The organism is Paraburkholderia sp. BGA-UO-ETr-F12 (assembly GCF_059567945.1).
This window is the reverse complement of record NZ_JCAQOZ010000056.1, coordinates 1-230,686: the sequence shown is the minus strand read 5'-3', so window position 1 is coordinate 230,686 and position 230,686 is coordinate 1. Positions and strand designations below refer to the sequence as shown.

192 protein-coding genes and 3 pseudogenes (1 of these 195 cut by a window edge) are annotated in these 230,686 nt (G+C 61.7%); 92 read left to right on the top strand and 103 right to left on the bottom strand.

Annotation, left to right across the window (positions count from 1 at the left end):
* From AC57B6_RS24995 to AC57B6_RS24985, 3 genes and pseudogenes are all read right to left on the bottom strand, one after another.
* Positions 1 to 337, bottom strand: a pseudogene (locus AC57B6_RS24995) (acetamidase/formamidase family protein) (its annotated part extends 947 nt beyond the left edge of the window); the annotation flags it as partial.
* A gap of 67 nt (positions 338 to 404) precedes the next feature.
* Positions 405 to 2,054 (bottom strand): amino acid ABC transporter permease/ATP-binding protein, encoded by a 1,650-nt coding sequence (locus tag AC57B6_RS24990; protein ID WP_496422292.1) that lies wholly within the window; start codon positions 2,052 to 2,054, stop codon positions 405 to 407.
* A complete protein-coding gene (locus tag AC57B6_RS24985) occupies positions 2,054 to 2,980 on the bottom strand; it encodes an ABC transporter substrate-binding protein (RefSeq protein ID WP_496422291.1) in 927 nt (308 codons plus the stop codon). Before AC57B6_RS24985 ends, AC57B6_RS24990 begins: the two co-directional genes overlap by 1 nt.
* Before the next feature lie 735 nt (positions 2,981 to 3,715).
* Here AC57B6_RS24985 and AC57B6_RS24980 point away from each other — a divergent pair.
* Both AC57B6_RS24980 and AC57B6_RS24975 read left to right on the top strand, forming a co-directional pair.
* Positions 3,716 to 5,200, top strand: coding sequence for a catalase (locus tag AC57B6_RS24980; protein ID WP_096335824.1), 1,485 nt, complete (start codon positions 3,716 to 3,718; stop codon positions 5,198 to 5,200).
* A 66-nt stretch (positions 5,201 to 5,266) separates the two neighbouring features.
* Entirely contained in the window at positions 5,267 to 5,878 is a 612-nt protein-coding gene (locus AC57B6_RS24975) for an ankyrin repeat domain-containing protein (protein ID WP_178370439.1), read from the top strand.
* Between the two features lie 101 nt (positions 5,879 to 5,979).
* On the opposite strand, the gene AC57B6_RS24970 is transcribed toward AC57B6_RS24975, so the two are convergent.
* The 4 genes from AC57B6_RS24970 to AC57B6_RS24955 all read right to left on the bottom strand — a co-directional run bounded on the left by AC57B6_RS24970 (position 5,980) and on the right by AC57B6_RS24955 (position 10,096).
* On the bottom strand, positions 5,980 to 8,244 hold the full coding sequence (locus AC57B6_RS24970) for a xanthine dehydrogenase family protein molybdopterin-binding subunit (RefSeq protein ID WP_496422290.1): 2,265 nt from the start codon (positions 8,242 to 8,244) through the stop codon (positions 5,980 to 5,982).
* Positions 8,244 to 8,696: a (2Fe-2S)-binding protein gene (locus AC57B6_RS24965; protein WP_178371248.1), complete on the bottom strand. Its 453-nt coding sequence runs from the start codon at positions 8,694 to 8,696 to the stop codon at positions 8,244 to 8,246. Before AC57B6_RS24965 ends, AC57B6_RS24970 begins: the two co-directional genes overlap by 1 nt.
* Before the next feature lie 73 nt (positions 8,697 to 8,769).
* Entirely contained in the window at positions 8,770 to 9,081 is a 312-nt protein-coding gene (locus tag AC57B6_RS24960) for a high-potential iron-sulfur protein (protein ID WP_046571804.1), read from the bottom strand.
* Between the two features lie 16 nt (positions 9,082 to 9,097).
* Positions 9,098 to 10,096 carry an aldo/keto reductase gene (locus AC57B6_RS24955; protein WP_028194174.1) on the bottom strand — a complete coding sequence of 333 codons (999 nt, stop codon included), beginning with the start codon at positions 10,094 to 10,096 and terminating at the stop codon, positions 9,098 to 9,100.
* Between the two features lie 157 nt (positions 10,097 to 10,253).
* On the opposite strand from AC57B6_RS24955, the gene AC57B6_RS24950 reads away from it, so the two are divergent.
* Both AC57B6_RS24950 and AC57B6_RS24945 read left to right on the top strand, forming a co-directional pair.
* The gene (locus AC57B6_RS24950) at positions 10,254 to 10,688 is read left to right on the top strand and encodes a winged helix-turn-helix transcriptional regulator (protein WP_028194175.1); all 435 of its coding nucleotides are present in this window, start codon (positions 10,254 to 10,256) and stop codon (positions 10,686 to 10,688) included.
* Between the two features lie 113 nt (positions 10,689 to 10,801).
* On the top strand, positions 10,802 to 12,019 hold the full coding sequence (locus AC57B6_RS24945) for an MFS transporter (RefSeq protein WP_496422289.1): 1,218 nt from the start codon (positions 10,802 to 10,804) through the stop codon (positions 12,017 to 12,019).
* Positions 12,020 to 12,064: 45 nt separating this feature from the next.
* On the opposite strand, the gene AC57B6_RS24940 is transcribed toward AC57B6_RS24945, so the two are convergent.
* Positions 12,065 to 12,694, bottom strand: coding sequence for a TetR/AcrR family transcriptional regulator (locus AC57B6_RS24940; RefSeq protein WP_252889762.1), 630 nt, complete (start codon positions 12,692 to 12,694; stop codon positions 12,065 to 12,067).
* Positions 12,695 to 13,000: 306 nt separating this feature from the next.
* Between AC57B6_RS24940 and AC57B6_RS24935 the strand changes: the two genes are divergently transcribed.
* From AC57B6_RS24935 to AC57B6_RS24920, 4 genes are all read left to right on the top strand, one after another.
* Positions 13,001 to 14,413 carry a DHA2 family efflux MFS transporter permease subunit gene (locus AC57B6_RS24935; protein WP_028194178.1) on the top strand — a complete coding sequence of 471 codons (1,413 nt, stop codon included), beginning with the start codon at positions 13,001 to 13,003 and terminating at the stop codon, positions 14,411 to 14,413.
* A 174-nt stretch (positions 14,414 to 14,587) separates the two neighbouring features.
* Entirely contained in the window at positions 14,588 to 16,120 is a 1,533-nt protein-coding gene (locus AC57B6_RS24930) for an MFS transporter (protein WP_496422444.1), read from the top strand.
* A gap of 165 nt (positions 16,121 to 16,285) precedes the next feature.
* The gene (locus AC57B6_RS24925) at positions 16,286 to 17,620 is read left to right on the top strand and encodes an MFS transporter (protein WP_496422288.1); all 1,335 of its coding nucleotides are present in this window, start codon (positions 16,286 to 16,288) and stop codon (positions 17,618 to 17,620) included.
* A gap of 80 nt (positions 17,621 to 17,700) precedes the next feature.
* The gene (locus tag AC57B6_RS24920; RefSeq protein WP_046571816.1) at positions 17,701 to 18,651 is read left to right on the top strand and encodes a LysR substrate-binding domain-containing protein; all 951 of its coding nucleotides are present in this window, start codon (positions 17,701 to 17,703) and stop codon (positions 18,649 to 18,651) included.
* 26 nt (positions 18,652 to 18,677) lie between these two features.
* Here the strand turns inward: AC57B6_RS24920 and AC57B6_RS24915 are convergent, their stop codons facing one another.
* Entirely contained in the window at positions 18,678 to 19,481 is an 804-nt protein-coding gene (locus tag AC57B6_RS24915) for a class II aldolase/adducin family protein (protein WP_046571817.1), read from the bottom strand.
* Positions 19,482 to 19,830: 349 nt separating this feature from the next.
* Between AC57B6_RS24915 and AC57B6_RS24910 the strand changes: the two genes are divergently transcribed.
* Positions 19,831 to 20,265 (top strand): winged helix-turn-helix transcriptional regulator, encoded by a 435-nt coding sequence (locus AC57B6_RS24910; RefSeq protein WP_030099171.1) that lies wholly within the window; start codon positions 19,831 to 19,833, stop codon positions 20,263 to 20,265.
* A 63-nt stretch (positions 20,266 to 20,328) separates the two neighbouring features.
* Here the strand turns inward: AC57B6_RS24910 and AC57B6_RS24905 are convergent, their stop codons facing one another.
* A complete protein-coding gene (locus AC57B6_RS24905) occupies positions 20,329 to 20,457 on the bottom strand; it encodes a hypothetical protein (RefSeq protein WP_454808022.1) in 129 nt (42 codons plus the stop codon).
* The gene (locus AC57B6_RS24900) at positions 20,418 to 20,903 is read right to left on the bottom strand and encodes a MarR family winged helix-turn-helix transcriptional regulator (RefSeq protein ID WP_030099172.1); all 486 of its coding nucleotides are present in this window, start codon (positions 20,901 to 20,903) and stop codon (positions 20,418 to 20,420) included. Before AC57B6_RS24900 ends, AC57B6_RS24905 begins: the two co-directional genes overlap by 40 nt.
* A 577-nt stretch (positions 20,904 to 21,480) precedes the next feature.
* Here AC57B6_RS24900 and AC57B6_RS24895 point away from each other — a divergent pair.
* From AC57B6_RS24895 to AC57B6_RS24855, 9 genes are all read left to right on the top strand, one after another.
* The gene (locus AC57B6_RS24895; protein WP_030099173.1) at positions 21,481 to 22,257 is read left to right on the top strand and encodes an ABC transporter ATP-binding protein; all 777 of its coding nucleotides are present in this window, start codon (positions 21,481 to 21,483) and stop codon (positions 22,255 to 22,257) included.
* Entirely contained in the window at positions 22,254 to 23,108 is an 855-nt protein-coding gene (locus tag AC57B6_RS24890) for an ABC transporter permease (protein WP_454808024.1), read from the top strand. Before AC57B6_RS24895 ends, AC57B6_RS24890 begins: the two co-directional genes overlap by 4 nt.
* A gap of 70 nt (positions 23,109 to 23,178) precedes the next feature.
* Entirely contained in the window at positions 23,179 to 24,159 is a 981-nt protein-coding gene (locus AC57B6_RS24885) for an ABC transporter substrate-binding protein (protein ID WP_030099175.1), read from the top strand.
* Positions 24,156 to 25,490: an amidase gene (locus tag AC57B6_RS24880; protein WP_496422287.1), complete on the top strand. Its 1,335-nt coding sequence runs from the start codon at positions 24,156 to 24,158 to the stop codon at positions 25,488 to 25,490. The genes AC57B6_RS24885 and AC57B6_RS24880 overlap by 4 nt, the downstream gene beginning before the upstream one ends.
* Positions 25,491 to 25,584: 94 nt before the next feature.
* Complete coding sequence (locus tag AC57B6_RS24875) at positions 25,585 to 27,204, top strand: gamma-glutamyltransferase family protein (protein WP_030099177.1); 1,620 nt, start codon at positions 25,585 to 25,587, stop codon at positions 27,202 to 27,204.
* 137 nt (positions 27,205 to 27,341) lie between these two features.
* Positions 27,342 to 28,628 (top strand): oxalate/formate MFS antiporter, encoded by a 1,287-nt coding sequence (gene oxlT, locus AC57B6_RS24870; RefSeq protein WP_144192366.1) that lies wholly within the window; start codon positions 27,342 to 27,344, stop codon positions 28,626 to 28,628.
* A 186-nt stretch (positions 28,629 to 28,814) separates the two neighbouring features.
* Positions 28,815 to 30,116, top strand: a complete 1,302-nt coding sequence (locus AC57B6_RS24865) for an MFS transporter (RefSeq protein WP_035519172.1) — start codon at positions 28,815 to 28,817, stop codon at positions 30,114 to 30,116.
* Positions 30,117 to 30,164: 48 nt separating this feature from the next.
* Positions 30,165 to 31,106, top strand: coding sequence for a glutamate cyclase domain-containing protein (locus AC57B6_RS24860; protein ID WP_106352669.1), 942 nt, complete (start codon positions 30,165 to 30,167; stop codon positions 31,104 to 31,106).
* 7 nt (positions 31,107 to 31,113) lie between these two features.
* Positions 31,114 to 31,284: a hypothetical protein gene (locus AC57B6_RS24855; RefSeq protein WP_496422443.1), complete on the top strand. Its 171-nt coding sequence runs from the start codon at positions 31,114 to 31,116 to the stop codon at positions 31,282 to 31,284.
* Between the two features lie 17 nt (positions 31,285 to 31,301).
* Here AC57B6_RS24855 and AC57B6_RS24850 read toward each other — a convergent pair whose 3' ends face one another.
* Entirely contained in the window at positions 31,302 to 32,273 is a 972-nt protein-coding gene (locus AC57B6_RS24850) for an amidohydrolase family protein (protein WP_496422286.1), read from the bottom strand.
* A gap of 171 nt (positions 32,274 to 32,444) precedes the next feature.
* Between AC57B6_RS24850 and AC57B6_RS24845 the strand changes: the two genes are divergently transcribed.
* On the top strand, positions 32,445 to 33,344 hold the full coding sequence (locus AC57B6_RS24845) for a LysR family transcriptional regulator (protein ID WP_042273671.1): 900 nt from the start codon (positions 32,445 to 32,447) through the stop codon (positions 33,342 to 33,344).
* A 101-nt stretch (positions 33,345 to 33,445) separates the two neighbouring features.
* On the opposite strand, the gene AC57B6_RS24840 is transcribed toward AC57B6_RS24845, so the two are convergent.
* The 3 genes from AC57B6_RS24840 to AC57B6_RS24830 are packed head-to-tail and all read right to left on the bottom strand — an operon-like array spanning position 33,446 to position 36,821.
* Entirely contained in the window at positions 33,446 to 34,252 is an 807-nt protein-coding gene (locus AC57B6_RS24840; protein WP_252889754.1) for an NAD-dependent epimerase/dehydratase family protein, read from the bottom strand.
* 32 nt (positions 34,253 to 34,284) lie between these two features.
* A complete protein-coding gene (locus AC57B6_RS24835) occupies positions 34,285 to 35,028 on the bottom strand; it encodes a GntR family transcriptional regulator (RefSeq protein WP_028194192.1) in 744 nt (247 codons plus the stop codon).
* A 53-nt stretch (positions 35,029 to 35,081) separates the two neighbouring features.
* A complete protein-coding gene (locus AC57B6_RS24830; protein ID WP_028194193.1) occupies positions 35,082 to 36,821 on the bottom strand; it encodes an IlvD/Edd family dehydratase in 1,740 nt (579 codons plus the stop codon).
* A 144-nt stretch (positions 36,822 to 36,965) separates the two neighbouring features.
* Here AC57B6_RS24830 and AC57B6_RS24825 point away from each other — a divergent pair, with 144 nt between their 5' ends.
* Positions 36,966 to 37,964, top strand: coding sequence for a 2-hydroxyacid dehydrogenase (locus AC57B6_RS24825; protein WP_496422285.1), 999 nt, complete (start codon positions 36,966 to 36,968; stop codon positions 37,962 to 37,964).
* Between the two features lie 41 nt (positions 37,965 to 38,005).
* Positions 38,006 to 38,935 (top strand): dihydrodipicolinate synthase family protein, encoded by a 930-nt coding sequence (locus AC57B6_RS24820; RefSeq protein WP_030099183.1) that lies wholly within the window; start codon positions 38,006 to 38,008, stop codon positions 38,933 to 38,935.
* Positions 38,936 to 39,006: 71 nt separating this feature from the next.
* On the opposite strand, the gene AC57B6_RS24815 is transcribed toward AC57B6_RS24820, so the two are convergent.
* From AC57B6_RS24815 to AC57B6_RS24800, 4 genes are all read right to left on the bottom strand, one after another.
* Entirely contained in the window at positions 39,007 to 40,173 is a 1,167-nt protein-coding gene (locus tag AC57B6_RS24815) for a mandelate racemase/muconate lactonizing enzyme family protein (RefSeq protein WP_051743186.1), read from the bottom strand.
* Between the two features lie 123 nt (positions 40,174 to 40,296).
* Complete coding sequence (locus AC57B6_RS24810) at positions 40,297 to 41,589, bottom strand: MFS transporter (RefSeq protein ID WP_028194196.1); 1,293 nt, start codon at positions 41,587 to 41,589, stop codon at positions 40,297 to 40,299.
* Between the two features lie 73 nt (positions 41,590 to 41,662).
* Complete coding sequence (locus AC57B6_RS24805) at positions 41,663 to 42,970, bottom strand: MFS transporter (RefSeq protein WP_028194197.1); 1,308 nt, start codon at positions 42,968 to 42,970, stop codon at positions 41,663 to 41,665.
* Positions 42,971 to 43,072: 102 nt separating this feature from the next.
* The gene (locus AC57B6_RS24800) at positions 43,073 to 44,620 is read right to left on the bottom strand and encodes a UxaA family hydrolase (protein ID WP_496422284.1); all 1,548 of its coding nucleotides are present in this window, start codon (positions 44,618 to 44,620) and stop codon (positions 43,073 to 43,075) included.
* 236 nt (positions 44,621 to 44,856) lie between these two features.
* Between AC57B6_RS24800 and AC57B6_RS24795 the strand changes: the two genes are divergently transcribed.
* From AC57B6_RS24795 to AC57B6_RS24785, 3 genes are all read left to right on the top strand, one after another.
* Positions 44,857 to 45,795 carry an SMP-30/gluconolactonase/LRE family protein gene (locus tag AC57B6_RS24795; RefSeq protein WP_030099186.1) on the top strand — a complete coding sequence of 313 codons (939 nt, stop codon included), beginning with the start codon at positions 44,857 to 44,859 and terminating at the stop codon, positions 45,793 to 45,795.
* Between the two features lie 86 nt (positions 45,796 to 45,881).
* Positions 45,882 to 46,286, top strand: a complete 405-nt coding sequence (locus AC57B6_RS24790) for a heme-binding protein (RefSeq protein ID WP_444514432.1) — start codon at positions 45,882 to 45,884, stop codon at positions 46,284 to 46,286.
* Positions 46,287 to 46,324: 38 nt separating this feature from the next.
* Complete coding sequence (locus AC57B6_RS24785; protein ID WP_496422283.1) at positions 46,325 to 48,484, top strand: malate synthase G; 2,160 nt, start codon at positions 46,325 to 46,327, stop codon at positions 48,482 to 48,484.
* A gap of 138 nt (positions 48,485 to 48,622) precedes the next feature.
* Here AC57B6_RS24785 and AC57B6_RS24780 read toward each other — a convergent pair whose 3' ends face one another.
* The 3 genes from AC57B6_RS24780 to AC57B6_RS24770 form a co-directional block, all read right to left on the bottom strand.
* Complete coding sequence (locus tag AC57B6_RS24780) at positions 48,623 to 49,615, bottom strand: LacI family DNA-binding transcriptional regulator (RefSeq protein WP_178370452.1); 993 nt, start codon at positions 49,613 to 49,615, stop codon at positions 48,623 to 48,625.
* Between the two features lie 151 nt (positions 49,616 to 49,766).
* Complete coding sequence (locus tag AC57B6_RS24775) at positions 49,767 to 50,996, bottom strand: ATP-grasp domain-containing protein (RefSeq protein ID WP_496422282.1); 1,230 nt, start codon at positions 50,994 to 50,996, stop codon at positions 49,767 to 49,769.
* The gene (locus AC57B6_RS24770) at positions 50,989 to 51,204 is read right to left on the bottom strand and encodes a hypothetical protein (protein WP_028194204.1); all 216 of its coding nucleotides are present in this window, start codon (positions 51,202 to 51,204) and stop codon (positions 50,989 to 50,991) included. Before AC57B6_RS24770 ends, AC57B6_RS24775 begins: the two co-directional genes overlap by 8 nt.
* A 212-nt stretch (positions 51,205 to 51,416) precedes the next feature.
* On the opposite strand from AC57B6_RS24770, the gene AC57B6_RS24765 reads away from it, so the two are divergent.
* Positions 51,417 to 51,704 carry a DUF4148 domain-containing protein gene (locus tag AC57B6_RS24765; RefSeq protein ID WP_028194205.1) on the top strand — a complete coding sequence of 96 codons (288 nt, stop codon included), beginning with the start codon at positions 51,417 to 51,419 and terminating at the stop codon, positions 51,702 to 51,704.
* A 69-nt stretch (positions 51,705 to 51,773) separates the two neighbouring features.
* Here the strand turns inward: AC57B6_RS24765 and AC57B6_RS24760 are convergent, their stop codons facing one another.
* The 7 genes from AC57B6_RS24760 to AC57B6_RS24730 form a co-directional block, all read right to left on the bottom strand.
* Positions 51,774 to 52,928 carry a porin gene (locus AC57B6_RS24760; RefSeq protein WP_028194206.1) on the bottom strand — a complete coding sequence of 385 codons (1,155 nt, stop codon included), beginning with the start codon at positions 52,926 to 52,928 and terminating at the stop codon, positions 51,774 to 51,776.
* Between the two features lie 102 nt (positions 52,929 to 53,030).
* Positions 53,031 to 54,014, bottom strand: a complete 984-nt coding sequence (locus tag AC57B6_RS24755) for a LysR family transcriptional regulator (RefSeq protein ID WP_144192370.1) — start codon at positions 54,012 to 54,014, stop codon at positions 53,031 to 53,033.
* A gap of 412 nt (positions 54,015 to 54,426) precedes the next feature.
* On the bottom strand, positions 54,427 to 55,485 hold the full coding sequence (locus AC57B6_RS24750) for a YVTN family beta-propeller repeat protein (RefSeq protein ID WP_281664561.1): 1,059 nt from the start codon (positions 55,483 to 55,485) through the stop codon (positions 54,427 to 54,429).
* A gap of 57 nt (positions 55,486 to 55,542) precedes the next feature.
* On the bottom strand, positions 55,543 to 56,268 hold the full coding sequence (locus AC57B6_RS24745; protein WP_496422281.1) for a TonB family protein: 726 nt from the start codon (positions 56,266 to 56,268) through the stop codon (positions 55,543 to 55,545).
* A gap of 1 nt (position 56,269) precedes the next feature.
* Positions 56,270 to 56,668 (bottom strand): ExbD/TolR family protein, encoded by a 399-nt coding sequence (locus AC57B6_RS24740; protein ID WP_028194208.1) that lies wholly within the window; start codon positions 56,666 to 56,668, stop codon positions 56,270 to 56,272.
* Between the two features lie 2 nt (positions 56,669 to 56,670).
* The gene (locus AC57B6_RS24735) at positions 56,671 to 57,360 is read right to left on the bottom strand and encodes a MotA/TolQ/ExbB proton channel family protein (protein ID WP_030099195.1); all 690 of its coding nucleotides are present in this window, start codon (positions 57,358 to 57,360) and stop codon (positions 56,671 to 56,673) included.
* A 23-nt stretch (positions 57,361 to 57,383) separates the two neighbouring features.
* Entirely contained in the window at positions 57,384 to 59,570 is a 2,187-nt protein-coding gene (locus tag AC57B6_RS24730) for a TonB-dependent receptor (RefSeq protein WP_052719752.1), read from the bottom strand.
* A gap of 505 nt (positions 59,571 to 60,075) precedes the next feature.
* Here AC57B6_RS24730 and AC57B6_RS24725 point away from each other — a divergent pair.
* From AC57B6_RS24725 to AC57B6_RS24715, 3 genes are all read left to right on the top strand, one after another.
* The gene (locus AC57B6_RS24725) at positions 60,076 to 60,621 is read left to right on the top strand and encodes an acid phosphatase (RefSeq protein ID WP_496422280.1); all 546 of its coding nucleotides are present in this window, start codon (positions 60,076 to 60,078) and stop codon (positions 60,619 to 60,621) included.
* A gap of 168 nt (positions 60,622 to 60,789) precedes the next feature.
* Entirely contained in the window at positions 60,790 to 61,512 is a 723-nt protein-coding gene (locus AC57B6_RS24720; protein ID WP_046571859.1) for a response regulator transcription factor, read from the top strand.
* Between the two features lie 13 nt (positions 61,513 to 61,525).
* Entirely contained in the window at positions 61,526 to 62,872 is a 1,347-nt protein-coding gene (locus AC57B6_RS24715; RefSeq protein WP_474631359.1) for a sensor histidine kinase, read from the top strand.
* A 119-nt stretch (positions 62,873 to 62,991) separates the two neighbouring features.
* Here AC57B6_RS24715 and AC57B6_RS24710 read toward each other — a convergent pair whose 3' ends face one another.
* From AC57B6_RS24710 to AC57B6_RS24700, 3 genes are all read right to left on the bottom strand, one after another.
* Positions 62,992 to 63,366, bottom strand: a complete 375-nt coding sequence (locus AC57B6_RS24710; protein WP_028194213.1) for a response regulator transcription factor — start codon at positions 63,364 to 63,366, stop codon at positions 62,992 to 62,994.
* Positions 63,367 to 63,442: 76 nt separating this feature from the next.
* Entirely contained in the window at positions 63,443 to 64,069 is a 627-nt protein-coding gene (locus tag AC57B6_RS24705) for a response regulator transcription factor (protein WP_028194214.1), read from the bottom strand.
* 93 nt (positions 64,070 to 64,162) lie between these two features.
* The gene (locus AC57B6_RS24700) at positions 64,163 to 65,662 is read right to left on the bottom strand and encodes an ATP-binding protein (RefSeq protein ID WP_496422279.1); all 1,500 of its coding nucleotides are present in this window, start codon (positions 65,660 to 65,662) and stop codon (positions 64,163 to 64,165) included.
* A gap of 481 nt (positions 65,663 to 66,143) precedes the next feature.
* Between AC57B6_RS24700 and AC57B6_RS24695 the strand changes: the two genes are divergently transcribed.
* Positions 66,144 to 66,536, top strand: coding sequence for a hypothetical protein (locus tag AC57B6_RS24695; RefSeq protein WP_496422278.1), 393 nt, complete (start codon positions 66,144 to 66,146; stop codon positions 66,534 to 66,536).
* Positions 66,537 to 66,561: 25 nt separating this feature from the next.
* On the opposite strand, the gene AC57B6_RS24690 is transcribed toward AC57B6_RS24695, so the two are convergent.
* Positions 66,562 to 67,206: a hypothetical protein gene (locus tag AC57B6_RS24690; RefSeq protein ID WP_496422277.1), complete on the bottom strand. Its 645-nt coding sequence runs from the start codon at positions 67,204 to 67,206 to the stop codon at positions 66,562 to 66,564.
* A 156-nt stretch (positions 67,207 to 67,362) separates the two neighbouring features.
* Here AC57B6_RS24690 and AC57B6_RS24685 point away from each other — a divergent pair, with 156 nt between their 5' ends.
* From AC57B6_RS24685 to AC57B6_RS24675, 3 genes are read left to right on the top strand one after another with little or no spacing between them, the layout of a single operon-like run.
* Positions 67,363 to 69,714, top strand: a complete 2,352-nt coding sequence (locus AC57B6_RS24685) for an FdhF/YdeP family oxidoreductase (RefSeq protein ID WP_496422276.1) — start codon at positions 67,363 to 67,365, stop codon at positions 69,712 to 69,714.
* Positions 69,701 to 71,098: a cytochrome ubiquinol oxidase subunit I gene (locus AC57B6_RS24680; protein ID WP_030099349.1), complete on the top strand. Its 1,398-nt coding sequence runs from the start codon at positions 69,701 to 69,703 to the stop codon at positions 71,096 to 71,098. Before AC57B6_RS24685 ends, AC57B6_RS24680 begins: the two co-directional genes overlap by 14 nt.
* Before the next feature lie 25 nt (positions 71,099 to 71,123).
* Entirely contained in the window at positions 71,124 to 72,116 is a 993-nt protein-coding gene (locus AC57B6_RS24675) for a cytochrome d ubiquinol oxidase subunit II (protein ID WP_496422275.1), read from the top strand.
* A gap of 244 nt (positions 72,117 to 72,360) precedes the next feature.
* Here AC57B6_RS24675 and AC57B6_RS24670 read toward each other — a convergent pair whose 3' ends face one another.
* From AC57B6_RS24670 to poxB, 11 genes are all read right to left on the bottom strand, one after another.
* Complete coding sequence (locus tag AC57B6_RS24670; RefSeq protein ID WP_030099206.1) at positions 72,361 to 72,780, bottom strand: DUF3331 domain-containing protein; 420 nt, start codon at positions 72,778 to 72,780, stop codon at positions 72,361 to 72,363.
* Positions 72,781 to 72,795: 15 nt separating this feature from the next.
* The gene (locus tag AC57B6_RS24665) at positions 72,796 to 73,014 is read right to left on the bottom strand and encodes a hypothetical protein (protein WP_028194219.1); all 219 of its coding nucleotides are present in this window, start codon (positions 73,012 to 73,014) and stop codon (positions 72,796 to 72,798) included.
* Positions 73,001 to 73,957 carry a helix-turn-helix domain-containing protein gene (locus AC57B6_RS24660; protein WP_281664553.1) on the bottom strand — a complete coding sequence of 319 codons (957 nt, stop codon included), beginning with the start codon at positions 73,955 to 73,957 and terminating at the stop codon, positions 73,001 to 73,003. The genes AC57B6_RS24665 and AC57B6_RS24660 overlap by 14 nt, the downstream gene beginning before the upstream one ends.
* Before the next feature lie 342 nt (positions 73,958 to 74,299).
* Entirely contained in the window at positions 74,300 to 74,998 is a 699-nt protein-coding gene (locus tag AC57B6_RS24655) for a response regulator transcription factor (protein WP_102857526.1), read from the bottom strand.
* The gene (locus AC57B6_RS24650) at positions 74,988 to 76,811 is read right to left on the bottom strand and encodes a PAS domain-containing sensor histidine kinase (RefSeq protein WP_496422274.1); all 1,824 of its coding nucleotides are present in this window, start codon (positions 76,809 to 76,811) and stop codon (positions 74,988 to 74,990) included. The genes AC57B6_RS24655 and AC57B6_RS24650 overlap by 11 nt, the downstream gene beginning before the upstream one ends.
* A 408-nt stretch (positions 76,812 to 77,219) precedes the next feature.
* On the bottom strand, positions 77,220 to 77,657 hold the full coding sequence (locus AC57B6_RS24645) for a PRC-barrel domain-containing protein (RefSeq protein ID WP_028194223.1): 438 nt from the start codon (positions 77,655 to 77,657) through the stop codon (positions 77,220 to 77,222).
* Positions 77,658 to 77,844: 187 nt separating this feature from the next.
* Positions 77,845 to 78,804: an HlyD family secretion protein gene (locus tag AC57B6_RS24640; protein WP_028194224.1), complete on the bottom strand. Its 960-nt coding sequence runs from the start codon at positions 78,802 to 78,804 to the stop codon at positions 77,845 to 77,847.
* A 56-nt stretch (positions 78,805 to 78,860) separates the two neighbouring features.
* Positions 78,861 to 79,061 carry a DUF1656 domain-containing protein gene (locus AC57B6_RS24635; protein WP_028194225.1) on the bottom strand — a complete coding sequence of 67 codons (201 nt, stop codon included), beginning with the start codon at positions 79,059 to 79,061 and terminating at the stop codon, positions 78,861 to 78,863.
* Positions 79,045 to 80,544, bottom strand: a complete 1,500-nt coding sequence (locus AC57B6_RS24630) for an efflux transporter outer membrane subunit (protein ID WP_496422273.1) — start codon at positions 80,542 to 80,544, stop codon at positions 79,045 to 79,047. The genes AC57B6_RS24635 and AC57B6_RS24630 overlap by 17 nt, the downstream gene beginning before the upstream one ends.
* Entirely contained in the window at positions 80,541 to 82,718 is a 2,178-nt protein-coding gene (locus AC57B6_RS24625) for an FUSC family protein (RefSeq protein WP_444514421.1), read from the bottom strand. The genes AC57B6_RS24630 and AC57B6_RS24625 overlap by 4 nt, the downstream gene beginning before the upstream one ends.
* 243 nt (positions 82,719 to 82,961) lie before the next feature.
* Positions 82,962 to 84,683 carry a ubiquinone-dependent pyruvate dehydrogenase gene (gene poxB / locus AC57B6_RS24620; protein ID WP_496422272.1) on the bottom strand — a complete coding sequence of 574 codons (1,722 nt, stop codon included), beginning with the start codon at positions 84,681 to 84,683 and terminating at the stop codon, positions 82,962 to 82,964.
* A 274-nt stretch (positions 84,684 to 84,957) separates the two neighbouring features.
* On the opposite strand from poxB, the gene AC57B6_RS24615 reads away from it, so the two are divergent.
* Complete coding sequence (locus AC57B6_RS24615; RefSeq protein ID WP_028194229.1) at positions 84,958 to 85,878, top strand: LysR family transcriptional regulator; 921 nt, start codon at positions 84,958 to 84,960, stop codon at positions 85,876 to 85,878.
* A gap of 7 nt (positions 85,879 to 85,885) precedes the next feature.
* Here the strand turns inward: AC57B6_RS24615 and AC57B6_RS24610 are convergent, their stop codons facing one another.
* Entirely contained in the window at positions 85,886 to 88,876 is a 2,991-nt protein-coding gene (locus tag AC57B6_RS24610; RefSeq protein ID WP_496422271.1) for an ATP-binding protein, read from the bottom strand.
* A gap of 335 nt (positions 88,877 to 89,211) precedes the next feature.
* Here AC57B6_RS24610 and AC57B6_RS24605 point away from each other — a divergent pair, with 335 nt between their 5' ends.
* The 6 genes from AC57B6_RS24605 to AC57B6_RS24580 all read left to right on the top strand — a co-directional run bounded on the left by AC57B6_RS24605 (position 89,212) and on the right by AC57B6_RS24580 (position 95,106).
* A complete protein-coding gene (locus AC57B6_RS24605) occupies positions 89,212 to 89,931 on the top strand; it encodes a TetR/AcrR family transcriptional regulator (protein ID WP_028194231.1) in 720 nt (239 codons plus the stop codon).
* Between the two features lie 198 nt (positions 89,932 to 90,129).
* Positions 90,130 to 90,615, top strand: a complete 486-nt coding sequence (locus tag AC57B6_RS24600; protein ID WP_028194232.1) for a VOC family protein — start codon at positions 90,130 to 90,132, stop codon at positions 90,613 to 90,615.
* A 2-nt stretch (positions 90,616 to 90,617) separates the two neighbouring features.
* Complete coding sequence (locus AC57B6_RS24595) at positions 90,618 to 91,841, top strand: FAD binding domain-containing protein (protein WP_030099217.1); 1,224 nt, start codon at positions 90,618 to 90,620, stop codon at positions 91,839 to 91,841.
* A gap of 73 nt (positions 91,842 to 91,914) precedes the next feature.
* Positions 91,915 to 92,277, top strand: coding sequence for a DUF485 domain-containing protein (locus AC57B6_RS24590; protein WP_028194234.1), 363 nt, complete (start codon positions 91,915 to 91,917; stop codon positions 92,275 to 92,277).
* Complete coding sequence (gene actP, locus AC57B6_RS24585) at positions 92,274 to 93,929, top strand: cation/acetate symporter ActP (RefSeq protein WP_281664547.1); 1,656 nt, start codon at positions 92,274 to 92,276, stop codon at positions 93,927 to 93,929. The genes AC57B6_RS24590 and actP overlap by 4 nt, the downstream gene beginning before the upstream one ends.
* A gap of 37 nt (positions 93,930 to 93,966) precedes the next feature.
* A complete protein-coding gene (locus tag AC57B6_RS24580) occupies positions 93,967 to 95,106 on the top strand; it encodes an amidohydrolase family protein (protein WP_496422270.1) in 1,140 nt (379 codons plus the stop codon).
* Here AC57B6_RS24580 and AC57B6_RS24575 read toward each other — a convergent pair.
* On the bottom strand, positions 95,103 to 95,543 hold the full coding sequence (locus tag AC57B6_RS24575; protein WP_496422269.1) for a DUF3331 domain-containing protein: 441 nt from the start codon (positions 95,541 to 95,543) through the stop codon (positions 95,103 to 95,105). The two genes, AC57B6_RS24580 and AC57B6_RS24575, sit on opposite strands and share 4 nt — an antisense overlap.
* 167 nt (positions 95,544 to 95,710) lie before the next feature.
* On the opposite strand from AC57B6_RS24575, the gene AC57B6_RS24570 reads away from it, so the two are divergent.
* The 4 genes from AC57B6_RS24570 (at position 95,711) to AC57B6_RS24555 (ending at position 101,158) form a co-directional block, all read left to right on the top strand.
* Complete coding sequence (locus tag AC57B6_RS24570) at positions 95,711 to 96,838, top strand: FAD binding domain-containing protein (protein WP_496422268.1); 1,128 nt, start codon at positions 95,711 to 95,713, stop codon at positions 96,836 to 96,838.
* Positions 96,839 to 97,033: 195 nt separating this feature from the next.
* Complete coding sequence (locus tag AC57B6_RS24565; protein WP_028194238.1) at positions 97,034 to 97,993, top strand: LysR family transcriptional regulator; 960 nt, start codon at positions 97,034 to 97,036, stop codon at positions 97,991 to 97,993.
* Positions 97,994 to 98,181: 188 nt separating this feature from the next.
* A complete protein-coding gene (locus AC57B6_RS24560) occupies positions 98,182 to 99,096 on the top strand; it encodes a helix-turn-helix domain-containing protein (RefSeq protein ID WP_496422267.1) in 915 nt (304 codons plus the stop codon).
* A 271-nt stretch (positions 99,097 to 99,367) separates the two neighbouring features.
* Positions 99,368 to 101,158: an ATP-binding protein gene (locus AC57B6_RS24555; RefSeq protein WP_496422266.1), complete on the top strand. Its 1,791-nt coding sequence runs from the start codon at positions 99,368 to 99,370 to the stop codon at positions 101,156 to 101,158.
* Here the strand turns inward: AC57B6_RS24555 and AC57B6_RS24550 are convergent.
* Positions 101,077 to 101,898: an alpha/beta fold hydrolase gene (locus AC57B6_RS24550; RefSeq protein WP_030099224.1), complete on the bottom strand. Its 822-nt coding sequence runs from the start codon at positions 101,896 to 101,898 to the stop codon at positions 101,077 to 101,079. The two genes, AC57B6_RS24555 and AC57B6_RS24550, sit on opposite strands and share 82 nt — an antisense overlap.
* Positions 101,899 to 102,231: 333 nt before the next feature.
* On the opposite strand from AC57B6_RS24550, the gene AC57B6_RS24545 reads away from it, so the two are divergent.
* The 3 genes from AC57B6_RS24545 to AC57B6_RS24535 are packed head-to-tail and all read left to right on the top strand — an operon-like array spanning position 102,232 to position 108,222.
* The gene (locus AC57B6_RS24545) at positions 102,232 to 105,423 is read left to right on the top strand and encodes an efflux RND transporter permease subunit (RefSeq protein ID WP_496422265.1); all 3,192 of its coding nucleotides are present in this window, start codon (positions 102,232 to 102,234) and stop codon (positions 105,421 to 105,423) included.
* A gap of 25 nt (positions 105,424 to 105,448) precedes the next feature.
* Entirely contained in the window at positions 105,449 to 106,726 is a 1,278-nt protein-coding gene (locus AC57B6_RS24540; protein WP_281664542.1) for an efflux RND transporter periplasmic adaptor subunit, read from the top strand.
* 26 nt (positions 106,727 to 106,752) lie between these two features.
* Positions 106,753 to 108,222, top strand: a complete 1,470-nt coding sequence (locus tag AC57B6_RS24535) for an efflux transporter outer membrane subunit (RefSeq protein WP_444514409.1) — start codon at positions 106,753 to 106,755, stop codon at positions 108,220 to 108,222.
* 220 nt (positions 108,223 to 108,442) lie between these two features.
* On the opposite strand, the gene AC57B6_RS24530 is transcribed toward AC57B6_RS24535, so the two are convergent.
* The 11 genes from AC57B6_RS24530 to AC57B6_RS24480 form a co-directional block, all read right to left on the bottom strand.
* On the bottom strand, positions 108,443 to 109,483 hold the full coding sequence (locus tag AC57B6_RS24530) for an alpha/beta hydrolase (RefSeq protein ID WP_028194243.1): 1,041 nt from the start codon (positions 109,481 to 109,483) through the stop codon (positions 108,443 to 108,445).
* Positions 109,484 to 109,838: 355 nt separating this feature from the next.
* Positions 109,839 to 115,424 carry an AAA family ATPase gene (locus AC57B6_RS24525; protein ID WP_496422264.1) on the bottom strand — a complete coding sequence of 1,862 codons (5,586 nt, stop codon included), beginning with the start codon at positions 115,422 to 115,424 and terminating at the stop codon, positions 109,839 to 109,841.
* Positions 115,421 to 115,561, bottom strand: coding sequence for a response regulator (locus AC57B6_RS24520; protein ID WP_156034496.1), 141 nt, complete (start codon positions 115,559 to 115,561; stop codon positions 115,421 to 115,423). Before AC57B6_RS24520 ends, AC57B6_RS24525 begins: the two co-directional genes overlap by 4 nt.
* Positions 115,562 to 115,825: 264 nt before the next feature.
* The gene (locus tag AC57B6_RS24515) at positions 115,826 to 117,547 is read right to left on the bottom strand and encodes an FAD-dependent oxidoreductase (RefSeq protein ID WP_028194245.1); all 1,722 of its coding nucleotides are present in this window, start codon (positions 117,545 to 117,547) and stop codon (positions 115,826 to 115,828) included.
* 58 nt (positions 117,548 to 117,605) lie between these two features.
* Positions 117,606 to 119,135: an alginate export family protein gene (locus AC57B6_RS24510; RefSeq protein ID WP_496422263.1), complete on the bottom strand. Its 1,530-nt coding sequence runs from the start codon at positions 119,133 to 119,135 to the stop codon at positions 117,606 to 117,608.
* Positions 119,125 to 120,072, bottom strand: coding sequence for a VOC family protein (locus AC57B6_RS24505; protein ID WP_028194247.1), 948 nt, complete (start codon positions 120,070 to 120,072; stop codon positions 119,125 to 119,127). The genes AC57B6_RS24510 and AC57B6_RS24505 overlap by 11 nt, the downstream gene beginning before the upstream one ends.
* 107 nt (positions 120,073 to 120,179) lie before the next feature.
* Complete coding sequence (locus tag AC57B6_RS24500) at positions 120,180 to 120,446, bottom strand: DUF1427 family protein (protein WP_028194248.1); 267 nt, start codon at positions 120,444 to 120,446, stop codon at positions 120,180 to 120,182.
* A gap of 28 nt (positions 120,447 to 120,474) precedes the next feature.
* Positions 120,475 to 121,116, bottom strand: a complete 642-nt coding sequence (locus AC57B6_RS24495; RefSeq protein WP_028194249.1) for an HD domain-containing protein — start codon at positions 121,114 to 121,116, stop codon at positions 120,475 to 120,477.
* A gap of 188 nt (positions 121,117 to 121,304) precedes the next feature.
* Complete coding sequence (locus AC57B6_RS24490) at positions 121,305 to 122,774, bottom strand: mechanosensitive ion channel domain-containing protein (RefSeq protein ID WP_406868914.1); 1,470 nt, start codon at positions 122,772 to 122,774, stop codon at positions 121,305 to 121,307.
* 39 nt (positions 122,775 to 122,813) lie between these two features.
* Complete coding sequence (locus AC57B6_RS24485) at positions 122,814 to 124,682, bottom strand: amidohydrolase (RefSeq protein ID WP_028194251.1); 1,869 nt, start codon at positions 124,680 to 124,682, stop codon at positions 122,814 to 122,816.
* A gap of 75 nt (positions 124,683 to 124,757) precedes the next feature.
* Positions 124,758 to 125,447 (bottom strand): hydrolase, encoded by a 690-nt coding sequence (locus tag AC57B6_RS24480; protein ID WP_028194252.1) that lies wholly within the window; start codon positions 125,445 to 125,447, stop codon positions 124,758 to 124,760.
* A 308-nt stretch (positions 125,448 to 125,755) separates the two neighbouring features.
* Between AC57B6_RS24480 and AC57B6_RS24475 the strand changes: the two genes are divergently transcribed.
* Complete coding sequence (locus AC57B6_RS24475) at positions 125,756 to 126,274, top strand: Dps family protein (RefSeq protein WP_030099238.1); 519 nt, start codon at positions 125,756 to 125,758, stop codon at positions 126,272 to 126,274.
* A gap of 70 nt (positions 126,275 to 126,344) precedes the next feature.
* Here AC57B6_RS24475 and AC57B6_RS24470 read toward each other — a convergent pair whose 3' ends face one another.
* Positions 126,345 to 127,265, bottom strand: coding sequence for a LysR family transcriptional regulator (locus tag AC57B6_RS24470; RefSeq protein WP_028194254.1), 921 nt, complete (start codon positions 127,263 to 127,265; stop codon positions 126,345 to 126,347).
* 118 nt (positions 127,266 to 127,383) lie between these two features.
* Between AC57B6_RS24470 and AC57B6_RS24465 the strand changes: the two genes are divergently transcribed.
* The 8 genes from AC57B6_RS24465 to AC57B6_RS24430 all read left to right on the top strand — a co-directional run bounded on the left by AC57B6_RS24465 (position 127,384) and on the right by AC57B6_RS24430 (position 136,767).
* Positions 127,384 to 128,037, top strand: coding sequence for a DsbA family oxidoreductase (locus AC57B6_RS24465; RefSeq protein ID WP_028194255.1), 654 nt, complete (start codon positions 127,384 to 127,386; stop codon positions 128,035 to 128,037).
* Positions 128,034 to 129,182 (top strand): FAD binding domain-containing protein, encoded by a 1,149-nt coding sequence (locus AC57B6_RS24460; protein ID WP_106352705.1) that lies wholly within the window; start codon positions 128,034 to 128,036, stop codon positions 129,180 to 129,182. The genes AC57B6_RS24465 and AC57B6_RS24460 overlap by 4 nt, the downstream gene beginning before the upstream one ends.
* Positions 129,183 to 129,218: 36 nt before the next feature.
* The gene (locus AC57B6_RS24455) at positions 129,219 to 130,433 is read left to right on the top strand and encodes an MFS transporter (protein ID WP_028194257.1); all 1,215 of its coding nucleotides are present in this window, start codon (positions 129,219 to 129,221) and stop codon (positions 130,431 to 130,433) included.
* 147 nt (positions 130,434 to 130,580) lie between these two features.
* Positions 130,581 to 131,723, top strand: coding sequence for an alkene reductase (locus AC57B6_RS24450; RefSeq protein ID WP_028194258.1), 1,143 nt, complete (start codon positions 130,581 to 130,583; stop codon positions 131,721 to 131,723).
* 75 nt (positions 131,724 to 131,798) lie between these two features.
* On the top strand, positions 131,799 to 133,091 hold the full coding sequence (locus tag AC57B6_RS24445) for a c-type cytochrome (protein ID WP_496422262.1): 1,293 nt from the start codon (positions 131,799 to 131,801) through the stop codon (positions 133,089 to 133,091).
* On the top strand, positions 133,088 to 133,600 hold the full coding sequence (locus AC57B6_RS24440) for a (2Fe-2S)-binding protein (protein WP_252889728.1): 513 nt from the start codon (positions 133,088 to 133,090) through the stop codon (positions 133,598 to 133,600). Before AC57B6_RS24445 ends, AC57B6_RS24440 begins: the two co-directional genes overlap by 4 nt.
* Positions 133,597 to 135,861: a xanthine dehydrogenase family protein molybdopterin-binding subunit gene (locus tag AC57B6_RS24435; RefSeq protein ID WP_496422261.1), complete on the top strand. Its 2,265-nt coding sequence runs from the start codon at positions 133,597 to 133,599 to the stop codon at positions 135,859 to 135,861. Before AC57B6_RS24440 ends, AC57B6_RS24435 begins: the two co-directional genes overlap by 4 nt.
* A gap of 111 nt (positions 135,862 to 135,972) precedes the next feature.
* Positions 135,973 to 136,767 carry an SDR family NAD(P)-dependent oxidoreductase gene (locus AC57B6_RS24430; protein WP_028194262.1) on the top strand — a complete coding sequence of 265 codons (795 nt, stop codon included), beginning with the start codon at positions 135,973 to 135,975 and terminating at the stop codon, positions 136,765 to 136,767.
* 9 nt (positions 136,768 to 136,776) lie between these two features.
* Here the strand turns inward: AC57B6_RS24430 and AC57B6_RS24425 are convergent, their stop codons facing one another.
* The 4 genes from AC57B6_RS24425 to AC57B6_RS24410 all read right to left on the bottom strand — a co-directional run bounded on the left by AC57B6_RS24425 (position 136,777) and on the right by AC57B6_RS24410 (position 139,319).
* A complete protein-coding gene (locus tag AC57B6_RS24425) occupies positions 136,777 to 137,304 on the bottom strand; it encodes a DsbA family protein (RefSeq protein ID WP_216750365.1) in 528 nt (175 codons plus the stop codon).
* A complete protein-coding gene (locus tag AC57B6_RS24420; protein WP_216750364.1) occupies positions 137,301 to 137,813 on the bottom strand; it encodes a redoxin domain-containing protein in 513 nt (170 codons plus the stop codon). Before AC57B6_RS24420 ends, AC57B6_RS24425 begins: the two co-directional genes overlap by 4 nt.
* Before the next feature lie 272 nt (positions 137,814 to 138,085).
* Complete coding sequence (locus AC57B6_RS24415; protein WP_030099246.1) at positions 138,086 to 138,301, bottom strand: hypothetical protein; 216 nt, start codon at positions 138,299 to 138,301, stop codon at positions 138,086 to 138,088.
* Between the two features lie 28 nt (positions 138,302 to 138,329).
* Complete coding sequence (locus tag AC57B6_RS24410; RefSeq protein WP_051743194.1) at positions 138,330 to 139,319, bottom strand: LysR family transcriptional regulator; 990 nt, start codon at positions 139,317 to 139,319, stop codon at positions 138,330 to 138,332.
* Between the two features lie 278 nt (positions 139,320 to 139,597).
* Here AC57B6_RS24410 and AC57B6_RS24405 point away from each other — a divergent pair, with 278 nt between their 5' ends.
* From AC57B6_RS24405 to AC57B6_RS24395, 3 genes are all read left to right on the top strand, one after another.
* On the top strand, positions 139,598 to 142,141 hold the full coding sequence (locus AC57B6_RS24405) for an ATP-binding protein (RefSeq protein ID WP_496422260.1): 2,544 nt from the start codon (positions 139,598 to 139,600) through the stop codon (positions 142,139 to 142,141).
* 225 nt (positions 142,142 to 142,366) lie between these two features.
* The gene (locus AC57B6_RS24400) at positions 142,367 to 143,407 is read left to right on the top strand and encodes an alpha/beta hydrolase (RefSeq protein WP_496422259.1); all 1,041 of its coding nucleotides are present in this window, start codon (positions 142,367 to 142,369) and stop codon (positions 143,405 to 143,407) included.
* Between the two features lie 93 nt (positions 143,408 to 143,500).
* On the top strand, positions 143,501 to 144,970 hold the full coding sequence (locus tag AC57B6_RS24395) for an ATP-binding protein (protein WP_496422258.1): 1,470 nt from the start codon (positions 143,501 to 143,503) through the stop codon (positions 144,968 to 144,970).
* Positions 144,971 to 145,023: 53 nt separating this feature from the next.
* Here AC57B6_RS24395 and AC57B6_RS24390 read toward each other — a convergent pair whose 3' ends face one another.
* Positions 145,024 to 147,969 (bottom strand): ATP-binding protein, encoded by a 2,946-nt coding sequence (locus AC57B6_RS24390; RefSeq protein ID WP_496422257.1) that lies wholly within the window; start codon positions 147,967 to 147,969, stop codon positions 145,024 to 145,026.
* Positions 147,970 to 148,279: 310 nt separating this feature from the next.
* Here AC57B6_RS24390 and AC57B6_RS24385 point away from each other — a divergent pair, with 310 nt between their 5' ends.
* Positions 148,280 to 149,209, top strand: a complete 930-nt coding sequence (locus AC57B6_RS24385; RefSeq protein WP_496422256.1) for a LysR substrate-binding domain-containing protein — start codon at positions 148,280 to 148,282, stop codon at positions 149,207 to 149,209.
* Positions 149,210 to 149,701: 492 nt separating this feature from the next.
* On the opposite strand, the gene AC57B6_RS24380 is transcribed toward AC57B6_RS24385, so the two are convergent.
* The gene (locus tag AC57B6_RS24380; protein WP_183796884.1) at positions 149,702 to 150,013 is read right to left on the bottom strand and encodes a DUF4148 domain-containing protein; all 312 of its coding nucleotides are present in this window, start codon (positions 150,011 to 150,013) and stop codon (positions 149,702 to 149,704) included.
* 333 nt (positions 150,014 to 150,346) lie between these two features.
* Here AC57B6_RS24380 and AC57B6_RS24375 point away from each other — a divergent pair, with 333 nt between their 5' ends.
* Entirely contained in the window at positions 150,347 to 151,522 is a 1,176-nt protein-coding gene (locus AC57B6_RS24375) for a porin (protein ID WP_496422255.1), read from the top strand.
* A gap of 181 nt (positions 151,523 to 151,703) precedes the next feature.
* On the opposite strand, the gene AC57B6_RS24370 is transcribed toward AC57B6_RS24375, so the two are convergent.
* The 3 genes from AC57B6_RS24370 to AC57B6_RS24360 all read right to left on the bottom strand — a co-directional run bounded on the left by AC57B6_RS24370 (position 151,704) and on the right by AC57B6_RS24360 (position 153,112).
* The gene (locus AC57B6_RS24370) at positions 151,704 to 151,991 is read right to left on the bottom strand and encodes a DUF1330 domain-containing protein (protein ID WP_496422254.1); all 288 of its coding nucleotides are present in this window, start codon (positions 151,989 to 151,991) and stop codon (positions 151,704 to 151,706) included.
* 95 nt (positions 151,992 to 152,086) lie between these two features.
* Positions 152,087 to 152,596: a hypothetical protein gene (locus AC57B6_RS24365; RefSeq protein WP_496422253.1), complete on the bottom strand. Its 510-nt coding sequence runs from the start codon at positions 152,594 to 152,596 to the stop codon at positions 152,087 to 152,089.
* 51 nt (positions 152,597 to 152,647) lie between these two features.
* Entirely contained in the window at positions 152,648 to 153,112 is a 465-nt protein-coding gene (locus AC57B6_RS24360) for a DUF3331 domain-containing protein (RefSeq protein ID WP_496422442.1), read from the bottom strand.
* Between the two features lie 1,302 nt (positions 153,113 to 154,414).
* Between AC57B6_RS24360 and AC57B6_RS24355 the strand changes: the two genes are divergently transcribed.
* The 3 genes from AC57B6_RS24355 to AC57B6_RS24345 all read left to right on the top strand — a co-directional run bounded on the left by AC57B6_RS24355 (position 154,415) and on the right by AC57B6_RS24345 (position 156,802).
* Positions 154,415 to 154,642 (top strand): hypothetical protein, encoded by a 228-nt coding sequence (locus AC57B6_RS24355; RefSeq protein ID WP_496422252.1) that lies wholly within the window; start codon positions 154,415 to 154,417, stop codon positions 154,640 to 154,642.
* A gap of 17 nt (positions 154,643 to 154,659) precedes the next feature.
* Positions 154,660 to 155,628 carry an LLM class oxidoreductase gene (locus AC57B6_RS24350; RefSeq protein WP_028194272.1) on the top strand — a complete coding sequence of 323 codons (969 nt, stop codon included), beginning with the start codon at positions 154,660 to 154,662 and terminating at the stop codon, positions 155,626 to 155,628.
* A 130-nt stretch (positions 155,629 to 155,758) separates the two neighbouring features.
* Positions 155,759 to 156,802: an SDR family oxidoreductase gene (locus tag AC57B6_RS24345; RefSeq protein WP_406868924.1), complete on the top strand. Its 1,044-nt coding sequence runs from the start codon at positions 155,759 to 155,761 to the stop codon at positions 156,800 to 156,802.
* A 208-nt stretch (positions 156,803 to 157,010) separates the two neighbouring features.
* Here AC57B6_RS24345 and AC57B6_RS24340 read toward each other — a convergent pair whose 3' ends face one another.
* From AC57B6_RS24340 to AC57B6_RS24320, 5 genes are all read right to left on the bottom strand, one after another.
* The gene (locus AC57B6_RS24340; RefSeq protein ID WP_496422251.1) at positions 157,011 to 158,765 is read right to left on the bottom strand and encodes a GMC family oxidoreductase; all 1,755 of its coding nucleotides are present in this window, start codon (positions 158,763 to 158,765) and stop codon (positions 157,011 to 157,013) included.
* A gap of 107 nt (positions 158,766 to 158,872) precedes the next feature.
* Positions 158,873 to 160,363 (bottom strand): aldehyde dehydrogenase family protein, encoded by a 1,491-nt coding sequence (locus tag AC57B6_RS24335; RefSeq protein WP_178370465.1) that lies wholly within the window; start codon positions 160,361 to 160,363, stop codon positions 158,873 to 158,875.
* Positions 160,364 to 160,435: 72 nt separating this feature from the next.
* The gene (locus tag AC57B6_RS24330) at positions 160,436 to 162,109 is read right to left on the bottom strand and encodes an AMP-binding protein (protein WP_496422250.1); all 1,674 of its coding nucleotides are present in this window, start codon (positions 162,107 to 162,109) and stop codon (positions 160,436 to 160,438) included.
* Between the two features lie 87 nt (positions 162,110 to 162,196).
* The gene (locus AC57B6_RS24325) at positions 162,197 to 163,036 is read right to left on the bottom strand and encodes an enoyl-CoA hydratase-related protein (protein WP_028194277.1); all 840 of its coding nucleotides are present in this window, start codon (positions 163,034 to 163,036) and stop codon (positions 162,197 to 162,199) included.
* 73 nt (positions 163,037 to 163,109) lie between these two features.
* Positions 163,110 to 163,961 (bottom strand): enoyl-CoA hydratase/isomerase family protein, encoded by an 852-nt coding sequence (locus AC57B6_RS24320; RefSeq protein ID WP_496422249.1) that lies wholly within the window; start codon positions 163,959 to 163,961, stop codon positions 163,110 to 163,112.
* 219 nt (positions 163,962 to 164,180) lie between these two features.
* Between AC57B6_RS24320 and AC57B6_RS24315 the strand changes: the two genes are divergently transcribed.
* A complete protein-coding gene (locus AC57B6_RS24315) occupies positions 164,181 to 165,398 on the top strand; it encodes a CaiB/BaiF CoA transferase family protein (RefSeq protein WP_496422248.1) in 1,218 nt (405 codons plus the stop codon).
* 70 nt (positions 165,399 to 165,468) lie between these two features.
* Entirely contained in the window at positions 165,469 to 167,127 is a 1,659-nt protein-coding gene (locus tag AC57B6_RS24310) for a class I adenylate-forming enzyme family protein (RefSeq protein WP_496422247.1), read from the top strand.
* Positions 167,128 to 167,132: 5 nt separating this feature from the next.
* On the opposite strand, the gene AC57B6_RS24305 is transcribed toward AC57B6_RS24310, so the two are convergent.
* Positions 167,133 to 168,002 carry a PaaX family transcriptional regulator gene (locus tag AC57B6_RS24305; RefSeq protein WP_030099261.1) on the bottom strand — a complete coding sequence of 290 codons (870 nt, stop codon included), beginning with the start codon at positions 168,000 to 168,002 and terminating at the stop codon, positions 167,133 to 167,135.
* Positions 168,003 to 168,125: 123 nt separating this feature from the next.
* Complete coding sequence (locus AC57B6_RS24300) at positions 168,126 to 168,512, bottom strand: PaaI family thioesterase (RefSeq protein WP_028194281.1); 387 nt, start codon at positions 168,510 to 168,512, stop codon at positions 168,126 to 168,128.
* 252 nt (positions 168,513 to 168,764) lie between these two features.
* On the opposite strand from AC57B6_RS24300, the gene AC57B6_RS24295 reads away from it, so the two are divergent.
* Together AC57B6_RS24295 and AC57B6_RS24290 are read left to right on the top strand one after the other, a co-directional pair.
* On the top strand, positions 168,765 to 169,865 hold the full coding sequence (locus AC57B6_RS24295; RefSeq protein WP_046571874.1) for a porin: 1,101 nt from the start codon (positions 168,765 to 168,767) through the stop codon (positions 169,863 to 169,865).
* A gap of 63 nt (positions 169,866 to 169,928) precedes the next feature.
* Positions 169,929 to 171,236 carry an MFS transporter gene (locus tag AC57B6_RS24290; protein ID WP_042273712.1) on the top strand — a complete coding sequence of 436 codons (1,308 nt, stop codon included), beginning with the start codon at positions 169,929 to 169,931 and terminating at the stop codon, positions 171,234 to 171,236.
* Positions 171,237 to 171,260: 24 nt separating this feature from the next.
* Here AC57B6_RS24290 and AC57B6_RS24285 read toward each other — a convergent pair whose 3' ends face one another.
* Both AC57B6_RS24285 and AC57B6_RS24280 read right to left on the bottom strand, forming a co-directional pair.
* Positions 171,261 to 172,073 (bottom strand): PaaX family transcriptional regulator, encoded by an 813-nt coding sequence (locus AC57B6_RS24285; RefSeq protein ID WP_281664517.1) that lies wholly within the window; start codon positions 172,071 to 172,073, stop codon positions 171,261 to 171,263.
* 85 nt (positions 172,074 to 172,158) lie between these two features.
* Positions 172,159 to 173,838 carry an AMP-binding protein gene (locus tag AC57B6_RS24280; protein WP_406868928.1) on the bottom strand — a complete coding sequence of 560 codons (1,680 nt, stop codon included), beginning with the start codon at positions 173,836 to 173,838 and terminating at the stop codon, positions 172,159 to 172,161.
* A gap of 349 nt (positions 173,839 to 174,187) precedes the next feature.
* Here AC57B6_RS24280 and AC57B6_RS24275 point away from each other — a divergent pair, with 349 nt between their 5' ends.
* From AC57B6_RS24275 to AC57B6_RS24260, 4 genes are all read left to right on the top strand, one after another.
* The gene (locus tag AC57B6_RS24275; protein WP_216750355.1) at positions 174,188 to 175,390 is read left to right on the top strand and encodes a cytochrome P450; all 1,203 of its coding nucleotides are present in this window, start codon (positions 174,188 to 174,190) and stop codon (positions 175,388 to 175,390) included.
* Between the two features lie 55 nt (positions 175,391 to 175,445).
* Entirely contained in the window at positions 175,446 to 176,549 is a 1,104-nt protein-coding gene (locus AC57B6_RS24270; protein WP_496422246.1) for a Zn-dependent alcohol dehydrogenase, read from the top strand.
* Between the two features lie 38 nt (positions 176,550 to 176,587).
* Complete coding sequence (locus tag AC57B6_RS24265) at positions 176,588 to 178,003, top strand: aldehyde dehydrogenase family protein (RefSeq protein ID WP_028194287.1); 1,416 nt, start codon at positions 176,588 to 176,590, stop codon at positions 178,001 to 178,003.
* A gap of 81 nt (positions 178,004 to 178,084) precedes the next feature.
* Positions 178,085 to 178,321, top strand: coding sequence for a ferredoxin (locus tag AC57B6_RS24260; RefSeq protein WP_496422245.1), 237 nt, complete (start codon positions 178,085 to 178,087; stop codon positions 178,319 to 178,321).
* 204 nt (positions 178,322 to 178,525) lie between these two features.
* Here the strand turns inward: AC57B6_RS24260 and AC57B6_RS24255 are convergent, their stop codons facing one another.
* The 12 genes from AC57B6_RS24255 to AC57B6_RS24200 all read right to left on the bottom strand — a co-directional run bounded on the left by AC57B6_RS24255 (position 178,526) and on the right by AC57B6_RS24200 (position 189,170).
* Complete coding sequence (locus AC57B6_RS24255; protein ID WP_025496651.1) at positions 178,526 to 179,581, bottom strand: LacI family DNA-binding transcriptional regulator; 1,056 nt, start codon at positions 179,579 to 179,581, stop codon at positions 178,526 to 178,528.
* 155 nt (positions 179,582 to 179,736) lie between these two features.
* Complete coding sequence (locus tag AC57B6_RS24250; RefSeq protein WP_496422244.1) at positions 179,737 to 180,309, bottom strand: NIPSNAP family protein; 573 nt, start codon at positions 180,307 to 180,309, stop codon at positions 179,737 to 179,739.
* Positions 180,310 to 180,329: 20 nt separating this feature from the next.
* Positions 180,330 to 181,082 (bottom strand): SDR family oxidoreductase, encoded by a 753-nt coding sequence (locus AC57B6_RS24245; RefSeq protein ID WP_028194288.1) that lies wholly within the window; start codon positions 181,080 to 181,082, stop codon positions 180,330 to 180,332.
* An 8-nt stretch (positions 181,083 to 181,090) separates the two neighbouring features.
* Positions 181,091 to 181,945, bottom strand: coding sequence for an aspartate dehydrogenase (locus tag AC57B6_RS24240; protein WP_496422243.1), 855 nt, complete (start codon positions 181,943 to 181,945; stop codon positions 181,091 to 181,093).
* Positions 181,942 to 182,721 (bottom strand): alpha/beta fold hydrolase, encoded by a 780-nt coding sequence (locus tag AC57B6_RS24235; RefSeq protein ID WP_042273719.1) that lies wholly within the window; start codon positions 182,719 to 182,721, stop codon positions 181,942 to 181,944. The genes AC57B6_RS24240 and AC57B6_RS24235 overlap by 4 nt, the downstream gene beginning before the upstream one ends.
* Positions 182,722 to 182,724: 3 nt before the next feature.
* The gene (locus AC57B6_RS24230) at positions 182,725 to 183,273 is read right to left on the bottom strand and encodes a cupin domain-containing protein (RefSeq protein ID WP_106352728.1); all 549 of its coding nucleotides are present in this window, start codon (positions 183,271 to 183,273) and stop codon (positions 182,725 to 182,727) included.
* Between the two features lie 158 nt (positions 183,274 to 183,431).
* On the bottom strand, positions 183,432 to 184,460 hold the full coding sequence (locus tag AC57B6_RS24225) for a proline racemase family protein (RefSeq protein WP_046571885.1): 1,029 nt from the start codon (positions 184,458 to 184,460) through the stop codon (positions 183,432 to 183,434).
* 79 nt (positions 184,461 to 184,539) lie between these two features.
* Positions 184,540 to 185,199, bottom strand: coding sequence for an amino acid ABC transporter permease (locus AC57B6_RS24220; RefSeq protein WP_028194292.1), 660 nt, complete (start codon positions 185,197 to 185,199; stop codon positions 184,540 to 184,542).
* A gap of 4 nt (positions 185,200 to 185,203) precedes the next feature.
* The gene (locus tag AC57B6_RS24215; RefSeq protein WP_030099274.1) at positions 185,204 to 185,875 is read right to left on the bottom strand and encodes an amino acid ABC transporter permease; all 672 of its coding nucleotides are present in this window, start codon (positions 185,873 to 185,875) and stop codon (positions 185,204 to 185,206) included.
* A 10-nt stretch (positions 185,876 to 185,885) separates the two neighbouring features.
* Positions 185,886 to 186,749, bottom strand: a complete 864-nt coding sequence (locus tag AC57B6_RS24210; RefSeq protein WP_454808121.1) for an amino acid ABC transporter ATP-binding protein — start codon at positions 186,747 to 186,749, stop codon at positions 185,886 to 185,888.
* 33 nt (positions 186,750 to 186,782) lie between these two features.
* Positions 186,783 to 187,661 carry a substrate-binding periplasmic protein gene (locus AC57B6_RS24205; RefSeq protein ID WP_235430105.1) on the bottom strand — a complete coding sequence of 293 codons (879 nt, stop codon included), beginning with the start codon at positions 187,659 to 187,661 and terminating at the stop codon, positions 186,783 to 186,785.
* Between the two features lie 579 nt (positions 187,662 to 188,240).
* Complete coding sequence (locus AC57B6_RS24200; RefSeq protein ID WP_496422242.1) at positions 188,241 to 189,170, bottom strand: LysR family transcriptional regulator; 930 nt, start codon at positions 189,168 to 189,170, stop codon at positions 188,241 to 188,243.
* 143 nt (positions 189,171 to 189,313) lie between these two features.
* On the opposite strand from AC57B6_RS24200, the gene AC57B6_RS24195 reads away from it, so the two are divergent.
* Positions 189,314 to 190,069, top strand: a complete 756-nt coding sequence (locus AC57B6_RS24195; protein WP_028194296.1) for an SDR family NAD(P)-dependent oxidoreductase — start codon at positions 189,314 to 189,316, stop codon at positions 190,067 to 190,069.
* A gap of 385 nt (positions 190,070 to 190,454) precedes the next feature.
* Here AC57B6_RS24195 and AC57B6_RS24190 read toward each other — a convergent pair whose 3' ends face one another.
* From AC57B6_RS24190 to mdlC, 3 genes are all read right to left on the bottom strand, one after another.
* Positions 190,455 to 191,726, bottom strand: coding sequence for an MFS transporter (locus AC57B6_RS24190; RefSeq protein WP_496422441.1), 1,272 nt, complete (start codon positions 191,724 to 191,726; stop codon positions 190,455 to 190,457).
* Between the two features lie 364 nt (positions 191,727 to 192,090).
* Positions 192,091 to 193,542 (bottom strand): aldehyde dehydrogenase, encoded by a 1,452-nt coding sequence (locus tag AC57B6_RS24185; RefSeq protein ID WP_496422241.1) that lies wholly within the window; start codon positions 193,540 to 193,542, stop codon positions 192,091 to 192,093.
* A 54-nt stretch (positions 193,543 to 193,596) separates the two neighbouring features.
* A complete protein-coding gene (gene mdlC / locus AC57B6_RS24180) occupies positions 193,597 to 195,216 on the bottom strand; it encodes a benzoylformate decarboxylase (RefSeq protein ID WP_496422240.1) in 1,620 nt (539 codons plus the stop codon).
* A 102-nt stretch (positions 195,217 to 195,318) separates the two neighbouring features.
* On the opposite strand from mdlC, the gene AC57B6_RS24175 reads away from it, so the two are divergent.
* From AC57B6_RS24175 to AC57B6_RS24125, 11 genes are all read left to right on the top strand, one after another.
* Positions 195,319 to 196,227 carry a LysR family transcriptional regulator gene (locus AC57B6_RS24175; protein ID WP_496422239.1) on the top strand — a complete coding sequence of 303 codons (909 nt, stop codon included), beginning with the start codon at positions 195,319 to 195,321 and terminating at the stop codon, positions 196,225 to 196,227.
* Positions 196,228 to 197,045: 818 nt separating this feature from the next.
* Entirely contained in the window at positions 197,046 to 198,410 is a 1,365-nt protein-coding gene (locus tag AC57B6_RS24170; protein ID WP_052660611.1) for an MFS transporter, read from the top strand.
* 37 nt (positions 198,411 to 198,447) lie between these two features.
* Complete coding sequence (locus AC57B6_RS24165) at positions 198,448 to 199,353, top strand: hypothetical protein (protein ID WP_406868937.1); 906 nt, start codon at positions 198,448 to 198,450, stop codon at positions 199,351 to 199,353.
* Between the two features lie 58 nt (positions 199,354 to 199,411).
* Entirely contained in the window at positions 199,412 to 199,843 is a 432-nt protein-coding gene (locus AC57B6_RS24160) for a GlcG/HbpS family heme-binding protein (RefSeq protein ID WP_144192387.1), read from the top strand.
* Positions 199,844 to 199,956: 113 nt separating this feature from the next.
* Positions 199,957 to 201,033 (top strand): porin, encoded by a 1,077-nt coding sequence (locus AC57B6_RS24155; protein ID WP_028194302.1) that lies wholly within the window; start codon positions 199,957 to 199,959, stop codon positions 201,031 to 201,033.
* 70 nt (positions 201,034 to 201,103) lie between these two features.
* Positions 201,104 to 201,508 (top strand): nuclear transport factor 2 family protein, encoded by a 405-nt coding sequence (locus AC57B6_RS24150; protein ID WP_030099285.1) that lies wholly within the window; start codon positions 201,104 to 201,106, stop codon positions 201,506 to 201,508.
* Between the two features lie 11 nt (positions 201,509 to 201,519).
* Positions 201,520 to 202,818 carry an MFS transporter gene (locus AC57B6_RS24145; protein WP_496422238.1) on the top strand — a complete coding sequence of 433 codons (1,299 nt, stop codon included), beginning with the start codon at positions 201,520 to 201,522 and terminating at the stop codon, positions 202,816 to 202,818.
* A 281-nt stretch (positions 202,819 to 203,099) separates the two neighbouring features.
* Positions 203,100 to 203,471 (top strand): BON domain-containing protein, encoded by a 372-nt coding sequence (locus AC57B6_RS24140; protein WP_496422237.1) that lies wholly within the window; start codon positions 203,100 to 203,102, stop codon positions 203,469 to 203,471.
* Between the two features lie 691 nt (positions 203,472 to 204,162).
* The gene (locus tag AC57B6_RS24135; RefSeq protein ID WP_235430106.1) at positions 204,163 to 205,119 is read left to right on the top strand and encodes a glycosyltransferase family 9 protein; all 957 of its coding nucleotides are present in this window, start codon (positions 204,163 to 204,165) and stop codon (positions 205,117 to 205,119) included.
* 56 nt (positions 205,120 to 205,175) lie between these two features.
* Positions 205,176 to 206,066: a glycosyltransferase family 9 protein gene (locus AC57B6_RS24130; RefSeq protein ID WP_496422236.1), complete on the top strand. Its 891-nt coding sequence runs from the start codon at positions 205,176 to 205,178 to the stop codon at positions 206,064 to 206,066.
* A gap of 104 nt (positions 206,067 to 206,170) precedes the next feature.
* On the top strand, positions 206,171 to 207,529 hold the full coding sequence (locus tag AC57B6_RS24125; RefSeq protein ID WP_496422235.1) for a hypothetical protein: 1,359 nt from the start codon (positions 206,171 to 206,173) through the stop codon (positions 207,527 to 207,529).
* 638 nt (positions 207,530 to 208,167) lie between these two features.
* Here the strand turns inward: AC57B6_RS24125 and AC57B6_RS24120 are convergent.
* The 4 genes from AC57B6_RS24120 to AC57B6_RS24105 all read right to left on the bottom strand — a co-directional run bounded on the left by AC57B6_RS24120 (position 208,168) and on the right by AC57B6_RS24105 (position 212,748).
* Positions 208,168 to 209,310, bottom strand: a complete 1,143-nt coding sequence (locus tag AC57B6_RS24120; protein ID WP_496422234.1) for a porin — start codon at positions 209,308 to 209,310, stop codon at positions 208,168 to 208,170.
* Between the two features lie 422 nt (positions 209,311 to 209,732).
* On the bottom strand, positions 209,733 to 211,985 hold the full coding sequence (locus AC57B6_RS24115) for an LPS-assembly protein LptD (protein WP_454808132.1): 2,253 nt from the start codon (positions 211,983 to 211,985) through the stop codon (positions 209,733 to 209,735).
* Positions 211,986 to 212,146: 161 nt separating this feature from the next.
* Complete coding sequence (locus AC57B6_RS24110) at positions 212,147 to 212,398, bottom strand: hypothetical protein (protein ID WP_025647919.1); 252 nt, start codon at positions 212,396 to 212,398, stop codon at positions 212,147 to 212,149.
* The gene (locus AC57B6_RS24105; RefSeq protein WP_496422233.1) at positions 212,398 to 212,748 is read right to left on the bottom strand and encodes a hypothetical protein; all 351 of its coding nucleotides are present in this window, start codon (positions 212,746 to 212,748) and stop codon (positions 212,398 to 212,400) included. The genes AC57B6_RS24110 and AC57B6_RS24105 overlap by 1 nt, the downstream gene beginning before the upstream one ends.
* 47 nt (positions 212,749 to 212,795) lie before the next feature.
* Between AC57B6_RS24105 and AC57B6_RS24100 the strand changes: the two genes are divergently transcribed.
* Positions 212,796 to 212,960 (top strand): hypothetical protein, encoded by a 165-nt coding sequence (locus tag AC57B6_RS24100; protein ID WP_156034497.1) that lies wholly within the window; start codon positions 212,796 to 212,798, stop codon positions 212,958 to 212,960.
* 65 nt (positions 212,961 to 213,025) lie between these two features.
* Here AC57B6_RS24100 and AC57B6_RS24095 read toward each other — a convergent pair whose 3' ends face one another.
* Positions 213,026 to 213,394, bottom strand: a complete 369-nt coding sequence (locus tag AC57B6_RS24095; RefSeq protein WP_025647917.1) for a hypothetical protein — start codon at positions 213,392 to 213,394, stop codon at positions 213,026 to 213,028.
* Between the two features lie 918 nt (positions 213,395 to 214,312).
* Here AC57B6_RS24095 and AC57B6_RS24090 point away from each other — a divergent pair.
* Positions 214,313 to 215,644: an ATP-binding protein gene (locus tag AC57B6_RS24090; protein WP_106356922.1), complete on the top strand. Its 1,332-nt coding sequence runs from the start codon at positions 214,313 to 214,315 to the stop codon at positions 215,642 to 215,644.
* On the opposite strand, the gene AC57B6_RS24085 is transcribed toward AC57B6_RS24090, so the two are convergent.
* Both AC57B6_RS24085 and AC57B6_RS24080 read right to left on the bottom strand, forming a co-directional pair.
* Positions 215,645 to 216,031 (bottom strand): hypothetical protein, encoded by a 387-nt coding sequence (locus AC57B6_RS24085; RefSeq protein WP_146153379.1) that lies wholly within the window; start codon positions 216,029 to 216,031, stop codon positions 215,645 to 215,647.
* A gap of 243 nt (positions 216,032 to 216,274) precedes the next feature.
* Positions 216,275 to 217,429, bottom strand: coding sequence for a porin (locus tag AC57B6_RS24080; RefSeq protein ID WP_496422440.1), 1,155 nt, complete (start codon positions 217,427 to 217,429; stop codon positions 216,275 to 216,277).
* A gap of 671 nt (positions 217,430 to 218,100) precedes the next feature.
* On the opposite strand from AC57B6_RS24080, the gene AC57B6_RS24075 reads away from it, so the two are divergent.
* From AC57B6_RS24075 to bamA, 3 genes are all read left to right on the top strand, one after another.
* Positions 218,101 to 218,475, top strand: a complete 375-nt coding sequence (locus tag AC57B6_RS24075) for a hypothetical protein (protein ID WP_042273735.1) — start codon at positions 218,101 to 218,103, stop codon at positions 218,473 to 218,475.
* A 173-nt stretch (positions 218,476 to 218,648) separates the two neighbouring features.
* The gene (locus tag AC57B6_RS24070) at positions 218,649 to 219,047 is read left to right on the top strand and encodes a hypothetical protein (RefSeq protein WP_028194309.1); all 399 of its coding nucleotides are present in this window, start codon (positions 218,649 to 218,651) and stop codon (positions 219,045 to 219,047) included.
* 86 nt (positions 219,048 to 219,133) lie between these two features.
* Positions 219,134 to 221,443, top strand: coding sequence for an outer membrane protein assembly factor BamA (gene bamA, locus AC57B6_RS24065; protein WP_474631625.1), 2,310 nt, complete (start codon positions 219,134 to 219,136; stop codon positions 221,441 to 221,443).
* 17 nt (positions 221,444 to 221,460) lie between these two features.
* Here bamA and AC57B6_RS24060 read toward each other — a convergent pair whose 3' ends face one another.
* A complete protein-coding gene (locus tag AC57B6_RS24060; RefSeq protein ID WP_146153378.1) occupies positions 221,461 to 221,787 on the bottom strand; it encodes a hypothetical protein in 327 nt (108 codons plus the stop codon).
* A gap of 183 nt (positions 221,788 to 221,970) precedes the next feature.
* Positions 221,971 to 222,648, bottom strand: a pseudogene (locus AC57B6_RS24055) (porin); the annotation flags it as partial.
* 876 nt (positions 222,649 to 223,524) lie between these two features.
* On the opposite strand from AC57B6_RS24055, the gene AC57B6_RS24050 reads away from it, so the two are divergent.
* Both AC57B6_RS24050 and AC57B6_RS24045 read left to right on the top strand, forming a co-directional pair.
* On the top strand, positions 223,525 to 224,457 hold the full coding sequence (locus tag AC57B6_RS24050) for a LysR family transcriptional regulator (protein ID WP_025496333.1): 933 nt from the start codon (positions 223,525 to 223,527) through the stop codon (positions 224,455 to 224,457).
* Positions 224,458 to 224,490: 33 nt separating this feature from the next.
* Positions 224,491 to 225,291, top strand: a complete 801-nt coding sequence (locus AC57B6_RS24045; RefSeq protein ID WP_030099299.1) for a FadR/GntR family transcriptional regulator — start codon at positions 224,491 to 224,493, stop codon at positions 225,289 to 225,291.
* Between the two features lie 248 nt (positions 225,292 to 225,539).
* Here AC57B6_RS24045 and AC57B6_RS24040 read toward each other — a convergent pair.
* Positions 225,540 to 225,890 (bottom strand): annotated as a pseudogene (locus AC57B6_RS24040) (sensor histidine kinase); the annotation flags it as partial.
* A 992-nt stretch (positions 225,891 to 226,882) separates the two neighbouring features.
* Between AC57B6_RS24040 and AC57B6_RS24035 the strand changes: the two are divergent.
* Both AC57B6_RS24035 and AC57B6_RS24030 read left to right on the top strand, forming a co-directional pair.
* Entirely contained in the window at positions 226,883 to 227,164 is a 282-nt protein-coding gene (locus AC57B6_RS24035) for a type II toxin-antitoxin system CcdA family antitoxin (RefSeq protein ID WP_496422232.1), read from the top strand.
* 32 nt (positions 227,165 to 227,196) lie between these two features.
* Positions 227,197 to 227,487 carry a CcdB family protein gene (locus AC57B6_RS24030; protein ID WP_496422439.1) on the top strand — a complete coding sequence of 97 codons (291 nt, stop codon included), beginning with the start codon at positions 227,197 to 227,199 and terminating at the stop codon, positions 227,485 to 227,487.
* 444 nt (positions 227,488 to 227,931) lie between these two features.
* Here the strand turns inward: AC57B6_RS24030 and AC57B6_RS24025 are convergent, their stop codons facing one another.
* On the bottom strand, positions 227,932 to 230,376 hold the full coding sequence (locus tag AC57B6_RS24025; RefSeq protein ID WP_496422231.1) for a P-loop NTPase fold protein: 2,445 nt from the start codon (positions 230,374 to 230,376) through the stop codon (positions 227,932 to 227,934).
* Between the last annotated feature and the right edge of the window lie 310 nt (positions 230,377 to 230,686).

Here is a 230,686-nt window from a genome sequence, read left to right as displayed (position 1 = left end):
TCCGCACTTCGAGCACGTCGCCGGGCTCGGCCCCTTCGATTGCGACCGGCCCGGTCAGCAGATGCACGCCGACACCTTCGCCGGAACCGAACGTAAACGGTCCCTCGGTTGGCCCCGCGCCGCGGCGCGGCATGGCCTTGTGCTCGCGGGTCCAGTGAAAAATACTTTCGGCGCCGGGGTCGCCCGCGACCATCCGCTCGTGATCGTCGTTCGCATGGTGGGTCAGCGTCTCGATCGTGATCCGGTCGCCGGAGCGCACCGTCAGCGCGGGCGCGACTTTCTTGCTGAAGTATCCCCAATGAACCGTTTCCGGCGACACAGGCAAAGTATGGTGCTTCATGGTAGTTCGAACCTCGTAAGGCGCCCGGCACAAACGGCCGGGCAATGCTGAATGGCGCGCGCCGTCAGGACGCGACTTCGAGCCGGTCGTCGGCACCCATCACGCTCAGGAATCGCGCCGTCAATGGATGGCATGGGCGTGTGAGCACGTCGTGCGCAGGCCCCTGTTCGACCACCGCGCCGCCGCTCATGAACACGACGCGGTCGGCGACCTGATCGGCGAAGCGCAACTGGTGCGTCGAGATGATCATCGTCAGACCGCCTTCGTCCACGAGCCGCTGGATGACGTCGAGCACTTCGCCGACCAGCTCGGGGTCGAGCGCGGACGTCGGTTCGTCAAGCAGCAGCACGCGAGGATTGGGCGCAAGCGCGCGGGCAATCGCGACGCGCTGCTGCTGGCCGCCGGACAGATGGCGCGGCAACGCGTCGGCGCGATGACTGAGGCCGACGCGTTCGAGCAGCTCACGTGCTCTACGCTCGGCATCGGCAGGCGCCACGCCGTGCACCCAGCGCAGCGGCCCCGCGATGTTCTCGCATGCCGTCAGATGACTGAACAGGTTGAAATGCTGGAACACCATGCCGACGCCCGCACTCGCACGCTCGTTGGCGATATCGGCCTGGGTCATCGGCTGACCATCGACCCGAAAACCCAGGCGCTTGCCGCCGACGCGGATTTCCCCCGCATCCCACTGCTCCAGGTGATTGATACAGCGCAGCAGCGTGCTTTTTCCCGATCCGCTCGGCCCAAGCAGTGCGATAACTTCGCCGAAGCGGACGGTGAGGTCAAAGCCGTCGAGCACCGTCTGCTCGCCGTAACGCTTGCTCAGCCCCTTCACCTGCACGGTCGGACTCTGTTTCTGGAGCGCCGCGTAGCGCTGCGCGCGCTCTGCGTGAGCGTCACGTCCGTTGTGTCCGTTGCGCCCGTTACCCCCTTCTGGCAGGTGTCCGTGCGACGGCGTCGGCTCGGGCAACGCATCGGCGGGTACCGACACGCCCGCGCGGGGCGGGTTCGTCGTCATCCGGGCTCGGCGCCACGGCAGCAGCCGTGCAAAGCGTCCAGACGGGCTACGATCGAGATCGAGCGCGGTTTCTGCGAACAACTGGATCGCGGCGATCGCGCCGGTCAGCACGAGATACATCAGCCCGGACGCAAAGAAGATCGAAAAGAAATCGAACGTCGACGACGCGAGCTGGGTGCTGCGCAACGTCAGTTCGTCGACCGCGATCACGGAAGCCAGCGACGAGTTCTTCAGCGCGCTGACCGATTCGTTGCCGAGCGCCGGTATCATCGTGCGGATTGCCTGCGGCGCGATCACGCGGCGCAGCAGCACGGTCGGCGTCATGCCGAGCGCTTGCCCCGCGAGCAGTTGTCCACGGTCGACACCGAGCACACCCGCGCGCAGGATTTCCGCAATGAACGGCCCCTCGTTCGCCGCGAGCGCGAGACCCGCTGCACCGATCGCGCTCAACTTCAATCCGATGTGCGGCAACGCGTCGTACGCGAACACGAGTTGCAGAATCAGCGGCGTACCGCGAAAAATGACCGTGTAGCCACGCGCGATAGCGGCGAGCGGCCCCACCTTGCTCAGTTGCATGCTCGCGAGCACCAGCCCCACGATCAGACCGCCCGCCAGCCCGAGGACCGTGACCTCGATCGTAAAACCGATGCCGCTAAGCAGATACGGCAGGCCGAGATAGTGCAGAAACAGATTCATCAGTTCGAAGCCACCAGCTTGGGGGTTTCGAGGTTCTCGACGCCGAGCGACCACTTCTTCAGCAAGTCGGCCTGGATGCCGGCCTTCTGAATCGCGACGAGCGCTGCCATCACGGCTGTGCGCATGGCCTGATTGGTCTTCGGCACGGCGATACCAATCGAATACGGCAGCGTTACCGCACTGGCCTTTTCGAGTTGGTTCGGATACGCCTTGACCGCCTGGTCCACCGTGTTCACGTCATTGATATAGGTGTCGGCGCGGCCTGCGAGAATCGCCTGGATCGCGTTCGCGTTGTTGTCATACAGCTGCACGGACGCTTCCTGCCTGTGCGCCGCCTTGCAGGCCGGCGCAAGATTCTGGATCAGCGGCACTTCAACGTAGCCGGTGTTCTCGGCGGCAATCGTGCCGCACATCGTCGGGTTGATGCCGCTGATCTTCTTCGGATTGCCTTTCGCAACGAGCACGCCGTCGAACACCTTCGAATACGTGACGAAGTCCGCCGCCTTCGCGCGCTCTTCGGTCGCATACATGTCGGAGATCACGATGTCCGCCTGGCCGCTTTGCAGCGTCGGCAGCAGCGCTGCGAACGAGACCGGCTTGTACGCCATCTTGAAGCCGAGGCAGTTGCCAATTGCTTCGCCGAGGTCGATGTCGAAGCCGACATATTTACTCGGGTCATTCGGGTCCAGCGCTTCATAGCCCGGCGTGTGCGGGTTGATCGCGTTGATCAGCGTCTTGCCCTTGAATTGTGGGTATTTCGCCTGTAGCGCCGCGCATTCGGCAGGCGCCGGTGCGGCAGCCTTTGCCTGGCCCGACACCAGCAGCGTCAGCAAACAGACCGCACCAAGAACCAGCTCGCGCCAGTGCCGCGCAACACCGCCCGCGCGCCGGACTTGATGCCCATGATCGACAAGATTGGTATACATCACTGAACTCCCTAAGCGGCAGATGACAATGGCCCACACGATGTACGCCTTGTTGCATCGCACCAGCGCGAGAGTATGTGAACGAAATTCCAGGGACTTGTCCCAGCGCGCACAAATGCTTGTACGGGCGTGAAGTTCGATGGCAACGGCGTCGCGCTTCACGACCGCCGTACGTAAGGCACAAGGAAACGCCCGCTGCGAAACCATCCGCATGGCCCTGCTTCTCATCGCTGGAAAAGTCGACCTTCTTGCGCTTAAACCAACGTCGCCGCCCCCTTACCCGGTGCGTTAAAAGAATAGCCATTTCCCGCAATTACAAACCGCAATTAACTTCATTAATGGAACAATTGGCACTTTATGAAATCACAATGAAAATTACCAAATTACTCATAACCCCATGCATAAAAATACTCAATGGGGTTGTATTTTTTTGAACCGTACGAAACGTGCAGCACCGGGCCGTCCAACGATCAATTGCCCTACAGGGTAGCGAATTTCTGAATCACTCCCGTCGCGCCTCACAGAGCAATGAACCGGCGGCAGGCTTTCACTCTTTGTAATTTCGTCGATTTCCTAATTAAATTCTGCCGCTATCGAAATGATAGGAAAAAGAGATTGGATAATGAAATGACTGAGCAATAGGATCACTCCGGTTTCCCCCTGAAACAGGAACTTAAAGTGAAAGTATTGAAGACACAGATTGCTGCAAGCATTTTCTCGATCGTCTCAGCAACGATGCTGGCTCAACCCGCGTACGCTGTGGATATGACCCAGGATAGCGGGTCACCGGTCGGCGACAACCAGAACTCCCAGACTGCCGGCCCCGAAGGTCCGGTTCTTTTGCAGGACTCCCATCTTATTGAGAAGTTGCAACGCTTCGACCGCGAGCGCATACCCGAGCGCGTCGTGCATGCGCGGGGCACGGGCATCTTTGGCGAATTCGTGCCCACCACGGACATCAGCGCCCTGACCACTGCCCAGGTGTTCAAGCCTGGATCGAAGACCCCGGTGTTCGTTCGATTCTCGACAGTGATGGGCTATCGCGGCTCGCCCGAGCAGGCACGAGACCCGCGTGGTTTCGCTATCAAGTTCTACACGCAGCAAGGGAACTGGGACATGGTCGGCATCAACTGGCCGATCTTCTTCATTCGCGACGCCATCAAGTTTCCTGACTTTGTGCATGCGAACAAACCATCGGCAGTGACCGGCGTGCAGGATCCGAATCTGGCGTTCGACTTTTTCGCCCATACGCCCGAAGCAACCAACATGCTCACGCACCTCTACACAGACGAGGGCATGCCGGATTCGTATCGCCACATGGACGGCTACGGCGTGCACGCCTTCAAGTTCGTCAACGCGAAAGGTGAAGTTCACTACGTCAAGTTTCACTGGAAGAGCCGCCAGGGTATCCAGGGCATTCGCCCCCAGGATATCCCGCATTCGATCGGCGCGGACTGGAATCTGATGACCAATGACCTCTACAACTCGGTCAAGGCACATTCATACCCGCAGTGGGACCTTTACATCCAGGTCCTCTCGCCGAAGGATCTGGACAAGTTCGATTTCGATCCGCTGGATGACACGAAGGTATGGCCCACCTCCATCCCCGAACAGAAGGTGGGCACAATGACGCTCAACCGCGTTCCGGATAACTATTTCGAGTCCACGGAAGAATCGGCATTCGCGCCGTCGCGGCTCGTGCCCGGGATCGAGCCTTCAGAGGACCGAATGCTGCAGGGCCGCCTGTTCGCCTATGCCGACACGCAGATGTATCGCCTCGGCCCAAACTACAACCAGTTGCCGATCAACCGCCCCATCGTCCCGGTCTACAACAACAACCAGGACGGTCTCATGAACGAGGGAGATCGAAAAGGCGAGGTGAACTACGAGCCATCCGGAATCGCCGAAATCGCACAGCAGGATAAGTACAAGTCCGTGCAGACGCCGCTGCAGGGAACGACCCAGCAAAAAGCGATTCACAAAACGCTCGACTTCCGTCAGGCCGGCGAGTACTACCGCACGCTGTCCGAGGCTGACAAGGCGGACCTGATCACGTCGCTCTCGGGCGACCTTGGCCGCGTAACCAACGACGCGAACAAGTACACGATGCTCTCGTACTTCTATAAAGCCGACACCGACTATGGCACCCGCCTCGCGCGGGCGATACACGCGGATGTCGCGCGCGTGCAGGATGCGGCGGCACACCTCAGCGACAACTAACGCACGCGGGGGCCTGCCGAGACAAGCCCCCGTCCGATTGAATCAGATTCCTTGCGGAGAAATGCAATGCGATGTTCATCTGCTACCCGGCGCCTTGTTCGGACCGTGGCGGCAACCGCCCTCAGCGCACTGATCACGGCGAGTTGTGCGCATGTGTATCAGTCGGGCGCCTATTCAGCCGTGACGGCCACACCGAGTTACACCGAGGACTGGTTTGCCGCGGCGCGTGCGGGGCGCACGGATATTGTTCAGGCGTTAATCGATGCCCATTTCCCGCTCGAGACAACCACGCCCGAAGGTTATACCGCGCTGATCCTTAGCGCATACGACAATCACCCGGAGACCTTGAAGGCGCTCCTTTCTGCAGACGCCAACGCCTGTGCGGCCGACCGGCACGGCAATACGGCGCTGATGGGGGCGCTCTTCAAAGGCGAGACGAATATTGCAAAGATGTTGCTCGACACGCATTGCGACATCGATCAAACCAATAACGCGGGGGAAACGGCATTGTCGTTTGCCGCGCTATTCGGCCGACTCGATATGATTCCGGTACTCGTCGCACACGGCGCCAATGCGAATCATGTCGACGCGCGCGGCGGGACCGCGCTGCAAATGGCGATCGCACAACACAATCCGGCTGCTGAGCAAGCGCTACGCCGCGTCGGCGCGACACAATGAGACCTGGGCGATGCGCCGCATTTCACGGCGCATCGCCTATTAGCAGAACAGGTGATCGCGACACCCGCACAAGCTCGCCTCCCCATCCGGCCATTCGCCGATCACGCCCGCTTCAGGAGCGCGCTATCGACCGGCAACGCCCGAACCCGCGTGCCGACAGCATTGGAGATCGCGTTGCAGATCGCGGCCATGGTCGGCGGCACACCCGGTTCGCCGACACCGCCGGGCGGCGCAGCGCTCGGCACGATATACACGTGAGTTTCCGGCACGGAGTCGATCCGGGCGACACGATAGTCTGTGAAGTTCGACTGATCGGCTGCGCCGCTACTGAACGTCAGTTCGCTGTATAGCGTATTGCCGAGTGCCATGACCACCGCGCCCTCGAACTGCGCGATCACGCGATCGGGATTCACGATACGTCCGCAGTCGATTGCCAGATCGACACGCGTCACGCGCACCGAGCCATCGTCGGCCACCTGCACCTGCGCGACTGCGGCGACGTACGTCAGAAAGCTGCGGTGAACGGCGATACCCCGCCCATGACGAGCCGGCAACGCGGCGGACCAGTTCGACCGCACCGCCGCCGCGCGGACCACTGCGGCAAAGCGCGCGGTATCGATCGGATACTCGTCGATCGACGCGCCGTAGTTCGGATAGTCCACTCCCAGCGCATGCAGATCGACATGGCGCGGACTGCCCAGTAGCGCGAGCAAATGCTGCACCGGATCCTGGCCTGCAGCAGCGGCGAGTTCGTCGACGAACGAGCCTTGCGCGAAGCCGTGCGGAATGTTGTACACCGAGCGATACCAACCGATACGTGTATGCGCCTGCGCCGCCCCGTTTTCGCACTGCACGTTTGCGACCTCATAGGGCATGTCGGTCACACCCTGCCCCAGTTCGCCCGCCGAACCATAGACCACATCTGGTGTGAACGTCGAACCGATCGAGGGGAACACGCTCCGGTGCAACCACGCAATCGTCCTGCCCTGCGCGTCGAGTCCGCCTTCCATGTGCTGCGCGCACACCGCATGGAAGTAGTCATTACGTATGTCGTCCTCGCGCGTCCACGTCAGCTTGACGGGTACACCGACTTCGCGCGCCAGGAACGCGGCCTCGGCCACATAGTCCGGCTTCGACTTGCGGCCGAAGCCGCCGCCGAGCAACGTGACATTGATCGTCACAGCCTGCTCTTGCAGGCCGAGCACCTGTGCGACGGTCGTGCGCGCTTGCTGCGGATTTTGCGTCGCGGTCCAGACCTCGACTGCGCCGTTCGCAAACGATGCAGTCGCAGCGAGCGGCTCCATCGTCGCATGCGCCAGATGGGGCACATAATAGTCTGCCGATACGTGTTTTGCAGCGTTTTTCAACGCGCCTGCGGTATCTCCATTGTTGCGCACGACCTTCCCGGGCTGCCGCGCGGTGTCTTCAAGCGCCTTGCGATACGCCCCGCTATCGTACGTGCCGTTCGGCCCGAGGTTCCATTCGAGCTTCAGTTTCTGGCGCCCTTGCATGGCGGCCCACGTGTTGGTCGCGATCACCGCGACGCCGCCGAGCGGCTGGAAGCCTGCGGGTAGCGGCGCGGCAGGAATGCGCACCACGCGAAGCACGCCCGGCACCTTCGTCGCTTCAGTCGAGTCGACGCTTTTGAGTGTTGCACCATACACAGGCGACCGTTCGACCGACGCATACGTCATACCGGGCAACACGACATCGATGCCGTACGTCGCGCGGCCATGAACGATATCGTCGAGATCGACGATCGGCAGCGACTTGCCGATATAGCGCCACAGGTCCTCACTTTTCAACTGCAGCGTGTCGCGGCCGGGCACCGGCAGATGTGAGGCTGCCTGCGCGAGCGCGCCGTATGACAGGCGCCGCCCGCTCGCCGGATGCACCACGTGGCCGGGCTCGGTCCGGCAACTCGCCGGGCTGACGCGCCATTTCGAAGCGGCGGCGGCCACCAGCATCTGCCGCGCGGAACCGCCTGCCTCGCGCAGTGGCTGGAAGAACTGGCGGATACTGCGCGAGCCATCGGTATTCTGGTCGCCGTACTTCGCATCGCCTTGCGCCTGCACCACCTTGACGGTGTTCCAGTCGGCGTCGAGTTCGTCGGCGAGGATCATCGCGAGGCTGGTGCGGATGCCGGTGCCCATCTCGGAACGATGCACAACCAGCACGATCTCACCAGTCGGCGCGACCGACACATAGACGTTCGGCGCAAACACTGTTTTGACGCTGCTTGCCGAGGCGAGCGGGCTTGCCGCAAACGCCGTTGGCGTGCCGCCGACATACAGGCCGAGCACCACCCCGCCTGCCAGGGTGCCCTTCAGTACCCGGCGCCGGCTCAGATTGACGATCTCGCTCATTACGCCTGCTCCGCTGCGGCCTTGATGGCAACCTTGATGCGTTGATAGGTGCCGCAGCGGCAGACATTGCCGGACATCGCTTCGACGATCTGCTCGTCGCTCGGCTTCGGCGTCTGTTTGAGCAGCGACGCAGCCTGCATCATCTGGCCAGGTTGGCAGTAGCCGCACTGCGGAACATTCGCGGCTTTCCACGCTCGCTGCACGGGATGCTCGCCGCCGTTCCCCAAGCCTTCGATCGTCGTCACGGGCTTGCCTTGTGCGTCCGCCAGCGACGTAACACACGAGCGCACCGCCACGCCATCCAGATGTACGGTGCACGCGCCGCATGCACCTACGCCGCAGCCGAACTTGGTGCCATGCAGCCCCAACAGGTCACGTACCGCCCATAGCAAGGGCATGTTCGCGTCGGCGTCGACGTTGTGATGAACGCCATTCACAATCAGTTCCATCAGTTCACTCCTTGTTTGCCGACGCGCGTCACACTCGCGGGCGCTGCCTCGCGATCGCCTTACCTGCGCACGCCGTTCATGCTCTGGCCTGATAGGCCTTGCACCATCCGGCGCCGCTCACCTGCTTCGCGCCGAACAGCGCGCAGAGCGCGTTGGCGTCAGCTGGCTTGCCCTGGTAGAACTGGCAGTTCGCGCAGCGCTGGTTGTCGCTGAAATGCGGATATTTCGTGCGGTCGACCTGGTTTGCATTGGCCTTGTACCCGAGCGCCTGCGCAGCGGGATCGCTCTCCTGAAGTTGAGAAGGCGCCGCCCACGCGTAGCGACCGGTGATCGCGAGCGCTGTGGCGCCGATTGAATGGATCAGGAAGGTGCGTCGAGGGGTTCGCATGTTCGATGGCACCCCGTCAGGCTAACTGCACGCGGCGCGGCGGCGCCATAAACTCCGGCCCAATGGGGTCCTTGACGAACTGCGCGACAATCGCGTCGATCTGCTCGAAGGCCTTCTCGTCGAGGCGCCAGCCGAACACGTCTTCAATCCCGTCGAGTTGCGCCGGACGACGCGCACCCCACAGCGCGATCGTCGGGCCGCGATCGAGCACCCAGCGCACCGCCAGCGCGAGCACCGACTTGTCGAAGTTCTCGCGTGCGAACACGTCCAGTGCTTTCACCGCCGCGACGTACTGCTCGCGACGCGGCTCGCAAAACTTCGGGTCGCGCTGGCGCAGATCGTCGCCCTCGAAGCGCGTGTCGACGCCGATGCGCCCGGCCAGCAGCCCGCGACAGAGCGCCCCATAGGCAAGCGCGACAAGCCCATGCTGTTTTGCATACGGCAGCACGTCACGGTCGATATCGCGCTCGAACAGGTTGTACGGCGGTTGCGTGGCCGACAGCGGCGCCACACGCCGGAACGCGTCCATTTGCGCAGGCGAGAAGTTGCTGACGCCCAGCGCCAGCACCTTGCCCTCCTTGCGCAGATCGTCGAGCACCGCAGCGGTCTGTTCGATCGGCACCAACGGGTCGGGCCAATGAACTTGATACAGATCGATGTAATCTGTCCGCAAGCGCCGCAGCGTATCCTCTACTTCCTGACGAATGCGCACCGGTGACGAGTTGCGGAACACCGCGCCATCCTGCCATTCCAAAGCGACCTTGGTCGCGATGACCGCCTTGTGCCGATAACCATCGGCCAGCGCTTTGCCGACAATCTCCTCCGAAGCGCCGAAGCCATACACTGGCGCGGTGTCGATCAGATTGACACCGCTATCGAGCGCCCGGCGGATTACCGCGATCGAGTCTTTCTCATCGGTGCCGCCCCACATCCAGCCGCCGATCGCCCAGGTACCGAGGCCGATGCGTGAGACGGGGGTCGTTAAACCTTCAATTGCGATTGTTTCGATAGTCATGTGAAGCTCTCTAATCAATGCACTACGTAAGGCACCACATCCGGGTCGAGTGCGATCTGACAAATGGCGGCGCGCCCCGCGGACGGGCAAGCGAGCCGATTATTTCAGCGGCATCCGGCGATCACAAGAAGGCACCTGACGGTTTCATACTTTCCCCATGGAAACTAATTGCTACGACAGCGCTTACGCGCAAGACAACCCGCAGAAAAAAACCGACGACCTGGCGCGGAACATCATCGAGCAGATCGCGGACAAGTGGACCATCCTCGTCATCGATGCACTCGGCACGCATGGCGAGATGCGTTTTTCGCGTCTGCGCGAAGTGGTGGAGGGTGTGAGCCAGAAGATGCTCACCAAGACACTGCGGCAACTCGAGCGTGACGGCCTCGTTACACGCTACGTGCATCCGGTGATCCCGCCGCGGGTCGACTATCAGCTAACGCCACTGGGGCGCAGCCTGCTCGACAAGATCTGCGGAATCTGGGACTGGGTCGAAATCCATATGGGTGAAATGGAATCAGCGCGACGCGAGTTCGATCGAGGCGAAAAGCGGGTCGATTACCTGCGTCCGCGTGACGCACCCAGCGCCTAGCGTCGCCGCCTTCATGCGAAGCCGAAGCTGACCGCCGCTGTCGAGCCGCCAGCAAGACCGCGAGAAATTACCCATAATTGCGCGCAATCCTCGAGCAACCGTTGGGACGTTTCATGAAAGCAGCTTCTGGCGCACCGCAATCCCCGATCGCATTTCTGGCCGTCGCGCTGGCGTTCGCGATCAACATGATGGGTACAACGCTACCGACATCAATTTATCGGTACTACCAACTGCAGTTCGGTTTTTCGCCAACCGTCATCACCGTGATCTACGCCTCGTATGCAGCCGGGGTGCTGGGCGCACTACTGTTGATCGGCAACTGGTCCGATCAGCTGGGCCGTCGTCGCATGCTGCTGGCGGGTCTGTGTGCGTCGGCCGCCTCGGCGCTGACGTTCCTGCTCAGCGACGGACTAGCGCTTCTGATGCTGGGCCGCCTGCTGTCGGGAATCTCTGCCGGCATCTTCACAGGAACCGCCACCGTCGCCGTGATCGAGCTCGCGCCACCCGCGTGGCGCGGCAAAGCCATGCTCGCGGCCACGGCGTCCAATATGCTCGGGCTGGGTTGCGGTCCTTTGCTAAGCGGCATCCTCGTCGAACTATTTCGCAGGCCGATGCAGTTGCCCTATGTGGTGCATCTGGCGCTTGTCGGCGTCGCCGCACTCGCCGTTTTCAGCGTGCCGGAGACTGCCACGACTCCCCCGCGGGTAAAACTCGGCATCCAGAAAATTTCGCTTCCAGCCGAGGTACGCCGTGCGTTCATCCCCGCCGCGCTGGCCGGGTTTGCCGGTTTTGTCGTGGTGGGATTCTTTGCTGCGGTCGCCCCTCAACTGATTCGGGGCGTGCTCGGCTTTCACAGCGGCATCGTGACCGGATCCATTGTGTTCCTGCTGTTCGCGTGCTCCGCCCTCGGACAGATCGTGCAGACGATCATTGCTGCCCGGTGGCGGCAAGCGGCCGGCTGCATCGGACTCGTCGTGGGGCTGATATGTGTCGGTCTGTGCGTGCCGGAGCGCTCGCTCGGCGCGCTTTTGATCGGCACCGCTCTCGCGGGAATCGGGCAAGGCATCAGCTTCCGAGCGGGGTTAGGCGAGATCGCGTCCGCGGCGCCTGCGCACCGGCGAGCGGAAGTCACGTCCAGCTTTTTCGTGGTGCTCTATGTGGCGATTTCGCTCCCCGTGATCGGCCTTGGCATCGCCGTGCAACTCGCCGACATTCAACGCGCGACGCTGCTCTTTGTCGGCCTGACGATCGTCCTTGTTCTCATCGCGCTGCTCCTGCTGATGCGCGGACAGGTGAAGCGGGAGCGGGACGCCGCAGCAATCGGTGACTGAACACGAAGCTCCTCCGCGCGAGGCGAGGCCGCCGGCACATCACGCTCAGGCGCTTTCCAGGGCCGGCAGCAGCGCCGGCGCACTCGTGAGGAAGGCGCGCACGTGCATCGCAATCACCGCGTCGCTAGGCGTGGTGTTGTCGTTCGAATAGATACGGCGGCGAATTGCAAGGTGGGATACCGCGCCGTGCAGCAGCCAGCCGACCTCGGTCAGATGAGCCGGATCGGCCGGTACGCCGCGTCCCAATTCGTGCGCCGTCTCAGTGACGATGATCTCGAGCGCATGGGTCACAACGGCGTTCGTGTACGTCGGCGCCATTTGTAAGTCTTCAAGTGACGAGTAAAGGAACAGGCGAAGCCACTGCCGCGTCAGCAGCGTGTCGTAGTACTCGCGGTAAAAAGTATTCAGCCTGCTTTCAAGGGGCACACTGCGGTCTTTCAACTGAACAAACCACATCGCCTTGAAGGTTCCCACAATCTCGCGCTTGTAAACTTCGTCGATCAGCGCAGCCTTGCTAGGGAACAGGCTATACAGCAAACGTTGCGACACGCCGCAAGCCTCGGCAATCGCGCGCGTCTGCGCGTTCAGGCCGTGCTCGGCGAAATATTCGGCGGCCTTCTCCAGCACGCGCGCCTGACGCTCGGCACGCGGCAGACGCTGCGGTGCTTTCTTCATCGGCCGCCTGGTCGGCGCGCGACCCGCCGCGGTCTTGCTGCCCGGCTCTGCAACATCCCTGGATTTGGCCTTCATAACGCTCCCATGTCCATCGATTTCTAAAATAAGTCTTCACATGACGACTTATGGTTTGGTAGAGTATATCGTCCGGGTACGCGGAAGAGTCTCGCCAGGCACCCGGACGCAGCCATCCATTATCTCAGGCTGCCGCGAACCGAGCTCCATCTTTGATTGCCGACGACCGCAAACCGCTCAATCCGAAGCGTTTGAGCGCCTGTCGCACAAACCGGATTCCGTTTTCCGCCCATGTCTTTGTCAAGCCGCCAGCCAGTCATCATCGCGCTGATCGTCGCCAGTGCCTATTTCATGGAGAATCTGGATGCGACGGTGATCGCGACCGCCCTGCCCCACATGGCCGCCACATTCGGCGTCACGTCCGTGAGCCTGAGTATCGGCATGACGGCCTATCTGCTGGCGCTCGCGGTTTTCATTCCAATCAGTGGATGGGTGGCGGACCGCTTTGGGCAACGCTCGGTGTTCGGTGGCGCGATCATCGTGTTCACCGGCGCCTCCATACTTTGCGGGCTGAGCAACGGCCTCGTCGAATTCACCATTGCGCGAATCCTGCAGGGAATCGGCGGCGCGATGATGGTGCCGGTAGGCCGCCTCGCCGTGCTACGCAGCACCGAAAAGCGTCACCTGATGCGCTCGATAGCCTACATCACGTGGCCCGGCCTCGCCGCACCGGTGTTAGGTCCGGCGTTGGGCGGCTTTATCTCGACCTATTTCAACTGGCGCTGGATCTTCCTGCTAAACATACCGATCGGTTTGCTGGGTCTGGTGCTCACCGTCCTGTTCATTCCGAACTACCGCGAACCCACTCGCCGCCCCTTCGATGTGTCGGGGTTCGTGCTGAGCGGTATCGCGCTGACTTGCCTGATGTACGGCATGGTCCTGATCGGGCAACTGCATAGCGACTGGCGCATCACGACCGCCGCGCTGATCTGCGGCTTTGCCGCCGCAATCCTGGCGATACGGCATTTCGGCCGCGCCGACCATCCCCTGATCGATCTTTCGCCCTGGCGAATTCCGACGTTCCGCGTGACCCTCGACGGCGGCTCGTTATATGTCGTATCGGTTAGCGTCTCCCCCTTCCTGCTACCGCTGCTGTTCCAGCTCGGCTTCGGGATGAATGCGTTTGCTGCGGGTTTGCTCGTGCTCGCGTACGCGGCCGGCAATCTGGGCATGAAGACCGTCACCACGCCGATCCTCAAACGCTTTGGCTTTCGCAAGGTCATGATCGTCAACGGAATGCTTACCGCCGCGACCATTGCTTTGTGCAGCCTGCTTGCGCCGGACACGTCGCGCGCGCTGATCATGCTGGTGCTGCTGGTTGGCGGGCTGTGCCGGTCGATGCAATTCACGAGCATCAACACGCTCGCGTTCGCGGACGTCCCACCGGCGCGGATGAGTTCAGCGAGCACATTCTTCAGTATGGTCCAGCAGATGACCATCGGCCTCGGCATCGCATTTGGCGCGATCGCGCTACACGTTGCGGTCCTGGTTCATGGCAATCACGCACAGCTCTCGCTGGCCGATTTCCGCCTGGCCTTCCTGCTAGTGGCTGTGCTGGTGCTGTTCTCGGTCCTCTACTTTATCGGCATAGAACCGGATGCAGGCCGGGAGGTGAGTGGCCATAGGCGGGCCGCATCGCGATAGCGCCGAATTGAACCGTGTGATTCCGCATGCCGTGATGGGCATCACCGCCAAAGTTGAACAGAGAGATAGTCCGTGCAGGAAAAAAGCGTTACCCCGCGCCCAGGACGACCGGCCGCCTCGACTGGTGTCTTGCCAGTAGTAGACGCAGCGGTCGCCCGTAGCGCCTCGCAACAGATGTTGATTCTCGTCGGCATTTGCATCGCCGTGCTCGTGCTGCCGCTGAATTTCGGCGGTGCGGCCGTGTCCGCGCCGTCCATCGGCACCGCCCTGGGAGGCAGTCCGGTGGCGGTCAACTGGATTCTCAACGCCTTCATGCTGAGCTTCGGCAGCAGTCTGATGGCCTCGGGAGCGCTTGCCGACCTGTTCGGACGAAAGCGTGTATTCGCCATTGGCGTGGTGCTCTTCGCGTTGACGTCACTTGGGATCGCCGCGGCGCCGACCCTGTTGTGGGTCGATTTTCAGCGCGCGCTACAGGGCATTGCCGCCGCGTTTGTGCTGGCCGGTGCGTCGGCAGCACTCGCACAGGAGTTCGACGGACCTGGGCGCGCCCGCGCGTTCAGCATGCTCGGCACCACCTTCGGTATCGGCTTGGCGCTTGGCCCACTACTCGCCGGGTTTCTCACGGAGACGTTCGGTTGGCGTTCGTTCTTCCTGGTCGATGCCGCCATCGGCTTGGCCGGATTTGCACTCGGCGTTCCGAAGCTAAGAGAATCGTACGACCCGAGTGCCACGGGTCTCGATTGGCCTGGCGCCGCCAGCTTCACCGCCGCGCTGACACTCTTCACGTTCGGGCTGTTGCAAGGCCCGGAAAGCGGCTGGGAGAGTCCTCTCATTATTGGATTGTTCTCAGGCGCCGTGGCGATGTTCATCGCGTTCGTCCGCATCGAAAGGCGTGCTTCCCGGCCCATGCTCGACCTGTCGCTGTTTCGCTATCCGCGCTTCGTGGGTGTGCAGGCGCTCCCGCTGGCGACGGCATTTTGTTACGTTACGCTGCTTCTGGTCTTGCCTACGCGCTTTATCGGAATCGAAGGACATTCTGCGATCGACGCCGGCTTGATGATGCTCTCGCTATCGGCGCCGATGCTCTTTGTTCCTATCACGGCGGCACTGCTCACGCGATGGATGTCGGCCGGCGTCATTTCAGCGGCCGGCCTCATCATCGCGGCGCTCGGTATGCTTTGGTTCAGTGGCATCGCGCCTGACGCGCCATCCGGCAGCCTGACACTTCCGCTGTTCATCATCGGAGTCGGAGCCGGTCTGCCGTGGGGCCTGATGGATGGCTTGTCAGTCAGTGTCGTTCCAAAGGAACGCGCGGGCATGGCAACCGGCATCTTCAGCACGACGCGTGTAGCCGGAGAGGGCATGACGCTCGCAATTGCCGGCGCGGTGCTGGCGGTCCTCACGCGTCTACGGCTATCCGACGCACTCGCAGCGTTCCCGTCCGTTTCGCGCGAGGCCGCCGCGCAAGCCGCCCAGCGCGTGGCAACCGGCGATCTCCCACAGGCCATCGCTCTTCTGCCCGCGCTGGGGCAGCCCATTCTCGCGCAGGCATACGACAGCGCATTCCGTATCCTGCTTCACATTCTCGTGGCGATCACACTGGCCTCCGCGCTCGTCGTGCTTGGATTTCTCGGTCGCACGCCATCCGCCACGGGCCCGACCGACGCCGGTCCCGCGCTTCTGGGCGGCGAAGGGGCGGTTGATTGAGAACACGTGTGAGGTGAATTGGCGATGCGTCATGCGCCCGCCTCGCGCCCCCGGTCTGTGACGTTTCCTCACAAAGTCAATATTTTTCGTGCATTGTCGTACCCTTGGTCAGGGCGCTTAATCATCCTCTAGAGGATTCCGTAACGCGTAAATCTGGAGGAAGCCATGGATCTCGGGCCGCGCAAACCTGCGATTTCCGATCGGTTGATGAAGCGGATCGCCTGGCGGCTCGCGCCGCTGATGATCGTGATGTACATCGCGAACCAGCTTGACCGCGCGAACATCGGCTATGCGGCGCTGACCATGAACGCCGAACTCCACATGACGACGGCGCAATACGGCTTCGCGGCAAGCCTGTTTTTTCTCGGCTATATTCTGTTCGAAGTGCCGAGCAATCTGTGCATGCATCGGTTTGGCGCGCGGCTGTGGATGACGCGCATTCTGCTCAGTTGGGGTCTGCTCTCCTCGCTGACGAGCTTCGTCCCTGACTCCCGCTGGCTTTATATCGCCCGCTTCTTTCTCGGCGCGTTCGAAGCCGGCCTGTTTCCGGGCATGGTGTATTACCTGACGCTGTGGATGCCGGCGCGCAACCGCGTATGGATGATGTCTCTGTTCGTGACAGCAATCCCGCTAACCGGCGTGCTCGGGGCACCGGTGTCCACCTGGCTGATGGCACATGCGAATGTGTTCGGCATCACCGGCTGGCGCGCAATGATTCTGCTGGAGGGGGTCCCTGCAATCGTCCTGGCCGGGATCGTCTATTTCCGGCTGACGGACGACCCGTCCCGCACGCACTGGCTTTCCGCTGCGGAAAAGAGCGAAATCGCCGCGGCGCTGGCTGCCGAACGGGCCGAGGCGGCGGCCGCCACCTCGCCGTCGAGCGCCTGGAAAGCGCTCGGCAATCCGAAAGTCTGGGCGCTGGGTGTCGTCTACTTCGGCACCAACGCCGGCATCATCGGCCTGCTCTATTTCCTGCCGCAAGTCGTTAAAACGTTTGAAAGCATTTTCGGGGTGAAGTACAGCCTCGTGGATATCGGACTGATCACAGCGATTCCATTCGGCGTGGCCGTCGTCGCGACGCTCATCTGGGGCCGCGTCGTGAGTCGCCACCAGGTCGGCGCCTGGCACGTAGCCGGCCCGTTGCTGGTGTGCGCGGCCGCACTCTCGGTAGCCCTGCTGCTGAAATCTCCCTACCAATCGATCATTGCCCTTTCGATCGGCTCCGCGGCCTGCTTCTGCAGCATTACGACCTTCTGGCAATTGCCGAGTCGTATCCTCACCGATCGCGCCGCAGCGGCCGGCATCGCGCTAATCACAAGCATCGGGGTATCGTCAGGATTCTTGCTGCCCTATTTCATCGGATGGGTGAAGGATACGACCGGCACATTTATCCTCGCGTTTGTGGGCATCGCCATGACGATGGTGCTCGCCGCGATCACGGTCACGCTGCTCGAAACGCGTCGGCGAAAAATTAGCCAGCCGCAGCTTGCCAGTGAATAAGCGCGGCCGGCGCATCGCCGTCCTTAGGACTATCATCGAGGGACCCATTGCCCATTTCCTTTCGCCAGCAAGGATTCTCGATGCGCCGCGGTGTCCCCAGTCTCAGTGCGCTGCAAGCTTTTGAAGCCGCCGCGCGCCATGAAAGTTTTTCGAAAGCCGCGATCGAGCTGTCGCAAACGCATGGCGCAGTGTGCAAAAAGGTCAACGAGCTCGAAGCTCATCTGGGCATCGCCCTGTTCGAGCGGGTGCGTCAGCGCCTGGTATTGTCCGCGGCTGGCGCAGAGTACGCGCGGAGAATTCGGGTTCATCTCGACCAGATTCGCCGGGATACGCTCGAGCTGATGCGCCAGCAAAGCGAAGTGAAGATCCAGTTGGCCGTCGGCGTCACGTTCGCGTCTCAATGGCTGATTCCGCGCCTGCGTGACTTCTACGAGTCCAACCCGGACCTGCAACTTCATATCATGGGGCGCGACCAGCCGACGTTCTTCGACAATTCAAGCTTCGATGCCGCGATCTATTTCGGGCAGAGCTTATGGCCCGCTATGCCCGGACAACCGCTCGTGAGCGACGATGAGATTCTGGCTGTCTGTGCGCCCGAGTTAGTAGGCGGGCACGGTAGCCTGAGCAGTGAAAAGATCAGTGCGCTGCCGTGGATACACACCCGCGATCTTCCGCGCGCGTGGCTTGCATGGTCAGAAAGCGCGTCCACGCAGCTCACCGAACATCGTGCGGCGGACCAGCATTACGACATGTTCATCATGGCAATCAACGCCGCGATTTCAGGACTGGGCGTGGCCTTGCTTCCGCGCATCCTGATTGAACGGGAGCTGCGCAGCGGTGCACTCGTCCAGGTGCATCCTCATTCGATCCCGAATCCGGAGACTGTCTACTACTCATTTCCCGAACAGAAACGTGACTGGGAGCCGCTTAAACGCTTCGATCGATGGCTATGCGCCGCCGTGCGCGACTATCGCGAAGGCTGCCGGCTCGACCGCACGGCAGCCTTCGAAGCGACGCTTGCGCCAAACTGAGGCCGGCGGTATGAGCACGTCCGTGTTCAAGCGAGTTCGCGCAGATCAGGGCTGTCGCGCAGGAGTTGCTGGTAGAGCCCCTGGAAGCTGAGCCACGCGACGTAGTCGGACCCCAGTTGCGCGTGCGTGGTCCGCGCGTCCTCGTCCGATAGCGGCTCAATGGGACCCGCCGCCTCGGCCAGCAACTGCACCTGGCAGCAACGCTCCATTGCAATGAAACGGTACGCCGCGGCGTCGACCGATGAACCGACAGTCAGCAAGCCATGATTGAGCAGAACGGCGGCGCGCCTGGTGCCCATTGTCTGCGCGATTCGGCGACCCTCGTCCGTCGCGAGCACGACCACGTCGCCTCGAAACAGGACGTGATCGTCGTAGAAGAGACAGGCTTCCTGATTGAGCGGAGCAAGAAGCCGTGCGCGCGCTGAAAACGCGCGGCCGGAAGGCGTGTGTGTATGGGCTGCGGCAACGACGTTCGGATTCGCGCCGTGAATACCGCAGTGAATCGCCGCGGCAGCGGCGTTGACGGGTCCGGTCCCATGGTAAACGTTGGCCTCCTCGTCGATACACACGAGATCGTCGGGATGGATGGACGAAAAATGCTGTGCGTACGGATTGACCCAGAACCGGTCGTGAAACTCCGGGTCGCGCACCGTGATATGCCCGGCTATGCCTTCGGCCAGTCCGAATCGCGCAAAGATGCGAAATGCCGCAGCCAGTTTGAGCTTGCGATGTTGCCGTTCATCGTCGAGGCTGGCGAATACCGGCGGCTCCGGCAAGCGGCCGCCGATTGGTTTCGGAATGTGCAACTCGCGGACTTCCGCATGGCCCATGACTTACTCCTTCGTGCTGGTCTGAGCCTTGATTTTCGTGTGCACAGACGACACCGTCCATCGACGATTTGTCACAAGGTCGCTTCTTGCGCTCACACGCGCCGCCTCGTGATTCGACCGTGGTGTCCAGATACGCAAGGAAGCGTCCGGCGCCGGGTCATGAAACGTGGTGTAAATGAAAATTCAATCGCAAGTGTTTCGGTAGTCATGCGATACTCGTTTTTTGACAAACCGAACCCAGGTCGGATGCTGTCCGATTAACTGAGGCCTGCTGATTACCCACCAGGTCGACATACACGTCAGCCACATCAGGCAACCACCAAACACCTCGCGGCCCCATACTTTCCCCATGGAAACACATTGCGACGATGCGCTTTGCGCCGACGAAAACGCGCAAAAGAAAACCGATGATCTTGCGCGCGACATCATCGAGCAGATCGCCGATAAGTGGACCATTCTGGTGATCGATGCACTTGGGACTGACGGCGAGATGCGTTTTTCACGCCTGCGCGAACACATCGGTGGCGTCAGTCAGAAGATGCTCACGAAGACGTTGCGCCAACTCGAGCGCGACGGCCTGGTTTCGCGCCACGTGCATCCGGTGATACCGCCGCGTGTCGACTATCGGCTGACACCGCTGGGAGGCAGCCTTCTGGACAAAATCTGCGGAATCTGGGATTGGGCGGAAAGTCACATGAGCGAAATGGAAGCGGCGCGGCTGCAGTTCGATCGCGGAGAAAAGCGGGTAAACACCTCGCGCTCACCCAACGGAGCGACTCTTTAGACCGCGAGGTTGAAACTTGTGAGTTGTGAAGGCGCGCGGCGCTTTGATGCCGACGCTTTGCTCTTACGGCGCCGCGGCGATCTCGGCCATGATCTCGTTGAACCGCCCTGCCGAATGCAAAATCTCGGCCATCGTCGCCCCGGTGTCGCGATTCAGGCTGTGCGCTTGCGCCGTGCCGGCGGGACTGTCCACTCCCCGCCCTCCTCAACGTGTTCCGTCAGCTTGTCGATGCAGTGAAACAGCACTCGCTTTTCCTCCGTTGACAGAACGGACATGAGTTGCTCGTCGAACATTTTGCCGATCCGATCGCACTTGCTGACGATCGTCTTGCCCTTCCTGGTCAAGTTCAGGTTGATGACGCGTGCATCCGTCGTGCCGGTAGAACGCGTCAGTAAGCCACGGTTGGCTAGCGTGGTCACCAGCTTTGAAACCAGCGTCTTCTCAAGATATGTCAGCTCGATGAGCGGACCGAGAGAGATACCCGGCTGCATACCGACGAAGCGCAGCACGCGCAAATCGCGCAGGGTGACATCGCATTCGGCTTCGTAAAGGCCAGACGCCACGCCCTTGGCCAACTCACTGAGTACGTCGAGGCGAAAATTCAGATGCTCCAGTCTTGGATACGGCGCCTTCGACATGCTGTTCTCCTATTCCCATACTCTGATTTAGTTGCACACCACAACTTTTGAATTTTACGCGTTTCCCGCACGGAACTTATCACCGTATGGCAACTCGCCAGATGTCCTCTGCCCGCGGCATGAATCTTCTGATGTAGCCACGTTGGTACGACACATCAACTTTTAGCCGATTCTCGCACCGACTCAAAATCCCACGTTCCTTTCAACAGCCCTTCGCCGACGACCATGGCGTTTAGCCCTCATGTAGTGCGTGGCCGATTTCGTTGTGCCCGCTGCACCTTCCTTGCGCGCATCCGCACTCTTTCCGACCATGGTAGTGGGTTCACGTCGGCTTGAAAATACCCGATTCGCGCTTGCATACAGGGTTTTCGATCGATGGCATGCTTTATGCGATTCCAATCAATGTGAATATTTCAATTGTTGCAATTTGCATCTATATGTCGTCGGCGACCGACGAATCCAGCAACAAAGCTCCCCGGTCGAGTCCTTCCAGATCGTCGACAAACCGTGTGCCCACTCTGCCCTGAGCGGTCACGCAAACCAAGAGAAGTGATTCAGGTTCAGCACGAGGATCAGCATGTCAGTTCAATTAGCGTTGCGAAACATTCGAAAATCCTTCTCCGGCAAACAGGGATCGGTCGATGTGCTGGGTGGCCTGTCGTTCGACATCAACGAACGGGATTTCGTCAGCATCATCGGCCCGTCGGGCTGTGGCAAGACGACAGTGTTCAACGTGATCGCCGGCCTCCTGGAACCCGACAGCGGCGAGATCGTCTATCGAGGGCAAGCGGTGACCGGCTTGCGCGGCAAAGTCGGCTACATGATGCAGCGTGACCTGCTGTTGCCGTGGCGCACCGTATTGCAGAACGTCCTGATCGGTCCCGAGTTGTCCCGCATGCCGGCTGCGCAAGCGCGCGAAACGGCAATGGAATACCTGAACACCTACGGCCTCGCGGGTTTCGAAAATGCCTATCCGCGCATGCTGTCCGGTGGCATGCGCCAGCGCGTCGCGCTGATCCGCACCTTGATCAATGATCCCGACATCATCCTGCTCGATGAGCCGTTTTCGGCGCTCGACTATCAGACCCGGCTGTATCTGGAAGGCGTGCTGATGGAAGCGGTCGAGACGTTCCACAAGACGGTCGTACTGGTCACGCACGACATCGACGAAGCAGTCGCGCTATCGAAGCGTGTGGTGGTACTGGGCGGACGGCCTTCGCAAGTCAAGAAGGTCTATGACATCGAGATCGGCGCGCGCACGCCGATCGGTGCGCGCAGCGATCCGAACTTTTCTGGTTACTTTCACGCGCTGTGCGCGGAACTCGATATCCAGACCGAGGTGAAGGCAGCATGAACCATTCCGCATCCATCAATAGCACGAAAGTGTCGGCGCCACGCAGCCAGACGCATTCGCGCCCCATTCTGAATACCGGATGGGGACGCACAGTCCTGCAGCTCGTCGCCGTGATTGCATTCTTTGCGATATGGGAAGGCGCCGCGCGGCTTGGCTGGGTATCCAACTTCCTGGTCGGCTCGCCGACGAAAATCTACGACGCTCTCGCTCGCTCCGCTGAATCAGGCGACCTCTTCGTCGATATCGGCTACACCATGTTCGAAGCGATGCTCGGCTTTCTGTTCGGCACGGCGGTCGGCTCGGTCTGCGGCCTCGCGCTATGGTATTCGCCATTCGTCGCACGACTGATCGAGCCGTTTATCGTCGCGATCAACAGCGTGCCGAAGATCGCCTTCGCCCCGATTGTGATTCTCTGGTTCGGCACCGGACTCGTTTCGAAAGTTGCGCTGGCAATTTCGCTGACAGCGATCGTCGCGCTGATCGCCGCTTACGAGGCGGCGAAAGAGGCAGATCCTGATCTTCAGGCGCTGCTCGTCACGCTCGGTGCGAACAAAAACGATGTGTTCCTGAAGGTCGTTATCCCGTTCACGCTGCCTTACGTGATCTCGACGTTCCGCATCAACATCGGCTTTGGTCTGGTGGGCGCAGTGGTGGGGGAATTCATTTCGTCAGAGAAAGGGCTCGGCCACATGATCTTTACCGCCTCGAGTCTTTACGACCTGAACACCGTGTGGGCCGGCCTCTTCGTGCTGATGGCGATCGGCTTCGTGTTGTATTTCCTGATTGACCTGGTCGAACGCAAGCTGCTGCCGTGGCGACAGATATCGAATGCACCGACGCTACGGGTTTGACGCCATCGCCACTCAAGCTCGAATTGTTTGCTTTTTGCCCGTCAATCTAACCTTTCTCTGGACCTGAAAAATGGCAATCCTTGCAAGAAAAATGCTGGTTGCTTTGACAACAGCAGTCGCAGTTTCGGCCGCCACCATCGCAACGCCCGTCCTCGCCGCCAACAAAAAAGCCGTTATTTCGCAGGCTTTCCAGTCGATGCTGTATCTGCCCCTTTACGTCGCCATCGACGGCGGTTTCTTCACCAGGGAGGGGCTGGACGTGACAAAGCAGACTGCGGGCAGTCCGAGCGCGGCGTTGTCGGCAGTATTGTCGGGAAGTGCGGACTTCTCGCTGCATGGTCCCGAATGGACCGCGGTCGCCGCCGAAAAAGGCGCGGATGTCGATGTGATCGCCAACGTTGTGAACGGCGCGGCGGTGTGGATCGTCACTTCGCCGGATAGCAAATTCACCGGCATCAAGGACGTGAAGGGCCAGACAGTCGTGTCGGGACAAATGCCGACGACCAGCACGTCGCTGTTCTTCAAGTTGCTGAAAGAGAACGGCATGTCGCCCGCTGACGTAAAACTATCCCAGGTACCGCTCGGCTCCGAGATCGGTCCGCTGGTTGCCGGCCAGTCCAAGGTTGCGGTGATGTATGAACCCGGCCTTGATCAGGCCGTTGCCAGAGGCATGAAGGTGGTGCTCGGCTTTCCGAAGTTGTACGGCGAATACGCATTCTCGTCCATCTCGGCGAAGAGGAGCGTGGACCCCGATGTGGCGGCGCGGTTCGTGAAAGGTATGGAACAGGCACTCGTCTTCATGCAGAACAATCCCACGGAAACCCTGGCGATCGCCCGCCGTGAGTTTCCAGGCCTCGATCCGGAGATCGTCAACGCTGCGGTGAAGCGCATGTTGAACGAAGGCGTGTATCCGAGGAACGTCGACATCACACCGAAAGCGCTGACGGTGGCAATGGATACGCAGATCTCGCTCGGCAACTTGAAGCAGCAGCCGAATTACAGCACGTTCGTCGTGCAGAACTACATTCATCAAGCACTAGCCGCAAAATGAACCATTCTTCCCCCTCCCCCACCATCCGCGAAATCCGCGACGCGATCCGCGCGGGAACCCGCACCATCGATCAGACTGTCCAGCAGGCATTTGATGCGGCACAACGGCTGCAACCCGAGTTGCAAGCGTTCATCCATCTGCCGGCGGCGCCGGTAATCAATCGCGCCGCTCCCCACGCACCGCTCGCGGGCGTCCCTGTCGGCGTGAAGGATCTGATCGATACGGCCGACATGCCCACTGCCTACGGGTCGCCGGCCTACGAAGGCCGCAGGCCCGACAAGGACGCATGGGTGGTCGCCCGTTTGCGCGAAGCCGGTGCTACGGTGCTCGGCAAAACGGTCACCACCGAGTTCGCCTGGCGTCAGCCAGGCGCCACGACCAACCCGTGGAACAGCAATCACACGCCTGGCGGTTCATCGAGCGGCTCGGCCGCGGCCGTTGCGGCCGGCATCGTACCGCTCGCGCTCGGCACGCAGACGTTCGGATCGGTCATCCGCCCCGCCGCGTATTGCGGTGTGGTTGGGGTAAAGCCGAGCTACGGCACGATTGCGCGGACCGGCGTGTTGCCGTTGTCAGGGTCGCTCGATCATCTTGGCGTTTTCACCACCAATGTCGCCGATGCAGTTCATGTGCTGTCGATTCTGGCGGGGAGCGATGCGGACGATCCCCACCCGTCGCATACCGGTCGCCAGAGAAAAGACCCGGGCGACGCGGCGAAGCGGCCGCCACGTATCGGCGTGTTGCGCGAGCAGATCGGCGGGGCGATCGATAAAGCGCAGCAACACGTGCTGAATCAGCTCGCCTTACGTTTGCGAGCTGACGGCGCAGAAATCGTCGGTGCGGACGTGCCGGCCGAACTGTTCGACGCTGCCCGGCATGCTTCGATCCTCGTCGCAGTTGAAGCAGCGCTGGTACACGGCGAACTGGTAGATCGTTCACCTGATCTTGTCAGCGCGCCGATCAAGGCTCTGGTCGCGGAAGGCCGAGCATTGCCCGCCACCGGGTATGCGAAAGCGAAGGCATTGCAGGTACAGATGGCGCTTCGCTTCGACCGGTGGCTCACCGAAGAAGCCGGACTGGATGCGCTGCTGGTAGCGCCGGCATCGGGCGAGGCGCCCCGCGGGCTCGACTATACGGGCGACGCGGCGTTCTGCGCACCCTGGACCTTCCTCGGCGTGCCGGCGGTGACGTTACCGGTGAACTTCGGTCCGGCGGGGCTGCCGCTTGGCGTGCAACTGGTCGGGGCGGGTCAGCACGACGCCGCGTTGCTGTCGCTTGCCGAGTGGGTGGAAGGCAGAACCGGCTGGAACATCGCGGTTGCGTCTCGCTGAGGCCGGCTTCGTTGTGCACAACAGTATCAAGTGATCATGCGAAAGCCGTAGCGGCTGAGCGGGTAGTGAAGTTCGATTGAGGGTTTGAGGAAATATGTCTGCAGAATTTTTAAATCCGGTGCGGGGCATCCGCGGGATGGCGGTGACACCCCATGCGCTGGCGTCGCAAAGCGCGCTCGCGATCCTGCGCGACGGCGGCAATGCCGTCGAGGCGATGATTGCCGCCGCGGCGACCATCGCAGCGGTGTATCCGCATATGAACAGCATCGGCGGCGACGGCTTCTGGTTGATTTCGCGGCCGGGCGAAGAGCCGGTCGGCATCGAGGCATGTGGAGCGGCGGCATCAGCGGCGACGATCGACGCCTATCGCGCACGCGGCCTGCAATCGATTCCGTTTCGCGGACCGCTGGCGGCGAATACGGTGGCCGGCACAGTGTCGGGTTGGGCGTTGGCGCATCAGTGGTCCACTGACACGCTCGGCGGCAAGCTGCCGGTCGCACGGCTGCTGGAAGACGCGATCGCCTACGCAGGCGGCGGTATTCCAGTCACGCGCAGTCAGTCCGAATGCGTCGCGCTCAAACGGCAGGAACTCGAATCGGTCGCGGGGTTCGCACAGACGTTTCTGACGGGTGACGACCCGTCCGGCGTGCCGGCTGTCGGCGACCGCTTTGTCCAGCCGCGCCTCGCCGCGACACTCGAGCGCCTCGCCCACGCGGGTCTCGACGACTTCTACCGGGGCGACCTCGCCCGCAGCATCGCGGCCGACCTGCGCGCCCTCGAAAGTCCGCTGTCGCTAGCCGACCTCGAACGGCATCGCGCAAGGCTGCGCACGCCGCTGGCACTCACGCATTCGCTCGGCACGATCTACAACATGCCGCCGCCCACACAAGGGCTTGTCTCGCTGCAGATTCTCGGTGTGCTTGACCGTGTCTTGCGCGACGATATGGATCCGCTCGGCCCGGAGTACGTCCACGCGTGCGTGGAGGCAACCAAGCTCGCGTTCGCCATCCGCGACAAGCACATCACCGACCCGGATTACATGGACATCGATCCGCAGGCGTTGCTTGCGCCGCCTGTGCTCGACGCCATGGCCGAGCGGATTTCGATGTCCGCGGCGGCCCCGTGGGGTCGCGGTCTCGGACCGGCCGACACAGTATGGCTCGGCGTGATCGACGCCGACGGCGTAGCCGTCAGCTTCATCCAGAGCATCTATCACGAGTTCGGCAGCGGCCTCGTGCTTGCGGATTCGGGCATCAACTGGCAAAACCGCGGCTGTAGCTTCTCGCTCGATCCGTCTGCGCGCAATCCGCTAACGCCGGGACGACGGCCGTTTCACACGCTAAACCCGGCACTCGCGCGCTTCAATGACGGACGCACGATGGTGTACGGAAACATGGGCGGCGACGGCCAGCCCCAATCGCAAAGCGCCGTGTTTTCGCGCATCGCGCATTTCGGCTGGAATCCGCAAGCCGCAATCGATGCGCCTCGCTGGCTGCTGGGCCGGACCTGGGGGCGAAGCAATGAATCACTCAAGCTCGAGGCGCGGTTTCCCGCCAATACGTTCAACGTGCTGCGCCGTCTCGGCCATGAAGTCGAACAGATGCGGCCATACGACGAAGCAATGGGCCACGCCGGCGCGATTGTCCGGCACGGCAACGGATGTCTGGAGGCAGGCTTCGACCCGCGCAGCGACGGAGCCGCGGCTGGCTGGTAGGCGCATCCGCTAGACAGCGGGCGGCCGCGCCGCCCGCACCTTTTCTGAACCAATAACCCGCGAGCGTTCGCGCCCGCGGTAAGGACGGCGCACGTCCGTCCATCTGTCGATCTTTCAATCCAGAGCGGAGAAGCACCTTGAACACCCCCACGCAATCACTGAAAGGCGCCGCCTCACCCGCCGCGCAAACAGCCGGGTATACCCGCTGGATCCAGCTCGGACTCGGCCTTGTCTGCATGATGACGATTTCGAGTCCGCAATATGTATGGACGCTGATGACGAAGCCTCTCATGGCCAAACTCGGCATCGCGCTGCCGGAACTGCAGGTGACATTCTCACTGCTCGTGCTGCTGCAAGCATTTTTCTCACCATTCCAGGGCGCTCTGATCGATCGTTTCGGGCCGCGCCGGCTGATCTCGATCGGTACGTTGCTGGCAGGCCTCAGCTGGGTGCTCGCTTCGTACGCGCACAGTACGTCGATGCTGTACCTCACGTATGGCTGCGTCGGCGGTCTCGGCACCGGCATCGTCTACGTCGGCGTGGTGGGATTCGTGGTTCGCTGGTTTCCCGATCGACGCGGTTTCGCCGCCGGCGTAGCGGCCGCAGGCTACGGCATGGGCGCCATTGTCACCACCTTTCCAATCTCAGCCTCGCTGGCAACGCACGGTGTCGAATCCACGCTGTGGCTGTACGGCATCATCTTCGCAGCGGTCGGTCTCCTCGCCTCGCAGGGTCTGCGGGTACCGCCTGCGGCGGACAGTATCGGCTCGGCAGTATCCCGGGCAGCGGTCGCGACGCGCGACTACCGCCCATCCGAAATGCTCAGGACGCCGCTCTTCTGGCTGATGTTCCTGATGATGACGATGATGTCTACCTCGGGCCTCATGGTCACGTCGCAGATGGCAAGCTTCGCCGCCGACTTCGGGGTCAGCAAGGTGCTGGTCTTCGGGCTCGCCGCACTGCCGCTGGCACTGACGATCGACCGCTTCACGAACGGCCTGACGCGTCCGCTGTTCGGCTGGATCTCGGATCGGCTGGGGCGCGAAAACACGATGTGCTTCGCGTTCGCGCTGGAAGGTGTGGCGATGGCGCTCTGGTTGCTGACGCGCGACAACGCGGTTCTGTTCGTCTTGCTGTCCGGCGTGGTGTTCTTCGGTTGGGGCGAAATTTTTTCGCTGTTCCCTTCGACCCTGACCGATACGTTCGGTACCCGCTATGCCACCGCTAACTATGGATGGCTTTACATCTCGTTCGGCATCGGCTCGATCTTCGGCGGGCCGCTGGCCGCACTGCTGCATCAGCATACCGGCAGCTGGGTGCCGGTGTTCGGCTGTGCGATTGTGCTCGACCTGAGCACTGCCGCGCTTGCGATGTTCATGCTGAAGCCGAAGCGCGCGCGCTTTGCTGCAAACGTGCACCGATGATCGGCGATTTCTATCGGTTGCGCGGGTCATTTTCGATTATCTCCACTCAGATCCGCGCACCTATACTCATTTTTAACCAGCACGAAACGGCTGCCCGCGGCGTGGCAGATGACCGTTCATCCATCGCCGATGCGCAATGCGCCGAGCGTGTGTCTGACATTCAAACGGCGAATCAGGAGAACAGGCATGAGCAGAGCACCCGCAGCGGTCATGGCGTACGCCCAACCGAAAACATCGGTTCGCTGGAAGATATTCCTCATCATGTTGCTGCTGGTTACGGTCAACTACATCGACCGTGCCTCCCTGTCCGTCGCGATGCCGATGATCGCAAGCGAGTTCACGCTTACACCAGTCATGCAAGGCCTCATTATGAGTTCCTTCTTCTGGTCGTACACGCTGATGCAGATTCCTGGCGGCATGGCCGTCGACCGCTTCAAGCCGCGGCTCGTCCTCGCGTTGTGCACTTTGCTCTGGGGTGCCTTCCAGGGTCTTGGCGCATTGACGACCAATGCAGTGTCCCTGCTCGCCACGAGGCTCGGACTCGGTGTGGCGGAAGCACCCGTAGCCTCGGCGGGAGGTGCGCTCAATGCGATGTGGCTCACGCAGCATGAGCGGGTGCGCGGCGCATCGCTGATGGATGGCGGCTCGCCGCTCGGCGCGGCGCTCGGATCGGTGCTGATCACCTGGCTGATCGTAGTCGCGCACTCATGGCGCGCAGCGTTCGCGATTGCCGGCGTAGGCACGGTCCTGTGCGGCATCGGCGCCTGGTATTACATCAAGAATCAACCGCGCGAACACGCCGGCGTCAATGAAGCCGAAGCGGAACACATCGAGCAGGCCCGGCGGAAGGAAGATGAAAAAGAAGCGAAGAACCTGTCGGGCAATTCGCTCGATTTCTTCAGGTATCGCTCAGTGCTGCTGATGTTCGTCGGCTTCATGTGTTGCACGACGCTTTACTACGGCCTGTTGACCTGGATGCCCACCTATCTTCAGAAAGTGCAAGGCTTCAACATTCAGCAAATGGGCGGTGCCAGCTTCGTGATCTTCTTCTGCGGTTTCATTGGCGAACTCTTCGGCGCCTACGTCGCCGACAAGTGGCTCGCCAGCGGCGCCGCGCCGAACCGCGTCATGCGCACGATTTTCGGTATCGCTGGGGTAGTTGCCACGATTGCGGTGTTTTCGGTGGCACACGCGACGAGCCCCACGATGGTCGTGATCCTGCTGTCCATCACGCTCTTCTTTCTACGGTGGGGCGGACTGTACTGGTCGATCCCCGCAATGCTCGCCTCGCGCAACAAGGTGGGCACGCTCGGTGGGCTGCTCAACTTCGGCGGAAATATCGGCGGCATGGTGATCCCGATTGCGATTGGCGCGATCGTTCAGTTCACGGGCTCCTATTTCCTTGCGCTGATGTGCTTCGCCGCAATGGGCGTCGGCCTGCTGGTCTGTTCGGTCGGAATCGATTATGAAACGAAGATTCCGGTCTGAGCGAAACGTCACGCCTATCATGAACAACGTTGCAACTGAGATCGGAAAATGGGAATAGCAAAAGTCGAGGACATCATTGGCCAAACCGTCCGCCGCGACATTGGCCGCATGAAGCGGTTCGTTGAAGGTCAGCTGGAAGCGGCCGCGCGTTCGATCATCGGCACACCGAACGCCCACGTCGGTATCGTGACGGGTTTCTTCATACGCAATGCCGTGCCGCCCTCGCCGGAGACGGACGGGCTCGGCGGCATGGCCCATCTGGCCGCCGCACTTTCTAACCTCGGCATACCGGTCACAGTGATCTCGGATGCGCCATGCTGCAAGGCCGTCTGGGCCGTCACCACGGAATTGCCGAAAGACGTGGCGTTCGAGATCACCTCGGTGAGCGCGGCATCGGTCAGGTCATTGAGAGCCCGGTTAAGCGAGGCTGAACGTCCGATCACGCATATGATCGCAATCGAGCGGGTGTCCCCCGCGAGCGACGGCAAACCGCACCGCGAGTACGGCGCGGATATGTCAGACGATACCGCTCCGCTGCACCTTCTGTTCGAGGATCCCGAGTGGTCGCGTCCGTGGGTCACGATCGGCATCGGCGATGGTGGCAATGAAATCGGCATGGGCGTGCTGCCCGAGGAAATCGTCCACGACGACATTCCCAACGGCCCCTTGATCAGCGCAGCCATTCCCGCGGACTACCTGATCGTTTCCAGTGTTTCGAACTGGGGCGGTTGGGGTCTGGTATCCGCGATGGCAATGGTCGCGCCGCGAGACGCAGCCGCGCGGTTGCTCACCGACTTCACGCCGGAGCGCGACCGGGCGTATCTGGCAGCGGCGGTCGACGTCGGACAGGCGGTTGACGATAGCCGCATCGACCGCCCCGCGACGCCGAAGATGAGCGTCGACCGGTTGTCGTGGGAACAGCATGCACAGGTACTGACTCAGCTCAGAGCGCACGTCGACGGATACCTCGCAGCGCCGTTGCACGCGTGAGCGCCGCATTGTCGATGGCCTGCATGCGACTGCCCGCGCGCGTGATCGGGCTGTCGGCGACCGGGTGATGCTATTGCCGCGCCATGCTTGCACGACTGCTTATCTCTGCCCCAGCGCGATGGTGCTTAACACCGAAGGGTCGTGGCAAGTGCTTGAGCGACTCGCGAGCCGCCTGTAGGCAACGAGGTCCGCAAGCTAGAAGCCGTAGAGCCTCGCAGGATTTTCGACGAGGATTCGATGCCGCGTCGATTCATCAGGTATCCACAGCGTCAGATCATCCAGCAAGCGAGCGGCGTCCGGCTTGTTGTCTGCCGCTTGCGTCGGATGCGGCCAGTCCGATCCCCACAGCACCCTGTCCGCGGCAAGCTCGGCAAACCTGAGCGCGACCAGGCCGGCGTCGGCGTAGACCGGCGCTCCGCTTTGCGACACGAGATACGGTCCGCTCAATTTGACCCAGGTACGGCCGTTGGCCACCAGCGCCTCGACCATCCGGAACGCGGCATGCTCCGCGCCGCCCGGTTGCGGGATCTGCCCCATATGATCGATCACGAGGGGCGAAGACAGATTCGCCAGCAACTGCCGATGCGCGAGTAGCTGCCGGGCGGTGGCGTTGACCTGAATGTGCCAGCCGAGCGGTTCGATCCGCTTCGAGAGCGGCTCCATCATCGATACCGTGACGCCGACCAGGTATTCGAGGTTAAAGCGCAGCCCGCGCACGCCCCTATCGTGAAGGCCGGCCAGCTCACCATCCGTAACGGTAACGGGCACGGTCGCGATGCCGCGCGCGGTCTTTCCGAATTGCGCCAAAGCATCGAGCAGGCAACGGTTGTCGGTCCCATACGTAGACGGTTGAACGACGACATGTCGCTCGACGCCGAGCATTTGCTGCAGCGCGCGATAGTCGCCGACCGTCGCGTCCGGCGGCTGCAATCGCGCCGACGGATCAACCGGATACCGCGCGTCGTAGATGTGGTGATGACTATCGGTCGCGTTCGGTGGAACCGGAAAGCGCGGCCGGCCAAGGCCGCCGACGCGTGCGCGCTCGTCAGGGAAAGCAGATTCGCCGGGTGAGGCTGGCATGGTCGCGCGGCCGATCGCCGGGTTGCTACGCTCAGGGTCTTTGCCACCGTGGGAGATATCGCGGCGGTTTTGCTTCTGTTGCTTCAAGCGGCAACTCCTTTAGCCGGCGGGTCAATCGGTGCTACGAACTGTCCTGCTGCAAATGGTCAACGATCGCGGCGCGTTATGGTGCAACGAAAAGAGTGGACTACTATACGCATGCATTTTTTCCGGGAGATAATCAAAGTTAGCCACGTCATCTGATAGAAACCTTCGATCATGCGCATTTCTCTTCAGCAAATTGAAACCTTTTATTGGGTGGCGCGGTTAGGCGGATTTCATGCGGCAGCGCGTCATCAGCATCTCACGCAGCCGACCATTTCGGCACGCATCCAGGAGTTCGAAGAGCATCTCGGCGTGCAACTCTTCACGCGCAGCCGGACCCGCTCCGAACTCACGCTCGCCGGTCACGACGCGCTCGCCAATGCGGAACAGATGCTAAGGCTCGCCGAACGGCTCGAGCAGATTGCGAAGCGTACCGACCCCATGTACGGGCTTCTACGTCTCGGCGCGATCGAGTCCATCGCTCTCGCGGGGCTCGCGGATCTGCTGACGCAGCTCAAGTCGCGATATCCGCACATGAAGATCGAACTGACAATCGATGTGGGCGTCGCATTAGGACGCAAGCTCGGCGCTCACGAACTGGACATAGCGATACTGAACGATTCCACCGATGCGCCTCACGTGGTCGAGACTGCCATCGGCTACACTGATCTGCACTGGGTTGCGTCGCCGCAACTCGTACCCAACTGCAGTGTCGCGCCTCACGAGCTTGCGTCGGTGCCGATCATTACTGTCTCGCAGCCGTCATCGAACCATTCGCTTGTGATGAACTGGTTGCGCAGCGCCGGTTGCAATCCGGACAACATCAGCTCATGCAATTCCCTGTCGATGATGTCGCGACTGGTGGCGGCCGGACATGCGGCCGCCGTGTTGTCGCCCGCGATCATGCGCGCGGAGATCGATGCCGGGCTGATTCATGTGCTCAACACTGAACGGCCGATCACTCAGCAGGGGTTTTTTGTCGCCTATCAGGAAGAGTGTCTGAGCGGCGCGGACACCATCGTGGCGCTGGCAAAAGAGGTGCTCACACGCAGTCGCGTGCTGATTCCGGGGTAGCCGGCGCGAGGGCGCCGGTCAGCATGTCTAAGTCCACGCTTGAGTCTGCCTGCGAAAAGCGCCCCTCGATTCGCACCGGGCGCGCTTGTTCGCACGGCGGATCAATCGATGCGGAGCGGATCACCGTCGAATTCGACCAGGCAGCCGAAGCCGCCATGAAACAACGCTTCACGCGCATCTTCCGTCTTTCCCGTCGCGTTGATCTCAGCCGCGTACAGTTCGGCATCATCTTCCGGCGCGAAGCCGAGATAGCGCACGTTGGCGTTGTCCCAGCGATTGCGCGCGTTATTGGATACGCCGTACACGACCGCGAAGTGAAAGTCCGGATAGTCGATGCAACGGCGCGCCACCTGTACCATGTCGCGATGACTGATCCAGGTGAACAGGTGGCGCGGTGCCGTTGGCCGATTGTCCGGACGGAATGAACCGATCCGGATGCAGGCAACCGACATGCCATGCTTGTCCGCATACATCCGGCCTAGCGCCTCGCCGAACACCTTCGAGATGCCGTAGCGGCTGTCGGGGCGCGGCTCGACGCTGTTGTCGATCATCCGGTCGCGACGATGAAAACCCACTGCATGGTTCGAACTCGCGAACACCACGCGCTTGACGCCCGCTTGCCGGGCCGCTTCGAACACGTTGTAGCAACCCTCGATGTTCATATCGCGGATGCGTTCCCAGCGATCCTCGTCAGGAATGCCGGCAAGATGCACGACGACATCGACGCCCTGCATGACCGGCAGAAGATCCTCCAGCCGCGTGATGTCCGCGGTCACGATTTCCTCACCTGGCTGCGCGTCCGCCTGCGGCGCAATATCCGCGAGGCGCAGTTCATAGTGGCCCTGGAAACCGGCGCGAAGCACACGTCCAATGTGGCCGGCCGCGCCGGTAATCAGTACTCGAGTCATTGATACCCTCTCCGTGATTCAGATAAATGCGGTTATTCGGTCTCGCCCTTCTGTACGACATAGCCGGCCGAGCGGCGATGGTGCGCTTCAAGATACGCATCGCGCGATGGCACCAGGTGCTCCCGGCATAACTTGATCAACGATTCCCGGTCGCCGGATCGGAGCGCCTCGATCATCTGATGATGATCGGCGCGAGCCTTCTCCAGATACTGGGGAAACACGATCGATACCGAACGAATGGCATGCGTGCGGCGTTCATATTCGTGAATCGCCTCGGTTAAAACCTGGCTTTCCGACAGCGCAAAGAACGCATGGTGAAAGGCCATGTTCGCGCGAAACACACGCCGCAGATCGCCGGCGATGGCTGCTTCGTCGTGCTCTGCCTGAATCGCCGTTAATGCATCGAGCGCCTCGCTGCTGACCGGAAAAACGATGCGCCTCGCCGCGTCTGCTTCCAGGAGTTCGCGTAGCGCATACAGTTCCGTGACCTCGCGCGGCGTAAACGACTTGACCACCGCGCCGACATTTTTGCGGCGCTCCGCCAGCCCGCGCCGCTCCAGCTCGACCAGCACCTGACGGGCTACGTGACGCTTCAGGTTGAAGCGCTCGCAGAGATCGTCTTCCACGAGACGTTCGCGCGGATGCAGAACGCCAAGGACGATCTGCTCCTCGAGTTCGTCCGCGACGCTGCGCAGCGTCTCGTCGATATTGCGGTCGCGCTCGACCGTCTTCGTCGTGGGTGCATTGGAGCGTTTGGGCGTGGCAGCGTTGCTCATAAAAGGGATCCGCAAAATGATCTAAGCCGCGAGCCTATACGAAAATGCGATCTTTAACCCTTGTTTCTGTCGCCGGGAACCGTCGCGGTAATCCGGGACGCTTGCAAAAAGTCAAAGTCGCAGCCCTCGTCAGCCTGAGTGATCGTCGTCAGGAACAGCTTGCGATAACCACGCTCCTCGGGATCCACCTTGTGCGCCGGCAGCGCGGCGAGACGCGCTGCAATTTCCTCGTCGCTGAGAGCAAGTTCGATGGAACGATCCGCCACGCTCAGGCGAATCCGGTCGCCCGTTTGTACGATCGCGAGCGGACCGCCGATCGCCGCTTCAGGCGTGACGTGCAGGACCACTGTGCCGGATGCCGTGCCGCTCATGCGTCCATCGGAAATGCGCACCATGTCTTTCACACCCAGGCGGCCGAGCTTGCGCGGGATCGGAATGTAGCCCGCTTCCGGCATCCCCGGTGCGCCGACCGGTCCGATCCGCTTGAGCACCAGTACGTCGTGCGCTTCCACTTCCAGCTCCGGATCGTCGATACGGCGCGCCAGATCCTCCGCGTCCTCGAAGACGACAGCCCGCCCTTCGTGCTCCATCAGGCTGGCGCTCGCCGCCGACTGCTTGATGATCGCGCCGCCCGGCGCGAGATTGCCGCGCAACACCGCGATACCGCCTTGCGGAAAGATCGGCCGGTCAAGCGGGCGCACAACGTCTTGCGGGAAGCTCGCCGGGGCGAGGTCCAGCTCCTCGCCGAGCGTGCGGCCGGTCACAGTGAGAGCGTCGAGATGCAGCAGCCCTTTGATCTCGCGCATGACCGTGGTGAGGCCGCCGGCGCGATGCAGATCTTCCATGTAGTGCTGCCCAGACGGTTTCAGATCGACGAGCACCGGTGTTTCACGCGCCATCTGGTCGAGTTTCTCAAGGTCGATGCGAATGCCGAGCCGGCCCGCGATTGCCGTGAGGTGAATGATGCCGTTGGTCGAGCCGCCGATTGCGAGCAGCACCCGCAACGCGTTTTCGATCGCCTTGGGGGTCAGGATTTTCGCCGGACTCAGATCCTGCCCGATCATCGCCACGGCCTGCGCGCCGGTGCGCTCCGCAATGCGGATGCGATCGGCGGTCACGGCAGGCGCTGACGCACCACCCGGCAGCATGATGCCCAAGGCTTCCGCAATGCACGCCATCGTGCTTGCCGTGCCCATCACCGAACAGGTCCCGACCGTCGCGACAAGCTGATTGTTGACCGCCTCGATCTCGGCTGCGTCGATCTGATCGCCGCGGAAACTCGCCCAGAAACGACGGCAGTCCGTACATGCGCCCACCCGTTCACCGCGGTGCGAGCCCGTGAGCATGGCGCCCGTCACCAGTTGAATAGCAGGAACGCCCGCCGCCGCCGCACCCATCAACTGGGCCGGGACGGTTTTGTCGCAGCCTCCGATCAGCACCACCGCGTCCATCGGCTGGGCCCGGATCATCTCCTCCGTGTCCATCGACATCAGGTTGCGCAGGTACATGCTGGTCGGATGCGAAAAGCTCTCGGCGATCGAAATGGTCGGGAATTCGACCGGCAGCCCGCCAGCCAGCATCACGCCGCGCTTTACCGCCTCGATCAGCTGCGGCGCGTTGCCGTGGCATGGGTTGTAGGCACTGCCCGTGTTCGCGATGGCCACGATCGGACGCGACAGCGCGTCGTCCGTATAGCCCGCACCCTTGATGAAGGCCTTGCGCAGAAAAAGCGAGAAACCTTCATCCCCGTAGTTCGTCAGGCCCTTCCGCAAGCCGCTTTTCTTCTCGCTCATAGCTACTCCTGAATCTTCGATGAAATTATCAATAATCTTGACGAGAATCTTACCGATACTTATAGTCTGTCCGCAAGCGATTCTTTTTCGTTGCGGCCGATGCCGCCCATCACCCCTCTCTAACAGCATTCCGCTGAGGTCTTCATGAAGCATGTCGTGGCCTATCGTTCGTTGCCTCCTGCCGTGCTGGGGCTCCTTCGTGAGCACTGTTCGGTCGAGTTGGTCGACGTTTCCTCCGGCGACCTGGCGCCATTCAGGCGGGCCTTGGGCACGGCTCATGGCATGGTCGGCAACAATCTCAAGATCACGCCACAGATCCTCGACGCAGCGCCTCTGCTTCAGGTTGCGTCGACCATTTCGGCAGGCTTCGACGCGTTCGACGTTCCCGAACTCTCGCGCCGCGGCATTGTTCTGACGAATACGCCCGAAGAAGTCACCGAAACCACCGCGGACCTTGTGTTCAGCCTGATCCTCGCGACCGCCCGCCGCATTTCCGAACTCGCCGACTGGACGCGGCGCGGCCAGTGGACGCGGACCATCGGCGAGGCGCAATTCGGTGTCGACGTACATCACAAGACGCTGGGCATCGTCGGGCTTGGACGCATTGGCAGCGCCGTCGCCAAACGCGCCGCCCTCGGCTTCGGCATGGACGTGATCTATTCCAATCGCTCCCGCAACCCTGAAGCAGAGGAACGCTACGGCGCGCAATGGCGGCCGCTTCCCGAACTGCTTGCGACTGCGGATTTCGTCTGCGTGCTGGTGCCGCTATCGCCCGCCACCGAGCGACTGATCGGCAGCGCCGAACTCGCGACCATGAAGCCGTCGGCCATTCTCATCAACTGTGCTCGCGGGCAGGTCGTCGACGAAGCCGCCCTCATCGCGCATCTCCGTGAAGGCCGCATTCTCGGCGCCGGTCTCGACGTGTTCGAACGCGAACCGGTGTCGCCGGACTCGCCGCTGCTCCAGTTATCGAACGTGGTAGCGGTGCCGCATATCGGTTCCGCTACACAACAGACCCGCGAAAACATGGCGATGCGCGCGGTGCGCAATCTCATCGAAGCACTCGATGGCCAGCTCTCGTCGACCTGTGTCAACCCCGAAGCGCTCCACGCCCGCTCGTCCGCGCAGCAGATCGCCGGCTGAATGGCGCGAAACACCCCCACCCCAAGCAAAAGGAACACGCGATGACCTCAGTCAACCGGCCCCGCGGCGTCTACTCGCCCGTGGTCACGCCGTTCACAAAAGATCTTCTCCCCGACCACGACCGCTACGTCCGTCACTGCCGATGGCTGATCGAACAGGATGTCGGACTTGCTGTTTTCGGCACCAACTCGGAAGCGAATTCGCTCGCCGTCAGCGAAAAAATGAAGCTGCTCGAAACGCTGGTTGGCGCGGACATTCCGGTCGATCGGTTGATGCCGGGCACCGGCTGCTCGGCACTCACTGACACAGTCGAACTGTCACGCCATGCGCTTTCGCTGGGGGTGAACAACGTGCTGATGCTGCCGCCGTTCTTCTACAAGGGCGTCACTGACGAAGGCTTGTTCCGCAGCTATGCGCAAATCATCGAGCGCGTGGGTTCCGACGCACTGCGCATTTATCTGTATCACATCCCGCCTGTGTCCCAGGTGCCGCTCAGCCTTGCGCTGATCGAGCGGCTGCTCGCTGCTTTCCCGGGCGTGATCGCCGGCGTGAAGGACAGTTCGGGCGACTGGAGCAACACGCAGGCCATGCTCGAGCGCTTCCAGCCACAGGGCTTTGACGTGTTCGCCGGCAACGAAAACTTCCTGCTGGCTACCATGCGCGCGGGCGGCGTCGGCTGTATCACGGCAACCGGGAACGTCAATCCGGCAGCTATTGTGGAACTGTATCGACACTGGCAATCGGCCGACGCCGACGCCCGTCAGGCAGCCCTGGACGCCACGCGTGCGGCGTTCGCGAGGTTCCCGATGATCCCCGCGCTCAAGGCCGCGATCGGCGTGTATTCGAACGATCCCGACTGGGGCATCGTGCGTCCTCCTCTAGTCGACCTGACGCCAGTGCAGTGCGATGCGCTCGCCACCGCACTCCGCGAAATCGACTTTTCGATGCCGGGAGTCGAAGTCGCCGCCTGATGTGCCCCGAAGAACAAGGCCGCCGGTTGCATATGCACCCGGCGGCCTCGCTGCTATTCACTGCTTCAGCTTCACGCCCAATCGTCCAGCGCATATTCGTTGAGCGCGGCTTCGTCGAAGTCGAAGCCGAGGCCTGGACGAGTCGGCACGGTCAGCTTGCCGTCTGCGAACGACAGTTGCGTATCCACTAGTCGACGAAAGTTCAGCACCTGATCGTCAGGAAAAAATTCGACGTAGCGTGCATTGGTCGTCGATGCCACCAGATGAACGTGTAGATCGTGGAACCAGTGCGGGCACATCGTCACGCCCACGGCCGCGGCGGACGCCGCAATCCGCCGCCATTCGCTAATCCCGCCGCATACCGCCGCGTCGGACTGAAGAATCAGGGCCGCGCGCTTGTCGAGCAACTCCTGATGCCGCCAGCGCCCTGCTTCTATCTCGCCGGTAGCGACAGTCACCGGCGTGCGCCGGCTCAGTTGCGCATGGCTCTCGATGTCGTCCGGACTGAACGGCTCTTCTATCCAGTACGGGTTGAACGGCTCGTACCGGCGCATGTACTCGAGCGCGGTCGGAACGTCGGACCAGGCGTTGTTGGCATCGAGCATCAACAGCACGTCGTCGCCGATCGCCTCTCGTGCAGCCCTGATCCGCGCTTCCTCGCTGCGCGGATCGAGCCGCCCCACTTTCATTTTCACCGCGCGAAACCCGAGCGCCACGTAGCCCGCCATCTCCTCGCCGAGATGCTCGGGCGTCTTGCCTTCGAGGTAGTAACCACCGCTGGCGTAGGCCGGCACGGTGGCACTGCATGTGCCGCCGAGATAGCGGCTCAACGGCAGCCCCGTAGCGCGTGCATTCCGGTCCCACAAGGCGATGTCGAGGATGGACAGCGCCCGCATGACCGAGCCGGCCCGCCCTTGCAGCAGCGACTCGTCGTACATCGCGCACCACGAGCCTTCGACGTCGAGCGCGGAGCGCCCGAGCAACAGCGGCGCGAACAATTCACGCACGGCATACGTGACCAGCATGCCGGCGCGGTTGCCGCTGTAGCAAAAGCCAATGCCGTAATGGCCATCGGCTGTCGTGACGCGCACGACCGTGTAGTCGCGGGCAGTGACAAGACGGGTCGAGAATGCAGTGCTGCGCTCAAGCGGCACGCGGATGGTGCGCGCCTCCACCGATACGACCCGCGAACGTGTCTGATAACCGGTTTCCTCAGTTTCAACGATGACGTGTTTCATAGCAGTGGATCGACTCGAAAAAATACTGATGCTCATGGGACCGATCGTGCGGCCGCACTCACCGTCGCAGGCGGATGGCTCTGCGTACCACGCCCTGACCGCTTGCGCGGCAGGACGGACCGCTTATGCGGCGGTGGTAGGCGTTCCGGCGGGCTCGCCTGACGCGCGCCGGCCGATCACCAGCAGCATGGCCAGCACGCCGACCAGATCGACTGCCGCGCCGAGCATGAAGCCGCTGCTGTAACCGCCCAGGTACTGGACCGCCAAACCCATCATGGTCGGACCGACGATGCCGGAAATGTTGCTCATCAGGTGAACGAATCCGCTCACGCCCCCGAGATGCCTGCCTGGCACAAGCTCGTGCATGATGGCCCAGCAGGCTTGCGACGAAGCCGTCAGGAACAGCACGGCGAACGCGACAAGCAGGACTGCGGGCGTCACGGAATCGACCATGCTGACGCCCACCAGGGCGAGACCCGACAGCGCCAGCGGTACGATTGCCGAGACCTTGCGCGCCAGCAGCTTGTTGCTCATGCGCTTGAAATACGCGTCGGCGAGCAGGCCGCCGCCGAAGTATCCGATCCCGCCGCAGGCCCAGGGCACTGCGCTCAGAATGCTCATGTGCTTCATGTCCAGATGCAGCGCGTTGGTGAAATAGCTCGGCATCCACGAGATGAACACGAACAGTGTGTAGTTCACCGCGAAAAGTCCGACGCCAAGCGCGAGCGTGCTCGGCCGAAACAGGTAGCTGCGCAGCGGCGTGCTTTCGTCGCCGCCTTCCGCCGGATGTGCCGCGCCACGGCTCGCTTCGACCATCTCGCGTTCCGCTTCGCCAACCCATGCGCTTTGCGCCGGCTTGTCGGTCGCGAATATGCGCCAGGCGACGATCCACACCAGTCCGAGCGCGGCGATAATCACAAACGACGTGCGCCAGCCGTACGCAATGGCAATCAGTCCGACCACCGGCCCGGCGATCGCACTGCCCACCGTCTGGCCCGAAAACGTAAAGCCGACCATGGTTGCGGTTTCATGCCGGGGAAACCAGTTGGTGATGGTCCGGTTGGTCGTCGAATTCATCGGCCCCTCTCCGAAGCCGAAGAGTGCCCGGGAGACCAGCAGCGTGCCAAATCCAGTGGCGGCCGCAGTGAGCCCGCAGAGAATGGACCACGTCCCCATTGCCCAGGAGAAAACCCGGCGCGGCCCGTACTTATCGGCGAGTTGACCACCGACGAATGCGAAGATGGAATAGCCAAAGAAAAAACTGCTGAACACCACGCCGAGTTGCGATGGTGAAAGACTCAGCTCCTTGTTCAGGATGGGCGCGACCACGCCAAGCGCCGCGCGGTCCATGTAATTGATCGCGCCCGCAACAAACAAAAGCAACGCGACAACGTAACGATACTTCCCAGTCTTCATGTTGCCTCTATTCCATGTAATTAAGGATGCCGAACATTATTGTCTGGCACTTCTCTCGAGTGCCATGGAGGTACTACCGGTTGACAAGCTTCGCGGGAAGCTGCGTCAAGATGAGACATGCGGAGACGATCAGCGACCCCGCAATCAGGAACAGGCTCGAATCAAGCGAATGCGTGACCGTCTTCAGCCATCCGACAAGCGTAGGGCTTACGAATCCCGCGAGATTGCCCGTCGAATTGATCAATGCAATGCCGGCGGCCGCACCGGTGCCGCCGAGAAAGGACGTTGGCAAGGCCCAGAACATCGGTAAGGCCGTAATGACGCCCGAAGCGGCAAGCGTCAGTCCAAGCAACGCAATATACGTATTGCTGCCCGCGTAGGCGCACATCACGAAACCCGCCGCCGCCACGCATTGCGGCAACACGACGTGCCAGCGGCGTTCACGCGTACGGTCCGCATGGCGGCCGACCACGATCATTGAAATCAAGGCGGCCAGATAAGGCACGACCGTGAGCAGTCCGATGGTGAAGGCGTCCTTGATTCCGGAACTCTTTATGATGGTTGGCTGCCAGAAGCCGACGGCATAGGAGCCCATCACGATACCGAACAGAATCGCGCACAGGGTCCAGACTTTGAGCGACGTGAAGACCTCGCGCACGGAACCGTGGCTTTTGGTGCGTTCTTCCGCATCGATTTCCGCTGCAATGAAGTCGCGATCCTGCACCGGCAGCCACTTTGCGTCCTTCACCCGGTCGTCGAGGAACCAGAAAATGACGGCCGCCAGGATCAGCGCGGGGACGGCTTCCAGAATGAACAGCCACTGCCAGCCGGCAAGCCCCGCGTTTCCCGCCAGGCGCTGCATGATAAAGCCCGATATCGGGCCGCCGACAATACCCGCCACCGGATTGCCGGCCATCAGGAAAGCGATCATCTTGCCGCGCCGATGCGACGGAAACCAGTAAGTGAGATACAGCACCAACCCCGGAAAAAAGCCCGCTTCGGCCACGCCCAGAAAGAAACGCAATACGTAGAACATCGTGGGCGTGGTGACCCAGGCGGTCGCGGCCGAGAGCACGGCCCACGTGAGCATGATCCGGGCGATCCAGCGGCGCGCGCCGAGCCGATGCAGAAGCAAATTGCTCGGCACCTCGAAAAAGAAATAGCCGACGAAAAAGATGCCGGCGCCGAAGCCGTACATCGCCTCGCTGAAGTTCAAATCGCTGAGCATCTGGAGCTTGGCGAAGCCCACGTTGACCCGATCCAGATAGGCCACCACGTAGCAGACAAACAGCAAGGGCATGAAGCGCCAGGTCACTCGCGTGTAGATCGAGTTGCTTGCCGCGCTGTCGGGTATTCGTATTGCCGTGGTTTGGGTACTCAAGGGCTGTCTCCGCTACTTTTATCCGACTATCTACAGGGCGGCGGTTTTACTTATGGGTGTAAATGACCGTTCGCCCTCGCGATGCGCTGAGCCGCTGCGGACTCAACTCATGATGCCGATCTGCCACGGCACGAATTCGTGGTCGCCGAGCCCGAGCATTTCGCTTTTGGTGCGCTCGCCCGACGCGGCCGCAAGAATAGCGTCGAAGATTTTTTGGCCCGTACTCCGGATCGACGCAACGCCATCCAGGATCCCGCCGCAGTTCAGATCCATGTCTTCGCTCAGACGGGTGTACATAGGCGTGTTGGTGGCGAGCTTCAGCGACGGCACGGGCTTGGCGCCGAACATCGAACCGCGCCCTGTCGTGAAGGCAATGAGATTCGCGCCGCCCGCAATCTGCCCCGTCGCGGAGACCGGGTCGAATCCGGGCGTGTCCATGAAAACGAGTCCAGGTTGCCTCACCGGCTCGGCGTATCGATACACTTCCATCAGCGGGCCGGTGCCGCCTTTCATCGCTGAGCCAATCGACTTTTCGAAGATGTTCGCCAGTCCGCCCACCTGATTGCCCGGGCTGACCTGGCCGTTGATCTGAACGTCCCGACCGACCGAATACTCGTCCTTCCACCAGCGGATCCGCTCAACGAGCTTCTCGCCGACTTCGCGGCTGACCGCACGCCGCGTGAGGGTATGTTCCACGCCGTAGATTTCGGGTGTTTCGGAGAGGATGGCCGTGCCGCCGTGACGGACCAGCAAATCCACCGCCGCGCCAAGCGCGGGATTGGCGGTGATCGACGAAAAGCCGTCCGAGCCGCCGCATTGCAGACCGATCTTCAGGTGGCTTGCCGGAACCGTCTTGCGCTTCACGCGATTGGCCTCGGGCAGCAGCGCCTTTACCGCAGCCACGCCCGCCTCGATGGTGCGGCGGGTGCCGCCGTTCTCCTGCATGATGAACGTGTGCAGCCGCGAATCAGCCGTGAGTCCCTCCTGATCCATCAGCCCGGCCAACTGGTTGCGCTCGCATCCAAGCCCGACGATCAGCGCCGCGGCGAGATTGGGATGGCGCGCGTAACCCGCCATGGTCCGACGCAGCAGCGCCATCGGCTCGCCGCTCATTTCCATGCCGCAACCGATCGAGTGCGTAAATGCGACCACGCCGTCGACGTTGGGGTAATCCGCCAGCCGTTCCGGCGTGAACCATTCGGCGATCCTGTGCGCGACCGTGGCCGAACAATTGACTGTCGACAACACGCCGATGTAGTTGCGCGTGGCAACCTCGCCGTTGTCGCGCACGATGCCCTGGAACGTGGCGCGCCCGGCTTCGGGCACCATCTCGACGGGGCGGTAGTCAGCGCCGAATGCGTAGTCCCGGTCGAACTCGCGGAACTCGACGTTATGGCTATGAACCATCGTGCCGGGGGCAATATCCGTTGCGGCGAAACCGATCACCACGTTGTATTTGCGGACCGGCTCACCTTTTTTGATGGGCCTCGCCGCGATCTTGTAACCCGCGGCCACCTGGCTGCGGCAAACAAAATCTTCCGCCGGAACCGGCGTACCGATTGCGACGTCGATGCGCGCGATTACCACATTGTCAGCGGGATGCAACCGGATCACGGGGCCGGTTACGTCCTTGCTCGTCATCTCAGACATCAGGCATTGCCCTTCCAAAAATTTGCACCGGACGATCAAACAGGGCGCGAACCGAGTAATCGCTTTCTTGCATAACCGCTACGGCCAATGTTCAGCAGCTCAAAACTCAAGAATTTCAGGCATCTTATGGTACTTCAGTCTCGAATTCAAGAGAAAGCGCTTACTCATTTACCTTTATACTACCGGTCGTGCCGCCGCAGAGGCGGAATTGCCGGCTACCCGAACTGGAGATTGAGATGTGGCAACAAGCTGAGCGATACCCCGACCCCCGGGTGATTTCGCTAGACCCTTCCTTCGATAAATACCGCGTGGCCTTTTCGGCTGTCGAACGGCTGGCGACAGGCTACCGGTGGACCGAGGGTCCAGTCTGGTTCGGCGATGGACGCTATCTGCTCTGGAGCGACATTCCGAACAACCAGATGCTGAAATGGGAGGAGGAAACAGGCGTGGTCAGCGTGTTCCGGAAACCTTCCAACTACGCGAACGGCAATACCCGTGACCGGCAGGGACGGCTCGTCACGTGCGAGCACGGGCGCCGCGTCACACGCACGGAATACGACGGCAGCATCACCGTCCTTCTCGATTCCTTTGAAGGCAAATCACTTAATTCCCCCAACGATCTGGTAGTGAAATCGGACGGCTCCATCTGGTTCACCGATCCGCCGATGGGCATTTCCGGACACTACGAAGGAATCAAGGCGGAACAGGAACTCCCGCACTCCGTCTACCGGATCGACGGCGTGACGGGCGAAGCGTCCGTCGTCACGCGCGACCTGAAAGGGCCAAACGGCCTGTGCTTTTCACCCGACGAAAAGCTGCTCTACATCATCGAATCGCGCGGCGTGCCAAACCGGATGATTCACGTCTATGAAATGGACGCGGACGGTCGCGGAATCGGTAAAGGGCGGATGTTCTACGACGCCGGAGTCGGCACGATCGACGGAATGCGCGCGGACATCGACGGCAATTTGTGGTGCGGCTGGGGCATGGGCAACGACGAACTCGATGGCGTCATGGTCATTTCGCCGCAAGGAAAGATGATTGGCCGGATCGCCCTGCCCGAGCGCTGCGCGAATTTGTGTTTTGGCGGACGTGCACGTAACCGGCTGTTCATGGCCGCGTCGCAGTCCATTTATGCGGTCCACGTCAACACCCAGGGCGCCCTGGGTGGCTAACCCGGTTCGCCGCGCAACGTATCCCGGTCACCGGCATGCGCCGGTGGCGACGCTTCACTTTGAAACCCAGACTTGATAACCCCGACATGCAAAGCAAACCCGTATTGACCGTTGTAGAAGCTACGCGAATCCTCGAAGCCGCGCGCGCGGAAGCAGAGAAAAACCAGTGGGCAGTCACCATTGCGGTTGCGGATGACGGAGGCCACCTGCTGGCCTTGCTCCGACTCGACGGCTGTGCGCCGATCGGCGCTTACATCGCGACCGAAAAGGCGCGTACCTCGGCGCTCGGCCGGCGTGAATCGAAGCAGTACGAAGACATGATCAACGGCGGCCGGACCGCATTCCTGAGCGCGCCGCTGGCCGGCACGCTGGAAGGCGGCGTCCCGGTCGTGGTCGACGGGCACATTGTGGGCGCGGTCGGCGTGTCCGGGGTCAAGCCGGAGCAGGATTCGCAAGTGGCCAGAATCGCAGCAAACAGCCTCAACGGCTGATTGATACATTGGAAATGTTGGAGCACATGATGGGTGAAATGATCGAGCGAAACGGGCTGCGCGTCGCGGCTGTTCTGAGTAAATTTGTCGACGATGAAGCATTGCGCGGGACCGGCATCGACAGCGAGGTGTTCTGGAAAGGCTTCGATGCCCTCGTCCACGACCTCGCGCCGAAGAACCGCGCGTTGCTCGCAGAACGCGACCGTCTGCAGACGGAGCTGGACCAATGGCACCGCGCAAATCCGGGGCCGGTGCGCGATCTGAAGGCATACCGCGCATTTCTCGAAGGCATCGGCTATATCGTACCGGCGAGCGCAGCCGTGAAAGCGACGACTGAGAACGTCGATACCGAAATCGCCGAACAGGCGGGACCGCAACTCGTCGTGCCGCTCTCGAACCAGCGCTACGCGCTCAACGCCGCCAATGCACGCTGGGGCAGCCTGTACGACGCGCTCTATGGCACCGACGCCATCCCCGAAACCGACGGCGCGGTACGCACCGCTTACTACAACGTAGTCCGCGGTGCGCGCGTGATCGCGCGTGCCCGTGCCTTCCTCGACGAAGCCGCGCCGCTCGCCAACGGCTCGCACGTCGACGCCATCGCATACCGCGTGGAATGCGGCAAGCTAGCCGTCACGCTCAAGAACGGCTCGTCGGCATTGAAGGTTCCGGCACAGTTCATCGGCTATCAGGGCGACGCTGGCTCCCCTTCCGCCGTCCTGCTTAAGCACCACGGCCTGCACTTCGAGATCCAGATCGACGCCACGCACCCGATCGGCAAGACCGACGCAGCGCGCGTGAAAGACGTGCTGATGGAAGCGGCCGTCTCGACGATTATCGATTGCGAAGACTCGGTTGCCGCCGTCGACGCCGCCGACAAAGTCCAGCTTTACCGCAACTGGCTCGGCCTCGCGAAAGGCGAACTGACCGAGCAAGTCACGAAGAACGGCAAGACCTTCACGCGCCGCCTGAACGCCGATCGCACATACACCGCGCCCGACGGCTCGACCGTGAAGCTGCATGGCCGCTCGTTGCTGTTCATTCGCAACGTGGGGCATCTGATGACAAACCCGGCGATCGTCGATCGCGACGGTCATGAGATTCCCGAAGGCATTCTGGATGCCGTGATGACATCGCTGGGCGCGATGCACGACCTGCAAAACAAGCTCAATTCGCGCACCGGCTCGATTTACATCGTCAAGCCGAAGATGCACGGGCCAGCCGAAGTCGCGTTCGCCAATGAACTGTTCGGTCGCGTCGAAGATCTGCTGGGGCTGCCGCGCCACACCATCAAGATGGGCATCATGGACGAGGAGCGCCGCACGAGCGTCAACCTGCCGGCGTGCATTGCGGCGGCATCGGCACGCGTGGCGTTCATCAATACGGGCTTCCTGGATCGCACCGGCGACGAGATGCACAGCGTCATGGAAGCGGGTCCGATGATGCGCAAGGGCGATATGAAATCGTCGGCGTGGATCGCGGCTTACGAGCGTAATAACGTACTGGCCGGCCTAAGCTCGGGATTGCGCGGACGCGCGCAGATCGGCAAGGGCATGTGGGCGATGCCCGACCTGATGCACGCGATGCTCGAACAGAAGATCGCGCATCCGAAAGCGGGCGCGAACACGGCCTGGGTGCCGTCGCCGACCGCCGCAACGCTGCACGCGCTGCACTACCATCAAGTTGACGTTCAGGCCGTGCAGCAGGAGCTGGAAACGACGGGCTACGACAGCGTACGCGATGAACTGCTCGATGGCTTGCTGACCATACCTGTGGTCGAAAAGGCGCAGTGGTCGGAGGAGGAAATCCGCGAGGAAATCGAGAACAACGCGCAAGGGATTCTGGGTTACGTGGTGCGCTGGATCGATCAGGGCGTCGGATGCTCGAAGGTGCCGGATATTCACGATATCGGTCTGATGGAAGACCGCGCGACGCTGCGCATTTCGAGCCAGCACATTGCGAACTGGCTGCATCACGGGGTGGTGTCGGAGGCGCTGGTGAACGAAACGTTCAAGCGCATGGCGAAAGTGGTGGATGCGCAGAACGCCAACGACCCGCAGTACCAGCCCATGACCGGTCACCTGGACACATCGCTCGCCTTCAAAGCGGCGAAGGCGCTGGTTTTTGAAGGGCGCGCGCAGCCTGCCGGGTATACGGAGCCATTGCTGCACAAGTTCCGGCTGGGCGCGAAGGGTTAGGCGCGGATCGCAGTCGACACCGCGGGACGATTCCAGCCTGCATGGAGGGCCACCGCCGTCGTCCCGCGCGTCCATGCGTCTGGCGACTGGCGGCCCCGGTTCGTGTTTTCACAAGGCGCCACGCCGTGTGCCGCCGACCTAGGTGGTGCGAGGGCGCCCCGTTGTACCGCGCACGATCAGGTCGGTCGGCACGATGTACTGCGAACTGACCGGCCGCCCTTCGATCCGGGCGAGCAGATACTCGGCGCTGCGCGCGCCGATTTCGTCGGCTGCGAGCCGCATGGTCGTCAACGGCGGCGACGTGAAGCTGGAAAACTCGATGTCGTTGATGCCCGCTATCGACAGCTCGCCCGGTACGTCGATACCCGACTCGCGCGCTTCGGCAAGCGCGCCGATTGCAAGCAGATCGGTACCGCAGATGACAGCCGTTGGACGCTCGGGACCGTTCATCAGCGCCTTCATCGCCATCTGGCCTTCAATAATCTTATGCGGCATCTCGATCAGATGCTCGTGGCGCAACTGCAGCCCACGTGACTGCAGCGCCGCGCGCACACCAACGACGCGATCAGCCGCACGATCGCTGTGCTGCGTCATCTGGGTAATCATGCCGAATCGCACATGCCCGAGTTCGAGCAGATACTCGGCGAGGCGCCGACCCACCGCGACATTGTCGAATCCGACATAAGGATGATCGTGATCGACGGTCCAGCCGTTGACGAGCGGAATCTGCTCCTTTTCGATCAGTTCGTACAGCGCAGGCGAGTGGTTACGGCCTACCAGCATCAGGCCGGCAATGCCGTCCGCGATCAGCGCACGCACCTGCTTCAGTTCGTCCTCCTGGTCGTAGTACGAACAGCCAAGCAGCAACGTATAGCCGGCTTCCCCAATGCGCTTTTGCAGCGCGAACACACCGATCGCGAAGTTCTGGTTTTCCAGCGACGGAATCACCGCACCGATCGTCTTCGAGCGCTGCGACGCCAGCGCGCGCGCTGCGGCGTGCGGCGTGTAGCCGAGTGTCTGCGCGATCTCGCGTACACGGTTCTGCAGTTCGGCCGCTACCGTCGCGTTGCCGTTCAGCACACGCGAAACGGTCGCGGTCGATACACCCGCTGCGCGTGCCACGTCCAACACGGAAATTGCATTCGATTTGCGACGCGGCGCTCTTTTCTTTGTTTCTGCGGTCAACTTGCACCCTGCCCGGTGTCGAGGCGCACGATCGCGCCTTCTTAGCCGCATTCTATAACGAGGCGCACCGGGAAATGGAGGCCGCCGGGATCCGGATTCAGGCACCGGTCGAGGGATTGCGGCCAACCCGCGCGGCAAGCAGCAATTGATGAAATGCACTGAACACCCGGCGCATTTGCGCAAGCTTGTACGGAAACAAGGCCGCATCGTCCATATCGTGGACGACCATAGCTGTCGCGATTTCGAAAATAAGCAGCCTTCCGTCTTCTGTTTCGGCGCAATCGAATCCGACGTAGTCCAGGCTTGTCCGCTCGACTACAGCGCGCAAAGCTTCGCGATGGCGCACCGCAAAGGTGGTGTCGAAATTGGCCATCAGACGCTCCTCCTCAGCCCGGCGCTCCGGATGCGCGATCATTTCCGCGTAGGGGTAATGAACCATCCAGTGCGCCGAAATGCCCATATGACACAAAAAAGGCGTCATCCCGATCATTACGATCCGGTATTTACGGAACAGACCGTCCGCACTGCTGTAGTCGATGAAGGGCGCGATGTACAACTCGGCGACAGCCGAACGATCCACGTAATCGGCAAGTTCCGCGGCGCAGGAAATTCTCTCCAACCCCTCGCCGGCATGCGATCCGACCGGGCGGACGATGAGCGGATAATCCGAGTCCAGCATGACGAGGTTGTCGGATCGACCCGCGAGCAGATCCAGAATTTGAGCGCGCGAAACGCGTCTCGTTGGCGCCATACAGATATCCGGGACGCCGCCCAGCAGCGCGTAGGCCGCTTCGCGCGTCGTGTGCGCGATACGTTCCGGCAGGTTGAGCACGGGCTTTGTTGTCGTGGGTAACAACGAGGCGATCAGGTCGAGAGCGGCGATATTCTCATCCAGCGCGCATGCCGCCACCAACACGACATCATGCTCCGGCAAGCGGCATTCCTGCGTGGAGTGTTCGTCGATATAGAGCACGTCGACCTGCAAGTCGGCGTGTTCAAGAAGGCACTCGACCGGCGTATTCGCCATCAGGTCGCCGGGCGCTTTCAGCACCAGCAACTTTACCGAGGGACTTTCCGTGCTGGCATTTTTTATCCGGTAAAGTCGGCGCATCTGCAATGCCTGCCGCTGAACGGCAAGCGCCGCCGGCTTTTCGTATTTCATCTCCAGAACCAGCGAGAGGTCGAGCAGCGCGCCAGGATCGTCATGGCGCTGCGCGTACTCAAGCAGACTCACGCCCAGTGGCGTCAGATCATTGCCCGCGGTCGCCGCCCTTAACAATACACTCAGGCCCAGGGATTGATAGGCCTCGCAGGTTGCTTCAGTCATGGCCGTCACGTCCGCTTTCATCCGGGTCCGCCAGAGCGTGAACCGCCGAAGGCAGCGCGCCGACATATCCAACTTCTTCCTCGAACCAGCCTTCAGGAATACCCTCCGCGGACGGCGCTTCGCGATATGTTGCCCTGTCACCCACCGTCGAGTTATCGACAACCAGCGACAAACCTACCGGCTTTGCGTGGTGCTTCGCTGCGCACATGTGTGTTCCCTTAAATGTTGATGCGACGGCTCGCGCGAGCCACAAGCCGCTATGCGAAGGCATACCCGAGGCACGCGCTGCAATGCAGTTGCACTCCACGCTTCGTGTAGTTAACGAAACGGTAATCCTGCGGTCAACGCGTCGACAGCCGGAATGACAACAATAGGAATGGTGGTGCAAGCCATTCATTCCTCGCCAACCGGAGAAACACCATGAAACTGCTTACCGCCTTCGCTGTGATCGCCTTCAGCTTGTCGTTCGGCGCCAATGCTTTCGCCCAGTCATCCACCGGCGGCTTGACGCGGGCCGAGGTGTACGCTCAACTCGTGCAGGCCGAGGCAGACGGCCTCGTACCGGCACCCAGGAGCGACTATCCGCCGTCTGCAGAGGCCGTCGCCCGCAATCGGGAAATCTATGCGATCCGGCATGGCACCGACGCCGCAAGCCCGACAACTACCACAGACTCCGCAGCCGCCCATTCGGAGTCGGCGTCGAACTGATGCCGTGAAGCAATGCGTGCCGCCCAGTCATCGGGCAAACACTGCCCGATGACCGCAAAGCGCAAGCGATCAGAATTTGTGCCGGATACCGACGCGCGCGAGGACCTGATTCGCGCTCGACGACGGTGCATCCGCGCCCGTTATATACGCGGTATTCAATGGAGCCGACACCGTGCCGCCACCCGATGCGTGCTGGTACATACCCTGCACGTAGACGTCGGTGCGCGCTGACAGGTTATAGTCCGCCATCAAGCCCACCTGCTGGTATTTCGGCTTCGAATTGCCCGCACTGGAGTCGAAGTGGGCAATCGTGTAGTTGTACATCGCGCCGACATACGCGGCCTTCGTCAATTGATACTTGGCGTTGAGTTCGAAGTTATCGAATTTCAGGCTGGTCGCGGTGTTTGCGAAGTTGCCGACGTAGACCGAGCCGGTCGCGTCGTTCAGGCTCGTATGGCTATACACAAAGCCGAGCAACGTCGGTCCGATCGTGTAGTTGATGCCCGCGCCCCAGACTTGTTGACGGCCGGCGAAAAAGTCGGTGTCGTCGGCAGCGAGCGAACCGCCTGTCGTGCCGCCCGGATTGTTGATCTGCATATAGGCCGCGGCCACCGTCACATTGCTGCCAACGTATTGCGCGCCGAGGCTGTAAGACCGATTGTTCGCGAAGCCGCCTGCCTGGTTGCTGAAGCCGTACAGGCCGCCGAACGTAACGCCGCCGTACGTGTTGCTCGTGTACTTCACGCTGTTGTTCAAACGGAAGGAGTTGTCGGTGTTGTCGTTATCGTACGGATGCGACATCAGATAGCCCGCCCAGTTTCCGTTTGCCGTGAGCGGCGCGAGGAAGTCGACGACGGAGTCATATTGCCGGCCCATCGTCAGCGTGCCGAATTGCGTTGAGCTCAGGCCGACGTACGCCTGACGTCCGAACATCCGGCCGCCCTGGCCGAGCTTGCCCGAGTTGACGTCGAATCCGTTTTCCAACTGGAAGACTGCCTTGGTCCCACCGCCCAGGTCCTCCGCCCCCTTCAGACCCCAGCGGGAGCCTTGCGCAAAACCGCTTTCCATCTGTACGTTCGAATGGCCGCCGGTATTGTTGGTGTAATTCAGGCCTTCGTCGATCAGGCCGTACAGCGTGACGCTGCTTTGCGCCATCGCGCTGATAGGGGCAAATGTACAGCCGAGCGCGGTATTGGCGACCGCGGCAATCAGGAGTCTTTTCATGTAGTCGGATCCTTGTGGGTAAGAACACCGCGCCGCTGCGCCACCCGCGCTATTTGCGCGGAGTCCGGGCGCAGCCGACGTCGGTTGTTCGCACTTTAGGACCTACAAAATCCCGCCCCACAGCAATTCAGTATTGCTCGATTGGTGTTGTACGGGGCCGACGCGTACGTCGCTTTGTGCCTTGCCTTCGAACGGTTTCCGACGATAGCGCTCCACGACGAAATCAACGAAGCTGCGCAAAGCAACCGCCATGTGCGGCTGCCCGAGATAGAGCAGCCACACAGTGCGTTCGTCGCCACATAGCGTGACGTCATCCAGCAACGCACACAAGCTGCCGCTGGTCAGTTCGTTCTGTACGAACGAACGTGATAAGCGCGCGATTCCGAGTCCCGCCAGCACCGCACGCTTGATGACGTGAGGACTTTGTATGTTCAGGATCGGCCGCACAACGACGCGTTGTGTGCCGTGGGCGTCGCGAAACTCCCAGTAACGGCTCGGCGCATCCGACGCGACGAGCACGTCGTGCGAGTCCAGCTCGCCCGGCGTGCACGGCGCAGGGCGACGCGCCAGATAGTCGGGGCTTGCAACAATCACGTCGCGTGTTTGCGCGAGCGGCCGGCACACCAGCGACGAATCACGCAGGCGACGCTCCGCACTGAAGCACACATCGAACTCGCTGGCCGCGACGTCGCTCATATTGTCGAACACGGTCAGGTCGAAACTCACGCGGGGTTCGTGGGCACGGTAGGCGGCCAGCATGTCCGGTAGATCGGTAGTCGCGTACAGCGACGACGCCGCGATCCGTAGCGAACCGCCAGGCTGTCCCACTGCGGCGGCGATACATTCGTCCATGTCGTCGAGCTGCCTGAGCAACTCGGTGCAGCGCTCCCAATACAGCCGGCCTGTCGCCGTCAACGATACGCGCCGCGTAGTCCGATTGATCAGCCGAACGCCTAAGTGTTCCTCGAGCGTCGCGACACTGCGCGTGACAACCGAATTGGAAATGCCCAATTGCTTGGCGGCTTCGGCGAAATTCAGGCACTCCGCAACCTTGGCGAAGATGCGTATCGAAGCCAACTGGTTCATCGTGTTCCCCGGCGCATGCTGGCTGGCAAGTTTCGGGCGCAATACAGCAGTGTGAGGGGGCGAGAAACCATAGGTGTGCACTCCATCTGTTAGACGTCGAGCTCCTCGCGGGGGATGGAGTCGCGTCGCTACGCCCGCGCCTAACCGCGGGAGGTTAATTCCCAGCATAGCGACCACTTCGTTACCCCAGGCCGTCCGGCAGATTACAGGATCGTTATTTTTCCGGTTAAAACGGCGGGTTAAAAATAGCAAAGCAACAGTGCTGGTTAGTATCTGTTGCATGGGCTCTGTCAAGTTGACGAACGCAGACGATCTGCGCGGCTCGGCCGCCGGACTTGTCGCCGCGGCGCCGGATCGACGCTATCCGGCATGCGCCGCAGACGTAATACGGCAAGCCAGCAATGGACCACGCTTACTTAAGTTGCGCGACGAGCACTTCGAACGTGTGAGGAATGATCGTTGGACGCGGATGAGGATCTTGCGCCGTCGCCGCTTCGGCAGGACCGAACTTCGAAGACACCAGGTACACGCGGTGCGTCTGCGGATCGAGCGCCATCGTCTTTGCGCCTTCCTGCGTCTGCACGTTCTGCATGACCCTGTAGTGATCCGCGTCGTCTTCGTGGACCACCGTCAGCGTGCCATTCGCACCGTTGGAACTGAACGCCAGCTTCAACGCCGGATCGAACGCGGCGGCATCTGGATGCCCGCCAATCGGCAAGTCGGCCACCGCATGGCCCGACTTCGCATCCACCACCATCATGTGTTCGTTCGCGCACACGGTGAACAGGCGCTCGTTCTTAGCGTCGATGGCGAGTCCCGACGGCTTCTCGCAGGGCGCAAGCGGCCAACGCGCCACTACTTCAGCAGAACTCGCATCAATCTCGACGATCTCACTCCTGTCTTCCACGTTGACGAAAACGTGCCCCTGACCGTCGGCGGCAAGCGCCTCCGGCTTGCCGCCGACCTGCGTGGTCGCGACAATCTTGCGCGTTGCAACGTCAATTGCGCTCACGCTTTTGTCATGCCCGTTGCTGACGTAGACGCGCTGCAGGGACGGCACATACAGAATGCCGTCCGGATCGGGACCCGCGGCTTTAATGGTGTCGACCGCCTTCAGCGTATCGAGGTTGATGACCGTTATCGTATTCGCGCGGCCGTTGGTCACGAAACCGAGCTTGCGATCCTGGACGAACGCGAAACCGTGCACACCGTCGGTGTTTTTTATTTCGCCGAACAGCTTTCCGGTATGCGTGTCGACCACTTGAACGTGGTCATCGCGGCTCACGAACAGATGATGCCGGACCGGATCGTATGCGACGTAGTCCCAACGCTCGGCGCCTTGCAGCGCATAACGCCCGGTCACTTCGAACTGCGCGCCGGTCTTCGCGGTCACGGCGTGCGCCGCGCTACATAACAATCCGGATAGAAGACCGCCGGCAATCAGCATGTGCAAAGTTTTGCTTCGTTTCACGTCGAAATGACTCCAGTTAATTCTGTTGATTTGATTGGGGTGCGCGCGCCTTCTCGGTCAGTCGGGGCGATCGAGATCGAACGTGACCCACAACTGCTCGGAAAGCGTCTTACCCACGAAGGCCGGATCGGGCTTTGGATAAGCCGCGTCGCGCACTGCCGCGACCGCCGCGCGGTCCAGCAAGCCCAGTCCGCTTGGGACGATCACGCGCACATCCGACACCACGCCGTCGCGATACTGAAACGCGACTCGTGTGCGTCCCGACATGCCGGCCATACGCGCCGACTCGGGGTAACGCAGCGCCGCCTGAATCGCCGCGCGCAATGCGCCCTCGAAACTCGGCGATGCCTTAGTAGGAGCGGCAGGCGGTGCAGGCGCTGGAGGCGGCGCGGGCGCCGGCTCAGTCGGCGCGACCGAAGGCAGCACCGGCGCGGGCGCTTGAACCGGCTGCAGCGGCGGCGCAACCGCAGGCTTCGGCGGCGGTGTATGCGTCACCAGGTGATGCACCGGCACAACCGGCCGCACCGGCGGCGTCTCGAGCTTCGGCGGTGTTGGAACAACCGGCTTTGGCGCCGGCGGGGTCGGCGGGGTCGGCGGGGTCGGCGCGGGTGGCGCAGCAAGGGTCAGCGTGGTCGGCGGAAGTTCGACCGGGGCCGGCGCCTTGTGCGTCAGGAACACTAACGCACCGCCGAGCAACAGCGCCTCCGCGACCAGCGCAAGCGCCGCGGCGGGAAATAGGCGGGTGCGTTCTTGCGGCATGCCGGAGACGGGTACAGTCGCCATATCAGTTCGCCACAGGTTGCGCGGCCAGCGCGATCTGCGTGACGCCCGCGGCCCGGCACGCGTCCATCACGGCGACGAGCTTCTGGAGCTGCGCTTCCTTCGAGCCGGCAATCGTCACCGCCGTGTGGGCGACATCCGGGCGCGCCGCAAGCATCGCCGTCAGTTGCGCGGTGCTGAGCGTCTTACCGTCGACGGACACGCTGCCGTCAACGGCAAGCGTGATCGTCACTTTCGGCGGCGGCAACGACTGCGTCGTAGCACTCGAAGGCAATTGCGTGCGCAGACCCGCATTCGGGATCATGTGCAGCGTGATCATGATGAAGAACACCAGCAGAAAGAACATGATGTCGATCATCGGAATGATCTCGATGCGAGCCTTGCGCGCTTCGAAGTACTTCATCGTCACACTCCCTGCGACGCGAGCTTGCCGACTACCGCGCGCGGCGTCTCACGCACTGGCTTCGCGGCTTCCTGCGAGGTTGCCGCGAGGCGGTTGACGAGTGCGGCCTTCAAGGTCTCGAGCTGATGCAATACGGCGCGTGCCCGATTGTGCAGGCCGTTGAAAAATACCAGCCCGATCATCGCCACGAACAAGCCCGATGCCGTCGCGACCAGCGCTTCGGCGACGCCGCCCGTGACCTGGGTCGGCGCATTGCCCGGATTCGACAGGACCTGAAACGCGTTGAACATGCCCACGATCGTGCCGAAAAGGCCAAGCAACGGCGCCAGCGTGACAATCGTATCGAGCACCCACAGCAGGCGGTCGATGCGCGGCGCCTCGCGCATGATCGCTTCGTCGAGGCAAGCGCCAAGTTCTTCGCGCGACGCCTGCCCTGGAACGCTCGCCGCCGTCTTTATCAGTCTGCCGGTGGGCAAGTCGTCGAATTGCTCGGCGCAGGATACGAGCGCGGCCACATTCAACGGATTGAGGTGGTCGAGTTGCTCGAGCGCATCGCGGCCACTACCCGCTACACGGTGCAGATACCAGAGGCGCTCGATGATAATCGTCAAGGCGATGAACAGCATCGTAGCGATGACGTAGAGTACGCCGCCTGAATCGTTCGCAAGGTCGGTGAGGTGAGCAAGGTTCATGGATAGAAGTTTCCTGGTGAAGATCAGAAGTCCATCTGCATCGTTCCGATGAACGCGCGGCCCGGGACCGTGTAGTAGAGCGGCGTACCGTCAGCAACAGTCTGGCCGGCGAGCCAGTCGATGCTGGTCCGGTTGAAGAGGTTGTCGATCTGGAAACCGAGGCGTACGTCGCGGAACCACGGCGAGGGGCTCTTGAACGTGTAACCGGTGGCGAGGTTCGTCACGGCATAACCGCCAATCGGGATCTGATTGCCCGTGAGGCCGTACTGCCGGCCGATGAACTTTGTGATTAGCGAGCCGGTCAACGGACCGTGTTCATAGATCACGCCGAACGCGGCCGTCTCGCGCGGCGAGTTGGGCATCCAGTCGTTAGTGCCCTTCTGCTTCGCCGAGTTGACCGTGAAGTTGCCGTACAGGCTGAAGCCGAGCCCCGCGTAGTACGTTCCTTCCGTTTCGACGCCCTTGTAGATCGCCCCACCGGCGTTCTGGAAGAATGTGACGCCGCCGATCGTCTGGTTCGTGACCGCATTCTTGAAGTTCACGTAGTACAGGTCGACGGAGGCCGTGACGCGATCGGTCTTATAGGTGGTGCCGATCTGATAGTTGTCGGTCTGCTCCGGCGAGGGTTGGCCGGAGATAGCCGGATTGTTGACGTAAAGCGCGTTCAGATTGGGTGCGAGAAAGCCCTGCGCATACTGAGCGTAGGCACTCCAGACCGGATTGATCTGCTCGTGGATCTGCAGCGACGGCAGCACCTTGGTCCAGGTATGGCTGAAGTCCACCGGCGTGCCCGAGCCCTGGTTCATGTCCGAGTACAGATGACGCGTGAACGACGCGTATTTCACACCGGGCGTGATCGTGAGGCCGTACGGCAACTTCAGCGCGTATTGGATATACGGCTGCCACGTGAGGAAGTTGTCGTTCATGGCGAAGTTCGGCGACGTGAACGCGAAGTTGAGGCTGTCGTCGACGTTGAAGTTGTTGCGGAAATTCGTCTGGTACGCGAGCCAGGTTCCGAGTTCCAGCGTGCCCGGACCGAGATCTCTTTGGGCGCGCAGCACATCGCCCCACGCGCGGTAGTTGTTGTTCATCTCCTGGCCTGGTACGTTGTTCGCGCCGTAGATGGTGCCGTTCGGCGTTTCGCCGTTCGGATCCATGCCGTTGAAGCCGTTGTGGTAGTACCCGTACGTGTAGAGCTTGTTGTCGATCGCCCACTGCGCGACTTTAGACTGGATGCCGATGTACTCGAAGTCCGTATTGATCAGGTCGAAGTTGTAACCCGAGAACGCCTGGCTCGTCGGATCGCTGGACAGTCCGTAGTTGGGGCCGAACTGCGCGATCTGGGCCGCGGTCGTGCCGTACGAGACGTCCTGATGGATCTTGCTGTAGGTGGCAAACAGCGTGAGCAGCGTATCGTCGCCAAGCGGCTTCTCAAGCTTGAAGTAGACATTCTGCCGACGCTGGGCCGCACCGGTCAGATAACCGTCGCTGCTGCTTTGCGTGTAGCCGAACATTGCGCGTGCGTCACCCAGCTGCTGTACGTCGCCCGTGTTGAACTCGGCGCCGGCGAGCCAGGTGTTATAGCTGCCATACGAGCCGATCAGCGAGGCCGACGGGGTCATCGTTGGGTCCTTCGACTGCATGCCGAGCAGGCCGCCGAACGTGGCGAAGCCGATTTGCGACGCGTCGCCGGGCCCGCGATCGACGGTGATGCCGTTGAGGAATTGCGATGTGAAGAACGATGTCGAGTGATGAGTGAAGTCGTTCGTGTCGCCGAACGGAATGCCGTCGAATGTCACGTTGTACTGACCGTCCTGAAAGCCACGGATGGTGACACCCGCCGACTCCATCAGGCCGGGGCCGTTCGGATTGACGCTCTGAACACTCGGCGCGATATTGGCGATGTCGCTGTAGGTTGCAGTCGGCGCGGTGCTGTTTTCAATGTAGCGGCGGCTGATCGTCGACTGCGGTTCGGTTGCCGTAAGTGAGCCTTGCGAAGGAGCTTGAGCCGGTGCGGATTCGACTTTCCTGCTTGCAGCCGCGCTGTTACCCGACGACGAAACAGCCGTGCTTTGCACGGAGCCCAGGTCGCCCGAGGTCTGTGCGCCGGCGGCCTGAGCGTAAGAGACCTGCGTTCCGGCGGCGCAGAGTGTGGCGATAACGAACTGCGTCAGCGGCGTCTTACACAGCGTTGAACGTACCCGTTGCATGGTGCATGGATCCTTGTTTTTGAATGTGGCCGTGGGGCGTTGAATCAAACAAGCCGCGATGTTAAGGGCGGTCCATTAATGCCCAGTGATGGTTAACTTACGAAATTAAAGTTCTCGTTACGGATCGACAACGAGCTGCGTGAATCGCAAGGACGGCCCCGCGCGCGCTTAGATTTGTAAGTTTTCGGACACCGCTCATTCATCTGCTCACACTAGGATCAGCCCTCAGCCACGCTCGACGTGTGGTTGAAATCAGTTAGCCTGGCGCACGTTGCGTGCGCTACGTCTAGGCTTCGCTGCAAGCCATCTTCTCTTCACGGGCACCATGAAACGTCTTCATTCTTTGCCGCTGGTTATCTGTCTAATGATTGCAGCGGGCACAACAGGTGCGCTAAGCCAGCCTGTGCTCGCGCAAACCGCCACGTATCTCGACGCACACCAGGTTGACCTAAGCAAGCTTCTCGCGCCGCCTCCCGCGGCTGACTCCGCCCGTGGACAGGCGGATATGGCAACTGTTCTGGAGGTGCAGCGCACCCGCACGCCTGAACAGGTGGAGCGCGCGAGGGCCGACGTCAAAAAGACGGTATTCCGGTTTGCAGATGTGCTCGGCCCGGAGTTCAACGAAGTCAATCTTCCCAAGACCGCGGCGCTCTTCGATGCTGCGAACCATGACGCGTCGACGATCGCGAAAACCGGCAAGGACTTTTTCTCGCGAGCACGCCCTTATATTGCGAACCCGGGCGTGCATCCGTCGGTTCCGCTCAATCCTAAGGATGGCTACGATTCTTATCCCAGCGGTCACTCCACCTTTGGCTATATGACCGCGATCCTGCTCGCGCAGATGGTCCCCGAAAAGCGCGATGCGCTTTTTGCACGCGGCCGCGAATACGGCGAAAACCGCGTGGTGGATGGCGTTCACTATCCGAGCGATGTGGAAGCCGGCCGGATTGACGGCACGCTCGTCGCCGAGGCGCTAATGGCGAACCCGGCGTTTCAGAAGGCGTTTTCTGAAGCGCGAGCCGAAGTACGCGCAGCCTTGAAGCTCAATTGATTCGACGTTGGCGAGTGGCTGCCCGCATGTCACGAGACGGAAATATTTTCATGTCACGCTGTGCGGCCGCGCGTGTTAAGTCCGAGCGGCCGGCTCATCCTGTCGCCAATCGGCTGAAGGATCCCTGCTGGCCCCTGTGACGTATGAATCAAATGGGAAAACGTTCGTTTGGAAAGTGAATCGCTGCCCGCCTGGCCGAAGGCGCGCAAACCGCGCGTGCTGGTTGTTGAAGACGACGATCCCGTGCGTCTTGAAGTCGTCGCTGCGCTCGAAGACTACGGGTTCGCGGTGGATGGTGTCGCAAGCGGACACCTTGGCCTGCTGCGCATGCTGGAAGGCGATTTCGATGCGGTCGTCATGGATCGCATGTTGCCCGATGTCGATGGCCTGTCGATTTTGTCCACCTTGCGCAATGTCGGCAAGCAAACGCCGGTATTGATCCTGAGCGCGTTGTCCGCGGTCGACGAGCGCGTGCGAGGTCTGCGCGCGGGCGGTGACGATTATCTGACCAAGCCGTTCGACAGTCTCGAGCTGACCGCCCGTCTGAGTGCGTTGCTGCGGCGCCGTTCGTCGCTGACGGAGCCGTCGGCGATGAGCGTCGGCGATCTCGTCCTCGATATGAGCACGCATGTTGTGGCGCGCGCCGGAGACGTAATCGATCTGAAACCACGCGAGTATCAGTTGCTCGAATATATGATGCGTCACGCGGGACAACCGGTCACGCGCGCAATGCTCTTCGAGTCCGTGTGGAATTACCGTTTCAACGCTCAAACCAACGTAATCGATATGCACATAGGCCAGCTACGCCGCAAGATCAGCCTGGATGGCCGCCTCTCAGCGATGATCCACACGGTGCGCAATGTCGGCTACATCCTCCATGCCGGCGAGTAGACGCCGCCCGCGCATGCACATCAGCAGCATTACGTGGCTGCTGGCAGTGTTCATCAGTTCGGCGATCGCGTTGTTCGGGACGCTGTACTGGGTGACGCACGGTTATTTACTGCACGAGGTCGACGAGCGTTTGCTCGGCGAGGTCGCGGAATTTCGCTCGATTGGACGTGACGAGGCAATCTCGGACGTGGCGGCGTTGAGCCGGCGCGACGTGGCGAGCAGCAGACCCTACGGTGCGTTCGATGCCAATGGCCGATGGCTCGCGGGCAATATCCCCATGCTGCCGGACGCGCGCGAAGGCAAGCCGTTCTATTACGATCAAGCCGTGGCCGACGGCAACCGCGTGAGAGACGCCCACTTTCGCGGCATCATCGTGCCGACGGCTAGCGGCCTGCGCATTGTCGTCGGTCACTCGATCGACGAAATTCGCAACTTCGATCGTATGCTCGTGAATGTGCTCTGCGTGGGCCTGACACTGACTATCATTCTCGCTGTGGGTTGCGGCGCGGCGCTCAACGCGATGTCGAATCGGCGTATCCGAGCGATTAGCCTTACCGCAGGCGAAATCATGGCGGGGCAACTGAGCCGCCGCTTGCCGACGCGCGGCACGCATCACGACCTGGATCGCCTTGCCGGGATCGTCAATTTGATGCTCGACGAAATCGAACGGCTCGTCGCCGAGGTACGCGGAGTATGCGCGGGCATCGCACACGACTTGCGCACGCCGATGACGCACCTGCGCGCGGGCCTCGAACGAGCGCGGCGGCGCGCCGATACCGTGGCCGGCTATGAAAACGCTGTCGATGCCGCCATTCTGCAATCCGACGTCGTGCTGAACCGCTTTACGGCGCTACTTCGAATTGCGGAAATCGAAGCCGACGGCAGGCGTGCGAGCTTTGGCGACGTGTCGCTGGACACGGTGTTGCGTGATGTCGTCGATCTGTACGAGCCGGCAGCGGACCAGCGCGGCTTATCGGTCTCGGTGCAGGCTCCGGAAACGGTGAAAGTGCGTGGCGACGTCGACCTTTTGTTCGGTGCGATAGAAAATCTGCTCGACAACGCGCTCAAATTCACGCCTGGCGGAGGCACGATTACGCTCGGAGCGGGCACGGATGCGGGGAAACCGGTCTTGCACGTTGCAGACTCGGGCCCAGGCATCGAAGTCGGGGAACGCGAAGCCGTACTACGTCCGTTCTACCGTGGCCCAAGTCAGCAAGCGCGTGCAACCACCGGGCATGGCCTTGGTCTCAGTCTCGTCGCGGCGATTGCGCGCGTCCACGACGCAGACCTTGAAATCCACGACAACCAGCCGGGATGCAAAGTGGTGCTGCGTTTCAGAGGATGCTTGCTGGCGCGGTGATATTCGTTCGCGCTTGCCTGGTCCGACCCAGTGCGCCAGTCGCAAGCGGCCTCACAAGAATGAGGCATGAAGCGGTTACGCAATACCAGATCGTTGATTTAACGGATATGCCTTTGTGCTTAGTCCGTCCAGTTCCTACGTCCAGTGGCGAGTTCGAGCGAGTCGAGCAGCACTTCTTCCTCAAACGGTTTGCGCAGGAAACTGACCGCCCCATGTTGCATGGCGCGTTGAACGATGTCGTCGTCGCCATGTGCGGACATGAATACTACCGGAATGCGCCTGTGTTCCGCTTTCAATTGACGCTGCACTTCGAGGCCCTGCATGCCCTGCATTCTGACGTCCAGCAAAACACATAACGCATCGTCAATCAACGGAGAAGCAAGGAATTCCTCTCCCGATGAAAACGTCACAGTCGTATATCCCGCTGACTTAAGCAGGTTTCCGACACCACTTCTTACCGAGGCGTCATCGTCGACGATGCAAACAAAGCTCATAGCTGCCAATACTCCAATTGCGCCGACCTGGTTACAGAGAAAAATATCCGGCGCGATATTTATTGCCTCGTGATGCTCATCGTGCCCGGCGAATCACTTCCCACATTCTGGCCAGCTCGATGAGCGTCTTCGCCTGCATCTTGCTCATTACGCGCCGTTTGTGAACCTTCACCGTTACCTCCTGCGTGCCTAACTCGTGCGCCATCTGCTTGATCATCCTGCCTTCCACTGCAAGTTCGAACACATCCATTTCGCGCGGCGTGAGCAACGCGGCACGTCGCAGTACGTCGGCGTTGAACGCACGCTCGGCGAGGTTCGCCTCGTCCTGAGCGAGCGCTCGCCTGACGGCCTCGAGCAGTTCGTCGTCGTCGACCGGTTTGGTGAGAAACTCATGCGCACCAGCCTTGATTGCTCTCACGGACATCGGGATCGATCCGTAGCCGGTCAGGAAAATCACGGGTACCTGAATACCCTTCTGCGCGAGCTGGTTTTGCACGTCGAAGCCATTCGTGGTCTTCAGGTTCATATCCAGCAGGATGCACATCGGCACGGCCGGTATTTCTTGTGAAAGCACTTCCGTGGCCGACGCGAAACCCTGCGCTTTGAAACCCGCCGAACGCAATAAGCGCGCCAGCGCTTCCCGCACCATTTCTTCGTCGTCAATCACATACACCATCGGTTCGAGTTCCGAAGGAACGGGCATTCCAGATTCCAGAAAAATGGGGATTTGAGTGCCGTCATGGTACATGAGACTCAGCATCTAACGCTCCTTTCCAGACCGCGGCTCATACCGCTCTCAACGCGCCGCGACGGCATCCATTGCAGGCGAGCCGCCGAGCGACGCTGCGCTAAAAACCCGCCCATACAGCTGCTCTTCAGCCGACGCCAGACAGGTCGCTTTTCTTGCGAGGATTTCGTCCATCTCGTCCGATTCGTACAGCTTGAGCAGCGCATATTCACGCGTGGTTTCCAGCAGGAAGTATTCCTTGATCTTGCTGTCGAAGGTCGTCATGAGAAAACACTTTGAGGCAAGGCCTACGATTGCTTCCGTCACGTCGTTGCGCGACAGCCGCCCGCACGCCGCCACCGCGCAGGCCGCCTCCAGCGTAAATCGCTCGGAGAAAACGCCTAGCCTCTGCAGCACCACGCGCTCCGTCATGTTGAGAAGCTGGTAGCTCCAGTCGAGCGCAGCCTCCAGCGTCTGTTGCCTCGCCGGTGCAGTCCGGCGGCCGCCTGTCAGCGCCCGGAAGCGGTCGTCCAGCTCGGACACCAGCTTGCGAATGCCGAAGACCGCGGCCCGGGCCGCAGCCAGCTCAAGCGCGAGCGGCACGCCGTCGAGCCGGCGGCAGATCGTCGCGACCATCTCGAGACCGCTCCTGTCGATTTCGACCGGCGAATTGAGCCCGCTCATCTGCGCCAGGAACACACGGACCGAACTACAGGCGAGAATGGCCTGCGAGTTGGCGTCTGCGTCAGGCGTATCGAGCGGCGCAAGCCAATAGAACTTTTCATCCCGGGTCCGTAGCGGCTCGCGGCTCGTCGCCAGAATGCGCAGGTCCGCGCAGGCCTGAACGAGCGGCTCGCAAATAGTTGCCGCGGCCTCGATCACATGCTCGCAGTTGTCCAAAAGGACCAATAGCTTGCGGCCGCGAATCGCGGCGACTATCGATTGCAGCGGGATCTCGCCCTCCGGGCACGCCATGCCCAGTGCTTTGGCCACCGCGCTGGCGACGCCCTCGGCGTTGTCCACCGAGGCCAGCGTGATAAAGCAGACTTCCATGTCCGACACGGCCGCAATTGCCCTCGCGACCGCAATGCCGAGCTGCGTCTTGCCGATGCCGCCCGGGCCGAGCAAGGTGACGATCGGCGTTCCCTTCAGCGCGCGGGTGATTTCAGCGATCGCCTCATCGCGTCCGATCAACGGCGTATGGCAAACCGGCAAGCGCGCGAGGCGCGGCGTGCCGGTTTGCATGGCAGCAGCGCTAGTGAGCGCGCTGACCGGATCAGGCGTCTCGGTTGGCATGGTCAGCCGGTAGCCGCGACCGGAGATCGTTCGAATCACCTGACTGTCGCCCCCGAAAATCTTCCTGAGCGCCGACAGCTGGACGTGAATATTGTTTTCCTCTACGACCGAGTTCGGCCACACATGCCGAAAAATCTCGTCTTTTGTGACCGTTTTCCCCTCTGCACGGATCAGCAGTTCGAGGATATCGAATGCACGCGAGCCGAGTTGGAGCACACGGTCCTCCAGGTACACTTCGCGCGTTTCCAGCGACACTGTCAGTCGACCGATCATTATCATGCTGCTCTCACGCCTGGTTGATTAGCGGGACGGGCACGTTTGAATACTTCACCCATTGCACCAACGCGGCCGGTGCGCAGACTTGCGTCGTTAGACCCATACTAGTCGGGAATATCATCCGAGCCTATTATCCATAGGGATACGGTGGGTGCCCCTGCGGTTGCCTTGTCCCACCTGCTTCCGCGCGACCGGCAAACGCCGGCGCCAGCCTCCGGCAGGGTCATCCTGCAGGCCACATGCCGGGCGCCATACTTTGGTATGACTCCGGCATACGTCCGGCTGGATGCCGCTCAGGGGGGCACACCCGCGGCCACCGCCCTTGCGCGGCGACGCCACCACTTGAGTGCGAATCGACAAGTCACCGTGCTGAGGCGAAAGATCGAGCCGGGTCGGCCCGGGATACTGGTTCTCGACAACCCAGCCTTCATCGATTCAGCGACGCAGCCCTTCGCCGTCGGCGCCCGGAGAACCCATCATGCAAGCTCAAAAAGCAGTCTGGTATCGACCCGCTTACGGCTATGCGGCCGCCGTCGTCTGTGTGGCGCTCGCCGTCTGCGGCGCGTCGAGCCCGCCTCGGGCGGTTAGCTTCAGGCAGGCGGTCGACCAGGCGGGGTGGGATGCGCAACTGCCGCTCGAACGGCTTGCGGTCGAAGCACGCAATCCGGCCGCCGTGCCGTCGCAATCGCAGTCACCGCTGCAACCGGCAGCGCAGTCGTCACGGCGCCAGCCGGAGCAATGCGTGCATGCCACGGAGTGCAACGGGCCGAAACAGCCTCATATCGGCATGGCAAAGCTACCCACGCTACGTTCGGAACCTCGCGTGCACGGCCATTACACGAAAATCAAAGACTGGAAGAACTGGACGTGACGCGGCCTCGGCGGCACCTGACGGATCACGCTTCGTCGGGATAGATGCCGGCGGAAACGAGGCAAACAAAGGCCGTCGCCTTCAAGACACACTCCACCGAAGACAGCACGAACCCCACCGGGAACATCCGATATTCGGCAGGCAACCCGAACGCCACCGCCATCAGACCGATCGTGCAAAGAACCGCGAAGGCGATGCGCGCCACCCGGTTGCCGGCCAGAACGAAGGCCACCAGCGCGACCCACAGCAGCTTTGCCGTGACGCAGGCCAGTGCGTTGCGGGCGGAGGTGCTGACCCAGATTTCAAACGGCAACTCGATGACCGACCAGACGGCGGTCGCAATGACCACCCAGCGCGTCCATCGTCCAAGGACGGCGGGTTCGGCGGGCGCCAGAGCGGTCGCGCGCCAGTCCGGCAGGTCGAGCCCGTCGGCGTCCCGCTGAAGTCTTGCATTGCTGCCGCTGATGTCATGGGTCGAATTGTCCAGATATCGCATAGTGGTTGCTCCGGTGAACTCAGGCATCGGCGCGGAACAGACCGCGAGGAACGCGGCGCCCCTCCCCCGCGTCGACTTCTCGCGGCCCCGCCGGTTGAACCCATTGTGTGTCGAGGCGATCGGCCAATCTTTCCAGATCGACTGCGAGCTTTCGAAAATGCACGGCGCGTCCATGGCGCCATCGGACGCACGGCGCATCCGGCGTGCGTTCGACGGCGTGCGTCGACGGCGTGCGAATCCGAAACGGACGGGCATTTCAACAAGAGGCGGCGTCGACGGCAGCCCATGCTTTCACCCTAAGTTCCTCAACGAAACATTAGGGAAACGCCCATGGCCAACAAAAAAACCGTCCGCATTTACAGCGAACCCGCCGGAGGCTGGGGTGCGCTGAAGGCAACCGGCGAGGCGCTCGCGCTGCAAGGCGTGGCCGTCTCCGGCGCCAAGACGCTTCTGCGGATGAACCAGCCGGAAGGCTTCGACTGTCCGGGCTGCGCGTGGCCTGACGCGAAGCACACGTCGTCGTTCGAGTTCTGTGAGAACGGCGCCAAGGCGGTAGCGTGGGAAGCCACGGCCTATCGCTGTACGCCCGACTTCTTTGCCGCGCACAGCGTCTCCGAACTGACTGCCTGGGACGACTACGACCTGGAAATGGCCGGCCGTCTGACTCACCCGATGGCTTACGACGCCACCTCCGACCGTTATCTGCCGATCGAATGGGACGATGCCTTCGCGTTGATCGCGAAACATCTGAACGGTCTCGACAGCCCCGATCAGGCGGATTTCTATACCTCGGGACGCGCGTCCAACGAAGCCGCATTTCTCTACCAGATCTTCGTGCGCGAGTTCGGCACCAACAACTTTCCCGACTGCTCGAACATGTGCCACGAGGCAACCAGCGTCGGCCTGCCGGAATCGATCGGCGTCGGCAAAGGCACGGTGCTGCTGGACGATTTCGAGGAAGCCGACGCGATTTTCATCTTCGGCCAGAATCCCGGCACCAACAGCCCGCGCATGATGAGCGATCTGCATAGCGCCTCGCGGCGCGGCGCGAAGATCGTGTCGTTCAATCCGTTTCGTGAACGGGCGCTGGAACGCTTCGCGTCGCCGCAAAATCCGGTGGAAATGGCTACCCTCGGCTTTACGCAGATCAGTTCGTTTCTCTACCAGGTCCGCGTCGGCGGCGACGTCGCGGTGCTCAAAGGCATGATGAAAGCGATCGTCGAAGCCGACGACGCCGCGCTCGCCGCCGACGCCCCCCGTGTGCTCGATGTCGCATTCATCGAAGGGCATACGCACGGCATAGGCGAACTGCTCGCCGATCTGCGCGCCACCAGTTGGGACGCAATCGTTCGCCAAAGCGGCCTGTCGCGCGGCGACATTCAAAATGCCGCCGATATCTACATGCAAGCGAAGAACGTGATTCTGGTCTACGGCATGGGGCTGACGCAGCATCATCGCGGTACGGAAAACGTCCAGCAGGTTGCCAATCTGGCGCTGCTGCGCGGCAATATCGGCCGGCCCGGCGCGGGCGTGTGCCCGGTACGCGGGCATTCGAACGTGCAGGGCAACCGGACCGTCGGCATCACGGAGAAGCCTTCGCCGGCACTGATTGACGGCGTTGAACGGGCCTTCGGCTTCCGGCCGCCGGCAACGCACGGCCACGACGTGATCGCCACGATCGACTCGATGATGCGTGGCGACGCCAAGGTATTCATGGCGCTCGGCGGCAATTTCGCGGCGGCCGTGCCGGACTGGATTCGCGTGCAGGCGGCGATTCGCAAGCTCGACCTGACGGTTCATATCGCGACCAAACTCAATCGCAGCCACCTGGTGCATGGCAAGGATGCGTTGATTCTGCCCTGTCTCGGGCGCACCGAGATCGATGTGCAGGCCGACGGTCCGCAATCGATCACCGTCGAAGATTCAATGTCGATGGTGCACGCCTCCGGCGGCCGCAACGAACCCGCCTCGCCCCATCTGAAGAGCGAACCGGCGATCGTCGCGGGCATTGCCCGCGCCACGCTGGGCCCCGACTCCCACGTCGAATGGGAACATCTCGTCGCAAGTTACGACCGTATCCGCGACAAGATCGAAATCGTCTATCCGATATTCCAGGCGTACAACGAACGGATTCGCGTGCCGGGCGGCTTCCATCTCGCCTCGAGCGCACGCGAACGCGTGTGGACCACGCCGACCGGCCGCGCGAATTTTCTCGTCTTCAAAGGACTCGACGAAGACCCCGCGCATAACGACCCGGAAGCATTGTGGCTCACCACCATGCGCAGCCACGACCAGTACAACACCACGCTCTACTCGCATTCGGACCGTTACCGCGGCGTTTTCGGCCAGCGTGACGTCATCTTCATGAACTCTCGTGAACTCGAGAAGCGTGCCCTGCATCCGGGCGAACGCGTCGATGTGTACGCGCTCTCGGCCGATGGCATCGAGCGTGTAATCCGCAGCTTCAAGGTGATCGAATATTCGCTGCCGGACGGATGCTGCGGCGCTTACTACCCGGAGGCGAATCCGCTCGTGCCGCTCTATGCATTCGATCCGAAAAGTCGCACCCCCTCATACAAATCCGTACCGGTGAAGATCGCGCGCGCGGCGGCGGTCGGTCCCGACTCTACTTATCAGGCGGCCCTCGTCGGCAGCGCGGGAGCTCATCATGCATCTGAGTAACGTACTCGATCTATCACGCGCCCAGTTCGCGATGACGGCCATTTTCCACATCATGTGGCCGATTCTGACGATCAGCCTGTCCGCGTTCCTGGTACTCGTCGAAGTACTGTGGCTGCGTACCGGCAAGGTCGGTTACTACCGGCACGCGCGCTTCTGGAGCAAGCTGCTGGTACTGAATTTCGCGGTCGGAGTAGTCAGTGGCATTCCGATGGAGTTTCAGTTCGGCACCAACTGGGCCGGCTTTTCACGCTACAGCGGCCAGTTCTTTGGCAATATTCTCGGCTTCGAAGGCGCGATGGCCTTCATGCTCGAAGCGGGCTTTATCGGCGTGATGCTGCTGGGCTGGGGACGGGTGCCGCGCGCCGTGCATCTGTTCGCCACCTCCATGGTCGCGCTGGGGTCCAGCATCTCCGCATTCTGGATCATGGTCGCCAATTCGTGGATGCAAACGCCGGCCGGCGTGACGGTCGAGAACGGCAAGATTATCGTGACCGACTATGCTGCCGCGATCTTCAATCCGGATATGGTGTGGGGCGTCACGCACATGTGGGTTGCGGCGATCGAAACCGGCATGTTCGTGATCGCCGGCATTTCCGCGTGGAATCTGTTCAAGCGGCGCAATCCGGAATTCTTCGCGCGCTCGTTCAAGATCGCTTTACTGGTGCTCGTGTTCGTCGCGCCGCTCCAGATCTGGCTGGGCGATTCGAGCGGAGGCAGCGTGTTCGCGTCGCAACCGGCCAAAGGCGCCGCGATCGAAGGACACTGGATCACGAACAAGCCCGGCACCGCCGCGTCATGGTCGCTGCTTGCATGGCCGGACAAGCAGGCGCAGCGTAACGACTGGTCGATCGAAGTGCCCGGCATGTTGAGCGTGCTCGCCACCCATACGCTGGACGGCACGGTCAAGGGTCTCACCGACTTCCCCCCCGCCGACCAGCCGCCCATGCTGCCCTTGCTCTATTACGCATTCCGCGTAATGGCCGGCATCGGCTTCGCTTTCATGGTGCTCGCGTTCTGGACCGCTTACGTCCTGCGCAAGACACGCGGCAATCTCGAACAATTACTCGCGCAACGCAAACTTCTGCTCGCATGGGTGCTGTGCATTCCGCTGCCCTATGTGGCTGTCGAAGCCGGCTGGATTGTGCGCGAGGTGGGACGTCAGCCGTGGGTTGTCTACGGGTTGCTGCGTACGAAAGACGCTGTGTCGACGGTGGCCGCGTCGTCGGTGACGCTGAGCATGGCGATGTTCTTTGCTTTCTACGTGGTGCTGCTCGGCACATTCTTCGTGCTCGCGCGCAACTGGCTGCGCGCCGGCCCCGACCTCACATTGAATCCGCCCGCGCCGCTCGAAGCTGAGCGCGCGGCCGCTGTCTCCGAGTACTGAATCATTCCCATTGCGAGGAAGTCCCATGGATAACACAACTCACACGATGCTCGCCATCACCTGGTTCGGCCTGATCGGCCTTATGCTGGTGTTTTATGTCGTCACCGACGGCTTCGATCTCGGCATCGGCATACTCAGCCTGCTGCGCAAACGTCGTGAGGATCACGACGTCATGGTGCAGACGATCGGCCACGTCTGGGACGCTAACGAAACATGGCTCGTCGTGCTTGGCGGCGCCTTGTTCGGCGCCTTTCCCGATGCGTATGCGTTACTCTTGCAGGATCTGTACCTGCCGGTGATGCTTCTGATTGCGGGGTTGATCATGCGAGGCGCCGCCATCGAGTTTCGTCATAGCGTGTCGCATGGCGTGCTCTGGGACAAGGTGTTTGGAATAGGCAGCCTCGTCGCGGCGATCGCCCAAGGCGTGATACTCGGCAAGGTGCTTACGGGCCTGGCTCCCGGCGAGTTGAGCGGCGTGTTCGTCGCTGTCTCGGCGGTCGGCGTGGTGGCGGGTTATTCGTTGCTCGGCTCGACTTATCTGGTCAAGAGGACCGTCGGTACGCTCGAACAATGGTCGCGGCGTCTCGCTTTGCTGAGCGCGTTTGTCACCGTAGCCGCGGCGGTGGTGCTGACCGCCGCCACGTGGTTTATTAGCGCCGTGGGGCACGAGCGCTGGACTCAACCCGGGGTGTTTCATTTGCTTATTGCTTTAGGTGTGGCGGCTGGGTTGGCTTTTGCTTACATCATGGGGGCGTTGTATCTCGGGAGTTCCAGCGGACCATTTCGGGCGTCTGTTGCCCTGTTTTTTCTGTCGTTTGCCGGGCTTGCAGTTAGCCTCTTTCCGGATTTTGTGCCGGGGAAACTCGGTATCGTGGAGTCGGCGTCGGATACGCCGACGCTGGCGTTCATGTTGATCGGGATTGGGGTTATCTTTCCTGTGATGATCGGGTACAACTTGTATCAGTATTATATTTTTCGGGGGAAGGTGATGGGGAGTGGGGTCCGGGCTGGAGAGTGAAGTTTTGTGCCCCTGCCTCCGCGGGCCTTGTTTTGCGGTTATTTTTTTGTCGGTGTGCTTACATTTGTTGGCGGTGTATTGCAGACCAAGGCCAGGTTGTGTCAGCACGAACCCCTTCAAAGCGTACACCGCTTCTCGAGTTCTTCGCTAGACGCGCACCTTCGACTGTTGTGATGGAAGCGGGTGGCAGCGCACACGACTGGGCGAGACGGCTGCACTGCCGAGAGCAAAAAAACCCCGAACCTCACTCCTCGACCGCCGCATGCACCACACCCCGAAGAATCATAGCCCCGGCATTAAGCGGCGCCGGCCTGCAAGGCCTGGGCTTATAAATAGCATCACCCGGCCGAATAGCGCGCCCGCTCATCGCGCAAACACCGGCCGTTCTAGCGCGACTAGCGTGCCAAACCTGATCTCCATAAGAACAGCGCATCGAATCACGCCATACAATCGTCGCGGTCGACTGGGTAGGCCGATCAATCACATAAACCCGCACATCAAACCGCTCCCCCATCACCGGCAAGCGGCACCCCTTCCGCGCTGCGGGCGCCAACATCTTCGCGGCAGCCGCTTCGCCAGCACCACCGCCAATATCCCCTGAAAGAGCGGACAACAACCCAAGGGTCTGCAGCCACGGGTCAGTAAAATCAGCTTTCGCCAGCATGATTGCACTCCTGTTTCAGATAACCTTGTTGATCATCGCGACAGCTTCGCCAAACACCGCAAATCCAAATGCCCTGTCAGGCATCCGGTCACGCTCGAGCTTCTCCCGATCCTCCTCCACCCCATCCGTACCGCCCTGCGACAGCCGGTACTCATTCGCCCATTCAGCGTCGGACTGCCGCAGGAATACTTCGCTTACAGCGAGAAACGCCTGAATCTGCTTAACGATCGACATTCGCTTTCACCCTCCAGCAATACGGTGTCTCGCCAACAAGGCGCTTGAACACCGTCGTAAAGTGAGCCTGCGACCGAAAACCGCAACTCAGTGCAACATCGAGCACGTTGTGTTTCGACGCAAGTAAAAGATGCTGTGCATGTTCTATCCGCCGCCGCAACAGGTACTCGTGCGGCCGCATGCCGGTCGCGCGACGGAACTGCGACGCGAAATGCATGCGGGTCAGACCCGTGCTGTTGGCAATATCGGCAAGTCCAATCGACTCGGAAAGGTGCGCGTCGACATATTCAATCGCGCGGCTCAGTCGCCACGACGGCAACGCGCTCGCTTCACGCGCCTGCCGCTCAGCCACCGTGAAATGCCGCGCAATTACGCGCGAAACGATCGCAAGACTCACGCTGTCGGTAAAGACCTTGCCGAGCGCGGCGTCGTCAGATTGCGATACGGCGAGCGCCTGACCCAAGCGCTCCAGCGCCGGGTCGCGCACGAGCTTGGGGTTGTCGATGCGAATCTCGCCTGCATGCGGCCGGCCAAACATGTCCTCGAAACACTCGCCCAACACCTGCTGCGAGACGAACAGGTGCAGCACGTCGGCCGGCGACTCGAACACGGCGTTGCACGCCACATCCGGTGCCGTGATCTGCGCGACCCCCGCCGTCACCCGTCCGCGAACCAGCGTCTTGCCGGCATGAGCGAACGTCAGTGACGTGCACTTGAGATTCATCGCGATGCAATGGTGCGCAGCGCTACCCGGATTGACAACCTCCAGCGGTTGGGCCTCGTTACGGGTCCAACGCGCGGCGAGAATCCCGCCTCGCTGCGGCGTATCGGCATGGTCGCCACCAGGGCAGCGCCATTGACGCTCCTTGCCGATCGGGCTCACCCAACTCTTCCGGACGACCTCCGCCGCGGGGTCGGGATACAACGTCGACGAGCTGATCATGATCTGGTCATCCGGTTAGGTGGTGAGACAGTGCCGAACAAGTGCGGCGCTGCAGTGACTCCAAGGTATCGCATGGGAATTCGTCCAACTAGCCCTACATACGGTTGTCTGAAATGACCAATGGTTGGGTCGTTTCATATCCAGGTTTAGTCGCATCACAAAGCGCGCAGGCAGCGCTGCGCCGCGCCCGGACTTGACGAGCGCCGACGCTTGTCGGAACGAACGGGAGCTGCCGTGCTTCTTTAGCTCGCGGCGTTGAACGACCTATACCTGCGTATAGATTCGATAGCTGCCGGGTACGGCGACGCAGTACGCAAGCCGCGTAGCATCGCGCGCCGTGAGTCAGACGCGCGAATTACGCGCCTGTGTCGTCATGCCTTGCGGCGGCTTGATGCCGAGCGCTTCTGCCTTCAGTACGAAGTCGGCAAGCGAGCGCGCGCCCATCTTGCGCATCGCCTGCCCGCGATGAATCTTGACGGTGATTTCGCTAAGGTTCATTTCACCCGCAATCTGCTTGTTCATCAGACCGGAAGCGACAAAGGCCATGACTTCGCGCTCGCGCGCCGTCAGCGAATCGTAGCAACGCCGCAGATCCGCCACGGAGCGGCAGGCCTCGCGGCGCTCCTCGTCACTCGCCAGGGCATTCGCAACGGCGTCCAGCATGTCCTGATCGCGAAATGGTTTGGCCAGAAAATCCTTGGCGCCGGCTTTCATGGCCTTGACCGTCATCGCGATGTCGCCATGCGCGGTCATGAACACGATCGGTAAGCCTAACTGGCTCGCCGAGATCTGTTCCTGCACCGCGAGTCCGCTCTGGCCTTTAAGGCGGACATCGAGAATCAGACAGCTCGGCACGTCCGGCATGTCGAAGGCGAGGAATTCCTGCGCAGACCCGAAGGTTTCCACATTCAGGCCGACCGAGCGCAGCAAATTGCGGACGGCGTCGCGCATCGATTCGTCATCGTCCACGACATACACCATGGTGTTGCTCGCACTGTTATCCGTGTCCATGTCCATTTCGTTGTGCCCATTACTGCTCATGACGCCTCCCTTCATCAACGGGCAGGATGAACTGCAATACGGCGCCGCCCGCTTGCGGCGATTCGGCCCAGATGCGGCCGCCGTGCGCTTCGACGATCGAACGGCAGATCGACAATCCCATACCCATTCCCTCAGCTTTTGTCGTAAAGAAAGGATTGAACAGACTCCCGGCGCTTTCCTGGCTAATACCCGTACCAAAGTCCTGCACGATCACCTGGGCCTGCCCGTCGTCGAACGGGCGCGTCGTGACCGTGAGCTTGCGCGGTCCGGCGACCTCGGCCATGGCCTGCACGCTATTCAAAATCAGGTTGATCATGACCTGCTGCAGCTGCACGCGATCGCAGCACGCCGTGAGCGACCGCCCCGCAAGATCGACGCGCAATTCGATACGATGGCGCTGGAGTTCGGCCCGCACAAGCTCGATCGATTCGCTGACGATCGCATTCACATCCACGATCGACGGTAGCCGGTCGCGCCGTTTCGCCACTGCGCGGATGCGCTGGATCACCTCGTCGGCGCGCTTCGCGTCGCGAATCATCTGCGCGACCGACTGCGCCGCTTCATTGAGTTCCGGTGTGGGACGGTTCAGCCAGCGCAACGCGGCGCCGCCACACGTCAGGATCGCGGCGATCGGCTGCGTGACTTCGTGCGCAATGGAGGCCGCCAGCTCGCCGAGCATGGTAATTCGCGTAACGTGGGCGAGTTCGTCGTTGGAACGCGCCAGCGCTTCCTGCGCGCGCTTGGTCTCGGTGACATCCATCAGTGCGCCGACATACTCGCGCTCGCCCGCCTGGGTCGTCGTGAGATGGGCAACGTAATGCACGTGCTTGACGCTGCCGTCGGGCATCGCGAGCCGGTGTTCGACATCGACCTGCGGCACGCCGGCCGCTGCCTGTTCAAACGCGCCACGCACACGCACGCGATCGTCAGGATGGGTGCGTGCGAGGATGGCCTCGACCGATGGCACGGTCTGCCGCGCGTAATCAAAAATGCGGTAAGCCTCGTCGGACCACCACATCTCGCCATCGGCAAACCGCAGCGCAATGCTGCCGGTGCGGCTCAGCCGCTGCGCGTGACGCAGGAAGGCCTCGCTGCGCTCGAGCGCCTGCTCCGCCCGCTTGCGCGCGGTGATGTCATTGTTGGTCGCGAGCACCGCCCGCGGGCTGCCGTTCGCGTCGCGCCACAAGGCCGCGCGGCTCGAAATCACCACGGCGCGCCCGTCGTGCCGCACGCGCAGCAACTCGCCATGCCAGCGGCCCGTGCGCAACAGTTCGTCGAGGATCTGCTCGTAAGGGGCGGGAAACGACGTCTGCGTCATCTCTTGCAGCGGCTGGCCGAGCGCCTGCTGAGCGGTCCAGCCGTAGAGCGCCTCGGCGCCGCGACTCCAGAAGGTGATGCGGTCGTTCATATCGTGCACGACGATCGCATCGTGCGTGAGGTTGAGCAGTTCGACCTGCTCCTGCAAAGTCGCTGTCGCGGTCAGGTTTCTCAATGCAAGGATCGAGGTGGTGACGACCGCCAGCAGACTCACCACGCAACGCGCAACCGCGCCGCTGGAATAGGCGCCGTCGTGCGACAGCACAAAGCCAAGCAGCGTCAGCACAACGCAGCCCCACGCGGCGCCGAGCGTGGACGCACGGCTGCCCGTCGAAGCGACCAGCAGCACGACGACGACGTAAAAGACGGCGACCGCGATATCGAGCGGGGTAAACGCGTCGATTGCGAACACGACGAACGCGACGACGGCGGCCAGCATCGACACGACATTGGTATCGATGCGGACCGTGCGGAGCGCGCGCCGGTGCGTATTCATGGCAGCCGGATCAACGCGCCGTCGCACGGCAACTGAACGAAGCGGAAGGGTTAAGCGTGGACATGGCTTTCGAAGCGGGCATGCGTTGGCGGATACCGGCAGCCTGTCCGTCAGGATGACAGCCAGCAGGGCTGTCAAGGCACATGACACTCAGACCTACCGGCGAGCGATAGCTTTCAATCTGGATGTGATCATGCGCGAGCCCGCTTCAACGGCGGTACTTATTTTTCCTTAAACCTTCCAAAATGCTTCTCGGGCGCGACCCCATTTTCAGGCTGGGAGGCCCGTCTGACAGGAGTCTCAGGCGATGCGCCGAGTCTGCTGCGCTGCCGCAATCCATCCCGCATGGCGGGAGCCGGGGAGCGTCAAGCCTGCGTGGCGCGCGTCCGCGCCGCGCAGGCGCGTGCCTCAGTGATGACCGAAGTCCTTACGGGCGATCGGCACCGTGCGAACCTTCGAGTACTGGAAGGCGGGAATGGCCTTGACCGCGTCGCGTGTGGCGCCGGCCCAGATCAGCTTGCCGTCCACATAGTCCAGTTGCGACAGCGGAATCGCTACGTCGTGCTGCGACACGCCGAGAAACTGGTGCGCCGCGACGATCCCGAACGACACCGCGTTGTCCGGGGCAATGATGATGTCGTGCAGCACGCCGACCTTCTCGCCGCTGTCGTTATAGATGCTTTTGCCCAACAGGCTTTTCTTGACGCTCCAGCCTTCAACGATCAGTTGCGTTTGCTCCACGCTCACGCCGATAGGCTGTTCGCCTGCCACCTGAGCGGTGGCCTGTTGGCACACTGCACCGAACGCCGACGCCGCCAGAAATACGAGTGCCCATTTTGCCTTCATGATGATTTCTCCACGAGATGCACTAATTAAAAAAGATGAATCGCGACACGGTGACGGCATCTGCGATGCCGCTTACCCGGCTCGCGCCAGGCATCACTATTAACCTGTTGCGCCCGCGCCGTTTTCGAATTCGCACGGTGGCAAAGCGCCACGCGCGCAACCTGAGGCGCCACGTTCCGCCGTGAGATCAATCGCCGCGCCGCGGGCGCAGCGTAACTGTGCAGGTCATGCCCATCGCAAGCTTGACCCCGGCGGGGATCTGGTCGAGGTGAATCCGCACGGGCACACGCTGGGCGAGCCGCACCCATGTGAAGATCGGATTGACGTCCGCCAGCAGGTCGCCGTTGCTGGTCGGGTTGTCGCGATCGGCAATCCCGCTCGCCAGACTATCGACGTGCCCCTGAATGTCCTTGCCGCCCGACAGCAGCCGCACCACCGCCTGATCGCCGACATGCACGTGCGGCAACTTGGTCTCTTCGAAATAGCCGTAGACCCAGAACGAGTGCGAGTCGATCAGCGCCATGCGCGCGACGCCAGCGGTCGCGAAATCGCCGGGATAGAGGTTCAGATTGGTGATATAGCCGTCCGACGGCGCGCGCACTTCGCTGCGCGTCAGATTGAGCAGCGCCGTCTGCTGCGCCACCACGGCCGCCTTGTACATGGCCTCTGCCGCGCTATACGCGGCGACATCAGCGGCATAGGCGGCGCCGGACTGTCTCGCGAGCGAGGCCGAATCTTGCCGGCTTTCGTCCGAGATCACGTCGCCGGCCAGGTTGGCCCGGCGCGCCGCCTGCGCGCGCTTCATCGCGAAGCCGGACTCGCTACCCGCCATCTGCGCCTTGGCCTGCGCCATCTGCGCCTGAGCCCGCAGGACATCGGAGTCGGCCTGCGCGACCGCGTAGTGGAAGCGGGCGGGGTCGAGCACGAACAGAATGTCGCCTTTTCGCACCAGCTGGTTGTCCTTCACGCGCACTTCGCTGACCAGCCCCGAGACGTCGGTGGCGACCTGCACGACCTGCGCGCGCACGCGGCCATCGCGAGTCCAGGGGGAGAACATATAGTCGACCCACAGCATGCGAACCAGCACGATCGCCACCACGAGTAGCGTGAGCGTGAACCCTGCGCGCAGGAAGGATTGCTTTTTCATCGTAAAGGTCCGGCGTGAGCAGTCAATGGATTCATGGGAGGCGTGCCGATCCGGATTCATTGCCACAGCAGCAACGAAGCACCGCTGAACAGGGTGGCGAACAGCGCAATCCGGACCAGGGCCGGATGCCAGGTGTAGCGATAGAAACCGAGCCTCGCCAGCACCAGATCGAGGACGACGAACACCAGCACGCAGCCGGCGAGAATCGGCAACAGCCCTGGCACGAGCAGCGACAGCAGATCAATTTCGCCCGGCATCGCCCGCTCCTTGCGACACCCGCTCGCCCGGCGCCGCCGCGAAGCCGCCGCCCAACTCCTTCATCAGCAACGCCCAGGCATCGAGTCGTTTGGCCTCGATTGCCGCGAGGCTTTCCTCCTGCTGCAACTGTTCGTTCTGTGCCGCCAGCACGTTGAGGAATTCAGTGATGCCGCTGCGATAACCCGAGTCGGCGAGCCGGAACGATTTGCGCGCCGAATCGAGCGTGTTTTCAACCGATGCCTGCTGTTGCTCGAGCGAGCGCAACGATACGACCTGCACAGCAACGGCCTGCATCGCATTCACCACACTCTGGTTGTACTGATCCACCGCCGCGTCGCGGGAGGCCACCGCCACGCCGTAATTGCCGCGCCGCCGCCCACCGTCGAAGATCGGCAGCGAGATCGCCGCGCCCACGCCGTGGCCCATGCCGTCGCTATTCACGAAGTTGAAGAAGCCCCCGAAAGTCGCGGCCGATCCCAGCGACGCGGTCGCCAGCAAATTGATGTCCGGGTAGAAATCGGCGTGCGCCGCGTCGATGCCTTTGTCGGCAGCGAGCACGCGCCAGCGGGCCGCCACCACATCCGCGCGATGCCCGATCAGCTCGGCCGGCAGCGACACCGGCAGCACCACCGGCACGCTCAGCGCAAGGCTGGGCCGGCGCAGCGAATCGCCATAACCCGGCCCTTTGCCGGCGAGACCGGCGATGCTGATGCGTCCGAGCGCAAGCTGCTGCTGCGCCGCTTCTACTCGCGTCGTGCTCATGGCTAACTGGGTTCGCGCCTGGCTGACCTCGAGATTGCTGCCCACACCCGCGCGCCAGCGGCGCGTCGCGATGTCGACGGTGCGCTGCTGTTCGCTCTGCACCGCGCGGTAGACGTCGAGCAATGCATATTGGAGCGACAACTGGACGTAGCTGCGCACCACGGCGGTCTGCAGCTCGACTTGCGCGAAGCGCGCGTCGGCGGCCGCCGCCTGCACATTGTCCAGCGCGCCCTTGCGAAGCGCGCGCGACTTGCCCCATAGATCGAGGTCATAGGACAGATCCGCCTCGACGCTGTTGCTCCATACGGTCGTGCCGCCCGGCGGCGCCGGAGTCGTGTAGCGCGCGTAGCGCCTGCGCTCGAAACTGCCGCCCGCATTGAGTTGAGGCAATTCGGCGGCGCCGGCGATCTGCGCCTGAAAGCGCGCTGCGTCCAGCCGCTCCTGCACGACGCGCAGACCCGGGTTGCCGTCGGTGGCGTCCTGCACCAGCGTGTCGAGTTGCGGATCGTTCCATTGATGCCACCAGTCGTCGGCCGGCCACTTCGCGTCGGCCTGGGTGACGCGCAACGCCGCGCCCGGGTCGAGTGTCGTGGGATCGATCATCGACGCTTGCGTGTGAATCCCGCCACTGTCGATACAAGCGGAGAGCAGCAGCGCACAGGCTAGCGCGGCTGCAACCGGGCGGCGCACCGCGAACGTGGGCAGTTCATGCGGTTTCATGCCTGGGTCTCCGCGCTTTGCCAGAGGGACAAGGTGTCGTCGCGCAGCGTCAATTCGGTGAAATGCAGCAGGGCCCGCATCCGGCAGCGCGTGAGCATGGTCGCATCGACCGTGATGGCGTGCGCGAGTGGCAATGTGTCCAGCGCCCGCCGCGTCGCGGCCAGCGCGCCTTCGGCGGCCTGCGGCGTGGCGGCGGCGAACACATTGGCGAGCGCCGCCAGCCATGTGCGCTGCACGTCCGGCCAGTTCGTCGGCAAGATATTGCCGAGCCGTTCGGTGTCGAGCCGCATCTGGATCATCGCGCGGCCAATCTCCAGCGCCGCGAACGCCCAGCCGATCAGATAGTTGCGATTCACGCGCGCATCGGCGGGCGCGGACGCAATCTGGATGATGAAATCACGCAAGCTCAACTCGACGGTAAAGAGCAGATCGTCGAGGTTGTCGTCATACGCGCTGTCCGCCACCAACGCGCGAATCTGCTTCAGGTATTGCGCGGAAATCCAGTCGCCCGCGCGCGGCGCAATGACTGAAAACGCGACCGCGGCTGCCGCAATGCCGAACAGCAACGCAAAACCGGTATCGAGGTACGCGCTCGGGTTATAGACAGTCGGATTCGACATGCCGACGATAAAACAGAAATAGATGCTGAACCCGAGCCCGAGAATCGCCGTCTTCGCAAACGTGTTCACGTAGCTGCCCACCATCACGAAGATGGCAATCGACGCGGCCAGCAGCACGAATCCGTCGAGCTTCGGCAGCAGGAAAAAGTTGAACGCAAAACCGGCGACCCAACCAGCAAGGCAACCGCAGAAAATCTGCCAGCTCGCGACGGCCGGATTCGGTACGAGCGCAAACAGCGCACTCGTGATCGCCACTGCGACGATGGCGCTCGATCCGCCGACCCAGCCCGATGCAAGCCACGCCGCGCCGACCAGCAACACGGCCACGGCGGCACGCGCGCCGGCAATGGTCGCGGCCGTGCGATTGGCCGTCGCCCGGGTTCTGCCAATGTGGGTCATTGCCTGAATCACCGACTGCGACCACGGCAGCCGATCCATCGTGCGTGCTTCAATGTAGCTTCTGCACAGCACGCGCAGATCGGCGATTGAAAAGAACAACGCAGAGCCGGTGGTCGCAACGAACTGGCGCTGATGCGGCCCCAGGTCCGACAGTGATTGCAGCAGCCGGCTCAGATGCGCGGGCAAGGCCTGCTCGAAAGCGTCGAGGCGGCTCGACACGATCTCGATCTGTTCGAGCGTGACCATTTCCAGCGGCGCCTCGTTCGGCACGATCGCAAGCAGGCCGCCGATCAGTTCGTCGACCGCCGCGAGCGCCCGCGGATCGGCTTCCGCCGCCACCCGCGCCTTCAACTGATGCAGCGCGTGAATCCATGCGAGCGTGTCGAGAAAACTGCGGTCGAGCTCGAGAAAGACATGGTTGTGCAGGCGAATCGACGGGTCCTCGAACACCGCCCCGCTGCGCAGACTTTCCACCCCTGCGCGCTCGCGGATCAGGTCGAGAAACGTGTCGAAGCCGCCGACGGCGGTCGCACGGTCGAGCATTGCGTGGACCGCGTTCAACAGGTTCGTAAAGTTGCGCCGGCTCGACGCGTACAGCGCCGGCGTGACCCGCTGCGGAAAAATCACCGCGCTGACCACGCTCGCGCAGACCACGCCGATCACCACTTCGCTCACGGTGAACACAACGTTGTCGAATACACCGTAGGGATTGGACCAGACCGGCATCGCCGTGATGGCGGTGCCGTACCCGGCCAGCACGAATCCATACGACTGAAAGTTGCGGTAGTACGACGCCCCGAATACGCACGCGCCGATCCATGCCGCTAACGCGATAAAGAACGGCAAGGGCTGTTGCGGAAAGAACGCAATGAGCAAAAGGCCCGCAAAGCTGCCGCACACCATGCCGAGGCCGCGATAGAACCCGCGCGCGATCACCATGCCGCTTTGCTGATGCATCATCACGATGACGCACGACACCATCGCCGTGGCGGGCGTGCGAAGCTCGAGGCGCATGCACAGTCCCATCGCCAGCGTCATCGCCATGGCGACCTTGGCGATATGCAGGAACCGCGGGCCGTCGTCTTTCCAGTAGGCCTTCAGCTCGTCCCGCCATCGTGGCAGGACCGTGCTGCCGGCATCCGCTTGCAAGGTCATAGGGCACTCGTCAATCGCTGATGGTCCATGCAATGCCGGTCATGCAGGGCCTGGAGCCTTGCGAATGCCGCTGTGCATACGGTGTGTAGTGTGTGGCACACGGGATGGGCGGTTTTGCGCAATCGCACGCTTTTTGCGCATACGCTGGACGGTGTGCATGCAATACATGAGATGGCCCGCGATGGCTGCTTGAGGCGGCGCCCGGGATCCCGGGCGCCGTGCCGCGAACTCGCGCGCGTGCGACTAGCGCAGGTTAGTGCGCGCCAGTTCGACGATCTCATCACCGCGTCCATTGAGAATGGCGCGCATCATATAGAGGCTGAAGCCCTTCGCCTGGGCGAGTTCGATCGTGGGCGGCATTGCGAGCTCGTGTTTCGATGTGACCACGTCCACGAGCGCCGGCCCTGGATGGCCGAACGCCTGCTTCAACGCGCCCGCCACGTCTTCCGATTCTTCCACGCGAATGCTGAAAATGCCGGCGCCTTTCGCAATGGCTGCAAAGTCGGTTTTGCTGAGATCGACATTGGTATCGAGGTAACCACCCGCCTTCAATTCCATCGAGACAAAGCCGAGCAGGCTGTTGTTGAACACCACCACCTTGATCGGCAAATCGAGCTGCCTTGCCGTGAGCAGATCGCCGAGCAACATCGACAAGCCACCGTCGCCCGATAGCGACACGACCTGCCGGCCGGGATGTGCGCCTTGTGCACCCAGCGCCTGCGGCATCGCGTTGGCCATCGACCCGTGATTGAACGAGCCATGCAACTGACGCTTGCCGTTCATCGTCAGATAGCGCGCGGCCCAGACAGTCGGCGTGCCGACGTCGGCAGTGAAGATCGCGTCGTCGCTGGCGGCTTCGTCGATCATCTTTGCCAGATACTGCGGGTGGATTGGTCGGCCCGGACCGGCCGGCGTAGCCAGATCGTCGAGGCCCTGGCGGGCGGACGCATAGTGCTTGCGCGCGTTTTCGATGAAACCGCGGTCCGTTTTGCGCTGCAGCCTGGGCAGCGTCGCGGCGATGGTTTCCTTCACCGTGCCGACGAGGCCGAGCGACAGGGGCGCGCGATGGCCGAGTTGCGAGCCCTTCCAGTCGATCTGGATGATCTTTGCGTCGGCCGGATAGAACGGGCGATAGGGGAAGTCGCAGCCGAGCAACAACAGGGTGTCGCAGGACATCATGGCGTGATAGCCCGAGCTGAAGCCGATCAGCCCGGTCATGCCGACGTCGTACGGATTGTCGTACTCGATGAACTGCTTGCCGCGCAGCGCGTGGACCACCGGTGCGCCGAGCGTATCGGCGAGCGCCACCACTTCGTCGTGTGCGCCTTGCGTGCCGCTGCCGCACATGATGGTGACCGCGTCGGAGTCATTCAGCAGCGCGGCGAGGCGATCGAGATCCGCCTCGGCAGGCAGAATCCGCGGCGGCATGCTTTCCGTCCAAGAAGGCATTTCGGCGGGGCCTTCGCTCAGCGCCACATCGCCCGGCAACACGATCACCGCCACGCCGCGCTCCTCGACGGCGGTGCGCATCGCGCGCGCCAGCACGCGCGGAAACTGCGCCGCGGAGGACACCACCTCCACGTAATGACTGCATTCCTTGAACAATTCCTGCGGATGCGTTTCCTGAAAGTAGCCCAGACCGATTTCGGTCGACGGAATGTGCGCGGCGATGGCAAGCACCGGCTGATGATTGCGATGACAATCGAAGAGGCCGTTGATCAGATGCAGGTTGCCAGGACCGCAGCTGCCGGCGCAGACGGCGAGACGTCCGGTCGAGGCCGCGTCCGCACCGGCGGCAAAGGCGGCCGCTTCCTCGTGGCGGGTATGCATCCAGCGGATCGAGCCGAGCTGATCAAGGCTGTAGGCCAATCCATTCAAACTATCTCCCGTCACGCCCCAGATCCGTTCAACGCCCGCGGCGGCGAGTGTGGCGGCGAGATAGGCGGCAATGGTAGTACTGGCCATGCTTGACTCCTTTTCACGGTAGAAGGGGCTCGGCCGGGCGTTAAAAACCACGACCGCGGCCGCGAAGCCGGCACATACGGGGGCGCCGGTATGCCACGTCTACCAAGCTAGGGGATCGGCGGAAAAAAGTCCTGAATTCAGTCTGAAAACAGCTGAATCGAACTGGCCCAAGGCGATCGGCAATGCTGCAACGTACGCGTTTTCATCGATACGTGGTGGCGCACGGCGGGGATTCCAGTATCCTGATGGTCCGCCTCAAATCCGGCCGTGTGACATGAATCTCTCTTTTGAAGTCCTGCAGGTCCTCGACGCGATCGATCGGACAGGCACCTTTGCGAGCGCGGCGGAAACGCTGCACAAAGTCCCGTCGTCGTTGACCTATCTGGTGCAGAAACTGGAGCTCGATCTCGGCGTGAAACTGTTCGACCGCAGCGGCCGCCGGGCAATTCTCACGCATGCCGGGCGCGTGGTCGTCGAGGAAGGACGCCGCCTTCTGGAGGCGGCGGAAGACCTCGAATGCAAGGCAAAGAGAATCCAGCATGGCTGGGAATCCGATCTGCATGTCGCCATCGACGAGATCATTCCATTCGACCTGCTATGGGATCACGTCGGCGCGTTCTACAAGTTGAAGCTGGAGACCCGGCTGCATCTGTCGAAAGAAGTCCTGGGCGGCTCGTGGGACGCGCTCCTGACACGCCGCGCGGATCTCGTCGTCGGCGCGGCGGGCGATCCGCCGCCGATTCCCAATCTGATTGCCAAGCCGATCGGCTCGCTGCGCCACGTGTTCGTGGTGGCGCCGCATCATCCGCTGGCGTCAATGCCGGAGCCGCTGACGCAGGATATCGTGGCGCGCCATCGGGTAGTCGCGATCGGCGACACGTCGCGCAAGCTCGCGCCGCGCACAATCGCGATTGCCGCGAATCAGGAAGTCATGACGGTCCCAACGCTCGAAGCGAAGCTCGCCGCGCAAATCAGAGGTCTCGCCGCGGGCACGATTCCGGAATGCCTCGCCGCCGAGCCGTTGGTGCGGGGGGAGCTGGTGCAAAAGGAAGTGCTCGGCATGCGCGACATCACGCATTTCTATCTGGCGTGGCGCGGTGATGAAACCGGCAAAGCGCTGCGCTGGTGGGTCGAGCAGTTAGACCGGCCGGATCTGATCGACGAGGTTGTACAACAGAGGCTGCTGAACGGCTGAATGCCGTTCAGCCGCGTTGCGCGACTTTTTGAGGCGGCGCCTCAGAAGTATTCGCTGCCGCCGGCCGGCCAGCCGGGCAAACGCCCGGCGCGGCGTGGGGGTGAGCGCTCGCCCGCGTCGCGATCTGCAACAGACGGGTGGCGGCGTCGAAATCGTCCCAGTCCAGACCTTCGGCGACTGCCGTGGTGGCAGGCCGTATCAGCCCGACAGCCTCCGCGCTCCGGCCTTGCGCATGCCAGAGGCTCCCCAGGCTGATCGCGGCGCGCAATTGCAGCGAGCGGCAGCCCCGCATCAGCGAATCCTCGAGCGCGGCAACAAAGCAAACCTCCGCGTCCCGAGCAACCGCGACCGATGGCGGCGCGCCGCCCTCCGCCATGAGCAGCAGCTCGCCATGAATGCGCCGCAACTCGCCGGCATACCAGTGGTCGCCGGTTTCATCGCACTGAGCCAGCGCGCGCACCACTGTGGCGATGCCCAGGTCCCGCTGACCCGAACGGCCGAGCGCGAGACCGTATTGCCCGGCGAGCATGGCGCGCGGCGCGCCGAATTCGAGCGACTCCAGATCGTCCAACGCGTTTCGGAAGGCGTTCAGGCGCTCTGCCGCGGCTTCCCCCATCGAATGCAGGTATTCGTCGAAACACCGGCAACAGGCTTGCGATACGCTAAGGCCGGCGCGCGCCGACACCTCCCCCAGCAAGGCGATCGCCTGAGCCGCGCGCTCGCGCTTGTCCGACAGCAGCATCAGCGGCACCAGCGCCTCGACCAGTACATAACACGTCACAATCGCCTGTTGCTGATCGCACGCGGCCATCACGCTGTCCTCGGCGAGCTGCAGCGCCTGATCGCGGAAGCCCTGCAACCAGAGCACCCGCGCAAGAGTCGCCTGGCCGACAATGCGCTGGTCGACGGACTGTCCGAGCGGCAAGCCATGCTGTAAGTCCTCGCTGTGCCGCAGCAGTTGTTCGAGCGACGCCCGCGCTTGCTGTTGATCGCCCGTGTAATGCGACGCGATCCCCAGCAGCCGGTGCGCGAGGATCGTGCCGCTCGCGTCGCCGACCTCGAGGGCGAGCAACTCGAAGCGTCGCGCGAATGCCAGCGCATTGCGCGCCCCGCCGGACGATTGGCTGCCATTCCACATGCCCCACAAGGCGCGGGCCTCGAACGCCCGGTCGCCCAGCCCGATCGCCGAAGCCAGAATCTCCGACCAGAGGCCAAGCGTTTCCCGATTCGGCCCGCTGACATAAACGAGCGCCGCAGCCAGCGCCGCCTGCAGTTGCATGCGCACACGCAAATGGCGCGTCGAACGCGAGCCCTGATGGTTGGCGGCCACCGTGTCGAGCGCACGCCGCGCCCATGCGCAGCACTCTTCCACCAAAGACAGCTCATACAGAAGAAACACGACCTTGACCGCCAGCGCCTCACCGAGCACGTCGTCGCCCTTCGGCGTCAAGGCCCACGCCAGCGCCGCGCGCAGATCGTCGAGCAGGCCGCGCATCCGCCGATGCCAGCCGTCGCGCTGCCCGCCTTGCGGCTCGGCGCGTCCCTGCTCATCGCGCTCGAGCAGACCGAGGAAATATTGCGCATGACGCAGAGTAACGATGCGCCGCTCGCCGTTATCTTCGAGCTTCTGCATGGCGTAGGCGCGCGTGGTTTCCAACAGGCGATAGCTCGGCCGGCCGCTTGCAACGTGCGTCACCAGCAGCGATTTTTCGACCAGCCCCGATACCGCGGCGATCACATCGAGCTCACGCAATACGCGGTCGCCGACGACAGCGATGGCCGCGTCCATGGAGAAGCTATTGACGAAAATGGCAAGTCTGCGCAGCGTGGTGCGCTCGGCATCGTCAAGCATCGCGTGACTCCAGTCGAGCGTCGCCTTCAAGGTCTGATGGCGCGGCAAGGCCGTGCGATTGCCGCCGGTCAGCATGTTGAAGCGGTCGTCCAGATGGCCGGCGAGCGTTTCGATACCGAGTATGGCGGCGCGCGCGGCCGCCAGTTCGAGCGCCAACGGTATGCCGTCGAGACGGCGGCACACCATGCCGGTCAACCGGATGCTTCTGTCGTCGGACGAAAAACGGGCGTCGATCGCGCGTGCGCGCGACAGGAACAATTCGACGGCGCTACATTGCAGAACGTCTTGCCCCTGATCCTCCTGCGCAGGCACCTGGAGCGACGCGACCCAATACAGATGCTCGTTCGCAACCCGCAGCGGCTCGCGGCTGGTCGCGAGCACGCGGACCGCGGGGCCGACGCCGAGCAGCGTCTCGGCGAGCTCTGCCGCGGGCCCGAGCACATGCTCGCAGTTGTCGAGCACGAACAGCACGCGCCGTTCGCTGAGTTCTTTGCTGACGCGCGCGAGTGTCAGCGGTCCAAGGCCGGGGTTCACGCCCATGGCAGCTGCAAACGCCGTGAGAACACTGCTGGCGTCGGTGGTGGAGGCGAGCGGCACCAGATAGATACCGTCCGGAAAACGCGTCAACAAGCCACGCGCGACCTCCACCGCCAGCCGAGTCTTGCCGATGCCGCCCGAGCCGACCAGGGTCACATGGCGCGCGGCGGCAAGCGCCAACGAGACGTCGTCAAGCGCCTGGTCGCGACCGATCAGCGGGGAAAATTGAGCAGGCAGATTGTTCGGGATGCTTCGGCCAAGCGGGGGCGCTTCTGCCAATTCGTTGCGCTGGCCGGCTTCATCGGCAGCGCTCACCGTCGACACGCCCGGCACCAGCCGGTAACCGCGTCCGGACACAGTCTGTATGAGTCCGCGATTTTCGCCGAGCATCTTGCGAAGCGCCGACATATGCACTTGCAGATTGTTCTCTTCAACGAATGCATTCGGCCATACCCGCTTGAGCAGGTCGCTCTTCGACACCAGCCCGCCTTTCGCCTCGATCAGCACCACGAGCATGTCGAATGCACGGCTGCCCAGTCGCACAGGCTCGCCGTCGAGAAACACTTCCCGACGGTCGATGTCCACGTGAAGCGGGCCAATGCGAATCATGCGGGATATCCTGTACGCAGCGATTTGAAGAGCAGTCAGCAGACACGGAAGCGCTTGAAAAAACCACCTGGCGTTGCGTCCCCGAAGTCTAGATCAACGGGCGTTCCACATGCGCGGAAAAAACTGAACCTACCGTTCAAATTTTTTGTACTAAGCGCGCAACTAAGCGCACGCTTTTCGAGCGCCGTGAGTACCCGTTGACGCTTTGCAGCGCCGCGCCCGGCGGGTCTCTTGCAGTACCGCACAGCCGCGCCGCCGGCCGTGGGCCGTTGCCTAGCCAGACGGGGGTAATCTTTGTATGATGCGTCCCACCATACTGGGGTGCCCAACAAGCCATGCCGAGAAAAGCACGAGCGGTCGAGACAGCGTCGGAAAACGAAGTGCATGACAACGAGAAAGTCGTCACGCGCCGCCTTGCGCCCGAAGTCCGGGAACGCCAGATCGTGCTCAAGGCCGTCGACCACTTTGCTACCCATGGCTTCTCCGGCAGCACCCGTGAACTCGCGCGCCAGCTCGGCGTCACGCAGCCGCTGCTCTACCGTTATTTTCCGAGCAAGGAAGCATTGATCGACCGCGTGTACGAAGAGGTCTATCAATGGGACACCGGCTGGGAAAAGCTCATCAAGGACCGCTCCGTCCCAATCCAGGAGCGCATGGTCAGGTTCTACTCGTCGTACGCGGTGGTGATTTTGCGGCGCGAGTGGATCCGGATTTTCATCTTTGCCGGCCTGACGCGCGAAGGCATCAACTCCAAATATCTCGCACGCCTGCGTGAACGCGTGTTTCTGCCCGTCATGGCGGAAATCCGCTCGGCCTATGACCTTCCGGCGCCCACGGGGGCCAGGCAGCGCGAAATCGATCTGGAGTTGATCTGGAGCCTGCACGCGAGCATCTTCTATCTCGGCGTGCGCAAATGGATCTACGGCCTGCCGGTCACGGACGACATCGACGATCACATCGCGCGTCAGGTCGACGCGTTCCTCAATGGCGTGCCCGCGGCGCTCGAGCACGCGTCCAAAGAAACCGCCCGCTCGAAGCCCCCCTCCAAAGCCTGACCCCGCGCTGCAGCCGGGCCGCCGATCACGCCGACTGCGCAGCCGGCCGGTCGCTTCACCTCTCATCGCTCACTCCCGTCTTTTCGAGTTCTACCGGGTAAACACCGGCATTACGCTGCTTTCTCCCGCCTGCGGATTCACCTACAATTTATCCATCGATCACTAATCGATCGATAAATAGCATAGCAGGAGTCGAACATGCCCGTTTCAAAACTTGCCCACTACTCGATTCGCACGACCGACCTCGAGCAATCCTGCCGCTTCTATGAGCGGATCCTCGGTTTCAGGCAGGGCTACCGTCCGCCCTTCGATTTTCCCGGCGCGTGGCTCTACAACGGCGGCGATGAAGCCGACTTCGGCACGGTCCATATCATCGGCGTGGATCCGCACAATCCCGCCGGACTCGCCGCCTATCTCGGCGACAAGCCACTGCCCGCCAGCGGCACGGGCACCGTCGACCATATTGCATTCCTCGCCACGGGCGTCGAACAGATATGGGAGACGCTCAAGGCGGAAGGCATCGCTTATCGCGAGCGCACCGTGCCAAGCCTCGGTCTGCACCAGGTGTTCATTGAAGACCCGTCCGGCGTGACCATTGAATTGAACTTCCCCGCCGAAGAAATCAGCCGTCTGGTTGAAGCACAGCCAGCCATCGCGCAAGCCACCCTCAGCGCCGGAGCGTAACCATGACCCATGCTTCTACACGCGCCAGGGCCATTATTGTCGGCGGCTCGCTGGGCGGCCTGTTCGCAGCCAATCTGCTGGTGCGCAACGGCTGGAGCGTCGACGTGTTCGAGCGGGTTCCGGAAGAACTCGCCGGACGCGGCGCCGGTATTGTCACGCACCCCGAATTGTTCGAAGCGCTGGCGGCGGCCGGTATCGATTTCGACGACTCCATCGGTGTCAAGGTGCAATCACGCGTCACGTTCGCGCAGAACGGCGCGGTGCTGTCGGCGCGCGATCTGCCACAAACACTGACAGCGTGGGGCAAGATGTATCACGTGTTGCGCGCCGCGTTGCCCGACGTTCACTACCATGCAGGCGGCACGGTCGCAGCGGTACAGGACGGCCCCGAAAAGGCGCTCGTGACGCTCGCCGACGGCACCGTATTGCATGCCGACCTGGTGATCGCCGCGGACGGCTTCAAATCGTCGATACGCGAGCAATTCCTGCCCGACGTCAAGCTTCAATACGCCGGTTATGTCGCATGGCGCGGTCTCGTCGACGAAGCAGCGCTGTCGCGCGAAACCCGCGAGGCGCTATTCGAGAAGTTTGCCTTCTGCCTGCCGCCGCGCGAGCAGATTCTCGGCTATCCGGTCGCAGGCCAGGGCAATAGCACGACCCCGGGCGAGCGTCGCTACAACTTCGTCTGGTATCGCGCGACGAGCGAAGACATTCAGTTGCCGAACCTGCTGACCGATCAGTCCGGCAAGCGCTGGGTGGGCGGTATTCCGCCGACGCTGATCCGTCAGGACATCCTCGCCGATATGGAGGAGGCCGCGCTCACGTTGCTTGCCCCGCAATTCGGCGAAGTCGTGACCAAGGCGAAGCAACCGCTCTTTCAGCCGATCTTCGATCTCGAAGTGCCGCAGATGGCGTTCGGCCGGATCGCCTTGCTCGGCGACGCCGCCTTCGTCGCGCGTCCGCATTGCGGCATGGGTGTCACCAAGGCGGCGAGCGACGCCATGGCGCTCGTCAAGGCGCTGCAAGCCCGCACGGACGTTAGGGAGGCTCTGGCGGACTACAGCCGCGAGCGCACCCAGGTCGGCGCGGCCGTCGTGCAGCATGCGCGCCACCTCGGCGCCTATATGCAGGCGCAGTTGAAAAACGAAGTCGACCGTGAAATGGCCGAGCGCTATCGCACGCCCGACGCCGTGATGCGCGAAACCGCGGTACCCGCCCGTTTTTAATCTCCGCTGCGTGAGCGGCGGGTCCGATCAGTTAATGCAGCATCGAAACGCAGTCGTTTCGAAAGGACACACAGTGGAACATGGTGCCCCAACCTACTCGATGAGCGCGCAGTACGTCGCCACCGACCGGCCGCCCGCGGCCAATCCGCTACTCGACGATCCGCGCTTCCGCGCGCTCGTGCGTGAGCGGCGTATCTTCTCGTGGACGCTCACGATCCTCATGCTGGTCGTGTACTTCGCGTTTATCCTCACGCTCGCCTTCGCGCCCGCGCTGCTCGGACGGCCGATCGTCGACGGCTCGCCCGCACCGTGGGGCATTCCGGTCGGCTTCGGCATGTTCGTCTTTACCTTCGTGCTGGTCGCGGTATATGTCGCGCGGGCCAACACCCTTCACGATCGCGCCGTGAATGAGATCCGGCAAGGAGTACGGCCATGACACGCATCGCTCGATGGCGCGCCGCGCTACTTTTTTGCGCTTGCAACGCGCTCACCGCCCTGCCCGCGGCCGCTGCCGGCACCGCGGCGCCGGCACGATCGCACAATCCGATTGCAGTCGGCATGTTCCTGCTGTTCGTCGCGTCGACGCTGTTCATCACGCGCTGGGCGGCGAGGAAAAACAACAGCGTCTCCGATCACTACGCGGCAGGCGGCAAAATCACCGCGTTTCAGAACGGCTGGGCGATTGCCGGCGACTACATGTCCGCCGCGTCGCTGCTCGGGATCTCCGCCCTCGTCTTCACAAGCGGCTATGACGGCTTGATCTATTCGATCGGCTTTCTCGCCAGCTGGCCGGTCATTCTCTTTCTGATCGCCGAGCCGTTACGCAATCTCGGCCGCTATACGCTCGCCGACGTCGTGTCGTACCGGCTGCAACAGCGGCCCATTCGCGCCTTCGCCGCTTCCAGCTCGATCGTGATCGTTCTGCTCTATCTGGTCTCGCAGATGGTCGGCGCGGGTAAGCTCGTCGAATTGCTGTTTGGCTTCAACTACACGGTTGCTGTCGTGATGGTGGGCGTGCTGATGGTGGTGTATGTGTTTTTTGGCGGCATGCTCGCCACCACGTGGATTCAGATCATCAAGGCTGCCCTGCTGCTCGCGGGCGCCGCCTTCATGGCGTTCATGGTGCTGAGCCGCTTCGGCTTCAGTATGAATGCGCTGTTCGCGCAGGCGATACTCGCGCATCCGAAGCATGCTGCGATCATGAGCCCGGGCGGCCTGGTCTCGGATCCGGTTTCCGCCGTCTCGCTCGGTTTGGCGCTGATCTTCGGCACGGCCGGACTGCCGCATATCCTGATGCGTTTTTTCACCGTGAGCGACGCCAAAGCCGCGCGCAAGAGCATCCTGTACGCGACCGGCATTGTCGGTATCGGCTACGCGCTGATCATCATTATCGGCTTCGGGACGATTGCTCTGGTGGCGACCGATCCGCACTATCACACGGCCTCCGGCGCCGTGATCGGCGGCGTGAATATGGTGGCCATCCATCTGGCGCACGCGGTGGGCGGCAACGTGTTTCTCGGCTTCATCTGCGCGGTGGCCTTCTCGACCATTCTCGCGGTCGTCGCAGGGCTGACGCTGGCCGGCTCTTCCGCGGTCTCGCACGATCTGTACGCGAACGTGATTCGTCGCGGCGCCGCCACGGATCGCGAGGAAATGCACGTCTCGCGAATCACCACGCTGGTGCTTGGTGTGCTCGCGATTCTGCTGGGCATCGCCTTCGAGAAACAGAACATCGCGTTTATCGTCAGTCTGACTTTCTCGATTGCGGCCAGCTCGAATTTCCCGGTGCTGCTGCTGTCGATCTACTGGCGCGGACTGACTACGCGAGGCGCGGTGCTAGGCGGCTCGCTCGGCCTGATCTCGGCCGTCACCTTGACCATTCTGAGCCCGACCGTCTGGGTGCAGGTGCTCGGTCATGCGCATGCGATCTATCCGTATGAATACCCCGCGCTGTTCTCGATGATCGTGGCCTTCGCCGGCGTGTTCTTTTTCTCCATCACCGATACCTCGGCACGCGGTGCACGCGAACGCGCGCTGTATGGCGACCAGCTGGTGGACTGCGAACTCGGCATGGTGAAGCACGGATAACACTCGCCACCAAAAAACCCATCACGGAGACTGATTCATGGATTGCACGTGCTGTATTTCGCCGAAACGCCGCCGCTTGCTCGGGACGATGGCCGCACTCGCCGGCGGACTCGCCTCGGGAGGCCCCGCCACCGCCGCCACGCCCTCGGCCACCGGCATGGCCGGTGCCGCGGGCGCGTCCAGCACGCTCGGTAAAGGCCGCTCGATTGATATTCACGCGCACTACTACCCGGAAAGCTATTGTGAAAGGGTGGGCAGCGAAGGCGCGAAGTTCGGCGGCAAGTTCACCTGCGACGCCACCAGTTTCAGCTTCCAGACACCGGCAGGCGGACTGGGACCGCTGCCGCTTAAATTCATCAGGATAGACGAACGGCTCGCCGACATGGATGCGTCCGGCGTCGACATGCAAGCGCTGTCATTGAGCGTGCCGATGGCCTACTGGGCCGACCGGCCCTTCAATGCAGAGCTTGCGAGGACATGGAACGACGCGGCTTCGCAGGTCCATCTCCAACATCCGACCCGCTTCGTGGTGCTGGCCACCTTGCCGATGCTCAATCCACACGACGCAATCGACGAACTCGAACGCGCGTCCGAGTTGCCCGGCGTGCGCGGGGTCTATATGGGGACCAACATCAACAATCGGGATCTCGACGACCCGCTGTTCGAACCGGTCTTCGCTCGCATTGAACAGCTGGATCTGCCGGTGTTTCTGCATCCCCAGCAGACAGTCGGCGGTGCGCGACTCGGCGACTTCTACCTGAGCAACCTGCTGGGCAACCCGTTCGACACGGCCATTGCCGGTTCGCATCTGATCCTGGGCGGCGTGCTGGACCGGCACCCCAGGTTGAACATTACGTTGCCGCACGCCGGCGGCGCATTGCCGATCCTGATGGGCCGCATCGACGCAGGCTGGACAGTTCGCCCTGAAACGCGGCGACTGGCGCAGAAGCCAAGCAGCTATTTGCGCCGCTTCAACTACGACACGGTCTCGCACTCCGGACCCGTGCTGGACTTCCTGATCCAGAACATCGGCATCGACCGGCTGGTGCTCGGCAGCGACTACTGCTTCGATATGGGCTACGAGCAGCCGGTCACGTTCCTGGATCGTCTCACGCTGCCCCCCGACCAGAAGAACCTGATTCTTGGCGGCAACGCGGCACAGTTGCTGAAAATCTAGTATGCCTCGGCCTCCTGCGCCATGACCGGCATCCGGTCGATGGCGGAGGCCAGCATCATGGCCGCGGCGTTAACCGGTTTCGTGCTCCGCACTCTCGGTTTATAGATCAGATCGTCGCGGCGGATCACCAGCCCACTCAGCGCACAGCGCCCCTTCAGGCGGGCGCGGCAACCGATCCACACCTGGTCGTCGTAGCGGCAGCGGGTTGCGTCCTGCCACCGCACGGCAATCGACGTCTCGGACAGACGCTCGATCACTTCCACCACGATATGCGACGACAACCCGTAAGCGGCCACGCGAGACGCCGCTCGCGCCGGGTAAGCCTCGCCTGCGCCCTGGAGGCGATGGTGCGGCAAAAGCTCATGAATCACGTGATCCCAGACGGCGACACTATCCGTGTAATGCGCGACCGCGATCGTTTCTGTTGCCGTTTCCATGGGTTGTTTCCTCGAATGCATGAAAAAAAGCATACGACGGCGCGTTCCAAAGCGTTGCTAATTTTTATTAATTGTCCTGAGGCCACGTGCCGATCGACGGGTTCGCGCAGGCATGATTCGCTTATGCGCCCACTGGAGAGCAACATGAACACAGCATCGAGGCCGACATGAAGATTGCCATCGCCGGAGGTTCCATCGCCGGACTCGCATGCGCGTTGACGCTGACGTGCACGGGTCACGAGGTGCACATTTACGAGCGCTCCGCCGCGCCGCTGCGAGGCCGCGGCGGCGGCGTCGTGGTGTTGCGGCAGATGCTGCAGTTTCTCGACCAGCACGGCCACCGGACACGCGCCATGCTGGCGGTGCCGACCCACCGGCGGCGCTGGATCGATAGCGCCGGCACAGTCATCCGCGACGACCCCGAGTTGCTGCCGTTTTCATCGTGGGACACCGTCTACCGGTCGCTGTGCAGCATGCTGCCGCCGGGAGCGGTTCACTACGGGCACGCCGTGGCAAGCGTGGCCGAAGACGCGGAAGGTGTCGAGATCCGTTTCGACGACGACATGGCACCGGTTCACGCGGACCTGCTGATCGCCGCCGACGGCACCGCCTCGCGACTTCGCGCCATGCTGTTTCCCGGCAGCGTCGCGTCGTACGCCGGCTACCTGGCGTGGCGCGGGGTGGTCGAGGAAAGCGCTTTCGGCCACGCCGACATCACGGAACTGACCGAGAACATGACCTTGTTCCAGGCGCCGGGCGAACTGTTCATGACGTTCCTGATTCCCGCACTGGACGGCTCCCTCGAACCCGGCAGGCGTCGTTTTAACTGGCTCTGGTATCGCAACGAAACCGACGCCTCGGCGATCGACGCGTTTCTGACCGGACGCGACGGTCGGCGGCATCATGCCTCTGTGGCGCCCGGCGAACTGTCCGCGCAGTCGCAGTCGTACTTGCAGCGCACGGCGCTCGACGGACTGCCCCGAACGCTTTCGCAACTCGTGCTCGCAACCGGGGCACCTTTCCTTCAGGCCATCTCCGACGCGCTGAGCCCGTCGTTCGCCAAAGGCCGGATTGCGCTGGTCGGCGACGCCGCGTGCACACTGCGCCCTCATACGGGCTCCGGCACCTCGAAAGCGGCCGGCGACGCCGTCAGCCTCGCGCAAGCCCTGAGCGAGCCCGCAGAGGACGTGGTGCAGGTACTCGCCGACTGGGCCGCGGCACGGCGCGCGGCGGTCGAGCCCCTGCTTCTCAAGGGCCCGCGGCTTGCCCAGTCGTTCGGGCTCGGTTCGGCTTGACGCTCGCGCAGGCGTTTTTGCGGCAGTCCGTCCAGCCGCCGCCTTGACCCTATACGAGCGGATTAGACGCGTGAATGCATTGATGAATGCGCGAACCGTATGTAGGGATGGCGCGAGCCCGCTACGGATCGTATTGTGTCCACATCAGGCAAGACGTGCCGCCTGGTTCAACCGGATCAAGAGGTCAAAGCGGCTATGGACAGAATTTTCAGCATGCGCGTGTTCTCGCGGGTCGCGGAGACCGGCAACTTCAGTGCGGTTGCAAAACACATGGAATGCAGCGCGGGCAATATTTCTCGCGCGGTCGTGTCGCTCGAAGAACATCTCCACACGCGGCTCCTGCAACGGACAACGCGCAGTGTCTCGCTCACCGAATGCGGCGAGCGATACTACCAGCGCTGCAAGAAAATTCTCGCGGATATCGACGACGCCGACGCCGAAGCCAGCGACGCCCACACACTCCCGCGCGGCAAGCTGAGAGTTCACGCCGTGCCCGACATCGGGCTGAAACAGTTGACGTCCACGATCGTCGAATACCGGCACGCGTTTCCAGCGGTCTCCGTCGATCTGAAACTGCTGCCCGGCATGGCGAATCTGATTGAAGACGAGTTCGACGTGTCGATCGTATCGGTGTCGTCGTTGCCGGACTCCCGCAACGTGAGCCGGCTTATCGGACGGTGCGAGCGCATTCTGGTGGCCGCGCCGGACTATCTCACGCGGCATCCTGTCCAAAGTGTGAACGACCTGCCGAATCACACGCTCATGCAGACCAGTTCGTCCTTCGATCCGCCCTCGGACTGGCCATCGGAGCTTACCGGCCATAGCGCGGCGAACCCGGAGGTGGCCGGACACTTTGTCGTCAACACCATGCAGGCGCTCAGGGTCGCGTTGCTGGCGGGGGCCGGCGTGGGCGCCGTACCGACTTACTCGGTCGTGGACGAACTCAGGGAAGGCAAGCTGGTTCAGCTCTTTCCGGATTATCCGCTTCAGACCACCAATGTCTTTGTGGTTTATCCGTCACGCCAATTCGTCGACGCGAAAATAAAAACGTTCGTTGAATTCCTGATCGTGTCGCTCAAACAGAAACTCGATTTGCGAATTGCGAATCTGACAGTGGACTCGGCCGTACATACCGAGCCCGAGCTGCAGGCCTGATACACGTTGCGCATCAGAATCCGCCAAATTAATTGATCGCTTGCAAAACCCGGAGCACATTAAAAATTAATATTCGACACGCATAATTTTCCGACATAATCTGGGCAGCACACCGATTATCACCACTCCCTGCTTTTGCAACGCGAACGGACTTGCGTATGTAACGCGACAAACAGAGGTGACGGATCATGTCGAACCATGCAAATACATCCATTGCCCCGGCATCCCGGCGGAAAGATTCGCTCGGATGTCTATCGAATCAATTACACAAAGATCTCGAACTCGCAGCAGACCAATTCTCGTTTTATCGCAAGTGCAGGCGCGAGGAGAAGACCAGCGAAGTGGCCACGCCCGCTTCGGATCGCGGCTTCCTGGTCGGCGTTTCGCTAACTGCTGGCCACCGCCGCCGGATCATGTCGGGAAACCGCTCGACGGTCTATGACTTCGAAAAGGATTCGGTCTACGTTCGCAATTTCGCGGAAGACTACCGCGCCGATCTGCACGGTGCGTTCGACTTCGTGTTAGTCGAGTTCTCCCATGCCTTCATCACGAACACCTGCTACGAGCGAAACGGCTCGGCAATCAGCGGCTTTCTGGCTCCCGCCGGCCGCAACGACGCGGTCTTCGGTCACCTCGCGCGAGTTCTCGCGCTGACACTGGAGCGCCCGGGTGAGGCGAGCCCGCTATTTGTCGAACAACTCGGCATCACCCTTGCCATGCATTTAATCGACCGGTACGGCAACGCGCCGGCTCAATCGGTCAGCAAAAACCAGCGACTCTCGCGCCTGCTCGAAACGCGCGCGAAAGACATGCTGCTTTCGAAAGCCCAAGGCAACGTTTCGCTCGAGGAAATCGCGAGCGCCTGCAACCTGTCGCGCAGCTACTTCATCCGCGCATTCCGCGAAACCACGGGTCGCACGCCGCATCAGTGGCTGTTGGAGCAGCGCATCGAACGTGCGCGCGAACTGCTTCGGCATTCCGATTCGTCGCTGCCGGAGATTGCCATTGCGTGCGGCTTTTCCGACCAAAGTCACTTCACGCGAACCTTCTCGCAACTGGTGGGCACCCCGCCAGGAAGCTGGCGCCGCCAGGCCGGCAACTGAGTGAACGCCGAGCAAACCGCACGCTTCGCGATTGGCTCAGACCCGGTTTGCTTCTGCCGCTTTCGTCGGACAAGCGCGAGCCGGATGCATAGCGTTCTGGCTACACGGTAGACTTTCCTGCAAAACATCGCACTAACGTGCAAGACGCTCGACCGGTGGCGCGATAGGCTCGCACCATGCAAGGTCCGGCGCATGCTCCGCCCCCTCCCGTTCGTGTAGCGCCCGCGCATGCTCCGCTGCCTCGGTCTCTTGTGTTCAACCCGTAAACATCATGATCGAAATAGGTCGCTTTCAAATCGATCTGGAGATGCGCACGTTGCGGCGAAACGGTGAAGTCGTGCGTCTCGGCTCGCGTGCCTTCGATATCCTCGCCGTGGTCGCTGCGGCCGGCGGCCAGCTCGTCACGAAGGACGCGTTGATGAATGCGGTGTGGCCCAACACCGTCGTCGAAGAAAACAATATTCAGGTTCACCTCTCGGCGTTGCGAAAAATACTCGGCCCGGACCGGGACATGATTCTCACGGTGCCGGGCCGCGGTTATCAACTTGTGCAACGGCAGAAGACCGCCGCGCCCGACGAGACCCGTGCGGCGGCGTCAGGCGTGCGACATGCGCCGCCGCCCGAATCCGGGTTGCTGGGGCGCAACGCCGAGGTCGAGTTGATCCGCTCGATGCTGCGACAGACTCATGTGTTGACGCTGGTGGGTGCCGGAGGAATCGGCAAAACGCGGCTGGCAATCGAGGCCGCTCGCCATACCCCGGCGAGCTTGACGGAGCCTGTCTGCTTAGTCGAACTCGCTGCGCTGACGACGCAGGAGGCCGTGCTCGGCGCGATTGCGGAAAGCTGCGGCGTGGCGCGAACTGGCGCGCAAATCGACATCGCCCGCCTGGCGGCGGCGCTAGCCGGCCAATCCAGGCTCCTGGTGCTCGATAACGCGGAGCATGTCATCTGCGCCGTGGCGCTTATCGTGGACGCGCTAGTCGCCGTCAACGATACGCTCCGGGTGCTGGTCACAAGCCGCGAGCCGCTTCGGATCATGGCCGAAACGGTATTTCGCGTCGATCCGCTCGATGTGCCGCCGCCTGATGCCGGCGATGCGGACATTCTGCGTTGTTCGGCGGTGAAGCTGTTCCTGCTGCGCGCCGAGTCGTTGCAAACAAGCGTGGCCACCGATAGCGCGGAGATCCGGCTCGTCGGCGAGATTTGCCGCCGGCTGGACGGCATTCCGCTCGCCATCGAACTGGCGGCCGCTCGCGTGGCCACGCTCGGCGTGGAAGGCGTATGCCGCCGGCTGGATGACCGCATGGCGATTCTGGCGGGCGGCTACCGCACCGCGCTGCCGCGTCATCAAACCTTGCGCGCCACCTTCGACTGGAGCTTTGCGTTACTCGACACAGGCACGCAATCCATCTTCCGGCGTCTGGCGATATTCGGCGGCAGCTTTACGTTCGAGGCGATGTGCGCCGTCGTGTGCGACGACGAACTCATGGCGGCGAATGCGATCGGCGGCATCGCCGAGCTCGTGGCGAAATCGCTCGTCAGCGTGAGTTTCGAAGGACCGGCGGCGAACTATCGCCTGTCCGAATCGACCCGCGCCTATGCGTTGGAAAAGCTTCAGGCCGAAGGCGAGGCGCAGGACATCACGTTGCGCCATGCGCGCTATCTGTCCTTGAGCTTTCAGACTCGAGCGTCGGCCGATCGTGTGAACGAGCGCGGCAATCCGCCGGATTTTCAGCAAACACTCAACGATGCGCGCGCCGCATTCGACTGGGCGTTTTCCGCCGATGGCGACCCGCGCGTCGGCGTCGAACTGGCCTCGAATCTGGTCGGGGCATTACGCGACGCCGGCATGATCGAAGAGTGCTGCACGCGCGCCGCACAGGCCGCCCGTGCGCTGGACCAGTTGCCGGCCGGATCGGTGGACGCCGCCAGCGAGCGGCGCGTGCGCGCTCCGCTGGCCGGTGACGCCCGCGTACCCGGTTACGACTCGAGGAATTCCAGCAGATCCGCATTCACACGGTCCGCGTGCGTCGTGCACAGACCGTGGGGCGCACCTTCATAGACCTTCAGCTGCGCATTCGGCATGATTTTCGCCGACAGCTTGCCGGAGTCGTCAAGCGGCACGATCTGGTCGGCGTCGCCCTGCAGGACGAGTGCGGGCACCGTCACCTTCTTCAGATCGTCGTTGAAATCGGTTTCCGAAAAGGCCTTCACGCAGTCGTACAGACCCTTGATCGAGCCTTGCATACCGATCTGCCAGAACGCATCGATTGTGCCTTGCGACACCTTCGCATCCGGGCGATTGAAGCCATAGAACGGCACGGCCAGATCCTTGAAGAACTGCGAGCGGTTGTTTTTCACACCATCGCGAATGTCGTTGAACACCGAGATCGGCAAGCCGCCTGGATTCGCTTCCGTCTTCAACATGATCGGCGGGACTGCCGCGATGAGCACAGCCTTCGCCACCCGCTTCGTACCATGCCGGCCAATGTAGCGCGCCACTTCTCCGCCGCCGGTCGAGTGCCCGACCATCACGATGTTCGTCAGATCGAGCGCTTCGATCAACTCGGCGAGATCGTCCGCATAGGTGTCCATTTCATTGCCGTTCCACGGCTGCGATGAACGGCCGTGACCGCGACGGTCATGCGCAATCACGCGATAACCGCGTTCCGCGAGGAAGAACATCTGCGCGTCCCATGCGTCCGCGTCGAGCGGCCAGCCATGCGAGAACGTAACCGGTTGGCCCGTGCCCCAATCCTTGTAATAGAGTTCCGTACCGTCCTTGGTGGTGAAATATGCCATCGCTGTTGCTCCTGTGGAAATCGTTGACCGGCATGCACCGGTGGGCCATGCGTTTGCTGAGTATTCGCTATGGGCCGCCCGTGCGTCTTTCCAATCGCCCGACTTTTTCACATTTGCACGGTTGAGCGACGACTCGACGCGCGGTCGCTCTGCCCACGACAAACCACCGTGCGAATTCACAAAGACGGTGCCGCGCACTGAATCCTCATGGCCCGAAACGCCCTAAGCTGCAGCCATCTCAAGTGACCGCTCCGGTCCACTGGGCACCCACGTCGGCCCCCGCGTGCAGCGCACGCCTGCAACCCATCCGTCTTCCGTCATCAGGACACCGTCATGTGGATCGTCAGACTCGCGTTGCAACGGCCCTATACGTTTATCGTTCTGGCCGTACTGCTGTTTATCCTGGGCCCGCTGGCGATCCTCCGCACGCCCACGGACATCTTTCCGAATATCAACATTCCGGTGGTCAGCATTGTCTGGTCGTACAACGGCTTTTCCGCCGAGGACATGGCGCACCGGATCACCTCGAACTACGAACGCGCGCTGACGACCGACGTGGACGATATCGAACATATCGAATCCCAGTCGCTCAACGGTGTCTCCGTCGTGAAGATCTTCTTTCACCCCGGCGCCGACATCAACCGCGCGATTGCCGAAGCCGCCTCGAATTCCGCGTCGATTCTGCGCGTCCTGCCGCCGGGTACGCTGCCGCCGAACATCATCACCTACAACGCCTCGACCGTGCCGGTGCTTCAGCTCGGCCTGTCCAGCAATACGCTGCCCGAACAGACGCTGTACGACCTCGGCAACAGCTTCATCCGCACCCAGCTCGCCACCGTGCAAGGCGCCGCGGTGCCGCTGCCGTTCGGTGGCAAGATTCGCCAGATCATGGTCGAACTCGATCCGCAGGCCTTGCAGGCAAAAGGGCTTGCGCCGGCTGACGTCGTCAACGCCGTGAACGCGCAGAATCTCATCCTGCCGGGCGGCACCGCGAAGATCGGCGCAAAGGAATACAACGTGCAGATGAACGGCAGCACCGATACGGTCGCCGCGCTGAACAATCTGCCGGTCAAAACGATCGACGGCGGCGTGGTGTACGTGCGCGATGTGGCCCACGTGATCGACGGCTATGCGCCGCAAACCAATATCGTACGCAGCGACGGCAAGCGCGCCGCGTTGCTCCAGGTGGAAAAGACCGGCAGCGCGTCCACGCTCACCATCATTCAGCAGGTCAAGGCCATGCTGCCGAAAATCGCAGCGGGCCTGCCGAAGGCGCTGGTCATCACGCCGCTGTCGGATCAATCGGTGTTCGTAAAGTCGGCGATCATGGGCGTGGTGCGCGAAGCACTGATCGCGGCTTGCCTCACGGCAGTGATGATCCTGCTGTTCCTCGGCAGCTGGCGCGCCACACTGATCATCGCCGTGTCGATTCCGCTCGCCGTTCTGACGTCCCTGATCGCGTTGTCGGCTCTCGGCGAGACCATCAACATCATGACGTTGGGCGGCCTCGCATTGGCGGTCGGGATTCTGGTCGACGACGCCACCGTTGCGATCGAAAACATCACGCATCATCTGGAAAACGGCGAGCCGCTACACGATGCCATCCTGAACGGCTCAGGCGAGATCGCCGTGCCGACCTTCGTCTCCACGCTGTCCATCTGCATCGTATTCGTGCCGATGTTCCTGCTCTCCGGCGTCGCGCGCTATCTGTTCGTGCCGCTTGCGGAGGCGGTCGTGTTCGCGATGTGCGCGTCGTATTTCTTCTCGCGCACCCTGATTCCGACGCTCGCGATGTATCTGATGCGCGCCCCGTCGAAGGACGGCGCCGCCGCGCAGGGGCGCTTCGATGTGCTGGTCCGGTTTCAGGCCGGTTTCGAACATCGCTTCGAGACACTGCGCAACGGCTATCGCACCGTGCTGCAAGGGGCGATTGCTCGCCGCGGCCGGTTTATCGGCATCTTCCTGCTGTTGTGCTTCAGTTCGCTCGCGCTGATTCCGTGTGCGGGGCGCGACTTCTTCCCCGCAGTCGATACCGGTGAAATCCGCCTGCATCTGCGCGCGCCTACCGGCACCCGCATCGAACAGACCGCCCGTATCACCGACGAGGTCGAATCCCGCATCGACAGCGTCATTCCCAAACAGGATCAGGCGGCCGTGCTCGACAATATCGGCGTGCCGGTCAGCGGCATCAACCTGACCTACGACTCGTCCGACCCGATCGGCCCGGAAGACGCCGATATCATGCTGACGCTCAAGCCCGGCGCCGGCCCGACCGCGGCCTATATCGCGAAGCTGCGCAACGTGCTGAACGTATCGTTCCCCGGGGTGACGTTTTCGTTCCTGCCGGCCGATATCGTCAGTCAGATTCTCAACTTCGGCCTGCCCGCGCCGATCGATATCCAGATCGTCGGCAATAAGCTGGAGGCGAACCGCGTTGTCGCGGATCACCTGCTGGCGAAGCTGCGCAGCGTGCGCGGCCTCGTCGACGCGCGCATTCAGCAACCGGGCGACGCCCCGGCGATCGACGTGGACGTCGATCGGACGAAGGCGATTCAGGCCGGCCTCACGCAACGCGACGTCGCGCAGAATCTGCTGATCGCGCTCTCCGGCAGTTCGCAAACCACGCCGAACTTCTGGCTCGATCCGAAGAACGGGGTGAGTTATCCGCTGATGGCTGAAGTGCCGCAGTACGATATTCACTCGCTGCAAACGCTGGCCAACATTCCGATCACCACCTTGGGGCCCGCCACGGCGCCGCGCAATCTGCTCGGCACGCTCGGTGCGATGTCGCGCAGCACGCAACAGGCCGTTGTCTCGCACTACAACGTGCAACCCGTGCTCGACATCTTTGCGTCAACGCAGGGCCGCGATCTGGGCGGCGTCGCCGCCGACGTGTCGCATCTCGTCGATGCCGCGCGCGCCGAGCTGCCGGCCGGTTCGTCGATCGTGATCCGCGGCCAGGTGCAGTCGATGAACGAATCGTTCAGCGGCCTTGAATCAGGACTCATCTTCGCGATCGCGCTTGTCTACCTGCTGATGGTTGTGAATTTCCAGTCGTGGATCGACCCGCTCATCATCGTGAGCGGTTTGCCGGGCTCGCTGGCCGGCATCGCGTGGATGCTGTTCACGACGCACACCACGCTCAGCGTGCCCGCCTTGACCGGCACGATCCTGTGTATCGGCATTGCCACGGCGAACAGCATTCTCGTGATCAACACTGCGCGCGAGCTGCTGCAACACGGCGCCGATCCGCTCACTGCCGCGCTCGAGGCGGGATTCAGCCGCTTTCGCCCGGTGCTGATGACCGCGCTCGCCATGCTGATCGGCATGACGCCGATGGCGCTCGGTCTCGGCGACGGCGGCGAACAGAATGCGCCGCTCGGCCGCGCCGTGATCGGCGGTCTCGGCATCGGCACCGTTTCCACGCTGCTGTTCGTGCCGGTGGTATTTGCGGTAGTTCACACCTTGCTCGCCAGGCGCCGCGCCCGATACGCCGAGGCCACCGCCACGCCCCAAGTGCAATGAAAAATGCCCACCACAGGAACCCATCATGAACACCCCTGATACTCGTCCGGAACGCGACGGCGCCGCCACGAGCGCGGGCCTGCCTGCGCTGCGCGCGACGCCGCCACGCATGCCCGTCCGCTCGCGCGCGTGGAGCCGCTACCGCCTGCCGCTGATTCTGACGGGCGTGGCCGCGGTGCTGCTGATCATCGGTATCGTGCCCCGACTGCGAGCCGGTTCTGCGCTTGGCGAACAGGTCGCCGCGCAAAGCGCGTTGACCGTCAAGGTCGTGTCGCCGGGCCTCGCGCCGGCTTCGCAAGACCTGCTGTTACCCGGCGCGGTCATGCCCTATGCGGATGCCTCCGTGTATGCGCGAACCAGCGGCTATATTCAGCGCTGGTACGCCGATATCGGCACGAAGGTGAAGGCGGGCCAACTGCTCGCGACCATCGCAACACCGGAGCTCGACGCGCAATTGCAGCAGGCGCGCGCCGACGCCGCCACTGCACAGGCCAACTACAACTACGCCCTCACCACCTCGCAACGCTGGCAGCAAATGCTGCAGACCCAGTCCGTTTCGCAACAGGACGCGGATACCAAAACCGCCGACATGCAGGCTAAACGCGCCACCCTGGCATCGGCTCGGGCGAACGTCGCGCGGCTCACCGAGATGGTGTCGTATGAAAAAGTCACCGCGCCGTTCGACGGAGTGGTGACCGTGCGCAACGTGGACGTCGGCGCGCTGGTCACCGCGGGTGGAACGCCCGGGCTCGCCGCGCCCGCCAACGAACTGTTCCACGTCGCGCAGACGGATGTGTTGCGCACCTTCACCGATATTCCGCAGAACGACGCGAGCTTCATCACCGTGGGCACCCAGGTCTATCTGACGACCCAGCAGTATCCGGGCCGCCACTTCGCGGCGCGGGTCGCGCGCAGTTCGGACGTGATCGATCCCACGAGCCGCACGATGCGCGTGGAAGTCGACGTGGACAACACGGACGGCGCGCTGCGTCCCGGCGCTTACGTCCAGGTGCATCTCGCGCTGGACACCGCGCACCCCGCGCTCGAACTGCCGGTGAGCGCGTTGCTGTTCCGCCCGGGCGGCGTGACCGTAGCGGTGGTCGGCGAGGACAACAAGGTCACGCTGAAGAACGTGACCATCGGCCGCGATTTCGGCACCTATGTGGAAATCGCCACGGGTCTCGCAGCGTCAGACCGCGCGATCGACAACCCCGGCGACGCCGTCACTGCCGGCGACACCGTGCAGGTGCTGCGCCCGTCCGCCGCCGAGCCGGCGTCTGGCACTTCGGCCGCACACGGCTGATGCCGTCCCACCCAAGGAAGCGGATCATGCCCATCCTGCCCATGACATTCCCGCGCAAAACGCTGGCCCTCGGCGTCGCGTGCGCGCTGACGGCATGCTCGACCTTACCCCGTTACAGCGTCCCCGAGGCGGCCGTGCCGGCTCGCTACGCGGCGCCTGCCGGCCCTGCGGAAGCGGCGCCTGGCTGGGCCGTGGCGACACCGGGCGATACGCAAGCGCGCGGCGACTGGTGGACGCTCTTCAACGACCCCGAGTTGAACCGGCTCGAAGACCAACTGGCCGTATCGAATCAAACTGTCAAACGGGCAGTCGCGCAGTTGCAGCAGGCGCGCTCGATGATCGACTACCAGCACGCGGGCCTTCTACCCACGATAACAGCCGGCGCCGCGCAATCGCGCGCGCGCCTTTCGCAGAACGTGGAAGGCCATTCGCTCGCCGGCCGTACGGTACCCGACTATTCGCTGGGTCTGAACGCTTCGTGGGAACCGGATCTGTTCGGGCGGGTACGCGACGCCGAGGTGAATGCGCGCGACAACGCCCAGGCGAGCGAAGCGGATCTCGAGGCGGTGCGTCTCTCCATGAGCACTGACCTGGCGCGCGATTACTTCGCGCTGCGTGCGCTCGACATCCAGAAGAAACTGCTCGACGACAGCGTGAGCGCTTATGCTGCGGCACTGGCCATCCTCAGACAACAACTGGCCGACGGCGCGATCGATGCGTCCGCAACCGCGCAAGCCGAAACACAACTGGAAGACACGCGTTCGCAGGCAACCGATATCGCGGTCCAGCGCGCCCAGATGGTCCATGCCATCGCGACTCTGATCGGCGTGCCCGCCTCGTCGTTTTCGCTTGCCCCAAAGGTCGAATCGATTCCCGTGCCGCAGATTCCGGCGGGCGTGCCGTCGCAACTGCTCGAACGCCGGCCCGACATCGCCGCAGCAGAACGGCGAGTCGCCGCCGCCAACGCGCAGATCGGCGAAGCCAAGGCGGCGTTCTATCCAGACCTCACGCTGAGCGCCAGCGCCGGTCTCGAAAGCACCTTCTTTGCGCCGTGGCTGACGGCGCCGAGTCTGTTCTGGTCGATCGGTCCGCAACTCGTCGGCACGCTGTTCGACGGCGGCAAACGCGACGCCGCGTTAAATGGCGCCACGGCTCAATACGATGGTTCGGTGGCCGATTACCGGCAAACGGTGCTTGTCGCATTCCAGCAGGTCGAGGACAACCTCTCGGCGCTCGACACGCTCGCGAGCGAAGCGCAAAGCCAGCAGCGCGCCACGGCCGCCGCGGAACGCTCGCTCAGGCTGACCCAGAACCGCTATCAGGCCGGCGCGGTCAGTTACCTCGACGTCGTCACCGTGCAAACCATTGCGCTGACCAACCAGCGCACGGAAGCTCGGATCCAGGCAAGACGCGTGGATGCGAGCGTGCAGTTGTTGAAGGCGCTCGGAGGCGGATGGGATCGCACGCTGCTCTCGTCGTCGCCAAGCAAGGATTAAGGTGCCTACCGGCGGCGGCGTGCGAATCGGCAAGTGAGTCGAGATCGCCTCGGCGGCGCCTGAATGGCACGCATGCGACGCGAATGCCGCAAAACGGCCAACGCTACCCACAGGGCAGCCCCGGCCGTTTTGAATTGTGGATCCTCATGGGGAGAATCCTGGCGAATCAACTGCTAAAAGAAGATCGACATGCCGCGGCTCGCGGCATGTCGATTTGAGCTTACTTCGCGAGCGCCTGATCCAGCATGCTGCCTGCCAGTGCGGTGGCGCCCAGCGCAGCAGGCGTATTGCGCAGCGGGTTCAGCATCATGAAGTCATGCATCGTGCCGAGGAAACGTACAGCCGTCACATTGACACCGGCCTGCGCGAGCTTGTGCGCATACGCCTCGCCCTCATGCCGCAGCACGTCGTTCTCATCGGTGATGACGAGCGCCGGCGGCAAGCCCTTGAGCGCGTCGAGCGATGCCCGCAGCGGCGAGACGTGCGGGTCGTTAGCCTGCGCTTCAGTGGCGTTCGGCAGATACGCGTCCCAGAACCATTTCATCGCCGGCTTCGTGAGCCACGGGCCGTTCGGGAACGCCTCGTAGGTCGAATCGTCCAGCGTGTAATCGGTCACGGGGTAGAACATCGCCTGAAAGCGGATCGCCGGGCCATGACGCTCTTTCGCCATCTGCGCGACCACGGCCACCATGTTGCCGCCCACGCTGTCGCCGGCGAGAGCGAGACGGTTTGCATCGACATCGAACTCTTGCGGATGCTCGGCGACATATTTCGTTGCGGCGTAGTCCTGCTCGATTGCCACCGGGAATTGCGCTTCGGGCGAAGGTTCATATTCCACGAAAACGACCGTTGCATGCGCGCGGTTCGCGAGTTCGCGGACCAGTCGGTCGTGCGTAGCGGCGTTACCCAGAATCCAGCCGCCGCCGTGGAAGTACATGATGACCGGCGTCGTGCCCTTGACGTCGGCCGGCCGGATCACGCGAACCATCGTCTTGCCGGTCGGACCGACGGGCAGCGTAACTTCCTTCTCATGTGCCGGGGCGAGTTTGCCGTTCGGATCGGCCTGCACGTCGTCCAGTACCTTGCGCGCGGCCTGCGGCGTCATGGTGTATAGCGGCGGCCCACCTGCGGCGGTCAGCTTGTCGATAAACGCCTGGGTTGTGGGCTCGAGTTGCGGGATCGTTTCCGCCGACGCAGCACTCGCAAGCGAACCGGCTAGCAACGCCGAACCGACAGCCACCAATGAAACGACTTTCTTCATTTCCTTCTCCGTAGTACCGGCATTGAGCCGATCGTTTGAAAAACTGCCCCGTGTCGCGCCGTCGTATCAACGTGATGCAAACCGTCCCACGAACACCGGCAAGCCACGAAAGAACGTTATCCGAAGCACATGGCGACAACCATCCCTACATCCGTTTCACGGACGCTGCGAATGGTTTGGCTTCCTCATATCCAGGTTTGGGTCGGAGAAGAAAAATCCTCCCGCGAGCAGTCAACGAAAAGCGCCCGCTGCATGAGCGGGCGGGTTCGTCGAATGCCTGTGGACTTGCGAGGGGTTAAAGGCGCGCTGTATGCGCCGTGACACATACGCTAAACGCGCGGCTCGTTGAGCATCGCTAGCCGGACATCGGCAGCGTGAAGACGAAGACCGTTCCACCCGGGGATCCGGGCGCGGCAGTAAGCGTCCCGCCATGCGCATCGATGATGGATTTGCAGATTGCAAGTCCCATCCCCATGCCGGTTTCTTTTGTCGTGAAGAAGGCGTCGAAGATGCGCGAGGCGATCTCCTCGCTGATCCCGCTGCCGTTGTCTTGTACCGATACGGCCACCATCCCCTGTTCGTTGATGCAGGAGGTCACGCTCAGCCAGCGCTGCTTCGCGTCGAGATGACTCATTGCGTCGGCGGCGTTCATCACAAGGTTGAACAGTACCTGCTGCAACTGCACCCGATCGGCCATCACCGAACAGTCTGCAGAAAGATCGAGCCGGACTGCCAGGCTGCGTTGCTCGATTTCAGCGGCCGCCAGTTCGAATACTTCACGCACGACCCCGTCGATCGGGATCGGGATGAAGCTCGGCTTGGATTCCTTCGCCAGCGACTGCAATGAACGGATGATGTCGCCCGCCCGCTTGCCGTCCTTCACGATATCGCGCAGACCGCCCAGCGCTTCGGGAATGTCCGGCACCGGCCGGTTGAGCCAGCGCACGCCGGCACTCGCGTTCGACACGATCGATGCCAGCGGCTGATTGATCTCGTGCGCAATCGAGGCCGCCAGCTCACCCATGGTGGTCGCCCGCGAGGCCTTGGCCAGTTCGATCTTGGCGTTCTGCAAGGCGAGCTCGGTGGTATGCCGATCGGTGAAATCCGTGACGACGCCGACAAAATTGGTCTCGCCCGACGGTTCGCCGAGCACTTCGAGGTGTTTAATGGTTCCCGCGGGCGTCACCACCCGGAACTTCTGCCGAAACGGCATGCGATTGCGCGCCGCCCGCTCGACGGTCTCCTGGTAGACGCCCACGTCTTCCGGGTGAATCCGCTCGAGGATGGCCTGGGTGCCTAAACTCCCTTCTTCCATCGGCAGGCCGAACACGTTGTAAAGCTCTTTGGACCAGTAGCGTTCACCCGTCTGCGCGTTCCACATATAGCTTCCGGAGCGACTGATCCGTTGTCCCAGCGCAAGCGCCTCCTCGCTCATACGCAAAGCCGCTTCGGTTTCCCGACGGCGCTTGTTTTCTTCCACAAGCTCGGCGTAGAGGCGCGCCGTTTCGAGTGAAATAGCCGCTTGCGACGCGAGCAATTCGAGCACGGACGTGCGGTTCTCCGTGAACACGCCGGCAGTCAGGTTGTTCTCCAGATAGAGCGCGCCGACTGCATTGCCCTGTTTGACCAGCGGCAAACAACACATTGAGCGAACGGGCCGGCTCGCGAAGGCGGCATCGAACGAAAAGCGCGGATCGCTCTGCACGTCATCCACCACGACCGGTTTGCGTGTGCGCAAGGCCGTGTAGAACACGGAGGCCGGCACCTGCTCACGCGTAACAGTGTCGACGCTCAGCGTCACCCGAACGCCCTCTGGCGCCTCCTGCCCGCTCGCCTCGACAACCGGCACATTGCCCTTCAACAGGATCAACATGCCGCGCTGCGCACCGGCATGAACAATCGCCAGAGTGACGAGGGTGCGGATCAGTTTGTCGAGCACGATCTCCTCGGACAGCGCCTGCGACGACTTCAGCGCGGACACGAGATCGAACTGCGCCTGCGCGTCGGCAATTTCAACCGAGGGGCGCGACGCCGCCGGCCGCTCGATCGATACCTGTGCGGGACGACCCGCGCGTTCGAGTTGTTTGACCTTGGCGAGCGCGCCCCAACGTGTGTAACTGTCGATCGCGTGGCGACGATGGTGGCGCGCCGCGCTGAAGAGACCGTTTGCTTCGCAACACACCGACGCCAGTTCGTGAGCAAGCGCGGTGCTATGGTTGAAGCCGTTTTCCGAGCCGGCCACGGCGGCCTGCTCGTACAGCGCCATGGCGGCGAGCGGCGTACCCTTAAGCCGCGCCACTTCTGCCTCGACGAGAAGCATCTTGTCGCGGAAGGTCGCCGGATTGAGCTGCGCCCAAGTCCTGAGTCTCGCGAGATGCGGCTCGATTTGCGCCACCGCGCCAGCCGCTTCGTCTTCCGCCGCAGCCACCTTCGCGAGATTAAGCGCCGCATAAAAATGATAGTCGAGCAGATGAATATGCGCGGGAGTCGCCCACTTCAATTTACCGGCTTCGACAAGACAATACTGCGCGTGCTCGTATTCACCGTGAAAATAACAGGACACGCCTTTGAGCAGCCAGATCCAGAAGCGCAGCGTCGCCATCTGGGTGTCGAGCAGGTCGGCGTCGAATGTCATGCGTCCGTCGACCACCACGCCGAAGTTGCCCGGCAAACCGGGACCGCCAGTCAAACTGTGCACATAGCGCTTCTGCAGTTCGAGGATATCCTCGACGTCCTTGAATCGCACGCGTCTCGCGTACGACAGGCCGAGGTCGATTTCCCGGTCGACCTGGTCCAACGGGACGCCCATCGTCAACAGATCCGAGACGATGTGATTGCATGAATAGCAACTCATGATCAGATCGCCGCTGGGACGCGCCGACTCGAATGCGTCGCGTGCGCATGCCAGCACATAGGGAAGCGGCTGAGTCCAGACAGCGACCGTATCGAGCGCCACCAGTGCGCTCGTGGCCACCGTGTTGAAGCCGCGCGCTTCCACCAGCGTGCGTGCCAGGCGGGAGAACTCGAAGCCCTCTTCGTAGCGGCCGAAAAATTCCGCCACGTACACGCCGAACCACGCGAGACAATGGGCCGATGCCGCGGTGATACCGTGATCGACGGTGAGTTGCACCATGCGGCACAAATGCAGGAAACCCAGCCGTTCGTTTACGAACGAGGCGGGTGCGTAGATACTGGCCAGCAGATTCATTTCCGACTCGATGACCTCGTCGTGCAAGGTCGGCAAGTCGGCGAGCGAAGCAACCGTGCGCGCCTTGAGCGACTCGGTGAGCCGGCTGTAAGCGGTTTCGACGTCGGCGGCTTCCGGATAGCGGGGCAGATACGTACCGAATAGCCTGAAGCCTTCGAGCGCCGTCTCGACTGCGGCCTCATAGTCCGACAGATGCTGGTACATGCTGGCTTTCAGCCTGTACACCAATGCGCGCGCAACGACAGACAGCTCGCGGCTCAGCAGCTTCTCGATCTCCGTCCCCGCCGCCTCGAAGTTCGCATCCATCATATGGCACTGCACGCGCAGAACCCCCATATCGAAGCTGAGGGTTTGCACGTAGTCCAGGCCGCTCGCGTCGAGCAGCTTTTGCGCGACGTCGATGTAACCCAGGGCGGACTGAATAGCGACCGCTTCTTTCGCATGACGCGCCGCCTGCAGGCAAATCCTCGCGAAAACCGTGGTCTCGTTCACGTCCAGATCACCTAGCGCGCCGGCTGCCTGCGCGCGCTCAATATGGTGGGCAAGGTAGAACGCCGACTGCTGAACCGCGTGCACATCGAAATCCTGCAACAGGATGCGTGCAATACGGGCATGTTCGATGCCACGCTCAGCGGCCGGCGTCAACTCGTAGGCGGCCTCCTGAATCCGGTCATGAGCAAACGCGAAGCCCGTGCGGTCGGAGACGATCAGGCCCGCCTCAAAGGCGGCATGCAGGCGCTGCTCCAAATCCAGGCCGTCTGCGTGATCGATCCGCGCGAGGATCGATCTGTCAAGCCGACGCCCCATAAAGGCCAGCAGTCTCAGAACGGCCTGCGCCTCGCGAGGCAATCGCGACAGACGCGCCACCATCAGGTCGACGACGTTATCAGACGACTCGTACTCGCCGATGTGATCGATACGCCACGTCCAGCTCGCCGTACCGCCGTCGTAGGCAATCAGTTGATGATCGACCAGCGCGAGCAGCAACTGCTTGATAAAAAATGGATTGCCGCCGGTCTTTTCGTACACGACGGCGGCCAGCGGAAGGACATGCGCGGCATCGCAATGCAGCGCATCGGCCAGCAACGCGGCAACGTTCGCGGTGTCGAGCGGCGTGACGACGAGTGTGGTCACGCGCGCACCGGTGTTCGGCAGCGACGTCAGGAAAGACTTGAACTTGGGCGAGCGCTCGACTTCGTTGTCGCGATAGGCGCAAATCAGCAGCACGTGCCGGATCTCGGCGGTCGTGACGAAGCTGGCGATGAAATTCAAGGTGGCGTCGTCGAACCAGTGTACGTCGTCGAAGAACAGGATCAACGGGTGCGCTTGCGTCGCGAAGACCGACAGCAGGCGCGTGATCAGCGCCTGAAAACGAAGTTGCGCTTCCACCGGCGGGAGATCGGTCACGTCCGGCTGCGGGCCAAGCACCACTTCCAGTTCGGGAACGAAGCTCACCAGGAGTTTGCCTTGAAGGCCGATCGCGTCGCGCAGCACCGCGCGCCAGCGGTCCAACTCGCTGTCGCTCTCGCCGAGAATGCGCTGGAACAGCGAGCGTATCGCCTGCATCAAAGGCGCGTAGGGCGCGTTCTGGCCGTACTGTTCGAGCTTCCCCGACGCAAACAGCGTCGGCGTCTGCGCGGTCGCACGGTGCACGCTGCGCACGAGTTCGGATTTCCCGGCGCCAGAGTAACCGGACACGAAAATCAGTTCCGCGACACCCTGCTGCGCATTGCGTGCGAACGCGTCCAGCAGAGCCCCATATTCTTGCGCGCGACCGAACAGCCGCGTGGTGACGGCGAGGTTTCTGACGTTGTCTTCCGCGGCCGGCTCGAATGGGACGATGTGCTGCATTTCGTTCCAGTCGGCGAGGCAACGCCGCAGATCGGCCTCGAGACTCGAGGCGCTTTGATAGCGCTCCGCAGCGTTTTTGGCCAGCAGCTTCAGTACGATCGATCCAAGTACGGCGGGCAAGGACCGACGATATTGCCGCGGGTCGGCAGGCTGACGGGCCACGTGGTTATACACCCACTCGAGCGGCTCGGTCGCCTCGAAAGGCAACTGCCCGGTGAGCAACTCGTACAACGTCACGCCGAGCGAATAGAGATCGCTACGCTCGTCGGCCAGGCCTTCCGCACGCCGCGCCTGTTCCGGCGACATATAGGCCAGCGTACCGTACAGAGTATCCACGGGCTCGGCGGACGGATCGCCGGCCTGCCCGAGGGCGTCGCGAAAACCGAGCAGGCGGATCGTGCCGTTGGCTGCTTCGATCAGATTGGTCGGCTTGATATCCCGATGCAGCACGCCGCGCGTATGCGCGAGCCGCAGCGCGCGCGCGGCGCCGATCGCAATGCGTAGAAAGCGGCCAATCGCAAGGGTGCTGTCGACCGGCGGAAAAATCAGCGCACCGCCGTTGTCCTCGTACACCAGCACCGGCCCTCGCGAGAGTCGTATCAGCGCGAGCGGCCGCACGGCCCATGCGGAATCGAGTTTGCCGGCCAGTACGAACTCGCGCTGCAGGCGCCGGGACACGGCGTCCAAAGGCGCATCGGCCGGCACGGCGACCAGCCACGACTGGACGCCGTCGTGCGACCTCGCGCGATACCGCACGATATTGCCGTCGACCAGCAGCGCCTCGAGCGACAACTGGTCGAACCAGACCTGATCGAAATGCACCGTAACACCGGGGTCCTGCGACGATCCGCGAAAACCCTCGACCAATGCCTGCGTGCTCAATTCACTTCTCCCTTTCGTCCGGTGGCAAGCAGGATCGAATCGAGCAGTACGTCTTCCACAAAGGGTTTGTGCAGAAAACCGACTGCCTCGTGCAGCGTTGCTCGCCTAACCGTTTCGTCGTCACCGTGCGCCGACATGATCTCGTTCGGCAGTTTCTGGCGCGAAGTGTACAGCGTTGGATGCGTCCCAGTCTGTCTGGACCGTGCGGACCCCACGCCTGTGTTCGCCAGCGAGATGCGCGGATGCGCGAGCGGACCCCATCGCATGTTACGGGCGGGAGGGGGTTCCGCGACATCACACGTAGGTATAGCTTCCGCGTGCGGGCCGCCGGACGGCCAGACCCCATCGAGAATGGGCCGCTCGCGCCGGGCAGACATTGCACAGGCTTACACCCCATTGCCTTAGGCCGCCGTGGTGACGAGCCGGCTCAGATAGGCGTGAATCTGGCTCACGACGGCCGCGCCGTCGCCGACCGCGGCGGCCACCCGCTTTGCGGATTCCGACCGCACATCACCGACGGCGAACATGCCGGGCACGCTGGTTTCGAGCGGATAGCGCGCGCCGCCTTCAGACACACCCTGTTCGCTGCGGGCGAAGCCGGTCACAACAAAGCCGCGGTTGTCGAGCTCAACACCGCTCGAACCGAGCCAATCGGTTTTCGGGTCCGCGCCGATAAAGAGAAACAGATGGCGCGTGGGAATGACTTCATCCACCCCCTCTTCTTCATGCCTGATATGCAAGCCGGTGAGTCCGGCTTCGTCGCCTTCGAGGCAGCGCAACACACACCGCGTGCAGAGCGTGACGTTCGGCAAGGAGGCGATCCGGTCGATCAGATATTTCGACATGCTCGCGTTCAGATCCTCGCCACGAATCAACACGCGAATGCTACGCGCGAAGTTGGCGAGAAACACGATCGCCTGGCCGGCGGAATTGCCGCCGCCCATCAGAACGATATCCTGCCCTTTCGCCAGTCTGGCTTCGATTGTCGATGCCCAGTAATAGGTGCCGCGCCCTTCAAAGCGCTCGAAGCCGGGGGCCGTAGGTTTGCGGTAAGCGGCGCCGCTGGCGACGACGACGGTACGCGCGCTGATACGCTGCCCGTCGAGCAGCGTCAGCAGGAAGATGCCAGCATGGCGGCTCACGTCCACGACCTTGCCCGGGATCGCCAGATGCGCGCCGAATTTCAGCGCCTGCTGGAATGCGCGCGCCGCGAGCGCCTGACCCGAAATTCCCGTGGGAAAGCCCAGATAGTTTTCGATCCGGGCGCTGGCGCCGGCCTGACCGCCCGGCGCACGTTGATCGAAGACGGCGACCGATAAACCCTCAGTCGCCGCGTACACGGATGCCGCCAGACCCGCGGGCCCGGCGCCGACAATCGCCACGTCATAGACATGCGAGGGTTCAAAGGTCGGTACGAGTCCGAGGCACGATGCGAGCTGCGCCTCGTCCGGCGCACGCAGCACATAGCCGTTCGGGCAGAACACGAGCGGAAAGTCGCCGGGGCCGGTCGTCATGCCGCCGAGCAGCGTGATCGCCTCGGGATCGGTGCGGGCGTCGATCACCATCGCCGGATAGGCATTGCGGCGCAGGAAGCCTTGCAGCCGGATGAGCCGCGCGTCGTCGCCATTGCCGACGATGACGGGCCCGAGTCCCTGTTCGATCAGCCCGAGCCGCCGCAAAATCAGCGCGCGCATGATGTGCTCGCCCAGTTGCGCGTCGGCCACGATCAGCGCACGCAAGCGCTCCGGTTCGAGCACGAGAGTCTCGACATCCGTCAACGCGATGCCGTCGATCAACGCGGGCTTGCCGGAGAGTTGCGCCATCTCCGCCATGAAGTGCCCGTCATCGTGTTCGGTAATGACGGTCGAGCGCCCGAAGCTGTCGCGCGACACGATCCGCACGCGGCCATGCAACAGCACGAACAGCCCGAGCGCCACCTGCCCGGTTTCGAAAATCAGTTCACCGGCTTTGAACGACATCGGCCGGGCAAAGCGTCGCAGACTTTGAATCTCGTGCGCCGAAAGACGGGGGAACATCTGGTGCCGACGGTACTCCAGCGACGAGTACGGGTTCTCGAGTTCCGAGGGGGGCGCTGCGTCTGCGGATACGTCCGTGGTGCTCATAACTTGACCTCATTTGGCTCGCCATCGCCATGACGGTTTGCCGATAGCGTGCCGGCTTCTACCAGCCGAATTTGAGTTCGGCGCCTACATAGTCGGCGTTACGCGCGCCGAGATCGCGCAGCGATGGGCCGACCTGGAAATGCACCGCTTCCAGCGCCGCGGCGAGATTCGCAGTGACCGCCCAGTCGGCGCGCAGCTGCGTATAAAAACCGGTCCACGGACTGCCATGCCCCGCTGTGCCCGGCACGACCGCCGAGCCTTGCTGGTACACCGCATCCGCGGTGGTCTCGCGCCATTGCAAACCCACACCCGCTAGCAGCGTCAGCTTGCTGTTGGGCTTGAGGATCAGCGTCGGCTTGACGTGCACGAGGTTCGTGTAGCCGGTATAGCCGGCCAGCGCGAAGTAGTAGCCATTCGGGAACAGCGGATTGAACGTGCCGATGCGGCCGTCGCCCGGATGACTGTCGCCTGATGCGGCGTCCACCTGAATGCCGACGCGCGGCGTCCACGGCACGGACGCCAGCGTGTAGCCGGCCAGGGAACCCACCGCCCAGGCGCCGATCGTCTTGGCGCCGACATGTCCGGACTGATACATCGCCTCGACGTCCCAGTCGATATGAGCGACAGTGCCGGCGTATCGGGCATCGAACACGTCGCGATGTTCGGCACCGCTCGCGTCGACAAAGTGCGCGTTATTGCGGTTGTAGCGCGAGTAGTACGCGGACAGGTCGCCTGGTCCGACGTTCTTGCGCTCCACGCGCACGCCACTGAAGGTCAGATCGCGATTGGAGACATCGTCGAAATCCGCGTTGTCGCGGTACTGAACCGGCTGGGTCGCGTAGGCGATCCAGCGCCAGGGGCCGGTTTCATAGTCGGCCCAGATTGCGTCGAACGCCTGACGCACGTTCGGGCCGTCTCGAACGGAGATGAAGCGTTGCAAATCGAACGCCATCTCCTGGCGGCCGACACGGACCTTGAAGGTGCCAGGCCCGAGCGGCTCGGTCACCGCGACGAACGCCTGCCGTAAATCCAGCGGGTTTTTGTCCACCGGCGTGACGAAGTCTTTGCCGTAGGGTTGCGCGCTTTCGAACTGCGTGAAGATCTGCACGTGGGGGCCGAGGCGCACGTCCGCGTGGACTTCGAGCCGTTGCAGCAGGTACGTGTCGTCATGCGCCGCGCCGAGCCCGAAAAGCGGCGCGTCGTTGATTTCCAGCCGCTCGCGCAGCACCATGCCGAGCGAGATATACGCGTCGGGATTGCCGAACAGCGGAATGTATTTCAACGAATCGAAAGGCGCTTTCGGCACGCAGGGGTTGGCCAGCGCCGACCAGTTTTCCTGCCAGCGGTTGAACATGATCGCGGGCCGCGCGCACGACGCCGCCGCTGCGGCGGGGGCGGCGGGGGCGGCCGCGCTGCCGGTCGCGGCGGTATTGTCGGCGCCGCCCAGCGCCGTGTCCGCGGCTGAAGCCGGCAGCGCCGCCGCCAACCCGGTGCTGATAAGCAGCGCGCGGACGGCGCGCAGCGTGCGACCACGCTGCGCACGCCGACATGCCTTCATCGGCGTGGTGACGGGTGCGTCACTGGCCATCGTGCACTTCAGCAATGTAGCCGCCCGGGAATTCGAGTACCGCGGTCTTGCCCGATGCAGTGCTATACGCCGGATACAGCACCTTCGCGCCGGCCGCTTGCGCGCGATCCAGCGTCTGCGCCAGATCGGCGACGCCGTAGCCGGTCGTTTCACGCCCGAACGGGAACGGCAGCTTGCCGTCTGTCACGAATACGACCATGCGGCCAAAACCCGATGTGATCAGAATCTCGCGGACCGTCTCACCAGGGCGGCCGATCACGCCGGCGTCCGCATGCGGGTTATCCGACACCACCTTACCGTGCGAGAAGTGCACCCAGCGGCGCACGAAGTTGTTCGCCTCGTCACGCGAGACGTACACGCGGTTATCCGGCACGCTTTGCAGCGGTGCGTAGTTCGGCGCCTTGGTGTGCCAGTAAAGCTGCATCGTCAGGCCGCCCGGCCATTGAATGATCGCGTCCTTGCCGATCGGGTCGTCGAACGGTTCGACCAGCACGTTAGCGCCGGCCGCACGCGCCGCCTTCACACCCTGATCGATGTCGGTGACGAGATAGCCGGTTCTCTCATTGCCGAACGGATACGGAATCGGCGTCTCGAAGCCGAACACCGACAGCATGCCGACCGGCGTTTGCACGTACTGCGAGGCGGTCTTGCTCGGCGTCGGCGTCACGGTAAAGACCGCGCGCGGCGAGGCCTTACCGCCGAAGGTCGCGAGGAAGCTGTTGACGAACGCGTCGAGGTCGGCCGAAGCGACATACACGTGGGTGGTGTCGTACTGTGCGCCCACCGACACGTCGGGATGTTTCGCCAGCGCGATTTTGCCGGTGGATAGTTCCGGCGGACCCGCATCGGCGAAGGCGGAAGAAACCGGAGCCAACCCGATCAGCAGCGCGGCGGAAAGAAGCGCGACGGGGCGCAACCGTTGAAGGGACTTGAACATTTGATTACCCGATTGAATTAGCAACGTTTGAAGAGTCGGCCTCCGGCCGAGGCCATGCATACGATATGTGCGATGCCGGTGGAGCGTTGGTGCGCGTCGTCAAGCAGTCAACGCGCATCTGTATCCACCGCCGTTCTGGTCGCGCCCGGCGTCGCCGGCTGTTGCGCCGCGCCGTCCTTGGTCTGCCCGGCGACCTGCGTCGTGCTGGTCTGGGCAAACAGCTGCGCTTTCACCACCGGTATCGCGTGCTCGCCCAGCACCATGCCGAGCAGACCGGCCAGCGCGATCAGCGGCGGCGCTGGCGATTGCACCTTGAGCAGCCAGTAGAGAAGTCCGACGCCAAAGCCGACGCCCAGTGAAATGATGTAGCCCATGGTGATCGTCCTTTCAATAAAACATCTGTCAATTCGGCCAGTCCGATCCCAGCACCAGTCCGCAAAAATTCAGCCGCCGATAGTTCGGATCCCAGCGGTCCAGCACATCGGCATTCACGGTCCCGAAAGTCGTTTCAGGACGATGCGCCATGCCACGCGCATACGCTTCGATCAGCTTCTTCTTGAAGCCCGATTCGCGCGGGTAGGCCTGCACGATCTCATCGCGCTGCTGCGCGGTGAATTCGTCGTAGCGCGCACCTCGCACATCCATCTGCACGCCGGCGCTAATCAGCGCAACCAGCGCTGACAGGTGCTCCGGAATGCCTGGCGTCGTGTGCAGGGCGATCCCCACCCAGACCTCTTCAATCTCGCGCCCGGCAATGTCGTACTGCTGCATGAACTCGCGCGCCGCGTTGGCGCCATCCACTTCAAACCGGTACGGCGACCCTTGATACTGTGAGTTCAGCCCGACGTTGTGGAACATCGTGGCGACATACAGCAAATCCGGATCGAATGTCAGATTCTCGCGATATCCGGTGAGCGCCCCGAACAGAAACGACCGTAGCGCGTGATGGAACATCAACTCGGATTCTGTGGTCCGCATAAGATCAGTTGCCGCCTGCGCCATGACTCCATCAGGGATGTCAACGCCGGCAATGGTTCTCTTCATATCGACTCCTCCGTGGCACCCCCCCGGCGCACCCCTGTGCACGTGCCGAACGGGCAGCGCAACCGGGCGACGTCCTGTCGCGTCAGCAGTCCAGGGGCCTATCCATTGCAGCGTAGCGAATTAAACCTATAAAGACTTTGGCGAATTCTTAAAAAGACTTAATCGGCGCGTGTCCTGTGCCGATTGCTTTAAAGCGTCAGTTCATGGAAGCGCCGCACGCCATCGCGAATCCATTGCAACAAACCGCCCGAGCTCTCGTCGACATTGCTCGGCGATGCAAGCAGCATTTCCTCGGTGGCGTGGTGCTCCGACAATAGCCGGCACATCTCGCGCGCCACCTCGGGGCGCCGCGCGAGCACCGGCGTCAAGGCGGTCTTGTCGAGCCGGAACACGGTGGCGCGCGTGAGCGCCCGCGCGATCACAGCGGTCTTCACGCCGGCTAGAATCCCCGACTGGCCGATCGAATCGCCCGGCGCGAGCCTTCGCAACTCGATCTCGGCGCCGTCCTTGGGCAGTATCACTTTCGCAATGCCGCGCGCCAGAATATGAAGCTCGTGGCCGGTCTCATCCGCCGCGGTGTAAATGGTCTCGTCCACGTCGAACTCGTGTCTGGTCAGCCGCTCTTCGAGCGCCGATATTTCGTCATCGTCGAGCGTCTGGAAGATCGTCACGTTGCGCAGCAAGCGGTGCTTTTCATCCGCGCCGCCGAGCGGCGGCTCCGGCACCGATAACGGCCGCAAGACGACACCGCGCGACAGCAGATGACGATGCGCGAGATCGAAAAGATCGTTACGTACATTGATCTTCTGGTCCAGCGAGTCGACATAGCAGACGATCTCGTACTCGATTGCGTCGTTCGTCGCGCGGCGCACGCTTACTGTCGGCTTGGGATCCCTCAGTACCCGCTCGGTGCTGTTCGCCGCATTGGCGAGCGCGGCCAATACAAGCGCCGGCCGGATCGACGGATTGACCGGCAGCATGACGCTGAGGCCGTGCGTATGCGACGGCTGATTCGCGTTGACGATATTGGTGCGCGCGGCCACGCTGTTCGGAATCACGACGAGATTGCCCTGACCGTTGAGCAGACTCGTCGCGCGCCAGTTGCTCTCGACCACCTTGCCTTCCACATCGCCGATGGTGACCCAGTCGCCCAAACGGAACGGCTGCGTCGCATTGAGAACGATGCCGGAAAACACGTCGTTGAGCGTGCTTTGAATCGCCAGACCGAGAACGACCGCGAGCGCGCCGGAGGTGGCGAGCAGGCCCCGCACCGGCAGTTGCAATACGAATGCGATTGCGCCTACCGACGCGGCCAGAAACACCAGCGCGCCGAGCACGTCCTGAAACAGCCGCTCCTTGTGCCACGCCTCGGGCAACACCGCGCGATCCAGCATGATGGTCACGAGACGCGCGCCTTGCAGCCACCACACCACCTCCAGCACCTGCGCGAGCAGATGGCGCAGCCCCTCGTCCGGCCAGGGCGCCGCGCGCAGCGGGTTCATGCCGTAACTGAACAGCACGTAGGTCGACAGCCCGAACATGAGCGCACGCAAAGCGAGACGAAGCTGGTCGTTGCGCCCGTCCAGAAAACGCCAGGCGAGAAAATCGAGGACCAGGATGCCCAGGCCAAACAGCACACCGTCAGTTAGCGTCGGCATCGAGGTCCTCGCTCGCGGGGTTGCACGAACCGGTGGAAATCAGAACGCGAAACAACTACAGCCCAATGCGCCCCAGAATCCGTTCGAATCGCTGACCGGCACGTTTTTTCGCCATGCCCAGCCATGCGCATGCGCGTGCACGCCGCACAGATTCACGCAGCCGTCCACGCAGGCCACCGCTGTCGGCTTGTAACGGCTATAGCCGCCGAATTCGGCAACCGGCGACCACGACGGGCTAACCGGCAGATCAGGCGGCGCAAGCGGCGCGAATTCGTCGTCCGCGTACACAACCTTGCCGCCCACCACCGTCATGGCCGAGGTCAGGAACTTGATGCGGCTTTCGTCGATGGAAAAGTAGTCTTCGCTCAACACCGCGAAGTCTGCGAACTGGCCCGGAACCAGTGCGCCTTTGCGTTCCTCCTCGCTCGAGAACCACGCACTGCCCACCGTGTAACGGCGCAATGCCTCCATCCGGTCGAGCTTGTTTTCGTTGGTGTACATCGACGTGCCGCCGACCGTTTTGCCCGACACCATCCAGTAGAGCGAGACGAACGGGTTAAAGCTCGCGACGCGGGTGGCGTCCGTACCTGCGCCGACCGGCAGGCCGGCGTCGAGCATGTGCCGGATCGGCGGCGTGCGCTTCACGGCCTCCGCGCCATAGCGCTCGATGAAATACTCGCCCTGGAAGGCCATCCGGTGCTGGATCGCGATACCGCCGCCAAGCGCACGCACTCGTTCGATATTTTTCTGCGTGATGGTTTCGCAGTGGTCGAAGAACCAGCGCAGCCCATTAAACGGAATCTCGGCATTCACCCGTTCGAACACATTCAGGAAGCGCTCGATAGATTCGTTGTACGTGGCATGGAGCCGGAACGGCCAGCGGTTTGCGACCAGCAGTTTGACGACCGCTTCCAGTTCGTCTTCCAGCGTGTCGGGCAGATCCGGACGCGGCTCGAGAAAGTCTTCGAAGTCCGCCGCCGAGAACACCAGCATTTCGCCGGCGCCGTTCACGCGCAGGAAATCGTCGCCTTCGCCCGGCTTGGTCATCTTCACCCACTTCGCGAAGTCCTCGATTTCCTTCTTCGCGTTCTGCGTGAACAGGTTGTAGGCAATCCGTACCGTCAGTTCGCTTTTCTTCGCGAGGTCCATGATGACAGCGTAGTCATCCGGATAGGCCTGGTAGCCGCCGCCCGCGTCGATCGCGCTCGTCACGCCCAGACGGTTCAGTTCGCGCATGAAATGACGGGTGGAATTGCGTTGATCCTCCAGCCCGAGTTTCGGACCTTTTGCCAGCGTCGCGTACAGCAGGCCGGCGTTCGGCCGCGCGATCAGCATGCCGGTCGGGTTGCCGCGCCTGTCGCGCTGGATTTCCCCGCCGGGAGGATTCGGCGTGTCTTTGGTATAACCCACCGCACGCAGCGCCGCCGCATTCAGCAGCGCGCTGTCGTACAGGTGCAGGATGAACACCGGCGTATCCGGTGCAATGGCATTGATTTCTTCGAGCGTCGGGCCGCGCCGCTCGGCAAACTGGAATTCGTTCCAGCCACCCACCACGCGAACCCATTGCGGCGCCGGTGTGCGAGCCACCTGCTTCTTCAGCATGTCCAGCGCGTCGGCCAGCGAGGGCACGCCGTCCCAGCGCAATTCCATGTTGAAGTTCAACCCGCCGCGAATGATGTGCAGGTGGGAGTCGTTCAGACCGGGAATGACAGTCCGGCCTTTAAGGTCGACCTGCCGCGTATTGCCGTTCACGTGGCGCATCACGGCGTCGCGCGATCCCGCAGCGATAATGCGGCCGTCCGCGACGGCGAGCGAATCGGCAAAAGATCGCTTGTCGTCCTGCGTGGCGATCTTGCCGTTAAAGAAGACAACCTCGGCCGGCGTCGGCACGGAAGTATGGGAAGTCATGTCGGTCCTCATTGGGAGCGCTCCGCTTTTCATGCGCGGAGCTATTCTTGGGAAGCGGGCGCTCGTCGCGACTCGTTACTTCTTTGCCGGCACGGGTGCCAGAACTTCGTGGGCGCCCGTCGCGCGTTGCGCAGCCTTGTGCACCATGGTGTAGGCGTAGTCCACGCCCATCCCGTAGGCACCCGAATGCTCCTTGGCAATTGCCATGACTTCGTTGTACGTCTCCTTGTGCGCCCAATCGCGTTGCCATTCCAGCAGCACCTGTTGCCAGGTCATCGGCACCACGCCGGCCTGAATCATGCGTTGCATCGCATAGTCGTGCGCGTCCTTGGACGTGCCGCCCGATGCGTCGGCGACCATATAGATTTCGTAGTCACCCTCGGCCATCGCGCAAAGCGCAAAGGTGTTGTTGCAGACTTCGGTCCACAGACCGGCCACCACCACCTTCTTGCGGCCGTTTGCAGCCAGCGAGTCGCGCACCTTCTGGTCGTCCCACGAATTCATGGACGAACGTTCAAGCACTTTGTGGCCCGGGAAGACGTCGAGCAATTCAGGGAATGTGTAGCCCGAAAAGCTTTCGGATTCCACGGTCGTGATGGTGGTCGGAATGTTGAAAACGCGCGCGGCCTTCGCGAGGCCGACTACGTTGTTCTTGAGAACCTGGCGGTCGATGGACTGGACGCCAAAAGCCATTTGCGGCTGTTGGTCGATGAAGATGATCTGCGAGTTAGCAGGCGTCAGCACTTCGAGTTTCGGATTTGCCATGGCGTTGTACGTCCTATAGGTGGTTTGGTGAACATGGGAGGAGATGCCGCACGTGTTTCAGGTGCGAGGACAACTGAGGCCCAGTCTATCCACGGCAGTTCTGCGAGTCCTTGGCAGAGTCCTTAATAGTTCTTAAATAAACCTTGGCGCGCGAGATCTTCGCGCGGCCATGACGCGGACATCCGGATTGGCGCTTCAGAACATTTCATGTTTTCTGCAGGACTTTACTTGCGCCGCATTCCTACAATGCAAGCGCTTGAAGTCAGACATTCACACGCTGCCGCACTCGACCATGACAAGGACTCGCTATGACAGAAGCGCTTACCGCAGCCGCCCATCGCGCGGCCCCGCTTAACACCCCGACCCGCCTGACCGAAGACGCGACCCGCGATATCGCCGCCGCGCTGACAACGTTGCTGGCCGACGTATTCGCGGTGTATCTGAAGACGAAAAACTTCCACTGGCATATGTCGGGGCCGTACTTCCGCGACTATCACCTGTTGCTCGACGAGCAATCGGATCAGATCTTCGCGACGACGGACCCGATCGCGGAACGCGCCCGCAAGCTAGGCGGCAAGACGCTGCATTCCACCGGCCAGATCACGAAGTTGCAGCGAATCCTCGACAACGACGCGGAGTACGTGACGCCGAGCGACATGCTGGCGGAATTGCGTGAGGACAATCTGGCGCTCGCCGGCTACATGCGTGAGACGCATTCGCTGTGCAGCGAATACAACGATGTCGCGACGGCCAGCCTGCTCGAAAACTGGATCGACGAGGCCGAACGGCGCGTCTGGTTTCTGTTCGAATCGGGACGCCACGCGTAGGACTGCTTAAGCGGGTGCCGCGCAACCTGCGGTGAGAACCGAGGTGACGCGCGAGCAGGGCACCCACCGTTCAGCCTTCGAGGGCAGCGTGAAGACGTGCTTCGAGAAACTGGATAAGTGCCCGCACCTTACTGGACTGGCGGCGATTGGGAAGGTAGGCGGCGTACACGAACGCATCGCCTGGATGGGGACTCGCATCGAATTGCTCGAGCAGGCGCATGAGGCGTCCCGCGCGAATCTCGGCGGCGACGTGCCACTCGGGCAGCAACGCAATGCCGCGTCCCGCCAGCACGGCTTCGAGCAGGATGTCGAGATTGTTCGACAGCAGATGACCACGCACGTCGACGCGCTGCTGCGCGTCGTCGCGCCGGAAAGTCCAGACCTGCCGGGAGCGATAGCCGCCGCCGTATGCGAAGCGAAGGCACTCGTGAGCGCCCAGTTCCTCCGCAGTTCGTGGCGTGCCGTTGCGTTCGAGGTAGTCGTGGCTTGCCACCACGTAGCGCGGATTGTCCGCCAGCTTTTTGACAATCAGGTTGGCGTCGCGATCGAGCAGGCCGATCCGGATCGCGACATCGATCCGCTCGAGCGCGAGGTCGACAAAGTGATCGGCAACGACCACATCGAGAAAGACGCGGGGATGGGCCGAGAGAAACGCCGCCAGGTGCGGTGCGAGCCGCAGGCGGCTATAGGTGGACGGCACCGCGATGCGCAATGCGCCGACCGGCGACGCGCCGCTGTCGAACACGCTCTCGTCAGCCTCGGCCAGCTCGTCGAGCACCTTGCTGACCTGTTCGGCGTAAGCAATGCCGGCGTCCGTGAGGCTGACCTTTCTCGGGGTACGGGTCAGCAACGCAGTGCCAAGGGAGGCTTCCAGCGCGTCCATCAAGCGTGTGACCGAGGAGGTGGCCACCCCAAGGCGTTGGGCGGCTTTCGAGAAGCCGCCGGCGTCCGCCACCTCCAATAGCGTTTTCACCGCGAGGAATTTGTCCATGATCGTTCCGGCTTCCGATTTGGTTGCGAAAAACGCAACGCCAGCTTGCATTTTATCCCCATTCAACGATCGAAACGCAACGTATAAGCTGCATCCATTACCTAGTGAGGGGTGCAACATGCAAGCCATTCAGATCGAAATCAATTACGACTTCATTTGTCCGTGGTGCTGGATCGGTCAACGCAATCTTGCTGCGGCGCTGGCGCAAGCCGGCACGGGCGCGGCTGTGTCGATCCGTTACGTGCCGTTCGAATTGAATCCGCTCATGCCGGTCGAGGGCATGGACCGGCGTGCCTACCGAAGCCAGAAATTCGGCAGCTGGGCGCGCTCGCAAGTCATGGACTCGCAAGTGACGGCCGCGGGCCTGGCGGCCGGCGCGCCGTTCAATTACGACGTAGTGTTGCGCACACCGAACACGCGTCTGGCGCATCGCCTGATGCAGTTCGCGCAACAGCGCAATGAACCGCTGAAGACCGCCGCCTTGTATCAGGCCATCTACGCGGCCTACTTTTCCGAAGGCCGCGACATCGGCTCGCTCGATACCTTGACCGCGATCGCCGCGGAGAATGCGTTCGATGCCGGCGACGTGCGCGCCTACCTGCTCTCCGAGGCCGGCAATCAGGAGATGGACGCCGCGCGCGCGCGGGCCGACAAGCTCGGCGTGCAGGCCGTGCCGACCATCCTGATAGACGGCAATGTGATCAGCGGCGCCCAGCCGCCCGTGGTCTTCACCAACGCGCTGCGTTCGGCAACGCAAAGGAACGCAGCATGAGATCGCATGAAAAACCGCGCGCCGTTGTGATCGGCGGATCGCTTGGCGGGTTGCTCTCGGCCAATACCTTGCGAGCGGCCGGCTGGGAGGTCGACGTATTCGAAACCTCGCCCAATCAACTGGAAAGCCGCGGCGGCGGCGTCGTACTGCAACCGGACGTGCTGGATGCGTTGCAGTTCGCCGGCGTCGCGTTGCCGGTGCCCCCTGGCGTGGCGTCGGGCGAGCGCATCTATCTGGATCGCAACGACCAGCGTATCGAACAGTTTTACATGCCACAAATGCAGACGTCGTGGAGCCTGCTGTATCGCGCCATGAAAAATGCGTTGCCGGCGCAGGCGCTGCACGCCGGCGAGACGTTTGTCGATTTCCGTATGGAGGACGAACAGATCGTCGCGCAGTTCGAGAGCGGCCGCAGCGAACGGGCTGATTTGCTGATCGGCGCCGACGGTATTCGTTCGACGCTGCGGCGCCGCCTGCTCCCCGAAGTCGTGCCGGCTTACGCAGGCTATGTGGCGTGGCGCGGGCTGGTTGAGGAAGCCGATCTGCCGTTGCCGGCCGCGAACATGCTGCGCGAGCGCTTCAGCTTTCAGCAAGGCGACGGGCATTCGGGACTCTGCTACCTGATTCCGGGCGACAACGATTCGACCGCGGTCGGTGAGCGTCGCTGGAACTGGGTGTGGTATCGCAAATACAGTCAGTCGCAACTCGACGCATTGCTGGTCGACCGACACGGCGTCGCGCGTGCATTTTCGCTGCCGCCCGGCTCGACCAAGAGCGCAGACATCGCCCAGTTGCGCGACGAGGCCAAAACGTGGCTCGGGCCGACGTTTCGCGCGCTAGTCGAGGCCACCGACGATCCGTTCATGCAGCCGATCGTCGACCTGCGCTCGCCGAGGATGGTGTTCGGCCGCGCGGTGCTGCTCGGCGACGCCGCTTCGGTGCCGCGCCCCCATACGGCGGGCAGCACCGCGAAGGCGGCGGCCAATGCCCATTCATTGGCGCTCGCGTTGTCCTCGACATGGCAAAGCGGCACGACGATCGATTCAGCGCTCAAGCGTTGGGAGAACCAGCAGTTGCAACGCGGCAAGTTGATGACCGATCTGGGCATTTCGCTCGGCGACCGGCTGATGAACATCGCCCGCTGAACCACTTTTTCCGTTTCTCACTTCAGGGAGTTTTTCATGTCAACCCAGGCATCCACCGCGACGGGCGGCACACATCCCGTCAAAATGACACGCAGTCTGATCGCGCTGTTCGCGTTCTGCTGCGGCGCGATCGTCGCGAACCTTTACTACGCGCAACCGATCACCGAACTGATCGCACCGGACATTCACATGTCCGGCGGCACAGCCAGCCTGATCGTCTCGCTCACGCAGATCGGCTATGCGTTCGGTCTGTTCTTTCTCGTGCCGCTCGGCGACCTGCTGGAAAACCGCAAGCTGATGATCACTACGGCCCTCGTGTCGATCGTGAGTCTGGCCGCCGCGGCGTTCGCGCAACAGCCGGGCTGGTTCCTCGCGATCTCGCTGCTGGTCGGCTTCAGCTCCGTCGCCGTGCAGATCCTGATTCCGCTCGCCGCGCATCTCGCGCCGGACGAATCGCGCGGCAAAGTGGTCGGCACCATTATGAGCGGGCTGCTGCTCGGCATTCTGCTGTCGCGTCCGATCTCCAGCGTCATAGCCGGGCATTTCGGCTGGCGTGCGGTGTTCGGCGCCGCAGCCGTGCTGATGACGATCGTGACCAGCGTGCTCGCGCTGACCATTCCACGCCGCCAACCGGATCACAAGGCGACCTACTTCGAACTGATCGGCTCGCTCAGCCACCTGCTCCGCACGATGCCGGTGTTGCGCCATCGCTCGCTGTATCAGGGGCTGATGTTCGCTTCGTTCAGTTTGTTCTGGACCGCGATCCCCGTCGAGTTGACCCGTCATTTCGGGCTGTCGCAGACCGAGATCGGCATCTTCGCGCTAGTAGGCGCGATCGGCGCCACCTCGGCACCGGTCGCGGGCCGTCTGGCCGACGCGGGTCACACGGTGCGCGCTACCTTGATCGCGCTGGTCGTGGGCGCGCTCGCCTACGCACCCGCACTGATCCATCCGGCGTGGGGCGTGTTGGGCCTCGTGGCAACCGGCATCGTGCTCGATTTCGCCGTGCAGATGAACATGGTGCTGGGTCAACGCGAGATCTATGCGTTGCATGCCGCGAGCAGAAACCGCCTGAACGCGCTGTATATGACGAGCATTTTCGTGGGCGGTGCGTTCGGTTCCGCGCTCGCCAGCCCGCTCTACGAGCACGGTGGCTGGCCGCTAGTAGCCGCCGTCGCGACGGCCTTCCCAATCATTGCGCTGGCTCACTATCTCGCGATCGGCCGTCCGCACGCCGCCAGCATCGCCTGATCTACACCCAATCACGAGACCGGACGGCCTGCTGTCCGGGTTAACAACATTTCAGGGCGTCTTCAGGAATTTCCGTGAGGTTGACGATACGCTAACCCACATAGTCAATTACCTGAACGACGCTCAATCGCCTGCAAAGGAATCACCATGTCCTCCCTTTCACCCCTGCTCGACGGTTACGATCTGAATGGACTGCGCCTGCCGAACCGCGTCGTGATGGCGCCGATGACGCGCTCGCGCGCGCCGTTGCAAGGCCGTCCGACGCAGATGATGGCGCAATATTATGCGCAGCGCGCGTCGGCGGGATTGATCATTACCGAGGCCACCAATGTCAGCCCGGCCTCGGCCGCCTTCGAACTCACGCCCGGCATCATCACGACCGAGCAGATCGACGGCTGGCGCCATATTACAAGCCAGGTGCACGCCGCCGGCGGCCGCATCTTCATGCAGTTGTGGCATGGCGGGCGCGTCAGTTCATTTGCGCTGCTGGGCGGTGAAGCGCCGCTCTCCCCTTCGGGCGTGAATGACGACCTCGAACAGTTGCAGGTCTGGGCGCAATTGCAAAACGGCCAGTACACCAAGATCCACGCCACGCCGTCGCGCGCCATGTCGCTCGACGAAGTGAAGCTCACCATCGACGCGTTCAAACAGGGCGCGGTCAACGCGATCGCGGCCGGCTTCGACGGTGTCGAAGTCCACGCGGCGAACGGTTACCTGCCACATCAGTTCCTCTCGTCGACGACCAATACGCGCGATGATCGCTACGGTGGTTCGATTGCGAACCGCGCCAACTTCCTGCGCGACATTCTCACGGAGATCGGCTCGGTGGTCTCGCTCGACCGGGTCGGCGTGCGCATCTCGCCTTACGCGCACTACAACAACGTGCGCGACGCGGACCCGGACGGCACCTACGACTACGTCGGCAAGATGCTCGGCGAATTCGGCGTCGCCTACCTGCACGCGGCGGACACTAACGGATGGAGCGGCGCGCCGGACTTGCCGCGGATCATCGAACGCATGCGCCGCGCGTTCCCGGGCACCCTGATGCTCAACGGCGGCATTGCCATCGACCAGGCCGACGCGCTGATCCGCGACGGCCACGCCGACCTGGTGGCATTCGCCCGCGCGTATATCGCCAACCCCGATCTGGTCGAACGCATTGCAACCCACGCGCCGCTCGCGTCACCGAAGGCGGTCGGCTGGTATGGCGGCGACCACACCGGCTATATCGACTATCCGTTCGACAGCAGCGCCGGCCAGGCCGCCCAGCCCGGCACCGCGCACGCATGACGCATGCCCTAAGCCGCGCACCCGGCGTAGTCCGTGCGGCTTCTTCGATTCAAGACTTCTATGACAGGTGCGTGAATGACTCGCAAGTCTAAATGGCTGACGGTGGGCGGCGTGGTCGTCGTGGCCGCGCTGATCGTCGCTACGCTGCTGATGTGGAGGCCTGGCATCGCACCGATCAGTCCTCCGGCGGCTTCGTCGTTCGACGCGCAAACGAAGCTCGCCGGCGCGCGCGTGGTCGCGCTCGGCGATTGCATCGTCTGCCATACCGCGAAGGGCGGCCAGCCGTTCGCCGGCGGTCTGCCGCTCGCCACGCCGTTCGGCACGATCTACGCCACCAACATCACGCCCGACGTCGAAACCGGCATCGGCAGCTGGTCGCTTGAAGCCTTCAGGCGCGCGGTGCGTTACGGCGTCGCGCGCGACGGGCATCTGCTGTATCCGGCGTTTCCGTATATTCACTTCACGCGCATGTCCGACGGCGACATTTCAGCGGCCTACGCGTACCTGATGACGCGTGAACCGGTCAATGCGACCACTCCCGCCAACGACCTGATTTTCCCGTTGAACTTCCGGCCCTTGCTGGCGTTCTGGAACGTGTTGTTCCTGCACCCGGGCGCCCAGCAGGCGGACGCCTCGAAGGATGCCCAGTGGAACCGCGGCAAGCTGCTGGTGGATGGTCCCGGCCACTGCGCGTCGTGCCATTCGCCACTCAATGCGATTGGCGGCGAGAAGTCGGGGCAGGCCTTCGACGGGGGCATGGTCGACGGCTGGGAAGCGCCTGCGCTTACGGCGCTGGGCGCAGCACCGAAACCGTGGACCCAGGACCAGCTCGTCATGTATCTGCGCACCGGCCGCGCCAGCGAACACGGTGCCGCCGCCGGCCCCATGTTGCCCGTCACGCGCGATCTGGCCACCGTGCCTGAAGAGGATGTACAGGCGATCGCCACGTACATCCTGTCGATCCAGAAGCCGCAGCCGGCCGCAGCGCAAGCCGTCGCCACCGGCAGCGCCGCTCAAGCCGCCGACTCGCCGGACGTGCAACGCGGCGCGACCTTGTTCACTGCCTCGTGCGCGCAATGCCACGGCCCTGCTGCGCCGATGCAGTCGATCGGCGAGCGCCCCACGCTGGCCTTCAGCACCGCCGTCAATGCCGCAACGCCGCGCAACGCGGTCCAGATGATATTGAGCGGCAACGGCTGGCACGGCGAGGACAGCATGAACTACATGCCCGCCTTCAATCAGGTTTACAACGACCGGCAGATCGCCGATCTTGCGTCCTACATTCGCGCAACCTATTCGCAGCGCGGGCCGTGGCAGGACGTCGAGACAATGGCGGCCAAAGTCAGACAGGAGAACACCGCGCGATGATCAACCTTACCGTCAATGGCGTGCAACACGCGCTCGATATCGATCCGGCCACACCGCTGCTCTACGCGCTGCGCAACGACCTGCAACTGCACGGTGCGAAGTTCGGCTGCGGCCTTGGGCAATGCGGCGCATGCACCGTGATCGTGGACGGCGAGGCCGTGTTCTCGTGCCTGATGCCCGTATCGGCAGTCGGCAAGCGGCCGGTGCGCACGATCGAGAGTCTCGGCACGGCCGAGCATCCCGGTCCGCTGCAGAAGTCCTTTATCGACCATCAGGCTGTGCAGTGCGGCTACTGCATCGCCGGTATGATCATGCGCGCCCAGGCGTTGCTCGATCGCAATCCGCGGCCGACCGAACGCGAACTCCGCGACCACATGGAACCGAATCTCTGCCGTTGCGGCACACACACGCGCATCCTCGCGGCGATTCGCGAAGTGGCGCACCTGCCCGCCGCCGGCGCAGCATCCGGCTCATCCGAAGGTGCGGTCAGTCACGGAGGCGCGCAATGAGCGTCAAAGAGGAAGAAATCAACGAGGGACGCCGCCGCTTCATGATGTCCGGCGCGCTCGTGGTGAGTTTCAGTCTGTTCCCCGGCGTGTCGGCCATGGCACAGGAAGTGATCGCCGACGAAGGCGCCGCGGTGCATATCGGCAAAGCGACCCAGGCGCTCGCCGGCAGTCTGAAGACCAATCCCTATCTGGACGCGTGGATCAAGATCGATGCGGCAGGCAAGGTAACCGTCTACACCGGTAAGGTCGAACTGGGCACGGGCGTGCGTACCGCGCTGCTACAAGTCGCCGCCGAAGAGCTGGACATGGCGCCGTCGCTCATCACTTTCCTGACTGCCGACACCGGTGCCTCGCCCGACGAAGGGCTCACGGCCGGCAGCCATACGATGGCGGACAGCGGCAGCGCGTTGCTGAACGCGTCCGCGCAAGTGCGGGGTCTGCTGATCGACGCTGCCGCCAAGCATTTCGGCGTCGACAGCCAGACCTTGAGCGCGCATAACGCGATCATCAAGGCGCCGGACGGCCGCAGCATGACTTACGGCGAAGCGGTGAGTCTCGTCGACCTGCATCGCATGGCGTCGCCGACTTCGCCCTTAAAAAGCCCCACGACGTTCGATACGATCGGCACGTCATTGCCTCGTGTGGATATTCCCGGCAAAGTCACCGGCGGCCCGAGCTACGTTCAGGACATGTTGCTGCCGGGCATGCTGCATGCCCGCGTGGTGATGCCGCCCGTCTATGACGCCAGGCTGCTCGACACCAATACGCCCGAGATTCTGAAGATGCCGGGCGTCGTCAAGGTAATCCGGAACGGCAGCATGCTGGCCGTGGTCGCCAAAGGCGAATGGCAAGCCGTGCAGGCGCAGCGCGCGTTGGCGGCGGGAAGCCACTGGAGCGCCGGGCGTGTATTACCCGATCCCGCCACCGTGCACCGCGATCTGAAACAGATCTCCACCGAACACATCGAGATCGCGAACACCCACAATGCAGCCGGTGCGCCGGTGAAAACGCTCAGCGCAAAATACAGCAAGCGCTACATGATGCACGGCTCGATCGGCCCATCCTGCTCGGTGGCGCAGTTCAAGGACGGCGCCATGACCGTCTGGACGCACTCGCAAGGTGTCTATCCCCTGCGCGACGGGCTCGCGGAAATGTTGTCGCTGCCCAAGGACAAGGTGCGCTGCATTCACGTCGAAGGGTCGGGTTGCTACGGCCACAACGGCGCGGACGACGTGGCCGCGCACGCCGCGTTGATCGCGCGTGAAACCGGCGGCCTGCCGGTCCGCGTGCAATGGATGCGCGAGCAGGAACACACCTGGGACCATTTCACACCCGCCATGGTGACCGAAGTGAGCGCTTCGCTCGACGTGAGCGGCATGATCGTCGACTGGAACTACGCGCTGTGGAGCAGTTCGCACAACGAGCGGATCGTGAACGCCGGGCGCCTGATTCCGGCGCAGTTGCTGGAGAAGCCGTTCGTGCCGGCGCCCTCGGTGCCGATGTTGCAACCCGAAGGCGGCGGCGACCGCAACGCGATACCGCTGTATGCGCTGCCGAACATGCACATCATGAACAATTTTTCGCCGACCATGCCGTTGCACTCGTCGGCCATGCGCTCACTCGGCGCGCACATGAACGTCTTCGCAATCGAAACGTTCATGGATGAATTGAGCGCCGCCGCCGGGGTCGATCCGGTCGCGTTCCGGCTCAGGCATATGCAGGACCCGCGCGCCCGCGACGTCATTAAACTGGTGGCCGAAAAATTCGGTTGGCCGCGGCCGCCACGCAAGGCCAATCATGGCGTCGGCTTCGCGTTCGGCAAGTATAAGAACCTGATGGCTTACGTGGCGATCGCAGTCGAGATTTCTGTCGTGCCCGAAACCGGCCAGGTCACCCTGGAACGCGCCGAAGTGGCGGTGGACGCCGGACAGATCGTCAACCCCGACGGCATCCGCAATCAGATCGAAGGCGGCATCGTGCAATCGGCAAGCTGGACGCTCTACGAAGAGTTGAAGTTCGATCAGGAGCGGATCAGAAGCTTCGACTGGAGCAGCTATCCGATTCTGCGTTATTCCGCCGTGCCGCGTAGCATTAACGTGCATCTTATCGATCGCCCCGGCGCGCCGTTTCTGGGCGCCGCGGAAGCATCCATGGGACCGACCGCCGGCGCGCTCGGCAACGCATTATTCGACGCGACCGGCAAGCGCTTGCGCGACATGCCGTTGGGCGGCGACGGTTTGCGCCGTCAAATAGACGCATAGTGAGTCCCCGAAGTGCCGCTCGGTGCCGCTCGGTACCGCCAGTGACAGCATTGGCGGCACGACGTGTGCTAACGACTGGCGGCACATGACATTTCCACCAGGAGTGAACCCGTGATCATCGATCTATCCGGCAAAACCGCCGTTGTCAGCGCCTCCACCGCGGGCATCGGTCACGCCATTGCAACCGGACTCGCCGCAGCCGGCGCGCACACCCTTGTTAACGGACGCAAGCAGGAAGCCGTCGACCGTGCCATCGCATCCATTCTCAAGACGGTGCCGCACGCGAAACTGCAAGGCTTTGCCGGCGACCTGGGCACGCGCGCGGGCTGCGACGCGCTGGCGCAAGCCGTGCCGCAAACTGACATTCTCGTGAACAATCTGGGCGTGTTCGGCCCCGGCGATATTTTCAGCACCGGCGACGACGACTGGGAGCGCTACTTTCAGGTCAACGTGATGTCGGGCGTCCGGCTCACGCGCGCCTATCTGAAAGGGATGATGGAACGTAAGTGGGGACGCGTCGTGTTCATCTCGTCGGAATCGGGCCTGAATATCCCGGCCGATATGCTGGCCTACGGCTTTTCCAAAACCGCGCAACTGAGCATTGCGCGCGGTATCGCCAAAGAGGCGGCGGGCAGCGGTGTGACGGTGAATGCCGTACTACCCGGCCCGACCCTGTCGGACGGCTTTCGCACGATGGTGGAAGACACCGCCCGGGCGCAGGGTAAAACCGTCGAACAGGTCGGGATCGAGTTCGTGCGGGAGCACCGCAGCACGTCGCTCATCCAGCGGCCCGCCAGCACCGAAGAGATCGCCAACATGGTCGTGTATGCGTGCTCGCCGCAGGCCTCAGCGACCACGGGCGCCGCACTGCGAGTGGACGGCGGCGTGGTCGATTCGATTGCGTGACCGACTGGCTTACGCGTGCCGGATGGCGGCACGAAGGGCCGCGACCAGACTCTCGGCGTCGCGGTCCCCGTCGTAGCGATGGCCGTTGATGAACAACGTGGGCGTGCCGTTCACGCCGCTTCGCAAACCACTGTCGAAGTCTTTCTGAACGGCCTCGTCGTAAGTCCCTTCAAATGCGCTCGCCACGTCCTGTGCGCGCATCCCGAGATACGCCCCATAGCGGCGCAGATCCGCGTCCGTCAAAGCGTCCTGATTTTCGTACAGCACGTCATGCGCCTGCCAGAATTTGCCGACCGTGGCCGCCGCTTCCGCGAATTCGGCGGCGTGCAGCGCATGCGGATGCATGTCGGCCAGCGGAAAATGCCGGAACACGATGCGGAGCTGGTCGCCCATCGCCTGCTGCACCGCTTTGAGCACTCCGTACATCGCCCCACAATACGGGCACTCGAAATCACCGTACTCGACCAGCGTCACCGGTGCATCGGCGGGACCTTGCGTGTGATCGAAGTTTTCGACGGGTGGGTAAAGATGGCTCATAGCGCTTCCTGTTGGATAGACGTGTGGATCTGCTCAAGTGCGCCGAGTATGCCGTCGACGCCGGGGTTGATTGCGATAGGGAAGACGTGGGCCCATCGAACGATGCCCTCGTCATCGAGAACGAACAGCGCGCGCTCGCAAACGCCTTCGGTTACGCGGTACGCGCCATAGGCCTGGGCCACGGCCCCTTTAGGTTCGAAATCGGCAAGCAGGGGGAAATGGAAATTGCGTTGCGACGCATAGGCGGCATGCGACCAGACACTGTCGACGGAGATCGCAAGGAGTTGCGCACCGAACGGGCGAAATGAGCCCAACGCCGCGTTGAACAATGCCAGTTCGTCGCTGCAGACCGGGCTCCAGTCAGCGGGATAGAACACCAGGATGACCGGCGAACCGCGTAATTCGGACAGCGATATTTTCTGGTCAGGCGTGGCGGCCAAGGTGAATTCCGGCGCGCGCATGCCGGAGCGAAGAACCGGGCCCGCGGATGGGGATTGAGTCGTGGTCATGGTCGATTACTCTCCTGGAGAATTTCGCCTCGTCAGGCATGCGCTCGCACGAACGAGGACACGTCGCTGGGCACCACTTCAACAAAAGACGTGCTGTCATGGTGCGAGCGTTGTTCCACTCTGTTTCAAATGGTCCTAAGCAGAATAGGCCGAACGCGATCATCGAAACAGCTATCCATTGAGATGACCCGCTCAACGGAAAAGGTATCTATCCAGGACCTTTGTATAGTTCTCTCCGTATGACTAACGTCTTTGACAGTTGCAGTGCCCGCTCATGCATAAAGCGGGTAGCGGTACGTCAAGTCCTGGCTCGCGGCCTGTGCATTTCGGTCATGACGCGCCTGCGTCGTTCGCATGGCATCGCCCAGCGCAGGCGCATATCGCACCGGCGACGCTCGCGGCGCAGCGTCCGGATCGCCCGCGCCTTGCAACAGGCCATAGGCACGCGCCGTTATTCCAAGTATTCGCGAGATGACTTCAGGGTCCATCAGGTGGCTCCTTCACGTCAGTAGAGATTCACGCCGCCAGCAACGCACGGTGCGCGCCGGCCTCTGCGGAGATCATGTGGGTGGGTGACAACGGGCTGAACGGTGCCGGCTCGGAATCGGGATCGGCGTTCTCGTTAAAGGAGCGCACGAGATGATCAATCAGTCTGCGCACACGCATTGGCTGGTTACGTCGCGAGCGGTACAACAACTGGGTCTCCAGCGACGGTGCTTGCCAATCGGTCAGAATCCGAACCAGTTCGCCACGCGATTGCGCAGTACGCGCGATCTGCTCCGGCGCGATCACCACCCCGAGGCCATCAACGGCGGCGGAAATCAATGCGCTCGGGCAATTGGTGCGAAATGGGCTACGCGCGCCGAGCACCGAGCGCTCGGCCGTCGATGAATGGCTAAGCTGCCATGAAGCTTGATGCGAACCGGCCATGACCGCCATGCACAGATCCGGGCGCACATCGTCTGGATGGACGGGCAGGCCGGCACTGTCCAGAAAGCTCGGGCTTGCGTAGATCCCCAGGCGCGTCGCGGCGAGCGAGCGCGCTACATATGAGGGTGGCACGGACCGGCCGACAACAATGGAAAGATCGGCCAGGTCGCCCAAGGTCTCGACACTGTTATCCACGAGGCGCGTATCCACTCGCACCTTGGGATACGCGCGCATGAAGCTGGACAGAGCCGGTGCAAGGCGGTTCATGCCGAACAGGACGGAAACTTCGACACGCAGATCCCCCGAAACGTCGAGCGCGATATCGCTACTGATCCGCGCAAGGTCTTCGTAACAGTCCAGAACTCCGGTGGCGTGCTCAAGCACCGTTAGCCCAACCGTTGTCAACGACACCTTCCGCGTGGTCCGATTGAAAAGTTGAACGCCGAGAAGCGCCTCCAGATCCTGCACCGCCCGACTCACCGAGGGAACGCCTACATGGGCGGCGTCGGCCGCCTTGGTGAAGCTGCCGTGGTCCACTACGGCTTTGAAAATCTCCAGCGCTTTCAGACGTTCCATGATGATCTCCGCGTCAAAGGACAGATTGCATGGACCGAATAGTGAGCTGCCGGGTCCTCGAACGCGAGTTACGTGGTGTTAAGTTTTGCTAGCCGCGCATAGCGGGCGGAAAACCGCGCGTTGCGACTCTGTTCCGGCGCGCTTGCCGCCTCGTTCGATTTCAGATCTTTTAAGTTGGCGGCAGTGTGGGGGTGCGCGATGATGCAATATTTTTTCCGGATGCCACACTCCGGAAGCGTTGCTACTGTTGACGACACTCCATAAGTAAAGGTGGTTTGATGGTTCCCCCGTACAGCCTGACGTTCGGCCCATTCAGCTTGCATTTTCCGCAGCGCGCGCTGACAAAGGACGGCGAACCCGTCCGGCTCGGCAGCCGCGCGCTCGACATTCTGGTGGTGCTGGTCGAAAGCGCCGGCCAGCTGATGTCGACACGGGATCTGTGCGACCGCGTGTGGGCCGGCAGCGTGGTCGACGAAGGCGCCCTCCGCGTGCATATGTCGGCTTTACGCAAGGCTTTGGGCGATAGCAACGAGGGCGTCCGCTACGTCGTCAACGAGACGGGGCGCGGCTACCGGTTCGCGGTGCCGGTGACGAAATCCGTTTCGCAAGCCCCTCCCGTTCGGCCCTCCGGCGACGCTCGAACATTGCCAGTCAGCCTGGCACGGGTGATCGGCCGCGACGACATCATTGCGGGCCTCACGGATCAGCTCCCCGAGCGACGCTTTCTGACCATCACCGGGCCCGGCGGAATGGGGAAGACGACCGTCGCATTGGCCATCGCCCATCGATTTTCCGAGCGCACCGGCACCCGCGCCCTGTTCGTCAATTTCGCCCCTGTCTCGGAGACCTCCAGCGCGGCCAGTACGGTGGCCTCCGCCGTGGGCGTCGCTGTGTTCAGCGGCGATCCGGTGCCGGACCTGATCAAGGCGCTGGGCAACACGCCTGTGCTGCTGGTGCTCGATAACTGCGAGCACCTGATCGACGCCGTCGCCGAACTGGCCGAACAGTTGCTGCAGGGCTCGCCCGGGGTCCATCTGCTCGTCACGAGCCGGGAGCCGCTGCGGGCAGACGGCGAGTCGGTGCACCGGCTCGCGGCACTGCCGTCGCCGGGATCGGGCACGGAACTTAGCACGGACGAAGCGCGGGCATATCCCGCGACCGCGCTGTTTCACGACCGCGCCAAGGCCGCGAACGATTCATTTGCGTTGACGGCATCGAACGTCACGGCGGTGTGCGACATCTGTCGCAGACTCGACGGCATCCCGCTGGCGATCGAATTCGCCGCGGCCCGGGTCGGCTTGATGGATGTCCACGCGATTTCAGCGCGCCTCGACGACCGCTTCGCGTTGCTCACCCAGGGCCGCCGCACCGCCCTGCCCCGGCAGCAAACGCTTCGTGCGACGCTGGACTGGAGCTATGAACTGCTGCAGCCTCAGGAGCAGCAGGTTCTGCGGCGCCTGTCCGTCATGCGCGGGTCCTTCGACATGAGCGGGGTGGCCGCGGTCGCGCGCTGCCCGGAACTCGACGATCTCGCCGTGTTCGACGCCACCACGGGCCTGATCGCCAAATCGCTGGTTTCCTGCGACGTCAACGGGTCGCCCTTACCTTACCGGCTGCTGGACACCACTCGCCACTATGCGCATCTGCGCCTCGTGGAGGCCCACGAGGTCGACGCGGTGAGGGCCCGGCACGCGGAACATTGTTGCCAGATCTTTGCGGATCCGGTGGCGGCGTGGGAAGGCAAGGCGCCCCGCGAATGGCTCGCCATCCACAGCGGGCGTATCGACGACATCCGGGCCGCGTTCGACTGGGCATCGCGTCAGGAAGGCGACCCTACCCTCGCCATCCGGCTGGTGATCGTGACTGCGCCGCTCTGGTTTCACCTGTCCTTGCCCCATGAGTTTCTGGCGATGGCAGAACATGCCATCGCCGCCGCGGAGCGCTCCGATCTGGCGGGCACGCCCCAGCACATCGAATTGCTCGCGGCTTACGGCCATGCCCTGTGGCATACGCGCGGGCCGACAACCGCGATGGCGCACGCCTTCGAGCACGCCTATGAAGCGGCCACGCGTCTGAACGACGTGGGCCTCGCGTTGCGAACGTTGTGGGGCATCTGGGCCCAGCGCATCCTGGCGGGAAGCTATTCGGAAAGCTTGCAGCGGGCCGAACAGTTCAGCGGCCTCGCGTCCGGCACCGGTGATTTCTCTGCCGCACAGACCGCCGATCACATGCTGGCCCTGTCGCATCATTTTCTGGGCAATCAGGTCAAGGCGCGCGCCTTGATCGAGGACGTCATCGCTCGCGACGAAGATCCGGTTCGGGCGAATCATGCGAACCATGCGCAGGTCGACGGCCGAATTGCCTCGATGTCCCTCCAGATGCGCATCCTCTGGCTGCAGGGCTCAGCCGCCGAGGCCGTGGCGCTCGCCCGGGAGTGCGCCGCCCTCGCGTTGGCGATTGACCACGATCTATCGATTTGCTACGGCCTCGCGATCGGCGCCATCCCGATCGCGCTATGGGAAGGCAATACGGCGATGGCGCGCGAACTCACCGCCCAATTGCGCGAACGGACTCGCAAACGCGGGCTGTCACACTGGGATAAATGGGCGGAGGGGTTCGAACACCTGCTGGAAGGACGGCAAACCGTCGTGCGAGACGCCACCGTCATGCAGCTGGAGCTGTTTGCGAGCACCGGCTCCGAGGCTTGCGTCGACGTACTGATCGCGCAAGGTCGTCTCGACCAGCCCTCATGGATGCGCGAGCGCCTGCTCGAACGGCCTCGCACGGGCGGAGCGCAACCCGACGAGTTCGCCGCGGCATGAGCTAAAAGCCGTCTGGCGCGCCCCGGCTGCCTGGCCGGAGAGGCCCGCCTGGCGGGCTGATAACAGTTCTTAGCAAAGCTTAACTGACGCCCTCGCCGGTGTCCGCATGAGAATAGCTTCAGACGGAATGTTCGTGATTGGCAGAACGACCCGCGCTCTACGAAGAGCCGCGCAAGGTGTCGATTCCGAGCATCCACAACGGCCCTTCTCATCGGAACCCGACTCATGAATCAACCCGCGTCCACCGCCACCTCCCAGCGCTCGACATCGACTCTGGTGAAGCCGTCGTCTGCACACCCGGTCCTGGATCCCGAGATCCAGCAATTTCTCGATCTGGTCGCAGAGGCCGGCCAACATCCCGATCGTTTGCTGCTTCAACAGCCGGTCTCGTCCAGCGAGTCGGACCAGCGGCAAGCTCAGTCCGCCGACCGGTTTCCTGTGACCACCCAAGATCTGACGCTGCCCACCGGCCCGACCGGTTCGGTCGATATTCGCATCCTGCGCCCGCTCGCCGCGTCGTCCGCGCTGCCCGCCGTCCTGTATTTTCCGGGCGGCGGATGGAGCATGGGCGATCGTCTCACCCATGATCGACTGATCCGCCGGCTGGCAGTGCAAGCCGAGGCGGCGGTCGTATTCGTCGAGTACACGCGCACGCCGGAAGCACGTTACCCCACGCAGAACGAGCAGGCCTACGCGGCGTTGCTCTACGTGGTCGAGCATGCCGGTGTGCTGGGAATCGATAGCCGGGCGATCGCCGTTGCCGGCGATGGCGCGGGCGGCAATATGGCTGCCGTGATCGCGCTTCTGGCCAAAGTGCGGCGCGGCCCGCGCGTCGCGCTGCAGCTTCTGTTCTGCCCAATTCTGTCGGCAAACATGACGTCGGACTCTTACGGCCGCTACGCCTACGGCCCCGGATTGACTGCGCTTGCGTTGCAATCGTTCATTCGCGCGCAGTTCCCCGTTGAACGCCTGACCGACACGACGGCGATGCCCCTCCATGCCACGACCGCCGATCTTGAAGGCCTCCCGCCCACCCTGATCATCACGGCAGAAAACGACGTGGTACGGGACGATGCCGAGGCCTACGCACGCAACCTGATGCGCGCCGGCGTTCAGGTCAATGCAACCCGCTATCTCGGCACGATCCATGACTTCGTCGTCCTCGAAGGACTCGCTGACACGTTCCTCACGGATGCCGCACTGATGCAAGCGTGCAACACGTTGAAAACGTCGCTGCGACTTGCGGCGAGCCCCGTGCTTTCCTGAAGCTACCCACGCGATCGGCATGTCATCAGAATTCGATGCGATTGCCGCTTGATCCGGGAACGTAGTTATTTTTCTTAATTGGGACATTGCATCATGATGAAACTGGGACGCTTCGACATTGACCTGGGAATGCGCCGCTTGCGGCTGGATGGGCAGTCCGTCCGCCTCGGGTCCCGCGCCTTCGACATTCTGGCCGTGATCGTCTCCGCAAATGGGCGCCTCGTGACGCGTGACGAATTGATGAAGGCAGTCTGGCCGGGCATCATCGTTGAAGAAGGCAATATCGACGTGCACTTGTCCGCCTTGCGCAAGGCACTCGGCGCAGATCGGGATCTCATTGTGACCGTCTCCGGCCGCGGCTATCAATTGGCACAGCCTCGGATGCCTGAGGCGCCTGAACAGCCGCGGGCCATGTCGGCGCTGAAACCCTCCTTGCCGGCCCGTCGCGCAGCGTTAGTCGGGCGCGAGACCGCGACCCGCCAACTGTGCGAGGCCCTGACGTGCTCGCAGCTAGTGACGCTCACCGGCACGGGTGGCATCGGCAAGACAAGTCTCGCGATTGACGTGGCGCATCAGAAGGCCTCCCAGTTCGATGAACGCGTGTCGTTCGTCGAGTTGACTGCGCTGACCACCCAGGAAGCGGTGCTGCGCGCGATCGCGGAAAGCGGCTCGCTCCCCGTGGACAGCGCCGGCATCACCGTCCACGCAGTCGCGGCGGCGCTCTCTGAAACGCCGCGCCTGCTTGTGCTCGACAACGCGGAACATGTTGTCGGCAGCGTGGCGGAACTCATCGAGCGCTTGCTCGCGGGAAACAACGCGCTGCGCGTGCTGGTCACAAGTCGAGAGCCCTTGCGTATCCGTTCGGAAGTGCTCTTCAGAGTGGACCCGCTGGCACTACCGAAAACCTGTTCCACCCACGAAGACATTCTGCAAAGTCCCGCCGTCGACCTGTTCATTCAGCGCGCGAACTCGCTGCCGGCCAATGTCCGCACCGATCGCGGCGAAATCCGCCTGATCGGCGAGATTTGCCGCAGACTGGACGGCATTCCGCTGGCCATCGAGTTGGCCGCGGCCCGGGTCGAAGCGCTGGGTGTCGACGGCGTGCGTCGCCGACTGGATGACCGGCTGGCAATCCTGACAGGCGGCTACCGCACCGCAATGCCGCGCCACCGAACGTTGCGCGCTACCTTTGATGCGAGTTTCGCGCTATTGAGCGAAACCGCTCAATGCCTGTTCCAGCGGCTCTCCCTATTCACCGCCCCGTTTACCTTCGAGTCCATGCATGCCGTTGTGTGCGATTCGGAACTGTCGGAAGAGGACGTGACCGATGGAATCGGCGAGCTGATTGCAAAATCCCTGGTCAACGTCAGTCTCGACGAATCGGAAGCGAAGTATCGGCTGTTCGAGTCCACCCGCGCTTACGCCGCCGACAAACTGCGAGAGCAAGCCGACATGTCGCGTCTTGCATCGCGCTACGCGCAGTATTTTTCGATGGACGCCGACGCACGCTCTGACCGTGAGGTCGCCATGGCTGACGCGCCGGCGGATTTGCTGGCTGCATGACCATGTGGACGACTCTCCGGCAATGCAAATCTGGTGAGACCAGGTCAGAGGCGTCACCCTGTCACGAGGGAACGGGGAGGCGGGTTCACGGAGACTGTCGCGCCTTGATGTTCTTGCAAAGCCAGAAGAAGTGCGAACAACGTGCGAATATCGGCAACCGTACTCTTCTCATCGAAGTCGTCGGCAAGCAAAGCAAGCAGTTCGATAGCCTCAGGCGTTCTGCCCCACTCGTGAAGCAGGCGGCCCAGCAAGATCGACGCCCGTAACGCCAACATTTTTGCGCCCTGCTCGCGGGACAGTTCAATGGATGTCTGGAAACAAGCGAACGCAGTGTTGAGTTTTTCCATAGCGGCCTCGCTATCGGCGTTGTGAGCGCGCGATTCGGCTTGAGCCAGTGTGCCACGCACACGCCACACCTCCGGCAGGAAGAAAAGCTCGCCATTCGCCTGGCAAAAATTCTGCGCCTCGCTCAGCCAGACGGATGCCCGGTTCAGGTCGCCGTCCGCAATCAGCGCTTCCGCGCAGGTAACGATCAATGGCGTAACCAGACGTCTGAAGCCGCGCGCAAGTAATGCCTCAAGCTTTTGCTCGAGCAATGCGGTCGCCGCCGCCCCTCGTCCGTCCAGTAGGTCGCGGCATGCCGCCAGACAATCGCAGTAATCCAGCCAGATTCCGAAACCATGCAGCGCGGCTTGCGATCGCATGATGTCGATATAGCGCGAGGCACGCTCCACGTCGCCGAACATTAGCGCGAGCGGTATCGCGGCCGCACCCAATACGTGCGTTAGCGAGGGTTCAAGCGTCTCCGAGCGCACCTGGTTGATGAGGGCGTCAAGGCGCGACAGCGACTCATCGGTCTTGCCCTCCAGCCAGGCAATTCGGACCAGCGTGCCGTTGCACATCACAGCTGGATCGACGGCGAACTTCCCACCGCCTTGCGGTCTGCTCTCCAGCCGTTCGAAGCGCTCCACTGCCTGCTCGAGAACCCACCGTGCCTCGGCGTGCCGGCCAAGGCAGTGCTGGGAAATGGCGAGCAGTTGATCCCCAAGGATAACGTGCCAGGCCATGCCGCTCTGGCTAACGAATTGCTGAAACCGCCTGGCGTAATGCTCCGACGCGTGGATATTTCCGGCGGACAGCATCGCGTTCCAAAGCCCCCAGAGGGCGCGGGCGTGGCACGGCCCGTCGCCGGTTTCCTCTGCGAGCGCAAGCACGTTTCCCCACAGTTCCACCGGCTTCGAGACATGGCCGCCAGCATAAGGCAACACAGAGGCAAGCGTAGCAAGCAACCGCATTTCCGCGCGAGTGTCGACCGATGCCGGGCGCAATTCATTCAGCGCTTCAATGGCCTGCTCGGCGCGCATGCAACATTCGTCGATCAGTCCCGTCTCGAGTAGCACCTCTGTGAGACTGGCGGCCAGTCCTACGCCGATTTGGACATCGCCTTGCTCAGAGAACGCCCAATCGAAAGCACTACGTGCGTTCTCCAGCCACTCATTGAGTTCTGTCTCCCGGCCGGATGGCTCGGAAGGGCTATCGCCCGATTGCGGGTGCCAGCAGCGAGAAAGGTAAGACGCATGGCGCGCGGCGATCCGCTTCTGCTCGCCCTCGGCGAGCAGCTTTTCAAGCGCATAGGCACGCGTCGATTCGGACAGGCGATAGAGGCTTACCGGTCCGTCGAACTCAACGTTGACCAGCGATTTCGCCACCAGATCGTTAATGCAACTGATCGCGTCCGCTACCGCATAACTTTCGTCGCAGACCACCCCGCACATCGCCTCGAAATTAAAGCCGCCGCTGAATACCGCGAGCCGCCCGAAGAGTAGCTGGCTTGCCGGATTCAGCAGGGAAAAGCTCCAGTCGAAGGTCGCGCGCAAGGTTTGATGACGCGGCAGCGCGGTTCGGTAGCCGCCCGTCAGTAATGAAAAGCGGTCGTTCAGGTAGCGATGAACCTGCTCCAGGCCTAGCGCTTCCACGCGTGCCGCTGCCAACTCTAGCGCTAACGGAATGCCGTCGAGCCGACGGCAGATATCGCCGACAAGATGAATATTCGCGCCGACCGCATCCCTGCTTTGTTGCAGCGTATTCGCCCGCAACAAGAAAAGCCGGATCGCTGAACACCCCAAAATCTCAGCCTCGGTCGAACCCGGCGTGGGGACATCGAGTGGCTCAACCTTGTAGATCGTCTCGCCCATGATACGCAGCGGTTCGCGGCTCGTGACAAGCACCCGCAGGTGTTCGCAGTCCGCGATGAGCCTGTCGACTACCCAGGCGACGGCGTCGATCACATGCTCGGCGTTGTCGAGCACGAGCAGCCTTCTTGTGCCGGACAGCGCCGCAGCCAGTTGCGATATCTCGAGCGTCGCGTCAGCACTGCACAGGCCGCATGCTTCTGCGATCTTGCGCAAAACCGCATCGTGCGTGGTTACAGTGGCCAATTCGACGAAACAGACCGTTCCGTAGAGGCCATCCGAGGCACGGCGGGCAATTTCTTTGGCGAGGCTCGTCTTGCCTATTCCGCCGGCACCCACCAGCGTCAGCAGATGCGCGGTCTGGAGCAACGTGCGGATTTCACCTACCGAGGTGTCGCGACCGGTTAATTCGATGTCGCGGAATATCGCGCCCCGTTTAAGCGAGGCGCGGGAGTCGGTCACGGTCGCCCGAACGGCCCGTGGTCGTTGATTCAGATGATAGCCACGGCCCGGAATGGTGACGATCAGGCTACGATCCGCGCCAAGCGCTTTACGCAACGCGGACAGTTGCACATGGATATTGCATTCGTCGACCACGGTCTCCGGCCAGACGGCGTCCATCAATTCGCTTTTCGTTACGACCCGCCCGGCGGCGGAAGCGAGCACGGCAAGAATCTCGAAGGCGCGCGATCCCAAGGGTACAATTTTGCCGTCCTGGAACAGCGTTCGAATCCCCAGATCGATTTGAAAACGGCCCAACTCGATCACGCCACTACCGGGGTTCGCAGGTCGAATGGAATCCGTCATCTTCTTACTCGTATTTGAGGAGGCAGATCCTTATATCCGTTTGCGCCAAAATCTTATCGCATGCAGACAGTAAAACACACGGGTGTGAAAAAGCACAAGCGGTCGCAGCGAAAGCAGGCAAACGCTGAATTCTGAGGGCACTCAGGCCCGACGTTAATGGCAATTTTTTGTTGACCGTGACGGCGCCTGTCGCACGAGGCTCGCGCTTGCCACGTTATTGTTTTTTGCAACATCACGCTGCGAGTGTGCCCGCTTTACGCGCGTCGAGATACGGGTCCATAAACAAATCTCTTTTGAACAAAAGTCAACAATGAACGTCACCCTCGACGAATTGGAAGCCTTCATCGCCGTAGCCAATACAGGTTCGATGACAGCGGCCGCCCGCCAGCTTGAGCAGACGGTGTCGGCAACAAGCCGAACATTGGGGCGCCTCGAAGAAAAACTGAGGACGACGTTAATGCGTCGAAACACGCGCAGGATGGCGTTGACCGAGGAGGGGCGTCTTTTCCTTCAACACGCCCGCTCCATTATCGACTCCGTAGAGAACGCAGAAGAGCAGATGGTTGCACGACGTGAGAATCCGTCGGGACTCTTGCGGGTCAATGCCGCGTCACCTTTTATGCTGCACGTAATTGCCCCACTCGTGAAAGGCTTCCACGAGCGTTATCCGCACGTTCACCTGGAACTGAACACGAACGACGATATCATCGATTTGCTCGAAAGTCGGACCGACGTCGCGATCCGGATTGGCCAACTGAAGGATTCGACGCTGCACAGCCGCCTCATTGGCAGCAGCCGCATGCGTGTTCTTGCAAGTCGGGAATACCTTGAGGCGCACGGGTGTCCACGCAAGGTTTCTGATCTTCGCAAGCACGCCCTACTGGGTTTCACGCAACCAGAGTCGCTCAATGTATGGCCATTGCTCGGGATCAACGGTGAACCTTTCCGTATAGAACCCACGCTTAGTTCGTCGAGTGGGGAGACGATTCGTCAATTAGCGCTCGAAGGCGTCGGTATAGTCTGCCTGTCGGATTTTATGACCCACCGAGACCGCGACGCAGGACGCCTTACTCAGATCCTGGCTTCTCAGACTAAAGAGGTTCGACAGCCGATCCATGCTGTGTACTATCGCAATACAGCGGTCTCTTCGCGAATAGCTTCGTTCGTCGATTATCTGATCGAAGAAATTACCGGCGCCGGGACAACGACGCATCAGACTAAGTGGGCGCATCAAGTATAGATGAGCTACACGGCGCGGCTCTCGGCCTCGAAGATGGCAAATTGGGTTCGACTGCCCCCACTGTCGGAGATCCTGCGAAGAAAGGTCGCCGCGAGGCTGAAGGCGCGAGCGACGGTGCCATGATGAATGGGCTGATCCTGCGGGCACCCCAAACAAGCCTCCATGAACGCCGCTGTCAGGAGGCTGGCACTTCGATGTCAAAGCTGTGAACGGCGAACATGCGTCGCCGAGTTTTCTCACACGACATACTCGCGCGGGGGGTGCCGGTCGAGAATGCGAAAAAAACCCAGACCATCAAGGTCCGGGAAAATCTAGCAAACTGGGGCGCCCGCTGGAGGAGGTTCGATACGAAACCGGCTCGCTGCCGGGCATTGCCGCGATAGCGAGTCAGTTATTGAAATGAGAGCGCGCAACGGGTGCTGTGCGCTCAGATGCGCGGTGCTCAATGACTAGATGCGTTCAGCATCTTGTTGGCTATCAGGTATCAAGGCATTAAGGATGGTTGTACATCGCGTTCCAGTCCGCCTTTGACACTGCCGGGCGTCCTGCTTCCGACGAACCGCTCACCACTCCGCCGTAACTATTTGCCGCGCCGTTCTGCGCAGCAACCTTCGCTTCAGCAGCCTGAATTTCAGCCGGATAGGTCGCATCGTTACGGGCTGACGGGTCATAGCCTGCCTTTTCGAGTTGAATCAATTCAGCGCGCACCTGCGCACGGGTCACTGGCTGGCTCGATTGGGCGAACACGGCAACCGGCGCTGCAAGGGCAGCGGCGACGACGACAGTTTCAATAAGGGACTTCATGGTACTTACCTCGAGACTTTGTTTTGTCCTGCTACGAACACCTTGTTCGTAACCATGAGCATATTTTAGGTAAGCGGACGCTTAAGATTAAGCCCGAGGTCAGGAAGGGATTGTTGCAATATATAGGGCAAACCCTGATTCTCGCGGAGGGTTGCCACCAAAAATACCGCCACGAGAGGCGGGCGCAACCCACATGCCGACACAGCAAATAAACAACACTCCGCAATTGGTATCTGTGCTTCCACGAAATGACAGACTACGCTTCGTTCACGGTTCTATTGTTCGAGCGTTGAAAAACTTTCCCGGTCACTTACCAATTACTGTGGATTGCTAATGAACAAGATACTTATTTCCGCGGCTACTGGCGCGCTTTTCGCTGCCGCGGCATCGTCGGTATTTGCGCAAAGCTCGGTCACGCTATACGGCATTGTCGATGAAGCCGTCCGGTATCAGACGAATGCCGGCCCCGGTGACAAAGACCAGGTCGCCATGACATCCGGGCCGGAAACCCACAGCCGCTGGGGCCTGAGGGGCAGCGAGGATCTGGGCGATGGCTGGTCCGCAATCTTCCGCCTTGAAAACGGCTTCGAAGCTTTTAATGGGCAACTACACGTCCCCGGCACCCTGTTCAGTCGACAAGCTTTCGTGGGTCTGTCGAACAAGACGTGGGGCTCGCTGACTTTTGGCAGGCAATATGCGCCGGCCTATGACACCTTGGGCGACATCTTCGACCCGCTGACCGTTGGCAACTATTGGCAAAACAGCTGGATGTATAACGGCATCGGCCCTTACCTCGAAGTGAACAACTCGGTCAAGTACAAGGGCAGCTTCGATGGCCTGGATGTCAATGCCCTTTACGGCTTTGGCAACCAGGCCGGCGCGGTCGGTCTCGGCGCCACCTATGCCGTGGAACTGACGTACACGTACGGCCCCGCCATGCTCAACGCGGGCTTCCAGCAGGTCTCCGTTCCGACATCTGCGACTGGCTCTTCGGTTGGCACCAGTGTCGGCAGTTCAATCAATGGCGCCAAGACCAACTTCCTGCACATCAGCGGCGCGTTTCAGATCACCCACGACATCCGCCTCCTGGCCGGTTGGCTGCGGGGACAGGACAAGACGGGTTTGACCGACAGCTACATGCAGCAATCTGGCGCGCCAACACTGAAAGGTGGCAGTCCGAACCGTATCGACGACACTTATTACGTCGGTGCGAACTGGCACGCCATGCCTGCACTGCTGTTCACGTTCGCCTACTACTACGGGCAGACGCGCAATGCTGAGCTGCTCGACGGCACGCTCGGGAGGGGGGTGAACCAATCGGCCACCGTTCTCGCCGAATACTCGTTCACGAAGCGCACGGAAGTCTACGGGATCACGGACTTCGCGCGCGGCACAGGCGCCTTCTCCGCCGACTACCCCGGCGGGGTCAACGGCGAGGGCGTTCCGACCAACACCATCGGCCGGACCAATCAGGTAGGCGTGGCAATCGGACTTCGCACGATGTTCTGAAGACGCATTCGTACCCTCCGACGCGGGCAGCGAAAAGGACAGCGGGCCGCCCGCGCAGCGGTTTCATGCAACCGGAAGTGACAGAGGGGCGGTCATTATTCACTTGAACAAATCCCGGCCCTGAGACTTGCGACGCACGCGCTAAACGGCGGCAGGGCGTGCGTCGCTCAAACGTATTTTGTCAGACGCCTTCGACGAGAACTGCGCGATAGCGCGCGCCCCTGAATCGGTGCTGCACAACCTCCTGATACGCCGGGCTGTCGTACCACGCACGCGCGGCAGCTGTCGACGGAAACTCCACGATCACGACGCCCTCTGGCGCGTCGCCCTCCAGGACCTGCTGAGGTCCGTAGGCAGCGAGAATCTTGACAGGATGACCTTTGAAGGTCTCGCCAACCTTGCTTTGGTAGACGTCGAGCTCAGCCTGATCCTGCGTGCTTTCCCTTGTGAAGACAATATAAGTCGCCATGACGTGCGCTCCCGCAGTGGTGTGAAGGTGCACAGGATAATGCCATGAAACCGCATTGCGCCTCCATACGCAGCGTCGGCGCGGATGCCGACCCGTTACCTGGGCGAGACAACCGCCCGATCATTGCAGACCGACATTCCCCGAATCGATCGCCGCCGGAATTTCCCAAGGCGATCTCCCTCCTCGCGTCGGACGCCTGGCGGACCCACTTCGACAATACGAGGTTCTGCCATGCAGGAGCGGTTCAACACGACTGGCGACTCTCCGGGAAACTGCCCTGAGAGTCTGCGCAGGTCGCGTGTATTGAGCGCGATGCGCACGTCGCGCAGGCTTTCGATCGACGGATGGGTGAGATTGGCACCCTGGAGGTGGAGAATGTTCGCGTCCGAGGCACTACCGATACCGAAAAAGGTCGCGGTCGTCGGCGAAACGAGGGGCGATATCAATGCCCATTTTGGGCGAGCCATCAATAGCAACTTTCCGAAGCTGCAGTTGACGTCGTCGGGATGCGACGGCTGGAGTGTCTCGGCATCAGCCGATCGCATCGGATCGTAGTCAGCTTGAATATGCTGCTTGTTGTCCGGGAACCCGAGTGGCCAGGTCATCTTTCACCTGCACTTCGATAGCATTCGAGCGCGTGGGAACCGGTAGATGCTTCAAGTATCTCCGCCACGCATGGCAAACGTCGGACGTGTGGGATCACTGAGTGCAGCGTCTTCCCGAGACAGTGCGGCGGGAAGGATCATCTCGCCTGCGTTGGCGGGGCGGGGACGCGAAAACGGCATGAACACGGGTGTCCCGGCGGCGATTGCGCGCCCGCTGAGCACGCACGTCCCCTTATGTGGTGCATGCCTCAGTCGCCACATCTGCTCTGCGTAACAGCACCCCTGCGGATCACGCCAGGAAACGGTAATGGCGTTCTGGTCCGGCCGGTCGAGAACGACCACCAGTTGGTTTCGGCTGTGAGGATGCAGCCCGGACCGACGCTCTGCGTCGCGCGTCGGCGCTGTCCGGCGTAGAAGTCCCTGCGACAGAACAGACGGGTGATCGGTTGGCGTTTTCGATCGCAGCAGATCGAGAATGCCCGACCAGATTCTGCGCTGCTGCCGCCTCGTGACCATGACGTGTTGTCCTCCGTACTGAGCCACCAGCCTCTCAACCGCATCATCGAAGCGACACCACCGCATGAAAACCCTGCTCCATCGCAGAAAGCCGCGGTCTCACGGACACCGGCCCTGGGCGAGGAGATGACCTACCGTTAGCCAAGCAGGTTAGCTACCCTGATAAATATCGCACGACAGCCCGATCACGCACGGTTGAGCTCCCCGGGTTTTGCCATAACCATTCCGTCCGCCGGGCTGGGCGCCGTAGTCCCAGACATTGTCGCGGTCCATCGGCCTCGCGGGCTGCGTTGCATTCATTGGCTGCTGCCCGGATGACTGATCGACATTGCCCGACGGTTGCATTCCTTAAGCGTCGGCAGCACCAGCCGCCGTGAGCAAAAATATCGCAACGACCGCGGACGGTTGCACCTTCATTTCATCACCTCTTCGTAGTCAACGGGTCGCACCAGCAACTCCGGCTTAGCTGGGGAGCGACTCCCCACAAGAGAACGCACGACTGAACCGTCGCGAAAAGTGAGCCGCGGCGTTACTCGCGTATCTCGAGATCGAAATCCAACAAGATTTTCGAACGTGCGAAACCTGCTTGGGATCTTCGGGCCAGATTGCCCGAGCCTATATTTCCAGGGGATTGGGAGGGTGCTGAGTGCAGCGCGCCTGGTTGGGAGTCCAAGGTGCGAGTCGGCGTCCGAATTGGCAATGTCAACGGACGTTGTGACCGCTCGGCATGTAGCGTTCGCCCCTTCAAATATGTTATAGCGCAGGCAGTGACACAGAGTTAGCGAATAATCGAGTCAGCCCTCCGGATGCTGTGGAGGAGGCTTTTGCCAATGAAGGGAGTACGAGGTCGTGAGCGACATCGCGCAGCGTTCCCGCGAAGTCCGTCCCTCTTGCCGATTCAGTCATTCGGATAACGCGAGATGAAGCAAGATTTCGACACGTTTTGACAGAAACTAGAAAGAAACGCCGCCCTCCTCGCTCTAAACTTAATCCCGTCGCCCGAAGGGTTGTAGTGCAAATAGCGATCAACGGACCGGTTAGCGTGTCGGACTGACCGAATTGAGAGTTCGCGGTGAGCAAGCTGAAGAGTCTGGACGGACCGTTCGCCAGTCGCCACTCTGCACCTCAAAAATACCACCATGCCTACCGCCCGGAATGTGGTTCTCGCCGCCCATTAAGGTATCCTGATCTGATGGCGTTAGCTCGCCAAAATCGTCTATTTGTACGCGGCGCTACTTCCCGCAGGTGAAATCGCTGGTGCGCGCTTTGACCGTGAACACGCGCTGGAGTCGGTCAAACACGATGTCGATTACATGGTGCGAGGAAACCTTGGAGTCCGTCCTGCTGCTCGGCCGTCAGGCCGTGCTGACTCTGCGGGCGTCGGAACTCGAAGCCGACGCGGTGACCGACGAAGTGCACAAATGCGATGCCGAACGTTCTGCCCTGGAAACATCGGGTAGCCCCTTTGAAAGCGCTGATCAGATACGTGCTCGCTGGCGTTTTTTCAGCCCTCAGAAATCTATGTGTTGAAATATGCAGGCCAGAGCATGTTTACTCCAAATTCCATTCCCTATCAGCAACAACCTGGCTTTCAGCGCACCTACCGGCAAGGCCGCCTGAGCCTGGGTCTTTTCTTTCCCCTCGAAGCCTTCACCGGCGACACCCCGAGTATGCTCGACCAGGTGAGCCTGGCCCACCGTGCCGAAAAGCTGGGTTTCTCTGCTCTCTGGTTTCGCGACGTGCCGTTACGCGACCCCAGCTTCGGTGATTCGGGCCAAGTCTTCGATCCGTGGGTCTACCTGGGTTTTATGGCGGCACACACTCGCTCGATTGCGCTGGGTACCGCGTCGGTCATCCTGCCAATCCGTAATCCCCTACACACCGCCAAGGCCGCAACCAGTGTCGATCAGCTCAGTGGTGGCCGCCTGCTACTCGGCGTGGCTTCCGGCGACCGGCCAGTAGAGTTTCCAGCATTCGGTGTGGACCCGGAGCAGCGCGGCAGCCTGTTCCGCGAATATCTCGAGGTATTTCGCAAGGTTCAGCTCACCAGTTTCGTGCCTTTGACCTGGTCCGGCGGCAGACTTGAGGGGGCAGATCTGATTCCCAAACCGACCACGGCGGAAATTCCTTTCTTCGTCACCGGCCATAGCCGCCAGACGCTGGAGTGGATCGCCCGCTGCAGTCATGGCTGGATCACCTATCCGCGTGCGCCGAAGGCTCAGCAGTTGATTGTCGAGCGCTGGCGCACGGCGGTTCGTGCCGAATGTGGTGAACTGTTCAAACCCTTCACCCAGTCGCTATACATCGACCTGACAGCTAACCCGCAGACACCACCGCGGCCGATCCACCTGGGCTACCAACTGGGACGACATCACCTGATCGCGCTGCTGCACAGCTTGCAGGAGGTCGGCGTTAACCATGTAATCGTCAATTTGAAATACGGCCAACGCCCCGCAGGGGAGGTCATTGAGGAGATCGGTGAGTTCGTTCTGCCTGACTTCGTCATGTCAACCTAAGCCGGCATGGTGCTGGCAAGCGACGAACGGCGCTTTCTATCGATGCCGCTTCGCGGGACTGGGAAGTAGCAGACATGAAGTCGCGATTGACTGAACATTCTCGTTACGAAACTCTGGAGAGCAGACGAACATGAAAACAGTAGTCGTAGCAGGCGCGGTTGGAGTTATCGGACGCGGAGTACTCGCACACTATGAAACCAGGGGAGTCGATCTGGTCGCCGTTTCCCGACGCGCACCTGATTTCCCGACCCGCGCCAGGCATTTGGCCGTCGACTTGCTGGACAGAGAGTCCTGCGAAGCGCTACTTGCACAAGTACCGGAAGCGACGCATCTCGTGTTCGCAGCCTACCAGGAGAAGCCAACGCCTGCGGAACTGGTCGCAGTGAATCTGCGGATGCTGAAGAACACGGTTGAGGTCATGGAGAAGTACGCTCCGAAGCTGCAGCACGTCACGCTGATGCAGGGAGGCAAGGCATACGGCGTGCATATTGGCCCGATTCCGTCGCCCGCGAAGGAGAGCGACCCGCGCCATATGCCACCGAACTTCTACTACGACCAGGAGGATTTCCTTCGGGAACGTTCAGTCGGCAAATCGTGGTCCTGGACTGCATTTCGCCCCGAGGGCGTCGCAGGGGTGGCGGTGGGCAATCCCATGAATCTGCTGATGGTGATTGCCGTCTATGGCACCTTAGCGAAGGCTCTGGGCGTTCCAATGTCTTTTCCCGGCCCGCGCGCCGCTTACGACGCGCTCTACCAGATCACCGATACTCGAATTCTCGCGAGCGCCGTCGATTGGGCAGGCGAGACCGACGCATGCCGAGGCGAGATTTACAACATCACGAACGGCGATTACTTCAGATGGTCTCGCGTCTGGCCGCGTCTGGCGGGGTTTTTCAATGCGCCGGTCGGTGAGCCGTTCCCCATGTCGTTACAGCAGATGATGGCCGACAAGGCAGAACTGTGGAACAGGCTGGTCGAGAAGCACAACCTTCGAGACTACCCGTATGACCAAATCGTATCGTGGAAATTTGGCGACATGATTTTCAAAACGACCTTTGACAACATCTCCAGCACGATAAAGGCGCGCAAACATGGCTTCCATGATTGCATCGATTCAGAGGAAATGTACATCGAGATGCTGACCGATCTCAGGGAGCAACGTTACATTCCCTGACAGCTTCCGTCGCGCGAAAGCCGTCATGTAAAAATTCGGCCACCGACGTTGACATGACCACGACGGCCGTAACGGGCAAACGGCTGCAGCACGACAAAGGGGGCGCCCTCCGCACCATTACGCCAACGGCGGTGGCGTTTACGTGCACTCAGGTTGCGTGACAGACAATTGAGCATCGGCCGGACAAACCAGGGCGAAGCCACAGGCCTCACAACCGCGCCATCGTTCTATTAGTGATCACTCCGCCGTCCCGCTGCGCCGACAACAACCCGTCGGCGATCTTCTCCGCCACCATGATGGTGGGTGCGTTCGTGTTGGCACCCGGAACGACCGGAAAGATCGACGCGTCGACAACTCGCAATCCCTGCACACCACGCACCCGCGCAAACTCGTCCGTCACGGCCAGTGGATCGTCGGTGCCACCCATGCGGCAAGTACACGAGGCATGCCATACACCAACGCACGCGCTCCGAATGAAAGCGCGCAATGCAGTATCGTCTCCGAGCAATTCGTCCAGCGTCGGACCGCCGGCCACGACACGCCGCATCAGGAAGCTGCGCAAGGGTGCCGGACCGTCGAGCAGTTTCGCCAGTACATCCGTGATGAATCTGTTCTTCGCGCTCAGCATCGCTACCTGCCGCACCTTCTCACTGTAACTGGCGGGAAAAGGATCTTTGGTCACGGCCTGCATGCTCGCACTCGCCTGCAACAAGGCCATGCGCTGGAAACCGTCGACGAGCCGGTCCAGATCGCGTTCGTCGTCCAGCAGATTCAATGCGACGTTGGGTCGAACACGCCAGTCGCGCGACTGCAGCGTAACCTCGCCTCGCTTCGAGAACGGGTTGTTGACGTAGTTAAGCAAGGTGCCGATGCGGCGGCCCACCGCGTGCCACGATGTTTTCGTGACGCCGAGAATCAGCATATCGCCTTGCGGCGCACCGCCGATCATCGACGAATAGCGCGCTCCGATGCGGATATGGTGGCGCGTCACATCGTTGATGCGCGCGCCGTCGTCGATGAACGACGCCAGTGCGATCGACGGATGTTCCATCAGGTTCTGCCCGACACCCGGCAGCGCCGCCACTATATCGACGCCGAGATCGCGCAGATGCGCGACCGGACCGATCCCGGAGCGCAGCAGCAACGCCGGCGAACCGATTGCGCCCGACGAGACGATGATCTCGCCGCCGCCCACGCGTTTGCCCTTGTCGCCTTCCTGAATCACGACGCCGGTGCAACGCGTGCCATCGAAGATCAGGCTCGATACTTCGGTGCCGGTTCTGATCGTCAGGTTCGGCCGACTGCGCGTCGCCGCGTCCAGGTAAGTCGTCGCGACCGACACGCGCTGCTCGTTGAAATTGGAAATCGCAATCGGGAAATAGCCGTCGCGGAAGTCGCCGTTCTGATCCGGCAGATAGTCATAACCTTGCGCCTCGAGTGCCGCGGCGACAGCTCGCGCATGGCCGCACCATTGCTCGGGGAAAATGCGCCGCACACGTATCGGCCCATCCGTGCCGTGCAGCGCATCATGAAAGTCAATATCCGTTTCCATTCGCTTGAAGAATGGCAGCACGGATTGCCAATTCCAGCCCCGCGCGCCGTGCGCCTCCCAGGCGTCGTAATCGGACGGCGCCCCACGATTCAAGAACTGGCCGTTGATCGACGAACCGCCGCCGAGAATGCGTGCCTGTTCATACTTGCGTGCGCGCCCCGCTACGCCGTTGATCCGCACAGTCGTCGCTTGCAACTCCGGCCAGACGTAGTCGGGATTCAGATAAGCGGTGCCCGGATAGCTGTCGAGGATCGCGGGCGGTACGTTGTCGAGCGAAATGTCGGCGCCCGCCTCGCAGAGAAGCACGCGGTTGGCGGCCTTCGCTGACAGGCGGCTCGCCAGTACGCAGCCGGCCGATCCGCCGCCGACGATGATGTAGTCGAAATGCTCAGAGAAAGACGTTGCAGGCATGTGGCACTCCTTTCACATGCGCGCGCGGTAACGCTGCGGAAATCGCGCACTTCGGGTTCGAGCGGTTGGCTGGTCGGGGCAGGTGCACGAGCGCATGGCATCCATGGCTATGCATTGATCCACACCGCCTTGGTATTGAGGAACTCCTCGACGTGTTCGCGTCCAGACTCGCGGCCGTAACCGCTCATCTTGTAACCGCCGAACGGCACCGCTGGATCCATCGCCTGATAGCAATTGACCCACACGGAACCCGTGCGCAGGCCACGTGTGACCTGCTGCGCCGTGGCGAGGCTGCGGGTCCACACGCCGCCGCCGAGGCCGAAGTCCGAGGTGTTGGCACGCGCGATCACGTCGGCCGCGTCGCTGAAACGCAGCGCGGAAATCACCGGACCGAAGATTTCCTCTTTCGCGATGCGCATCTCGTCGCGCACGTTGGCGAACACCGTGGGGCGCACGAAGAATCCGTTGCTCAATTCGGACTGGCCAGCCGGCAGGCCTCCGCCGAGCAGCGTCGCGCCTTCATCCTGACCGGCGCGCAAATAGCCGGCGACGCGCGCCAATTGTTGCTCGGACACGAGCGGCCCGAGCTGCGTGCCGGGGTCGGCGGGATCGCCAACGCGCAATGCATTGCCGAACGCCGCGACCTTTTCGACGAACTCGTCGTACACCGCCTCCTGCACGAACAGCCGCGTGCCGGCGCTGCAGATCTGCCCGGAGTTGGCGAATACCGCCATCGCGGCAGCCGGCACCGCGGCGTCGAGATCGGCGTCGGCGAAAATGATGTGAGGCGATTTACCACCCAATTCGAGCGATAGACGCTTGATGTTGCCGGCCGACGCCTCGATGATCTTCTGCCCGACGTGGGTGGATCCGGTGAAGGCGATCTTGTCGACGTCATGGTGCGCGGCCAATGCCGCGCCCGCGTTACCACGTCCGGTGACCACGTTCAGCACGCCCGGCGGCAAGCCCGCTTCGAGGCAGAGTTCTCCTAACCGCAACGACGACAGCGGTGACTGCTCAGCGGGTTTCAGCACCACCGTGCAGCCGGTGGCCAACGCCGGGCCGATCTTCCACAACGCCAGGGTCAGTGGTCCATTCCAGGGCGTAATGGCGCCGACCACACCGACCGGCTCCTTCACCGTGTACGAAAAGATATCGCCTGGAACCGAATTCGGAATTGTCTCGCCATGAATGCTCATCGCAAGACCGGCGTAATAACGAATCAGACCGACGGCACGCTCGCGCGAAGCACGCGTGCGCAGCAAAGGTGCGCCCATATCAAGCGTATCCAGCGACGCCAGTTCTTCGTAATGTTCGTCGAGGACATCGGCGAGGCGCAGCAGCAGCGCCTGGCGCCCGGCCGGCTTGAAACGGCTCCACGGCCCTTCGAAAGCCTTGCGCGCCGAGGCGACAGCGCGATCGATATCGACCGCGTCGCCATCGGACACGGTCGCGATCACGCGCCCCGTAGCCGGATTGATCGACGTGAACGTCTGCCCGGAGGCTGCGCACACATGCTGACCGTCGATCAGTAGTCGTTTCTCGCCTTCGCGAAGGAAAGTCTGCTTGTCGCGCAAGGCGTCATTGAATGACATCATGCCTGTCTCCTGTGAGCGGCGGCGTGACCGCTCCGTTTTGTATCGCGAGCTTTCGCACGCGGCTTTGAGTCTCTATGCGATCGACGTCTTCGCGACAGGCGGGACTGCGCTTTGCGAGGCGACGCGTGGCTCGCTGATCAACTCGCCCGCCGCGATCTGCTCACGCAACCTGTACTTCTGGATCTTCCCCGACGACGTTGCGGGAAACTCGTCGACGAAGAACCACAACGCCGGCGTCTTGTACGCTGCGAGCCGCGCGCGGCAGAAGGCGTGCAGGTCGTCGGCGGCCGGCTTCGGTGCGTCGGCTTTGAAGCGAACCACCGCAGCCACGATTTCGCCCCACTTCGCATCCGGCGCTCCGACCACCGCGACCTGTGCAACGGCCGCGTGGGTCCACAGCACGTCTTCGATCTCTTTCGGGTAGATGTTCTCGCCGCCGCGGATGATCGAATCCTTCAAACGCCCGGTGATGCGCAGATAGCCGTGCTCGTCCATTCGTGCCTGGTCGCCGGTGCGCAGCCAGCCGTCCTCGCGAAGCGTGCTTTTCGACGCTTCGTGCATGTCGAAATAGCCGAGCATGGATTGATAACCGCGTGCCCAGATTTCGCCCGTCTGGCCGAGCGGCAGAGTGGCGCCGGTTTGCGGGTCGGCAATCTTCACTTCCATCTGCGGCGCGGGACGTCCAATGGTTTCGGCCTGGCGCTCCGGTGTGTCGTCCGGAAAGGTCTGGCAGATGACGCCGTTCAGTTCCGTTTGCCCAAACGTGATCGTGAAGCGGCAATCGAAAGTCTGCATGACTTTGACCACCAGCGGCGCGGGCACGGGCGTGCCGCCGCTCATGATCATCTTCAGACTCGTCAGATCCAGTCGCGGCCGGCTCGGGTGCTCCATCAACGCGATCACCATGGTGGGCACCGCATGAATGTGATTGCCCCGCTCCGCGGCGATCAGGTCGAGCATGAAGGCAGCGTCGAACTGCGTGAGCATCACGAACGTGCCCAGCCGCGTGAACGCGCCCAACTGACTCCCCGCGCAGCCGCCGACGTGAAAGAGCGGCATTGCGCTGATCCACACGCCGCCTTCCGGAAAGTTCGCGCGCAACGATGCGAAGCGTGATGCGTTGACCAGGCCGCGATGGTGCAGGCACGCCCCCTTCGGAAAACCGGTGGTACCGGACGTGAACTGAATCTGCACCATATCGGTGGCTTGCACGCGCGGCAATTCAACCGGCGTGTCGCCAGCCTCGCAGAATCGCGCCCAGTCGTCGAAGCAGACCGTCTCGCGCAGATGCGGCAAGCTCGGAGCAATCGCGTCGACGATCGCACGTTGATCGGTGTTGCGATACGCCGCCGTGAAAAATATCCCCGCTGCTCGGGCACTGCGCAAAACATGGCGGACTTCATCGGCGAGATAGGCGGGGTTGACCGTCACGAGCACCAGACCCGCGAGACTCGCGCCATGCTGCAACAGAATCCATTCGGCGGAATTGGGCGACCACACCGCCACTCTGTCGCCGGGAGCGAAGCGTTTCAGCAAGGCAAACGCCACCCGTTCGGCGGCACTCAACAGTTCGCGGTAGGTCCAGCGGCGCGTGGCCTTCGTGGCGGCGTTGCCTTCCACGAACGCAATTCGATCGGGCACCTGCCGTGCGGCGTCACGCAACACGTCGCCGAGCGTGGTTTCCCACAGATCCGGAGCGCGGTCCGCTGGCCAATATGACTCTTCAAGTTTCAACTCAGCTTGCATCCCGTTTCTCCTTCCTGCCCGACGTCGATGCAGACTGGCGGTCCGCATCACGTGTGTCCCGTTTCAGCGTACAGCCGACTGCGCGGTTCACGGCGCCGCCAACGCAGCGAACGCCGGCGCGCGTTTTTCCTGCATCGACTTGACGCCTTCCTGATAGTCGGGCGCCTTCATCAGTTCGCCGATCAGCCGCTTCGAATCTTCCACAGCAGCGCCCACGTTGGCGCTCAGCAACTCGGCATAGACCTGCCGCTTGGCGGTTTTGACCGCGATCGGCGAGGTGGTCTTCGCAAGGTCTTTGGCGATCTGCATGATCCGCGATTCGAATGTTTCCGCTTCGAACACGCCGTTCAGCCAGCCCATCCGGTCCGCTTCCTCGGCAACCAGCACGCGGCCGGAGATCAGAATATCCATGGCATGCGTCAGACCGACGATGCGCGGCAGTATCCACGCGAGCCCGTATTCGGCCGGCAGGCCCAGGCGCGGCGTCGAGGTGGTCAGCTTGGCGCCGCTCACGGCATAGCGCAGGTCGCAGAACGACGCGAGTGCAACGGCAATGCCCGCGCAGGCGCCGTTGATCGCAGCGATCACAGGCTTTTGCAAACCCCAGTGCCAGACCATCTCGTGATCGAATTCCTCACGCACACCATGTCCCGGTTGTGGCAACGCCTGTGCGTTGGTGCTTTCCACATAATCCTGTTTTGCGTCGACGTAGTGATCGAGCGCCTTGAAATCGGCGCCGACGCAAAACTGCCGCCCGGCGCCCGTCACGACGATGACCCGCACCTCCGGATCCGCGTCGTGACTCGCCATCAGCCAGCGATACTCCTCGTTCATGCGTTTGGTCCAGGAATTGCCGCGACCGGGGCGGCTCAAACGCACAATCGCCACGCCATCTTCCTTGCTCGTTTCCGTGACATGCAGATTCATACTCGTCTCCTCTCATGTGCATGCGACAGGCGCTCAATCACGGCGCCGTCGATGTCCGCGCAACGCAGGCGAATCAGTCGAACACCTTGTTGCGCTCCTTGAAGGCAGCAGTCGTGCCCTTGTCATGCCGCTCGCGCAAAAAGTTGTATTCATCTTCTTCCAGCCGAAGATTGGTGCCGAGCGTGTGGCCTACATAGCCACGATAGAACTGCTGAGAACCACCCAGACTGTCGAGCGCCATCTGGAACATTGCCTTGCCGGTGACGAGCGCGTCGCGTGGGTGTTGCGCGACGCGGCGGGCCCAGTCTTCGACAGTGGATTCGAGTTGCTCCTGCGGCACGCTTTGATTCACGAGGCCAAGGCGTTCGGCATCGCGGCCGTCGAAGTTGTCGCCCAGCAGCAGTAACTCGCGCGCTTTCTTCGGACCATAGGTCATGATCTGCGTATTCAGATGCCACGTATTGCCGGCGAGTCCAAGGCGTTGTTCCGAATGACTGAAGCGGGCGTCGTCCGCGGCAATCGCGAGGTCCACCAGTTCCACCAGATAGAGCCCGGCGCCCGTGCACCAACCCTGCACCTGCGCGATCACCGGCTTCAGCGAATACTGGAATGCCATGTAGTTCTCGCCGAGCTTGCGGTCGCGCAGCAAGCGCGAACGCTGACTCGGCCGGCGCGGTTTCACACCGGGCTCGGTCACTTCGAGGCCGTACGAACGCACGGCGTCGTTGTAATCGTGCCCGGAGCAGAACGACTGCCCTCGCCCCTTCAGGACGATCACCTTGATGTCGTCGTCGGCCTCCGCTTCATGCAGCGCTTCGACCAGCGTGTCGAGGTCGTCGAATTTCAGCGCGTTGTGCTTTTCGGGACGATTGAGGATCAACCGCGCAACCGGACCGTCTTTCTCGACCAGGATCGCTGGTTCCATACATAGCTCCATGCAAAAGGTTACCGACCGCGAGGACGGGGCCGCCGACCGTTCAATCCGGTCTACTGCGCCAGCGCTCGAATAAATGCTACATCGTTTGACTAATAGTATCAACGAATGTAGTATTTTTTCAAGGCCAACCCGATCCCTCGCAAGAACCGCATTGCCATTTCAGGCTTCATCGATCGGGATGCCTCTGGAAAACCCTGGAGAACAGATATGAGCGAGACATCGCACGGCGAACACGCAGCGCCGCACGATCAAGGCGCACAGCCGCTGGCTGGCATACGGGTGATCGAATTTGCGCACTGGATGGCCGGCCCGCTCGCTGGCGGCCTGCTGGCCGATTGGGGTGCGGATGTGATCAAGATCGAGCCGCCGGGCGGCGAGCCGATGCGGGCAATCTTCTCGTCGCTAGGCGCGCGCAGCGACACGCCCAATGGTGCGTTTCTGGCGGCTAATCGCGGCAAACGGTCGGTGGCGCTCGAAATCAAAACCGAGGCCGGCATGCAGGCATTCGACGCCCTGCTGGGCGGCGCCGACGTGCTGCTCACCAACTTGCGCCCCGACGCACTGATGCGTCTCGAACTGACACCCGAAGCAATTCGCGAGCGCTATCCGCGGCTCGTCTATTGCTCGGTTAGCGCTTATGGCTGGGGTGGTCCCGACCAGAACCGCCCGGGTTACGACGTGGCGGCTTTTTTCGCGCGCACCGGCATTTCGCACGAGATCACTCAGCAGGACAGCGCGCCGCTTGCGCTGATGCAAGGCATCGGCGACAGCTTCACCGCGATGACGGCGGCGACCGGCACGCTCGCGGCATTGCTGGAGCGCGAGCGCACTGGCCGGGGCCAATTCGTCGAGGCGTCGTTACTACGCACCGGCATGTGGGCGCTGTGCGGCGAACTCGGCGTGCAAGCCATGGGTGGCAACCCGAAGCCGCCGTACCCGCGCGGTGAATCGCGTACCCCCCTGTACAACTCCTATCGCGCGCAGGACGGCCGCTGGTTCTTCCTGGTGGGAGTGGAGGCACAACGCCATCTGCCCTCGGTGCTCGCCGCGATCGGCCGCAGCGACTTGCTGGGCGACGAGCGCTTCAACAGCGCCCGGGCGATCGCGAAGCATCGCGCTGAATTCATTCCCATGCTCGACGCCGCGTTTGCCGCGCATCCGCTCGCGCATTGGGCCGACGTTTTCGACGAACACGGCGTGTGGTGGGCGCCGGTGCAAACGCCGGCGGATCTGATCGACGACGCGCAGGCCGCCGCCACGGGCGCATGGATCGAAGTGGACACCGGCGCCGGTTCCGCATCGGTGAAATCGGTTGAAGCGCCGATCCGTTTCGACGGCAAGCGACGTTCGCACGTGGCCGCGTCGCCCTCCGTCGGTGAACACACTGAAGAAGTCCTCGGCGCGCTCGGTTTCGCCACGCGTTAGCGCGCCGGTTCCCGATCCACGCAATGCAATTCGCGCACGGCGCGTTTTCTATCCATCACAGAGGTAACAAATGGCGGAAGTCATGACCGAAGCCGGTCAATCCCAACGTTGGGGCCGCGATGTCGAATCGATCACGGTCGATCAGCATGCCTGCCGCGCCTATCGAAACCGGCCACGCTCGCTCGCCGAATTGCTGACCGATAGCCTGCGCTGGGGCGAGCGACCGTTTCTCGTCGAAGGACAGCGGCGCCTCAGCTTCGAGACGCATGCGCGTGCCGTCGGCGTGGTGGCAACACAGCTTCGCGCAGCCGGCGTGCGCACTGGCGACCGTGTGATGCTGCTCGGCTTCAACAGCGTCGAATGGCTGCTCGCGTTCTGGGCGACCCAGCGCCTGGGCGCCGTCGCCGCACTCGGCAATGCCTGGTGGAGCGACACGGAAACGGCTCACGCAGTGGATCTGGTGAAGCCCGCGCTGATCGTCACCGACCGCCCCGCCGACCGAGCGTTTCCAGCCGGCTATACACGGCTCGCCTTCGATCAGTTGCACGCGGAACATGGCGCCGACGCAATGTTCCATCTGCCCGACGCGAAAATTGCGGAAGATGATCCGGCCATTCTCATGTTCAGTTCGGGCACGACAGGCGCAGCCAAGGCCGTAGTGATGTCGCATCGCGCCGTGATCGCGAACATCCAGAATCTGCTGGTGCTGACCGGCCGCCTGCCGAATGAACTGGGCCCGGACCACGCCGGCACGACCAGCTTGCTGAGCGTGCCGCTGTTTCATTTGTCGGGCATTCAGATCAGCTTCTCCACGCTGCTGTCCGGCGGCGCACTGATTTTTCTGGAAGGCCGCTTCACACCCGAAAAGGTATTGAGCCTGATCCAACAGGAACGCGTACGCGTCTGGGGCGGCATTCCAACGATGGTGTCACGCGTAGTCGAGTTCGAGCACTTCGCCGACTACGACACCTCCAGCGTCAAATCCATTCCGATGGGCGGTGCCGCCGTGTCGCCCGAACTGCGCGCGAAAATTCAGGCGGCATTTCCGCTCATCAAGAAGCGCGTCAATAGCTTGTATGGGTTGACGGAAGCGGGCGGCGTGCTGGCCGCGGCATCCGGTGCGGAGTTGCAGGGGCGGCCAGGTTGCGTCGGCCGGCCGTTGCCGGTGGTCGAGATCAGGATCGATAAAGCGGATCCGCACGGCGTGGGCGAAATCTGCGCGCGCACGCCTTCAGCGGCCAGCCGCTATTGGGGCGAAGAAGCGTCGATCGCCGACAAGGACGGTTGGATTCGTACGGGCGACCTCGGCCGTCTCGACGAAGAGAATCGACTCTATGTAGTGGGCCGTTCGAAAGACATCATCATTCGCGGCGGCGAGAATATCGCGTCGGCTCATGTAGAGCGCTGCCTGGCTACGCATCCGGATGTGCTCGAGGTCGCCGTCGTCGCATTGCCGCATGACGATCTCGGCGAGGAAGTGGCGGCCGCTGTGGTGCTGCGCTCGGGCGCGACGCTATGCGCGGACGATCTCGCGGCGCACGCCGGCGCGACGCTCGGTCGCTTCGAAATTCCGTCCCGCTGGTGGCTGCGCTACGACGCGTTGCCGACCAATGCATCAGGCAAGATTCTCAAGCGCGAACTCGTTGAGCAATGGCCCGCCGGCGATGCACCGGGCAGCCCGCGGGACACGCCGCTCACCGCGCCTTCGAGTGTCGCCCCCAACTGCTGAGCCGGTTAGCGCGCCGGCGCGGTACCGGTTAGCTCCGTCCACCTCGCGTGGGCGGCGTCTTGCCAGCGCGCCCGAATCGCGCCCAGCTTCGCGGCGTCCTGGCGCCCCTGCCAACCGGCTGGCAACAGAATGTCCGGCAGACCGGGATCGATATAGGGCAGGCGTTGCAACTGATTGACCAGTTGCACGTGCGCAAACAGGATCGCGTCGTCCGAGCGCGGCCGCATTTTCTGGAACGTCGAGGCGAGTTCGCGATAATGCTCCGACACGGCGTCGAGATTCCATGCGCGCTGCGCGAGCTCGGCATCGCTCACGCCGAGATCGAACGATTTGCCGACAAACCCGAACGCCACCCCCGACAGACCTAGCTCCGCAAGTACCGCCTTCGTTTCACCCTGCCTGTTCACGTGAGGGTTGACCCACAGGGCTGGCGATGGATTGCCGAAGCCCAACCAGCTCAGTGCGCGATAGGCTTTGACGCGCATCGTGCGATGCGTTTCGGGCAAGGACAGATGCAGGACCAGCCAATGACCATTCCACGCTTCGCCCGCCAGCGATTTCACACGCAGCGAACCCGCTGCGATCAGCTCGCGGCCGCGCGTGGTCAGCGACCAGCTGGCGCGCCGGCCGTCACGTGCATTCTCGATCCATCCCGCCGTTGCCGCACGCGCAATCGCCTGACGAGCCGCTTTTTCGGCCACGCCAACACCTTCTAATGCGTGCAGCAGGGTAGCCGTCCACACGGGACGATCCTCGCGCACGACGAACTCGCCGAGCAGCGTCAACAGGAGCGAGCGAGCGCTGCCCGGCGTGACGCGTTCTGCGGTATCGGCTTCGTCGCCGAATTCAATTGCGTTGTGAGACGAATCTGCCATTCCGCGTTCCTGATCTGACGAGCGTAAAAATTGAGGGTGCTGTAAAAAACGTCCGATGGTAGGCAGTTTGCCACGGACACGTCAAGCCGCGAAGCGCGCCCACATGAGCCGCGGCCCGCTGCTTCACGCCGCAAACGTGGCGTGGCTGAACACGCCTTGCGCGGTGGCCATAAGCACACCGCTATCGGTCCATGCCTCGCCGTTGGCAAAGAACACTGACCGGCCTTCGCGCTGAACATAGCCCCTGCCGACGATATGTGTGCCCACGCCCTTTTCCAGATACGACAGCGTCAGCGAGAGGGTCGAACCGACGCGCTGCTTCCCCGCTTCACGATTGAACAGGCCCGCGAGGCCGCATACCGAATCCAGCAGCGCGGCGGTCACACCGCCGTGAAGGATGCCGCCGGAATTCAGCAGGTTCGGCGTAACCGGTAAAACGATCTCGGCATAGCCATCACGCCACACTTCGACCCTTGCACCCAGCAGATCGATGAACGGATTGAGCTTCATATGTCCCTGCTCCATGGTGGACTGGCGAGCGCATTCCCCGCCGCCGCCAATCGGCGTTTAAGGGTAAACACGTCGCTGCATAAATGCTACATGCGATGTAAATTGTTATCGCACAATGTAGCACATCAGAAGCGCTCCGCAAACGACCCACGTTCCGCGACGAACGAATCGTAGCTACGCAAAGCGCGACGCCAGATCAAAATCCTTAGTCCTACGTATAACAAAAAGAATCTTGAACATTCGGAGACGTTGATGAAAAAGATTGCTTTCGGCATAACCTGTCTTGCGTTCACAGGCGCCGCGCACGCGACGGTGACGCTATATGGCCTGATCGACGCGGGCCTCACCTATACCAACAATCAGAAGGGATCATCGAACTGGCAAACCGCCAGCAGCGTGATGCAGGGCGACGCCTGGGGACTGCGTGTCACGGAAGACCTAGGCGGTGGATTGACAAGCGTCGCGGTGGTGGAAAGCGGCTTCAACCTGTTCGACGGCACTTTCATGCAAGGCGGCCGCGAATTTGGCAGGCAAGCTTATCTTGGCCTGTCGAATCAGTACGGCACGGTATCGGTCGGCCGGCAATACGACCTTGTCGCGGATTTCGTCATCCCTGTCAGTTCGGTACCGTATCTCGGCGTCTATTCCGGACACATTCAGGACAACGACAACCTCCAGCACACGTTCCGTCTTAGCAACGCAGTGAAATACATCAGTCCGAGCTACGGCGGTTTTTCATTCGGCGGTATTTACGCGTTCGGCAACGAGGCTGGCTCGTTCGCGACCAACCGGGCATGGAACGTCGGGGCAAGCTATAAACACGGCGCGTTTTCAATCGCCGCGGCATACGAGGCGTTGAGCCAGCCGGCCGGCAACACGACGGGCGCGGTGGGCATGTCCGGAACTTCCGGCTCCGATTATCCGTCGCTCCCCGCGCTCTACGAGACCGGCACCGTGCTCAAACAACAGATCGCGGTCGTGTCCGGCAACTACCAGATCGGCAAGTTCACCGTCGGCGCAACCTACAGCCATGTGCGTTTCGACGTCACCACCTCGCCCGTGAATGTCGACAACTTCGAGGTCTTCGGCAGTTACGCGGCGAGTCCCGCACTGTTTCTGACCACCGCGCTCGCACAGAGCAACGTCAAGCTGGTGGATTCCGGCATGAAGCCGAAGTACCAGCAGGTTAGCGGCACCGTGGATTACTTCCTCTCCAAACGCACGGACGTCTACACGTCGGTCTCTTACCAGCATGCCGGTGGCGATGCCAAGGTGGCCAACCTGTACTCGCTGCCGGCTTCCTCCACGACCAATCAGCTCGCGGTACGCATCGGCTTGCGGCACAAATTCTAGGTCACGCGGCGTCGCTCCTGTTCCCCTCCCGCCACCGCACGTGCAAGCTCAAAGGAAAACCAAATGCAACCGACTTATGAAGCGTCCGGCATCGCGTTGCCCGTTGCAACGACGGCGTCGATATACCGGAAGATCACCTGGCGGCTCATCCCGTTTCTGTGCCTTTGTTATCTCGCCGCGTATCTCGACCGCATCAACATCGGTCTGGCGAAATTACAGATGTCAGTCGATCTGCAGTTCAGCGAAACGGTTTACGGGCTCGGCGCGGGCCTGTTCTTCGTCGGCTATGTCGCGCTGGAAGTGCCGAGCAATCTCTTGCTACATCGCTTCGGCGCGCGGCTGTGGATCAGCCGCATCATGATCACGTGGGGCGCGTTGTCCATGTGCACGTTGCTCGTGACGACACCAACGCAGTTCTATGTCGTGCGCTTCCTGCTCGGCGCGGCCGAGGCCGGCTTTCTGCCCGGCGTGCTGCTCTATCTGACGCAGTGGTATCCGCCGGACCTGCGCGGCCGCGCAGTCGGGCTGTTTCTGATGGGACTGCCGCTCGCGAGTCTGATCGGCAACCCGCTGTCAGGCTGGATCATGGGCGCCTCCGCCGGCGTGCATGGCTGGACCGGCTGGCAATGGTTGTTTTTTCTCGAAGGCATTCCATCGATCGCCCTCGGCCTGCTGGTGCTGATTCTGTTGCCGCGCAACGCTCAGGCGGCGGCCTGGCTGACCGCAAGCGAAAAAGACGCGTTACGCGCCGATCTCGAACGCCATCCGCCGATGCTGAAGCACGAAGGCGCCGGCCCGGCGTTGCGTAACGGCTATGTGTGGGTATTGTCTTTGATCAACATGACGCTGGCGCTGATCATCTATGTGATCGGCTTCTGGTTGCCGACCATCATTCGCGAGTCGGGCGTCCAGGGCAGTCTGCGAATCGGCCTCCTCACCGCGATTCCGAGCCTCGCGGCGATCCTGTTGATGCTGGTGCTTGCGACACGTTCGGATAAACATCGCGAGCGGCGCTGGCATCTGATCATTCCGCTGTTCACCGCGGGTGTCTGCATCGCCATAGCGGCACGCTTTCTCGACAATACGTTCATCACGCTCGCCCTTCTCACCGTCGCCAACGCCTGCATTTTTGCGTCCTTTCCCGTGTTCTGGGCGATACCCGGCAGTCTGCTGAAAGGACGCGCCGCGGCGGCAGGCATTGCGCTCATCAACTCCGTGGCCAACCTCGGCGGGTTCTTTGCGACCTTCCTCATCGGCTGGATCAAGGATGCCACGCATAGCGTGAGCGCCGGGCTCGTGGTATTCGCCGGGCTAGCCATGCTGGGCTGCCTGCTCACATTCCTGCTGCCGGCCAGGATCACCAACCGCTAGCGCAACGAGCCGGCGCGACGCCGCTCAGAGCACCGGCGCGGCGCCCGCGAGTTCATCCCAACGAGCATGCGCCGCGCCGCTCCATTGCTCGCGCAGCGACTCGAGCTTCGCGGCCACCTCGCGGCCCCGCCAGCGCGACGGCAGCAAGGCGGCCGGCAGACCCGGATCGATGAACGGCACGCGCTGCCACGCGTTCACCAGTTTGACGTGCGTAAACAGGATCGAGTCATCGGAGCGCGGCCGCAGCTTGCCGAACTGTTCGCGCAGCAAGTCATAATGTGCTGCGACCGACTCCAGGTCCCATGACTTTTCGACCAACTGCCGGTCCGTCAAACCGAAACGCAATCCGGAACCGGCGAATGCGCACGTGAAGGAGGACAGACCCAGTTGTTCGACCACGCGATGCGTCTCGTCTTCACGTTCCGTGTGCGGATTGACCCAGATCCCCGGCATGGGATTGCCGAAACCCGCCCACGACAGCGCGCGATACAGCTTGATGCGCTCGGGCCGGTGCGATTCCGGCAGCGAAATCGCGACCACCAGCCAGCGGCCGTCCCACGGCGCAGTGCGGCTCATCGACTGCACGCGCTGCGCGCCCTCGTCGATGATGCGGCGTCCGCGCGCGGTCAGCACCCAGCAGGTCTCGCGGCCGATGCGGTGCGCCTCGATCCATCCCGACGCCCCCGCCCGCGCGATCGCCTGACGCGCCGACTTTTCCGTGATCCCGATTCCGCCCATCGCTTGAACGAGTGTGGCGGTCCAGACCGCGCGTCCGCCGGGTCGCACGAATTCGCCGAGCAAAGTGAGCAGCAAGGAACGGGCGCTGCCGGAACTCATGCGCCGCGCAGCGGAATCTGTGGAAGCGGCCCGCATCGAGGCGCTTGTCGCAAGGGCGAGGCGTGCAGTCATGCGGCTAGCCTGCTCAACCGGCTGGTCGCGCGGGCGTCTTCGTGGCAACCAGTCCGCGATGGCCGCCACCGAGGATCTGCTCGCGCAGCACATGCCTGCGTACTTTGCCGCTCGCGGTGAGTGGCCATTCGTCGATAAAGAACCAGATGGCAGGCGTCTTGTAGGCGGCGAGACGGCCGCGGCACCACGCATGCAAGCCGTCGACAAATGCCGCGCAAGGAGGTGCTGTATCAGGAGCCGCCCCGTCGTTAGCCGAGAGCCGTATGACTGCCGCCACGACTTCACCCCACCGCTCGTCGGGCAAACCTATCACGCACACGTGCGCAATGTCGGGATGATCGAACAACACCTCTTCGATCTCACGCGGATAAATATTCTCGCCGCCGCGAATGATCATGTCCTTGAGTCGGCCTGTGACGCGTACATATCCGCGCTCATCCATGGCACCGAGATCGCCCGTGTGAAGCCAGCCGTCTTCGCGCAGCGTGGCGCTGGTTGCATCGGCCGCGTTGAAATAGCCTTGCATGGTCTGATAGCCACGCGCGCAGATTTCGCCCGACGTATCGAGCGGCAGCACTTCGCCCGAAATCGGGTCGGCAATTTTCAGTTCCATCTGCGGTAACGGACGGCCTGCCGTTTCGGCCTGATCCTCGGGCGAGTCGTCGCCACTGGTTTGCGTAATGACGCCGTTCAGTTCCGTCTGACCGAAGAGGATCGAAAACTTGCAGCCGAACGTCGTGGTTGTCCGCCTGACGAGCGCGGAGGGAACAGCCGACGCGCCGGACAGAATCAGCTTGAGCGACGACAGATCGCGGCGCGGCCGATCCGGATGATCGAGCATCGCAACCAGCATTGTGGGCACGACCAGCGTGGCCGTACCTCGCTCGCTTTCGATCATTTCCAGCATCTTCGCGGCATCGAAACCCGGCATCAGCACGAAGGTCCCGCGTTGCGCCAGCGCACCGACCGCGGACACGCCGCAGCCGCCCACATGAAACAGCGGCATCGCGTTGACCCACACGCCGCCGTCGCCGAAGCCCGCGCGCAACGCGGCGAAGCGCGATGCGTTGACGATGCCGCGTTGATGCAGACAGGCACCTTTGGGAAATCCAGTGGTGCCGGACGTGTACTGAATCTGCACCATATCGCCGGGGGCGATTGCCGGCAGCGGCGTTCTCGCGCTGGCCGAATCGACGAAGTCCTCCCAGTCGCTCAGACACACCGTTTCGCGCAGATGCGGCAGGCGCGCGCGCACCGACGAGAGGACCGCCGACAGATCGTTATTGCGGTAGAGCGATGCGTAGAAGACGCCAGCGACTTCCGACGTCTTCAGAACGTGCGTGAGTTCGTCCGCGAGAAAAGCCGGGTTGACCGGCACCAGAACGATTCCCGCGAGCCCCGCGCCGTGTTGCAACAGGATCCACTCGGGACAGTTCGGCGCCCACACCGCAATCCGCTCGCCGGGCGCGAAACGGGAAAGCAGCGCATGCGCCACCTGCTCGGCCGCTTCGAGCAACGCGCGATAACTCCAGCGCCGCCGCGCCGCGTAGCCGTCGATTCCTTCAACCAGTGCGATGCGCTCGGGCACCTCCGCCGCTGCTTTACGCAACAGGTCGCCGAGCGTGCAGTCCAGCACCTCCAACGATGTGTCTTTCGCCCAGTATGACCCGGCCAATCCAACCTCCACGCCCATCGCTTCGCTCCGTCGATTGTAGTGAATGCGGGCTGTGGCGCGCCATGTTTGTTACGGACTGCCGGAACACCGCGACGCACACAGAATTTTATCTACCTAATTCATTCCTATGTTTATTTTTATGTAGAACATAGACAAGTCTAGTTCATCGCTTGCGTCAACCTCGATAGGTGTAAACGCGGCATCGGCACGGCGACCTTTGCCAGCAGGTTATAGGCAATCTCCGACGACAGCCGGAAGGCATCCTGTCGCTTCGGATGTCACATAAAACGTTCTACATACTTTGACATTTTGGATTGTTATATGTAGTGTTAACTGCACGTGACAGGGAACGACACCGGAGACACTCATGAGCGACACAACGAACGCAGGCAACGTAAAGGACGGCTACGACATCTTCGCAGGCGACTACGCCAACGACCCGGACGCACTATGGGCTGCAATGCGCAAAGGCGGCTGCCCCGTGGCGCACAGTGACAAGTGGGGCGGCTCATGGGTCGTCACCCGTTATGACGACGTGCGCGACATCGCTCACGACGGCGCGCGCTTTTCGTCACGCGCCGTCGAAGTGGCCGGACCGATCCCGGAGATCGGCCATGAACTCTTTTTGCCGCCGCTCACGTCGAGTCCTGACGACCACAAGGCACATCGCGATCTGCTCGCGCCTTTCTTCACGCCCGCGAAGATCGCCGAACTGGAACCGTTCGTGCGCGACGAAGCACGCCGGCTCGCCACGGCCATCGCCGAGCGAGGCGAAGGCGATGCCGTCGGCGATTTCGCGCGCCCGCTCGCGCTCTCGGTGATTTCGCACATTCTCAAGGTCCCGCTCGACGCACAGAACCGTTTCGTCGATTGGGTCGTCAGACTGGTGCGGCTTGGCCCGCTCGACCAGAAGGTGCGCAGCGCCGTCGTGCAAGAAAAGCTGGCGTATCTGGAGAAGCTTCTCGAAGAACGCGCGAGCGCGCCGGGTGACGATCTGATCAGCTATCTCGCCCATGCCACGCTGAACGGCGAACCGCTTAGCCGCAAGCACAAGCTGGGCAGCCTGTTCCTGCTAGTCCTGGCCGGTGCCGACACGACGTGGAGCGCGATGGGCGCAAGCCTGTGGCACCTCGCATCGCACGCCGACGATCGCGCGCAACTGTTGGCCCAGCCGGACATGATGCGCACCACTGCGGTCGAAGAATTGTTGCGCGCTTATGCGCCGGTTTCGATTGCGCGCCTGACCGCGGAGCCGGTCGAACTGCACGGCCGCTGCATCGCTGCGCAGGAGCGCGTGATTCTGCCGCTGGCCGCCGCCAATCGCGATCCGGCCGTGTTCGACGAGCCCGATACCGTCAAACTCGATCGCAAACGCAATCGGCATCTGACGTTTTCCTCCGGCGAGCATCGTTGCCTCGGCTCGAACGTGGCGCGCCTCGAATTACGCGTGGCGCTCGAAGAATGGTTGCGTGTGATGCCGAATTTTCATCTCACCGCGCCGGACGCGGTCGAATGGACCGCCGGTCAAACGCGCGGACCGGAACAGGTTCTGATCGCTGTCGATCGCTGACTGGCCGGCATACCCGCCCACCGTCTCTCTCCTCTCCGCGGAAATTTCCTCGCTTATGAAAACGCAAGCCGCCGTCCTCAGCCGTCCGGGCGAACCGATCCGGATGATCGATCTGGATCTCGAACCGCCGCGCGCCGGCGAAGTGCTCGTCGCAATCGGCGCATCGGGCGTCTGCCATTCGGATCTGTCCGTCTTCACCGGGCGCTTGCCCAATCCATTGCCTGTCGTTCTCGGTCACGAAGGCGCCGGCACGGTGGTCGAAGTCGGCGAAGACGTGACCGAACTCGCCGCGGGCGATCGCGTCGTGTTGAGCTGGCTCACCCAGTGCGGCCGATGCTTTTACTGCCAGCACGAGCAGCCGTCGCTATGCGACTCGGGCACGGCGGCGATGGCGCGCGGCACGATGCCCGACGGCACGACTCGCTACCGATGGAACGGCGAGCCGGTTTATCACATGGCCGGCCTCGGCACCTTCTCGAGGCATTGCGTCGTGCCCGCGCGCGCCGCCGTCAAACTGCCGCCCGAGATGGACCTCGCCCCGGCTTCATTGATCGGTTGCGGCGTGCTGACCGGGTTCGGCGCGGCGGTCAACACGGCCCGCGTCGCAGTGGGCGAAACGGTTGCAGTGATCGGTTGCGGCGGAGTCGGACTGAACGCGATACAAGGCGCGCGTATCAGCGGCGCGCGCCAGATCATCGCGATCGATCCGAGCGAGGAACGGCTCGCGTTCGCCCGTGAATTCGGCGCGACGCTGACGCTACAGCCAGGCGCCGAACTGATCCGCCAGATTCGTAAGGCGACAGAGGGACGCGGCGTGGACGCCGCCATCGAGGTGGTCGGCCATCAGGACACTGTGCGCGACGCGGTCCGCATGACGCGGCGCGGCGGCCGTGCCGTGCTGGTCGGCGCGGGCCCCGACGACGTGGTGGTCAATGTGCCGTCGTTCACCGGTATCGTCATGACCGAGAAAACCATTCGCGGTTCCCTTTATGGTTCTGCGCACGTTCATCGCGAAGTGCAACGCCTGATTGGTCTCTACGAACAGAAACTGTTGAAGCTCGACGAGCTGGTGACCCGCACGTTCGAGTTTCCCGCCGTCAACGACGCACTCGACTACTGCGCGTCCGGACGCGGCGCACGCGCCGTCCTGCGGTTCTGACCGAACGCAAAGCCACCGTTTTCCAATCTGGAGTTTTAATGAACCTCTACAAAATGACGATCGACGGCGGCGAGACGAGCGCTGCCTCGTGGTTCGACGTCGTCAATCCGGCCACCGGCGATATCTTTGCGCAAGCCCCGCAATGCACCCAGGATCAGCTCGACGACGCGATGGCCAGTGCGGCGCGCGCTTTCGTGTCGTGGGGCGTAAGCGACGACAGCGTGCGCCGCGCGGCGCTGCAAGGCATTGCCAATGCATTGATCGCGGCACAACTGGAGCTTGCGGAACTGGTGACAAAAGAACAAGGCAAGCCACTCATGGCGGCCGCCTTCGAAGTGACCGAGACCGCGCGCTGGTTCAGCTATTTTGCGGAGCTGCCGCTGCGGCCGGAGGCGCTTCAGGACGATGCACGGGGTCAGGCAGTGCTCGTGCGCCGTCCGCTGGGCGTCGTCGCCGCGATCACACCGTGGAATTTCCCGTTGCTTCTACTCGGAATGAAGCTCGCGCCCGCACTGCTCGCGGGCAATACGATCGTGTTGAAGCCTTCGCCGTTTACGCCATTGTCGACACTCGCCGCGGGGCGAATCATCGCCGGGCATTTACCGCCCGGCGTACTCAACGTGGTCAGCGGCGGCGATGCGCTGGGTGCGTGGATGACCGGTCATCCGGCGGTTCGCAAGATCAGCTTTACAGGATCCGTCGCAACGGGCAAGGCGGTTGCCGCTGCGGCATCTCCGGACCTCAAGCGCATCACTCTCGAACTGGGCGGCAACGACGCCGCGATCGTGCTGGATGACGCCGATCCCTCACGTGTCGCGGCGGGCATTTTCTGGGGAGCGTTCACGAACAACGGACAGATTTGCGCGGGAATCAAGCGCGTTTATGTGCCGGACCGGCTGCATGATGCAGTGGTCGAAGCGCTCGCGGAGCGCGCCCGTCGAGCACGGGTCGGCAACGGCATGGACGATGGCGTGCAGCTAGGTCCGATCAACAACAAGCCACAGTTCGAGCGGGTCTCGAGCCTCGTCGCTGATGCGTTGGCTGACGGCGCACTGGCCGCCGCCGGCGGACACGCGATGGACAGGCCGGGCTACTTCTTCGAGCCGACGATTTTGCACGAGGCGCGTGAGGGCATGCGCATCGTCGATGAAGAGCAGTTCGGTCCGGCGTTGCCCGTTCTGCGCTACGGCGATCTCGACGAAGCGATCGCACGGGCCAATGCAACGCCGTACGGATTGTCTGGATCGGTCTGGAGCTCGAACGAGGAGCGTGCGGCACGCGTGGCCGCCCGGCTCGATTGCGGAAGCGCCTACGTCAATACGCACCTGGTCGTGCAGCCGCATTTACCGTTCGGTGGCTGGAAATGGAGCGGCATCGGCATAGAGAACGGCTCATGGGGACTCGACGCGTTCTGTTCGCTTCAGGTCCGCTATTGCCCTCGCGGCCGTTCGTGACGGTACGCCAGCCGCGGCTGTTTATCGCTGACGACAGTCGCGGGTCCTCACGATCTCATATCGCACACTGCAGGGACAACCATGAAATTAAGCATTACACCGGGCCTCTGTCACGGCCACAACAATTGCAGCCGGCTTGCCCCGGAACTGTTTGGACTCGACAACGGTGGCTACGCTATCGTACGAATTCAATCGACACTGCCGAAGGAATTGGAAGAGTTGGCGGAACTCGCGGCCGAGAATTGCCCCGAGTGTGCGATATATGTGGAGACAGAGGACGAGGTCGGCGAACCTACGACCGAAGGGCGGACGTTGTAGCCGTCAACGCGGTCGCGTCGAGCAAGCTCCACAAAAACGCCCGCATAGCGCAGGACGCCGGACGAAGCCGACATCTGGCTGCAACCAGTCAAACTGCCACTAGAGTTGAGGCGACGCGCGGGACTGCCCGTCGCAGATTCGTCGCCAGGAACACGCTGCGTGGTTGATCCCCGCGTTCGGTTCGCGCCTTCGACGTCACGCTATTCAAGCCACCTCGGGCGATATCTTCGCAGTGGCAATCCGCGGCACGCTCGTCGATTCACGCACCACCAATTGGGTATCGAGCCGCGCCGACATGACACGCCGCCCCGCGGTCAGCGCGCCGATCAGCGAGCGCGCCGCATGACGCCCCATCTCCGCGGCCGGAACCGCGATCGTCGTCAATGCGGGAGAAAAAATGGTCGTGTAATCGTCGTCGTCAAAACCGACCACGGAAATATCCTCGGGCACGCGCAGGCCGAGACGCCGGCATTCCGCAATGGCGCTCAGCGCGAACACATCCGCGTTGCACACCACTGCGGTCACACCGGGGAATTCGTAGTAGATCTGCCGCATCGCATCGGCGCCCTGCATCATCGCCGCACCGTAGCTCTTTTCGATAATGTGAATGCCGTCGTTCAAACCATGCGCCCGCATGGTTTCCTCGAAGCCGCGCATGCGCGCCTGTTGACGGTCGTTGCCCTGCAGCGGACCGGCGACCATTGCCATATTCCTGTGACCAAGCCGGATCAGAAACTCGACGGCCTGCTTCGTCGCCGCGTAATTGTCGAAGCCGATGGACGGCACGATCGGATCTTCGTTATACGAATACGTGGTCACACAGGGAATCTGCGTTTCTTCCAGGTAGCTCCTGAGTCGCGGATCTTCGATCTTGCCGACCAGCAACAGCGCCTCGGCGCCGCGCTCGACGATCTTCTTGACCGCATCGAGCATGTTCCGGTTGTCGAACCCGTTCGTCACCACGAACACGCTATACCCCGCGGCCGTGAGTTGTTCCTCGAACGCGTGCGTCATGCGCGCAAACATCGAGTAATCGAGCGACGGAATCACTGCGCCGATGATGAACGACTTCTGCAGGCGCAGTGCCTTGGCCGCCGGATTCGGGCTGTAGCCCAATTGCATCGCGGCGTTGAATACCTTTTCGCGGGCCTCTGCGCCGACGCGATCGGGAATGTTGAACGCACGGGAGACGGTCGCGACCGAGACGCCCGCCGCCTTCGCAACGTCGAATACGTTCGCTTTTGCTTTCTGACTTTTCATGGCTCAGCAAGATGGGAACGGCGGACAGGGTCCGCTATTCCTGTTTTGACGAGCCAAGTGTATCACCGCGAGGCCGGTTGGAAAACGATTACACGCATGCCCGCCGTACCGCGGCGGGGTAATCATCCGGCAACCCGTGGGCGCTCGCGCAGCCATCAGTACGGACCTCTTTCACAGGTTTTCGTGGTTCGGTGAACGGCACCGTGCGCCTCGAGCCAGTCCGACGCAAGCGCCTCGCCGGGGTCGCACACGTACCACACGGCGTTAGGGTCGGGCATCTCTTCGGTCCATACGCCGCGCAACCCCGGCGGTCGGGCGGTCGCGATCGCAGAGGCCACCGCTGCGGCCTTGCCGGTTCTGCACCGGACGGTCGTGAAGACAATCGGCGCGGCGCCGAAATCGTCGATGGCAACCCCGGGCAGCCCGTCGATCGCGTAAGGGGTCAAGATCGTGAGCCGCTGGCTGCTGACCAGCGCGGCCGCCCCCGGCAGAAAATCGCGCGTCCACCGTTCGACCTGCGCCAACGCGGCACGCTTTGCCGTGCGCTCGCCCAACGAGTCGTATTCCCACAGGTGATAAAACGTCACCACCTCGCCGGGGATCAGCCAGTTGGCCACCAGCCGACCGTAAGCGCTGCCCCGGATCGGCATCGCAAGATCCCTGAACAGGCTGAAGTAAGCATCCGCGGCCCGTACGTCGATCCGGTACTCGCGCAACTCGTGAATCATGTCGAAGCACCCCTGTTCTGCTATCGGGCGGTATAGCCGCCATCCACCGTGAACATTGCGCCCGTGGCGAACGACGACTCGTCTGACGCGAGGAACAAAGCCATCGTCGCAATCTCATGCGGCTGTCCCATCCGGTTGACCGGCGCACGCGCCTTCAGTCCGCTGACGAAGCCGTCCGGATCGGGCACGGAGCGCAGCATCTCTTCGTAGTAGCTCGACCAGATCACGCCGGGCGCGATGCTGTTGATGCGGATGTTCTGCTCCGCGTGATCGAGCGCCATCGAACGCGTCAACGCAGCCACGCCACCCTTCGCCGCGACGTACGCCGCGCGGTCCGGAATGCCGCACACGGCGGCCGTGGACGAAATATTGACGATGGCCCCTTTGCCGCGCCGCGCAATCTCGGGAATTGCATACTTCGAACAGAGAAAAACGCTTTTCAGATTGACCTCCATAATGCGGTCCCAGTCGTCTTCCTCCGTGTTCACGACGGTCCCGCGAATCCCCAGTCCCGCGTTGTTGACCAGGATATCAAGACCGCCGAACGCACTGATCGTCGCGCCCACCGCGTCGCGAATCTGCTGCGACACGACCACATCGGCGCCCACCGCGAGTGCGCGCTCGCCCAGCGCCGCAGCCACGCGCCGCGCCTGGTCGAGATTGCGGTCCGCTAACACGACCCGCGCGCCTTCCTTCACAAAAAGTTCGGCGGTTGCTGCTCCAATGCCTGAAGCCGCGCCCGTCACCAAGGCTACTTTTCCTTCGAGTCGCATATCGTTTCTCATCTTTGGATTAAATGTTCAAGACGGCGGAAAACCGCTTCTTCGATGCTCATTGCCGCGAGCCACGAGGTGCGCGGGTTGTCCGGTAAAGGATTGTTTTCGAGGCGGATGAACAGATGCCCGAAGGCACCCTGGGCCTCGACTTCATGAATGTTCCTGTCGATGCCGGGATCGGCCGTCAGGACGACCGTCGTGTTATCGAAGCCGATGCCGGCGAGCGCGACCGCGGCCGTGACGTTGGCGTTCTTCGGGTAAAGTCGCGCCGATTCGCCGGCGCTGCCCTCGAAAATGACTGTCGGCCGATCGATCGCCAGCAAATCGAATTGCGACTCGGCAGGCGATCCGAGCCACGCGTGCGGCGGCTTTCTGCCCGTGTAGCGCACGAAATCGAGGCCACCTGTGCGCGCCGCATGCAATGCGTCGATACCGCCGATGGCGCCGGACACCAGCGTGACCCTCGCGCCGCCTGCCTTCGCTGCGGCAGCGATCTCCTCGCGCAGCGATGACGAAGCGAGCGCGCCCACCGACACGACGATTGCGTCAACCCCACGCTCGAGCAACGGCACCACCGTTTCGTGCACGGCGGCATGACCGGCGCACTCCACTGCGAGAGTCGGCCGCCACGCCACGAGCGCGTCGGCATCATGAAAGACCTCGACGCCGTAAGTCTGCTTCAGCAGATCGGACTCGCCTGCGGCGTCCGGCACAAGGCAGCACCAGTCGACATTCGCGGTGCCCAGGGTCTGCAACGCGGTGGCGACGCGCTTTCCCATCGCCCCCATGCCGATGATCACAATACGTTCGCGAACCTCCGCGGACTCAAGAGGCGCCGGCGCTAACTCGCGGACCGTCATGCCGCCCTCCGGTCCAGAAAAGCGGCCACGTGGTCCGCAAACACATCCGGATAAACCTGCGGAAAAAAATGCCCCCCCACGGCGCCGACGAGCATCGCATTGCGGATGCGGCGCGCGAGATCTTCTGAATGGTGAAACGGGACGATGAAATCGTCTCGCGCGCCGACAATCAGCGCCTCGATATCGAGTGCGGCCAGTTCTTCTGAGCGCTCATAGCCGAGCAGCATCTCGATCCGGCGCAACACCGTCTGCACATCGAACTCGTCGTCGCCGTCGAATCGCAGGCGGTCCGCAGCGAGATGCTGCTCGTACCAGCAGGCGTCGTAACCGAAGAGCCGCGCGAACGCCGAATGAGCACGCGTGCCGAGCTTTTCGAGCATCAGGTGACGCAGATCGAACAGATCCCTGAAGCGGCGATCCGGCTTCGCCCACCCGCCGCTGAGTACGATCTTCGCGCAACGCGAGCGGTGATCGATTGCGAGCGTTTGCGCGACGAGGCTGCCTGTCGAATGGCCGATCATATGAGCCACGCGCACGTCCTCCGCGTCGAGCACCTCGAGCGCCGCCTGCGCAATCAGTGCAATACGCTGATCCGCGGCCTTCGTACTGCCGCCGACACCGGGATGATCGAACGCGATCACCCGGAAGCGGTCTGCGAGAAGTTCCGCCACAGGCCGCCAGAACGATGCGTGTCCACCGAGACCTGCGATGCACACAATCGCATCGCCGCTCCCGAGCGCCTCGTAATAGACACCTGAGCTTGTATGCCTGCCCATCGCTCAGCTCCCATCCCGTGGAGTGGAAAAGACCGTGCGAGCCTCGATTTCCGCGACGTTCTCCGGTCGCGCAAACGGTTCGGGAGCAGCTTCGCCCGGCTTGCGTCGACGGCCGATTTGCTGGAAGAAAGTCTCGAGACCCGACGGCAGGAAGAACCAGGCCCAGTGCAGATCGACATCGCCGTCGTTGATGAAGGTGTGGGTACGCAGCTTGCCGAGAAACAGCGTCATGCCCGGCTCGAGCCGGTACTCGGCGCCATCCAGAACGGCCTTGCCGCGACCCGCGATGAAATGCAGGACTTCCTCATTGTCGGTATGCGAATGCAGCCTGACGACGCCGCCGGGCGGCACCGTCTGGGTTCCCACCGAGAACGGCCGATCCATCGGGACGAGATGCGGCGCCACATGGACCGACGCATAGCCATTGGCCGGCTGCGGCTGCCAGTAACTCTCTTCGTCGCGTGGATGCACGAGCAGAAACTTGCCGCCCTCGCCTGCCGCGCGTTGCGCCGGCTGCTTCAATCCACCTGTTTCATCACCATTGCTGCTCATGCTCACTCTCCGTACGGAATGACATGTGACCTATAAATACGAAATCGATTACCGCTCAATGAATCACGCTATAGCGCTCTATTCGCTTGAATTACCTTGTATTTTGGTAATCGATTTCACCTTGAGGCGAGTGTGACGCCTTACGACTCCACGCCGGCCTAGTCTCTCCAGATATCGTTTAACCGATAGCCGGTGGGGAACGGGTCGGACCGATCGAGGACGTACTGATGAAACCCGGTGATCCACGCACTCCCCGTGATCGCGGGACGAATGCCAGGTCGGCCGCCCACCGTCAGCGTCTCGACGATCTCGCCTGTGAACTCCGTGCCGATAATCGACCGGTTCAAGAACTTCTCGCCCGGCTCGATCAGACCGCGTGCGTGCAGCACGGCAAGCCGCGCACTGGTGCCGGTGCCGCAAGGCGAGCGATCCAGCCTGCCCGGCGACACGATCACACCGTTTTTCGACGCCAGTCCCGTCGGGGTACGTTCGAGCGGACCTGCAAACAGCGTCTGATTGATCGTGTGAATCTCCGGCGTTTCCGGATGGACTGCCGGAATCTGTTCGGCTGCGGCGGCCTTGATCGCTTCACCGATCTTCACCATGTCTGCCGCTTCGGACGGCTCAACTGAAAATCCTACGGAAGCCGCATCGACCAGCACATAGATCATCCCGCCGTACGCAACGTCCACGGTCAGCGTTCCGAGGCCGGGTACTTCGACAGGAAGATCCAGGCCGAACACGAAGCACGGTACATTGGCGAACCGGACATTCAGGCACTTGCCGTCCCGACACTCCGCCTGCACTTCCACGAGGCCGCCTGGCGCCTCGAGGACCAGACGCGTATAAGGTTCCTGCATCGGCAACATGCCGGTTTCGAGCAACGCCGTCACGGTGCAGATCGTGTTGCTGCCGGACATGGGTACGTAGTACTCCGACTCCATGATGACGAACCCCGCGTCCGCCTTGGGATCGCAGGGCGGCAGCACCAGATTGATACATTGCGTGACGCTGCCGCGCGGCTCCTGCAACAGTAACTTGCGCAGATCGTCTGCCTCGCGCTCGAGATATTGCATCTTCTCGAACATCGTCTTGCCTGGCACGTCGAGCACGCCGCCGGTAATCACGTCGTTGCGTTCGCCGGCTGTGTGAACGCCGACCACCGTAATCATTCGCTTCATTTCCATGGCCTGATTTCCTGCCTGAGTTCGTGCCTGATTCTCGATCGGAAGCGGCGTCGCCGCCCCTGTCCATGTCCCTGCCCGCCTAGAAGCGCTTCAGCACTTTTCGCTCGATCCTGCCGACGCAGCGCGTGAGCGGAAACGCGACGACGAAGTAGATGAGCGCCGTTGTCGTGAGAACTTCAACTGGACGCGCGCTCGTATTGGCAATGTTCTGGCCGACGAACATCAGGTCCGCCATGCCGAGCGCGGACACCAGCGCACTCTCCTTGAACAGGCTGACGATGTTCGACAGCAGCGGCGGCATCGCACGCACGAAAGTCAGCGGCAAGATGACATGGACGATGCGCGTCATCCGGCCAAGACCCAGCGCCACGCACGCGTCGAGCTCTTCCTTGCGGATCAGCGCGAGGGAGCCGCGGAACGTTTCGCACGTAATCGCGCCCATGTACAAGGACAGCGCCGTCAGCGATGCGGCGACGATGCCGACGTCGACGTGCAGCAGAAGCGGCAGGCAGAAGAAGAACCAGAACAGTTGCACGAGCAACGGTGTGCCGCGGAACAGCTCCACATAGCCGGCCGCCAATGCGCGCACGGGCGCGCTGCCGTAAGTGCGCAACAGGCTCGCAATGAACCCGAGCACGATGCCCGCAATCGACGCGCCGACGGTCAGCTTCAATGTGAGCGCGAGCCCGGCGAGCAGAGGGTCGATGTATCCGAGAAGAAACAGAAAATTGAATTTCATACCGTTACACCGAATAGCGCAGCGCACGCCGGCGTTCGACGCCCCGAAGAATCTGGGCAACAGCCACCGATACGGCCAGGTACAGCAACCCTACTGTCGTAAAGACCTCGAGCGGCCGGTAGGTGTCGGACGCCAGTTCCTTACCGCGATACATCAGTTCCTGAATCGCCACGACGGAAAGCAGCGAGGTCTGCTGCAATGCTGAAATACCGTTCGTCACGAGTACCGGATAGGCGCTTCGGAACGCATGCGGAAGGACGATATGGATGGCGCGCTGAAACGGCGACAAGCCGAGCGCGATACCCGCGTCATGTTGTTCGCGCGGCACCGACTGAATGCCGGCACGGTAGGCTTCCGCGTTGAAGGCCGTGAGATTGAGCGAGATGACGAGGACGCCCATCGTCACCGGTGTCAGAAATACGTTGAAGATGATCGGCACGCAGTAAAAGAACCACACCACCTGGACCAGCGCGGGCGTGCAACGAAAAAATTCGACGAATGCAGAAACCAGCATACGGATCAGCCGCGAGCGGGCCTGCGACAGCAGGCCAACCCCGAACCCTGCCACCACGCCGATTGCGTTCGCACACAGCGCGATCAGGAAAGTGATCGCGAGACCCTGACGCAGTGCGTCGAGCCCCGACGAGATCGACGAAAAGTCGAAGGAGTAAGTCACGCTGGCACTCCTAGTCAATGTGCAGGACGTTGTTCAGAAATTCCCGGGTCCGCTCATGCTGCGGGTTCCTGAACAACTGCTCGGGCGTACCCGACTCGACGACGACGCCGTCCGCGCAGAAGAGAATCCGTGAGGCGACCTTCTTCGCGAACCACATGTCGTGCGTGACCATGATCATCGGCATCGCGTTCGCGGCCAGTTCCTGAATCACCAGTTCGACTTCCGCGACCAGTTCCGGGTCGAGTGCCGACGTGACCTCGTCGAACAGCATGAGCTTCGGGTCGAGCATCAACGCGCGCGCGATCGCCACGCGCTGCTTCTGGCCGCCCGAGAGCTGGGCCGGATAGGCGCGTGCCTTCGCTGCGAGACCCAGCCGTTCCAGAAGGTGGAGCGCGCGCTGTTCAGCCGAGTTGCGCGACTCCCCTTGTGTCTTGCATGGGGCCAATGTGAGATTGCGCAGCACATCCAGATGCGGGAAAAGCGTGTAGTGCTGAAACACCATGCCGATCCGCTTGCGAATCGCCAGATCCATGCGGGTTTGCCGGGATTTGGGATCGAAAGACAGATAGCGCTGACCGTCGAATTCGACGCTCCCGCCGTCGATCGTCTCAAGGCCCATCAACACGCGCAGCAACGTGCTTTTGCCGCCGCCGCTCGGGCCGATTACGACGAGCCGGTCGTCGTGTCGCATGTCGAAATCCAGCCCTTTCAACACCCGCAGAGTGGGACTGTATTGCTTGCACAGCCCTCGCATCCGGACCAGCGGTTGTACGCCGCCGTATGCGGGTGCATCTGCCGGGTTGAAGCCGTCCCGCGACGGTGCTGCTTCCCTCTCGTCCATGGTTTGCCGGCCCACCTTCATCACTTGTTCCATTTGCTTTCCTCGCAACGGCTGCGCGTCATCAGCTTATTGCTTGACCGACTGCGCAGCCTGCTTGACCGCGGCGTCCACGCTTGTCTTCACGAAACCCATCCGGGTCTGCTGCTCGATAAACTGGTTGAGCAGATTCAGGTCGGCAGCAGTGAAGCTTTTGTTCAGGCCAAACGCGACGTCCTGCAGATTGAACGAAGGAGTCGCGCGGAAAATCTCGGCCCAGTCGGGATGCGCCGCCTGGAAAATCAGATTCGCGTCGGATTGGTCGGCCAGCAGATCGGCGCGATGGGAAATCACTGCAAGACGCGTGCTGTCTGCATCCGGCAGACGGAGGATTTGCGCCTGTTTGATGGCCGGCGTGATGGCCTTGTCGTCGGTGGTTCCCTGCACCACCGCGATCACGATGCCCGGCTTGTCGATGTCGGCCACCGACTTGATCGGCGTCGGCAACTTGGAATCGGTGCGGCTGTACACGAAGTCCGTATCGTTGCGAACCACCGCGGTCGAGAAGTTGATCACCTGTTCCCGAACCGGCGTACGGTTGATGGCCATCGCCAGGTCCCACTTGTTCGTTTGCAGCCCCGCGACCATGTTGTCCCACGTCGTATCGACGAAGCGGACTTTCACCTTCAGTACGCTCTCGCCGAACTTGCGGCACAGATCGCTAAAGGCACCGGAGTAATCGCCGGTTTTCGGATCGCGCACGACGAACGGCGGCGCCAGCGCCGCGCCGCAGCGCAGTTCGCCGGCTTTGCGGATCGACGCAAACGTGGTTTCTTCCGCACTGGCGGGCGCCATCGCGCTGCCGATTCCGCTCGCAATACACACACTCAGCACAATCGACTTCAGGATTGAGCGCAGGGTCTTCCGCTCGAAAATCGATTGCGCCTCAGCAGGATGCATGGTCTTCATGATAGTCGTAGGTTCCAAAGAATGAACACAGGTGCACGGGTTCGAAGGCTCTGTATCCGGGTCGCGCCGCGCCTTCCCGGCGCGACGCTCCCGACGCTTTTTCAGCCTATTCGTCTGACGTGGTAATCGATTACACAAAATACTGAAAAACACACGATGATCTGCGTGCTCCGCGCTGGTGACCTAGCGCTTGCTGCTCTTGGCGCATCCGGAGTGCGTAAAACCATGCTAGGTGAAAAAAAAATGCGTGTAAAGGATTACACGCATCCGTAGATACGAGCATTCGCCGGCAACGGTTGATACCAAGTTAAGCCGCTTCCCTCCCGCTTGGACTAGAACTGTTCGCGCCAAAGCGCCGCAGCGTACCGGGCTCGCGGTCACCGCGCGGTTCGGCGTGCTGTACGGCAGCGCGCTGCGCACGATGTCGGCGGCCCGCTCACAAAGCGGCACGCGGGCTCGCTGCACGATCGACACTCGCCTCGTCAAAAGGCAAGCCGCACGTTACGCCCGCCGGACCAATTACGTCGAACGCGTCCACTGGCGGCAAACCCAGAATCACGATCCGCTTGCGCGCAGTGCCTATGCGTGGGACGGCGCGGGCGTGCTGTCGTACGGTCTGAAGACTTCGATGACCCAGTCGACAAATACCTTCAGACGGGCGCTGTTGTACTTCGATTGCGGGAAGACGATATGCATCGGATGGAGTGGCCGCTTCCAGTGCGGCAGGACCTGGACGAGATCACCGTTTTTCAGCCACGGCTGCGCCATGAACGAAAAAGTCTGTCCGACACCAAGTCCGCTTACCAGCGACGTGAGATGAGCCGTGCTTTCGTTCACGAAGACGCCTCTCGCTCCTTTTGGATCGACGGTGATCGTTTCGTCGCCCTGCTCGAAAAGAAGGGGGAATACTCGACCGCTCAACGAGGAAAAATAGCCCACCACTTCATGACGTGCGAGCAGATCGTCGGGATGCGATGGCGTGCCGCGTTCGGCGAGGTAGCTCGAGCCGGCATACGTGCCCCATTCGAGCCCCGCGAGGCGCCGCGCGACGAGCGACATATCGGTCAGTTCACCGCCACGGATCACACAGTCAACGCCCTCGCCGATCAGGTCGACCTGACGGTCGCTCACGCCAACGTCAAGCTGGATTTCCGGGTAACGCTTGCGGAACGCGGGCAGGTGTGGAAGAAGGATCAGGTTGGCGAGAGAGGAGCCGATATCGACACGGATCCGACCGCGTGGATTGCCGTGAGAGTCCGCAAACAGACCATCCATCTCGTCGATGTCGGCGAGCAGCTTGACCGCGTTGTGATAGTAAACCTGGCCTTCTTCTGTCACCACTACGCGACGGGTTGAACGCTGGAAGAGCCTCACCCGAAGATGGGTTTCCAGTTCCTGAATGAGTTTGGAGACCGTGGCGCGCGGCACGTTCAAGGCGTCGGCCGCCTTGCTGAAGCCCCCCGATTCGGCAATCCGTACGAAAACGCGCAGTGCTTGCAGCTGATCCATTGATTCTTCCTCATAGCAGATGAGCCTTTAGCTTAACGATTATCCATGTACGTGGAAAATCAATTCGCTGTAGCGGGGTTTATTCGTGTCTCATGGACGTCTATCGTTACTTCCATCAACACTTAACAACCCGGAGCAAAATCATGAGCAAAAAACTGGAAGGTAAGGTAGCCCTCGTCACTGGCGGCACCAGCGGTATTGGCCTGGCGGCAGCAAAAGACCTCGCCGCGGAAGGTGCGAAGGTGTACATCACAGGGCGCCGGCAGGCCGAACTGGAAGCTGCAGTTGAAGCGGTCGGGCACGGTGCTCTCGGCGTGCGGGGTGATGTCACCCGCCCCGAGGATCTCGACGCACTTTTTGCAGAGATTCGAAAGAACGACGGTCGTCTTGACATTCTCTACGCCAACGCAGGTGGCGGCACGATGGCGCCGCTGGGCGATATCTCCGAGCAACATTTCGACGACACGTTCAACCGCAATGTGCGCGCAGTTGTGTTCACAGTGCAGAAGGCACTTCCACTGATTCAAAAGGGTGGCTCGATCATCCTGACGGGGTCCATCGCGGGGTCAACCGGTACAGCGGCGTTCAGTATTTACAGCGCCTCGAAAGCGGCGGTGCGCGCTCTGGCCCGCAGCTGGGTGCTCGATCTGAAGGACCGCGGCATACGGGTGAACGTGGTAAGCCCGGGTTCGACGCACACGATTGGCCTCGCCGAACTCGGTGGCGATACCAAGGACGGTCAGGATGGTCTGCTTGGCTACCTGGCCTCGCTCGTGCCGATTGGCCGCCTCGCTGACCCATCGGAAATTGCCAGGGTCGTCACGTTCCTCGCATCGGACGATTCGAGCTTCATCAACGGCGCGGAGATTACGGCTGACGGTGGTCAGGCGCAAGTCTGATCGGCATGCTTAAAGTATGAGGTTGCTGCCGGACAGCGCAGACGATAATCCGCGAGCGCCTACCCGCCCGTGTGCGCGCTGTCCGCCGCCGCGATGACATGCGTTTCCGCTTTTCCGCGCACCGGGCAATAACTCGATGATGACTCGAAACACCCGCTTCTGCTTTTGATGACAATGGCGTGAATCGCAAGGACGTCGACCTCAGGCAGGCTCCGGCGGCTGGCGCGCGCCTTTGGAGAGTGCAGTCGCACGCTCGCACAACGCAACAAATGTGTGACGATACCAACCGCTCTTCAAGCCGTCCGATACGCTAAAGATTGACTGCTTCAGATAGCGGCGATCCGCATCTCCTGCCCGATCGCCGCAAGTCAGGACATTGCGCCCCTCAAACCCCCGGCCTCGGAATATGGCGCTTGACCACCGTCAGCGCGACCATCACGATCAACATCGCGATTCCGAGCATCCACAGGTACGACGATGCCCCGCCGGCCGTAATCACCACCGCACCCGCGAACGCGCTGGCAATCGCACCGAGCCGGCCGAACGCGAGCGCCGATGCGGTGCCGGTGGCACGCACACGGGTCGGATAAACATACGCACACAGCGCGAACATCGTCGACTGAACCGCGTTGACAAACAGTCCGTGCACGCCAAGACCGAGGATCAGCAAGCCGGTGTGATCGGAAATATTCACGCCGAGCAGCAGCAACGCGCTCGCCGCGCCACCCGCGCTACAGAGAATCAACGGCCAACGCGAGCCGGTGCGCGCAATCACCGCGGCGCACAGCAACGCACCCAGCACGCCACCCAGGTTGTACGCGGTGAGCCCCGCACCCGCCACCGATACCGACAGGCCCTGCGTGCTCAGCATGGTCGGCAACCAGCTGAACGCGCTATAGACGGCCAGCAGGCATAAGCAGAACGCGCACCAGATCGCCACCGTATCGCGCGCCAGACCTTCGCGGAACAGTGCGGTAAAACCCGTGTGTCTCTCGACGGCCTGTTCGCGCGAGTCGGTAAATACGCAGTTGCTTGCGACCGGACGCGACATCCGCCCAAGCAGGCGTTTGAGTTCCTGCCAGCGGTGCGGGTGCCGGGCGAGAAAGCGCGGCGACTCGGGCAACGTGAAGATCAGCAACACGCCGAGCGCGAGCGGCAGCACGCCGCCGATCATGAACAGCGCGCGCCATCCATACGTCAGCAGAATTTCGTGTGCGAACAATCCCGCCACCATGCCGCCGAGCGGCACGCAGACAATCGTCGCCGTGACGGCCAGGGTGCGGCGGCGAGCCGGCGTAAACTCCGCGGTCATGGTCGTTGAACTCGGCAACGCGCCGCCAATGCCGAGGCCGGCGATAAAACGCAGCACGGCAATCGTCACGATGCCGGGCGCAGAGCTGATACCGCAAGTGGCGGCACCGAATACCAGCACGCTGCCGATCACCGCCCAGCGGCGGCCAAAGCGGTCGGCCAGCAATCCGGCGCACGCACTGCCGATGCCCATGCCGATCAAACCGGCCGCGACCACCGGCGCAAAAGCCGCGCGTGTAACGCCCCATTCCTTGATCAGCACGGGAATTCCAAAACCGATCAACTGACTGTCGAACCCGTCCAGCACGATCGACAACGCCGCGAGCAGCACCACGATCTTTTGCATGGCGGTGTAAGGACCTTCGTCGAGCGCACGGCCGATGTCGACCGCGTGACGCCCCTCTCCGATTCCCGCGTGATTGCCGGCGAGCGACGCATCGGCCGGGCCGGCCGGTGGTACATAACTGGTCATGCAACTGTCTCCTGATATGTGCGCGCGATCTGAGCGCCGCGCTTTTGCCGTCATGCTTCGGGGTCACGCTTTGGGCTCAGTATGTGAGCGAGCGGCCGCCTTCTGACATTGCCATTTCGAGCAAAAGCCATGACATGTATGCATGGCTTTCGCGGCGCGTATCGTTGCGGCGCTCAACGGCACAAGGACACGTTGGGACACGCAAGAACATGCAGCGTCCGCAACGGCGCTCGTCCCTTCAGAACGGATAATGACGTGGCGTGGTTTGCACGGTCATCCAGCGCAGATCCGTGAATTCAGCAACGCCCGCCTGCCCGCCGAAGCGTCCAAAGCCGCTGCCCTTCACGCCGCCGAACGGCATTTGCGCTTCGTCGTGAACGGTCGGTCCATTGACATGACAGATGCCCGATTCGATGCGCCTTGCAACATTCATCGCGCGTGCTACGTCGCGGCTGAACACCGCCGATGAAAGCCCATACTCGTTGTCGTTCGCACAGGCCACGGCTTCGTCTTCGCCGTTGACGCGCACGATGCCCTTCACGGGCCCGAACGATTCCTCGCCATAAATACGCATCGCCGGCGTGACATGATCGAGCAGCGTGGCGGGCATCAGGGTGCTGTCCGCCTTGCCGCCGCAGACGAGCGTGGCGCCTTTGGCCAGCGCGTCGTCGATCAGCGCGTTGCAGCGTTCCACCGTCGCCATATCGACGACCGATCCCAACACCACGGGACCTTTGCGAGGATCGCCGAGCGGCAGGCCGCGCGCCTTCTGCGCGAGCTTTGCAACAAACTGATCAGCGATCCGTTCGTCGACGATGATCCGCTCCGTCGACATGCAGATCTGCCCGGAGTTGGCGAACGCGCCGAATGCCGCGGCATTGACGGCTGCGTCGAGATCCGCGTCGTCGAGCACGATCAACGGGGCCTTGCCGCCGAGCTCCAATACCGACGGCTTCAGATAGCGTGCGCAGGTGGCCGCGATAATCTTGCCCACGTGCGTGGAGCCCGTGAAATTGACACGCCGGACTTTCGGATGGGCAATCAGCGCCTCGACCACAGCGCCGGCGTCGGCCGGTGCGTTGGTGACGAAGTTCACCACGCCCTTGGGCAAACCCGCTTCCTGCAGCACTTCGATAATCAGGCCGTGCGTGCCGGGGCAGATCTCCGAACCCTTCAGCACGACGGTATTTCCACACGCAAGCGGCAGCGCAATCGCCCGCACCGCGAGGATCACCGGCGCATTCCACGGCGCAATACCGAGCACGACGCCAGCCGGCTGACGCACGCCCATCGCGAGACTGCCGGGCACATCGGACGGGATCAACTCGCCGCCAATCTGCGTCGTGAGCGCCGCGGCTTCCATCAATCCGCCAGCCGCGAGATGGACATTGAAGCCCGCCCACATCGCCGACGCCCCCGTCTCCGCGGCCATCACGCTGGCGAACGCCTCGCTGCGCGCCTCGAGGGCGTGCGCTGCTCTCATCAGCAGCGCACGGCGCTCGCCCGGCCCGAGCGCGGACCATGCAGGAAATGCCGCTGCCGCCGCATCAGCCGCGGCTACCGCATCGGCAACCGTGGCGGCGGGAGCGCGCGTCGCGACTTCGCCATCCAGCGGATTGCGACGCTCGAAGGTGGCGCCGTTACTCGCCTGCACGGCTGCGCCGGCGATCAGCATGGAAATACTCTGCATTGTGTTGTCTCCTGCGGAAAATTGTATGAATGCGGGCGCGGGGCTCGCTTAAGGTCAAGCCACGACGACTTCAACGAGCCTCGGTCCGGTTGATGCCAACGCCTCGCGCAAGACTTCATGCAAGCGTTCGGCATCGGTCACACGCGTGCCATGGCAACCCATGCCCGCGGCCAGCGCTACGAAGTCGAGTCCCGGCAGATCGGTGCCTTGTACAGGATCGTCCGGGCCAAAACCGAATTCCGGCGCGAAGTCCTGCAACGCGGCATAGCGGGAATTGTTCAGGATCACGAATGTGATCGGAAGTTTCATCTGTACGGCGCTGTAAATTGCCTGGGTCGAATACATGCTGGAACCGTCGCCGATCAGACCGATCACGCGCGTGCCGGGTTTCGCCAACGCCACGCCGACAGCAGCCGGCATGCCATAACCGAGGCCGCCGCTATCCATCGTGTAGAAAGTGCCGCTGCGCGTGAACGGCAGATAGTTCTGCATCACCGGCCGCGAACTCGGCGCCTCCTCGACCACGATATCGTCCGCGCGGCGCACCTCGGCGAGCGTCTGCAATGCGAAAGCCACCGACATCAACGCAGACGGCTCCGCGCGCGGACGTGCGGCGCGCGGCGCGGGCAACGGACGCGGTTTCGGTGCGGGCCGCGACAGCAGATCGGCGACGCCCAGGCGAATATTGCCGACCGCCGCTGTTCCGGTCGGCGCCCACGCCGCGATAGCCGGATCGTCGATCAACTGGCACAGCGTCGCGCCGGCCGGCAGATGCGGGCCGTGACCTTCGACGTGATACGTGAAGGCCGGTGCGCCGATCACGAAGATCAGATCGTGGCCGCCGAGCAGTTCGACGATCTTCTCGCGCATGGCCGGCAGGAAACCGGCGAACAGGCGATGGTCTTCAGGGAACGCGCAACGGCCGGTCATCGGCGCGACGAACACCCGGGCGTTGTGACGCTCAGCGAGGCTCACCACTTCGTCCCAGCCGCCGGCCCGGTCGACCGCGCCGCCCACCACGAAAGCCGGCCGTTCACAGGTATCGAGCGCCGCGCCGATCTGCTCCAGCACGAACGGCTCGGGCCGCGTCTCGTTACTGACTACGCGTGCCGGCACCGGCTGCGCCGCGCGGTCCCAATCGTCGACGGGAATCGACACCAGCACCGGCCCGCGCGGCTCCTGCATTGCCATGTAATAGGCCCGCGCGATCGCCAACGGTACGTCTTCGGCGCGCGCCGGCTCGATGCTCCATTTGACGTACGGCTTCGGCAATTCGGTGGCCTGGGTCGACGCGAGAAACGGGTCGAACGGCAGAATCGAACGGGCCTGCTGCCCGGCGGTGATCACGATCGGCGTGCGGTTGCGGAATGCGGTGAAGATATTGCCCATCGCATTGCCCACCCCCGCCGCCGAATGCAGATTGACGAATGAAGCGTTGCGGGTGGCCTGCGCATAACCGTCGGCCATGCCGACCACGACCGCTTCCTGCAAACCCAGCACGTAACGGAAATCCTGCGGGAAATCGCGGAACAACGGCAATTCCGTCGAGCCCGGATTGGCGAACACCGAGGTCATGCCCAAACGGCGCATGAGATCGATGACGGCGTCGCGCACGGTGAACGGCTTGGATTGAGCGAGTCCCAATGCATCTGAACGGGGCGCGTTGCTGGTCATGCCTGTCTCCTGTAGATGAGCGCCGTTTCTTGAAGGCCCATTATCGGAAGCCGGTGGTTAATTGAAAATTGCCTTTTTTGAGAAAAGGCATTACTTTTGCGCATGACTTTCAATCTTCAACAATTGCATGCGTTCGCCGCCATTGTGGCGAGCGGCAGCCTCGGCCGTGCCGCGGAAGTGCTGCATGTCACGCAGCCCGCGCTGAGCCGCACCATCAAACGGCTCGAGGATGAGGTCGGCGCGCCGCTGTTCGAACGGCACTCGAAGGGTATGCAGCTTACTGCGATCGGCAGCGCGCTGTTGCCGCACGCCACCCTGCTGCAACGCGAAGCCGATCACGCGCGCGAGGAAATCGACGCGATGCGCGGTCTCGCGAAAGGAACGATTCGCGTCGGCGCGGTGGCGAGCATTGCGACGCTCGTGCTACCGCTCGCGGTGAGCGGCGTGCTCGCGCGCTGGCCGAATCTGCGTGTGGAGATTATGGAAGGGGTGTGGGACCGTCTTGCGGACAGTCTGATGAAACACGAGATCGATCTCGCGCTCAGCATGGCGGTGCCCGACACGGATGAGATCACCGCGATTGCCGATTGCCGTTGGGAAGACACAAGCTATGTGGTCGCCGCGCTCAATCATCCGCTGCGCAACAAAGCCAATTTGTCGCTTGCCGACACGCTCGATCAGCAGTGGTGCGTCCCGCCGCGCGGGACGGGTCCGTTCGAGCATATGCAGCGCGTGTTTGCCGAGCACGGCTTCGGCATGCCGCCGATCGCCGTCGAGACGCGTTCGATCACGGTGTTGAAGAGCCTCGTGACGCGCGCGGGGTTTCTGAGCTGGATGGCCATGCCGATGTACGACACCGAAAGCGCCGCCGGCGTGTTCGATACGCTGCCGATTCCGGGCCTCGTCGCACGCCGCACGTTAACGGCGTTTCGCCGCCGTCAGGGGATTTTGCCGAGTCCGGCAGTGAAGTTACTGGAGCAGCTTCGGCTGCTGACCGCGTCGCAGAATTGACCGCACGTGCGCGCGCTAAGACGGTGCTGGAAAATCGCTCGGCTTTCAGACGCACAGTTCCGAGTTCCGTTTGCCGGGCGCCTCCCCGCAGCGTGAATCGATACACTGCGCGAGCAGTGGAATGGACTCCCGAAACTGACGACCAGATTGCGGCGCCTTGTCAAGATGACGGTTGCAGACTGCCTTCCTGGTAAAATAGTAGGTATCCTTATTAGATAGCTTATGAGATGCGGCAGTGGCAGCCGAACCATGCTATGTGATGAAGCGTTCACCGACAGGAACAGCTCGTCGAGCAGCGGCAGATAGCCTATCGCGAAGTCGATCTGCCCGATTTCGAGCGCCTGGGCCAACTCGGTGCTGCCGAACTGGCAGGTTTCGACGCGCACTCCCGAATTTCCCTTACTGACGCTGGCAGGAAGACTGTCTTGCCGAAATCGATCACGTGAATCAGTAAGGTCCGCCGTCTGCTTGTCAGCTGGTCGGGTCGAAACTCAAACCCTCGTCGAACGTTAACTGCAGTGCCGGACCGCGGCACGGCTCACGCTGCGCTCCACGTCGATCGCGTCGCATACCTCAAGTCAACCGAATAAATATTCATGCTGTCTATATGAAAAATATACCGCCCTGCATGGACACCGGCGCTATCGCTTCCTTAGACTGCGTGCGTTGCTTCGTTTTTTACCCAACAAAGGCCTCAAAGCAAATCGCGTAGCAAGGCACGCGGATACGGTAGCGGTCCATCAGTCAGCCAGTAAAGCCGGTCATAAAAATCGCTCGCATCGCGCACACAGCCCGTATTGCGATGCACAGGAGGGGACATGAACACGACAAATCAGGTCGATCTGGAAACACTCATCAACTCGCAGCGAGTCGGGCGCTTCCAGATCCTCGTCATTGCGTTGTGCGGACTCGTCGCGATGATGGATGGCTTCGACATGCAGTCGATCGCGTTCATCGGGCCCGAGATCGCCGTCGCATGGCACATCACACCGCGCGTATTCGGCTTCATTTTTAGCGCCGGCCTGCTCGGCGGGCTGGTAGGCGCCGTGCTGTTCGGCCGCATCGGCGACAGTCGGGGCCGCAAGGGCGCGTTGCTGGTCACGCTGCTGCTCGTGAGCATCGGTTCGCTGCTCACGCCGTTTGCGTCGTCGATTCCCGGCTTGATCGCTGCGCTCGCGTTCACCGGCCTCGGGCTGGGTGGCGCGATGCCTAACTTCATCGCGCTGGCATCCGAATACTCGCCCGGCCGCAGAAGGGCCTCGCTCGTCGCGATGATGTTCTGCGGCTTTCCGCTGGGTGCCGTAGTCGGCGGCTTCATCTCGGCGCGGCTGATTCCGCTGTTCGGCTGGCAAAGCGTCTTCTTTACGGGCGGCGCGTTCTCGCTATTCGCGCTGGTGGTGGCCATCGCGTTCATTCCCGAATCCGCGCGCCTGCTGGCTTTGCGCGGCAAGCGCGACAAGGTGCTGCCGATCCTCGAGCGGATGGGCTGCGCCGCCGCATGGAACGGCGAAGTCGGCGCCGCCACGGGCGGCCGCGTGTCGGTGCGCAGCCTCTTCAGCGACGGACGCGCGCGGGGCACGCTGCTGCTGTGGATCGCGACCCTTCTCAGCATGTGCATGCTGTACATGCTGATCAACTGGATCCCGATGATGGCTCGGCGCAGCGGCCTAAGCATAGAAAACGCGGTGATCGCGGTGGCGATGCTGAATCTCGGCGGCATCGTCGGCAGCACAACGCTCGGGCGCGTGTCCGACGCGCTCGGCCGGCCCGCGATCGTGGTCGGCAGCGCGTTCTCTATCGGCGCGCTCGTGATCGCATTGATCGGCTACGCGCTGCACTCGGGTCCTGGCGTGTGGGCTATCGCGGTGCTGGCCGGCTTCTTCAGCTACGGCGCGCAGCTCTGCACGGTTGCGCTCAGCGCAGCCTTTTACGACACCTTCTCGCGTGCAACCGGGATCGGCTGCTGCATGGCGGCGGGGCGGGTCGGCGCGATCGCCGGGCCGATCTTCGGCGGCATGCTGCTCGGTTCCGGCTTGGGAGCGCCGTCACTCTTCATGCTCACCGGCCTGACCTCGCTCGGTGCCGGCGTAGCGATCCTGACCATGGGAATCTTCGTGCTGAAAGGACGTCGGCGCGACCCGCACGGTGCCGACAGTCCGGCCGTCATCCGGCGCGCGACCTGAACCACACATAACCAACCATCAACCCGGAGCACCGCGAATGAAAATCGTCCCTTTCGTCAATTCAGACTGGGCCAGCGACCATCCACTCGGAACGATTCTGTTCAAGCACCTCTTGAGTGGCGAACCCGGCTCGCCCGACAACTTCATGTACGTCCTGGGCCGCCAGGATGGCGACTTCTCGATGCCGACGCATCGCCACAACTTCGAACAGATTCGCCTGCCTCTGCGTGGCGCGATGGATCACGGCCGCACCGGCGTGCTGCGCGAGAACGAGATCGGCTATTTCCCGGAAGGGCTCGCGTATGGACCGCAGAACGATCCGCTCGGCAACACGCCGCCCGGCGAGCGCATGCAGCTGGTGCTGCAGTTCGGCGGCGCGTCCGGCTATGGGTTTCTCGACATCGAACGGCGCCGCAAGGCCCGCGCAGAGCTAACCGCGATCGGCGAATTCAAGGGGCCGTTCTATCACTGGCCCGACGGCAGGAAGGACTGGGCGCTCAGTGCAATCTGGGAACGCGCGATGGGAAGCCGGTTGCGCTACCCGCACCCGCGTTACCGCCATCCGATCTTCATCAACCCCGAGTCGTTCAACTGGCTGGCGATGACGGGCACGAATGGGGTCACGCACAAGTTCTTGGGCGCGTTCTCCGAGCGCGGCGTGTGGATTGAGATGATCCGGCTCGAGTCCGGCGCCGTCTGGCGCTCTGCTGATCCGCGCGGCCGCCGGATCCTGACCGTGCTTGAAGGCGAAGGCACTGTAAAGGGACAACCGGTGGGCTATCTCGGCACGCTGCAGGTGGAATCCGACGAAACCGTCACCATCGAGGCCACGCAGGCGATGGAGCTCTTTCTCGTCGGCCTGCCGCCGGTCGAATTGCCCGGAAAGGAATCGGACCGCTACGACGAGGAGCCGATGCCGGACGAATCAACCGTGCACCAATGAGCTCCATCCGTAGCCAACTGGAACCACCCGAAACCATTTGAGGAATCGAGAAAAACCGATGCCAAGCCTGTCCCTTAGCGCCGCTTCACAGATCGCCGATACCGCGCTCACCCGCGCACGCGCGATCGACTGCAAACCGTTGACCGTCGCTGTGCTCGATCCCGGCGGCCATCTAATCGTGCTCAAGCGGGAGGACAACTCCGGCATCCTGCGCCCGCAGATCGCCCACGCGAAAGCCTGGGGCGTGCTCGGCATGGGCCACGGCGGCCGCCTGCTTGCGGAGCGCGCCGCGCTAGCGCCCGCGTTCTTCGCGTCATTGGGGGATATCTCCGGCGGCCGTATCGCGCCCGTTCCCGGTGGCGTGCTGGTGCGCGACAGCCATGACAACCTGCTGGGCGCGGTCGGCATCAGCGGCGACACATCCGACGTCGACGAAAGCTGCGCGGTGTTCGCGATCGAAAGCGTCGGCTTTAAGGCTATCTGCGACTGACGGCGGCCGGTTGCGGATCTGGCGGGTCCGCACCGCGCCCTCCCGCATCAATAAATATTCGGTAACGCATTGAAATAAATTAAAAGATTGATCGACTCAATCAGGATACCTATATGAAACTTCGCTGGCTGCTTCTCGTCGTTGGCCTTTCCCTCAGTTCGGCAGTCTTTGCGCAAAGCAGTGTCCAGTTGTTCGGCATACTCGATTCCGGCATCACCTACGTGTCCAACCAGAACGGCAAGAGTAACGTTTTCTATCAGAGCGGCACGATGGTGCCGACCATCGTTGGCCTGCGCGGCACCGAAGACCTGGGAGGAGGACTTCGAGCGATCTTCAAGCTGGTCGACAACTTCAACGACGGCACCGGCGCAATGGTCAACGGCCTGCTGTTTGGCAAGGAAGCGTGGGTCGGTCTTCAGGACCAGAAGTACGGCACGCTGACGCTCGGCAACCAGTTCGATTACATGTTCCGCTACATGACGATCGACCGCTGGGGTTACATGCTCAAGTACAACCCGGTGTACTACACGCAGCAGGGTCCGTTCTCGAAGCTCGGGCTGCCGGGCGGCGCGTTTGACTTCGACCGCACAGCGGGCAGCATCACCACCAACAACTCGGTTTCCTATGAGAGCCCAATCTTCCATGGTTTCGGGTTCGGCGCGATGTACGGGCTCGGCGGACAGGCTGGATCGACCACCCAGGACAGCACGCAGAGCTTCGGGCTGCGCTACTCCAATGCGCTTGTCACGCTCGACGCCGCCTACACCTACACGCGGTTTCCCGGCATCAACAACGGCAACAACGGCATTCGCAACTGGGGGATCGGCGGTCGCGTCAACATTTACAACGCCGCCATCGACGCGATGTTCACGAACACCGAGAACACCTACAACGGCGGACGCGTGAACGTGTACGAGATCGGCGGCTACTACTCGCTCACCGGTGTGGACGAAGTCACGCTCGAGTACCAGTACGACCAGGGTAACGCGGTGCTGAGCGACAACAAGGCGCAGCAGGTCAATCTGACCTACGCGCACGACCTGTCCAAGAGGACTTTGGTGTACGTGACCCTGGCCCATCAATGGGCAGGCGGCGACGGACAGGCGCTCGCGACGATCATCGGGTCGACCGCGAGTTCGTCGAACGGCAACCAGACGCTCGCGCGGGTTGGTTTGACGGTGCGTTTTTGAACCGCGGCGCTTGCCGCGATGCGTCGCGCGCGAAGGGTCATCACTGTTTCGGATAACCAGGAGATTGTTTGTGATAAGTAACGAAGACGTCCGCGCCATCGAGCGCCTGCTGAGCGATTTCGCGTGGTGCGCGGATCGCGGAGACGGCGAATCGATAGGCCGGCTGTTCGTGCCAGATGGCGTACTGCACGTGGGCGGTGCCATCCTGAGCGGACGCGACGCGATTGCGCGCGACTGCGAGCGGCGCCATGCCGAGCCGGGCCGCAAGACCCGCCACCTCTGGTCGAACCTGCGCGTCGACGCGATCGACGCGAACCGCTCACAGTCGACCGCGGTGCAGATTACGTTCGAGCACCGCGCATCGGACGGCTCGCTGCAGGTGCGGGTCAACGACGTCTTCGACCAGCTGCGCCGCGCCGAAAACGGTGGGTGGCTGATCGAGAAGCGCGTCATCCAGCGCGAAATCGCGTTCTAGCGGGGAAAGCCATGTACCTGGACCAACGGAGTACGGCCGGAGCCGCCCGCGTGCGGCTTTCCGGCCAGCAGTTGCGCATCATCTTGCTGTGCGCGGCCGTCACGCTGGTCGACGGTTTCGACACGCAGTCGATCGCGTTCGTCGCGCCGCACATCGTCGATGTCTGGCGAGTCAGCCCGGTCCTGTTCGCGCCGGTTTTCGCGGCCGGTTTGCTGGCCAGCTTTATCGGCGCGCTCGTGCTGGGCCCGATGGGCGACCGGGTCGGACGCAAGCCGGCCCTCGTGATCTCGCTCGCAATCTTCGCAGCAGGCTCGCTCGGAACGGCGTTCAGCGACTCGATCGCATCGCTGATCGCGATGCGGCTCGTCACTGGGCTTGGCCTCGGCGGCGCACTGCCCTGCTCCATCACGCTCGCGTCCGAACATGCTCCCGCCGAGCGGCGCGAATCGCTGGTTTCGCTGATGTTCTGCGGATTCCCGCTCGGCGCGGTACTGGGCGGCCTGTCGTCCGAAGCGATGGTCGCGCTGTGGGGATGGAAGAGCGTGTTCATCGTCGGCGGCCTGTTGCCGATCGTGCTGGGTGCGCTGTTCGTGCCGCTCGTGCCTGAATCGGCCAGCTTTCTCGCGAGTCGCGGGTCGTCGGCACCGGGCAACGCGAGCGCCGGGCGCACGGCGCCTTCCTCGCGCGCCGTTACCGTACACCTGCTCTTCACCGAAGGCCGCGCCGTCGGCACGCTGCTGCTGTGGACGACGCTGTTTCTTAGCCTGCTGCTGACGTACTTCCTGATCTCGTGGATTCCACTGATCGCTCGTGCCAGCGGCGCAAACGTCCGTGCCGGCGTGATCGCCGTGTCGTTGCTCAATCTCGGCGCGGTGTGCGGCTCGATTCCGCTCGGCCGGCTCGGCGACCGCTACAGCCCCTGGCGGGTGATCCGAGCCGGCTTCGCCGCGGGGGCGGTCCCGATCTTCTTCATCGGCCTCGGCCAGCATTCGCCCGTACTGCTATGCGTCGCTACCTTCGTTGCGGGGATGCTGAGCATCGGCGCGCAGATGTGCACCGTGTCCTACGCGGCTGCCCTCTACAGCACGCAACTGCGCGGCACGGGCGTCGGCTGGGCGATGGGCATCGGCCGTCTGGGCGCAATCGCAGGCCCTATGCTCGGCGGCTTGCTCGTGAATGTCAGCATGAATCCTCCTATCCTGTTTGCGTTCGCCGCGGGCGTGTCGCTCGCGGTCGGCGGCTCAATGTGGGCGCTCGGGACGACGGGCAGCGGCCTCGCGGAACAGATCGTGGACGGCGGCACGCGATAACTGCGGCAGACCATTGGCCCTGCGGATGGCAAACCGACGGTATCGCGGCGTCTCTGGTGATCTCGACGAAGCTGCGATCAGCGATGTGCTGGCCGCGTGGGCTCTCTCGTGCGAATGCGCCCGGCTAAAATTCACGTTCGGGTGAGAATGACGAACGAGCAGGACCCGGGGCATGGGCGAGAGTCTGCAACGAATACAAGCGAAAGTTTGTGATGCTGTACTGAAGATGGTTCTGTCGCGGGCTATGAAGTCAAGAAAACTCTGACATCAGGAGCAACAGCATGAAACCGATTAAAAAACTTAGCCTGGCCGCTGGGGCAATGTTGATCGCCGCCGCCTCGCTTCAAACGTATGCCCAGGACGCATCTGCGCCCGCCACGGCTACGAGCGGTGCGACTTCAACCGCCAGGCAACAGTCCAAGGCTGCAAGGGCGGCCAACCGCGCGCTGTCCCGCAAGGTTCGCGCTGCGCTCGCGAAGGACAGGGACCTCAGCGGCGCCAGCATCACCGTACGGGTGAAGGACGGCGCGGTCACGCTGCAAGGAATCGTGCCGGAGGAGTCGCAGATTGACCGCGCAGCCCAGGTCGCCAAGGGCGTTGCTGGCGTGACGTCCGTCAAGAATGCATTGACGATCCGGGCGCTCGGAAGCTGACCCGCACAACGTGCCGGTAGCCGCCGAGCGCGTTGGGACACAGATGAGCCACCAGGCGGTCCACTTGCCGGATCGCCTGGACGGCTTTTTTTTTGATTGGTTTCCTACGTTTATGTCGCAACCTGATGCATCTGCAGGCTCTGTCATCTTGACGATGGCGGACGGACTGTTCCGGCAGGCAAATCGGTTTCCTTATCAACTGGGGTGACGTGCAATATCGGTCACTGTCCAACGATGCCGTGCGACCAGGTGAGCCCCAGCTTCGCGCGATGATGGGACCGAGTCGTCTTGCGGCGTCGTCGCAAGGCAGAATGCGGACCCAGGCTACCAAGGAATGCCTGCTGGCGCACCGGATCACGAAATCCGGATTCAAGACATCACTGAGAAAGTTTCGCCAAAAATGAGCCGCAAATCCTCCGTCCTGGTCTCGCCGACGGGAAAAGCGCAGCTTGCCCTGGAGCGCAATACTCCCAAGGCCAGATAAGGTAGATATGCCGGGCCTACGCACTTCACCGCAGTGATCGTCGGGGGCTGCGCCGTCGCGCTTTTCTCCAGCATCATTTTCAAAGAACAGCGCGTGGACTGGCCGACAAGCTGACTCAGCGAACGTAAACCTCGGTAATGACCGTTGTAACTCAAGTAACGTGCGCTGAATCTAGACTGTGGCCAATTCACTGAACGGCCTCCATTCATGACCTGGCAAGCGCTTCGCCAACTGTTGAGAGTGCGCCAATGGAATGTATCTATGCGGCAGGCAATCCAAACAGTAACCCGTGTGGCATTGATTCTTTCACCGGCAGTGGGCGACTCACTGCTGATGATGACGGTTGCGCGTAACCTTCAGAAACACAGTATTGCAGTCACCGTGTTTGGCCAGCATGCGCATGCTTTGCGCGATTGGTTTCCCGGCGTCGATATCCAGGCAGAGTTAGGCGATGATCATCTTGCACATAAACTGCACCGCTTTGATACGGTCATCCAGATGCACAGCAATAGACCGTTTGCGGGGCTGGATCGCATGCATCCCCGGGTAATCCTGCTCGATCACATCTGTCGCGCCCGCTCGTCAGAATCGATGGCCGACAGGCTGGCTCTATTTTGTCGTGACGAGTTCGGTTTGCTGGATGCCGCGAAAAGTAACGGCATCACGCCGCCGCCAGGACTTCAGCATCGGAGCTACCCGCTTCGCGTCGCCATCCATCCAACGGCGAGCACCGTGGACAAACGCTGGCTGGCGTCCCGCTTCGTTCAACTGGGGGTGGAATTACGCGACCAGGGTTTCAGCCCGCAATTTGTGGTTGCACCGCACGAACGCGCGGACTGGAAACACGTCGAGCGTTTAGGCATGGCGCTGCCTGATCTCTCTTCGCTTGATCACGTCGCCGCATGGCTTTTCGAGTGCGGGTGGTTCATCGGTAACGATTCAGGAATTGGCCATCTTGCATCGAACCTGCAGATTCCCACCCTCTCATTGTTCATGCGCCGCGGTATCGCGCGCACGTGGCGCCCCGACTGGGGGACCGGACGAGTGCTGATTGGAGGCGCCTACTTGCCCACGGGACGTCTGAAGGAACGCTACTGGAAATACCTGTTGTCCGTCGGCAAGGTGATTCAGGCATTCGAGCAGCTACGCGCCAATTTCTCATGAATCCGCTACCTTTCCCTGGCCTGGCGGCAGACGGACCCAGCCGCATCGCAGTAGTCATGTCCAACGCAATTGGCGACACGCTGGTGTTGATGGTCATCGTGCAAAATCTCTTGAGAAACGGCATGGATGTCACGGTATTCGGGCGCCCAGCTCACGCATTGCGACACTGGTTCCCCGATGTGACAATTCAACCATTGCCATGCGAGGCGGATGCCAGGGCAATGCTGGCGCCCTACCACGCTGTCCTGCAAATGCATCGGAATCAGCCGATTCCTCGCCTGACGGAAATCCACCCTTGTGTCCTCGATCTGGACGGGGTCGTATTCGGGGACCGCACAGGGTGTATGGCGGAACGCTTCGCCGACTTCTGCCGCGACGAACTCGCACTATCGAATGTCGATTTAAACAACGGGATGAGGCCCCCGCCCGCGCTACGACACCGCGAATACATTCGCCGGATCGCAATTCATCCCGAGGCCAGCACGGAGGACAAGCGCTGGCTATCGCGACGTTTCGTGAAATTGGCCCACAATTTGCGTCGGCGTGGATATGACGTCAACTTCGTGATTGCACCACACGAACGCGAGCGCTGGTTCGAACTGGAAAGATGGGGCATCCCCGCGCCGGAATTTAGCAGCCCTCATGAGCTGGCATGCTGGTTATACGAATCTGGCTGGTTTATCGGAAACGACTCAGGTGTCGGGCATCTTGCTTCAAGTCTTAATATTCCGACCATCAGCCTGTTCCGACGGCGCCGCGTATCTGAGCGCTGGCGCCCAGCGTGGGGAACCGTCAAGGTTGTTTTACCCTGGCAATGGGTTCCTACCGCACGGCTCAAAGAGAAACTCTGGCGCCAAACACTCACGTGCGCACGCGTGTTGTCGGCGTTTCAGCGCATGGTTCGAGATGACGGCGACACAGCGAAACCTGGTTCAGGTCAGCGATAAAGCGATTGCTGGTTCCGAAATGCCAGTACGTTGTGCTGTTGCCTGAGCCACGGTGTACGGACACCACTGGCGCCCTGTTGACTGCGGCTCTCCCGGGTTCGCGCATGGAAGAAGGCTTTCCCCGGCGCGATGGTTCACAACCACTTATCGGAATTCAACTTGCGCTACGCTCGATGATGTCAGAAACCAAAGCAGTGTTCTTGCATGCCGGATACAGAACGGCGGGCACATGGCTATGGTCGTGTTTCCGCCGCCTCAGCGAAGTCACCGCCTACTATGAACCGTTGCACGAGATGTTGTCGACGATCGACTCGACAAATCTGGCGACGAGTACGGCCGACAGTTGGCATTCGGGCCATCCGAGACTAGAGAAACCGTATTTCGCCGAATTCGCTCATCTGCTTGGACCTGATGGACGAGGTATCCCCGGCTACGAAGAGCGCTTCTCAATCGATTGCTTCACGGGACAAACTCCCGACGGGGCTGACCGGCTTGAGACCTATCTACGCAACCTGATTGCCGCGGCTCATGAGCAAGGCGGCGTGCCTGTCTTCAAGTTCTGCCGGTCGTCAGGTCGACTTCCGTGGTTCCGCAGCACCTTCCCGGAGGCCGTGCACATCGTGGTCGAGAAAAACCCGATTTCTCAATGGCTGTCCTGCTGGGATCTGCTCGCCGCTCACGAAAACCCGCATTTTGTGGCCGTGCCGTTTGCCGTTCTGGCGTTGAACAGACATGCACCGATGGTCGGCAGGGTGCTCGACGCGCTACACATCGATCTGCCAGATGTATCGCACGAGCCTGGAGAAGAATCGTTTGGAACATTCCTCGATTTTTGCAGGCAACATGCCGTGAGCGTTGCACCCGCCGCTGCGTATCGGGCCTTTCTTGGACATTGGCTCCTTACATTACAGCATGCGGCAACCCACGCACATGCGATCTTCGATTGCGATCTTGCAGCGCGGTCGCCCGCTTATACGCAGGCCGCCGAACGCTGGGTGGCCGATCTAACGGGACTTGCGCCATCGTTCGGAACCGTGCGTCAAGCGAGCGGGGACAATCGCGACTGTGGGTTCGACGCGTCGGAAGGATTGAAGATCCATCTCGAAGCCATGCATTTCGGCAAGGAAATGGTGCGTAGGGGCGCCGTGCATCCCGATACCTTTTCGCTCTGGGCCAGCAAACTCGCTCAGGCGACGCAGGTATTGGCTTTCGGTGCACAGGCAAACTGGCCGCAGATGCAGGTTCCTCTTCATCGGGCTACACGTATCGTGGATATCGCGTTGATCGACGGTGCGGGGTTTGACACAGTGTTGGCAGGTGAACTCGCCGCAACGCGGACGGCTTTAGGAGAAGTGAGGCAGCAACTTGCCAGACTGCAGGGTTCGCCGTTCTGGCGCCTGACGGAGTTGGTACGCCAGCTGTGCTCGCCGAAACGTTCCACCAGTTCTGTCAACGACCGATGAGGGGAGCAAGCCCACCAGTCCATACGGAAATTGAGAAAACACGCAACGATGAGCGCCTGAATCAGGCCACCTCCCTCCTTATGTCACGCCGCAAGACATTCCAGATATCGTCTTCCTGCCCGCAGCCGCGCGCCAGCGGCGCGGATGCCTGACTGGTGTCGAGACGGGCTGACTGACTTCGTTCAATTGATGCATAACAATGTAGACGATAGGTTTGCGGCCATGACATTGCGCAGTGATCGAATGTTCTATAGTTCGACTCTAGCGAATTCCATGACGCCCTCGACTAAGGCATGTAACGCGAATCTCGTTCTATAACAAACGATTTTTCTGCAATCGATCGTTATATCTTTGGCAGCGCATTTTTTTTGTTATCCAAATTTATTACGCCAACGAAGGACAATGAGCTTCGATCTGGAATAATCGAAGCCGGTCCTCAGATCAACTTTCGAGCGTGCTGAGATTCGTCCTCCTCGCAACACAAGACAGGGCTCGTCACATTTTCCGTGAAATGCTGCTGCGACATTCCTCCAGAGCGCAAAACTCGCCTGCGTTTTACGCGCTCCCGACGGCCGTCCCATTCAGGACGCGCCCGCCCCCGGCGCGCGCGTCGACTTTCAGGCAGAAAATGAACTCGATCAGAATCGAACGCGTATGCCCGCAGTGACGGCCAGCTGCTCATTCGAGCTCGACATAGACAGCCCATTGATCACCGCATGGATGCCGCTGTTGCCAGTATCGCTGACGTGCTGGTACACACCTTGAAGATAGACGTCCGTGCGCTTCGACAGCGCATAGTCCGTCTGCAGCGTGAACTGGTTCCACTTCGGCGCTACACCATCGATACGACTATCGGTGAAGGTATAAGCCGCTGACACCGAGACCGCCGGAGTGAAGTAGTAGTGTCCATTCAGTTCATAGTTGCTAAAGCGCGCACTATTGCTGGCGAAGGAAAGTCCGTTCGACGTGCCGGACGCTGAAGCTCCGATTCCCGCCAGATTACCGACGATCGTTTGCGTGAATACGAGGCCCACCGTCGCGTTAGCAAACGCATAGTTGGCGCCTGCGCCCCACGTCCTCTGCAAGCTAGACGTAAAGGTCGCGTCGTTAGTCACCGCTCCACCGGAGTTCAGGTCTGTCCCACTATTGTTCAGCTGTAAATACCCAGCGGCAAAATTGACCGGGCCATAGTTATACGTAGCGCCCACACTGTACGCCCGGTTTGTTGAGAAGTTGCCGGCGCTATTCGAGAAACCGTACAGGCCGCCGAATTTCAAACCGCCATAGTTGACGCTTGCGTACTTGATCGAATTATTGATGCGGAAAGAGTTATCAAGGTTGTCGTTATCAAACGGATGAGCGGCTTGTGTGCCGCCGAATCCCGTGCCCGTTAGCGAAAGAGGTGCAAGGTAGTCAACGACTGAATCGTACTGACGACCCAGTGTAACAGCACCATACTGATCGCTCGAGAGACCTACGAACGCCTGACGTCCAAATTCGAGACCATTCTGACCCAGCTTCCCATTCGCGATATTGAAGCCGTTTTCAAGTACGAAAACAGCCTTAAGCCCTCCGCCCAGATCTTCGCTTCCGCGCAGGCCAAATCGACTCCCATTGACCGACCCGCTCGTTTCCTGAAAATTTTTGCTACCGCCCTGGTTATTCGTGTACGTCAGGCCGGCATCGATAAGGCCGTAGAGTGTCACGCTGTTTTGCGCATGCGCAGTGGCTGCGAAAGTAAATGCGCTCGAGGCTCCGAGCACCATGAGAGTTCTTTTCATCAACATATCCTTCAAAGAAAGTTTACCGCGCATGGAAAAGTCATTTCGACGCGGCGAATACACAGCAAGACAACGAGCTAATGACCCTGCACCCGTTGATCAGCGATTAGAACTGAATGGAGAACAAGCACTGTGGGGCGGTGACAACGCCTGCGTTTACCGGTCGTTTCATAAATCGATACCTGTAACAAGGGTTCGCTGCCGACTGTTCGATCACGTCGACCGGAATCCTTTGCGATACGGGCTGATATCGTCCAGCGATGCGAAATACCCCGGGTAGTCGTCAATGACATCGTCACGCCTCGAAACTCAGGGTAAGGTCCAGGAAGGGCTGTCAGTTACTGAAAGCCATGCAAACGTAGTCGTTAATCAGAGAGCAATCAATGCATGCGCCGCGATGCTATCCACGATGTCTGCAATGGTTATGGATAGCTCGAAAAGCGCGATTCGGGCAATGCGGACGGCGCGACAGAATAGCCCGGGATGCTTGCACGGAACTGCTGCTGCAATCCATTGTCGATGTGACTCAAACCATTGAGTTGCAGTTGCATCAGGAAGCGAGTGCCTGTAGTGGGTGTCGTTGTCGAACTGACGTTCGTGTATTTCTGAAAGGCAAAGCTAACGCTCCAACAATCAGCCAGGTATTTCAGACCAATCAACCCGGCGAGCACTCGATGACTGACAATGTCGTAGTCGATCTGGCCGACACCAGACAGGCGCCGTGTCAATGGAAACTGCCCCGAGAGCAGTACCTGATTCTCCGTCTCATCGTCGAGGGTCGCATTGGCTCTCGCGTACAGGTACGCCGCATTGAAGACACTCCCCGCGGCGCGCTTCCACCCAAGGCCGATCGTGGCCTGCGTAAACTCCCCGCTGGACTGGTTGTATTCAATCCCTTGCTGAACCGAGACGGCGCCGATGTTCAGTGAGTCGCCAGCGATAAGATTCGACGGGCCGACAGTCGGCGGCGAATCGCCCGGCATCGTCACCTGCGTGTTCCGGAAGTAGTATTCCTGCGCGAGTACAAAGCGCGCCAGCTCATTGCCGTTCGCGGCATCGACGAAGCGCGTGGTGATCCCCGCTGTGATGCGGTTCATGTCGGATACGCGGTCGCCACCGACAAAGCGATTGCTTGTGAAAACCTCAGCGAGGCCAAAGTCGAGCGGCGCGGTGTCGAAGATTGGCGCGTAGTTCTGGTTTCGATACGGTGTGTAAACGTAATAGAGCCGAGGTTCGAGCGTCTGGATCAGACCGACACCGAAGAGATTCACACTGCGCTCGAATGTCATGCCGGAATCAAACGACAACGTCGGCACGTTGAAGCTAAACGTCGTCGGTTGACCCGCCGGTGCACCCGTGCCGATAGAGCTCAGGTCGTATGAAGCAAAGTGCCACTGCAGTTTGGGTGTCGCATACCAGCCGGGTTGCCCGAACTCATAGCTGACATACGGGTCGAACAGAAGCCGCTCGCCTTGCGTCGAATTTCCAACCGGGATCGTAAAGCGCGTTGCGTCCCATGTCGCGCCGAAGTCAAAGCCGTCGACATCGTAGCGCGCGTACTTGACGTTTAGTTCCGGCTCGCGGTTATACGGCGGAGTCGCATCGGAAAACGACTGCCAGTACTGCACGCGCGTCAGCACGGACCACGGTCCGTGGTTAAAAGCAACGCCCGCTTCCTGCTGGAACAGGCTTTGGCCGCCGACCACCACTGAACTTGAATTCGCGAGGTCAGTCGTCACGTTCGCATCTGAAACGCGCTGGTAGTTCACATAGGCGGAAAAACCGCCGCCAAGTGTTTGTTGATGCTGAAAGGAAATCGAGTAACGGTTTGTGTCCGTCAATGCATCGTTCGGAAGATAAGCAAATGACAGCGTCCCCGAATACGACGGTGTCAGATAGCGAAAGTCCGTCGTCAACATCACGCCGCGTTTCGACATCAGGCGTGGTGTGAGCGTCAGGTCATAGTTCGGCGCGAGATTGAAGTAGACGGGCACCGCGACATCGTAGCCGTTCGTCGAGCTAATCGAAAACGTAGGCGGCAGAATGCCGCTTCGGCGCGTCCCGTCGAGCGGGAACGACAACCACGGCGAGGCGAAGATCGGTACACCGAGGAAGAACAGAACGCCGTTATGCGCTACGCCGTTGTTTTGCGCGTTGTCGAGGTCGAGCCGCGACGCACGCACATACCAAGCCGGATCGTCGACACACTGGCACGTCGTATACGTGCCGTCGTAAAGCGTTTCTTGCTGATCGTCGTGCAGTTCGACGCGGGAACCACTGCCTTTGCCGTCGCTCAGGATGAAATGGTATCGCGGCGTCGTCATCATGCCTTCGTTCGAATCGACATGAAGATGCGCGTAGGGCCCGATAAACTGATTTCCGTCGCGAGTCAGCACCACGTGCCCGAATGCATCCGCAACGTCCTGATCTACGTCGTAATGGATCGCGTCAGCCTGCACGACAGAGGTGGCACGACGCAACTCGGCGCTGCCCTTCAGTGACAGATCCGCATCGTATGTGCCTGTCGCTTCGCTACCGAGACCAAAAGTCACGGCAGACATCCCTGGCGCGAGCGGATGCTCCTCGAGCCGCGGTGCGAGCAACAGGCTCCATGGGTCGTTCGTCAGCTCCGGCTGCGCGGGCATGCTGCTGGACTGCGCATACACATGACTCATGCATACGGGCAGCACAAACAGGATATCGAGCGACCGTCTGAGTAACCACGAGCGCGCGCGACGCACCACGGGCGCACAACGAGCGAGCGATACGGCACAGAAAATGGGCCTGAGCGCGGAAACGACTGCCTTTCCGGATCTGGAGCGCACAGCTTCCAGCGTTACCAGAAGGACACTCCGATAGGAAACTGGAACTTCTGATACCGGTCGCCGGCATTCTTGAGCGCCTTGGTCAGATTGTCTTTGTCGAATTCATGCATACCGGCAAAATCAATCGTGGCGATTGCTAGCCGCTCCGCCACCTGTACGATGAATGGCGCAGCCGCATGCGAAAGACGCGTGACGAGCGTATTCACCATGATGGGAGTCAAACTCTTCAACGCGAGCTTAAGGAGCCGCCTTACGATCGTCATCAACTCCGCTCCTGATGAACGTCGTTCTGCACAGCGCCGGCGCCTCGCACCTTCGACACGAGTCTGGACACGGCACTCGCAGCGTAGTCCACCGTTTGATGAACCTCGGCGTAGCCAGTGAATGCGGGCGGTTTCGGCGTCGCGAGAGGCGAGTAGGCGCCTTGAGGCGGCAATCCATGCATATGCCATTCGCAGCCCGCCCAATCGCCTGGCTCGCACAGGGCGACATGATGAAACACATTCTCTGAACCGTACTTTTCGTTACGCAAACCGTTCCTTTCAACAACTGAGATGAAAGAATCTGCTCGAATCAATGCCGCGTAGAATCCTGGAAAGACGACTTTCATCATGATGTGGTCCTGCTACTCAACCGAAGATGAGAAGCAAGATAGACGACATGGAGACTTTATTGGTTACCGGTTGTTTACCCGGTTTTACTCAAGCGCCCGCGATTGCTGATAAGGCCTGGTTCAAGGCCTCAAACGACGTGCCCACTCATAGCGCGCTGTTCCAGCAAGTCATTGCGCGCGGAGAGTATCCGAAAGATAGCGACGCGATTTGACGGCGCGACTGTACAAGTTGAGTACACGCCCATAGGAGTATCTGAAATTCGGAATGGCAAAACGATCAGTTGATCATGGAGCCAGGGACGAAACTGGCCGGTTTTACTGTTAGCGCCGTGCAAAGCCGCTTGACACTCTCCGTTGGCAACGAATAAGCCATCCAACCCACTCCGGGGTGCCGCAGGAGAATGACGAGCCCCAATAGCGGCGAATGTTCGACATACCAGCAGGGGTCCATCTCGAGAGGATAGTTTGACGATCTGACGGGTTCCCGAGGCTGCGGGGGATCAAGACGGCCGCGCAAGGCAATTAACTGTTGAATCAGCTCATCAACAGCGGATGTCTGCAGCAGACAAGACTTATCTGCAATGGTGAAACGGAGCGCTGGTACGTCAGCATGGTCGAAAAGATCCAATGTCATCGATTCGTACACGGTATTTCCCTTATTCAATGAACCTACTCTGCACTGCGTGAGGCTATTCGAACGGACAAGGAGAGCGCATGTAGATGCAGTTCGTCGCATTGAACTGGAGTGGCATTTCGCCGACATGTGCCTATGCGACTAAAAAATATGTCGGCAACCGGGAAGACGCTCACGAAGCAAATCATGACGGACTTTTCGCCCCTAAACGGATAGCTCGGTTCGCCGTCGTGTATCGCGTGTGTATCCACCACCTGTTTCACGTCCGGCAGTCTTCGTGCCGACGTCAATACGCCAAACAACGAACGCCATCTTCACACCGTACGGTCCGCGTGCCGAATACCCTTTCGACCCATGCATCGACGCCAACGAAAGTTCCCTAGCGAAGAGGAGTGTAGAACTCACACGCAACAACACAACCGCTACGGTCGGCGAGAAATACTTATCCATAATATTTGCTCCAGAAGCACGATGAACTCATCGTTACTACGGACAATAGCTGGCGCAATACGCCATTGTGTTACGCGCGGATTACGCCAGGTTACGCCAGATTAACCGGCACCGAGGCGCAGAGGCGGAGGCGCAGGGATCGCCACGATCGACAATTCCGCAAACCAACGTATAGGGGTACTTGCACGGTCTTTCGCCCAAACGAAATTTCCCCGTTAAAGCATTACCCAGACTTACATACCCGCGTTGTCGTAAAAAATCGCAATTTCTCTAAGGATTACTTGAGTTATAAATTCATTCCTGCCGGAGAGTCTTCATGTCATGGTTACTCAGATGCTTGTCGTTGACAACGACGTCGACCTTCGCGAACTGCTGACGTCGACACAGACAGGCTGCACTCCTGAGACCAACCCTCCACCCCGCGCTTCACCCAAACCGTGCGTGGACACAACTACGTACTTGCGCCGGACGACAAACAACATGCGCCAACTGATTGATTCATTGTTTGGACGGCTCGCGTTGCTGGTCGTCGCGGTCCTGTTGCTTTCCCATTTCGCCTGGTACGCGCTGTATCGCCTCGAGGATAATCGGATGCAAACCCACTATGCCGTTGAAGAGGCTGTGTTCCTCGTTAGCGCCGTGCGCCAGCACATCGCTAACACGCCCAATCTGCCGCTGCCATCGTGGGTATTCCTCATCGACCCGTCCAGCAGCGCCGTGCCGTCGATGCAGAGCGATAGATATACGGATATGCCGTTGGCCCGCTTTCTCGATGACGTGCGCACCCGGATGCCGCCGGGCACCCGGGTGCGGGCCGGCAAGCCGCCAGGGTTGTGGTTATGGGTGCTCGAGCCGACCGATCGCAACTGGATCGTGGTGCCGGCATCGCCGTTGGGATTGCCTCACGCGCTTGAAAGGACGGTGCTATGGCTAATTGCCATCTTCACGTCTGCGGTGATCGCGGCACTCTTTGCAGCGTGGCAATTTCAGCAGCCATTGCGCGCGCTCGCCGACGCGGTCGCGCGCTTTGGCCTTGGCCAGCCAGTGTCGCCGGTGCGGGAACGTGGACCGCAAGAATTGCGTCAGTTGATCCATGGCTTTAACCAGATGGTCCAGGAGGCGGCGTGCACGGAAAACGATCGCGGGGTGATGCTCGGGGGTGTCGCGCATGACATAAAGACGCCGCTGGCGCGGCTGCGATTGCGCGCTGAGATGATGGGCGAAGCCAGGGTGCGCGACGGGGTACTGCGTGAGATCGCTTCGATGACGCATATCGTCGAGCAGTTTCTTGTGTTTGCACACGACGACGCCGATAGCAGCGAAGCTGTAGAGGTCGATGCTCAATGCGAGCGGGTGGTGCGCAGTTACCAGATAGTCGCAGATGGTACGCCGGGTGTGCTGACCGACCTGAAGGCAGGCCCCGGCTTCCTGCTGCCGACCGCCACGCTCGACCGCATTCTTGCAAACCTGCTCGACAACGCGCATGCCTACGGTGCACCGCCTGTCGTGGTGGCAACCGCCCGTACTCCGACGGGCTACAGCTTGTCCGTCCAAGACAATGGCAGCGGGATTGCGGCGCAGAATCTGATCAACGCGCGCCGACCGTTCGGGCGCCTCGACCCGGCACGCGGCGGCAACGGCAATAGCGGGCTGGGGCTGGCGATCGTTGAACGGTTGGTGCGGCGCGCGGGTGGAGAATGGGAAATCGACAATTACAGCGGGCGCGGCATGCGAGTACTAATGTGCTTCCAGACTGCTGCTGTCCACACCCTTACTGGAGACGTCGCTCATGACCCATGCGACGGCGCATGACTAGCCCCCGCCGGAGGTGGCCGACGCGCCGCGCATCGTACCGTGGTGCGCACGCTGCTGAATTGCCTCGACTACCTGCCGCTGCCGGTCCGTAAGCAGCGGGTCAATCTCCTTGTGTGTTTCGTCGCTGATAGCGTGTGCTTGTGCGCGACGATCATCGGACGAAAGCGACGTATTCTGATGAAGCGCCTGCTCTTTTCGTTGGTGTTCCACCAGTATCGGCAAAATCCGTTCGCGCTGCTCCTCGGTAAGATCCAGCTCCTTCGTCAGGTGCGCCAGTTCTGAGTCGACATCCATTGATCGGTGGAACTCACCGGAACCCCATTCCCGCGCCTGGTCCGCATCGCCGCCAGCCGTTGAAACTCCAGGCATACCGATCGTTAGCATGCTCGCGAGCACTAATCTTAAAGTTCTGGTTAGCACAATTACAATGCTCCCAATGGCATGGCAACTATCGTTCTCGACGCCATCTTTCCGAAGAAAACATCCTCTTTGTGTCGCAGCATATACTTTTCCCTTGCCGCACCTTTGCCACTGCATCGCGGCCGCCAACACGAGAAGCCAGTCACCTTGTCTTACGCAGGGTGACCGGAACTTCGCGACATTCGGTCGGATTACCCGACCGTCCCGTTAGAACTTATGACGGATCCCAAAGCTGACCATTTCCTGCGAACTCGTCCCCGCAACACCATATGAACCAATGGAAGCCTCTGCGCTGCTCACGGTGCCGTCGCTGTTCAGCTGATTCCCACTTGCGTGTTGCCATGCCCCGACGAGGTACACGTCCGTGCGCTTCGACAAGTTGTAATCTGCGCCCAAGGAAATCTGGTTATACGATGCTCCCGTGTCGCCGCTCGCCCTCGTGTAGCTGTAACCCAACCCCAATAGCAACGCCGGCGTCGCCTGGTAATTCAGGAAAGCCTGCCCGCTGTTGTATTTTTCCGTATCGACAAAGGCGGACTGGGCGTCAGCCTTGTATTGCGAGTTGCTGTAGCTCAAACCGAACGTATACGGACCGGCAACATACTGGGCCGCGACGCGTGCAATATTGATCGACTTAGCCGTGTCGTAGCCGGAGTTGACTGGACCATCGAACGTGCCGTCCGAGGTCGACGACCAGCCGGTACGCGTCGTGGTGGCGCTAGCGTTGTCGGCAACAAAATAACCGGCGGACAGCGAGAGCGGACCGTTGTTATACGCGGCCGCCAACGACCAGGTCTGCCCGGAACCGGTCTTTCCCGCGACACCACCCAGTGCGTAGAGGCCCTCGACCTGCAGCCCACCGAAGACCGGTGAGACGTACTTCAACGCATTGTTGGTGCGGGAACTATTGTCGTAGTTGTCCACGTCGCCAGCGGTCGCGAACGTGCTGCCGGAGTAGTTGTCCTCCGTAATGCCCTGGACCATATCGACTAACGGATCGTACTGGCGCCCTGCCGTAAAGGTGCCGTAGCGGTCGCTTTGCAGGCCGACGTAGGCTTGGCGGCCAAACTCCGAAGTCGTGCCGTTGTAGCTGCCCATTTTGCCGTTGTTTACATTGAAGCCGTCTTCCAACTGGAAAATGGCCTTCAGACCATCGCCCAGATCCTCCGAACCCTTCAGGCCCCAACGACTGCCAGACAGGTTGCCGGAATAGAGCCCCACCTGACTGCTGCCGGTCGGCGTAGCGTTATGGGTGTACTGGATAGATTCATCGATTACCCCGTACAGGGTGACGCTGTTCTGAGCGTAAGCGACGTTGACGGCGGCAACTAGCAGCGCCAAAGTCACAATGGATTTTTTCATTTTTGATTCTCCGAGGATAAACGTTGAATAGCGCAATGCACGCCGCAATCGGATCAACCAGAACATCAGGATCCGCTTACGCGCACATAAAACGTTGCCTTTAATATCCGACTCGTTGACCAACACTCACCGGATGTCGTTATTAGCTCACAACGATTTTCGCGAAGCGTTGGCAACGCGCCACAACGAACTTACCCTTCCTTTCGCGATCCGAAATTAGTAATTCGGATAGCGTCACGATAGAAAGTACAAAACACGATCGACTGATACCTGGTGCGATCGCCGACTGCACGATGGTCCGGATCGCCTTGACGACCTCAATGACGGCAGGCAGCGCTTTGCCTGCATCCTGGTCCAGTTTTTGTCAGCACCAGCGTAGGCGCAGACTTGACGGACCCGTGCAGGCATCCTGACTGCCGGATAAACAATCAATAACTATCCGCCTGAGGCACCGAGCAGTTTCTTCAATTCCAATAACGCGTAAACATATCGAAACACATTTCGTGGCGGCTCGACCTATGCTGGTCTCTCAAACATAAATGCGAAAGCTATATGTCTTGCTAGTCGATGCATGCACAAGGGGCAGGACAAGGAGAAGCGGAGGATTCCCCCGGTTCAACCAGGCCAGACCTCACGTCAGCAGCTAGCTTCCCGTATCCAGAGGTATCCTTATGTACAAACGTCTGTCGGTCGAACCACTTCAAGAATCCGGAACACCCGCGCTCCGCCTTGTCATCGGAAACAATGCGGCTCTGCTCGATGTCAACGAGGTTGATGACCTCATTGCCCACCTGGGCCAAGTCCGCGCGCACATGCTGCCGGCGCCGCCGCCGCAACCGGACCGTTCCAGGCTTTACCCGCTCGAAGCCGACCCGTGCTGGCATGTCGACAGAAGCCCTCTGTTTGACGGCGTCGTCCTTCTGCTAAGACATACAGGATATGGTTGGATCGCGTTTTCACTGCCCCCGCCGAGCGTCTCCAAACTGGACATTGCGCTAACGGCACAGCCTCCCATGCAGCTTGCGATGAACGAGGTGGCAAACTGAACTTCTCTTCGGCCTGGCGAGAGATCCGACACCTTCGGGTTCTCTGGGCCCGGCCGGGAAAGTCCGTTCATATGCTTCACATCGTTCCAGGGAAGAATTAGTAAGCCCCCCCGTAACAACGGACCACATTCGATAGCCTAGACTTTGTCCTCACATTCTCGAGGAGGACTTTCATGTTGCCGCCAGTCGCCTTGGTGATTCACTCTCTGCATACATTCGAACTGACTGACGACGGCCAGTACCTGATGCTAAACGGTGACCAACTGGACAGCATCGCCTTGCATCATTCGGTCATGCATCAACTGTTGGCAGCGGTCTCGAACGCCATCGGCTGGTCGCGGCGAATTCGGCAAAACGAGAATGACATGAGGTTCGCCATGCCGTGCGAGGCATGGGCAATCGGCAAAGACAAGGGCGAGGCGACCCACCTGGTGCTTACGTTTCGGTTGCCCGGCGGTGCCGAACTGTCGTTCCGGATGCACCGCGCCGACGCACGCCAAATGACCGAAGTGCTGTTGCAAGTGACGGGGCTCGCGAAAGTGAATTGCGCTTCGGGCGTCACGTTGCAATAGGTCTTGTCCCCAAATCCGTCGCAACCGGATATCGACCCAAGATGCATCGACGATCCACCTATTGTGTGTCTCTCCTGTGAACCTGCATGAACCTTAAATTACTATCGGCCCGCTGCACCCGGCTGCTGACATTCATCGGCCTGAGTGCGAGCGCGGCCTCGGCCTTTGCGACCGACTCGTTTGTGGTAAGCGACATCCGACTCGAAGGCCTGCAACGCATCGAACCGAACACAGTCTTCTCGTATCTGCCCATCAAACAGGGCAACACTTTTACCGACGACAAAGCGTCTGAGGCGATACGCGCGCTGTACACGACCGGCTTCTTCAACGACGTGAAAATTTCGACGGAAGGCAGCGTCGTTGTCGTGCAGGTGCAGGAGCGTCCCGCGATCGGCACGATTGATTTCGCAGGTATCCACGAATTCGACAAGGACAACCTGACCAAGGCGCTAAACGCCGTCGGGTTGTCGCTGGGTCGGTACTACGACAAGTCGGTCGTCGACCGCGCCCAGCAGGAACTCAAGCGCCAATACCTGATGCGCGGCTACTATGCCGCCGAGGTCACGACCACGGTCACGCCAATCGACCGTGATCGCGTGAGCCTATTGTTCTCTGTGATCGAAGGTCCGAGCGCCAAGATCCGCCAGATCAACTTCATCGGCAACGCCGTGTTTAGCGACAGCGTGCTGCACGACGAAATGCAGGAATCCACGCCGAACTGGTTCTCGTGGTACACGAAAAACGACCTGTACGCAAAGGACAAGCTCACCACCGACCTCGAGAACCTGCGCTCGTACTATCTGAATCGCGGCTACCTCGAGTTTGCGATCGAGTCGACCCAGGTGTCACTGTCGCCCGACAGGAAGGACATGTATCTCACGCTCAGTCTGCACGAGGGTGAGCCGTACACGATTTCGGGCGTCCATCTGGTGGGTAATCTGCTGGACCGCGAGGCCGAACTCAACAAGCTCATCAAGATCAAATCCGGCGACCGCTTTTCCGCGGAGAAGCTGAAGGCATCCACCAAGGCGATCGTCGACAAGCTCGGCGAGTATGGCTACGCGTTCGCCACAGTGAACGCACAACCGCAGATCGATCAGGCACACCATAAGGTCGACCTGACGCTGCAGGTCGACCCGAGCCGCCGAGTGTACGTGCGAAACATCAACATTGTGGGCAACACACGCACCCGCGACGAAGTGGTACGCCGTGAAATGCGCCAGATGGAAAGCTCGTGGTTCGATTCGAACCGGCTGGCGCTGTCGAAGGACCGGATCAACCGTCTGGGCTACTTTACCGACGTCGACGTGACAACGGTGCCGGTCGCGGGCACCTCCGATGAGGTCGACATCGACGTCAAGGTCACAGAAAAGCCGACCGGTTCGATTTCGCTGGGTCTTGGTTACGGCTCCGGCGAAGGTCCGATCATTTCGGCCGGGGTGTCGCAGGACAATGTATTTGGCTCAGGAACCAGTCTGGCACTGAACGTGAATACCTCGTCGACAGGCCGCACGCTCAGCGTCACGCAGACCGACCCGTATTTCACGGTCGATGGGATCAAACGTATCACCGATGTCTACTGGCGCACTTCCTATCCACTCTACAATTTTAACGACACCAGTTTTCGGATCGTCTCCGTGGGCGCGGATCTGAAGCTCGGCATCCCGTTCTCGGAGTCGGATATGGTTTATTTTGGTCTGGGGCTCGAACAGGACCGATTCAATACCGACTCGTCAACCCCCGAGACCTACCTGCAATACGTGCAGAAAATGGGCCGCGTGGAGAACAACGTACCGCTGACAGTCGGCTGGTCGCAGGATGCGCGCGACAGCGCTCTCGTGCCCAGCAAGGGATATTACCTCCAGGCCAATGCAGAGTTGGGCACGCCGGCCGGTGGGACCGAATATTACAAGACTGATACTCAGGCGCAGTACTACTATTCGTTCGCGCGCGGTTTCGTCCTGGGACTGAATTTCCAGGCAGGTTACGGGCAAGGGCTGGCTGGCGATGCATATCCGATCTTCAAGAATTACTTTGCCGGTGGCATTGGCTCAGTCCGCGGTTACGAGGCCGGTTCGCTCGGTCCGCGCGACGTGACTACCAATAACCCGATCGGCGGTTCAAGAATGGTCGTAGGCAACGTAGAAATGACGCTGCCTTTGCCCGGTACAGGCTTCGACCGTACCTTGCGGGTGTTTACCTTCGTCGACGGCGGCAACGTATGGGGAGACGCGGGCAACAGCGCGGGTGCGAACGGCCTGCGGTACAGCTACGGAGCCGGACTGGAATGGATTTCACCCATCGGGCCGCTCAAACTCGACGTCGGCTTCCCGATCGTCAAGCATGCTGGCGACAACTACCAGAAATTCCAGTTTCAAATTGGTACCGCGTTCTAACCACGTATTTAGTACCGTTACTGGAACAAATAGATAAGTCGATTCTCGACATGGCGATGACCCTGCTCGATCAGGTTGCCCGGAAATTTCGAGAACCTGGCTTCCTTCGCATCTTTAGACAACAGACCATTGGAGTTCATTGCGCGCTCGACGTATAGTCCATCGAGCGGGATCGTTTCCGGCGGCAGGGGTCGATGCAGAAACCTCGCAACTGACGTTTGTGCCCGCGCAAGGACAGATGACTTTTCCCGGTGCATTAGTTCACCCACTCGGCTGCTTTGACGAGCGCGTGCTTCACGTATGCCGATCCGCAGATCCCTGCCTTCGCGGCGCGGCTTTCCCATTACCACTTTCGCGCGAAAGGCGAGTTGCGATCACACATTCCGACGATCACTTCAGGTTTGTCATAAAGTGAAGGTGCCATACACTTCAGCATAAGCAACGTCTCCAGGGGACACGGTCACCCAAGACTCGTTTGCCAGGCCGCTATAGCGAGAGGTTTCTGCGCGGGCACCGTCACCATGCATTCACATGGCATCGACCATGCGAACGCCCGGCATCGGATGCCATATCATGGAACTACAAAGTTCAGGATGATGGTCGCCGGGAATGTATCCGCCTGTTGCTCCCGCTTCGGCAACGCGCCCGCCTCTTCGGCGGACGCGTTCGGAGGAGACGCAGGAGTCAGACGCCTTCAGTGAGAACCGCACACGCAGACCCGCCGTCACGGCAATCTGCTCGTTCGAATTCGACGTTGAGAACTCGTTGATTACCGCATGTATGCCGCTGCTTCCTGTGTCACTCACGTGCCGATAGACGCCCCGCAGATAAAGGTCTGTGCGCCTGGATAACGCGTAGTCGGTCTGCAACGTGAACTGGTTCCGTTTCGGCCGACACTATCAATACGGCTGTCGGCAAATGTGTACGCACCAGAGATCGAGACCGCAGAGGTAAACTGGTATCGTCCATTCAACTCGTAGTTCGTGAAGCGTGCGCTATTCGCTGCCAGCGAAAGACGATTTGAAGTACCCGATGCGGACGCACCAATGCCGGTTCGTGGCGAAGTCTCCTGATCTCCTGGAAAAGCCGTACAGTCCGCCAAACTTCAGGCCACCATCGTTGACACTCGAGTACTTGATCGAATTGTTGATACGGAAAGAGTTGTCAAGGTTATCGTTGTCAAACGGGTGTGCTGCCTCGCCGCCCTAGTTTCCTGAAAATTGCTGCTGCCACCCTGATTTTTCGTGTAGGTGAGGCCAGCATCTGGGTGACACTGCTTTGGGCGTGAGCGGTAGCTGCGGAGTGAGCGCGCCGGCTGCACCCAGCGCCATCAACGATCTTTTCATCTGATTCTCCATGATGCAGGAAAGAAATTACGCGTGCAGACAGGCGAAGGTAAACATTCACACATGTCAGCATGCGTCTTATGCCATGGTGCGACGGCATTGAAGATAGAGTTCCAGTCGCACAGCGATTAGAACCGATCAGACGGAAACGAATGTTGGCCCATGGCACTACCAGCTTTACGAATTGTTTCGGGCCGCATCCTCTGAAACAATGACCGGATCGTGAATGCAGTGCCTGGCTTCGCCAGGTTCCCTGCTATTAAAGGACCGGACAGACTCCTGGCTTGACGAAAAGCCCCCGGAAGCGCCAGCCTGAAGTTAGATGAGGCAAGGCGTGGAAGGTCGAGGTAAAACGTTTGAACCTCTGCACGGGGTGTGTTCAATATCCTCAACGGATTACCCGTATCCGGGCCCGACCGGCTTCGAATCAATCAGTGTCTCCAGGCTGACGTTCTCGATGACATTCATATGTTTCCTCCGTAGCGCGCCGCCGGGCGCAGGCGTTGCCTCAACATCGTACTTCGCGGTTGTCGATATAGACAATACCAGTTAACTGTTCACTGGTTTCATGTCAGCCAGATATGCATGATTGTTCACGTCAGCCTGGAAGCGTTTGTTGAAAAACCCCCTTGTTTAGCGAGTATTCCGTATACACACACGCGACCAGAACAGCTAGTCTAGAGGAGCTGAATTGCCGTCGTCCATGCAGGGAAATACATTTCTAATATCGATCACATGAATATCCTATCGGTCGACCTCAATCTCCTGAAGGTGTTCGACGCCATCTACGTCGAACGCAGCGTGAGCCGCGCGGCTGTACGGCTTGACCTCACCCAGCCTTCGGTCAGCCACGGGTTGACGCGCCTGCGTACCTTGTTCGGCGATCCACTGTTCGTCCGTCTGCACGGCGGCGTAGAACCGACCATCGCGGCGATGCGGATCGCGCCGGCGATCCAGCAGGCAATACGCAACCTGCAGACGATGCTCGACGAGGGCTCGCGCTTCGATCCCGCGAACGGCCGACGCACATTCCTGATCCACATGAGCGACTTCGGTGAAGTGGTATTCCTGCCGCTGCTCGTGCGCGAGTTGCAGGCGCGTGCGCCAGGCGTACGTGTCGAGACGTGTCAGCTGGCGGGACTCGAATTGACACAGGCGCTCGAAAGCGGGCAAATCGACTTCGCGATCGGCTACCTGCCTGTGCTCGACGAGCTGTTCCAGTCAGAAGCGCTGTTCGGCGAGGAATACACGATCCTTGCTCCAACGCGGAACAAGGCGGGCGCATCGATAGCGCGTCCACTCGAGGAGCTCGAATTCGTGTCGATCACGTCGCACCCCGAAACGACGAAGATCCTCGTCGAGCACGGGCTGCAGGATCGCGTTCGGCTGTCCGTGCCGCACTTCATGGTGCTGCCGGCGATCTTCGCGCAAACCGGGCTCGCTGCAGTCCTGCCGCGCCGGGTCGGCGGGTTCTTCAAGCAATGGACAGGAAACGATCCGTATCAGGAGATCGTTCTTCCGGGAGCGCGCCACGAGATGAAAATCAACCTGTACTGGTTCAGACGCTATTCGACTGACCCGGGCAACATATGGCTGCGTGATCTGATCGTCGAGCTGTTCAAGCGTCCCTCACCGCAGCGCGGCGCGCAAGCGCGCAAGATCTCGTAACCATATCCATCTACACTCGACACATCGAACAGTATGCCGTCCACCCCAGTCGATCCATCACCGCGACGCACGGAGCGCGGCAACGTCACGCAGCAGGTTTTCGACGATCTCCGCCAGCGGATTCTCGGCAGACAGTTCGCCCTCGGCGACAAGCTGCCGACCGAAAGACAGTTGCTCGAAACGTACAATGTGAGCGTCACGACTGTGCGGGAGGCGATACGCGGACTGGCCAGCGCAGGACTCGTGGAGATCAAGCATGGCAAAGGCGTCTATGTGACCGCACGAGCCGAAGAACTGGTCGCGAACTCACTGTTCTCGATGATCCAGCTCGAGAAGGTCGGAATGGTGCAGGTGCTTGGCGTGCACGGCGCGCTCAATACCTACGCGTCCGAACTCGCCGCGGCGCGTGCGACAACGCAGGAGGTCGACGCGATGCAGCAGGCGCTCGCAGCCATCGATCATGCGGTCACGCCCGAAGACATCGCTGCCGGGCTAACACGGTTTCTCAACGCACTGGTACGAGCGTCCGGCAATCCACTACTCATTGCACTTTGCCAGTTCCTCGCGAGCGTTCAGATCGGACTTGCGAGGGAGATCCAGGGCAAACGGTTTGAAGCGTGGCGCAAGACGGCCGCGCGCCTGTCAAAGGAGCGCCAGCGGATCGTCGATGCGATCCGGATCGGCGACGTGGAAGGCGCGCGCGTCGCCGCGCGCGCCTTCCACGAACGCTCGATCAAGGTGATTACGACATTGCCGAACGCCGACGGTCCCATCGTCTCCGATCTGGCAGTGTCATCGTTTTTCTCAAGGCTATTGCAGCAGATGACCCCATGACGACCTAATCGCCGACATTGTGCGGGTACGCCGGGGACAGGCCGATATATCAATTCACGGCTTGAGCGTTCGCCGGTCACGGCCGTCCCGACGAACGTGGCCCTGGCTACTTCGCGGCCCCCGTTTTTTCAGGCACTGCATATTCCTTACAGGTCACCGCGCTCCCGTCGACTTGCACAGAAAGTGACTCAACAGGTAAATGCCTCAGGCCAAATGATTTGGTATGAATTCCTAATTACCTCATCCGCTCACGAAAACACTAAAGAGACCAGCAGGCCACCACCCACCGCATTGGCGACGGACAGCGTGCCGCCATTGCGGCGCGCCAGTCTTCGGACTATCGCGAGTCCCAGCCCGCAGTGCGCATCGCCGCCGCGAGCGGCGTCAAGACGCACGAACGGTTGCAAGGCGTGGTCAATCTGATCGTCAGGAATGCCAGGGCCATGGTCACGCAGCGTCATCGTCCATTTTCCATGCTGCATGCCAGTCGCGATTTCGACGGGTGGTTCACCATACGTCATCGCGTTTTCCAGCAGATTAGCGAGAATACGATCGAGGTCGACCAATGGCAATCTGAACTGGCCGCCTGCAAGCAGATCGCCGCGTCAATGCCGTCGCGCCTCGCCTCTTCAACCCGAGCCGTGAAAGCCTGATGGCGGCGCTGCCCCTATCACCCGTCTGCGCAGTCCGTGCACGCGCCTTTCGGTCCAGATTGCGAGATCAACACTACCAGCATTCAGCGTGTGATTCGATCGGCGAGCCGACGGATGAAGGGTGACGCGACGACGACAGACAACATCGCAGCCCACGAAAACAGATATGAACGCAGCCCGTGTGACAGAAACGTTCCCGCCGCAAAAAACTGCAAGCTCTAGACTGGAGGATGTCTGCGGAAGATATTGGAACGCGCGGGAGGCCATGCCTGGCGGAAGGCAGCCGACTCCAACAGTTGCCCGCGAAGCGCCGCCAGGTTTGACTCCCACTCTGCCTGACGATGGCCTACCCATCATCCTACCCATACCGCAAGATCAGTAGCCGCGAGACTCCCTGAAAGCTAATTCATTTCCGCGATGCCACGCAGCGATGAGGTTGCAGCGATAACCGATGTTATCGTGGCTGGCACCGGACATCTGAACCTAGCCCAGACGTCGCGCGAGCGACAAATTATGTTATGTCAAGTAGCATGCGGCGGATGGCGTCAGGCTATTTCGACCGTCGTCGGTTTGCATAAAACTGTTCCCGCTTCTTGCAGAATTCTGTTCTAGCCTAGCCGTGACACAAGCGCCACGTAATACCAAAGCTCAACCTCCCCCCACCGCACAAGGTAACGTCAAGCGGGAGTGCGTTCTTCGGAGCTCAAATTCGGCGACGCGTGGGAGGCGTCGGGAAAGTTAAAAAAATCGCCTCAAACGCTCGTCGGAGGGACAATTTTCCGCAAAGCTTCCTGAGGCAAACTTGTTCCCAGCGCCTGTGCGAGCCCCGATTCGACTGGCCGCACGAGGAAACAGATTTATGCAGACCAACTACCGCCGCTCCGTCTAGGCACGGATGTACGATACTATGCGCAAATTTATGCGCATAGGGGCCGCACATGATTTCCGCACAAATTCGGCAGTCTGACGAACCGGCCATATCTCAACCCGCGCGGAAAGCTACGCGCAAACCCACCAACGTGTCGTTGCCAACCGACCTGCTTGACCGCGCGAAACAGTTGGACGTCAACATCTCGCGTGCCAGCGAGCGCGGCCTGCGTGAGGAAGTTCACGGGGCCGAGGCGCGCGCGTGGGCGGCCCAGCACGCGGGCTTCATTGCCGGGCTGAACGCCCGCATCGAGCACGACGGCCTGCCGCTCGAAGAACACCGGATGTTCTGATGGCCCCGTTTTGATCTGTACAACAACCCTTCATCCAGATCCAGGCGAAGTCGTCGTATCTCCTCGATGTGCAGAGCGATCATCTAGGCAGTCTGATATCGCGGGTCGTTATTCCGCTCACACGCGTAGCTGGCAATTACACACCCGGTAAAATCGCACAGGATCTGGCTCCGATCATCGAGATCGGTGGCGAAAAGTTCATACTGGAAACCCCATTCCTCGGCGTTATGAGAACCAGTGAGCTTCGTCCCTCGACCGGAACACTTAAATCCGAACAGAACCGGGTTCTGGCCGCGCTCGATCGTTTGTTCGGCGCTTACTGAGTAGCCCTGACCCGAAATTACACCGGTCATGCCTACTGCGTACATTAACTGCCGGAATTGGGCTGACAATCACCCGTCGCGTTCGGCCGTACTCGACCCAGATGCGTGGAAACCCGATCGAATCACAACACGACGCGTGACCGCTGACCTCAGCGGCGCGTTTCGCTGCCTTTGCGGCCATCACGGCGACAACGAAAAGGTGAACTGTCCACTCGGCGCATCCGCGACGGCAGTTTCAAGTTATATCGACCATCCGCTCGTCAGCTCGGTCGTGGGGACGGGACGTCTTACCCTACCGTCACCATCGCATGCTTTCCGAGGGCCGCACTAGAGTCGGGGCTGAACCATTAATGCCCCCCGCTTTTTGAAAAGTGAGTCACTCTGACCCAAGTTTCGGCCAACTCGCCTCATTAGCTAAGAAGGATACGCAAGTCTCAGGCAGTCTCATATGCCCGTATCCGAGCCGGGGTGGCGCTTGCGTATTTTGCTCATGAAAGAGTCGACGTCTACATGCGCTTCCAACAATTCCTTGGTTGGCAAGGACGTTGGGACGTAGTAGCCATCGATAAAGCGGGACATTTGCACGATGGCCTCCATGGAGCGCGAGCCGTGCACATAGTTCTTTGCGTACAAGAATGCAAGAATCAGGTCTTCGTTGATATTCGCAAATTTCCGCTTCGGATCGATCTTCTGGAATATTTCCTTGGCGTGTTGATCCAGCGCGGAGCGCAGCAGAATGGCACGCCGGAGCAATATCATGCGGCATTCCGATGTATTTTTTAGGCTTGTGCCCTCTGGCGGATTGATGCCCTCGACATCGAGGTGTCCTCTGAGCCGGCTGATGAAATCGGGAAGCTTCGCCTGCTTGGCACGTTCTGAAGGTTCGTCGACCTCCTTGCCATCAGACGCGGATTTAACGTCCAGCGATGCGCCTTTATTGCTGAGCAAGTTCTTGAACTTTGCGAATGATATGCTGGTGCCGCCGGCAAACAGAAAGATCGCCCGTCCGACGCGATAGTCGGCGTCCTTGCCGCGGAATACGCCGTCCTGCATGGGTGCGAGAAAGTATTTGAGCCATCCCAGCGGGTCATTGCCGATATTTGAGTCAAATTCGTCGAACACCACGAGCGGCACCTCGTGCGCTGCCAAGGCACTGTCCTGAACCTTATGGAATGCCTCGGTGAGTTGATCTGGCGAGGAAAACTGGGCGAGATTGAAAATCAACGGTTCAGTCTTTCGGTCCGGGCTGACTCGCTGAATTATCTGCTTCACCGCAAAAGATTTTCCGGACCCAGGCGCGCCGAAGACAGCGATCGAAAGCGGCGTTGTCCACGTCGGCGTCCAGATGTACTTGTCGATTAGCTTCGCGAGGCTGCTGAAGCGTTCGATTTCATCCGGATCGATAAGGGTGAGCTTTCCATATTCTGAATAGGGAACCAAGATTGAAGCCGGTGGCTTAAAATTGATATCCCATTTCGCTTTCGCGTCTTTTTTATCTTTTCGAAACGGCTTCTCAATCCCGTACTGCACGATCTCGATCAATGTTTCGACGAGGTTGTTTTCGATTGCATCCATGCGGCCCCATTTTCGTTCGACTGGCGGATTGACCTTGAACGGGACGGATGCGAGCAGATACTCGTCCTTGCCTTCCTGAAATCCCTCGCAGAGCTTGCCGCGGCGTTTGCCGCTCAGGATGTTCACGTAGCTTTCGAAAGGCGACGCGTCTGGTCCGCCTTGTGCGAAGCCCGCATCGTAGTGATAGTTGTAGGCGGCTACGGCCATGCGCAACGCGCCGGATACGTCGAATTTTTCGTTGACGGCCGACCAGCACAGTTCTCTCACGATACTCGTTACCATCGAGGCGAATTTTCCCGGCACGCGCCCATAGCTCGCGTCATGCGTCTGCGCATACCGGTCGAAGTTTGGCGCGAAAGTGACAGTTCCCTCGTTTGTTTTGAAGTCGATATGCAGTGCGCTGGTTTCCCGGAATACGATAACCAGATGTCGGCATTTTCTCCTGAAGTTGTCGAGATCAAAGCCCTTGCTTTGAATGACCTTCAGCACGTCGTTTGCTGACGATTCGAGCGCGCCGCGCTCCATGATTCGTTCGCCGCACTTGCGCAGTGCGTCGGCTGCCACGATCACGACGGATTTGTCTTGCGACACTTCATGGAAACAGAGGTTGACGACGTCACGGAACCAGGCGAGGGCGGAATCGTTCGCGTGCCTAGGCGCTAGGTGATCGCGGTTGATATCGTGATCGTTGATCGCGAGCACGATGCCGCCTTTGCAGTTCTCAGTCAGTGTGCCAAATCTTCCCTTGGTTTTCTTTTCTTTTTGGATGCTGCCAAGCAATGCGCGAAAGCGTGGATCGTGGTCGTAAAGGACAACGATCTGACGGTCGAGGAATGCAGGGTCATTGAGAGCCCTCTCGTGCTTTTCCAGTGCCGCGCAGGGTGCGAAAAGCAATCTCTCCAGAAAACGATCGTCTTCGTTATTCGACTCATGCGAGTGCTCCGGCGCTTTGGTCGATACATACTCGTGCCGAACGCGTAACCTTTCATCGCCCTGCAGCTTCTTCGCTGCGCCGCGGGGAAAATAGTCCAGAATACTGTGCAGCTCGCCAAAGCCACGATCGGACGTGAGGGTTTTATAGTCCAGCACGAACTCCGGCACGGGGTGCGCAATGATTTCTGGCTTGCTTCTGCGTGGCGGCTCTTCCTCCAGTGACGCCTTGATCATCGCCTCGATGAGCGGCTGGTTGACCTCGCGCACATACGCCATGTAGTGACGTCGCTCCTGCTGCGGAATCAGCATTACATGCCGAACGAGGCTGCCTAACAAGATGATCGGTACGTAGACCGGGGAAAGGGTAGCCTGAGAACTCATGGTTAACTCCTTATTTGCGTTCGTTCCCTACCGAAGCGGTCCACGCGATCACTCCAGTCGATGCGTGGCGGGCGCCTGGATCCCTGTCTAGGCCGATGATCAATCGTCTTATCTATATTGCATGTGTCGGAGATCAGAATCATTGAAATTCTAGGCAACATTTTTTGTTTTGCGAAGACCTTAATGGCCGGCTTTGTCGCAATAGGGGACCTGCTATGCTGAAGTCCCGAGAGCGCCCGATCTGATGGATGAAGCAGAACCTGAATCCGACTGTCGCGAAGGTGCTCAAGCGTCTGCACTATCCGCTCGA

Coding starts and splice junctions, on each gene's coding strand:
- AC57B6_RS24990 (WP_496422292.1), bottom strand. CDS start 2,054: ATGAATCTGTTTCTGCACTATCTCGGCCTGCCGTATCTGCTTAGCGGC.
- AC57B6_RS24985 (WP_496422291.1), bottom strand. CDS start 2,980: ATGTATACCAATCTTGTCGATCATGGGCATCAAGTCCGGCGCGCGGGC.
- AC57B6_RS24980 (WP_096335824.1), top strand. CDS start 3,716: ATGCTGGCTCAACCCGCGTACGCTGTGGATATGACCCAGGATAGCGGG.
- AC57B6_RS24975 (WP_178370439.1), top strand. CDS start 5,267: ATGCGATGTTCATCTGCTACCCGGCGCCTTGTTCGGACCGTGGCGGCA.
- AC57B6_RS24970 (WP_496422290.1), bottom strand. CDS start 8,244: ATGAGCGAGATCGTCAATCTGAGCCGGCGCCGGGTACTGAAGGGCACC.
- AC57B6_RS24960 (WP_046571804.1), bottom strand. CDS start 9,081: ATGCGAACCCCTCGACGCACCTTCCTGATCCATTCAATCGGCGCCACA.
- AC57B6_RS24955 (WP_028194174.1), bottom strand. CDS start 10,096: ATGACTATCGAAACAATCGCAATTGAAGGTTTAACGACCCCCGTCTCA.
- AC57B6_RS24950 (WP_028194175.1), top strand. CDS start 10,254: ATGGAAACTAATTGCTACGACAGCGCTTACGCGCAAGACAACCCGCAG.
- AC57B6_RS24945 (WP_496422289.1), top strand. CDS start 10,802: ATGAAAGCAGCTTCTGGCGCACCGCAATCCCCGATCGCATTTCTGGCC.
- AC57B6_RS24940 (WP_252889762.1), bottom strand. CDS start 12,694: ATGAAGAAAGCACCGCAGCGTCTGCCGCGTGCCGAGCGTCAGGCGCGC.
- AC57B6_RS24935 (WP_028194178.1), top strand. CDS start 13,001: ATGTCTTTGTCAAGCCGCCAGCCAGTCATCATCGCGCTGATCGTCGCC.
- AC57B6_RS24930 (WP_496422444.1), top strand. CDS start 14,588: ATGTTGATTCTCGTCGGCATTTGCATCGCCGTGCTCGTGCTGCCGCTG.
- AC57B6_RS24925 (WP_496422288.1), top strand. CDS start 16,286: ATGGATCTCGGGCCGCGCAAACCTGCGATTTCCGATCGGTTGATGAAG.
- AC57B6_RS24920 (WP_046571816.1), top strand. CDS start 17,701: ATGCGCCGCGGTGTCCCCAGTCTCAGTGCGCTGCAAGCTTTTGAAGCC.
- AC57B6_RS24915 (WP_046571817.1), bottom strand. CDS start 19,481: ATGGGCCATGCGGAAGTCCGCGAGTTGCACATTCCGAAACCAATCGGC.
- AC57B6_RS24910 (WP_030099171.1), top strand. CDS start 19,831: ATGGAAACACATTGCGACGATGCGCTTTGCGCCGACGAAAACGCGCAA.
- AC57B6_RS24900 (WP_030099172.1), bottom strand. CDS start 20,903: ATGTCGAAGGCGCCGTATCCAAGACTGGAGCATCTGAATTTTCGCCTC.
- AC57B6_RS24895 (WP_030099173.1), top strand. CDS start 21,481: ATGTCAGTTCAATTAGCGTTGCGAAACATTCGAAAATCCTTCTCCGGC.
- AC57B6_RS24890 (WP_454808024.1), top strand. CDS start 22,254: ATGAACCATTCCGCATCCATCAATAGCACGAAAGTGTCGGCGCCACGC.
- AC57B6_RS24885 (WP_030099175.1), top strand. CDS start 23,179: ATGGCAATCCTTGCAAGAAAAATGCTGGTTGCTTTGACAACAGCAGTC.
- AC57B6_RS24880 (WP_496422287.1), top strand. CDS start 24,156: ATGAACCATTCTTCCCCCTCCCCCACCATCCGCGAAATCCGCGACGCG.
- AC57B6_RS24875 (WP_030099177.1), top strand. CDS start 25,585: ATGTCTGCAGAATTTTTAAATCCGGTGCGGGGCATCCGCGGGATGGCG.
- AC57B6_RS24865 (WP_035519172.1), top strand. CDS start 28,815: ATGAGCAGAGCACCCGCAGCGGTCATGGCGTACGCCCAACCGAAAACA.
- AC57B6_RS24860 (WP_106352669.1), top strand. CDS start 30,165: ATGGGAATAGCAAAAGTCGAGGACATCATTGGCCAAACCGTCCGCCGC.
- AC57B6_RS24845 (WP_042273671.1), top strand. CDS start 32,445: ATGCGCATTTCTCTTCAGCAAATTGAAACCTTTTATTGGGTGGCGCGG.
- AC57B6_RS24840 (WP_252889754.1), bottom strand. CDS start 34,252: ATGACTCGAGTACTGATTACCGGCGCGGCCGGCCACATTGGACGTGTG.
- AC57B6_RS24835 (WP_028194192.1), bottom strand. CDS start 35,028: ATGAGCAACGCTGCCACGCCCAAACGCTCCAATGCACCCACGACGAAG.
- AC57B6_RS24830 (WP_028194193.1), bottom strand. CDS start 36,821: ATGAGCGAGAAGAAAAGCGGCTTGCGGAAGGGCCTGACGAACTACGGG.
- AC57B6_RS24825 (WP_496422285.1), top strand. CDS start 36,966: ATGAAGCATGTCGTGGCCTATCGTTCGTTGCCTCCTGCCGTGCTGGGG.
- AC57B6_RS24820 (WP_030099183.1), top strand. CDS start 38,006: ATGACCTCAGTCAACCGGCCCCGCGGCGTCTACTCGCCCGTGGTCACG.
- AC57B6_RS24815 (WP_051743186.1), bottom strand. CDS start 40,173: ATGAAACACGTCATCGTTGAAACTGAGGAAACCGGTTATCAGACACGT.
- AC57B6_RS24810 (WP_028194196.1), bottom strand. CDS start 41,589: ATGAAGACTGGGAAGTATCGTTACGTTGTCGCGTTGCTTTTGTTTGTT.
- AC57B6_RS24800 (WP_496422284.1), bottom strand. CDS start 44,620: ATGTCTGAGATGACGAGCAAGGACGTAACCGGCCCCGTGATCCGGTTG.
- AC57B6_RS24795 (WP_030099186.1), top strand. CDS start 44,857: ATGTGGCAACAAGCTGAGCGATACCCCGACCCCCGGGTGATTTCGCTA.
- AC57B6_RS24790 (WP_444514432.1), top strand. CDS start 45,882: ATGCAAAGCAAACCCGTATTGACCGTTGTAGAAGCTACGCGAATCCTC.
- AC57B6_RS24785 (WP_496422283.1), top strand. CDS start 46,325: ATGATCGAGCGAAACGGGCTGCGCGTCGCGGCTGTTCTGAGTAAATTT.
- AC57B6_RS24775 (WP_496422282.1), bottom strand. CDS start 50,996: ATGACTGAAGCAACCTGCGAGGCCTATCAATCCCTGGGCCTGAGTGTA.
- AC57B6_RS24770 (WP_028194204.1), bottom strand. CDS start 51,204: ATGTGCGCAGCGAAGCACCACGCAAAGCCGGTAGGTTTGTCGCTGGTT.
- AC57B6_RS24765 (WP_028194205.1), top strand. CDS start 51,417: ATGAAACTGCTTACCGCCTTCGCTGTGATCGCCTTCAGCTTGTCGTTC.
- AC57B6_RS24760 (WP_028194206.1), bottom strand. CDS start 52,928: ATGAAAAGACTCCTGATTGCCGCGGTCGCCAATACCGCGCTCGGCTGT.
- AC57B6_RS24755 (WP_144192370.1), bottom strand. CDS start 54,014: ATGAACCAGTTGGCTTCGATACGCATCTTCGCCAAGGTTGCGGAGTGC.
- AC57B6_RS24745 (WP_496422281.1), bottom strand. CDS start 56,268: ATGGCGACTGTACCCGTCTCCGGCATGCCGCAAGAACGCACCCGCCTA.
- AC57B6_RS24740 (WP_028194208.1), bottom strand. CDS start 56,668: ATGAAGTACTTCGAAGCGCGCAAGGCTCGCATCGAGATCATTCCGATG.
- AC57B6_RS24735 (WP_030099195.1), bottom strand. CDS start 57,360: ATGAACCTTGCTCACCTCACCGACCTTGCGAACGATTCAGGCGGCGTA.
- AC57B6_RS24730 (WP_052719752.1), bottom strand. CDS start 59,570: ATGCAACGGGTACGTTCAACGCTGTGTAAGACGCCGCTGACGCAGTTC.
- AC57B6_RS24725 (WP_496422280.1), top strand. CDS start 60,076: ATGGCAACTGTTCTGGAGGTGCAGCGCACCCGCACGCCTGAACAGGTG.
- AC57B6_RS24715 (WP_474631359.1), top strand. CDS start 61,526: ATGCACATCAGCAGCATTACGTGGCTGCTGGCAGTGTTCATCAGTTCG.
- AC57B6_RS24710 (WP_028194213.1), bottom strand. CDS start 63,366: ATGAGCTTTGTTTGCATCGTCGACGATGACGCCTCGGTAAGAAGTGGT.
- AC57B6_RS24705 (WP_028194214.1), bottom strand. CDS start 64,069: ATGCCCGTTCCTTCGGAACTCGAACCGATGGTGTATGTGATTGACGAC.
- AC57B6_RS24700 (WP_496422279.1), bottom strand. CDS start 65,662: ATGATCGGTCGACTGACAGTGTCGCTGGAAACGCGCGAAGTGTACCTG.
- AC57B6_RS24695 (WP_496422278.1), top strand. CDS start 66,144: ATGCAAGCTCAAAAAGCAGTCTGGTATCGACCCGCTTACGGCTATGCG.
- AC57B6_RS24690 (WP_496422277.1), bottom strand. CDS start 67,206: ATGGACGCGCCGTGCATTTTCGAAAGCTCGCAGTCGATCTGGAAAGAT.
- AC57B6_RS24685 (WP_496422276.1), top strand. CDS start 67,363: ATGGCCAACAAAAAAACCGTCCGCATTTACAGCGAACCCGCCGGAGGC.
- AC57B6_RS24680 (WP_030099349.1), top strand. CDS start 69,701: ATGCATCTGAGTAACGTACTCGATCTATCACGCGCCCAGTTCGCGATG.
- AC57B6_RS24675 (WP_496422275.1), top strand. CDS start 71,124: ATGGATAACACAACTCACACGATGCTCGCCATCACCTGGTTCGGCCTG.
- AC57B6_RS24670 (WP_030099206.1), bottom strand. CDS start 72,780: ATGCTGGCGAAAGCTGATTTTACTGACCCGTGGCTGCAGACCCTTGGG.
- AC57B6_RS24665 (WP_028194219.1), bottom strand. CDS start 73,014: ATGTCGATCGTTAAGCAGATTCAGGCGTTTCTCGCTGTAAGCGAAGTA.
- AC57B6_RS24660 (WP_281664553.1), bottom strand. CDS start 73,957: ATGATCAGCTCGTCGACGTTGTATCCCGACCCCGCGGCGGAGGTCGTC.
- AC57B6_RS24655 (WP_102857526.1), bottom strand. CDS start 74,998: ATGAGCAGTAATGGGCACAACGAAATGGACATGGACACGGATAACAGT.
- AC57B6_RS24650 (WP_496422274.1), bottom strand. CDS start 76,811: ATGAATACGCACCGGCGCGCGCTCCGCACGGTCCGCATCGATACCAAT.
- AC57B6_RS24645 (WP_028194223.1), bottom strand. CDS start 77,657: ATGAAGGCAAAATGGGCACTCGTATTTCTGGCGGCGTCGGCGTTCGGT.
- AC57B6_RS24640 (WP_028194224.1), bottom strand. CDS start 78,804: ATGAAAAAGCAATCCTTCCTGCGCGCAGGGTTCACGCTCACGCTACTC.
- AC57B6_RS24635 (WP_028194225.1), bottom strand. CDS start 79,061: ATGCCGGGCGAAATTGATCTGCTGTCGCTGCTCGTGCCAGGGCTGTTG.
- AC57B6_RS24630 (WP_496422273.1), bottom strand. CDS start 80,544: ATGAAACCGCATGAACTGCCCACGTTCGCGGTGCGCCGCCCGGTTGCA.
- AC57B6_RS24625 (WP_444514421.1), bottom strand. CDS start 82,718: ATGACCTTGCAAGCGGATGCCGGCAGCACGGTCCTGCCACGATGGCGG.
- poxB (WP_496422272.1), bottom strand. CDS start 84,683: ATGGCCAGTACTACCATTGCCGCCTATCTCGCCGCCACACTCGCCGCC.
- AC57B6_RS24615 (WP_028194229.1), top strand. CDS start 84,958: ATGAATCTCTCTTTTGAAGTCCTGCAGGTCCTCGACGCGATCGATCGG.
- AC57B6_RS24610 (WP_496422271.1), bottom strand. CDS start 88,876: ATGATTCGCATTGGCCCGCTTCACGTGGACATCGACCGTCGGGAAGTG.
- AC57B6_RS24605 (WP_028194231.1), top strand. CDS start 89,212: ATGCCGAGAAAAGCACGAGCGGTCGAGACAGCGTCGGAAAACGAAGTG.
- AC57B6_RS24600 (WP_028194232.1), top strand. CDS start 90,130: ATGCCCGTTTCAAAACTTGCCCACTACTCGATTCGCACGACCGACCTC.
- AC57B6_RS24595 (WP_030099217.1), top strand. CDS start 90,618: ATGACCCATGCTTCTACACGCGCCAGGGCCATTATTGTCGGCGGCTCG.
- actP (WP_281664547.1), top strand. CDS start 92,274: ATGACACGCATCGCTCGATGGCGCGCCGCGCTACTTTTTTGCGCTTGC.
- AC57B6_RS24580 (WP_496422270.1), top strand. CDS start 93,967: ATGGATTGCACGTGCTGTATTTCGCCGAAACGCCGCCGCTTGCTCGGG.
- AC57B6_RS24575 (WP_496422269.1), bottom strand. CDS start 95,543: ATGGAAACGGCAACAGAAACGATCGCGGTCGCGCATTACACGGATAGT.
- AC57B6_RS24570 (WP_496422268.1), top strand. CDS start 95,711: ATGAAGATTGCCATCGCCGGAGGTTCCATCGCCGGACTCGCATGCGCG.
- AC57B6_RS24565 (WP_028194238.1), top strand. CDS start 97,034: ATGGACAGAATTTTCAGCATGCGCGTGTTCTCGCGGGTCGCGGAGACC.
- AC57B6_RS24560 (WP_496422267.1), top strand. CDS start 98,182: ATGTCGAACCATGCAAATACATCCATTGCCCCGGCATCCCGGCGGAAA.
- AC57B6_RS24555 (WP_496422266.1), top strand. CDS start 99,368: ATGATCGAAATAGGTCGCTTTCAAATCGATCTGGAGATGCGCACGTTG.
- AC57B6_RS24550 (WP_030099224.1), bottom strand. CDS start 101,898: ATGGCATATTTCACCACCAAGGACGGTACGGAACTCTATTACAAGGAT.
- AC57B6_RS24545 (WP_496422265.1), top strand. CDS start 102,232: ATGTGGATCGTCAGACTCGCGTTGCAACGGCCCTATACGTTTATCGTT.
- AC57B6_RS24540 (WP_281664542.1), top strand. CDS start 105,449: ATGAACACCCCTGATACTCGTCCGGAACGCGACGGCGCCGCCACGAGC.
- AC57B6_RS24535 (WP_444514409.1), top strand. CDS start 106,753: ATGCCCATCCTGCCCATGACATTCCCGCGCAAAACGCTGGCCCTCGGC.
- AC57B6_RS24530 (WP_028194243.1), bottom strand. CDS start 109,483: ATGAAGAAAGTCGTTTCATTGGTGGCTGTCGGTTCGGCGTTGCTAGCC.
- AC57B6_RS24520 (WP_156034496.1), bottom strand. CDS start 115,561: ATGTCGGCGCACGGTGACGACGAAACGGTTAGGCGAGCAACGCTGCAC.
- AC57B6_RS24515 (WP_028194245.1), bottom strand. CDS start 117,547: ATGAGCACCACGGACGTATCCGCAGACGCAGCGCCCCCCTCGGAACTC.
- AC57B6_RS24510 (WP_496422263.1), bottom strand. CDS start 119,135: ATGGCCAGTGACGCACCCGTCACCACGCCGATGAAGGCATGTCGGCGT.
- AC57B6_RS24505 (WP_028194247.1), bottom strand. CDS start 120,072: ATGTTCAAGTCCCTTCAACGGTTGCGCCCCGTCGCGCTTCTTTCCGCC.
- AC57B6_RS24500 (WP_028194248.1), bottom strand. CDS start 120,446: ATGGGCTACATCATTTCACTGGGCGTCGGCTTTGGCGTCGGACTTCTC.
- AC57B6_RS24495 (WP_028194249.1), bottom strand. CDS start 121,116: ATGAAGAGAACCATTGCCGGCGTTGACATCCCTGATGGAGTCATGGCG.
- AC57B6_RS24490 (WP_406868914.1), bottom strand. CDS start 122,774: ATGCCGACGCTAACTGACGGTGTGCTGTTTGGCCTGGGCATCCTGGTC.
- AC57B6_RS24485 (WP_028194251.1), bottom strand. CDS start 124,682: ATGACTTCCCATACTTCCGTGCCGACGCCGGCCGAGGTTGTCTTCTTT.
- AC57B6_RS24480 (WP_028194252.1), bottom strand. CDS start 125,447: ATGGCAAATCCGAAACTCGAAGTGCTGACGCCTGCTAACTCGCAGATC.
- AC57B6_RS24475 (WP_030099238.1), top strand. CDS start 125,756: ATGACAGAAGCGCTTACCGCAGCCGCCCATCGCGCGGCCCCGCTTAAC.
- AC57B6_RS24470 (WP_028194254.1), bottom strand. CDS start 127,265: ATGGACAAATTCCTCGCGGTGAAAACGCTATTGGAGGTGGCGGACGCC.
- AC57B6_RS24465 (WP_028194255.1), top strand. CDS start 127,384: ATGCAAGCCATTCAGATCGAAATCAATTACGACTTCATTTGTCCGTGG.
- AC57B6_RS24460 (WP_106352705.1), top strand. CDS start 128,034: ATGAGATCGCATGAAAAACCGCGCGCCGTTGTGATCGGCGGATCGCTT.
- AC57B6_RS24455 (WP_028194257.1), top strand. CDS start 129,219: ATGTCAACCCAGGCATCCACCGCGACGGGCGGCACACATCCCGTCAAA.
- AC57B6_RS24450 (WP_028194258.1), top strand. CDS start 130,581: ATGTCCTCCCTTTCACCCCTGCTCGACGGTTACGATCTGAATGGACTG.
- AC57B6_RS24445 (WP_496422262.1), top strand. CDS start 131,799: ATGACTCGCAAGTCTAAATGGCTGACGGTGGGCGGCGTGGTCGTCGTG.
- AC57B6_RS24440 (WP_252889728.1), top strand. CDS start 133,088: ATGATCAACCTTACCGTCAATGGCGTGCAACACGCGCTCGATATCGAT.
- AC57B6_RS24435 (WP_496422261.1), top strand. CDS start 133,597: ATGAGCGTCAAAGAGGAAGAAATCAACGAGGGACGCCGCCGCTTCATG.
- AC57B6_RS24425 (WP_216750365.1), bottom strand. CDS start 137,304: ATGAGCCATCTTTACCCACCCGTCGAAAACTTCGATCACACGCAAGGT.
- AC57B6_RS24420 (WP_216750364.1), bottom strand. CDS start 137,813: ATGACCACGACTCAATCCCCATCCGCGGGCCCGGTTCTTCGCTCCGGC.
- AC57B6_RS24415 (WP_030099246.1), bottom strand. CDS start 138,301: ATGGACCCTGAAGTCATCTCGCGAATACTTGGAATAACGGCGCGTGCC.
- AC57B6_RS24410 (WP_051743194.1), bottom strand. CDS start 139,319: ATGGAACGTCTGAAAGCGCTGGAGATTTTCAAAGCCGTAGTGGACCAC.
- AC57B6_RS24405 (WP_496422260.1), top strand. CDS start 139,598: ATGGTTCCCCCGTACAGCCTGACGTTCGGCCCATTCAGCTTGCATTTT.
- AC57B6_RS24400 (WP_496422259.1), top strand. CDS start 142,367: ATGAATCAACCCGCGTCCACCGCCACCTCCCAGCGCTCGACATCGACT.
- AC57B6_RS24395 (WP_496422258.1), top strand. CDS start 143,501: ATGATGAAACTGGGACGCTTCGACATTGACCTGGGAATGCGCCGCTTG.
- AC57B6_RS24390 (WP_496422257.1), bottom strand. CDS start 147,969: ATGACGGATTCCATTCGACCTGCGAACCCCGGTAGTGGCGTGATCGAG.
- AC57B6_RS24385 (WP_496422256.1), top strand. CDS start 148,280: ATGAACGTCACCCTCGACGAATTGGAAGCCTTCATCGCCGTAGCCAAT.
- AC57B6_RS24380 (WP_183796884.1), bottom strand. CDS start 150,013: ATGAAGTCCCTTATTGAAACTGTCGTCGTCGCCGCTGCCCTTGCAGCG.
- AC57B6_RS24375 (WP_496422255.1), top strand. CDS start 150,347: ATGAACAAGATACTTATTTCCGCGGCTACTGGCGCGCTTTTCGCTGCC.
- AC57B6_RS24370 (WP_496422254.1), bottom strand. CDS start 151,991: ATGGCGACTTATATTGTCTTCACAAGGGAAAGCACGCAGGATCAGGCT.
- AC57B6_RS24365 (WP_496422253.1), bottom strand. CDS start 152,596: ATGACCTGGCCACTCGGGTTCCCGGACAACAAGCAGCATATTCAAGCT.
- AC57B6_RS24360 (WP_496422442.1), bottom strand. CDS start 153,112: ATGGTCACGAGGCGGCAGCAGCGCAGAATCTGGTCGGGCATTCTCGAT.
- AC57B6_RS24355 (WP_496422252.1), top strand. CDS start 154,415: ATGTCGATTACATGGTGCGAGGAAACCTTGGAGTCCGTCCTGCTGCTC.
- AC57B6_RS24350 (WP_028194272.1), top strand. CDS start 154,660: ATGTTTACTCCAAATTCCATTCCCTATCAGCAACAACCTGGCTTTCAG.
- AC57B6_RS24345 (WP_406868924.1), top strand. CDS start 155,759: ATGAAAACAGTAGTCGTAGCAGGCGCGGTTGGAGTTATCGGACGCGGA.
- AC57B6_RS24340 (WP_496422251.1), bottom strand. CDS start 158,765: ATGCCTGCAACGTCTTTCTCTGAGCATTTCGACTACATCATCGTCGGC.
- AC57B6_RS24335 (WP_178370465.1), bottom strand. CDS start 160,363: ATGATGTCATTCAATGACGCCTTGCGCGACAAGCAGACTTTCCTTCGC.
- AC57B6_RS24330 (WP_496422250.1), bottom strand. CDS start 162,109: ATGCAAGCTGAGTTGAAACTTGAAGAGTCATATTGGCCAGCGGACCGC.
- AC57B6_RS24325 (WP_028194277.1), bottom strand. CDS start 163,036: ATGAATCTGCATGTCACGGAAACGAGCAAGGAAGATGGCGTGGCGATT.
- AC57B6_RS24320 (WP_496422249.1), bottom strand. CDS start 163,961: ATGGAACCAGCGATCCTGGTCGAGAAAGACGGTCCGGTTGCGCGGTTG.
- AC57B6_RS24315 (WP_496422248.1), top strand. CDS start 164,181: ATGAGCGAGACATCGCACGGCGAACACGCAGCGCCGCACGATCAAGGC.
- AC57B6_RS24310 (WP_496422247.1), top strand. CDS start 165,469: ATGGCGGAAGTCATGACCGAAGCCGGTCAATCCCAACGTTGGGGCCGC.
- AC57B6_RS24305 (WP_030099261.1), bottom strand. CDS start 168,002: ATGGCAGATTCGTCTCACAACGCAATTGAATTCGGCGACGAAGCCGAT.
- AC57B6_RS24300 (WP_028194281.1), bottom strand. CDS start 168,512: ATGAAGCTCAATCCGTTCATCGATCTGCTGGGTGCAAGGGTCGAAGTG.
- AC57B6_RS24295 (WP_046571874.1), top strand. CDS start 168,765: ATGAAAAAGATTGCTTTCGGCATAACCTGTCTTGCGTTCACAGGCGCC.
- AC57B6_RS24290 (WP_042273712.1), top strand. CDS start 169,929: ATGCAACCGACTTATGAAGCGTCCGGCATCGCGTTGCCCGTTGCAACG.
- AC57B6_RS24285 (WP_281664517.1), bottom strand. CDS start 172,073: ATGAGTTCCGGCAGCGCCCGTTCCTTGCTGCTCACTTTGCTCGGCGAA.
- AC57B6_RS24280 (WP_406868928.1), bottom strand. CDS start 173,838: ATGGGCGTGGAGGTTGGATTGGCCGGGTCATACTGGGCGAAAGACACA.
- AC57B6_RS24275 (WP_216750355.1), top strand. CDS start 174,188: ATGAGCGACACAACGAACGCAGGCAACGTAAAGGACGGCTACGACATC.
- AC57B6_RS24270 (WP_496422246.1), top strand. CDS start 175,446: ATGAAAACGCAAGCCGCCGTCCTCAGCCGTCCGGGCGAACCGATCCGG.
- AC57B6_RS24265 (WP_028194287.1), top strand. CDS start 176,588: ATGAACCTCTACAAAATGACGATCGACGGCGGCGAGACGAGCGCTGCC.
- AC57B6_RS24260 (WP_496422245.1), top strand. CDS start 178,085: ATGAAATTAAGCATTACACCGGGCCTCTGTCACGGCCACAACAATTGC.
- AC57B6_RS24255 (WP_025496651.1), bottom strand. CDS start 179,581: ATGAAAAGTCAGAAAGCAAAAGCGAACGTATTCGACGTTGCGAAGGCG.
- AC57B6_RS24250 (WP_496422244.1), bottom strand. CDS start 180,309: ATGATTCACGAGTTGCGCGAGTACCGGATCGACGTACGGGCCGCGGAT.
- AC57B6_RS24245 (WP_028194288.1), bottom strand. CDS start 181,082: ATGCGACTCGAAGGAAAAGTAGCCTTGGTGACGGGCGCGGCTTCAGGC.
- AC57B6_RS24240 (WP_496422243.1), bottom strand. CDS start 181,945: ATGACGGTCCGCGAGTTAGCGCCGGCGCCTCTTGAGTCCGCGGAGGTT.
- AC57B6_RS24235 (WP_042273719.1), bottom strand. CDS start 182,721: ATGGGCAGGCATACAAGCTCAGGTGTCTATTACGAGGCGCTCGGGAGC.
- AC57B6_RS24230 (WP_106352728.1), bottom strand. CDS start 183,273: ATGAGCAGCAATGGTGATGAAACAGGTGGATTGAAGCAGCCGGCGCAA.
- AC57B6_RS24225 (WP_046571885.1), bottom strand. CDS start 184,460: ATGGAAATGAAGCGAATGATTACGGTGGTCGGCGTTCACACAGCCGGC.
- AC57B6_RS24220 (WP_028194292.1), bottom strand. CDS start 185,199: ATGAAATTCAATTTTCTGTTTCTTCTCGGATACATCGACCCTCTGCTC.
- AC57B6_RS24210 (WP_454808121.1), bottom strand. CDS start 186,749: ATGGAACAAGTGATGAAGGTGGGCCGGCAAACCATGGACGAGAGGGAA.
- AC57B6_RS24205 (WP_235430105.1), bottom strand. CDS start 187,661: ATGAAGACCATGCATCCTGCTGAGGCGCAATCGATTTTCGAGCGGAAG.
- AC57B6_RS24200 (WP_496422242.1), bottom strand. CDS start 189,170: ATGGATCAGCTGCAAGCACTGCGCGTTTTCGTACGGATTGCCGAATCG.
- AC57B6_RS24195 (WP_028194296.1), top strand. CDS start 189,314: ATGAGCAAAAAACTGGAAGGTAAGGTAGCCCTCGTCACTGGCGGCACC.
- AC57B6_RS24190 (WP_496422441.1), bottom strand. CDS start 191,726: ATGCAAAAGATCGTGGTGCTGCTCGCGGCGTTGTCGATCGTGCTGGAC.
- AC57B6_RS24185 (WP_496422241.1), bottom strand. CDS start 193,542: ATGCAGAGTATTTCCATGCTGATCGCCGGCGCAGCCGTGCAGGCGAGT.
- mdlC (WP_496422240.1), bottom strand. CDS start 195,216: ATGACCAGCAACGCGCCCCGTTCAGATGCATTGGGACTCGCTCAATCC.
- AC57B6_RS24175 (WP_496422239.1), top strand. CDS start 195,319: ATGACTTTCAATCTTCAACAATTGCATGCGTTCGCCGCCATTGTGGCG.
- AC57B6_RS24170 (WP_052660611.1), top strand. CDS start 197,046: ATGAACACGACAAATCAGGTCGATCTGGAAACACTCATCAACTCGCAG.
- AC57B6_RS24165 (WP_406868937.1), top strand. CDS start 198,448: ATGAAAATCGTCCCTTTCGTCAATTCAGACTGGGCCAGCGACCATCCA.
- AC57B6_RS24160 (WP_144192387.1), top strand. CDS start 199,412: ATGCCAAGCCTGTCCCTTAGCGCCGCTTCACAGATCGCCGATACCGCG.
- AC57B6_RS24155 (WP_028194302.1), top strand. CDS start 199,957: ATGAAACTTCGCTGGCTGCTTCTCGTCGTTGGCCTTTCCCTCAGTTCG.
- AC57B6_RS24145 (WP_496422238.1), top strand. CDS start 201,520: ATGTACCTGGACCAACGGAGTACGGCCGGAGCCGCCCGCGTGCGGCTT.
- AC57B6_RS24140 (WP_496422237.1), top strand. CDS start 203,100: ATGAAACCGATTAAAAAACTTAGCCTGGCCGCTGGGGCAATGTTGATC.
- AC57B6_RS24135 (WP_235430106.1), top strand. CDS start 204,163: ATGACCTGGCAAGCGCTTCGCCAACTGTTGAGAGTGCGCCAATGGAAT.
- AC57B6_RS24130 (WP_496422236.1), top strand. CDS start 205,176: ATGTCCAACGCAATTGGCGACACGCTGGTGTTGATGGTCATCGTGCAA.
- AC57B6_RS24125 (WP_496422235.1), top strand. CDS start 206,171: ATGGAAGAAGGCTTTCCCCGGCGCGATGGTTCACAACCACTTATCGGA.
- AC57B6_RS24120 (WP_496422234.1), bottom strand. CDS start 209,310: ATGAAAAGAACTCTCATGGTGCTCGGAGCCTCGAGCGCATTTACTTTC.
- AC57B6_RS24115 (WP_454808132.1), bottom strand. CDS start 211,985: ATGAGTCATGTGTATGCGCAGTCCAGCAGCATGCCCGCGCAGCCGGAG.
- AC57B6_RS24110 (WP_025647919.1), bottom strand. CDS start 212,398: ATGACGATCGTAAGGCGGCTCCTTAAGCTCGCGTTGAAGAGTTTGACT.
- AC57B6_RS24105 (WP_496422233.1), bottom strand. CDS start 212,748: ATGATGAAAGTCGTCTTTCCAGGATTCTACGCGGCATTGATTCGAGCA.
- AC57B6_RS24100 (WP_156034497.1), top strand. CDS start 212,796: ATGGAGACTTTATTGGTTACCGGTTGTTTACCCGGTTTTACTCAAGCG.
- AC57B6_RS24090 (WP_106356922.1), top strand. CDS start 214,313: ATGCGCCAACTGATTGATTCATTGTTTGGACGGCTCGCGTTGCTGGTC.
- AC57B6_RS24085 (WP_146153379.1), bottom strand. CDS start 216,031: ATGCTAACGATCGGTATGCCTGGAGTTTCAACGGCTGGCGGCGATGCG.
- AC57B6_RS24080 (WP_496422440.1), bottom strand. CDS start 217,429: ATGAAAAAATCCATTGTGACTTTGGCGCTGCTAGTTGCCGCCGTCAAC.
- AC57B6_RS24075 (WP_042273735.1), top strand. CDS start 218,101: ATGTACAAACGTCTGTCGGTCGAACCACTTCAAGAATCCGGAACACCC.
- AC57B6_RS24070 (WP_028194309.1), top strand. CDS start 218,649: ATGTTGCCGCCAGTCGCCTTGGTGATTCACTCTCTGCATACATTCGAA.
- bamA (WP_474631625.1), top strand. CDS start 219,134: ATGAACCTTAAATTACTATCGGCCCGCTGCACCCGGCTGCTGACATTC.
- AC57B6_RS24060 (WP_146153378.1), bottom strand. CDS start 221,787: ATGGGAAAGCCGCGCCGCGAAGGCAGGGATCTGCGGATCGGCATACGT.
- AC57B6_RS24050 (WP_025496333.1), top strand. CDS start 223,525: ATGAATATCCTATCGGTCGACCTCAATCTCCTGAAGGTGTTCGACGCC.
- AC57B6_RS24045 (WP_030099299.1), top strand. CDS start 224,491: ATGCCGTCCACCCCAGTCGATCCATCACCGCGACGCACGGAGCGCGGC.
- AC57B6_RS24035 (WP_496422232.1), top strand. CDS start 226,883: ATGATTTCCGCACAAATTCGGCAGTCTGACGAACCGGCCATATCTCAA.
- AC57B6_RS24025 (WP_496422231.1), bottom strand. CDS start 230,376: ATGAGTTCTCAGGCTACCCTTTCCCCGGTCTACGTACCGATCATCTTG.